Below are 180,891 nucleotides of genomic sequence, written 5' to 3' on the forward strand. Positions count from 1 at the left end.
TTCACTGGTTATTTCTAGCGGTTTTTTTATTATTTCAACAAAATAGTTTAAATTGAGATGAAAGCTTTTTTCAATTTCAAAATCTGAAAGAGAGGTTATCAAAATTATGGGGGTTGGATCGATAGCCATTATAGCTTCAGTTACTGCATCCCCAGTCATTTTGGGTAAAACAAGATCAAGTATGACAACGTCAGGTTTTTTTTCAGCAAATAATTTTACGGCAGAAATTCCATCATTTGCAGTTCCTACGACTGTTATGTCATCAAATTTGGATAGTTCTTCTACCAGAGTTGTTCTGAAATAAGCTGAATCTTCAACAATAATAATGTTTTTTTTCATAACAATTCTTTAATCTTTTTTAAGAAACTGTCTTTGATAAAAAATCTTTTAATAAAATATCCATTAGCACCGGCATCAAGACCATTTTGTATATCTTGCTCATCACCTTTTGAAGAGAGAATGAGGATGGGGATAGATTTATTCAACTTGCGTATATTTTTGGTAAGTGTTAATCCATCCATAATTGGCATTTCTATGTCAGTAATAATAAAATCTATATTTTTGTTTCTAAACAATTCAAAGGCTTCTACTCCATTTTGTGCTGTTAAAATATTATATCCTTCATTAGTGAGCAATTCTTTTATCGTCTCTGTAATTACAGGGTTATCGTCTGCTACTAAAATGGTTTTTTTGACTTTTTTTTCATAAAGATTTGATGGAATAATTGTTCTTGATTCTCTAAGAGCAGTTTTAGTTAAGTAAGAAGGATTGAGAATTGCGATAGGTCTATTGTTATAAATGGAAAAGCCAACAAAGTATTTATAATTGCTTGATATGCCTTTAATGGGAATCAAGTCAAATAAGATATTCTCACCAACTGATTCTACTGCAACGGCACTTTTAGTGTTCTTAAAAAATATAAGTAATTTTTCGTTGGTTGAATCAATATTAAACAATTCACTTAATTTATAAAGATTAAAAAGTGTGCCATTTTTTTCAATTACTAACGTTCCGTCTTTATCTTTAATATTTTCAGTAATCAGCTTTTCAATACTATCAATTATAGAAATAGGGACAGCAAGATAATTGTCAGCAGTGGCTAAAATTTTGCAATACACACTTTTGAAGGTAAAAGGAATATTTAGTATAAATTTTGTATATTTACCAATTTCTGACTCTATTTCAACAAATCCGCCAATTTTTTCAATCTTTTCTCTTACTATACTGAGTCCAAGTCCTCTTCCGCTAATTTCATCTACTTCAAGTGTTGTGCTAAAATTTTCATTAAAAAGTAAGTTGTAAATATCTTCTTTTTTCAGTTTTGGAATGTCATCAGGTTGAATTAATCCGTTTTCAATTCCCTTTTCAATTATTTTATTAACATCAATTCCTTTACCGTCATCAGTGACGATTATATGTATTCTGTCTGATGCCTGTTTAAATTGTACTGTAATCTTACCTGTTTTTGATTTACCTACTTTTATTCTTTCTTCAGGGTTTTCAATGCCATGATATACAGCATTTCTAATAATATGTGTGAGTATTTCATTAGCAATGGCTAAAATTTCTTCATCTACTTCCACATTAGAGTTGATTATTTCGAGTTTAACGTTTTTGGATAATTTTGTTGCAGTTAAGTGAGCAATGTTTTTTAATTTTTCATCGAGAGCATTAAATGTTGTTAAGTTTAACCTGTTGAGTTGATACCCTATTTTTTCAAGTTGTTCTAATAATTTGTTTTTAGTAAAACCTTCTATACGAACTTTATTTAGAAGATCATAGATGTGTGTATTAAGTTTTTGAAATTCTGTTTTTAAGGATGCCACTTTTTCAGTTGCAATATTTTTTGTAGTGATTATGCTTGTTTTTTGTTCATCTTTAAACTTTTTTTCTATGATTACGCTACTTTTAAGTAATTGATCAATTTCATCAATGATTTTATTTGGATTGTCCAAATTTTTTGGAATTTTTTCTAATATATTGATAATTTCTATTATTTTGATTTTATCATTATCTTCGATTTCATGTTTTGTTAATCTTTGAAAGTAATTTTCAAGATTGTGAAAAATATCAGTAAGGTTGTGTAACCCTAATATTCCTGAAGAACCTTTTAATGTGTGAAGTTCTTTTACAATTTTAGTAAGGTATTCTTTTTCTTCAGCTTCAAAAAAATTGTTAATAAATGTTCTTATATTGTTTATATGAGTTGTTAACTCTTCAGTAAAAATTTTAAAAAGTTTTTTATTATCCATTGTTTTTTTAATGTTTCAATTTATTAATAACTTCAATAGTTTCTCTTAAAGTTTTTGCTACTGCTTTGATGTCGTGAGCTGTTTGCAATGTTTCATTGGCGGATTTTAAAGCGTCACTCATAGCAGCAAGCATTTCATTGGATGTATTGGAAATGTCACCTGTGGCTTGTTTTAGATCTTTAATCGCATTAATAATTTCATGCAGGTTGGCGTTTAAATCCTGAATTTCTATAAAAATCTTTTCAAAGTTTTCTGACAATGATTTTACATCTTTATACCCTTCTTCAATATTCTTGATAGTTTCTTCTACAATCATCACAGATGATGTTGAAAATGAGCTAATTGCTTCGATTTTGTTTTCAATATCTGATGTAAATTTATAGGTTTTTTCAGAAAGTTCTCTTATTTCTTCTGCAATTATTTTAAAACTTTCTTTGTTTGTGTCTTCTCTTACAGCTTCTATGGATGCATTTAAAGAAAGAATATTTGTATGTTCTGAAATTTCATAAATAGTTTTTAAAATTTTTCTGATTTCACCAGTCTTTTGATTTAAATTATTTGTAATTTCAAATACTTTGTTAATTTTGTTGGTTAATTCTTTCATCCCTTCATTGGATTCATTTATTTTTTCTTCAGTTTTTTTGGTTTCTTCATTTATTGCGTCACTTTTGTTAGCAATATTATTTAAGGATGATAATATTTGTTCTGTAAAAGTGTTTAGCTCCATTATGGAAGTATTTGTTTCTGAAATGCTTGTATTTTGTTGTGAGAGCATTGAACTAAGAGTAGAAGCTGATGCTTCAAGTTCTGATGAGGAGTTGGTGAGATGAATAACGGCTTCTTCTATATTCATTACAATTTTCTGTAGCTTATTTGCTCTTTCTTCCTGGAGTAAATTATCCTTTTTTTGGTTAGATATGTCATTAAATGTAATAAGATAGCCAATTAGCTTGTTTTGATTATCAAGAATTTTTCCTAATCTTACGATATAATAAGCATCATATTTTGGATCGTATAATTCAAATCTATATTTTTGTTTTAATGAGTTGACAAACTTATCAATATTTTCTTCTAAAGTCTTCATTGATTCGGGAATAACTTCTAATAGATTGTAATTTTTTTCGCTATCAAGATCAAATAAGTTATCAAAATTTTTATTTCGATAATTTATGTTGAAAGATTTGTCAAACACTGCTACGGGAATTGGTAATCTTGATAAGATGGTATTTACTTTTATTTCTTCCTGATGAAGCTCATTTAATGTTTCTTCTGCCGCTTTTGCAATAATATCGTATTCATAAATTGAAAAGTTTCCGAATCTTAAATCTCTACTTCCAGCTTTAATCCTTTTAAAGTTTGAAAATATTTGAAATAGAGGTTTAGTTGTAAATCTAATAAAGAAAATTTCACTTGCTAGCCAAATTAAATAAAGTAGAATTGTAATTATGATTATCGATGAAACTTTTGTATTTGTAATTGGTAAGAATGAATTTAGACTTAAATATATTTTTAATCCTGCTTCAGGTATATTCAACTCAATTTGTTGATTTTTTCTTGTAATAATTTCAGATGATTTAATTGGTTTATTATTTTCATCATATAAACTTTTGGTTACATAACTTATTTGAGTGTTAATAAAAGTATGCTCTATATCTAAGGGGATTTTTTTTACAAATTGATAAAGTACATCATCGTTATTAAGTAAAAGATATCTGTTGATTATAAGAGAATTATTTTTAATATAATAAAATGTTAATAACTTGTTGTTATTTAAGAGTTTTAATAAATCAGATGGTAGTGATTTGCTTGTAGTAGAATTTGATGAAGAAAATATCCCATTATTATTTTTATATTGAATTATTGAATAATTTAGTTTTTTGATATCCTTTTTAAGTTCATTGATATCTTTTTTGTTTATGAACTTTTCAGATAATGTTTGAAACTCTATTTGTTCTGAAGCAATAACGGATTCAATAGTTATTTTAATATTTTTTCCCATAGAAACAAGGAATTGTTGGGCAACATTGTTCAGCAGGTTATTTATGAGAGAGTAAAATATTAATGCAAAAATACAGAAAAGGACGGTAAGGGCTATGATTCTAAAAATTAGTACATTTTTAAAACTGATCTGTTTCATTTTTCCCCCTTTATTAAGGTAGCGTTTAAATTTTCTTTGATTTTATCTAGATCTAATAAATAAACGGTTTCTTTTTCATGCTTATATTCATTTTTTATGAAATCGCTCGAGATGGATTTTTCAACCTGGTTACCTAAACTTTCAAAAAGGTGAATTTTTCCATCTGAGGTTACAATAAAGTCGTATGGCGATGACAGTATTATAAGATATTTGGATATTGATACGGATTTTGGTTCAGAAAAAATAGTTGATAAATTTATTACAGAATATAATTCTCCTTTAATATTTGTGATACCTAGCAGAAAGTTATCTTGAAGTGGAAGAGGATAGATATAATTAATCAAACTGATACTTTTTACATAATTAGAATTTATTGCAAATTTCATGTTCATATGTTGAAAAACTAAATACATGGCTAAATCAACTTTTAATTATTCACTAAGTATGTTATAAGTATAGCATGAAAATAATAAAAATTGAATTGGATTTTAAAAAGTTTTTATCTATTTCATTGATTTTATTTCTCCTTCTTTTAGTTAAAAAAATTAATATGATACTTACACCGTTTGCTGTAGCCTTTTTTATTGCTTACTTATTAGATCCCATTGTGGATAAACTGGAGAGCTTTAAGATTAATAGGACTTTGGCTGTACTTGTTGTTTTTGTATTATTTTCATTGTTGGTGTTTATGCTTTTGATGTTTCTTATCCCTTTATTGATTACAGAAATAAACCAGATTGTAATGAAAGTTCCAATGTATATAAACAAGCTGGAGATAAAACTAAAAGGTGTTGAACTGTATCCCCAATATAAGGTTTATATTGATGAAGTGAAAAACCTTTTTTTAAAAAATCTTGGTAAAATTTCAAATATTATGATTCAAATCTTAGGTTTTTTAAAAGCGTCAGTGGGAGGCATGCTAAACTGGATATTGCTTTATTCGATTGTTCCAGTGCTGATTTTTTACTTTTTGAAAGATTTTGATATGATAGTTTTAAAACTAAAAGAAGTTGTTAAGAAAAAAGGGCATGATGAGTTTGTTTACAAAGGGGAGCAGTTTAACAAAATATTGAAAAGTTATTTTAGGGGACAATTTATTGTTTCTCTTTGTTTAGCTGTAATGTATAGCGTAGTTTTACTTTTAATTGGGATTGACGGAGCTCTTTTTATAGGGATTACTGCAGGATTGTTGAGTATGGTTCCATATTTGGGTTTTGTTATTGGTTTTCTTTCATCATTAATCTTTGCTGTTGTACAGTTTCAGGATATTTTGCATCCAGTTCTAGTAATATTGGGATTTACTATTGTTCAGATTATTGAAAGCAACTTTCTCACACCGAAAATAGTCGGTGAAAGCCTAGGTTTGCATCCGGTGGTTGTTATTTTTTCCATAATGGCTGGAGGTTTTTTGTTTGGTATTTCAGGCATGATTTTTTCTTTACCTGTAGCAGCTTTTATCAAAGTGCAATTAGATGACTATTTACAGCAATGATAAAGTGTAAGTGTGCGTGTATGTGTAAGTTGTCGATAATAAAAATCCTTACAATTTGTAATGGGTAGTAAGGGTAGTAAAGGTAGTGTGAGTCGTAGAGAGAAGTAAGGAAATGGTGGGGTAGCGAAATAGGAAAGTAGAAAAAGTTCAATGTTCTAGCGTTTTGTTAATTAGAAAATTGACAATAGTAAATCGTAAAGCTTGATGCGTGAGCCGTGATGCGTAATGCGTAAATTGGTAGATGGAGATGTTCAACGTTATAACTCTTCCCAACGTTCTAACGTAATTCAAAATCCATCATTCATCATTTTCTATTTCCCTTAACCTCAACCTTAACCTTTAAGCTATTCCATCACTACTTCTAGGCATTTACGCATTCACACTTTCACCCACACCTACACCTACACTTACACTTACACTTTCACCTATACAGTTTAAGTTCTGTAGTCGGCATTGATTTTTACATAATCGTAGGAGAAATCACAGGTATATACTGTTTTTGAAAAATTTCCTGCTTTTAAATCGATTGTAATGGCAAATTCGCTTTTTTTCATTATTTCATAAGCTTTGTCCTCTAAATCTGGATCGATTAATGTTCCGTTTGCCACATATTTTAAGTTATCAAAATATATGTCTACATCATCTTCGTTAAACTCGATCATGGAGGCACCGATTGTGGCCATTAGTCTTCCCCAGTTTGGATCAGAGCCAAAAAACATTGTTTTGCAAAGGGGGGAGTTGGCAATTTTAAAAGCGCATTTTTTTGCATCATCATAGCTTTTTGCGTTTTTAACCGTAATTGTCACAAATTTTGTAGCACCTTCACCGTCTTTTACAATCATTTTTGCAAGTTCACTACACACAAAATTTAATGCTTCTTTAAAAAGCTCATAGTTGTTCCCGTGGCTTACATTAATTCCACTCATACCATTGGAGAATAGAAAAACAGAATCGTTGGTGCTCATATCACCATCTACGGTGATACTGTTGAAACTGTTTTCTACAGCTAAAAGGAGGGCTTCATCCTGAGCATTTTTATCAATTATTACATCGGTGGTGATAAAAGCAAGCATGGTAGCCATATCAGGAGCAATCATCCCTGCTCCTTTTGCAACACCACCTACCACAAATGAGCCGTTATCTGTTTCCACTAAAACTGCCAATTTTTTAGGTCTGGTATCTGTTGTAAGAATTGATTCTGAAAAGTTTGAATCTTCGTCATCGAGATTTTCAACAAGCTCATTTATATGTTGGAGCATTTTATCAATAGGAAGCCTAACTCCAATCACACCGGTGGATGCCATAAGTAATGATTTGTCAGGTAGTTCAAGAATATTTTCAGCTTCTTTGCAGATTTTTTCTGTGTCTTCTAAACCTATTTGTCCTGTGCATGCGTTAGCATTTCCACTATTGACTATAATGCCGAAGAAGTCGGATTGTTCGTCAAGTAGTTTCATATCGTAAATTACAGGTGCAGCTTTTACTCTGTTTTTAGTAAAAGTAGCTGAGACTTGGCACGGTACATCGCTAATTAAAAGTCCGTAGTCTTTTTTCGTTGAGCCTGTTCCTTTTATATCGATATTGATTCCTGCTGCTTGAAAGCCGAGAGGGGTTGCTACACCACCATCTTTAATTAAAATCATCATTACCTCCTATAAAAGTCCGAGAGTTTCATTAAAATCTAACATAATATTCATATTTTGGACAGCCTGGCCACTTGCTCCTTTTACCAGATTATCTATGCAAGAGATTATTACAACTTTTTCCCCTCTTTTGAAAAGAGCAATGTCAATGTAGTTTGTATTAGCTACATTTTTTATTGCTGGGATTCTACCGTCTTTATAGATTCTGACAAAAGGAGAATTTGAATAGTAATCAAATAGACATTGGTGCAGTATATCAATGTTTTTATCACTTTTTGTATAAATGGTTGATTCAATGCCTCTTGTGATAGGGAGCAGATGTGGAGTAAATACCAGATCGATGTTTGCATTCGCTTTTTTTAGGATAAAATCAATTTCTGATTCATGCCTGTGAGATAGAACTCCATATGGTTTAAAATCATCGTTTACTTCGCAAAAATGAGTTTTTTCGGTGGGTTTTTTCCCTGCGCCACTAACTCCTGATTTCGAATCAGCAATAATTTCTTCATTAATTAGTCCTTCTTTTAGAAGAGGAAAAAGAGGTATGATTATGCTTGTGGGGTAGCAACCAGGGTTCCCTAATAACTTAGAATTTTGAATATCTTTTTTGAAAATTTCAGGGATACCATAGGCTGCTTCTTTACAGAGTTCGGGATATTTATGTTTTGTTTTATAGGTGGTTTCATATATTGTAGTTTCACTGTATCTGAAGTCGGCACTTAAATCTATTACCATTTTCCCTTTTTGGTAGAAAAAGTTTGCAGCCTCCATAGATGCAGCATGGGGTAAACAGAGAAAAACAATGTCAGAATTATTTGCTACTTTTTCATAATCGTTAGGCTCTATTTCTTTGTCAAAAATTTCAGTTAGTTGAGGGTAGAGAGCAGAATAAGGAGTACCTGCATAAGTATCACTGGTAATACTACTAATTTGAATTTTAGGGTGTTTTAAAAGAATTTTTATGAGCTCAAATCCAGTGTATCCTGTGGCTCCAATAATGGCTGCTTTCATTTTAATCCTCCCTTTTCATCTAATGAGACCTTTGCTTAGTAAAAAATAAGTAAGCACAAAACTGTTACAGATTATCATTCTGTGTCCGACCAAGGCCAAACTCAGAATGACGGCATTGTGTTTAAACAACAGCAGCTGAGCAAAAATCCAAAATTTATAATTACACAAAGGTCCTTAAAATATTATATTTGAAAGATATTCAATTTTAAAGTGTTTTTTAAAAATCTGTAATTATTACAAATTTGATATATTTACAATATGTGATACAATTACTTTATGGATAGGAAAACTAAAGTTATTACCATAACAAGTGGAAAGGGTGGAGTCGGTAAAACTAATATTTCATTAAATCTTGCCATTGCACTTGCAAAGCTAAATTACAAAGTGGCTTTATTGGATGCCGATTTAGCTCTTGGAAATGTAGATTTGCTTATTGGCTCAAAACCTAAATACACCATTGAAGATATTGTGAAAAGAGATATTCCCATTGAGAAGATTATAATTGAGCATGATAAACTGCCCAATTTTTCGCTTATTCCTGCAGGAAGTGGGATCTTAGAGTTAACAAGGTTGACTAAAAAAGAAAGAGACAAACTTAAAAAAGAGATAAGTAAGATTAAATCTCAATATGATTTTTTGGTAATAGATACTGGGGCAGGTATATCAAGTGAGATAATTTCTTTTATTAAGCTTGCGGATGAAGTTATAGTGATTTTGTTACCAGAAGTAACGTCAATTAAAGATAGTTATTCCATTTTAAAGGTTTTAAAAGAAAAAGGTGTTATTAAAAAATATAGCATAATAATAAATAGGGCAAAATCAAAGCAGCAGGTAACCACTATTTTTGAAAAATTTAAAGACACAGTAAAGAAATTTTTACAGCTAGAGGTTCAACTTTTAGGATTTTTACCTGAAGATGAAAATTTTCAAGAGTCTGTTAACAGGCAGATTCCACTGATAAATTTATATCCAAATTCAATTACTGCTAAGCTATTTAAACATAATGCAAATCTTATTGCTGTAAATAGTGATTTAAAAGGTATAGAAATTGATGAATTGTTTGATAGTATTGTTGAAGAAGAAAATGTGACTATTGAACAGGTGGAAGAAGGAGGAAAAGAAAAACAGATAATTGATCTAAATATATGTGTAGTTCAAACAGAGAAAAAACTTGCAAACATTATTGAAGACATTAACGAACTTTTAAAATTCACAAAGCTTTTAAAAAGACAAATTAGAGCTGAACTTGTATCTGACTCTTTTTTTGATGAGTTTAAAATTGGTTCAGAGCTTGTTTTTGTTGAAAATAATGTGAAGTTTTATAGTTCTAAAATCATAGGTTGGGATTTTGGAAAGTATTTGATATGTGAAACAAGTAGAGACATAGACAAGCTCTTTGAGACATATGAGGTTGTCACCACAAGATATTCTTTTGAAGATTCATTAATTGAATTTAAATCAAGAATTTTTGGTGAAATTGAATCAGCAAATTTGATAGTTATTTCTTATCCTAAAGATTATTTGATTACAAAACTTAGAGACTATAAAAGAGTGCCTGTAAAAATACCATGCAATATCAATTATAAGGGAATAAAACTCTTAAGTGCAACCATTCTTGATTTGAGTGTAAAGGGAGCGTTGATAAATATTAATTATCCGTGCGATATTGGAGATAGCCTTATATTAAATTTTATACTTCCCGATGGAAAAGAGGTTCAGAATGTTAAAGCAATTATTTGTAATATTAGAGACAAAAATAGATACGGTATTTCATTCACAGAAATTTCTTCTTTATCTACAAGAAGAATTGAAAGATTTATAGATGCATACTATCATCTATTTGTGAGTAAGAAAAGTGGGAAAAAGATTGAGAAGATATCTGGAGAACTAAGAGATTTTTCATTTTTTGATATTATTCAGATTACTTCAGCTTCAACTAAAAGTTTGATGATTGAATTTTTTTCAGAAAATGGGGATGGTAGAATATTTTTAAAGAAAGGGAGGGTAGTGCATGCAACTTTTAATAATAAAGAAGGGGTTGATGCTTTTTATGAAATTTCGATGTTGAAGGATGGCGAGTTTTATATTAATGAATTTGATGGAGAAGTAAAAGAAACTATTGATGAGAATACAGATGTTTTACTGTTAAACAGTGCATATTTTAGTGATGTAAGAGGTCATAAAAATGGGGATTAGAATTACTCTTTATATACAACCAGGGGCTAAAAAAAGTGAATATACTGATTTATTTAACGGAATGCCAAAATTAAAAATAGCATCTCCTCCTGTGGATGGTGCAGCAAATAAGGAGTTGATAAAGTTTTTGTCTAAAAAACTTGGAATCAGTAAATCTAAGGTTAAAATTATCAGCGGAGAAAAGAGCAGAATAAAAACATTAGAGATCGATTCTGATATAACCGAGGATGAGTTTATTAAAATTATTAAAGGATGATTAATTTTTTAATTTTTTTGGGTTAGAGTAACTTAAAATCATTATAACCTTTGACAAAAATACCTTTAAATGTTAAATGGAAGGGAAAAAAGTTAAAGGAGATTAGAATGAATCATTTCCATTATATGAATGGAGAAATGTACTGTGAAGAAGTTCCTTTAAAGAAAATTGCAGATGAAGTAGGGACTCCTTTTTATGTGTACAGTGCAGCTACTTTCAAAAAGCATTTCGAAGATTTTGAAGCAAGTTTTAAAGAAGTTCCTCACATTATCTGTTTTGCAGTCAAAGCAAATTCTAACCTTGCTGTATTGAATCTGTTAGGGAAACTTGGTTGTGGTGCTGACATTGTTTCTGGTGGGGAACTCTATCGTGCACTGAAAGCTGGAATTGACAGCAAAAAGATTGTTTATGCGGGCGTAGGAAAAACTGAAGAGGAGATTGAGTTTGCCTTAAAGTCAGATATTTTGATGTTTAATATTGAATCACTTCAGGAACTTGAAAAGATTAATGAAGTAGCAAAAAGATTAAATAAAAAAGCAAGGATCGCTTTAAGAGTTAATCCAAATGTGGATCCAAAAACTCATCCATATATTTCTACAGGTTTGAAAAAGAACAAATTTGGGATCCCTATAGAAAAGGCATATCAGGAATATGAATATGCAGCAAGTCTTTCAAATATTGAAGTGGTTGGTGCTCACTGTCATATAGGTTCTCAGCTTACAGATGTGTCACCATTTGTGGATGCCACAAAGATTATGGTAGAGCTTGTGAAGAATCTCAAAGATAAAGGGATTGAGATAAAGTATTTGGACCTTGGTGGTGGTCTTGGGATAAAATATAAAGATGAGACACCTCCATCACCAAAAGAGTATGCAGATAAATTAATTGATGTGATAAAGGGACTTGATGTAACCCTTGTGTTTGAGCCTGGAAGAGTTATTGCTGGCAATGCGGGAGCCCTTGTAACAAAAGTTCTTTATACAAAAGATACAGAATTGAAAAGTTTTAAAATTGTAGATGCTGCAATGAACGATTTGATGAGACCTACGCTGTATGGTTCATATCATGAGATAAAGCCAGTTAAAGAAGGAAATTACAAAAACGTTTATGGTGATATAGTAGGACCAATATGTGAAACAGGAGATTTTTTAGCTAAGGATAGGGATATCCCTGATTTTCAGCAGGGTGATTTGGTGGCTGTGATGAGTGCCGGCGCTTATGGTTTTACAATGAGTTCAAATTATAATTCAAGACCAAGAGTTCCTGAAATACTTGTAAATAAAGACAAGTACTATATTGTGAGAAGAAGAGAGACCTATGATGACCTTATAGGTCTAGAATGTATTCCTGAAGACTTATAGATAATAAAGAGGTGCTAATCATGAATATCCCTTTTTATAAAATGACAGGCAGTGGTAACGATTTTATTATCATAGATAATCGTGATGGTAAGATGAATGATATAAACTTAAGTGAGTTTATACCTAAAGTGTGTGCAAGATGTGTATCAGTGGGTGCTGATGGACTTATTTTAATCGAAAATTCAGATAATGTGGATTTCAAATGGCAATTTTTTAATTCAGATGGTTCTGTAGCGGAAATGTGTGGAAATGGTTCAAGATGTGCCGCAAGATTTGCATATTTGAATGGGATTGCTGGTAAAAAAATGGCTTTTGAAACTATTGCCGGAATTATTGAAGCTGAAATTATGGATGGTTTTAATGTTAAAGTGCAGCTTACCGATCCGTTTGATGAGAAGATAGATTATAAGTTAAATTTAAACGGAGAAGAACTAACTGTTTCCAGTATAAATACAGGTGTTCCTCATGTAGTTGTTGAGGTGGATGATATAGAAAATTTCGATGTAGTAAAATATGGTAGGGGTATTAGATTTCATGAGTTTTATCAACCTGCGGGTACCAATGTGAATTTTTTCAAAAAAATAGGGGAAAACAAGCTGAAAGTTCGTACTTATGAGAGAGGCGTAGAAAATGAAACTATGGCCTGCGGGACAGGCTCTGTGGCCACATCAATTGTAGCGGTTAAAAAAGGGATTGTAAAATCACCTGTAGAGATTGAAACAAGTAGTGGTTTGTTGTTAAAGGTTTATCTGGAAAATGGTAAGGTTTATTTAGAAGGTGAAGCAAGGGTTGTTTATACAGGAGTATTGAATAGAGAAGCTTTAGAATATTAAGAAGGAGGATGTCATGTTTAAAGGTAGTATTGTGGCTATAGTGACGCCAATGAAAAATGGGGATGTGGATGAAGATAAACTAAGAGAGTTAGTGGAATTTCAGATTGCGAATGGAACAGATGGAATTGTGCCTTGCGGTACGACAGGTGAATCTGCCACACTGACCTATGAAGAGCACTGTAAGGTTATTGATATTGTCATTGATCAGGTAAAAGGGAGAGTACCTGTAATTGCAGGGACTGGTTCAAACAGTACGCATGAAACGATATATCTTACAAATCATGCCAAAGAAGCTGGTGCTGATGCAGCTCTTGTCATTACACCTTATTACAATAAACCAACTCAGAAAGGATTGTATGAACATTTCAAGGCTGTGGCAGAGGCTGTGGATATACCAATTATTCTGTACAATGTTCCAGGTAGAACTGCAGTAAATATGCTTCCAGATACGGTTATTGAGCTTTCTAAGATAAAAAATATTGTAGGGATAAAAGAGGCAAGTGGCTCACTTGACCAGGCTGCTGAAATTATTGCTGGAACTAACGACGATTTCCTACTTCTGAGTGGAGAGGATTCTTTGACTTTTTCACTTTTATGTCTTGGTGGAGATGGTGTTATTTCCGTTGCCACTAATATTGTGCCTGATATGATGGCTGAACTTGTGGATTCATTTTTCGCAGGTGATATCGAAAAAGCAAGAAGCTTGCATTATAAACTCTATCCATTATTTAAAGCCATTTTTCTTGAAACAAACCCAATTCCTGTAAAAAAAGCCCTTTATCTTATGGGAATGATTGAGGATGATATAAGACTTCCTCTTGTAACCATGACAGAAGCAAATACTGAGAAATTAAGAAAAGTGTTACTTGACCTTGGATTAAATTTAAAAAATTAGAGGGGATGTTATGAGTATTACAGCTATTTGTATGGTGGGCGCTGCTGGAAAAATGGGAAGAAGAATTATTGCACTTGGTAATGATGACAGTGATATTAGAGTAGCTGGTGCCCTTGAAGCTAAAGATTCCACTTTCATTGGAATTGATGCAGGGGAAGTGGCTGGCATTGGAAATATAGGCATGGCAATAACCGATGATTTTGATGTTGCTACAAAAGACGCGGATGTTTTGATAGATTTTACGTTTAAAACCGTAACTTTGAAAAATTTAGAAATGTATGAAAAGGTCGGTAAGCCTGTGGTGATAGGGACTACAGGTTTTGAAAATGAAGAAGTGGAAAGAATAAAAGCTTTGTCTAATAAGATACCTGTGCTGCTTGCACCAAACATGAGTCTTGGCGTAAACCTAACTTTTAAGGTATTGGAGATGGTGGCTAAAGCTGTTGGGAATATTTATGATATTGAAATAATTGAGGCACATCATAGACTGAAGAAGGATGCACCTAGCGGTACGGCTATGAAGATGGCTGAGGTGGTGGCAAAAGCAACTAATAGGGATCTTGAGAAAGATGCGGTTTATTGCAGAAGAGGGTTGATCGGAGAACGTAAGGATAATGAGATAGGGATACAAACCATAAGAGCAGGAGATATTGTGGGGGAGCATACCGTTATGTTTTGCGGAAATGGAGAGCGAATTGAAATAACTCACAAAGCCCATACAAGGGACACTTTTGCAAAAGGTGCACTTGCCGCTGCAAAATGGATTAAAGATAAACCTGCAGGGTTTTATTCAATGTTTGATGTATTAAACCTCTAATTTTTTATGGATAAAAAATTCTTAAAGCTTCACTGGTCAAACAGGCTGGTGAAGCTTTCTATCAGTACAAAGATCGTCTTAAAATTGTTGAAGGTTGAGGTTAAGGCTAAGGCTAAGGGAAATAGAAAATTATTAATGATGAATTTTGAATTACGTTAAAACGATGGAAAGTTATAACGTTGAACCTCTTCATCTACCAATTTACGCATCACGGCTCACGCATCAAGCTTTACGATTTACGATTGTCGATTTTCGAATTAACAAAACGTTTAAATGTTAGAACGTTAAGCTTTTTCTACCTCCCCTTTTCACTAGTTTTTCTAATGATTATGGTTATTTGTAAAAATTGGGATTATACAACTTCATGAACTTGTTGATTTTTTTTATATTAAATATAATATAGTTTTATGATACCGATTAAGGATATTATCCCTCGTAGAGAGACACCTTTTGTTAATTATATTCTGATTTTAATAAATACCCTGGTTTTTCTTTATGAAGTATCTTTACCACCTGATTTTTTAAATAGATTTTTTTATATTTTTGGACTTGTACCTGCCAGATATACTCATCCTGAGTGGGCATATTTTGCTGGTTTACATATGGATAATTATTGGCCGTTTTTTACCAATATGTTTTTGCATGGTAGTTGGTTTCATCTCATTAGCAATATGTGGACCCTTTTTATTTTCGGGGATAATGTGGAGGATAGGCTTGGTCATTTTAAATATCTGATTTTTTATATTTTATCAGGTCTTGCTGCTAGCTTCACACATTTTATTTTTAATGCTGATTCTGTTGTTCCGGCTGTGGGAGCCTCAGGTGCCATTGCAGGTGTTATGGGAGCTTATTTTATAATGTTTCCTCATTCTAGAATTGTTACACTTATACCTATATTTTTCTTTCCGTTTTTCTTTGAGATACCTGCAGTTGTGTTTTTAGGATTCTGGTTTTTCTCTCAGATAATTTCTGGGACTTTTACTGTAATAGTAAATCAAAATGCATCCGGAATTGCATGGTGGGCTCATATAGGTGGTTTTGTGTTCGGGATGCTGTTCCATAAATTGTTTAAGAAAAATAATGACTATTACAGGGATTATTTTCCTGATGAGCTTTTATATAGATATTTTCGTTAAAAGGGGTGGACTATGACGTTTAATGAGCTTTTTTGGCTCTTTTTTATGCTGGCAGCTATGCAACCGGTGATAAAACAAAGAATGATAGAATCTGCTAGACAGCGTTTAATTGCAAAAATAGAAAAAAAGAGGGGTTCAAGAGTAATTCTTCTTGTCCATAGACAGGAAACAATGAGTTTTTTAGGTTTTCCCGTCTATAAATATATCAATGTGGATGATTCTGAAGAGGTTTTAAGGGCAATTCAAATGACAGATGATGATGTGCCTATTGATCTGATTTTACATACTCCTGGTGGTTTGGTGTTGGCATCTCTGCAAATTGCAAGAGCATTGAAAAAACATAAAGAAAAAGTGACAGTTTTTGTGCCTCATTATGCAATGAGCGGTGGGACATTGATATCGTTGGCGGCAGATGAAATTGTTATGAGTGAAAATGCAGTACTTGGGCCTGTTGACCCTCAACTTGGTGAGTATCCTGCTGCTTCAGTTTTGAAACTTCTTGAGCAAAAAGATATTAACAAGATAGATGATAAGACATTGATTTTGGCAGATATATCAAAGAAAGCAATAAATCAGCTTGAAAATGCTGTATATGATCTACTTCATGATAAATACGGAAATGAAAAGGCTAGAGAACTTGCAAAACTTTTATCTACAGGCACATGGACTCATGACTATCCAATTACTTTTGAGGAAGCAAAAAAAATTGGCTTACATGTGTCCTCAGATATACCAGCAGAGGTTATGCAACTGATGAGCTTATATCCTCAACCTGTAAAGAAGACTCCATCTGTTGAATATTTGCCGATACCTAAACACAGGTCTTAAATAGTCAACTATAAATATTAAAAATTATTAAGATAATTTAGGCATATGAAAAACCTCTTTTTTTGTAAGCATGGCATAAAGTACACGCACAAGTTTGTTACACAATGCAATCATAGCTTTTCTATGAGGCATACCTTCCTCCTTCTTTTTCAAATAATACGCTCTAAAATACTCATTAAACTTCATAACACCACTTGCCATAAGATAAAGAATACGCCTAAGGGACCGGGATCCTTTTTTACTTATTCTGCCGTTACTATACATACTTCCGGATTGTTTAATAGCAGGATCTATCCCGGCATAGGCAGCAAGTTTACCTTTGTTGGCAAATCTGTTTATATCTTTAATTTCTGCAAGAAAATGGGCAGCGGTAATATCATTAATTCCTTTGATAGAAGTAATAATCTCCATATCATCTTTTTTGGAAGATTTTATTTTATCAATAAATTCCTTCGTAATATTATCAAGTCGGCTATTAAGAAATATGAGCATTTCAACATCTTCTTTGATGACAGTAGCCCAGATATCAGAGGAAATACCAATGGAGGATTTAGCAAGGGATATGAGCTTCTGAGGGGTAATATTTGACTTATGTGCAAACTTCAATTCATCAAGAATCTTTTGAATATCATCTTCATTAGCATTCCTGATGATTTCAGCTGTAGGCATATGTTTAAGGATATGCAAAATGGATTGAGTAAATACATTGGCATTTGCCACAAGTTCAGGAAATACTACAGTAAGATGCTGTTTAAGCTGAGTCTTAACTCTTGCAATCTGCTGAGTAATATGTTCTCTCATCCTGGCAAGTGCGATAATATCATTGGACTCAGGAAGAGCAAAATAATTGAAATGTTCAATATTCTTAGCTATAAATTTAGCAATGATAACAGCATCAATTTTATCGGTTTTGGTTTTTCTGAGAGTAACGGATTGGGCAAATTTTTTGATGAGAGCTGGATTAATAAGACAGACATCTTTCTTTTTGGATACAAGGGATGCTAAGAGGTTAATGTGATAGCTGCCAGTAGATTCAAGAGCAATGATAGAGGAGTCATACTTTTTAATCAAGTCATAGAAGCTGTTAAAACCATCAATGTCCATTTGAAATTCAGCTTCTTTGAGAAGTTCAAGCTTATTGTTAATAATAGCGCAATTAAACTTATCTTTGGAAACATCAACACCTATAAAGAAAGCAAATTTGTCATTTTTCATGTCAAACCTCACTTAAAATATTTTAGTCCCGAATCCAAACTCCCGTTTGACAGTGGCTTGATAGCCAAATCAACCAATAGGGACTTTCGGGACGGGGGACAGACTAAATATGAAGCTTTTAAGCTTATTCCCACTGTAGTCCTCTGTCCCATTCTTAATTCATTACATAATATAATTTTCTTATACAACAAAAAAACGTAGGAGTTCTCACTGAAAAAGTGAGAACTATTTATTAAATAAATTTTTTTAATGATTTTATTAATTAAATTAGTTTTCTTTAGAAAACTAATTTAAAATTAATATCTTATAGTCTTTACCATATTTTGGGGGTTTTAAAAGGGGGGATCCCCCTTTAAGTTCGGGGATTTAAAGGGGGTGTTCCCCTTTAAGTTATCCTTACAAATACTCCAAAAAAATTATTTGTTTAAATATTAATAAGATATACTTTTTTAGCATAAACTAAATATGGTTATAATAAATACAGTTAGCTTTTTGGTATCGATAAAATAGTTTATTAAATCTTTACACTGGAGTCACCCCCATTTTTTGTAAAAGAACAGTAATTTTATTAGTATTATTAGCGTGTTACACACTGAATACAGAGGAAAATATTTTTCTCATTCTCGTGGCACGTCCGGTGACACTTGCGAGGCAGGTTTCTCAAAAATCGCCATCCATGGCGATTTTTTGGAAACCTAAACCCGAAAAATATTTTCCTCTGTATTAGAAAATGTTATTTTGTGAATTTTGGGGTGACTCTAAAAATCTTTACAAAATTGAAAAGTTATTTCATTATAATTATATGAGAAAAATAGTTATATTTAGTGATCTTGATGGTACTCTTCTGGATCACAATACCTATTCCTATGATGCCGCAAAAGAAGCATTATCAATTATTAAAAAGAAAAATATTCCTTTAATTTTTACAACCAGCAAAACAAGAGCAGAAGTTTTAAAACTGCAGGAAGATATGGGGGTTGATTATCCATTTATAGTGGAAAATGGCGGAGGGATAATTTTCAGAGAAAAAGATATTGATGAAAATCTTAAAAAAAAGGTGCAGGAGATTGGAGAAGGTTTTTACGCTCTTATATTAGGGGCAAAAAGGAATGATTTGATTAGGTTTGGTCAAAGTTTGAAAAAGAAGTATAATTTAAAGCTTTTTTCAGAGATGAGTGATGATGAGTTGATGGAAATTATGAGCTTACCTTTTGAGAGACTTTCGCTCAGTAAGATGAGGGAGTTTAGTGAACCTTTTATTTTAGAAGATAAATGCGCAGTTGAAGAGCTTTTGAGAGAAGTGGAAAAGAGTGATTTTAAAATTTTAAAGGGTGGTAGATTTTATCACCTTGTTGGTAAACATCAGGATAAAGGAAAAGCAGTGGAAAAAGTTAAAGAATTTTATGTGAAAAAATATGAAAAAATTGTTACAATAGGTGTAGGAGATAGCAGCAACGATATTGATTTGCTGAAAGAGGTAGAGTATCCGATTTTAGTTAAAAAATGGGATGGAAAGCATGTGGAATGTAGCGTGAAAAACGTAATTAAATCAAACTTCATAGGCCCAGAGGGTTTTAATTATGAGGTGATTGATTTGTTAAAAAGTTTGGGAGTGTATAATGGCTGATTTTTTTCAAAATGGTATTATTACGACTTTGCAGAATGTTACAAAGAGACCTATAGAAGATATTGAAGCCGAGATTTCACAATTTATTGATAAAAGAAAAATTGCTTTGTTGCTACCAGCCTTGTATTCAGAGTTTGAAAGACCTGCAATGTACACTATAATTGAAGAACTGAAAAAAGCTCACTTTATTGATACTGTAGTGTTATCCCTTGATCAGGCAAATGAGGAACAGTTTCTACATGTAAAAAAAATAATGAGTGAATTACCTCAAAATGTAAAAATAGTTTGGAATCATGGGAAAAAAATACAGGCTTTATATTCTAAATTGATACAACAGGGATTTCCGCTCAATATTCCCGGTAAAGGTCGTGTGGTGTGGATGGCTCTTGGATATATTTTAGCTGACAACAGGTTTTATGCTATAGCTTTACATGATTGTGATATAGTAAACTATAAAAGGGATATTGTGGCAAGGCTGGTTTTTCCAATTATTCATCGTGGTCTTAATTATGAGTTTAGCAAAGGGTATTATGCACGGGTATCAGATAAAATTTATGGCCGTGTGATGAGGTTGTTTTATACCCCTCTTGTGAGAGCTTTGAAGAAATTGATAGGATATGATAATAAATTTTTAGACTATTTAGACAGTTTTAGATATGCCTTATCAGGAGAGTTTGCCATAATTAGAGAGCTAGCTAAAGGTATTAGATTTTCACCTGACTGGGGACTTGAGGTATCCTTGCTAAGTGAAATTTACCAAAATACTTCTATTAATAGGATTTGTCAGGTTGAAGTTTTAGAAACTTATGAACATAAACATAGCCCTCTTAATAAAAATGAGCCGAACAAAGGTTTGCTACGTATGGCCACAGATATTGCAAAGACTCTTTTCAGAATATTGAGTCAAGAAGGGATACTTTTATCAGATGCTTTTTTTAAATCTCTTGTGAGTACTTATTTCCAGCAAGCGAGGATTGCCATTGAATCTTTCAATGCTTTTGCTTTGATAAATGGGGTTGCTTTTGATAGACATAGTGAGATTGCTGCTGTTGAAGCTTTTACTCAAGCAATCAACAATGCAAAAACTGATTTTTTGGAAAATCCTATAGGCATAAGATTGATTTCTCCATGGGTAAGGGTTGATTCTGCTTTGCCAGAATTTGCCGATGAGCTTTTAGAAGCGGTGGAAGAAGATAATAAATGATTTATGATTGTTAGATGATGTTGGATAGGGGATTTATACAAGTTTATACTGGTAATGGAAAGGGTAAAACCACTGCAGCTATTGGTCTTTCCATACGTGCTGCTGGGGCAGGTTTAAGGGTCTTTTTTGCACAATTTCTGAAAACAGCTGAATATAATGAACATAACATACTGAGACAGATAGAAAATATTGAGGTAAAGACATATGGTAGAGGATGTTTAATAAGAGGTAAACCTGAGGAGATTGATTACAGGCTTGCATCAGCAGGTTTTAATGAAGTAAAAAGAATTATAGAGTCAGCACAATATGATTTAGTAGTGCTTGACGAGATAAATGTTGTAGTTTATTATGGATTGATTGAAACAGAGCTTGTTTTGAGTCTGATAAGAAATAAACCTGAGAATGTAGAGCTTGTTCTAACAGGTAGATATGCTCCAAAAGAGTTTATAGATAATGCTGATTTGGTTACAGAATTTAAAGAGGTGAAACACTATTTTCATCAAGGGATACTAGCTCGAGAAGGTATAGAAAAGTAATTTTTAAGTAAAATTTAGAAAGTCAATTAAGCTTAATTATTTCAAAAAAAATGAAACTTTCTTCCCTTTTATATTAGCGGGGTTTTTACTTAATTTATTAATTTGTTGTAAATTCAAATATGTTGATTTAAATAAAAAAATCTATATCATAAAGTATGAATATAATCATTATTATAAAATCGGTGAAAAGATGAAGAAATATTTGGGATGTTCCCCTAAATATAATTGGTTTATAGAAGAAGTAGATATAGAGAAGCTTTTTGATCTTATAGATAAATGGCATTTGCCAATCCCTATCGGTATGACTCTTTTCAAAAGAGGGGTTTTGACTTCTCATGATTTAAATACTTTTTTCAATACACCTTTGCAAAGTTTAAGAAACCCTTTCCATATGAAAGATATGGAAAAAGCTGTAAGGAGGGTTTACGAGGCTATAATAGCTAAGGAAAAAATATGTATATATGGCGACTACGATGTGGATGGTGTTACATCCACTGCATTGATTTATCTATTTTTAAAAGAACTTGGTGCAAACGTTATATATTACATTCCAAATAGACTTGAAGAAGGTTATGGTTTGAACATTGAAGCTATTGATGAACTTAAAATAAAAAATATTTCACTCTTAATAACAGTAGATTGTGGTATTACAGCTATAAGGGAAATTGAATATGCTAAAACATGCGGAATTGATGTTATTATCACAGATCATCATAAGCCTTTAGATGAATTACCAAGCGCTTATAGTATATTAAATCCAATGAGAGAAGATGATGAATACGAGTTTAAAGGGCTATCAGGAGTAGGGGTAGCCTTTAAGTTTATAATGGCAATGAGATATTTTCTTTCCATAAATAACTTTTTTAAAGACAAAATCCCTAATTTGAAAAAATATTTAGATATTGTTGCTCTTGGAACAATAGCTGACGTAGTTCCTATGGTGGATGAGAACAGAATATTTGTAAAGCACGGTCTCAAAATACTTTCTAATAGAGATGTGAGAATAGGTCTGAACGAATTGAAAAGGGTAACGGGTTTATTGAATACAAATATCGAAGTATCCCACGTGGGATATGTTTTGGCGCCAAGAATTAACGCTGTGGGAAGACTTGGTGAAAGTGATAGAGGAGTAAGATTACTTATAACTAAAAATAAAAATGAAGCAAGATGGCTTGCAGAAGAGTTGGATATTGAAAATAGATATCGTCAAGAGATGGAAAGAAGGATTTTAAGTGATTCTTTTAATAAAATTGAAAGGCTTGGTTTAGCACAAAGATTCTCAGGTATTGTTTTATATTCTGATAGATGGCATCCGGGAATAATTGGGATTGTGGCATCAAGGGTGGCTGAGAAATATAATAAACCTGCAATTGTAATTTCTCTTGAAGAAGGGATCGGAAAAGGTTCTGCTAGAAGTATTGCAGATTTTCATCTCTATAACTGTTTGAAAGAGATTTCAGATCTTTTCCTTAAGTTTGGTGGACACAAATATGCAGTTGGTATTCAGCTTTATGAACAAAACATAAAGGTGCTTCAAAGACGTTTTGATGAAGTGGTTAAAAAGTACAGGCGAGCTAATGACCAGCATCCTGAACTGATGATAGATGCTATAGTTAATCCTAAAGATATAAATATGGATCTTATGAATTGGCTGGAAAGAATGAAGCCTTTTGGTCAGGGTAATCAAGAGCCATTATTTTGTATGAGGAATGTAAAAAAATATCAGCAATTTGGATTTACTGGAAGGGATAAATCTCATTTGAGAGGATTTATAGAAAAGGATAGATACGTCTTTGAAATTGTTGGCTATAATATGAAAGAATATCAATCATATGTAAAAGGTTATGATACCTTTGATATAGTTTTTACTCCTGAAATTAATCAATGGTTTGGGGATCGTTCAATATTATTAAAATTAAAAGATATAAAAAGAGTCTAAAATGCCTGAAGTAAAAAAAGTTGTTAGATTGTTAGATATTCAAGAAAGATTAACTAAAAATGGAATAAAAAATTTAGAGAAATTACATAAAGCATACGTATATGCTGCCACAAAACATAGAGGTCAACTTAGGAAGAGTGGAGAACCTTATCTATCTCACCCTTTAAATGTGGCTTATATTTTAGCAGAGATGAATATGGATCTTGATACGGTTGTGGCAGGTTTATTGCATGATACTCTTGAAGATACCGATGCAACCTATGAGGAATTGGCGAATTTTTTTGGGGAAGATGTAGCCTTTCTTGTAGATGGTGTTTCAAAGATTGGGAAAATTAATTTCAAATCTCATGAGGAGAAGCAGGCTGAGGCATTTCGTAAAATGCTCATTTCTATGTCTAAAGATATCAGAGTAATTGTTATAAAACTTGCAGATAGACTTCATAATATGCGGACAATTCATTATTTGAGTGAGGAGAAGAAGAAAAGAATTGCAAAGGAAACTTTAGAAATTTATGCACCTTTATCCCATAGACTTGGGATTGCATGGATAAAATGGGAGCTCGAAGATTTGTCATTTAGAATACTTAATCCTGAGGCTTATTATGATATTTACAATAAGGTTAAATTAAAACGTAGTGAAAGGGAAGAATACTTAAAAGAAGTTTTGGCTATTATTAAAAAAGCTCTTGAAGATGAAGGGATTGAAGCAGAGGTTACAGGACGTCCTAAACATTTTTATAGCATTTATACAAAAATGATAAGAAAGAAAACTTCTTTTGATGAAATATATGACCTTCTAGCGTTAAGAATTTTGGTAAAGACAGTACCAGAATGTTATGCGGCACTTGGTGTAATTCACAACTTGTGGAAGCCTATCCAGGGGAGAATAAAAGATTATATAGCCATGCCCAAATCGAATATGTATCAGTCTTTGCATACCACTGTTATCGGTCCTAGGGGGATGAAGGTTGAATTTCAGATTAGAACTTATGAGATGCATAGAATTGCTGAAGAAGGGATTGCTGCTCATTGGAAATATAAAGAAGGTAAAGTTTTTGATCCAAAAGAGGACAAGACCTTTGTTTGGCTTAGGCAGTTGTTAGAGCAAAAAGATTTAAAAGATCCGAAAGAGTTCGTAGAGGCTTTAAAAGAAGACGTTTTACCTGTACAGATATATGTTTTTACTCCTAATGGAGATATTGTGGAATTGCCGGTTGGTTCTACTCCTATTGATTTTGCTTATGCTATACATACTGAGGTAGGACATAGATGTGTTGGTGCAAAAGTTGATGGGAGAATGGTATCTTTAAAGTATAAGTTGAAAAATGGTGAGAAGGTGGAAATTCTAACTTCACCAAATCAGGAGCCTCGTAGAGATTGGTTAAACTTTGTTAAAACTAACAGGGCTAAGACAAGAATTAGAAGTTATCTGCGAAAGAAGGAAGAGGACAGAGCAATTGAGATAGGAAAATACCTTCTTAATAAGACTTTTGTTGAGCATGAATTAGATTTTGAGCAAATTATTAAAGAAAAGGATAATTTAAAAAAGATCTTAGAGAAATTTAGCTTAAGAGATTATGATGATCTTATTAAAGCTGTTGGTTACGGTAGACTTTCACCGAGACAGGTTGTTCATGTATTTGTTAAGCCTAAGGAAGGTCAGGTTGTTCAAGCTCCAAAGACTGTACCCAGAAGAGATCCTTTTATAATTGATGGCATAGAAGATATGATGGTTAAGATTGCTCAATGTTGTAAACCTTTGCCCGGAGATAAAATTAAGGGGTATATTACTAGAGGGCGTGGTATTGTTGTTCACAAAGAAGATTGTAAAAATTTTAAAAATATGGCCATAGATGAAAATCGTGTTATTGATGTGGATTGGAATGTTGATATAAGTTTTAAAATGTCTGTAAAAGTGGATTCTATTACAGAGGATCGTCCTGGAATTTTGAGTGAAATAACAAATGTAATCAAAGATATGGGGATAAATATTATAGAATTTACGGCAAAACCAATTATGGCAGGTAAGGCAAGGCAAACGTTCAGCATAGAGGTAACTGATAAGAATCAGCTCAATAGGTTGATAACAAAGATAAAAAGTATCTCTGGTGTAGAATCAATTAAAGTTATCTGAGAAGTTTTTTTGAAATATAGTTTAATGAGAGTATTATGCAGTCATATTTTTGCAAGATGTGACTTACTTAGTTGCCACTGAAAAAGTGGCAACTAATTTATAATAATAGATTTATTCCAATATTCCTATAAAAATTCCCCCAGTTTTTGGATAATTTTCACAAAAAAATGGGGGATATAACCCCCACTTTTAAGTATTTATAAAATTAATTTCGAGGATATTTCACAATAATAGATTATTTGTTTTATAACTCATTGATAAACAAAAGATTGCTTCGTCACTTCGTTCCTCGCAATGACAGGGCATGGTAATGTGTCATCGTATATTGCAAATTATTAAAAGATATTAACGAGCAGTAAAAATTAATTTAATATTATAGAGAGTACCTAATGTGGAGAAGGATATGATTGTCATTGGTCTAAAAAGACCGTTCGCAATGTTATCCCCACATTAGGCTCCCTTTACTCAGAACAGAACATTAGGCATAAAGCCTGTATTTACGATGATAGAGTAAAAAGGGAGCAAGCTCAATAAAAAATTTGAGGTGAGTAAATGTATAAGTATCAAAAGGTGGTAGGTATTGATGTATCGAAGTTGAATTTATCCATAAGCGTATATGATGGTAAGAAGTATAGTTTTTACGAAGTTTCTAATAATACTAACTTATTTAAAAAAGATTTTTTTGACAAAGAGAGATTAGATTTATCAACCACACTTTTCATAATGGAAAACACAGGAGTATATCACTTAAAGTTAGCAACCTATTTAGTAAAAGAATTAGGATGTATAGTATCAGTAGTAAATCCGCTTGCAATAAAAAACTTTATAGGTATTGATTTAAACAGATTAAAAACAGATAAGGCAGACTCTAAAAAGATAGCAGAGTTTGGTTATATTTATGGTGATAAATACTTATTTAGTCCTACAGATGAACTCTCAGAAAAGATAGAATTAACGTTAAACATGATAGATGATTTTTATAATCAAATAAACACGCTAAGTAATCAATTGGAAAGTTTAATGCAAAGATACTATAAATTTCCTGAAATAATAAAAAGTTACAAAAGCATGATAAAAACATATCAAAGAAAGATTAGAGAAGCGGAGAAGGAACTAGAGAGATTAATAAAGAAAAATTTTAAAGTGGAATATGAGCTTTTACGTAGTATTCCAGGTGCTGGATTAAAGTTTTGTTCACTTGTAATAGGTAAACTTAAATGTTTTAAAAATTTCGATAAGGCTAAGCAAGTAAGTTCATATATTGGGATTTGTCCTAGTCCTTATGAGTCAGGGAGTTCAATTAAAGGCAGAGGTAAAATATCCAAGAGGGGTAACACGTATATGAGAAAAATATTATTTATGTGTTCATTAAGTGCTTGTAAGCATAACAGGAGCTGTAGGACTTTGTATTATAGGTTGATTGCATCTGGGAAACCTAAAAAGCTAGCGTTAATTGCTGTTGCAAATAAATTAATAAGACAAGCTTTTGGGATATTGAAAAGTGGAAAACCTTATGATCCTGATTATCATGCAGGATTAACACATAGTGCAAAAAATGCTTGACTTTTAACACAGAACATTGCGAGCGTTAGCGAAGCAATCTCTTTATTACCAATACGTTTAGGATCGAGTTATGTATTTGCAATATTTCTTTTTGTATTATGCAACAACTTCATTTCATAAAATGAAAACTTATTAAGAAAATTTTTATTTAAATAGTTCTCACTTTTTCAGTGAGAACTATTTAACGTTCTAACATTCATACGTTCCAACGTTCTAACGATCATACGTTTTAACGTTCTAATATTTCGTAAATTGAAAACGTTTTTCGTTTCACTATTCACTTCACCCTTAACCCTCAGCCTTAACCTTAAACATTGAACCCGTGAAATACAACTGTCGACTGTTTTTTGATGAGATAGACGTAATAAGCGTCGTTGTTAGTGATTGGGCGTTCGTAGGTCATTATTCCACGGGTTGAACCTTGAACACGTGTAATAAAGCATTTGTATAGTATATTGACTACGCACAACTCAAGTTTTATTGTTCGGAAATTACAATGCGTACGGTATTATTACACGTGTTGAACCTTGAATAACTATTTATATGTTTTTACTGTAAATTCTGTATGTTTTATAAACTGATGCACCCATTTTTTGTAAGGCCAAATTCATAGGTTTGTTATCTTCTAATATCCAGGATAATTCTCCTTTATAAAAACCATGTTTAAACCCGTTTTCAAATGTTTTATAGTAAAGCAGGTAGTCAAGACCTCGATTTCTAAATTCTTTTACAATTCCAAGAGTAATTACCCTTGCAAAATCGATTTTCTTAAATCCTGTTATAAATTTAAATATACCAAAGGGGAAAAGTTTACCATTAAGTTTAATTAGGATTTGATTGATATCAGGAAGGGTTAAAGAAAATCCTACAGGTTTCCCCTCATATTCTGCAATAATACATAAATCGGGTATTATTATACTTTTTAGATTTTTTGCCATGAAGTCAAATTCTTCATCTGTCATTGGGACAAAACCCCAGTTCTTTTCCCATGCACTGTTGTATATTTCCTTGATTAACTCTAGTTCTTCATAAAACTTTTTCATGTTTACAGAGCGAAGTGTTACATTTAGTCTATTTTTTAATAAGTTGTATGCTTTTTGTGCTCTTTCTGGAAAATCATTCACTTCCATTTTATAGGCAAGAACGTCCTTTTCCTTTTTAAACCCGCATGATTCTATAAGGTGGGGGTAATATTCGTAATTGTATGTCATCATTATTACTGGCGGTAAATCATAAGAATCTAAGAGAATGCCAATTTCATGGTTTGTGGAGAAATTGAATGGACCAATAACCTTTTTAATACCTTTATTTTTTAGATAATTAAGAGCATGCTCAAAAAGTTTTTTTACTACTTCTAAGTCATCAATAAAATCAAGAAAACCAAAATACCCAGTTTGTTCTCCTTGAAAATTGATAAAGTTATGATCAATTATTGCTGCAATTCGTCCAGCGATTTTTCTATCTTTGTAGGCTAAAAAATATGAAACATCAGCATGATTAAAAAAAGGATTTTTTTTTGGATTAAAAAATTCCTTTCTTTCAATAGTTAGATGAGGCACATAATAAGGACAATTTTCATAAAGAGTTAAAGGGAATTTTATAAATTTTAATAATTCACTTTTATTTTTGACTTCTTTTATAATTATGTCTGACAATTTTTAAACCAGTACCCCAAGTTGTTTTGTAACTTTTTCAATTTTTTCAAGAGCAAAATCTATTTGCTCAAAAGTATGTGTGGCCATAACACTTAGTCTTATAATTGCTTTTCCAGGTTCGACTGCAGGGGTAACTACAGGATTTACAAATACTCCTTCATTTAAAAGCATCATGCACACTTTAAAAACATCTAAGTCAGTACCTATTTGTACTGGAATTATGGGGCTAACACTATTTCCTGTATCAAGTCCCAATTCTTGCAAGCCTTTACGTAACCTGTGGGTATTTGCCCATAGTTTTTCAATCCTTTCAGGCTCGTTTTTCAAAATTTCAAGAGAAGCTTTTACAGCTGCGGCATTTGCAGGGGACATTGAAGCTGAAAAAATTAGCGCCCTTGAACTATGCTTTAAATAGTCGATTATTTCCTTTGATGAGGCAATAAATCCTCCAAGGGATGCAAAGGATTTTGAAAAGGTTCCCATAATAAGAGCTACATCATCTGTAAGTCCAAAATGATCACAAGTACCTCTTCCATTTGTTCCAAAAACACCGATACCATGGGCGTCATCAACCATAACTTCGGCATTGTATTTTTTTGCAATTTTTACGATATTTGGCAAATCAGCAAGGTCCCCTTCCATACTATAAACACCATCTACAACAACGAGTTTTCCTCGCTCAAGCTCAATAGATGATAATTTATTTTCAAGGGATTCCATATCGTTATGGTTAAATCTAAGCATTTTACCAAGAGTAAGACGGCATCCTTCGATTATGGATGCATGAACTAATTTATCAATAATCACATATTCGTTTCTTCCTACAAGAGGAGCTATTGCACCTTGGTTTGCCTGAAAACCTGTTGAATAGAGTATTGCTGCTTCTTTTCCTACGAAATCAGCTAACTCTTCTTCCAATTCAATATGAATATCTAATGTCCCATTCAAAAATCTTGAGCCGGCACAACCTGTTCCATATTTCTTAATGGCGTTAATGGCTGCCTCTTTAACTTTGGGATGATTTGTAAGCCCAAGGTATGAATTTGAGCCAAGCATTAAAACTTTTTTACCATTAATAATTACTTCTGTGTTTTGCTCAGACTCGATTACCCTGAAATAGGGGTAAAGACCTAACTGTCTAACCTGCTCGGCATCTTTAAAATTGTAGACTTTATTGAATAAACTCAAAAACTCCTCCTAAATAATGGAAATTATAACAAATTTATCTTTTATTGTAAAGGGGAGACATTTGCCTCAATTTATTTACACTATCTTTTATAATTTCTACGGCTTTGTCAACTTCTTCCATAGTATTAAATCTTCCAAAGCTAAATCTTAGAGCTCCATGTGCATCAACCGGGTCCACATTGATGGCATAAAGCACGTGGGATGCGTCCACACTATCTGATGTACATGCACTTCCTGTGGAGCAGCATACTTCATTTGCATAAACCATCAAAGCTTCTCCTTCAATATATTTGAAACTTATATTTGATATGCTGCACACCCTTTTTTCTCTGTCTCCATTTAAGATTGTATCAGGTATTTCATTCAAGATTCTACTTTCAAATTTATCTCTTAATGTTTTAACATGCTTTATATCTTTTTCTAGTTCATTTTCGATTATTTCGCATGCTTTGGCTATTCCAATAATATAAGGCACATTTTCGGTTCCAGCCCTTAATCCAAATTCATGATGTCCACCATGGATTATTGGTATTAGAAAATCTTTTATTCTTTCTTCTGCATATAGCACACCAATACCTTTTGGAGCATATATTTTATGCCCAGAAAATGTTAAAAGATGAACTCCTAACTTGGATACATCTATAGGCATTTTACCCATTGCTTGTACAGCATCGGTATGAACAATAATTTCTTTTTCCCTTGCAATTTTTGTAATTTCTTCTATGGGCTGAATTGTTCCTATTTCATTGTTTGCAAGCATAATTGAGATTAAAATAGTATCATCGCGAATTGCTTTTTTAAGTTCATCTATATTGATAATTCCATTCTTTTCTACAGGTAGGTAAGTAACTTCAAACCCTTCCTGTTCTAAATATTTGCATGTCTCTAAAACTGCTTTATGTTCAATTTTAGAGGTGATTATATGTTTACCTTTTTCACGCAGGCCGTAAGCTACACCTTTTATTGCCATATTGTCAGACTCTGAACCGCTTGCTGTGAAAATTATTTCTTGAGATTCTGCCTTTATACTTTTTGCAACCGTTTCTCTTGCTCTTTCAATGTCTTCTCTAATTTCTCTCCCCAGAATATGAATACTAGATGGATTTGCAAACTTCTCTTTGAAATATGGTTGCATAGCTTCAATTACACGGGGGTCCATTGGAGTTGTTGCGCTATTGTCAAAATAGATAGACATTTATAGATCCTCCTTCTTTAAGGTAAAATTCTTATATACTAAATCATCAAATGTAATCTTTTCCAAAAAATTATCAATTAGATTTTTCAATTCAAACCATATCCAATTGATACTACAGCTTTTAGCATGCTCACAAGCATCTTCATCTATACAGTCTACAGGTTTAATAGGACCATCCATAATATTTACAACATCCTTTAAAGTAATTTCTTTAAGAGGCTTACTGAAAATATATCCACCATAAATACCCCTTACTGAATCAACAATGCCTGCTTTTAGTAGCTGAGAAAAAATTCTTTCTAAATATTTCATTGAAATAGATTCCATTTCTGATACTTTTTTTAATGATACTGGTATTTTGTCTCCCCCTGCTATTGCAAGAGCATAAAGAGCTCGTATGGCATATCTACTTCTTGTTGTCACTTTCATAGTATTCCACCTTTTTTTGTAATTCTTTGATTTCTTTTTCAAGCTCTACCACTCTATCGACAATACAGGAAATAGCATTTGCTACAGGATCAGGTAATTTATCGTGGTCAAAGTCCAATAGTTTTTTTTCTTTTTTTGTAACAACTCTACCAGGTATACCGACCACAGTAGAATTTGGAGGAACTTCTTTTACTACTACAGAGTTTGAACCAATTTTGGAGTTTTCTCCCACTTCAAAAGGACCAAGAACTTTAGCTCCTGAACCTATTACAACATTATCTTTGATTGTAGGGTGTCTTTTACCTTTATTTAGACTAACTCCACCAAGTGTGACTTGATGGTATATAGTTACATTGTCTCCAATTTCCGCTGTTTCACCTATAACCACACCCATTCCATGATCAATAAAAAATCTTTTACCGATTTTTGCTCCTGGGTGAATTTCAATCCCTGTTAGGAAACGAGATATGTGTGATATAAATCTTCCTAAGAAATACATCTTGTGTGTCCAAAACCAGTGAGCGATTCTATGCATTATATTTGCATGAAATCCTGGATAACAAAATATGACTTCAAGGACACTTCTTGCTGCTGGGTCTTTTTCAAAAATATTGTTTATTTCATCCTTAAACCATTTGATAATACCCATAATACCTACCCTGGTAGTAGTGTTTTGTATTAAAAAATAAGGGGTCTTGCTGACCCCTTAAGATTATTTCTTAAGGACCTTCGATTGCATCAACTGGGCAAACTTCTACACAAGCGCCACAGTCTGTGCAAGTATCTGGGTCAATAACCCTTTTGCCATCTCCTTCGCTAATAGCACCTACTGGGCATTCGTCTTCGCAAGCACCGCAGTTTGTGCACTCATCAGTAATTACATGTGCCATAATGCACCTCCCTTAATTATAATTATTTTAATAGTCATCTATTGAAACAATGTCAATAATTTTTCATTTTAAAGATTGAATGATGGTTGATTTTTTAAACAAAATGTATATTCTTAACCCACAAAAAAAGTTGGAGGAAATGATGGCATACGAAATAAAAATGGTTAAGCTTGTTAGTGGCGACACCGTTATTGGGAACTATGATGATGAAACTAAAAGTTTGAAAGATATTGCTGCAGTACAAACAATTCCTGTGGGTGGATCTGGTGTGCAAATAGCAATTTTGCCCTTTGGTTTTCCTTTTGAAGATGAGATAGGCGGAGAAATATCAAGTGATAAGATATTGTATGAATATACTAAAGTCCCAGAGGAATTGAAAAATAAATACCTTGAAGCAAAGAGTAACATAAAAATCACATCAAATTTGGAGGGGTTAACACCACCTTCAGGTAGCAATCAGAGTGGAGGCGGTTTGATTCTTTAATGGAAAAATATTGGAAGTTAATTAAAGTTGAGAAAAAATTTCAGGATCATATTCTCAATATAGATCATAAGTATTATGAGTTTTTAAAAAATGGTGAAACGCACCCATTTTGTGCAATAAATACGAAAAATTGGGTTGTGATAATTCCCGTTACGGATAATGGTAGATTTGTTTTGGTAAGACAATTTAGATTTGCAGTTGAAGATACTACTTTAGAGTTTCCTGGTGGTGCGATCGACTTAGGGGAGCCACATAGTTTGGCAGCAGTAAGAGAACTTGAAGAGGAAACAGGATATAAATCTGATGATATAAGATATCTGGGGTTTGTGCATCCAAACCCTGCAATTCTTAGTAATAAATGCCATATTTATGTGGCTTACAATTGTAAGAATGTAGGGAAAACCAATTTTGATAAATTTGAAGATATAGAGATTGTTTTAATGGATGAAACTGAGTTTAAAAAATATTTAATAGATAATAAGATTACGCATTCAATTGTGGTGGCTGCTTATACTAAGTATCTTTTGAGCAAAGATCAGTAATTGTTTTTTCTGGCGTCATTTCAGTTTTTGCAAATAAGGGCTATTAAGAGTAGTAGGGGTGATAAGGGTTGTAAGAGTAATAAGGGGGAGTAAGGGTTGTAAAGGTTGTAGGAGTGACACTTGAAGTTTATCTCCTTAGCTTCAACCTAAACCTTAACCTCGAACTTTGAACATTGAACCTTGAACGTTGAACTTTGAACCTTGAACAAATCTTCCAGATCATAAAAAATTGGGTGAACCCAATTATTGTTTTGTGTGACATTCTATGCATTTATCAAGATCTGCGTGATAACCATCTTTCGGCCATTTATCATGGCAATCAAAACATCTATCACCACAACCATCGTTCATAGTTGAAAAGATGGAAAGATCGTTCGATGATTTTTTGTGGCAGGTGGCACACATGGTCATTGATATGTGAGTTTCATCATCTATTAACTTTTGGTGACATGTCATGCAATCACCGGCACAACCTGCATTAACTTTTGTAGTATTTAAGCAAAAAGTGAAGTATATAAGTATTCCTGTACATAATCCAAATAAAGTAGTCCTTTTTCTGTTAAACATACTTTATCACCTTTTATAGTTAATAATCCTTGATGAGTGAGGCCATCTATGTTTTTCATTATATTCAATTCTATAGGGATTGCAATATCTACTCCCTCGATCATTCGTAATCCAAATATTAGATTTTCAATCAACACATCTTTATTTCTAATGATAGTATAATTTTCATATTGAAAAGGGGATTGGATATACGCGAAGATATTAGTACAATGAGACCATCTGATCCTTTTATGTTTTTTATTAATCATGGAGTGCGCTGCAGCACCAAGTCCTATGTAATCGTGCATTTTCCAATAAATTATGTTGTGTTTGCACTGGAAGCCAGGTTTTGCAAAATTTGAAATTTCATATTGTATGTAGCCTTTTTCCTGCAGTAGATTTCTTATTTTATACATTGATGTTTTTTCAACTGGGGGTGATTCTGATAGAAATAATGTATCAAAGGAGTAACTATAGGCTGAGATATGATTAGGAGCTAAATCACATAATTTTTTTAGTGATTTTATTGTAATTTCTTCATCAATATTTGGAATATCATAAATTAAATCTACATTGAAGTTAAATCCAAATTTTTTTATAAAATATGTTGCTCTGTAAACATCAGATTGTGTGTGTATCCTTCCTAGAAATTTTAATACATTATTATTCATAGATTGAACACCGAGACTGATTCTGTTGACCCCATATTCTTTTAAAATTTTTAATTTTTCTGGACTTAAACTTTCTGGATTTGCTTCAATGGTAAATTCTAAAGGTTCTTTTTTAAGCAGGGATAAAAGCTTATTGAGAAAGTCTGACAAAGTAACAGGGGCTAAAATAGAAGGTGTGCCACCACCTATGTAAATAGTATCAAATTCATAATTCTTGTATAGTTCAAATTCCTTTAAAAGGGCTTTTGTATATTTTGAAATTAAACTCTTATCAAACTGAGTAATGGAATAAAAACCACAATATTTGCACTTGCTTTTACAAAATGGTATATGTATATATAGGCCTCGCATGGGAGTTATTTTATAATTTAAAATGTAAAATGCAAATATAAAAGGGATAACTCATTGAAACTTTTAAAAAGAATCTGGCGTTATTTTGAAAAATACAAGCTTTACATTATCTTATCTTTTCTCTTTTCACTAATTGTAGCTGCAAGTAACGGAGCTACAGCATACATTATCAAACCAGCACTTGATGGTATTTTTATAAATAAGGACAGAGAAAAGCTAATTTACATGCCCATTTTAATCATTGCCATATATTTAATAAAAGGAACTTTCAGATTCTTACAAAACTATCTAATGCGAAAAACTGGTCAAAAAGTTGTTGAAGCAATTAGGAATGATTTATATGACAAAATTATAATGCTGCCCCTAAAGTTTTTTTCTCAAAGCTCTACGGGTATGCTTATGTCAAGAATTACAAATGATGTAAACCTAATGCAGTCATCCATACCATCTTTTGTAACAGGAATAAGAGAATGCTTTTCAATACTTGGGTTGGCTGCTGTGGTGTTATATCAAGACCCTTATCTTGGTACATTTGCCCTTTTTGTTTTACCGATCATTGTGCTTCCAATCGTAAAAATTGGGGAAAAAATCAAAAAGTACAGTAAAAAAGGCCAACATAAAATGGGTGATTTATCATCTGTTTTGCAGGAAACTTTTAGTGGCATAAAAGTAGTAAAAGCTTTTGTAATGGAAGAAAAAGAGAAAGAAAAGTTTAGAAAACACAACGCAACTTTTGTCAAATATGAACTTAAGAGGATGATTTACAATGAAATCAGCTCTCCATTGATGGAACTAATTGGAGCAATCGGAATAGCTTTAGTGGTTTATTATGGTGGTTTAAAAGTCATAAACGGAGAATCTACGCCAGGTACTTTTTTCTCATTTATGGCTGCAATAGCAATGATGTATGATCCATTCAAAAGAATAAATTCTGCAAACAATGCAGTCCAGGCTGCAATTGGGGCGGCTGAACGAGTTTTTGAAGTAATGGATACTCACAATGAAATACTTGAGAATGATGGTACTTTAGAGTGCGATGCAAGAAATAAAATTATCGAATTTAAAAATGTCTATTTTAGATATGACAACAACGAACGTTATGTGCTTGAAAATATCAATCTCAAGGTCGAGCCTGGCACAACTGTAGCTCTTGTCGGCTCAAGCGGTGCCGGTAAAAGTACATTCGTTAACCTGATCCCCAGGTTTTATGATGTAACAGGTGGTGCAATATACATAGGTGGAACAGATATCAGAGAATTTAAAGTTTATTCATTAAGAAAAAATATTGGAATTGTATCCCAAGAACCATTCTTATTTAATGATACTATAAAAAACAACATAGCATATGGTGCAGAAAATATAACGGAAGAAGATATCATCAATGCTGCAAAAGCAGCTTATGCCCATGATTTTATAACAGAACTACCAAATGGTTATGATACAGTTATAGGTGAAAGAGGAGTAAGACTATCAGGGGGGCAACGTCAGCGAATTACTATTGCAAGAGCATTAATAAAAAACCCACCTATTCTGATACTGGATGAAGCCACTAGCGCTTTGGACACAGAAGCAGAAAAGATTGTACAGAAAGCCCTTGAAAATCTTATGAAAGGAAGAACAAGCTTTGTAATAGCCCATAGATTATCAACAATATTGAATGCGGATATAATAGTTGTTTTAAAAGATGGTAAAATCGAAGCCACAGGAAAACATACTGAATTATTAGAAAAATCCCCTACTTATAAAAAACTTTATCAGATGCAGTTTCAAGATGGTGAATAATCTATGAAAATTCTTCATATAGATACAGGTAAAGAGTGGCGCGGTGGACAACGTCAAGTATTTATACTTCATAAAAACCTTTTAAAAAATAATATAGATAGTTTTCTCGTGTGTAATGAAAATGGGATATTATATTCAAAAGCTAAAGATGAACTGCAAAATGTAATCAGTTTACCAGGAAATATATTTCAAGGTATTTTTAATTTGAAAAAGATTCTTAGAAAAATAAATCCAGATATTTTGCATTTTCATGATGGAAAAAGTTTAAATTTTATAGAATTTATGCCTGCTAGTATGAAAAAAATTGAAACGAGAAGGGTGTCTTATCCAATATCTTTTTTTTCAAGGAAAGTTAAATACTCTTTATGTGATTATCACGTGGCTGTTTCTGAGGAAATTGCTGAATATTTAAGGCAATTTTTTAAAAATGTTTTTGTAATAAACAGTTGTATAGAAATAGATAGATTTGTTTTGAAAAAACCTAAAAATCCTTTTAAAAAGCGGTTTAATAAAAATATTCTTTTTGTAGGTTCATTTTCAAAGCAGAAAGGGATTGAGGTTTTATTGGAAGCATTTAAAAGTGTGGTTGAACAAATAGGAGATGTTGGTCTTCATCTTGTTGGAGGCGGTTCATTGGAAAAAGATTTATGGAAAATGGTAGATGATTTGGGTATAGTTGATAATGTACTTTTTTATGGATTTCAGAAAGAGGTTGAACAATTTTATTTTTTTGCTGATCTTGTAGTTGTACCTTCTGTAGATGGAGAAGGTTCAAGTGGTGTTATTAAAGAGGCTTTAGCCAGCGGAAAGACTGTAATTGCAAGTAATTTAGATGCAAATAAAGAAATCATTAAGGATAATTATAATGGAATTCTTTTTGAGAATAAAAACAAGAGCGATTTATCGAATAAAATTAAACTTGTTTTAAATCATAAAATAGTGTTGGACAAAAATAAAATATTGGAAACGGCAAAACAATTTTCTTGTGAGAAAATGACATATAAATATATAAAAATATATGATGAAATACTAAACAAAGATGGAAGGTTATGATGAAAGGGATTATACTTGCTGGTGGAAAAGGAACAAGATTATATCCTTTAACTCAGGTTGTTTGTAAACAATTATTACCTATATATGATAAGCCATTAATATACTATCCTTTGTCTCTTTTAATGCTTGCCGAAATAAGGGACATTTTGATTATATCTACTCCTGAAGATACTCCGAAATTTAAGGATTTATTAGGAGATGGGAAAAAATACGGAATAAATATTAGTTATGCTATTCAGAATAAGCCAGAAGGGATTGCCCAAGCTTTTTTAATTGGTGAAGAATTTATAGGTGATGATAATGTATGTCTTATTTTGGGGGATAATATTTTTTACAGCGATGGATTAACGAATATTTTAATCAAAAGTAAGATGCTTATAGAAAAAGAAGGTGGTGCCCTTGTTTTTGGGTATTATGTTAATAATCCAAGTGAATATGGAGTTGTTGAGTTTGATAAAGAAGGTAATGTCCTTAGTATAGAAGAAAAACCTGCTCAACCGAAAAGTAATTATGCTGTAATAGGACTCTATTTTTATGATAACGATGTTATAAAAATTTCTAAAGAGATAAAACCTTCTGCAAGAGGGGAATACGAGATAACTTCAGTTAATGAAAAATATTTAAAAAAAGGAAAATTAAGGGTAGAGCTTTTGGGAAGAGGATTTGCCTGGCTTGATACTGGTACTCATAACTCAATGCTTGAAGCGAGTAACTTTATTAAGATAATAGAGGAAAGGCAAGGATTGAAAATTGGTTGTATTGAAGAAATTGCTTTTAGAAAAGGGTGGATAAATAAAGATAAAGTTTTAGAGCTTGCTAAGCCTTTGATGAATAGTGGTTATGGCCAGTATTTGTTAAGATTGGTGGGAGAAGCAAATGAGTTGTAAGACCATATTGGTTACAGGTGGTTGTGGTTTTATAGGAACAAATTTTATCAAATATGTTTTTTATGATACCGATTTTGATGGTATAATAATTAATATAGACAAATTAACTTATGCAGGCCGAAAGGAAAATTTAATAGATATTGAGACTAATTTTAAAGAAAGATATATTTTTAAGAAACTTGATATTTGTGATTTTGCTGCACTGGAAGACTTGTTTACCCAATACAAAATTGACTGTATTGTGCATTTTGCTGCTGAATCGCATGTGGATAAGTCGATAACGGGTCCTCAACAGTTTATTTATACTAATATTATTGGGACATTTAATTTGCTTGAGGCAATAAGAAAGTATTGGGCATGTTCAGAGTCTAATAATAGGTTTATACATATTAGTACTGATGAAGTTTATGGTTCATTAGGGCAAGAAGGTTATTTTTATGAGAGTAGCTGTTATAATCCTAGAAGCCCATATTCAGCTTCGAAAGCGTCAAGTGACCATCTCGTAATGTCTTATTATTATACATACAACTTGCCCGTTATTATTACGAATTGCTCAAACAACTATGGTCCATACCAGTATCCTGAAAAATTAATACCTTTGATGATACTAAATATGTTAAAGGAAAAGCCTTTGCCTGTATATGGAGATGGGCAAAATGTGAGAGACTGGTTGTATGTAAAGGATCATTGTGAAGCAATATGGTTAGTGCTGGGTAATGGGAAAGTGGGTGAGAAATATAATATTGGTGGAGAAAATGAATGGAGAAATATAGATTTAGTTAACTATCTCTGTGAAATTGTTGCAGAGAAGTTAGGGAAACATCGAGATTATTTCAAAAAATATATTACTTTTGTTAAAGATAGACTAGGTCATGATAAAAGATATGCTATCAATTGTGACAAGATAAAAAAAGAATTAAATTGGTCTCAGCGAACACCTTTTGATGAAGGTATAAGTAATACAGTTGAATGGTATATTAAGAAATATTGGAATAGATAATGGAAAAAATTTCAGTAGTTATATTGACTTTTAATGGAGAAAAATATTTGGAAGCATGTTTGTCACAAATATCAAAAATAGGCGATGAAATAATTATTGTTGACTCAGGTAGTAGTGATAATACTATTTCTATTGCCAAAAAATTTACTGATAAAATTTTTTTTCATGAGTTTGAGAATTATGGAAGGCAATGCAGATATGCGGTTTCACTTACTGCATGCAAATGGGTGTTTGTAGTTGATCAAGATGAAATATTAACAGATGCTCTTGTTGATGAGATAAAATATCTGAAATTAACGGGCTTTGATTGTGATGGTTATTATATTAAAAGGGATAACTATTTATTTGGAAAGTTGATAAAACATGGTGGATGGGGAGATGATTATGTGCTTAGGCTATTTAATAAAGAAAAAGGGGAGCATACAGATAACAATTTTTCTGTGGTAAAAACTGAAGGTATGACAAAAAAATTGAAACATTCTATAAAACATTATCCTTATGATTCTGTGCATGAATATTTATCTAAAATGCATTCTTATGCAAACCATTCGGCAAAGGAAATGTTATCACAAAACAAAACTTTTAAATTAAGAAAATTAATTTTAAATCCTTTTGGTAGATTTTTTAAAAAATATATATTAGAATTCGGTTTTTTAGATGGATTACATGGATTTGTTTTGGCCGTTTTTTCTTATTATTTTGTTTTTCTTAAATATTTAAGATTTTGGGAGCTAAAAAGAAATGAAAAGTAAACCTGCTATTGAAGGTGGAAAACCTGTTAGGGATTCATTTTTAGTTTTTGGACAGCCAGATATAAGTGATGATGAATTGAATGAAGTAATAGATACAATCAGATCAAAATGGATTGGTACTGGACCAAAAACTCATAAATTTCAAGAAGAATTCAGAAAATATATTGGAGCAAAATATGCTCATGCAACAAACTCATGTACAGCTGCACTTCATTTATCTTTAATAGCAGCAGGAATCAAACCAGGAGATGAAGTTATCACTACTCCGATGACTTTTTGTGCAACGGCAAATGCTATTATCCATGCAGGAGCAACACCTATTTTTGTTGATATCGACAAAACGACATTAAATATTGATGTAAATAAAATAGAGGAAAAAATCACTAAAAAAACTAAGGCTATCTTGCCTGTACACTTTGCCGGTCGTCCATGTAATATGGATAAAATACAAGAAATAGCGAAAAAATATAATTTAGTAGTTATTGAAGATGCTGCTCATGCGATAGAAGCGTATTATAAAAACAAAAAAATCGGTACAATAGGTGATTTAACATGCTTTAGTTTTTATGTAACAAAAAATATGACAACAGTAGAAGGTGGTATGGTTACAGGCAATAACGAAGAATTAATAAATAAAATCAGAATTTTAAGCTTACATGGTATGGACAAAGATGCCTGGAAAAGATATTCTGATGAAGGATATAAACATTACATGGTTGTTGAAGCAGGTTTTAAATACAATATGACGGATATCCAAGCATCTTTTGGTTTGCATCAGTTGAAAAAAATAAATGAAAACTTCGAAAAAAGAAAAAAGATTTGGAAAATGTATGATGAAGCTTTTGCTGATTTACCTTTAATCAAATTGGCTAATCCTGATGATTCAGGACTTCATGCCAGACACCTATACATCATGATTTTAGACTTAGGCAGATTAAAAGTTAATAGAGACTACATTCTTGAAGCACTTACAAAAGAAAATATCGGTGTTGGCGTACACTATATTTCGCTTCATAAACATCCTTATTACAAAAATCTACTTAATTTAAAAGATGATGATTTTCCTAACTCATCATTTATTTCTGATAGAACGATAAGTATACCTTTTGGAAGTTATTTGAGTGATAGGGATGTTGAGGATGTAATAAATGCAGTAAGGAAAATTTTAACATTTTATTGGGAAGGGTAAGATGAAACTTAGTGACTATGAAATTGTAACTGCAGCAGATAAAAATTATATTGAATTTGCTAAAGCATTTACCAGAAGCGTAAACTTAACATTAAACAAAACTCCATATATTTTCGATTTAGGTGGCATTAGCTTGTATAAGGATTCTTTAAATGCGCAGTTTATTGATATTAGCGTTAATTCTGATTATAATAAAATTAATAAGCAAAATTGTATTAGGACAATACATAAACCTGAGTGCATAAAATATTTTATAAATAAATTTAAAAAACATTTTATTTTTATCGATGCAGATTGTTTGTTTTTAAAAAATAGTTTTTTGCCAAGTGTAGATGTTGACATTTTTTTTACATTTAAAATTTATAAGGATCAAACTTGTAAAGATTTTCAAAAAAATGGCATTATAAATGCTGGCGTTTTAATATTTAATGTCAATGAATTTAATATAGAGAGATTGAATAAATTCATTGATAAATGGCATGAATATTGTCTTAGAGATTCAGAAATTACTGACCAAAAGGCATTAAGTTTAATATTAGAACAATATTTGGATATTCGCAATTTATTAACTTCAAAATTTGAAACAGAAGAGATAAGTTTTAGATTTTTGTCTTCGGAGCTTTATAATGATACAAGCTGCAAAACTGGCGTTATTTGGCACTTTAAACAAGCTGCAAGAGAACAACAGAAATTTAAGAATTTTGTTAGAATATCAAAAAATGTTAAGCTTTATAGTGCGATAAGGGAAATAAATTTAATTTTATATAAAATTAAAAAATTGTTAAATCCTAAAAGATATGCGAAAAGATATATAAATGAATTGCGATTATATTTGGAGAAAGAGAATGCAACTTAATTCTAATAATTTATATAAATTAAGTTTGTTCCTGTATATAGTGTTTTTGCCAATTTCTATATCAATAAGGCAAGCAGGAATCATATTATTGACTTTGGTTTTTGTTTATGATTGTTTTAAAAACAAAGCATATTATGTTCTTTTTAAATGGACAGAAAATAAGTTTTTATTAATTTTTTTGTGTTATCTTTTATTTAATTCTTTATTTGTAAGTATGGATTCAAGGACATCCTTAGATGTTCTTTTTAACGCTATTTGGCAATGTTTCTTGGTTTATTATATTTTGTCATCTATTACCATTAGTAAAAAAGTGGATAAAAATTATATTCTTTTGCTTCTTATGATAAGTGTGACCATACAAGGTATTGATGGTATCTATCAATTTGTTACAGGTTATGATTTTATCAAACACTTAAAACCATTTGGTGATAGATTGACTGCTTCTTTAGATACTCCAAGAGTGGGCAATTTTGTAAGTCTGTCTTTACCAGCATTTTTTGCTTACTATTTTAGAAATAATGACACTTTTGAATCATGGAAAGCAAAATTGTTGCTTTTTGTAGCATTTTTACCTCCACTATTTCTTTTAATTTTTTCTAAGACAAGAAGTGGATGGGTTGGTTTTTTTGTTTTTTTATCAATTTTTTCGTTTTATAATGTTAGAAAGCTTTTTTTACCTGTTTTTTCTATTTTAGTTTTGATTTTATTTTTTTTCAAAAAAATTATATTAAATAGGTTAAACTTTAATATAATTTTGAATGATCCTCGCTTTGAATTATGGACTATTGCCTTAAAATTGTTTAAATTAAAACCTATTTTTGGACATGGTGTAGCGACATTTTGTAATGCTTTTAATTACTACCACTTATATCCTACAAAAACCTCAAGGCATATACAACATCCTCATAATATATATGTTCAATTTTTATCTGAGACTGGTATTATAGGGTTGTTGTTATTTTTTACCTTTATTTTCGGCAGATTATTTAATTTATTAAAGACTTTTTTAAAAACTAAGTCAATATTATTATGGATTTATGTAGCATGGATATGTTCATATTTAGCCACTGCTTTTAGTGCTCATAATTTTTTTAGAACATGGTGGTTAGGAACATTCATGATAGTATTTGCTATTACCTCGCCTGAAGATGAAACCAGTTCTTTTTAGAGTGACAAATAACTTAAATATTGGCGGTGTTCAAAGAAGGATGTTGGATGTATTATCTCATTTTGTTAATGATTATGATATCCATGTAGTTGTTTATAAGGAAAAAGGAGTATTAGCAGAAGAGTTTGAAAAGAAAGGGATTAAAATACACTTTGTTAAGGCAAAAGGTACTTTTGATTTTTTAGCAATTTTAAAAATATCTAAGTTAATGAAAAAATATAAAGCTGATATTGTACATACTCATTCAATGGGGGGGAATATCAAAGGGCTAATAGCAGCATATTTAGCGGGAGTAAAAAAAAGGTTTGCCCATGTGCATGTTAAAATGGAACTGCACTGGTATGGGAGAAGCAAATTAAAAAGATTAAAACATCAGCTTGAAGAAAAAATTATTTTATGTCTGTTTGCTAAAAAAATATTTTTTGTTTCAAAATCTATACTGGATGAGTTTTTAAAAAGATTTAGTTTAGGATTGCAAGAAAAATGTTTGGTTTTATACAATGGATTTGATGTTGAAAGTTTTCCTGTAAAGTCTTTGAATCATGATAAAGAATTTTTTAAATTAGGAGTTGCTCTACGTTTAGTTGAGAGTAAGAATTTAACTTTTATAGTTGATACTATTGCCATTTTAAAAAATTTTAAAAATAATTTTAAATTTTATTTTGTTGGAGATGGTCCCTATAAGGATTATCTGCAAAATTATATCAAAGAAAAAAACTTGGAAGTTTATTTTGAGTTTGTTGGAGAAACAAAAAATCCTTATTCGTATATAACAGATTTCGATTTAGTAGTATTTCCTTCAAAAAATGAAGGGTTGCCAGCAGGATTGATTGAGCCTTTATTAATGAAGGTTCCAGTAGTTGCTGTTGATACAGAGATAAATCGTGAAGTTATTAATATTTATAATGGTGGCATTTTATTAGAAGAAAATCCTGAGCTATTTGCTAAAAAGATTGCTGAAGTTTTAGATAATTATGAAGTCTTTTATAAAAGCTTAAGTTTTGAAAAATATCATAATGAATTTGATATTAAATCTCATCTTTTCAAACTGAGAAAATTTTATGAAGGTGATGAAGAGTGATGAATAAAAGCATCCCTGTTTTGTGTTATCATAAAGTTTCATATTCTGGAGGAATAACACCTGAGCAATTTGAAGAACATCTTTTTTTTCTTAAAAAAAATGGTTATCAAACCATAACTACATCACAATTATACCAATATTTAAAAGAAAATACTATTTCTGTAAAAAAACCGTTTTTAATTACTTTTGATGATTGTTTTTTAGACAATTGGATATACGCTATTCCATTATTGGAAAAGTATTCATTTAATGCAGTGTTTTTCGCAATTTCAAATTTCATATGGGATGGTGAACCAAGGAATAAAGAATGGGCAAGTAATATTTTAACAGCAAGAGAATGTTTTATTAATGCTTTAAAAAATAAGGATTATTCTCAATTTATGAATTCATCTGAGCTTTACAAAGCCGTATATCATTATGGACATGAGGTTTTAAGTCATACGCAATCCCACCAAATGTGTTTTAAAAATTTATATCAAACAGGTAATTTGAATGAAAAATCTCACTGGGGTGTTTATGGAATATATGAACATCCTATAAGTGATTATCCTCTTTTTCAAAGAGGCTCAGCATACGCCTATAATGGGTTTTGGCCTGTTTTAAAGGATAATGGATTTTTGGATTTTAGATACCGCAGTGATGAAGAGAGATTTAAGTTTTGTTTTGAAGAATTTATAAATAGTAGAAATAAAATTGAAGAGATAATTAATAAAAGGGTAGATTTTATTTGTTGGCCTTGGGGAGAATTTGATAATATTACTATTGATGCCGCCAAAGAGGCAGGATACAAAGGAGCTTTTACTTTAGAAAGATTTTGTAACAGTTATGGGACAAACCCATTTTACATAAACAGAATCGGTATAGTAGATAAAACTTCGGTAAGATGGCTATCTCAAAAAATGAAGATCTATTCTTCAAAGTATTTATCGATGATCTTTTTTAAAAAATACCGTAAGAAGAACGACTTTGGTGGTAAAGTTTTGTTTGTAACTGATTCTACAAAACGCTCTAGCGGTGGAATTAAACAGCTTATTTATAATGCAAAATCATTAAAAGAAAAAAATGTGCAGGTTTATTTAGCAGCTAAAAAAGATGCTTATGTTAGTAGTTTGGAAGATATTTTCGACAAGATAGTATTTTTAGATTTTAATAAAAAGTTATTATCTGCCAAAAAATTAGCATTTTTTATTAAAGAAAACAAAATTAAAGTAGTGCATACTTTTCATAATAAGGGGCACAAAGTAGGGGTGCTTTCAAAGGTTTTTTATTCAAAATTTAGGTTGTTTGTTAATAGGGGAGTTTTGAAAGTTCCTAACAATATTTTTTATTATAATAATGTATTGATTGATGGTTTTATATGTAATTCACATGCTTGCAAAGAGAGTTTGAAAAAGATTTTTGTTAATCCTAAAAAGATAAATGTTGTTTTCAATTGTATAGACTTTGAGGAATTAGAGAGAGATTTGACTTCTAAAAAAATTTTTATGGTACTTTATATTGGAAATACAAACCCTATAAAAGGGTTTGATATATTTAATCAGATTGTGAAAAAAATACCAAAAAGGTATAATATACAATTTGTTGCTCTTGGCGTTGCAAAAGAAAAGTTAAAATTTCAAATTGATAAGAGGATTGAATTGCCAGGGACAGTTAAAAATGTTGCAAGTTATCTCAAAGATGCAAATCTTTTTGTATTGACATCGAGGTCGGAAAGTTTTCCTAACTCATTATTAGAAGCTATGAGTTTTGGTTTGCCTGTTGTTGCTCATAGTGTTGGTGCAGTTAACGATCTCATAATTGATGGAAAAAACGGATTTGTTGTTGACAATCTTGATATAGACAAGTTTGCTAATAAAATTTTATTTTTGTATAATAACAGGAAGCTATCTCAGAGAATGGGAGATAATAACCGAGAAATAATTAGGCAGTTAAGTTGTATGAATAAAGGTTTGAAACTGATTAAGGTATATTCAGGACAGTTTTTTGAGGATAAAATAAATGCAAGGTAACGAGAATTCTAAAAATTATCATAGTGTAATAGCGTTTATTTGGATTGATAGAATCTGCAGTGCTATTATAGAAAGATTACGTACAGTCAAAAAGTTGTATGGAACCTTTTCAAATTGACATAACACATTATGCAAAGAAACTACAGGAAACATACAATGAATTATCCTTTAGAAAATAAGATAATTATTTTTATTCGTACATTTTCAAGATATGGTGGAGTTGAAAATTTTTGTTTCAGGTTTTACAATTACTTAAAGGGTAAAAATATAAATGTAAATATCATCTGTGGTGAAAATAAGACTGATATTAAAAATGAAGATATTATTGAAGTAAAATTATGGAAACCTGGTAGATTTCTAAAAACTTTAAGTTTCTATTTAAAATCACAAAAATATATAAAATCTATCGATAAAAACTCTGTAACTTTAGCTTGTGGAAAAGTAGCACACTGTGATTTCTACCGAACTGGGAGCAGCTCTCACATAGATTTTTTAATAAAATCATCAGTAGGGTATCCACCATTAAAATTTATTATGAAAGCTATTAAAAGGGCATTGAATCCAGTAAATTATCTTAATCCCATCCTTGAATCTAAAATTTATAATAGTAAACACACTAAAAAAATTATCGCAATTTCTACTCTTGTGGAAAATGAACTTACTAGCAGATTTAAACTTCCAAAAAATAAGATTGTTGTTATTCCAAATGGTATAGACAAAACCAAATTCTCTTTAAAAAATAAAGAAAAACTTATAAATACATTAAAAAATAGATTAACTTTTGATGAAAATAAAATTGTCATCGGTTTTTGTTCTACCAATTTTGAGTTAAAAGGTTTACATTTTTTAATTTCCTCACTACAGTATTTACCAGAGGATTTTGTTTTACTTGTTGCAGGCGGCAGAAATCCGTCTAAATACATAAAGCTTGCAAAAAAACTCAAAGTTGATAATAGAGTTTATTTCTTAGGTAAAGTAGATAATATGCCGGAGTTTTATGCTTCATTGGATGTTTTTTGCCATCCTTCTTTTTATGATACTTTCGGAAGTGTTGTAGCAGAAGCTATTGCTATGCACATTCCAACAATTACTGCCAAAAACGTTGGTGCCAAGGATTTGATAATAGAAGGAGTTAATGGATACATTTTAGAAAAAATTAATGAAAAACTTATTGCAGAAATGATTCAGAAATGTATAAATTTAAAGCCTGAAAATTTCATTGATACGACATTGAGTGATGATGAAGTTTTTCAAAAATATTTGGATGTTTTGTTAGATGAAAATTTTATTAATTCAGTTTTATCAAATCGGTGATATTGTATTGTCGACCCCTTTTCCAAGGGAAATAAAGAGGGTTTATCCCGAGGCAAAAATTGACTTCTTAGTTGCAAAGGGGTTTGAAGATGTTTTAAAGTATAATCCAAATATTGAGAATGTTATTACAATTGACAGAAAAGGCGGAGTGAAAGAATTATTAGATGTTATAAAGCAAGTTAGAAATAGAAAATATGATTTTTTGATAGATTTTCATAATAATCCACGATCTGCTTGGATATCACTTTTTTCAGGAGCAAAAACAAAAATAACTTATAAATATACGAAAAGGAAATTTGCTTATAATCAATTGGTGATGCCAAAGAGAGAATATGCAATTAAGATGAAATCAGCACTTCTAAAGCCTTTAGGTATTGAATGCAAAAATATAAGACCTGAAATATTTTACAAAAAAGAACATTTAGCAAGAATCAACGAGATGTTAATAAATTATGGGATCCAGCAATATGTGACAATTTCGCCAACTCATAAAAGAGAAACAAGGAGATGGCCTCTGAATTATTATATTGAGGTAGCAAAATATATATATCAAAACTACAAATTATGCTCAATTTTTACTGCTGCACCAAATGAACAAGAGTATCTAAGTCCTTTAAAAAGCGAAAACCTTTATGGAAAAGCTTTTTTTATAGCTCCCAAAATGACGTTGTTAGAATTAACGGCTTTGATAGATAATGCCTTGATACATATTGGTAATGATTCTGCTCCTCATCATATTGCTGTTGCATGTAAAACACCGACGTTTATAATTTTAGGTTCATCGAGCTCAGGCTGGGTGTTTCCTGATGAAATTCACACATATGTTAATAAAAAACTTACATGTCAACCATGTAATAGCGAAAAATGTAAATTTGAGACAATTCCGTGTTTAACTGAGCTAAAATTCGAAGATATCAGACAGGAGTTTGATAGATTTTTTAAAAGATATATTTTAAAAGGAATTTTATGAATATAGCTTTTATAACATCCACTCATAGGTGGGGAGGTGTTAAAACATGGATGTTAGAATTTGGAAATGAATTAAATAAGTTAGGACATAGTTGTTATTACTTTGCTTCGGATAAAAATTTTATTAAAAAAGCAAGAGAAAATTACCACATCTCACATATTATTAAGTTTGGTGCAGATTATAATATATTTGCTGTAAAAGCATTCTACTCTTATTTTAGAAAATATAAAATCGATATAATCATATGTAATATTTATAAGGAAATTAGGACAGCAGGTATTGCTGCTAAACTTTTAGCAATCCCTGTGATCCATAGAGTAGGTTTGGTAGGTGATTTGAAGAATAAAATTGATGTTATAATAAATCACAAATTGATTGTAGATAAGATTTTAGTCCCTTGCAAAGGGATGAAAGATAAGCTTGTTGAAACCTTTAAGTTTATAAAAGAACAGGATGTAGAATATGTCTATAACGGTAAAATTCCATATGAAAAAAGAAGTATAATGAAAACAGATCCTGTTCGTTTTGTAATTACATCAAAAGTTGAAGAAACAAAGGGACATAAAGATCTTTTTGAAGCATTACTTAAGTTAGACAAAGAGTTTAATATAAATTTTTTGTGTGATATTTATGGTGAGGGAGAGCTTGAAGGGTGGTTAGATGAGCAGATTAAAAAATATAAATTAGATAGTAAAATAAGACTCAAAGGTTTTAGCCTCGGCTTAGGTGAGATATTACCAAATTATCATTTTGGGATACTTACTTCATATTCCGAAGGATTCCCTAATGTTGTTTTAGAATATTTAGCTGCTGGTTTGCCTGTTATTAGTACTAATATTGCATGTATTCCAGAGTTGATAGAAGAAAGTAAAAATGGATTTTTATATTTTCCTGGAAATATTGATCAATTAACAAAATTACTACATAAATGCTGTTTAATGGAAAAAAATTGTTATAAAAAAATGTCATTACATGCGGTAAACTCTATCGAAAAAAAATTCAATCTTAAAAAAAATGCAAAATTACTATCTGTTTTTTTGGAAAAAATAGTAAGAGGAGAATAATATGAGAATTGCAGTTGTTGGTCTTGGATACGTAGGGTTGCCTCTTGCGGTATCCTTTGCAAAAGAATTTGATGTAATAGGATTTGACATAAAAAAAGAAAGAATTGAAGAATTAAAAAATGGTAAAGATTCCACAGGAGAAGTGAGTAGTGAAGAACTAAAAAATATCTCAATAAAATATACAGCTAACCCTGAAGATTTAAAAAATGCAAGTTTTTATATTGTGACTGTGCCAACCCCTATAGATGAGCATAAAAACCCTGATCTAACACCTCTTGTAAAAGCATCTGAAACTATTGGCAAGTATCTTAAAAAGGGAGATTATGTGGTTTATGAATCTACCGTTTATCCTGGAGTTACAGAGGATATTTGTGTACCCATACTTGAAAAAGAATCCGGTCTTACTTTCAAAAAAGATTTTAAGGTGGGTTACTCTCCAGAGCGGATAAATCCAGGGGACAAAATTCATACCTTTGAAAACATTGTTAAGGTTGTGTCAGGCTGTGATAAGGAAAGTTTAGATTTTATAGCTGAAATTTATGGAAAAGTTGTTAAAGCAGGTATTTTCAAAGCTGAGAGTATAAAAGTAGCTGAAGCTGCAAAAGTTATAGAAAATACACAGAGAGATTTAAACATTGCACTGATGAACGAACTAGCACTCATCTTTGACAAAATGAATATAGACACTAAAAGCGTACTTGAAGCAGCAGGAACAAAATGGAATTTTTTAAAGTTTGAACCTGGCTTAGTTGGTGGTCACTGTATTGGTGTAGATCCATATTATTTAACATTTAAAGCCCAAGAAATAGGTTATCATCCACAGATAATTTTATCAGGAAGAAAGATCAATGATTACATGGGAAAATTTATTGCAGAAAAAACTGTTAAATTGTTGATTAAAGCTAATAAATTAGTGAAAAATGCAAAGGTTCTTATTTTAGGATTTACTTTTAAAGAAAATGTACCAGATATTAGGAATACCAAAGTCATTGACATTTATTCCGAATTAATTGAATATGGCGTTAACCCTTACATATTTGATCCTATCGCTTCAACGGATGAAATCAGAGATGAATACAACATTGAAACAATTTCAAGTTTAGATGAAAAATCCCCTTATGATGGAATTATCCTTGCAGTAAAACACGACTACTTTATCCAAAATCTTGATAATAACCTCATAAAGAAGCTAATCTCAAAAAACGGTGTATTTATAGATGTAAAAGGTATTATGAAAAATAAATTGGAAAAAATTGATATAACATATTGGAGACTATAATTTGTCAAAGATAATTTCTATAGGCAATATTACTTTAGGTGGTACGGGTAAAACCCCTATGGCAATTTTTTTAGCGAATCAATTAACTAGTCTCGGTTATAAAGTCTGCGTATTGTCCAGAGGTTATAAAGGGAAAATCGGTTATGATACAAATGTAATATCTGATGGTAAAGAGATACTTTTAAAACCACCTCTGGCTGCTGATGAACCGTATATGATAGCAATAAATTGCCCCGGATGTATTGTAATCACAGGGAAAGAAAGGGTAAAAAGTTTTGAATATGCAGAAAAGAATTTTGACATTGATTTTTACCTTTTAGATGATGGATTTCAGCATAGAAAGATGCCAAGGGATTTGGATATTGTATTGCTCGATCACAAAAATCCTATCTCAACGGGATTACCTTTTCCTTTTGGTTATTTGAGAGAGTTTCCATCTGCCTTAAAAAGAGCAGATATTATTGTTTTTACCAAGGCTAATAGTTTTACAATGCCTGAGAAAGTCAGAAAATATATCAAAGGGAAAGATATATTTTACTCTAAGATTAAGAATAAAGAAGTCGTTTTTAGAAATGAACAGTATCCGATATCCTTTTTAAAAGGGAAAAAAGTTGTTGCCTTTTCTGGGATTGCAAAGAATAGTTCTTTTTTTAAACAATTAAGCAAATTAGGCGTAGAAATAGTATACAAAAAGGGGTATATGGATCATCATTTTTATAGAGAGAAAGATATGGATTTTCTTTTTAAATTAAAGAAAAGATATAATGCTGACTTTTTAATAACAACTGAAAAAGATTATGTAAAAATTTTAGACAAATATAGAGATGATATTGCTTTCTTAAAGATAGAAATATCAATTAATGATACACAAAAGTTTATGGATTTGATTTTTGAAAAAATTAAATAGTGGAGTTAGCCCATTAAAAGGGCTAACATTTATTACAGTTCTACAGAAAACTCAATAGTATCAAACCAAAAACCGTCATTTCTGATGGTATCAAGTTCTGCTTGAATAATATCATAATGTTTTTGTTCGACTTCAGCCAAATTTTCGAAAAATGCTTTTAACTCAGAATTTGGTGTTTTTGCTGCTTTTTCTTTATAAAACTCATAAGCCTTCTTTTCATGTTCAAGTGCAATTTTTAAAGCCTCCTCATCCCCTAAATCAGCTTTATCTACTTTTTGTAAGCTTGCATCGCTTGTTTCTGGCATAAATTTTGAAAGTCTCCCTTTAGGTACTTTTACTCTTTCATAAGGTTTTCCTTCGAATGTTTGCTCAATAAACTTTTCAATAAGTTCCATATGATCAATCTCATCTAAGGCTAGCTGAATAAACATATTTTTACCTGCTGCAACCTTTGTTTGTTTTGCGAATTTGAGATAAGTTCTCAAACCTTCTTTTTCGGCCTCATATGCTGTTTTTAGGGCTTTTAGAATTTCGTTCGTCATGGCACAACCTCCTTTTAAACAAATATAGTTTTATAATAAGCCTAATTAAATAAATAACAATAAAATCTTTTTTAAAGTTTTTGAACAACCGTAATTTAGTTCTCACTGAAAAAGTGAGAACTAATTATTAAATAAATAATTTTTGTGATTTTTTAATATTTAAATTAGTTTTCTAACAAGAATTTAAAGAAGAATGCCCTACATCTAAAACCAAGAAATAGAGTATTATTATAAATTAGTTGCCACTTTTTCAGTGGCAACTAATTTATGATATGGACATATGGTTAAAACATCAATTAATAAGAATTATTAAAAATTGAAGATTAATTTTAAAATTAATTATACAATATTTTAAAGTAAAATAGCGACAATATATATATTGAATTTAGGGTTAATTTGGATTATTACTAAAAAGCTGAAATTTATTAAAATCTGGAGGTCATTATGAACCCATTAGCTCAAGAGTTAAACGAAATGATAGCAAAAGATAATGCATCTGTTTTAGAAATGTTGTCAAAACTTGGGAAAAATCTGTTTATGCCAAAAGGGATTTTAACACAGTCTGCAGAAGCAAAAGAGAAAGCTCATAAATTCAATGCAACAATCGGTATTGCTACTGAAAATAATGGCCCTATGTATCTTGATTGCATTTATGAGCCTTTAAATACATTTGAACCTAAAGATCTCTTCCCTTATGCACCTGCTACGGGAAAACCTGAGCTTAGAAAAGCCTGGAAAGAAAAAATGGTAAAAGAAAATCCTTCTTTGCAGGGCAAATACATCGGACTACCTATTGTTACAAATGCATTAACCCATGGGCTTAGCATTGTGGCTGATTTATTTGTAGATGAAGGTGATTATGTGGTGACTCCCGATAAATTCTGGGGAAATTACAGGCTTACCTTTTCTGTTAGAAGAGGTGGTGAGATTGCTACTTTTGATACTTTTACAAAAGAGGGTAAGTTTAATGTAAATGGTTTGATAGAAAAAGTAAAAGAATGTGGTGAGGCTAGAGGTAAGGTTATTATTTTGTTGAATTTCCCTAATAACCCTTCAGGGTATATGCCTACAGTGGAAGAAGCAGAAGCTATAGCCAATGGGCTTGTTAAGCTTGCTGATGAAGGGATAAAAATTATTGCTGTGACAGATGATGCATATTTTGGACTATTTTATGAGGATTCAATAAAAGAATCAATTTTTGGTTTACTTGCCAATAAATCTGAAAATCTGTTGGCTATTAAATTAGATGGGGCTACTAAAGAGGAGTATGTTTGGGGTTTTCGTGTGGGCTTTATCACATTTGCAGCTACAACTAATGAGCCTCAAGAAGGGATGTTAACGGCATTGGAGAAAAAGGTTGCAGGTCTTATCAGAGGTACAATTTCAAACTGCCCTCATCCATCACAAACTTTTGTTTTAAGAGCTATAAATCATCCTGATTTTGCTAAGCAGAAAGCAGAAAAATATGAAATTATGAAAGCAAGGGCTTTAAAAGTTAAAGAAGTTCTGGATAGTGGAAAATATGTGGATGAATTTGAATATTATCCATTTAATTCTGGTTATTTTATGTGTTTAAAGTTGAAAAATGTGGAAGCTGAAGCATTGAGAGTACATCTTCTTGATAAATACGGTGTTGGCACAATTTCCGTAAACAAAACCGATTTAAGAATTGCGTTCAGTTGTATAGAAGTTGAGCAAGTAGAAGAACTATTTGATATTATTTATCAAGGGTGTAAGGATTTGAATAAATAAGGGGGCTTTAAGCTTCCCTTTTTTTATATGGGGGATAATAGTATGGTTGTCGATGCAAGAGGCAAAGCATGTCCAACACCTGTAATTATGACAAAGAAAGCCCTTGAAGAGATTGAAGAGGGTGTGATAACTGTTTTGGTAGATAATGTTGCGTCAAAGGAGAATGTCTCAAAGTTTGCTGCAAGCCAAGGATTTACTTACGAGGTTGATGATAAAGGGGAGTATTTTGAAATTGTTATCGCAAAGGGGTACAAGTGTTCTCTTCCTCAAGACAGTGACAAAGATAAAGAAGATGTCACAGCTAATCTTGTGATTCATGTAGGAAGCGACGCTATTGGTAATGGTAGTGATGAGCTTGGAAAATTATTAATGACAGGTTTTATTGAAAATATTATTAATATGGACTTTTTGCCTAAAACGGTGATTTTTGTAAATAGCGGAGTGTTTTTAACAACAAAAAATGAAAAGACAATTAATGCTTTGAAAGAACTGGAAAACAAAGGTGTAGAAATTCTAAGTTGTGGTACATGTTTAACCCATTTCAATTTGATGGATGATTTGAAGGTGGGTGAAGTTACTGACGCGTACAAAGTGATGCAGCGTTTGTTTTATGCAGATAAAATAATAAGGTTGTAGGGGTTATGATTAAGCTTACACATCTTGCAAAAGCTGCCGGGTGAGCAGCTAAAATAGGTCCGGAGGACCTAAACAAAACACTTAATGGATTGAAGTATTACCGGTCTGACAATCTTATTGTGGGCTTTGAAACTAATGATGATGCTGGTGTGTATAAAATCAGTGATGACAAATATTTAGTTCAAACAGTGGATTTCATTACCCCAGTGGTTGATGACCCTTACACCTTCGGTAGAATTTCGGCAATTAATTCTTTAAGTGATGTTTATGCTATGGGAGGTACACCTCTTACTGCTCTTTCAATACTTATGTATAACTGTGATATAGATGCCGATATTATCAAAGCTATGATGCAAGGTGCATGTGATGAACTATCAAAAGTTGGATGTACATTGCTTGGTGGGCATTCCGTGGATGACAATGAGGTGAAACTTGGGTTTGCCGTAACTGGTATGATAAATGACGGCAAAGTCTTTAAGAACTGTACGGCAAAAGTTGGTAATGACATTATTTATACAAAGGCATTGGGCATAGGTATTGTTTCTACGGCCATAAAGGGTGAAATGGCAAAGAAGGATGAAATCGATGAAGTTACAAAGCTAATGCTTTTATCAAATTATGAAGCAAGTATTTTGATGAAAAAATATGATGTATCAGCCTGTACTGATGTTACAGGTTTTGGGCTCGCTGGACACCTTTTTGAAGTAGCAAAAGGCTCGAATGTAACATTGGAAATAAATAGTAATCAGATAAATTACCTTGAATCAGCATTGCAGTATGCAAATATGGGAATAATTCCTGCAGGTGCATACTATAATAAACAGTATTTAGAATATAATGTGGATTATTCTGCAGTAAAAGAAGAATACAAGATGTTACTTTTTGATCCTCAAACATCGGGTGGATTATTAATATTCGTTGATGAAGATGAATCCGGTAAGCTTTTAAACGATTTATTCAAATCAGGCTATAAAGATGCGGCAGTTATTGGTAAAGTTGTAGATTTCTCCGAAAAATTCGTAATTTTTAAATGAAACATGAAAAAGGGGAGATGGGGAAGTAGGGAGGTAATAACGTTCCAACGTTCTAACGTTGGAACGTTCTAACGTTATTTATTTTTGGTGGCTTTTTCCCAATCAGCCAAAAATTTTTCCAAACCAATATCTGTTAGAGGATGCTTAAATAGCTGCTTCAATACTTTAAAAGGGATTGTGGCAATATCAACACCATTTAATGCAGCTTCTTGTACATGCATAGGATGACGAATACTTGCAGCGATTACTTCGGTATCAAAATCGTAATTAATTACAATTTCTTGACATGCAAGGACAATATCAAGCCCATTGTGACCTATATCATCAAGTCTTCCTGCAAAAGGGCTAATATATCTTGCACCAGCCTTACAGGCTAAAAGGGCCTGATTTGGAGAAAAAATCAATGTCATATTTACATCAATCCCTTCCTGGGTAAGAATATATGTAGCTTTCAAACCTTCTTCAGTAAATGGTATTTTCACCACCACGTTTTCATCAAGTTTTGCAAGCTCTCTTGCTTCTTTAAGCATTCCTTCCAAATCAGTAGCTATTACTTCAGCACTTACTGGCCCTTGGACAATATCACAAATTTCTTTGATGGTTGATTTCAAATCTCTATTTTCTTTTGCAATTAAGCTTGGATTTGTAGTAACACCATCCACTACTCCATAGGACACAGCTTCTTTTATTTCTTCAATATTTGCTGTATCTAAGAATATTTTCATGATTCACCTCTCTTTTCTTTTACTTTAGCTATAAATTTATCCATACAATCTTTAGAACAGAAATAATAAATTTTATCGTAATATTTCACTTTGTATGGAGTAGTTTTTTCAATATAAATACCACAGATTTCATCCTTTTCAAGGTCAACTGATTCTTCAATTTCTCCCTTTTTACTTTCAACCTGCTTCTTTCTGAATAATGTAAATGCTAAGTAAATTAAAATGGCAGTAATTAGAAATTTCAACATTATTTAATATCCTCAGGTATTATGTAAATTGTTTTTATATTGCCATCACCGTAACTCTCAGTCCTTACACCGGAAATAGATTTCAAAGCAGTATGTATTTCTTTTCTTACCATTGGTATCATTGGCGGAAGCTTTTCAACCCTTCTTGTTTTCTTTACTTTATTAGCAAGCTCGATTGCCCTGTTTTTCAAATCTTCAATAACTCTTTTTCTGTAATTTTCCACATCTACAAGTATCTTAATATCGCTTTTTTCATCTACGTTCAAAAGACGTTCTACTAAAAACTGGAGAGCTTCAAGAGTTTGTCCCATTTTTCCAATGAGCAGGCTTGAGTCCGGTGATTGAATATTTAAAGTGTAGTATGGATAATCTTCGATAACTTCAATATGGAAGTCTTCAAAACCTGCTTTTTCAAGAATTTCAGCTAATATAACCTTTGATCTTCTCTTAAGGTACTCATTATCATCAAATTTTATTTTTATTTTTGCATTTTTTTTACCAAAACCAAAAAGCCCCTTTGAACCTTTTTCAATAATCTCTATTTCTATATATTCTCTAGGTATTTTGTGTTGTATTAAAAAGTTATTTATTGCTTCATCAACTGTACTTCCTTCCACCTCATAATATTTCATGACACTCCTCACGCAGTTTTCTTATTAATAAAATACTGCTGAATAATAGATAGGACATTGTTTGTAAGCCAATAAATTACAAGTCCTGATGGGAAGTTTAAGAAAAGGAATGTAAAAATTACTGGCATAAGCATAAATATTTTTTGTTGGGTTGGATCACCAGCTTGTGGTGTCATTTTTTGTTGTATGAACATAGTTACACCCATGAGAATTGGAGTAATATAATATGGGTCCTTCATTGATAGGTCAGTAATCCATCCGAAAAATGGAGAACCTTTTAGTTCTATTGAAACAAGGAGCGCTCTATAAAGCGCGAAGAATATTGGAATTTGTATTATCATTGGGAGGCATCCACCCATTGGGTTGACACCATGTTTTCTATAAAGCTCCATCATTGCAGCATTCATCTTTTGAGGGTCGCCTTTAAATTTTTCTCTAATTTTCTGAATCTCAGGCTGAATTTTTTGCATTTTTTTCATAGAAGTCATGCTTTTTATTGTGAGAGGGTATGTGATGAGTTTTATAAGAATAGTTAAAATGATAATGGCAACACCATAATTATGAATGAATTTGTAAAAGAAATTCATGAGATTTAACATAGGGATAGCAAGAAAAGAGAAAACTCCAAAATCTATACTTTTCTCAAATTTGTAACCTAAACTTTTTAATAATTTGTATTCCTTTGGACCGGTAAAAAGAGCCAATTTAAACTCTTTATTAGCATGTGGATTTAAAGTAATGTCTACGACACCTTTAATTATGGCAGAGTCTTTATATTTTGAAATAATTCCTTGCTCAAAGAAATCAGCAGCTGAAGCAAAGAGGAAATATTTAGATGTAAAACCGATCCACAAAGGTTTTTTTACTACTACATCCTCTTTTATTTTTTTTGGTTTTTGTTTATAAACTTTTTTTCCATCAAACATTAAAGGCCCTTCAAAGGTGTAGCGACTCTCTTCAAATCCTTCTCCTAAATCTGGGCCGATTTCTACTATCAAAGGTAGTCTGACACTCTTATCCCCAGTATTTGCAATCTTGAGAGTGTAATTTATTAAATAATTTTTGTTATCAATTTCATATTTTTTTGAGATTACGATATCATTCAAAAAACAGTTAAAATTAACAGTAGTTTTATCTTTAGATTTCTGAATTGAATAATCTACTTTATCAAATGTTAGATCTTTTAATCTAAAATAGTTTTCATTTCCATCTTTGAAGACAACTTTACCAATATTTTTGTCTTTATAACTTAAAATGCCAGCAGAGAAAATGTCTCCAGTGTTTTTGTCAAAATTTATTTCAAGGTAATTAGTTTTGATAGAAATAGTTTCTATTGATTTTGCTTGTACGACATTAGTTTGCTCTGGCGTGGGGACTTTGACAGTTTTTACAGCTTTTTCTTCTTTTGTTTGGACGGTTTGATTATCTGGGGCAACTTGTTGTGGAGTTGGTGCGAACATAAATTGAAAAATCATTAAAACCAGTAAACTTAATAAAACAGCAAGTAGTGTTCTTTTATCCATAAATTACAGCCTCCTCAAATTCACTCAACAGGGTCATATCCGCCCTTGCTAAAAGGATTGCATCTTAATATTCTCCAGCAGGAAAGAATCATCCCTACAATTAAACCTTTTTTAATGATAGCTTCTTTTGTGTATTGAGAACAAGTTGGGTAAAATCTACAATTTCTCCCTAGAAAAGGGGACAATAATACTTGGTAAATATCAATTAGCCTGATTATTAATTTCTTGAAAAATTTGTTTAACATCATTTTCTAATTCACTAAAATTTGCCTTTTCTACTCCTCGTTTTGCAATTATAACTAAATGCACGTTATCTGGCAAAGAGTATTTGTTTAATCTGAATATTTCTCTTAAGCGTCGTTTAACTTTGTTTCTAACAACAGCTTTTTTACTAATTTTTTTACTAACAACAAAGCCAGCTTTTCTACCTTTTGAAAAAGTATAACATACATTTACAAAGCAACCCTTAATCCAGCGGCCATTTGCAAAAACATTGTCAAACTCTTTCTTTTTTCTGAGCCTTTCATCTTTTTTAAAGGTAAATTTCATTCATTAAACAGTTAATCTTTTGCGCCCTTTTGCTCTTCTTCTTTTTAAAACAAGTCTACCGCCACGTGTTTTCATTCTTGCTCTGAATCCATGTTTACGCTTTCTTTTAAGATTACTTGGTTTTTTTAATGTCAACATTTGAGCCATTTATACACACCTCCATTTTTTAGAGCGCACGATTATATATATCAATATCCTATTTGTCAACACGATTGTAATCCCGACATTACCTTTTTTTCTTAAAGTGTCCAATACTTATTATAAAAAGAATTTTGTGAGTGAAAATAGTATTTATGAATTGTTGTTGATTAATATTTTAAGAAATATATAATTTGTGATTATGGAAAAGATAAAGATTGCAGTTACAATTGGTGACCCAGCAGGAATAGGTCCAGAAATTTGTTGTAAGTTAATAAATGAGGGAATACATCTTGATGGATGTGAAATTTTATTTGTCGGTAATAAAAAGATACTTGATGAAACCTTTAAAAGGGTTCTACAAAGCCATAAATTAAAAGATTATAAAATTGTTGAGCCTGATGAAGCTGTAAAATTTGATGCTATAGAGTTTGGAAAGATAAAAAAAGAGTATGGAAGATTGTCCATGCTTTTTGTGGAAAAGGCTGTAAAGATGGCAATGAGAGGTGAAGTGGACGCAGTGGTAACATGTCCAATAAATAAAAGAGCGATACAGCTAGCTGGTTATAAATTTCCTGGTCATACTGAGTTTTTAGGTTTTCTTACAGGTTCAAATGATTACAGTATGATGCTTGTAGGAGATAGGGTAAAAGTTGTGCTTGTCACAACTCATTTACCGATAAAAGAGGTAGCCAAGAGTATTGATAAAGAGAAAATAAAAAAGGCCATTATAAATGCACATAATGCTGGTAGATTTTTTGGGAAAGCAATTCCAAAAATTGCTGTTTGTGGGTTGAATCCTCATGCTGGAGATGAGGGAGCCCTTGGGGATGAGGAGTTAAAAATTATAAGGCCTGCCGTCGACGAGATGGAAAGGGATGGTTTTGATGTGAGCGGTCCGTATCCTGCTGATTCTTTATTTCCAAAGGTGTTGAAAGGGGAGTTTGATTTTGTGGTGTGTATGTATCACGATCAGGGATTAATTCCTGTAAAAATGGAAAGTTTTGGTGCGGCAGTGAATGTTACACTGAATTTGCCTATAATTAGGACATCAGTTGATCATGGTACAGCCTTTGATATTGCAGGTAAAAACCTCGCAAATAATTTTAGTTTAAAAAAAGCAATAGAAGTTGCAGTGGGAATGGTGAAAAATGTTAAATCTGCTTAAGGCATATAAGCTTGAGTTTCAAAAAACCAAAAAGTCGTTAGGACAGCATTTTCTTACTAATAAACATATTATTTCTGAGATTGTGGATAATCTAGAATTGAAACCTGATGAAAATGTTGTGGAAATTGGTCCTGGGTGTGGAGTGGTAACCTATGAATTATTGCAGAAAGATATTAATGTAACAGTTGTTGATATTGATGAACAGGTCTGTGATTTTCTTGATAGGTATCTGCATTTTTACAAAAATCTAAAGATTATCAATAAAGATTTTCTTGCGATTAATAGGGGTGAGTTGCCTGATGGTAAGTTAAAATTCGTGGGGAATTTACCCTATAATGTATCTGTGAAAATTTTAGAAAAATGTGTGGAGTTTATTGATGATGTGGATTTGATGGTTTTTATGTTTCAAAAGGAAGTGGCTGATAGGATAATAAGTGAGCCAAACTCTAAGACATATTCTTCCCTTTCCGTGTTTTGCCAATATTATTTTGATATAAAAAGAGTGAGAAATATTTCCGGATCAAATTTCTGGCCAAATACAAAAGTAACATCTACCATATTGAAATTTGTTCCTAGAAAAAGGTTTTTTGACGATGTTTCGGTTGAAAAAGAATTTTTCAAGTTTGTTATGGCGGCGTTTAAAAGCAAGCGTAAGACTTTGAAAAACAATTTGAGTTTTTTAAGTAAAGAGCAGAAAGATATTATTGATGAATTGTTGGGTGAAAAGATAAGGGGGGAGCAACTTAGTTTGGACGATTTTATCAGATTGTTTAGAAGATTGTATGCTAGATAAGAAGCTAACTGATTATACCTTTACGGTGGTGGATACTGAAACTACAGGTTTAAGTCCTTATAAAGGGGCGAGGCTTGTAGAAATAGGAGCGGTTAAAATTTATCCAGGTTTATCCATTCGGTTTGACAAAGGGTTCTCTACATTGATAAATCCAGAAAAGCCTATCCCTCCTGCAGCTTATAAAATACATAAAATTAGTGATGAAGTTGTGGCTGATGCTCCGAAAATCCATGAAGTATTACCGCATTTTAGCAAATTTGTTGAGAATACTGTTTTTGTAGCGCACAATGCATCATTTGATTTTAAGTTTATTGATTACTTTTATAAAACATACAACATGTCATGTCCTTTAATAGCTGTGGTTGATACTTTAAAGATTGCAAGAAAGGTTATAAAAGGCTTAAAAAGTTATAGCCTGGACTCTTTGATAGATTATTTTCAAATAAAAATGAGTTTTCCAGGTAGTTACAGGCATAGAGCAATTTTTGATGCTGCACATACAGCTGTAATTTTTAAAAAATTGCTTGATTATCTATTAAAAGAGAATAGCACTATTTCTTTATATGAACTCATTTACTATTTTCATTGAGTAGAAAGCCAATCTTTTGCTTCTTGAATGGTATCAAATAACTTTAAATTTTTTCTGCCAGATAATTTTAGTATCAAACTGTAAACAGCTTTTCTCCAGCCTGTAACCCCTACCACTGCACCGCATTTAACATAAGGCTTATTGTGTTCTGCAAAATCCTTTAATGCCATTTGTAAGTCTTTTCCACCATTGAGATTTTTTACGTTTACAAGGGTATATACACTATTTTTTTGCATTGTTCTTATTGCTTTTTTCCCCTCTTCGATAAGTTTATACGCTTCCATAGGTGTTGCTTCACTAAAATTAAGATAAATAATAATTTTACCGTTGTGTGATAATATCTCTAATCTTTCCATATTGAGCGAACCTCCGTGATGTAACAAACAATGTTATAGTATAGTGCAAAGAAAAAGTCAATTTTTTTGATTAAATTGACAGGTGTTATGAAATGTTAATAACAATAAGTGGTTATAGCTTGAGAATAATAGATTAGATGTTTTAATGTTAATCATATGTTAAGACAGCTTGCTTGTTAATAAAATATTTTACATTCTTCTAAATCGATAGTATTTTAATTTAAAAATAGGGGGTGTTGTATGAAATCATACAGAAAAGAGCTTTGGTTTAATACGAAGAATAGAGTTGAATTTATAAATATTACGGATGAAGTGCAAAAAGCTATTGATGAAAGTGGTATAAAAGAGGGGCTATGTCTCGTAAATGCAATGCATATTACTGCAAGTGTATTTATTAACGATGATGAAAGAGGGTTGCATGAGGATTATAAAAGATGGCTGGAAGAGCTTGCTCCTCATGAACCATTATCTCTTTACAAGCACAATCTCACTGGAGAAGATAATGGGGATGCACATTTAAAAAGGCAGATTATGGGGAGAGAGGTAGTGGTGGCAGTGACTGATGGGAAGCTTGATTTTGGTCCATGGGAGCAGATATTTTATGGTGAGTTTGATGGTCAGAGAAGAAAAAGAGTGCTGATAAAAATAATCGGAGAGTGAAATGATTTTACATATTACACACAATGACTTAGATGGAGCAGGATGTGGCATACTGGTAAAAAAAACTTTACCTGATGTAGTAACTTACTACCTCAATTATGATGAGGTTGATGAATTTTTAAAGAATAATTATGTAAATTTTGATAAAATTATCATTACAGATGTTGCACCATCCAAAGATATTTTTGATTTAATTTACAGAGAAAAAGATGTTTTGCTGATAGACCATCACAAAACAACCTTACATTTTAGAGATTATAAAGGAGTGATTCACTCTTTAGATAAATGTGCTACATTTCTCACCTATGAATGGCTTTTGAAAGAAGGGTTTGAGATAAATGAATACGAGGATTTTGTAAAAGTTGTTAATGATTATGATATCTGGATACTTGAAGATAGTCGGAGTTTAGAGCTAAATATGCTTTTTTATCTTTACGGATTGGAAAGGTTTGTTGATAGGTTTCTGAAAAAACCTTCTGTAGATTTTGAAGAGAAAGAAAGTTTTCTTTTAGAAATTGAAAGGGGGAGACAGAAAGATTATCTGGAAAAGGCTAAGGATTATGTTACTGTAAATGAGGATAAAGAAGGTAGAAGGTTTGGTTACATCTTTGCCGAGATGTATAATTCGGAACTTGGGCATTTTTTGATTAATGAACTAAAATTGGATTATGTGATAATTATCAATGCGCAGAAAAAGAAGATTTCTTTGCGCTCAAGAAAAGATATAGATGTTTCTATCATAGCTAAAAGAAATGGTGGGGGTGGTCACAAAAATGCTGCAGGATTTTCCACTGACTTTGATTTTGGTATAAATCTATTTTTAAAAAATATGGGTGTGTTATGAAAGCTGAATTTATAAAATCCGCATTCTTTGAAAAAGATTACCCGGATACTGAATTACCGGAAATAGCCTTTGTGGGTAGAAGTAATGTAGGGAAATCTTCAATGATTAATACCCTTACAAACAGAAAAAAACTTGTAAAGGTGAGTCAAAAGCCTGGGAAAACAAGAGCTATAAACTTTTTTAATATTAATGATAAAATAATATTTGTGGATTTACCGGGCTATGGTTATGCGAAGGTTTCTAAAAAAGAGCGCGAAAAATGGAAATTTATAATCGAAACTTATTTATTGAAGAGAAAGCAACTTAAATGCGTTGTATTGATTATTGATATAAGGATTGGACCTACAGAATATGATATGATGATGCTTGAGTGGTTAGAAGCTTATTCTATAGACACTGTTATTGCTCTTACCAAATCAGATAAGTTGTCAAACAATAAAATTGCAAAACAGAAGAGGGAAATTGCAGTAAAACTTGGTATGGATGAAGATAGATTTGTTATTTTTTCAAGTATCACAAGAAGAGGTCGTGATGAACTTTTACAGATTATCGAAGAGAAAGCTTTTTCTTAATATTGCATTTGCAGTTTTTGTCGTAGTTTTTTTTGTAATTACAAATATTTCAGCAAAATTAATTAAGCATGAAGGTAAAGTAACCTTTTTGCCTAACAAAGAGATTTTAAAGCCGCTTATTAAAGATATAGAAGATGCTAAAGATAGTATTTATATTGCCATGTATATGTTTAAAACAGATGATTATAAGTTTAATTACTCTACACTTATTGAAGAAGCTCTATTTGATGCATTGAAGAAAGGTGTCAAAGTATATGCAGTTTTTGACACAGGGAAAAAGAATGATATCACAACCGAATTTAATAAAGATACTGGTGAGGAATTGAGGAAAAAAGGAGCAGTTGTTTGGTATGATTCTCCTGAAAGAAGACTTCATGCAAAGGTTGTTGTTATTGATAATAAGATTATTTATCTTGGAAGTCACAACTATACTCACAGTGCTTTGAAATATAATTATGAAGCGAGTGTAAGGATTGAATCACCTGAAATGGCTAAAGAGGTGATAAGGTATATTAGAGGGATAAGATGATTATAGGGACTGTGGTCAATACTGTGGCTGTAGCTGTTGGGAGTATTATAGGTGTTACGATTGGAAAAAGAATTAAGCCGGAGATTAAAGATGCTGTTATGAAGGCGCTGGGGCTTGCAGTGGTTGTACTTGGTATCAAAATGGCTTTTGAAAAGCACGATTTCTTATTGGCGCTCATTGCCATTGTTATAGGAACAGCAGTGGGTGAAATGATAAATATTGAATTGTTTCTAGAGAATATAGGTGGTTATTTCCAACAAAAAGTCAAAAGTGAATCAGGAAATTTTGTTCTTGCTTTTGTTACTGCTTCAGTCCTGTTTTGTGTGGGTTCTATGACAATTATTGGAGCGATAAAGGATGGTCTGAGTAATGATCCTTCTGTACTTTATATAAAGAGTTTACTTGATGGGGTATCATCCATTATTCTTGCATCTACCCTGGGGATAGGAGTGTTTTTTTCTATTGTAGTGATTTTGGTGTATCAGGGGTTATTAAGTTTATTAGCCTTTAAGTTTACATTTTTATTAAATGATATGTATGTAAATGGTATTTCTGTGGTTGGTGGGATTATAATTTTAGGTATCGGTTTAAATATGCTTGGACTTACAAAGATAAAAACTGGGAATATGCTTCCATCCCTTTTCATTATACCAATCATTGATTTTTTAGCAAAAATAATAGTGTAAGTTACGCATATTAATGCGTGCCCACTGAAAACCTTTTTCCGAGCAGATGTTGGAAGATTGCCCTAAGAAGGTGAAAGTGTAAGTGGGATTGCTTTGTTTCAAGTAATTAGTTCTCACTTTTTCAGTGAGAACTCCTACGTTTTTTTGTTGTATAAGAAAATTATATTATGTAATGAATTAAGAATGGGACAGAGGACTACAGTGGGAATAAGCTTAAAAGCTTCATATTTAGTCTGTCCCCCGTCCCGAAAGTCCCTATTGGTTGATTTGGCTATCAAGCCACTGTCAAACGGGAGTTTGGATTCGGGACTAAAATATTTTAAGTGAGGTTTGACATGAAAAATGACAAATTTGCTTTCTTTATAGGTGTTGATGTTTCCAAAGATAAGTTTAATTGCGCTATTATTAACAATAAGCTTGAACTTCTCAAAGAAGCTGAATTTCAAATGGACATTGATGGTTTTAACAGCTTCTATGACTTGATTAAAAAGTATGACTCCTCTATCATTGCTCTTGAATCTACTGGCAGCTATCACATTAACCTCTTAGCATCCCTTGTATCCAAAAAGAAAGATGTCTGTCTTATTAATCCAGCTCTCATCAAAAAATTTGCCCAATCCGTTACTCTCAGAAAAACCAAAACCGATAAAATTGATGCTGTTATCATTGCTAAATTTATAGCTAAGAATATTGAACATTTCAATTATTTTGCTCTTCCTGAGTCCAATGATATTATCGCACTTGCCAGGATGAGAGAACATATTACTCAGCAGATTGCAAGAGTTAAGACTCAGCTTAAACAGCATCTTACTGTAGTATTTCCTGAACTTGTGGCAAATGCCAATGTATTTACTCAATCCATTTTGCATATCCTTAAACATATGCCTACAGCTGAAATCATCAGGAATGCTAATGAAGATGATATTCAAAAGATTCTTGATGAATTGAAGTTTGCACATAAGTCAAATATTACCCCTCAGAAGCTCATATCCCTTGCTAAATCCTCCATTGGTATTTCCTCTGATATCTGGGCTACTGTCATCAAAGAAGATGTTGAAATGCTCATATTTCTTAATAGCCGACTTGATAATATTACGAAGGAATTTATTGATAAAATAAAATCTTCCAAAAAAGATGATATGGAGATTATTACTTCTATCAAAGGAATTAATGATATTACCGCTGCCCATTTTCTTGCAGAAATTAAAGATATAAACAGATTTGCCAACAAAGGTAAACTTGCTGCCTATGCCGGGATAGATCCTGCTATTAAACAATCCGGAAGTATGTATAGTAACGGCAGAATAAGTAAAAAAGGATCCCGGTCCCTTAGGCGTATTCTTTATCTTATGGCAAGTGGTGTTATGAAGTTTAATGAGTATTTTAGAGCGTATTATTTGAAAAAGAAGGAGGAAGGTATGCCTCATAGAAAAGCTATGATTGCATTGTGTAACAAACTTGTGCGTGTACTTTATGCCATGCTTACAAAAAAAGAGGTTTTTCATATGCCTAAATTATCTTAATAATTTTTAATATTTATAGTTGACTAATTATTAATAATGATTTTATAATATTTAAGGATGTTGCACAATACAGAACATAAACAAATTTTGAAGGTGAATAACTATATACTTAACATGTTGGTAATAAAGAGATTGCTTCGCTAACGCTCAGGGTGACGACACCATTACCGTCATCGCGAGGAACGAAGTGACGAAGCGATCTCTCTCTATGTCACCAGCAAGGGCTTTTAGCCCCGAAGCAATCTTTCTCATTGATGTTTCACCCTTTCGCACAAGAGATTGCTTCGCTAACGCTCGCAATGACAAAAATAACAACGTCACCTAAGAGGAGCGTATGCTACGAAGCAATCTTTAAAATCATACTGTACAACATCCTTCTGTTAATAACTTAAGAAAACTTTCAGGTATTTTTACAGGTTTGTTTTTATTAGCATCGAAGGTGACCATTACAGTTTTTGCGGTGGCAAAAATTTTATTTTCTCCATTGTGTATCTTATAATTAAAAGTAAAACTTGTATTACCAATTTTTTCAACCATTATTGTAACAATGACTTTGTCTGAGTAGTTTATAGGTGTTTTGTATTCGCATTCTGCTTTAACAACGAGAAAAAATAACCCTTCAGCGGTTGCTTTTGAAAGGTAGTCTTTGAATAATTTTGTTCTTGCTGTTTCAAGATAAGTGAAAAATATTGCGTTGTTCACATGTCCGTATGCATCAAGATCGCTAAATCTTACTTCAATTTCGGTGCTGAATTCCATCAGATTATACTCCTAACAGTCCTTTTTTTAGGTTTTTGTCTGCTGGTTTATCACCTATGTAAATTTCAAGAATTGCTTTTGCAAGCTCTTTGGATTTTATTTCACTTATTTTGTTACCGTTGTGAATTACTGTAACTTTATCAGTTTCAAGTACCAAGTCAATATCATCTCCTTTTACAACATCAAAATTAAAAGTATTTAAAAATTTCTTAACAACATCTGACTCAGCTAAATTGGGATACGATTTTTCAAGTCCTTCTTTGAAAGCATCTTGCATCTGTTTTGCTTTGACTTTTTTATAAAGGAAATGCATTTTTATAACTATTGGGTTTTGATTTGAAATTTCTTCAAAATTTGATGATTTTTTTTCAAGATAAAGAGCTCCAATATATACTTTAATAAAAAATTTCTTTCTGTAACCAGTACCGTTTAACACAAGTGATTTACCACCTAAATCATAACCATCTGGTATTGAGATGCCGGAAACATCTTTTGCTTGCAAAGTTGAAGCAAGGATTAGACAAGATAATAAGAGCATTAATAATTTTTTCATGACATCCTCCTACGTGTTGTTTTGTTTAAGAATTTCTAAAATTCTTGTTTTATAGTCTACGATATCTTTCCTGAGTGAGGCAAGCTTTGCTATTTTTTCATCAATTTTTGCTATGTGTGAGTCAAGAATTTCAATTAGTTTTGGCATAATTTTTTCGGGTGTTTGGTGAATTTTATAAATTTGAGCAAGTTCTTGCATTTCTTTTAAAGAGATTCCAAGTTCTTTTAATTTTAAAATAAATTTCAACCTTTTGATATCATCTTTTGTGTAAATTCTGATTCCCCCCTCGAGTCTTTGGGGAGGATCCATGAGGCCTATTTCTTCATAGTATCTAATTGTTCTTGTGGTAATACCAAGCATTTCAGCAACTTCACCAATTTGAAATAATTCTTCATTATTTATTTTCATGCCTTTCACCTTTACGTTAATTACAGAATATTACTATAATTAAAACTATGTTATGTCAAGTGATAAAAATTGTATATAAACTTTACTGAAAGTTGAATGTTACAGTAGTATTTTCATGTAATAACCTAGGGTTGAATTTTTGTTCAAGATATTTAAGATAACGTTATAGATTACTTGACATTTACGTTAAACATAGTTATAAGATTGTAAAATTACAATGGGGTGAGTTATGAGAGAGGTGTATGTGGTAGAAGGGTTGAGGACGCCTTTTGGCTCTTTTGGTGGGGCACTTTCTGATGTTCATCCTGCAAAGCTTGCTGCTACTGTTATTGAAAAACTGTTTGATGTTACAGGTATTCCTAAAGATGCTGTGGATGAAGTAATTTTAGGCCAGGTTTTGATGGGAGGATTTGGACAGGCACCTACCAGACAGGCGATGAGGTATGCCGGCATTCCGGACAAGGCGCATGCTATGACAATAAATAAGGTGTGCGGTAGCGGTTTGAAGTCTTTGATGCTCGGAGCACAATCCGTCATGGTTGGAGATTCCGATATTGTGATTGCAGGTGGGATGGAGAGTATGTCTATGAGCCCCTATGCACTTCATAAGGCAAGATACGGTTACAGGATGGGGAATGGGGAGATTGTGGATTTGATGATTTATGATGCTTTGTTAGATCCTTATTCAGGCAGGCATATGGGGATGTTGACTGAGGAGACTATCAAAAAAGAGGGCCTCACAAGGGATGAACAAGACGACTATGCAGAAAGATCATATAAACTTTCTCAAAAAGCGATAAATGAAGGGATATTTAAGGATGAAATTGTTCCTGTTGTAAAAGTTACAAAGAAAGGGGAAGTGATTGTAGATACTGATGAAGAACCTTTCCGTGTAAAATTTGAAAAGCTGCGTCAGCTTAAACCGGTTTTTGCAAAAGATGGAACGATTACTGCAGCTAATGCTTCCACGATTAATGATGGTGCAGCATGTTTAATTCTTGCAAGCGAAGATGCTCTTAAAAAGTACAATTTAAAGCCAATAGGCAAGCTTATAGCTTATGCCACAAACAGTATTCATCCTGATGAGTTTTCTCTGGCGCCGGTGGGTGCAATTAAAAAGGTTTGTGAAAAAGCTGGGTTGAAAATTGAAGATATTGATCTTTTTGAGATAAATGAAGCCTTTGCTGCTGTTGTTCTTTTTGCTGTGAAGAATTTAAATTTGCCTCTTGAAAAAGTGAATGTAAACGGGGGTGCAGTTTCCATAGGGCATCCTGTAGGTGCAAGTGGTGGTAGGCTAGCTGTTACCCTTTTAAAAGAGATGCATAGAAGAGGTTCAAAATACGGGCTTGCCACTCTTTGCATAGGTGGTGGTGAAGCTGTAAGTGCAATTTTTGAGAGGGTGTAAGATGAAGGTGGCAGTTATCGGTGCAGGACAGATGGGTTCAGGCATAACCCATGTTTTAGCTCAGCATGGATTTAAAGTAGGCCTTTATGATATAAGTCAATCTCAGCTTGAAAGAGCTTTTCTGGTTATTAGGAAAAATATGGAAAGACAGGCTAAAAAAGGGCTTTTTGAGGAATCAAGGATTGAAGAATTCTTATCAAACATTGAAACAGTAAATCAGCTTGAGTTACTGGAAGATGCTGATTTTTTTATAGAGGCTGCTACTGAGAATGAAGATATAAAATTTGAGCTTTTTAGAAAACTGGATAATCTGGCAAAGCCTGAAGCTATTCTCGCAACTAATACGTCATCAATATCAATTACAAAGATAGCTGCTGTGACTAACAGACCAGATAAAGTTATTGGGATGCACTTTATGAATCCTGTGCCTGTAATGAAATTGGTTGAGATTATTAGAGGGCTTGCCACAAGTGATGAGACTTTTGAAAAGACTGTGGAGCTTGCTAGAAGTCTAGGGAAAGAAACTGCCATAGCTTCTGACTATGCTGGCTTTATCGTTAACAGAATTTTGATACCAATGATAAATGAGGCAATTTTTGCACATTTTGAAGGTGTGGCATCTATCCAAGATATAGATAAAGCAATGAAGCTTGGTACAAACCAACCAATGGGGCCCTTTGAATTAGCAGATTTTATAGGGCTTGATACCGTTCTGGCAATTATGGAAGTGCTCTACAATGAATTCAAGTATGACAAATACAGACCTTGTCCATTACTTGTAAATATGGTTAGAGCTGGATATTTGGGGAGAAAAGTAGGTAAAGGTTTTTATGATTATCAATAAATCTGGGAGGTAATTATGGAGTATAAAAATATTGTATTAAAGATAGAAGACAACATAGCTCTTTTAACTGTGAACAGACCTAAGGCACTTAATGCGTTGAATAGTGAAGTGTTGAGTGAGCTAGAATGTGCTCTTTATGAGATTGAAAATAATGATGATGTAAAGTGTGTGATAATAACTGGTGATGGTGAAAAAGCTTTTGTGGCAGGTGCTGATATAAAAGAGATGCTGGGTATGGATGCTATTGCAGCTGCTGAGTTTGCTAAAAAAGGGCACAGTATTATCAGATTCATTAGAAAAATGAAGAAGCCTGTTATAGCTGCTGTAAATGGTTATGCCCTTGGTGGTGGTTTTGAATTGGCTTTAGCCTGCGATATAATTTATGCATCAGAAAATGCAAAGTTAGGATTCCCTGAGGTAACACTTGGAATTATGCCGGGTTTTGGGGGGACTCAGAATCTTGTAAGGATTTGTGGCGAAAAGATTGCCAATGAACTCATTTTTACAGGTCAGATGATTTCTGCGGTAAGAGCAAAAGAGATAAATGTGGTTTGTGAAGTATTAAAGGATAAAGAATCTTTAATGGATAGGGCTTTTGAAACAGCTAAAAAGATTGCTTCAAATTCCCCTAAAGGGGTGGCTTTTGCAAAGAGTGCTATCTTAACCGGTGTAAATATGAATTTATCCGAAGCTTTAGATTATGAAAGCACTCTTTTTGGACTGTTGTTTAACACTGAGGATCAAAAAGAGGGGATGAGTGCATTTGTAGAAAAAAGAAAAGCGAAATTTAAAGGAAAATAAAATTAGGGAGGAATGATCATGAATTTTGAATTAACTCAAGACCACAAGGTATTGCAGGACACTTTGCGGGATTTTGTAAACAATGAGATAAAACCGATTGCTGCAGATATTGATAAAAACCATGAGATACCAGCAGATCTTGTGAAAAAGATTGCAGAGATGGGTTTTCTTGGCACCTATATTCCGGAGGAGTATGGTGGAGCTGGCCTTGATTATTTTTCATACATTATGACTGTAGAAGAGGTATCTAAAGCATGTGCTTCTACGGGGGTTATGATTTCTGCCCATACATCTTTGGCATGTGATCCTATTTTGCAATTTGGGACAGAGGAGCAAAAGAAAAAGTATTTACCACCCCTTACTACTGGTGAAAAAATAGGATGTATACTGCTCACTGAGCCGGAAGCTGGTAGCGATGTTGCAAATATTTCCACTACTTACAGGGAAGAAGGTGATTATTATGTAATTAATGGCTCTAAGATTTTTATTACAAATGGTGCTTTTAGAGGTATTGGTGTACTTTTTGCAACAAAGGATAAGGAATTAAAACATAAAGGTTTATCAGCTTTTATTATTGACTTGACCAGTGAAGGTGTTGAAATTCTGAAAAATGAAGAAAAGCTTGGGATTAGAGGAAGTTATACCACCGCGTTTGCTCTTGATAATGTAAAAATACCAAAGGAAAATCTTCTTGGTAAAGAGGGGGATGGCTTCAAAATTGCAATGGAGACATTGAACGGTGGTAGAATCGGTATTGCTGCACAGGCGTTAGGTATAGCTGAAGGTGCTTTTGAAAGGTGTATTGCTTATGTTCAGGAAAGAAAACAGTTTGGCAAACCTCTTGCAGCTTTTCAAGCAATACAGTTTAAGCTTGCAGATATGGCAACAAGAATAGAAGCAAGCAAACTTATAACTTACAAGGCGGCATGGCTCAAAGATATGAAAAAAACCAACGCCATTGAATCGGCAATGGCAAAGATGTATGCCTCTGAAACAGCAACTTATGTGACAAAAGAGGCTATCCAAATTCATGGTGGATACGGATATATTTGTGAATATGAAATTGAAAGAATGTTTAGAGATGCAAAAATCACTGAAATTTATGAAGGGACAAACGAAGTTCAGAGGATTGTAATTTCAAAGATGTTGTTGAAGTAAGTGTGGTTTGGGGTTTCAAAATGGATTGCTTCGTCCGCCTTAGCCCGTTGTCAGGTAAGCATGGGCGGAGAAGCAATCTATTTCAAGACCTAAAAATGGAGAAAAACATAGAATAATCAAGGCAAAGAGGTGATATGGTGATGGAAGCGACAAGAGAAATTTATTGGAATGTGGGACACGGTGTACTTATACCGATGTATTTATTTGCGATTATTGCCATAGGGATTCTTGTATACGGTTTTAAAAAGCGTTTGGAAATTTATAAGATAGGAAAACCATTGAATCGTTTTGATAATAGAGACGAAAGAGTTAGGTTATTACTTACAAATGTACTTGGGCAAACAAAAGTATTGAGAGTGGCAGGTCCAGGTACTGCCCATGCACTTTTTTTCTGGGGTTTTTTAATTTTAACCATAGGTACTACACTTGTATTTTTACAGGCGGATATTTTACATCCTCTTTTCGGTGTCAAATTCTTAAAAGGTCTTTTTTATAAACTGTTTTCTATTACTCTCGATATTGCAGGACTTGTTGCCATATTGATGATGATTGGATTTTTTATCAGAAGATTTTTTGTTAAACCTGAAGGGCTTGAAACGGTCAAAGATGATTATATTATGCACGGGCTTCTTTTTGCCATTTTGGTAACAGGGTTTTTTGTAGAAGGTGCCAGAATGGCTGCCACAGAATTGAAAAATAATATTTCCCTAGCGTATTGGTCCCCTGTAGGTTTTTTTGTTGCAAATATATTGAGAGGGATGAGTGAATCATCCCTTCTTGCCCTTCATAAAGGATTATGGTGGGTACATCTATTTCTTGCTTTCGGTTTTATAGCGTCAATTCCGTTTATAAAGTTTAGGCATATTTTTACCACATCTGCCAATTATTTTTTCACAGATTTAAGACAAAAGGGGAGTATCGATACCATTGATATTGAAAATGAAGAAGCTGAAAGTTTCGGTGTTAGCAAAGTTAATGAGTTTACATGGAAGGATATTTTTGATGCCGATGCTTGTACAAGATGTAAAAGGTGTCAGGATAGATGTCCGGCTTACAATACTGATAAACCATTAAGTCCTATGAAACTCATCTTGGATATAGGTGAAGCCGCTGGTAGCGGAGCTGAAACCAATGTGATTGAAAAGGTTACAAAAGATGTTATTTGGGCATGTACCACTTGTAGAGCATGTCAAGAAATATGCCCTGCAAACAATGAGCATGTTAATAAGATTTTAGAAATGAGAAGAAATCTTGTGCTGATGGAAGGGGAATTCCCTGGTGAAGAAGTAATGATGGCAATGGACAATGTAGAAGTTAACGGTAATCCAATGGGTATGGGTTTTGCCACAAGAGGGGATTGGGCTAAAGACCTTGATGTGAAAATTATGAGTGAAGATAGTGATGTGGATATTCTTTATTTTGTGGGTTGCTATGCTTCTTTTGACAAGAGGAATCAACAAGTGGCAAAGAGTTTTATTAAACTTTGTAATGCTGCCGGTGTCAAAGTAGGAATTCTTGGCAAAGAGGAAAAATGCTGTGGTGAGCCTGTAAGAAAGATGGGTAATGAGTATCTTTACCAAATGGTTGCTATGGAAAATATTGAGGTGATTAAAGGTTACAATGTGAAGAAGGTTGTGACGACCTGTCCTCACTGTTTTAATACACTGGCTAGAGATTATAAAGATTTGGGATTTGATATAGAAGTGGAGCACTATACCACATTTTTATGGAAACTTATCAATGATAGAAAGTTACAGATAAAAGAGTTGCCTTTTGAGTGTACTTATCATGATTCATGCTACATCGGAAGATACATGGATATTTTTGAAGAGCCAAGGGATGTATTAAAGGTAGCTGGTGCTAATGTAAAAGAGATGAGCAAGAACAGATATGAGAGTTTCTGCTGTGGTGCCGGTGGCGGTAGAATAATTGCTGAAGAGAATATTGGTGAAAAGATAAGTGTAAAAAGGGTTAAGATGGCTGAAGAGACTGGAGCAGATATGCTGGTATCAAACTGTCCTTTCTGTCTTACTATGTTTGAGGATGGATTAAAAATGGCTGAGCTTGATGAAAAGATAAAAGCAAAAGATTTGGCTGAGATATTAGTAGAAAGATTGGAAAATCAAGAATAATTAAAAGTTAGTGCTGTTTAAATGTATATTATTAAAGAAATAAATAAAAAACACAGAACAAAAACATTTTTCTCATTTTCGTGGTACGTCCAGTGCCACTGCGAGGCAGGTTTCTCAAAAATCGCCGTCCATGGCGATTTTTTGGAAACCTGAACCCGAAAAATGTTTTTGTTCTGTAATTATGAAAGGTAGTTAGTAAATTTGGGAATAATATCAGTAAATAGAAGGAGGTAAGGATGAAAATTCTTGTTTGTATTAAACAGGTTCCTGATATGGAATCAAAGTTTAAGGTAAATAGTGAAGGGACATGGTATGACGAGACAGACCTTGCATACCGTATGAATGAATATGATGAATATGCTGTGGAACAGGCTGTAAGATTGAAAGAGCAGGTAGGAGATGCTGATATTACAGTACTTTCCATTGGACCTGAAAGGGTAAAAGAGGCTATTAAAAAGGCACTTGCAATGGGATGTGATAGAGGTGTTCATCTGAAAGATGATGAAGAATATAAGAAAGATCCTTATCAGAAAGCTCAAGCAGTTTATGAATTTGCAAAAGACAAAGGGTTTGATATTATCTTTACAGGTATGCAGTCTCAAGATAGAGGAAGCGGTCAGTTTGGTGTATTATTAGCCGAAATGCTTGGAATCCCTGCCGTTACTACCATTGTTGGTTTTGAGTATGCTGATGGTGTAGTTACTGTGAAAAGAGAGCTTGAAGGTGGTAAAAAGGCAGTTGTAAAAGTAAAACTTCCCGCACTTTTCACATGCCAACTTGGTTTAAACGAACCAAGATATCCAACATTGCCAAATATTATGAAAGCAAAAAGAAAAGAGTTACTTACACATGATATTTCTGAATTTTTAAAGGAGAGCAATCTTGTTGAAACTGTTAAGGTTGACTATCCTGAGAAAAAAGGTGGAGCTCTTATACTTGAAGGTGATATTGCTGATCTTGTTGAAAAAACAGTTCAAATTTTAAAAGAAAAGACATCAGTGTTATAAGGGAGGGATGAAATGAAAGTATTGTTAGTTGCAGAATATAGAGAAAAACAACTTCTTGAGACTACATACGAATTGGCAACATTTGCAGATAAACTGGGTGCAGAGAAGATTTGGTTTGCTGTTGGATACAAAGATAATTTACCAAAGGTTGCTGGGAAACTTTATTTTGCTGATGCAGAAAAACATGGTGAATTTAATCCTGATGTTCATAAAAAACTTATTTTACAAGTGGTAGAGAAAGAAAACCCTGATTATATCGTATTTGTTCACTCTTCTTACGGATGGGATTTGGCTCCGAGAATAGCTGCAGCATTGAAAATAGGTCAAGTATCAGAAGTGATAGAGGTTGTTGATGGACAGTTTGTGGTACCAAGCTGCAATGCAAAGTTGAGAAGATTTGTAAAGCCTGCCACTGATAAAGGGGTAATAACAATTCAGGCCGGTGCTTTTCCTCCAGCTGAGCCAAATGGTGAGCCAGAAGTTGAGGAAATTTCTCTTGATGCAGAATCAGCTATCGAATTTGTAGGGTATGAAGAGGCTGAAGCAAAAACAGTTGATTTGACAAAGGCAGAAATTATAGTGAGTGCTGGTAGAGGAGTGGGCAAGCCAGATAATATTCCTGTAATAGAAGAGCTTGCAAAAGCTTTTGGTGGTGAGCTTGGTGCAAGTAGGCCTGTAGTTGATGCTGGTTGGGTTGATCACTCAAGACAGGTTGGAACCACAGGGCAAACAGTTGCACCAAAGCTTTATGTTGCTTGTGGTATTTCCGGTGCTATTCAGCATCTTGCAGGGATGAAAAAGTCTGAATTTGTTGTTGCAATAAATACCGATAAGGATGCGCCAATTGGTGAAGTGGCTGATGTGCTTGTTGTTGCCGATGTAATGCAGTTTGTTCCTGCATTGGCAGAAAAAATCAAAACAATAAAAGGGTAACTAAGTTAGCGCCTCCTAAGGCGCTAACTTTTTCACTGTTTTTATCATTTATCGTTTAACATTTAACATTCAAAATTAATATTAGTGGGGGAATTATGGAAAAGATACTGGAAGAAGCGAAACAGAATTACAAGGGGATGGAAAAAGAATATGTCTATTACTTTGTAGTAGATGATACAGTGAAAAAGACTGTTTTTGCAAAACCTGATGTCCTTGAAATTGAAGACGGTAAAGTTGTAGATAATGCTGATTGTGTTTGCAAAATTAGTTCAGAGCTATTTAAGAAGATCTGGTATGAGAATTACAAGCCGGGGATGAAAGAAATTTTTTCTGGCGAGTTGAAAACGAATAGCCCGGATTTATTACAAAAGTTTCTAAAAGCTTGCAAATAAATGCTATTTTTAGTCATTCTGATCTGTACATGGGTGGAGAAGTATCTAAAATAGATTCTTCGTCCTGAACACCTCTGTGTAAGGTTTGGATGAAGTTGTGTTGGGCTAGTTGTTGGAAGTATCAACAAGCAATAAAATTTAAATGAGGTGTTCAGTCCTCAGAATGACTATATAAATAGGAGGATGAAATGTTTAAAACAAAATTGACAGAACGTTTAGGTATAAAGTATCCCATCATTCAGGGTGGTATGATGTGGATATCAAGGGCTGAGCTTGCGGCTGCAGTTTCGGAGGCCGGGGGGCTTGGTATTATAACGGCCCTTTCTTTCGATACACCTGAAAAGTTGGCAGAAGAAATAGATAAAGCAAAGAAACTCACAGACAAACCTTTTGGAGTAAACCTTACCTTTTTACCTACGCTCAGACCTGTAAACTACGATGCTTATATAGATGTGATTGTAGATAAAGGGATTAAAATTATTGAAACGGCAGGTAGAAATCCCGAGCCGTATATGGAAAAACTTAAAAACAATAATATTACGGTAATTCATAAATGTACTTCGGTTAGGCATGCTTTGAAAGCTCAAAAAATAGGTTGTGATTTTGTAAGTATCGATGGTTTTGAGTGTGCTGGTCATCCTGGTGAGGATGACGTAACTAGTTTGATTTTAATACCAAGAGCAGTTGATGAGCTTGATATTCCAGTAATTGCTTCAGGTGGTTTTGGTGATGCAAGAGGTTTTGTGGCGGCCCTTGCTCTTGGAGCTGAAGGGGTGAATATGGGTACTCGCTTTGTTGCAACAAAAGAAGCACCTGTACATGAAAATATAAAGAAAAGGCTAATTGAAGCTAAAGAAACTGATACCATGCTTGTGGAAAGAAGCCTCAGAAATACTATAAGAGTTCTTAGAAATAAGCATGCTGAAAAAATTCTTGAAATGGAAAATAATGGTGCAACCCTACAAAAGCTAGCACCGCTTTTAAGTGGATTGAGGGGGCTTGAGGCTATCAAAACTGGCAATGTTGATGATGCTCTTTTTGCCTGCGGTCAGGTTGTGGGACTTATTAACGATGTACCTACAGTAAAAGAATTGATAGAAAATATCGTGAGAGAAGCAAAAGAGATAATCAAAAATAGATTGGCAAATATAATAGATTAAACTGGAGTCACCCAATTTTTTGTAAGCAGTAGAATTAGTTGCCACTGAAAAGGTGGCAACTCCTATTAAACATTTTAATCTCAGCTATATTGTTTCGTCGTTTTCGCTCCTCACTAGTGACGACAACAAACCTGTCATTGCGAGTGTTAGCGAAGCAATCTCTTGCACGAAAGGGTAAAACATCAATAAAGAAAGATTGCTTCGGGCCTAAAAGCCCTCGCAATGACATAAATAAGAGAGATCGCTTCGTCATTTTGTTCCTCGCGATGACGTAGCGGTGGGATTGCTTCGTCGCATCCGCTCCTTGCTGGTGACGCTATGATTTCCGTCATTGCGAGCGTCAGCGAAGCAATCTCTTGCACGAAAGGGCAAGACATCAATAAAGAAAGATTGCTTCGGGCCTAAAAGCCATCGCTGGTGACATAACAAAACAATCTTCGAAAAATGGGGTGACTCCAGTTTTGAACATCCTTGACATCATTAAATAATTATTTTAAATATTTATTTGAAATAATTATTTAAGAGGATGTTTTGAAGGATACTAAAGAGGTAATTCTTGGTATTGCCTGTAGGCTTTTTGCGGAGAAAGGTTATAAGAAGACCACTATTGCTGAAATATGCAAGTTAGCAAAAGTAAATATCGCATCGGTAAATTATTATTTTCAATCAAAGGATAATTTATATAGAAATTCATTACTGTTTGCATATCAACTAAGTGAAAAACAAGCACCATTGAAAAAAATCATTTCTCAGGATTTACCACCTGAAAAAAAGCTTTATAATTTTATAAAAACAGTCTTGATTAGGAATTACAGTGATAGTGAAGCCTCTTATATGCCCAAAATTTTTCTACATGAAATTACTAGTCCCACAGGCATATGCGATGATATTATTTCGAACATTAAAGATGAGTTTCGCACAATTATTATTTCTATTTTAAAAGAGATTATAAACGTAGAAAATGAAATGTATCATCCGCTGGTTTACAGCATAATTAGCCAGTGTCTATTTTTGAATTTTAGTCCGGTAGCAAAGAAAGAAGCTCTTGAAAATAAAAGTAAAAATGAACTTATTTCATTTTTGACAAATCACATTTATAAATTCAGTATGGCTGCATTGAAAAACTATAAGGATGTGGAATGTCCAGATATTTAACATTGTTATTTATCATCTTGATAATGATTGGATGTGCCTCAAAAAACGAAACAAACGATATACAGGTATTGGCACAAAAAGAGTTTAGCAATAGAATAACATCTTCTGAAAAACATAAATATGACTGGTGGAAAAGTTTTAACAGCAAGGAGCTTGAAAACCTTATCAATCTGGCAATAAAGGATAATTTTAATATGCAAACAGCACTTTTGAAAATTAAAGAGGCTGATTTGCAATACAAAAAGGATAGAACAACACTTTTTCCGCATATTAATTTGACGGCAGATTATTCAAGAACTAAAACAAAACAAAAAGGATTTCCTACAATCACTACCAATCAATACAGTCTAGGGCTTAATACTTCATATGAAATAGATTTATGGGGAAAAATCAGGGAAGGGATAAAAATTACAGAGTTGAATAAACTTGAGCAACTTGCAGCTTTTGATACTGCCACCATAACGGTTTCTTCAGAGGTAGCTAAAAACTGGCTTAATATATTGTCAATTAGGGAAAGAAGAAAAATTTTGAAGGAACAAATCCTTTTCACCGAACAAAAACTAAATGTTTTAAAGGCAAATTATGTTAATAATCTGGCAACATTAAATGATTATATTTCCACAAATCAACAGCTTATCAATTATAGAAATGAACTTGTTCAGCTTGATGCGGAAGAAAATATTTCGTTAAATCAGTTGAAATTGCTTGTAGGTAAAAGTAGCGCTGAAGATCTTAGAATAAAGAGCAGTTCTCTACCAAAAATACCACCTTTACTTGATATAGGAATTCCTGCTGATCTTTTGAATAACCGTCCTGATGTAAAAACCGCACAAATTAAGCTTTTTGAGGCTTATTCGAATATAAAGCTGGCAAAAGCGGATAGACTTCCCAAATTAACCCTTTCAGCAAACTTTAATTATAATTCGAATAAAATTTCTACAATTTTTGATAACTGGCTTTTTAACCTTGCAGCAAATCTTGCATATCCACTTATTGATTATAGAAAAAGAGCTTTAACCGTGGAGATAGCAAAAATTCAAAAGGATGAGGCATTTTTAAATTATAAAAATACGGTTTACACTGCAATAAAAGAGGTCGAGGATGCATTTATTAACCTTAGAAAAAGTAAAGAAATTTTGAATATGATTTCAGAGCAGATTGAAAGTGAGAAAAAGAAATTAAAGAATATTGAAAATGACTATTTAGCAGGGAAAACTAACTCTATATCTATATTGAGTACAAAAATATCGCTGTTGGGTTATCAAAAAAATTATGAAGAAGCCAGATTAAACTATTTTTTAAATCTTATAAGTCTATATAAAGCTGCTGGCGGTAAATATTATGAAAAACTGTTTAACATTAAAGAGAGGAAAAAATGAAAAATAACAACGGTTACCACAAAAAGACGTGGTTGCAGCGTTTAATTTCCTTAATTGTTATCGTTTTGATTATATATGCAGGGTTATCGGTGTCGAAATATCTGATGAAAACAAGGAAAAAGATTTCCAGGAAAAAACCTAAAAAAATGGTTACTTACGTGGAGACTGTTAAAGGTAGGATTGTGGATACAAATTATATAATTTATTCCTTTGGCAATATTTATCCTGCAAAAAGTGTGACGATTTATCCGGAAGTAAGCGGAAAGATTAAATATATAAATGACAAATTGTTGGAAGGAAACTATTTAAAAGCAAATGAATTAATTGCTAAAATAGATGATAGGGACTATCTGCTAAACTTAAAGATAAAAGAAGCAAATTTGAATGCTCTGTATGAAGATTTAAAAATCGAGCTTGGCAAACAAAAATCGGCTGAAAAAGAGCTAAAAGCTGCTAAAAATATCATAAAAAATATCGATAATGAGTCTCTTTATTTAATCCTTAGAAAACCTTACATCAACAAATTGAAAGAAAATATTGAAATTGCAAAAGCTGATCTTGAGCTTGCTAAGCTAAAATTAGAACGTACGAAAATCAGGTCCCCTTTCAATGCGTTTGTTTTAAAAAAATATGTTGATGAAGGTAGTTATGTGACGCAGGGGACAAAAATTGCTGACTTAATTTATGCGGATGAGTTTTACCTAATCGCCCTTTTTCCGATCTCGGAGCTAAAATGGCTGGATTTAAAAGTCGTAAATTTTGCAAAAATAATTTTTGATGATGGTACTGTTATAAATGGCAAAATTAAGAGCATAGAAAAAGCAGTGGATGAGAAAGGATTGATGGTAAAAGCAATTATTTCAATTAAGCCTGAGCTAGAAAAATTGTCGCCAGTAATGATTCATAATTATGCCAATGTGGAAATATTCGGTAAAACTTTACCTAAAATATTAATGTTTCCAAGAACTGCATTAAAAGAGAACAATATAGTATGGATAAATAAAGATGGAAAACTGCTTATAAAAAAGATAGATGTGGTTTTTAAAAACAAAGATTATGTATTTACTTATGATTTGAGTGAAAATGATAAAATAATAGTTTCCAATATAGCTGCCCCAGTTGAAAATATGCCATTAAAAGAAGTGGGTAAGGAAAGTGAATAATTTTACCAAAAAAGGTCCCATTGCCTGGTTTATCGAAAATCCTGTTGCAGCTAATATTTTAATGCTTTTTCTTATCGTTGGCGGTTTATACTGGAGTACTCAGATAAAACAGGAAGTCTTTCCTGAATTTACGGTGGATCAGGTAATTGTGCAGGTAGCATATCCCGGAGCAAGCCCGGAAGAGATTGAGCGAGGGGTGATTCTGCCCATAGAAGAAGCTGTGAACGGTCTTGATGGCATAGATAAGATTACTTCCACCGCCAACGAAGGGGTTGGCACTGTAGTTATAGAAGCAACTAACGATGCAGATTTAAACCAGCTGTACCAAGATGTAAAAAGTGAAATAGATAGAATCACATCATTTCCACAAGAGGCAGAAGAGCCTAAAGTTTATATACCCTCAAGCAGAAGAGAGGCAATAACTTTAATACTTTTTGGAAATCAAAATAACCATGTTCTGCGTGAAACAGCAGAGATGATAAAAGATAGGCTTTTACAAAGCAAGCAGATTAGTTATGTGGAGCTTCTTGGAGAAAGGCCTTATGAAATTTCCATTGATGTTTCTGAGGATACATTAAAAAAGTATAATCTTACATTGTCTGAAATAGCCGGAAAAATTAGAGAATATAACCAGGAAATTCCTGCGGGTAGGATAAAAACTTCTGGTGGAGATATTCTAATCAGGCTAAATGAGCGCAGAGATTACGGCAAAGAGATAGCAGATATTCCAATCATAAAGACTGATTATGGCAGAGTCATCACTCTCGGTGATATTGCTGTCATAAAAGATAGTTTTGAAGATACTGACGCATATCTCAAATATAATGATATGCCTGCTATCGGTATCAGGGTTTACAGAGTGGGAGACCAAAAACCGATAGAAATTGCTAATGAGGTGAAAAAATTTATAACACAGCTTAAAGCAGAGCTGCCCGAAGGGCTTTATGTGGATTATGTCAATGACAGATCACTGATTTTTAAACAAAGGATAGAACTGTTATTGAAAAACGCTAAATTAGGATTAATTCTTGTGTTTGCTCTTCTTGCCATTTTTCTCGAAATAAGATTGGCATTCTGGGTAATGCTTGGGATCCCTATTTCTTTCCTTGGTTCCATGCTTCTGTTTCCGCACATGGATGTTTCCATCAATATGATTTCACTTTTTGCTTTTATCATTTGTCTTGGGATAGTGGTTGATGATGCTATTGTGGTGGGAGAAAATGTTTACAGGCATCATCAGGAAGGGAAACCGTTTAAAGAAGCCGCTTATTTTGGTACAAAGGAAGTGGCGGTTCCGGTAATTTTCAGCGTGCTTACCAATATGGTAGCTTTTTTGCCCATGTATTTCGTACCTGGAGTTTTGGGCAAAATATTCAGGATAATTCCTGTAATTGTTATTTCCGTATTTACTATATCTCTGTTAGAAAGTTTATTAATTTTACCGTCACATATTGGACATCAAAAAGATAAGCCTTTTAGGTTTCTTAAATATATAACTTTTGTTCAGCAGAAAATAAGTCTTTATATTCTAAAATTTATTCACTCTATTTACGGTCCGGTTTTGAAATTTGCCATTAAGTTTAGGTACGTAACCTTTACTCTTGCTATAATGGTATTACTTCTTGCTGTAACTTATGTGAGAAGTGGTAGGGTGGGGATAGTCTTTTTTCCAAAAGTGGAATCTGATTTTGCCTATGTAAAATTTGTTTTGCCTGTGGAAAGTTCTGTATTTGATACTTTAAGTGTTGCAGAAAAACTTGTAGAAAATGCAAAGAAGATAATCGATCAAAATGGTAAAGAGAAGCTTGCTCAGGGGATTTTGACAAATATTAACAAAAACTCAGGATGGATACAGGTTTATTTGACGGATCCTGAAGTCAGACCTATAAGTACTATGGAATTTACACGCAAATGGAGAAAGTTGTCAGAAGGTTTAGCAGGTATTAAGACAATCAAGTTTTATTCTGATTTTGGCGGTCCGGGGCACGGTTCGTCCCTTACAGTGGAACTTCAACATAGAGATATCCCTACTCTTCGAAAAGCAAGTAGTGAATTGGCGGACTACCTTGCCACTTTTTCAAATGTTTCTGACATTGATGATGGTTTTACCGAAGGAAAAATTCAATTTAATTTGACTATAAATGAGAAAGGTAAAGCTTTGGGGTTAACATCAGATTTTATCGGAAGACAGCTTAGAAATGCATATTACGGAGCTGAAGCTAAAAGATTTTTAAGAGGAAACAACGAAGTAAAAATTATGGTACGATTAACGGATGAAGAGCGTAGTTTCGAGCATTTTTTTGATACTTTTATATTGACTTTAACAGATGGTACGAAAATTCCTTTGAAGGAAGTAGTAAATATTGATCGTGGTAGATCATATACCACAATAGAAAGAAGGAATTTCAGGAGAATAGTAAATGTAACGGCAAATGTGACACCTGAAAAGGAAACTACTAAAATAGTTGCCGCTTTAAAAGCTGAATTTTTGCCGAAGTTGAAAGCAAAATATCCGGGTTTAAATTTCAGTTTTGAAGGGAAACAATCGGAGTTGAGAAAAAGTATGTCAGCCCTTTTTAAAGGGTTGTTAATCGCAGTAATGGCAATTTATGTAATGCTTGCCATACCATTTAAAAGTTATTTTCAACCTATTATAATCATGGTGGCAATCCCTTTTGGTATTATCGGTGCAATTATAGGTCATATGTTGCTTGGTTATAGCTTGAATCTTGTGAGTATGTTTGGGATAGTTGCCCTTTCTGGAGTTGTGGTAAATGATTCCCTTGTATTGATAGATTTTGCAAACAGAAAAAGAAGAGAGGAAGGTGAGACATTTCATGATGCCATATATCAGGCAGGTTTAAAAAGATTTAGACCGATTCTTTTAACAACTCTAACAACATTTTTTGGACTTATGCCAATGATATTTGAAACTTCAAGGCAGGCGAAATTTCTTATCCCTATGGCCATTTCCCTCGGCTTTGGTATTCTTTTTTCCACTTTTATCATACTAATTCTTGTGCCCGGATTATATGTTATAATTGAAGATATTCTTGGTTTTGCCAAAAAACTTTTTTAAAATTTGAAAATTATTGAAATATGTAAGATTGTAATTCATAATATAATTAGTTCTCACTGAAAAAGTGAGAACTAATTATTAATAATAACTTTATAGTTATTTAATTAGTTTTATAGCAAAAAGTTAAGAAGAATGCGCTATTTATGAAAATCATGAAATATAAAGTAATATTATAAGTTTCATCTCTGAGTTTTTTATATAAATTATTAAAAAACTGGTGGAATTTTTATAGTAATACTGGTATAAATTAAATATTATTAATTAGTTGCCACTGAACACGTGTAACAAAGCATTTGAGTAATATATTGCCTGTGAACAGTTCAAGCTTTATTGTTCAAAGTTAGAATGTGTACAATATTATTACACGTGTTGAAAAAGTGGCAACTAATTATAATAATGATACATGCTGTGTCCGTCTGTTTTGCTTGTAGGCGGACAAGATACAGAAGAATCAAGGATGTTGCACAACAAAAAATATTTCAAGCGTGCAACTTTATGATAAACAAGAGATTGCTTCGCTGACGCTCGCTGGTGACAAAAATAACAACGTCATTGCGAGGACCGAGCACCTAACATCTTAGGTGCTCGGGACGAAGCAATCTTTAGTTTATCAATGAGTTATTGGAATATTAAGCTACTATTGTGCAACATCCTTGAATCTTTTGGAATCATAATGTAATGTTGCTTAAATATATTGAAGGAGGATCTTATGGATTGTATTTTTTGCAAAATTGTAAATGGTGATATTCCATCTGCAAGAGTATATGAAGATGATGACTTTATTGCTATTCTTGATATTAGGCCGGTAAATCTCGGGCATACTTTGCTTATCCCAAAAAAACATTTCAGAAATGTATTAGATACAGATGTTGAAATCGGTTCGAAAATTTATCCAGTGCTTACCAAGCTTTGTAATGCTATAAAAGATGCTTTAAATTGTGATGGGCTGAATGTTATTCAAAATATTGAAGCTGCCGGTGGTCAAGAAGTATTCCATTCACATATTCACATTATTCCAAGATACAAAGATGATGGTTTAAGATTTACAAAAAAACATAAAGAATATAAATCCACAGATGAAATGCAAGAATTTGCCAAAAAAATCGCTGAGAAACTAAGTTAAGTAGTGTCTATGCGTAGATTTTGATAGTTGTTGTTTATAGTAATTCGTTATTAATTTATTGTTATTAATTTATTGTTATTAATTGTAATTTATAGTTATTAGTAGTTAATTTATGGACTTTAATATGTTATCAATAGAGGTGTTTTGAGAGTTTTCAGTGAATAACCCATATGAGTGATTGTACAATAAAAACGTTTCAAGAGTGCAACTTTATGATAACAAAAGATTGCTTCGCTGACGCTCGCAATGACGATAATGATCTTGTCATCGCGAGGAACGAAGTGACGAAGCGATCTCATCAGTACGTCATTGCGAGGAGCGTAAGCGACGAAGCAATCTTTTCCGTCAACAACTTTCATTTCTCACACAAAGAGATTGCTTCGCTTACGCTCAGGGTGACGACACGTTTACAGTCATCGCGAGGAACAAAGTGACGAAGCGATCTCATTAGTCGACTACTTTGCCTTTGCGCACAGGAGATTGCTTCGGGTCTTGCGACCCTCGCAATGACGCAAAGTGGCAGCTAACTAATAGTTAATATGTTTTTCTTTTTTTTTCTGGGTGATTTAAAGGGGGGGTTACCCCAAATTAGTTTTATTTTCAGAAAACTAACTTTAACTAACAATAACTAACTTTAACTAACTACTAACTAACAATAAACTAACTATAATTAACTATAAATAACAACTGATAACCATGAATAACTAATAATATACTTGTAATTTGACAATTTTGTCATATCTATAACATTTATGTCAAAAATTGTAACTGTATTGCACAGTTATTTACTATTATGCTAACTCACTGATAGCATTGAGTTTAGTTTACTAACACTCGTAATAACAACTATTTTCTACGTCATTGCGAGGAGCGTAAGCGACGAAGCAATCTCATATCTATCAAAAAGTTATAAACAAGTTATCTATTATAGTGCAACATCTTTAAATTTATAATACAAGAAAAACTTGGCATGCTTTTTTCTAATAAACATTCAAAACCATCGAAGGAGGTAAAATATGAAGAAAACAAACAAAAAGGGTTTTACCCTTATCGAGCTTTTGGTCGTTGTCGCCATCATCGGTATCCTCGCAGCTATCGCAATACCTCAGTTCGCGAAGTACCGTCAGAGAGCTCAAGATTCTGCAGCTTTGAGTGATCTAAAAACTATTCAAACTACAGCTGAAGCATATTATTCTGAATATATGCATTATTAAATATAATTTGGAGGTATAGCATGATGAAGAAAATGTATTTATTTATTATGATTATTATATTGTTAAGTACTTTTGTTTTTGCAGCAGCATGGGATACAGATGGAGTAATTACTATTGGTTCGGGGACAACGGCTGATAATGTGACGTTGTCAAATAATGTGTATGGTATTTATGCTACTCCAACTGATAATACCACTTATTCAGCAGCTACAATGAATACATTGGGAACAAAAAAATATGGTGGTGCGAGTGATTCTACTGTAATATATTATAGTGATTGTGCTAATACCCCTTGTGGTACTGGCGAAAATGCTCCAAATTTAACTGGTAGTTCAAGTGATTTTAGTGGTTGGACAGAATTAGGTAAGTGATAACTAATCTATTTTAAACAGGAAGGGTTATTCCCTTCCTACAACAATATTATTTATTATAGTATGTTTTTTTTCATTTTGGTAAATTTAAACAAAAATAATAAATAGGTACTTCTACCTTTTTAATTGAGTTTTTGTAATATGTGATAAAAGTTATGAGAGTTTATTTTTTTTAGAAACCATTATAATTTTTATAAAATCTTAAAAATTTTATTTAGCATGTGTCTCACATTTGTTTATAAGAAATAAATATAAAACAAATCTGTGCGAAAGTGTCTTAATAAAAATTTCTAACAATGGAAAATATCTTGCTTTTTATACAAATTTGGAATATTGTAAAATGTAGGAGGTAATACAATGCTGGCAAACAGGGAAGAATTTTTGCCTGAGCATATTGACCCTAAAAAGCTGAATCATGTTGCTTTAAAGTCTTTTTTTAATATATGTGAAAAATGGGGAATTAAATCTTATAAAGACCAAATGACACTTCTTGGACTAACATCAAAATCTACATTTTACGAATGGAAAAAGAATCTACAGGGGAATTTAAGTAAAGATACTCTTGAAAGAATTTCTTATATTCTTGGTATTTATAAAGCCTTACAAATATTGTTACCATATTCTGCAAATGAATGGATAAAAACTAAAAATCCTATTTTTGATGATAGAACTCCATTGGAAATTATGTTAAAGGGAAGGGTTGCTGATTTGTATATAATCAAGAGATATTTAGATGCTGAAAGAGGAAGTCTTTATGACTGATATCCCTGTAATTCCGATAAATTGGGGAAAAAGCTTTAGAATTATTCCTACTCTGTATCCTGAGAGAACACTATTTGATTTCGTCGATTCAAGAGAAGAACTTGAATACATCTATTTTATAGAGAGTTTGACTAATGATAGAATAAAAAATGAGTTAGGTAATTTAGAACTTGTTCCAGAAGATGAATGGATTTTCGGTGAGGGGACTACACCCATTATGGCTGCCTTTACACATCCAAGTCCGGCAAGATTTAATACGGAATACTTTGGTGTATATTACGCAAGTAAAGAATTGGTAACTGCAATTAAGGAAACTGTTTATCACAGAGAAAAGTTTTATACTTATAATAAAGCACCAGCGAATGCTTATCACATGAGAGTCTATTGTGCTAAGATAAAAGGAAATTTATTTTATGATATTAGAAATGAAAAGATTTATCAAATCTATTATCACGAAAACGATTATACAGAATCACAAAAACTTGGTGTTAAAGCTAAAAAAGAAAATAAAGATGGTATTGTCTATAAAAGTGTAAGGCATCCAAAAGGGACGAATATTGCTGTTTTAAGACCTAAAGTTATTGTTTCTCCGTGTAATTTTGTAAAGTTGTTGTTATACTATTGGAATGGTGAAAAAATAGAAGCTGTTGTTGATTTAGGAGATGGTAAAATTTACTTGATGAATAAGAGGGTATTGCATAATAAAAAACGATTCAAGAGGTTAACTTTATGATAAACAAGAGATTGCTTCGCTGACGCTCGCAATGACAGCCACCTTTTACGTCACCAGCGAGGAGCGACAGCGACGAAGCAATCTCGCAACTACGTCATCGCGAGGAACGAAGTGACAAAGCGATCTCTTTTACTGATGTTTTCCCATTACTCAAAAGAGATTGCTTCGGGTCTTGCGACCCTCGCAATGACGATGAATGTATTATGAGCGAGAAGAGTTTGCTTCGCTTTGCTCGCAATGACGGAAAATCGAGAGCAGCCTTATTTGTCATTGTGAGGAACGGTAGTGACGAAGCAATCTCTTGTCTATCAAAAAGTTATAAAACAAGTTAGTTGTTACTGTACAACATTTTTAATTATGTAAAAGAATTTTTAATTTAAAATGAGGTAATTTTATGGCATTTTTTATTTTGACTTTAAGAACCGTACTCAGGGATAGAATATTTTTTATAATTTTTTCACTTATTTTAGTTTTTTGCTTTGTCCCTGTTTTTAGTTCATTTTCCATGCGTCAGGCTCAAGAAGTTTCTATTACAATGTCTTTAGCGTTTAATTCATTTATTATGTTATTTTTATCACTATTTGGAGGTGTTTCTACAATTTGGAGAGATATTGAAAGAAAATATACATACACTCTACTAAGTTATCCTGTAAAAAGGACAAGCTATTTAGTTGGTCGTTATCTTGGATTTGCTTTCATAATGCTTGTGATAAGCTTATTAAATCTTTTAGTATCTGCTGTTGTAATTAAAATATCTGCTGGTATGTATAAATCTCAATTACCAATTATGTGGCATAATATTTTTATTGCTAATATTTTTGCGTATCTAAAATATTGTTTGTTGATGGCTTTTGGCTTTTTATTTTCTACTTTTTCCACATCATTTTTTACTCCGTTTTTTGCAACTATTTCTATATTTATTATGGGTAATGCCTCTCAAGGTATTTACGATTACATTATGAAAAATACAGCGGATACAATAAGTCCTATAATAAAAAAATTAATAGTTATAATTTACTATATTATCCCAAATTTCTCTGCATTTGATTATACTGTCTATGCTGCTTATTCCATGCCTATTAAGATAAACTCAATTTTCATGAGTTTTGGATATTGGGGTTTATATCTTATAATAGTGATGATGTTTACAATATTTATCTTTAATAAAAGAGATTTTATGTAAGATGAAGAATAAGTTTGGCTATATATTGTTTTTGGTTTTGGTAGTGTGTTTTATAGTTTTTATGCCCTACTTTGTCGCTGACATGAAAAAACGCCCTCTTTATGAAAAACTTGGATATACTCCAAAAGGAAAATTATTTAAAGCAGCTTTGGGTGAATTTAGATGGTTTACAGGTGAATATCTTACATTTAAATCATTAATTTATTATGGTGGTAAAGTTGATTATCTTCTAAAAAGAAGGTTTGAAAAGATAGAATATTATAATTTATTTAAAACAATAGAAACAGCAATCCTTTTAAATCCTTACCACGAAGATGCATATTATTTTGCTCAGGCTGCATTTACCTGGGATATAGGGAAAATAAAAGATGTAAATGCACTTTTAAAATATGTAATGAAGTATAGAACGTGGGATTTTAAAATTCCATTTTTCTTAGGATTCAATTACGCTTACTTTTTAAAAGATTACAAATTGGCTGCTAAATATTTCAAAAAAGCATCTGAGCTTTCTAATTCTCCTCTTTTTACCTCACTTGCTGCACGATATTTTTATGAAGGTGGGGAAACCGAGCTTGGGATTGCATATTTAAAGACGATGATAAAAATTACAAGAAAAGAGAGTATAAAAAAGTCATATGAAGTAAGATTGCAGGCTTTAGAAGCAATCTATGCAATCGAAAAAGCAATAAAAAGATATAAGGAGAAAAACAACACATTACCTAAAGATATCAATGAGCTTGTAATAAAAGGTTTTCTTAGAGAAGTGCCCAAAGATCCTTATGGTGGAAAGTTTTATATTGATAAAGATGGAAAAGTGAGGACAACAAGCAAGCTTGCTTTCAAAAGACCAAAACATAAAAAGGGAAATGAAAATGGAAGTAATAAGAGTAAATAACCTTTATAAAACTTTTAAAAGTAAAAGGAAAAAGGTAAACGCTTTAAACGGAATGTCTTTTACTGTTAATAAAGGTGAAATCCTTGGATTTCTAGGTCCAAATGGTGCCGGTAAAAGTACCACAATTAAAATTATGATGGATTTAATAAGAGCAGATAGAGGATCAGCCAAGATATTAGGAATTGACTCATCTAGTCCTGTAGCGAGGCTAAAAGTGGGCTTTATGCCGGAAAATCCACAATACTACGATACATTGACAGGTTATGATCTGCTTATGTTTTCCGCAGCTATTTTTAAAGTGGATAAAAACGTGGCCAAAAAGAGGGCATGGGAACTCTTGGAAGAGTTTGAATTAAAGGATGCAGCTAAGCGCCCTATTAGAAAATATAGCAAAGGTATGATTCAGAGGATTGGATTTGCATCCACTTTGATACATGATCCAGAAATTTTAATACTGGATGAACCGATGAGTGGGCTTGATCCTATGGGCAGAGTATTATTTAAAAATAAAATGTTAGAGCTTAATAAAAAGGGGGTTACGATTTTTTTCAGCTCTCATATCATACCTGATATTGAAGATATCTGTTCAAGAGTATTGATTGTAAATAGAGGGAAAGTGGTTAAATCTCTGGAAAAAACCGAAATAAAATATTTAACCACTACAGGTTTTAAAGTAATCATCGACAACCCAGTAAATATAGGCTTAAAACTTGAAAAAATTACAGATAACCTTTACAGTTTTTTATGTCCAAAAAATAACCTAATTGACACTTTAGAAAAACTAAAAACACATAGTACTGAAATTATTGACATTGAGCCAGTCAAAAAGAGTTTAGAGGATATGTTTGTAGAAATTACTATGCAGGACAAAACCAATTAGTTGCCACTGAACACGTGTAACAAAGTATTTGAGTAATATATTGACTGTGAACAATTCAAGCTTTATTGTTCAAAGTTAGAATGTGTACAATATTATTACACGTGTTGAAAAAGTGGCAACTAATTTATAATAATTGATTTATTTAAATATTCCTATAAAAATTCCCCCAGTTTTTTTGATAATTTGTTCGTGACTTAAAGGGGGTAACCCCCCTTTAAATCCCCCAAAAAGAGGATAAAAATAAAAATTATTATTTTTAATAAATTAGTTTTTTAAAAAAACTAATTTAGGGGATGGAAATTATAATATTACCTTATTTCGTAGTTCTCAGGAAAGAAGCATTCTTCTTTAAACTCTTGTTAGAAAACTTATTTAAATATTAAAAATCATAAAAATTATTTATTTAATAATTAGTTCTCACTTTTTCAGTGAGAAATAATTAATGGATTAATTTTTCTATTAAAATATTATTAATGTTACGCTCATTCTTGTCAAATTCGATGCCTATCAAATAGATTTCTTTTTCTTCTGAAAGATACTTTTCGTAGTATTTTTTCTCTTTTATCTGATTAAGAGCTCCCTTGCCGTCTTCTTTAAATTCAATAATATAGATTACGTCATCGAATTTTAATGTGATATCAATTCTGCCCTTGTTTGTCACATCTTCTGCTATTAAATCCACTCCCAGCGCTTTCATGTAAGCATAAAATACACTCACATAATAACCTTCATACTCATAAAGCTTCTCACCTGTGAAATTATTGTAAGGAATAGATGCATATAATGATTTTAGCTCTTGCATAAACATATCTAAATTTTTATTTAAAAGTGAGAGATAAAGATTATTACTAATAATTGCGGAATTATGTGATTTTGTAATATAATCAGCAATGCTTCCAAAAAGGGAAAGCTCAACTTCATAATTAGGTATATCAAGATAGTAAAACATTCCTCTAACTGTTTTTTCTTCTTTTGCAATTGTCAAATACCCTGTCTGCCACATTAGTACTTCAACATCGATGTTATCCACATCAAAGCTGTCAAGCATACGATAATCCTTCACTGCTCGCTCTAAATTTGGCAAATGATAACGGTTTTTCTCTATCATCTTTAGTAAAAATGTGGGGGTAGCCGTGGAAAACCAATAATTGCCAAATTCACATCCTTTTGAGATAAATAAAAGTATATCAAAGGGATTATATACAGACTCACCAAGCCAGCGATAACCGTTGTACCACTTTTTTATTTTCTCAAAATCTTGCCCTTTCAAATGCTCTGCAAATTCTGTTTCCAGATCTTTCTGCGTATATCCGCAAATTGTGGCATATTTTTTATCTATTGTAATATCATTCAAATTGTTTAGCCCAGAAAATAAACTTACTTTGGAAAACTTACTTACTCCTGTGATAAATACAAACTCAATATATGGATCACTGTCCTTTATCACAGAGTAAAAGTTTTTTAATTCTTCTCTTATCTCTTTTGCTCTCTTGCTATCTTCAATGTTATCTAAAATTGGCTTGTCATACTCATCAATTAAAATTACTACTCGTTCACCATGTCGTTTCATTGCTTGTAAAATAACTTTTTTAAACAACCCGCCAATTGTTTCACTCGTTGGCATATCGATTGATAGCAAAAGGCAATTTTCCTCTAATATTTCTTTGATTCTGCTATTTAACGTAGTTGCATCTTTTATTCCACCACTTCCAAAAGATATGTGAATTACAGGATACTTTTTGAAGTCGTGTTTATCGTAAATATAAAGCCCTTTGAAAAGCTCTTTGTTACCTGAGAAAATCTCTTTTAATGTATCAAGGAATAAAGTTTTACCAAACCTCCTTGGGCGAGAAAGAAAATAGTATGAGCCATTTTCAATCAATTTTAATGCAATTTTCGTTTTATCAATATAAACGCAGTTATTTTCCTTTATTTTACGTAAAGTTGAAATTCCAATGGGCAATTTTTTCATAATTTACTCCTGCTAATACACTCTTGTATCCTAATTATAATAAATTTTTATGTAATTTAAAATAAAAAGTGCAGGTAGAGATTAACCCAAGTTTGTCAAAACATTTGACAAACTCAGGTTAAGCTTTTGGTTGCTTTTTTCATTACTTTTATTATAGTCATAGCCAACTGTTTAGAAATTTGGTGTCAATTTTGGAGGGAAGGATGATAGTGAGATTGAGTGAAATTGAGCCGAAAGAAGTGGTAAAACCACGTGATGGTAGAGGAAGTTTGATAAATTTTGGTTATGAAGCTGCTACAAAGTTTGGTGGTAAGATAAAAATGTTTTCGGTGGTGGAATTAAAGCCAGACTCAAAGGTTGGTTATCATGTGCATGAAAATGATATGGAGATTTATTTAATTCTTGATGGAAAGGCTGTTGTGAGTGATAATGGAAATGAGGATTTGTTAGGTCCTGGAGATATGCTGATTACTCCAAAGGGAGAGGGGCACGCAATCGAAAATAAAACAAATGAACCAATAACATTTTTAGCAGTGATAATAGAGTAGCCTATGATTACAATTAACGAGACACCTGTTTTAGTTGGAACAAGCGGTTATAAGTACGATGACTGGAAGGGGAGTTTTTACCCTAAAAGTATTTCTAACTTTCATATGCTTTCATATTATGGGAAAAAAGATTATTTAAATCTGCTTGAAATAACATTTACATTCTACAATATCCCTTATCAAAATACTGTTAAAAGCATTGTGGATAGAGGGGAAAATCTTTCTTTTTCAGTAAGATTAAATAAAAGGTTTTTAAAGGGTAGATATAATAAACAGGATGTAAGGGATTTTTATGCTGGTTTAAAACCTATGATTGATAAAGGAAAGCTTGAAGCTTTGTTTGCAGATTTTAATTTTTCTTTTTCTGCCTCTAAGGAAAATTTTGAGCATATATTAAGGCTTTCAGAAGAATTTAAAGAGTTTCCACTCTTTTTTGAGTTGCCCAATCGCACATGGTACAAGGACAGGTTTTTAGAGTTGTTTCGTGAACACAGAATAGGTATCATAGTGTTGGATATGCCAAAGATTAAAGGACTTGCACCTTATTATCCGTTTTCTTCAAATAATTTTACTTATTACAGGTTGTATGGACGTAGCAAATTGTGGCTTACTCCAGAAGATAAATATCTTGATTATAAATATAGTAAAGAGGAATTGACTGAGTTTATTGATGATATAAAAACTCTTTCATTAATAAGTAAAAAGGTGTTTGTAAGTTTTTGTAATGTGGTAAATGCATCAGCCTGCAAAAATGCCGAAGAGTTTGTACAGCTAATAAAAGAAAATGAAGAGGTTTAAAAAAGCTGCTGCTCTAAAATATAAGCCAAATAGCGATAAAGCGCCAAAGCTTGTAGCCAAAGGGCAGGGAGTTATAGCAGAAAAAATTATTGAGAAGGCTAAAGAGCATGGTGTATTTATTCAGAAGGATGCTGATCTTGTAGAGGCGCTTACCACTTTAGATCTGTATGAGGAGATACCTGAAACTTTATATAAAGCGGTAGCTGAAATTCTTGCCGAACTATACAAGATTAATAAAAATCTTACCTAAAGTTTTATTGAATCATAAGAAAAAAGTTAAAAAACTGCTTGACATAAATTGACTCAACTTTATATTAATATTAGCACTCGGTAGATGAGAGTGCTAGTAAAGAGGTAAAAAATGGTGAAGCTTACTGAAAGAGAAGAAACTGTATTAAAAATAATTGTTGATGAGTATATTAACAGTAGTGAGCCGGTAGGTTCCCGTTTTGTGTCAAAAGTGGGACCTTTGAAGTTGAGTCCTGCTTCTATTAGGAATATCATGAGTGATTTGGAGGAGAAAGGGTATATTTATCAGCCTCATACATCTGCAGGACGTGTGCCTACGGATTTGGGGTATAGGTACTACATTGATAAATTTGTAACAATTTCACCTATTTATTCAGAAGAAATAAAAAAACTTTCAGAAAAACTTAATGCCACCAATTTAAGGACTCTTTTCAAAGAGGCCACAAAACAATTGAGCAGACTTACTCATTCTGTGGGTTTTGTGGTGACTCCAAAATCAAATATGCTATACTTAAAGCATATAGAGTTTTTGAAGTTAAATAAGTTTGATGTGTTGGCAATTCTGGTAACAAAAACAGGGATCGTGCAAAATGTAATCTTACATTTAGATATAGATATCCCTGATAATGTTTTAACTCAGATCAGCAATTATTTGAATGATCATTTTAGCGGTTATTCGTTGATGGAAGTAAGAGAGAGACTTTTTAAAGAGATAGAAAAAGATAAGCAGTTATTTGATAATTTTATGGATTCATTTCAAGACTTTTTACCAAGAATTTTTGAGATGGATGAGGTGGAAGGCGAGCTTTACTATGATGGTACAAGTAACATACTGGATATGCCGGAATTTAATGATGTGAACAAACTTAAGGAGTTCCTTAGAGCTTTTGAGGAAAAAACATTAATTTATAAAATAATAGATAAATGTGCTGAGGCTGATAGTGTACAGATATTTATTGGATCTGAAATTGATGAGAATGTTGATGATTTTGGCCTTGTGATTAAACCTTATTCAAAAGGGAATAAAATTTTGGGTACATTGGGCATTATAGGTCCAAAAAGGATGAGGTATCCTCACGTTGTTCCTATAGTTGATTATACAGCTGATTTACTAAGTGAAGTAATTGAACGGTTAGGAGGTAGCGATGAGTAAAAAAATAAAAATTAATAGGGAAGAAGAGTTGGTAAAAGATGAAACAGAGCAAGAAAAGAAAAAAACTTCTCAGGAAAATATAAAGGATAAAGGAAGTAAGCAGGAAGAGATTGAAAAGCAAGAGGATGATGTTTTGAAAAAGTTAGAAAATGAAAATAAAGAGTTAAAAAAGCAGTTACAGGAAAAAGAGGATGCTATTTTAAGATTGTCTGCTGAGCTTGATAATTTCAGGAAAAGACTTTTAAGAGAAACAGAAGAAAAGCTTAAATATGCTAATCAGGTGTTGCTTGAAAGTCTGTTGCCTGTAATAGATCATCTGGAGATGGCGCTTAGCCACATAAAGCCGGATTCTCCTGTGGAGTCATTGAAGCAGGGAGTGGATCTTACTTTGAAGCAGATGAAAGATATTTTGGCTAAATTTGGTTTGAAAGAAATCGAATTAAATGTGGGAGATGATTTTGATCCTAATTTCCATGAAGCTTTGATGCTGGATTATAAAGAGGATTTTGATAATAATAAGGTTACTCAGATCTTGCAAAAAGGTTACACCCTTAATGGCAGGGTGATAAGGCCTTCAAAGGTCTCTGTAAATAAAAAAGAAGAAAAAAATAATGATAATAAGGAGGATAAAAATGAGTAAAGGTAAAGTAATAGGTATCGACCTCGGTACAACTAACTCTGTTGTGGCTATAATGGAGGGAGGTCAGCCTAAGGTAATTGTTAATGCCGAAGGTATGACTACTACTCCATCTGTTGTGGCTTTCACTGATAATGGTGAAAGACTTGTTGGATTGCTTGCAAAAAGACAGGCTGTAACTAACCCTGAAAACACAATTTTTTCTGTAAAAAGATTGATTGGTAGAAAAATCGATGACCCTCAAGTAGAAAAGGCTAAAAGGATTTTACCTTATAAAATAGTTCCATCCGATAATCAGGACGCATGGGTTGAAGTAAAAGGTAAAAAGTATGCTCCACCTGAAATTTCTGCGATGGTATTACAGAGATTGAAAAAGACTGCTGAAGACTATCTTGGTGAAGAGGTAACTGAAGCAGTAATTACTGTTCCAGCATACTTTAACGATGCTCAGCGTCAGGCTACAAAGGATGCTGGTAAGATTGCAGGGTTGAATGTTTTAAGAATTATAAACGAGCCAACTGCAGCTGCCCTTGCTTATGGACTTGACAAAAAGAAAGATGAAAAGATTGCTGTATATGACCTAGGTGGTGGTACATTTGACATCTCTATACTTGAGTTAGGGGATGGTGTATTTGAAGTAAAAGCTACAAATGGTGATACTTTTCTTGGTGGAGATGATTTTGATAACAGAATAGTAGAATGGTTAATTGATGAATTTAAAAAGGAGACAGGCATAGATTTATCTCAGGATAAAATGGCTCTTCAAAGATTAAAAGAGGCGGCAGAAAAGGCTAAGCATGAGCTTTCCACTGCTCTTGAAACAGAAATCAACTTGCCATTCATTACAGCTGATGCTACTGGGCCAAAACACTTGATTAAGAAGCTGAGTAGGGCAAAACTTGAGCACCTGGTAATGGATCTGGTTGAAAGAACTCTTGAGCCTTGTAAAAGAGCATTAGAAGATGCAGGTTTGACTCCATCAGATATTGATGAAGTCATACTCGTAGGTGGTATGACAAGGATGCCACTTGTACAGCAAAAGGTTAAAGAATTTTTTGGTAAAGAGCCTCACAAAGGGATTAACCCTGATGAAGTTGTGGCAATAGGTGCTGCAATCCAGGGGGCAGTGTTAAAAGGTGATATTAAGGATGTGTTGTTATTGGACGTTACACCACTTTCATTAGGTATTGAAACACTTGGTGGTGTAATGACAAAAATTATTCCAAGGAATACAACTATTCCAACAAAGAAAAGTCAGGTATTTACAACTGCTGCTGATAACCAGACATCAGTTACAATACATGTATTGCAGGGAGAACGTGAATTAGCAAAAGACAACAAATCAATAGGTAGATTTGAGCTCGTTGGTATTCCTCCTGCACCAAGGGGAGTGCCACAGATTGAGGTAACTTTTGATATTGATGCAAATGGTATATTGAGTGTATCTGCAAAAGACCTTGGTACAGGTAAAGAGCAGTCTATCAGAATTACTCCAAGTAGTGGTTTGACTGAAGAAGAGATTGAAAAAATGGTTAAAGAAGCTGAATTACATGCTGAAGAAGATAAGAAGAAAAGAGAGCTTGTGGAGCTTAGAAACCAGGCTGATACACTTATCTACTCCACAGAAAAATCTCTTAAAGAACATGGCGATAAAGTAGATGCTGCTACAAAAGAGGAAATTGAGAAGGCTCTTGATGAATTGAAGAAGGTTCAGGCTGGAGAGGATGCAGCCGCTATTAGAGCAGCTATTGATAAGTTAACATCAGTATCACATAAACTTGCTGAAGCTATCTATAAAGCTACTGCTAGCGCATCTGGAGCTGATACAGGAGCAAGTGCAGGAGAAGCTGAAACAGGCAGCGGTTCCCAAGAGACAAAACAGGAAGATGTGGTAGATGCTGATTACGAAGAGGTAAAGGAAGATAATAAGTAGATTTTTATGGTAAAAAGTGATAATTAGTAGAGGTTGCTTAATGAGCAGTTGGCCATTTATTGGCTAGCTGCTCATTTTTTAATATTTAGAAGGAATATTTTCAGTTGCTCTGGTTGTATTGCAAAGGCTGATAAATGGAAGCGTTGAGCAAAACAAATTTAAAAAACAATATGTAATTAGTTCTCACTGAAAAAGTGAGAACTAATTATTAATAATAACTTTATAGTTATTTAATTAGTTTTATAGCAAAGAGTTAAGAAGAATGCGCTATTTATGAAAACCATGAAATAAAGTAATATTATAAGTTTCATCCCTCAGTTTTTTATATAAATTATTAAAAAACTGGTAGAATTTTTATAGTAATACTGGTAGAAATTAAATATTATAAATTAGTTGCCACTTTTTCAGTGGCAACTAATTAAAAAAAAGTGAAACTTCTTTGTGTGAGAAGTTTCAGCTTAGTAATAGGTATAACCTCTAAATTATTTGAAGGAATTTTTATGATTGCTGAATAATAGCTGTTTTTTTATATTGATGGAGGTTAGGATTGGCAAAAGATTATTATGAAATTTTGGGTGTTCACAGAAACGCTACTGAGATAGAAATAAAAAAAGCTTATAGAAAGCTTGCTCTAAAATATCACCCTGATAGAAATCCAGGGGACAAAGAAGCTGAAGAGAAGTTTAGGGAAATAACAGAAGCGTATCAGGTATTAATAGATCCACAGAAAAGGGCTCAATATGACCAGTTTGGTCGTGTTTTTGATGACGTTGGAGGAGCTCAGGATTTTTCTTCTACCATTTTTGATGACTTCTTTGATGATATTTTTGAAGGATTTTTTGGTTTTAGCAGAGGTGGGAGAAGAAGAGAGCGACCAACCAGAGGAAGTGATATAGAGACTGACATTGAAATAGAGTTTGAAGAGGCTGTTTTTGGTGTATCAAAGAAAATTACCATAGAAAAGGAAGATCTCTGTCCAAGATGTGATGGCTCAGGTGCTGAACCAGGTGGTAAGCAGACATGCCCCACTTGTCATGGGAAAGGGCAGTTTGTTCAAAGACAAGGTTTTTTTACTGTATCAACCACTTGTCCTACATGTCATGGTAGCGGACAAATTATAAGGGAGACATGTAAAGAATGTCGTGGTCGTGGCTTTAAATATAGCAAAAAGACTATTGAAGTAAAAATCCCTCCTGGTATTGATGCTGGCATGACATTAAGAGTTTCTGGAGAAGGGAATTCTGGAAGATATGGTGGTCCATCAGGTGACTTGTTTGTAAATATTAGAGTAAGACCACATAAGTACTTCAAAAGAAAAGGGAACGATATTTATCTAGAATTGCCTATACCTTTTACCGATGCTATTTTAGGAACAACTGTTTCAATTCCAACATTAAAAGGGGAAAAGACATTGGAAATTAAGCCTGGGACTCAACCTGGAGATAGAATTGTTTTAAAAGGTTATGGTGTACCTGAAGTGAAAGGATACGGAATAGGTAATATGTATGTTAATATTAGAGTTGTGTTACCTAAAAAGCTCAGTAAAGAAGAGAGAAAATTGATTAATGAATTTAAAAAAGTATCTGGAAACGGTTATATGAAAGAAGACAAATCATTGTGGGATAAATTTAGAAGATTTTTTAAAAAGTAGGGGTGTGTTGTCATACACCCACATTATCTATGGATTTTAAGAAAAGATTTTTTAGTGGCGATTGAAAATGGAATATTTAAAAAGATTTAAGATTCTTGTTATAATTGGTATAATATTAAGTGTAGCAATTTTTACACTTCATTTAGTATCTTCTTTCAATTCTTTGAAATATATGAAAAAAAATCTAATAGAACTTGGTAAGTTTATCACATATTCTTTTGAGGTTAGTAATAGGTTTCTATTTTTAAACAGCCGGGTTGGATCAAAACGTTTTCAAGAGTTTTCCAAAGAGTTTTTATCCAATGAGGCTATTTATAATCTTATAATATATGATAAAAGTGGGAAAATACTTTTAAATGGGAAAAATAAAGTTGTAAAATTTAAGAAAATTTATCCTAAAGCTGAAAGTATAATTGAAACGGATGATTATATCATCATTGTTCGAAAAGTTGAGAGACGGTTTGGAATGGGTATGATGGGGATGATGCGTCATATGCAAGAAAGAACTAACCAAGAATTTTATGTGGCGCTATTCCTTGATAAATGTAGTTATAACTATTTTAAAAAGAAAATGCTTTCAGACTTATTACAGATGATTGTTCTTTATCTTTTTATGGTTATAATTTTGCTGTATTCATATAGATTGTTTAGACTCTATGCTGTATTGACAAACAAATTAAAAAGAATTGAGAGAAATGCAGAGCTAGGTAAATTTGCGAGTTTATTAGCCCATGAGATAAAAAATCCTCTCAGTTCGATGAAAGGTTTGTTGGAATTTACTTTGGATAAAGAAACAGATTTGAAACAGAAGGAGATATTGTCAAAGGTCAAAGATGAGATGGAGAGGTTAAATAGTCTTGTAAATGATTTTTTGACTTTTGGTAGAGAAGTGTCTTTAAGAAAAAATGATTGTAATATCTTACAGCTAATAGATGAAACTATAAATCTGCTGAGATATGATATAGATAACAAGAAATTAAAGATATCAATAGAGAAAGAACCATTTGTTATAAATGTAGATAAAAATAGGATGATTCAGGTTTTGATGAATCTTATACTAAATGCAATAGATGCATCAAAAGTAGGTGATAAGATAAAAATTATTGTGAAAGACAAAAAGGTCATTATTATTAATAACGTTTATAATAATGATGATATAAATAAGGAGAAAATTTTTGAGCCGTTTTATACCACCAGATCTAAGGGAAGTGGTTTGGGGCTTGCTATTGTAAAGAAAATTATGGAAATGCATGGATATAGAGTATATGTTGAAAGTGTTAACCCTTTTAAAATAGTATTGGATTTTGGAAATGGAAGATAAGAAGAAGATTTTAATTGTTGATGATGAAGAAAATCACCGTTTTATGTTAAAGCTTCATCTTGAAGATGAATATGTTGTGGATGAAGCGTCTAACGGTGTCGAAGCTTTAAGTAGTGTAGAGTCAAATCATTACGATTTGATCCTTCTTGATATCAAGATGGATCTTATGGACGGATTGACCTTTTTAAGTCATTTGAGAAGAAAGGGGATGAATACGCCCGTTATTGTTATATCAGCCTTCAACAATGTGAGAACAGCAGTGGAAGCTATGAAGCTTGGTGCTGTGGATTATATCACTAAACCGGTGGATGTGAAAGTCTTGAAAAAGCAGATTGAAGAACTATTGAGTAGTAAATCCGGCGAGGAAGAAGTAAAAATTGTTGATGATTATTATTATGAAGGTGTTTATTCTGAAAATGGTCTTGGAAAGATTATTGATCTTTTAAAAATGGTTGCTCCCACAGATGCCACAGTTTTGATTATGGGAGAATCTGGAACCGGGAAAGAACTGATTGCAAGATCCATCCATAATAATTCTCCGAGAAAAGGCAAGCCGTTTCTTGCTGTAAATTGTGCTGCATTAAATGAGAACTTGATAGAGAGTGAGCTGTTTGGTCACGAAAAAGGTGCGTTTACAGGTGCCGATAAAGCTAAGCCTGGTAAGTTTGAACTTGCTGATGGAGGAACAATATTTCTTGATGAAATAGGTGAACTACCGTTGCAGACTCAAGCTAAACTCTTAAGAGTATTGCAAGATAAAACCTTTGAGCGTGTGGGTGGTTTGAAAACATTAAAAACAGATGCAAGAATAGTGGCTGCTACAAATAGAAATTTGGAAGAGATGGTGAAAGAGGGCAAATTTAGAGAAGACCTTTATTTTAGGCTTAATGTATTTCCCGTTTTTGTTCCACCTTTAAGGGAAAGGAAGAATGAAATACCGCTGTTACTTAATTTTTTTATAAAAAAGTATAGTGAAAAATTTCAAAAAATTATCAAAGGGTATTCAGATGATTATTTGAAAGTCTTGATGAAATATAATTTTCCGGGAAATATCAGAGAACTTGAGAATATTGTTGAAAGAAGCATAATTCTTTGCAGAGGGGAAATGTTAACACGTGATCTTTTACCACCTTTAAAGATGGAAAATAGCAGTAGTAAAAAAAGTAGCATGAAAGAACATGAAAAGATTTTGATAGAAAAGGCATTGAAAGAAACAAACGGAAATAAAAGCAAAGCTGCAGAATTACTTGGGATATCAAGGAAAACATTACATAATAAAATTAAAGAATATAATATCGAGGTGTGATGTGTCAGATAAGTTATGGGGTGGACGTTTTGAATTACCTACAGATAAGTTTGTGGATGAGTTTAATGCATCAATCCATTTCGATAAAAGACTTTACAGATACGATATAAAAGGGAGCCTTGCACATGTGGAGATGCTTGCGAAACAAGGTATAATTAAGCCTTTAGAGGCTGAAAAGATAAAAGAAGGGTTGCTGCAAATATTGGATGAAATTGAAAGAGGAGATTTTGAATTTAGAACTGAAGATGAAGATATACACATGGCAATTGAGAAAAGGTTAAAAGAAATAGTTGGAGATGTAGGTGGAAAGCTGCATACGGCTAGAAGTAGGAATGATCAGGTGGCTGTGGATGTGAGGATGTATTTACGTGATGTGGTGGAGGATGTAAAAAAATACATAAAAGCTTTTTTAGAAGTGTTGGTGAAAAAAGCTGAGGATAATATTAATGTGATAATGCCAGGTTTTACACATTTGCAGACAGCTCAGCCTATTCTTTTTTCTCATTATTTATTGGCTTATTTTCAGATGTTTAAAAGAGATTTTGAGCGATTTGATGATTCTTTAAAGAGATTGAACAAAAATCCTCTTGGTTCATGTGCTCTTGCAGGTACTACTTTTCCGATTGATAGATTTTTTACTTCAGAGCTTTTAGGGTTTGATAATCCTACTGAAAACAGTCTCGATTCTGTAAGTGATAGGGATTTTGTTTTGGAGTTTTTAACCAATGCTTCCATATGTCAGATGCATCTTAGTAGACTTTGTGAAGAGTTGATTATTTATGCTACAAGTGAGTTCAATTTTATAGAGTTTTCAGATGATTATTGTACCGGTAGCAGTATTATGCCACAGAAAAAAAATCCTGATGTGGCAGAACTTATCAGGGGGAAAACGGGAGCAGTTTATGGTAGCATGATTGGTTTATTTACAACAATGAAGGGGTTACCTCTAGCATATAATAAAGATATGCAGGAGGATAAGATACCTCTATTTAATGCTGCTGACAATTTGCTTGGCAGTCTGAAAATAATTTCACCAATGATAGAGAAAATGAAAATTAATAGAGAGAAAATGTACGAGGCAGCATCAAAAGGGTATTCCACAGCCACTGAGCTTGCAGATTATCTTGTTAGGAAAGGTTTACCTTTTAGGGATGCCCATTTTGTCGTAGGAAAAACGGTGAAATATGCTATTGATAAAGAGAAGAAACTTGATGAGCTTTCTATTGATGAATTGAGACAGTTTTCAGAGTTGATAGATAGTGATGTGTATGAATATATCAGTGTGGAGAATGCAGCCAAAAATAAGAACAGTTATGGTGGTACAGGGCTGAAATCTGTGATGGAGCAAATTAAGAATGCGAAACAATTTCTACAGGCTATTTAATTTATTTATTATAGTAACAGTTCTTTTTTTGGGTTGTGGGAAAAAGACAGATCCTATTTCAAAGAGCGTTTTTAAAATTGAGCCTCCCTCAAAGGATGCTGTGAAGTTAGTTGATAATGGTTTTAAAATAGTTAACAGCTCAAAGGATTATATTTTAGAGGTTTACAAAAAGGCAGATGAAAGCTGTACTAAATATAACCTCATTGCTAAAGTAGAGCCTAGAAAAAGTATTATTGATGAGGATGTGAAATCTGGGCAGAGAGTTATTTATAAACTTGTACGCAAACACCCTGAATATAGGGTATATTCAGAACCTGTTTATATTGAAAAGGTTTTTGCCAAAAAAGCATTTGTCAAGGTTGATAGAATTGTAAAATATGGTGATATTTTTGAAATTCGATTGAATTTTTCTAAAAATACTAAATTTGTTTTGTATGGTTTTGAAAAAAGTAGTCTTGATAAAATTTCAACAAAACCTCTGATTAAAGTAAAAACTGATAAGCCGATGAAAATATTTATATTACCTTACAATGATTATAATTTTGAGGGGGATTTGATTAGCGTAGAGATAATTCCTGCTTATTTTGAAAAATTAAATCCAGTAAAAAATATAAAGGTGATAAAAAGGAAAGACGGATATCTGATTTCTTGGGAAAGTGATGCCCCTAAAACAAAAATTATTGATGAGGACACAGGTAAAGTAATTTTATTGACCGATACAAATTTTGTAGAGGTTGAAAGGTGTTCTAAATATATTTTAATTGCCACAAATGGTGTTGTGGATTCTGATGGTGTAACAGTTAATCCTTGTGATTAGATTTTGGTGAGCTAATGGTTGTATAACTGGAGTCACCCCATTTTTTTGAAATAATAACAATAAAATATTATTAATTTCAATAAGTTATGAGAAAAAATCCAGAGATAAAATATCTTCCTCATTCTCGTGGCACATCCAGTGCCACTTGCGAGGTAAATCCCTCTAAAACCGCCGTCCGTGGCTCATTTTTGGGATTTAAACCCGGAAGATATTTTATCTCTGGCGTATATAAACAAGGTTTTGCAAAAAATGGGGTGACACCAGTTGTATAAGTGTTGAAAATTTTTTATTTGTAGTTATAATCTTCAAGTCTTAAAAATAGGAATCCAAAAGGGAGAGGTTGATATATGTTAACTTTACTCATTTCTTTGTCAGTTTCCCTGCTTGCAGCACTGGGACTTTATTTTGTCACTTATAATTATATTTGGTCATTAATGCTGATGGTTGTGTTAATTCTTGCGTTAAACTTTTTTATCGGGAGACATTTTTTAAAGAAATTGACAACAGTTTTTCAAGAAATTGAAAAGGATTTAAAAAATAATCGCTTTGAAAAGGCGATAAACAGGCTGAAAAATGCTTATTCTTTTTCAAAATGGCAGTTTTTTGTTAAAGAGCAGATAAATTCTCAAATCGGTATTATACTTTATATGCAGAAGAAATTTAATGAGGCTAAGGATTATCTTGAAAAAGGGTTTGCAAAAAACTGGATGGGTATGGCTATGCTTGCTACCCTTTATTTTAAAGAGAAGAATTATGAAAAAGTAAAATCAACAATGGAAAAGGCTATAAAAAATGCTCCTAAGGAAGGTTTTCTTTACAGCTTGTATGCATATTTCTTAACCGAAATGGGTGAAAAGGATAAAGCCATTGAGATTCTTGTTAAAGGTAGCAAAAAGGCACCTCTTGATGAAAAGCTTGAGTCTAATTTAGAAGCGTTGAAAAATGGTAAGAAAATGAAAATGAGAAATTATGGTACATTATGGTTACAATTGAATATTGAAAAGATGCCGCAAGGTTTTAAACCGTATCAGATGGTTCTTGCTAGGCAAAAAATTAGAAGAAGATAGATGTTAAAAGACATTCAAAGTCAGTTTGACGATAGAAATCTCGCAATAGATAAGGTCGGAATTAAGGGAATTAAGTATCCGATTATTTTAAGAGATAAGAGAAAAGGGAGTCAGCATACCATTGCCACTATAAATATGTTTGTTAAACTCCCTCACAATTTTAAAGGAACACACATGTCTCGCTTTGTGGAGATACTTAATAAATACAGGGAAAATATAAGCATATCCTCTTTTAAAGAGATATTGGAAGAGATGAGGATAAGGCTTAATTCAGAAGAGGCTCATTTTGATATGGAATTTACTTATTTTCTTGAGAAAGAGGCTCCTGTTTCTAAACAAACTTCCTTAATGGATTATTTATGTAGGTTTAGTGGCAATGTTTCTGATGAAAAAATGGATTTTATCCTTTCTGTTACTGTTCCAGTTATTAGCGTTTGTCCCTGTTCGAAAGAGATAAGCGCTTATGGTGCACATAATCAAAGAAGTTATGTTACAATTTCTGTACGTTATAATCGTATGGTGTGGATTGAAGACCTGATAGAGATTGCAGAAAAGTCAGGTAGCTCTCCAATTTTCTCGTTATTAAAGCGTGAGGATGAAAAATTTATTACTGAATGCTCTTATGATAATCCGGTTTTTGTGGAAGATATTGTAAGGAATGCTGCGCAGTATTTGCTGGAAGATGATAGAATCGATTGGTTTGAAGTCTCAAGTGAGAATTTTGAAAGTATTCACAACCATTCTGCTTTTGCATCTATAACTATAGATAAAAAGAAAAAATAATAAAAGTAATAATTAGTTCTTACTTAAAAAGTATATTTTATTTTATTAATTGTGGAATAAAAAATAGTAAAATCATAAAAAATATTGAAGGTATTGCACAATAAAAATGCTTCAGAGATACAACTTATTGGTAAACAAGAGATTGCTTCGGGACTTACGTCCCTCGCAATGACGATAACATTAACGTCATTGCGAGGAGCGGTAGCGACGAAGCAATCTTTAATTTATCAGTGAGTTATAAGAACATTAAGGTAATATTGTGCAACATCCTTAAATGTATTTATTGCTACTCGATTGTTCAAACATGCGTTAATACACTATTACTTTTAAAAGAAGCATTTCTTTGGTTGGAGTGGGATAAGATCTTGTCTAAAGATAAAATATGAAAGCCCCTGAGATAGGGGCTTGAGAGTGTTTTTTATGCGTTAGGTTTATAACCGTATTTAATGGAAAGTTTTTGAGCACCTTCAATTATTACCGGGATAATCTCTCTTTTTATTCTTTCATCATCCATTCTTTCAACAGGAGCAGAGATGCTTATGCCTGCAATTACTTTTCCCATAAAGTTGAAAACTGGAGCTCCAACGCACTTTACTCCCACTTCAAATTCTTCATTATCTATAGCATACCCTTTTTTGCGAACATCTTCAAGCTCATCTAATAAATCATCTATGTTATCAATTGTATTATCAGTCATTTTAACGAGTTTATCTGAATAATATTCTTTTATTTTATCAAGTTTTAGATATGCAAGTTGTGCCTTACCTGTGGCAGTGGCATATGCGGGGCCAATATTTCCTATCCTTGGTACTACTCTTACTGCATGATCAGTTTCGATTGCATTGAGATATACTATATTGCCTTTTCGCAATACACTGATATGAACTGTTTCATTTACCTTCTGTTTTATCTCAAGGAGAATTTGTTTTGAAGCATCGATTAAGTTTAATTTATTGAGGTAAGCTTGTGATATCTGGAAAGCTTTAACATCCATTCTGAAGTTACCAGTTCTTTTGTTGTATTCCACATATCCAAAGTTTTCAAGGGTTGCTAACAGCTTGTTAACATTGCTTCTTGTGAGACCAAGCTTTGCACCAATTTCACTGATGCTAAGCTCTTGTTCACTTCTTCCTAAAAGTTCTAAAATGTCCAATGCATTATTAACTGCTTGAACAGCATATTCAGATTTGTCTCTACGCACTTCTAACTCCTTTAAAATAGTGTTTAAACTGTAACTCGTTATAAGAAAATTATAACTTACAAATAAAAAATGTCAATAGGAACAAAATAAAACTATGTTAACAATGTATTTATCAATTTATATTATAATAATATTTATTTTTGTCAATGACAATATAAATCTGGAGTGACTCCAGAATTAAATTCTAATATGTATTTATTGTTGACTATGAGATTGCTTCCCGAGCATCTAATTTGAAAAATGATGATGTTGAGCTGGTTTTGTTTAGAAATGGGATATGGTATTTGCGGAATGAGTCCTCATGTTAGGTGCTCGGTCGCTGGTGACGACATCATTACCGTCATTGCGAGGACCGAGCACCTAACATCTTAGGTGCTCGGGACGAAGCAATCTCTTTTAATTAGTTACTGCTGAAAAAGTGTATTTTATTGATAAATGGAAAATTATTCATTTGTGATATTTATAAAAATGATACTTAAAGGGGGTAACCCCCTTTAAAACCCCCTATAAAGAAAATAAAATGGATAAGAATTTATTTATTATTTTTTACATAAATTAGTTTTCTAACGAAAACTAATTTAGGGGGTAAGTCCCCTTTAGAACCCCCGAAGAGGTTTAGAGTTTACAATAAATTATATAAGATAACAGATTTTAGTAATTGATGGATAACAATCAGTATAATAAGGAAAAACATATTAACTATTAATTAGTTGCCACTTTTTCAACACGTGTAATAATATTGTACACATTCTAACTTTGAACAATAAAGCTTGAATTGTTCACAGTCAATATATTACTCAAATGCTTTGTTACACGTGTTCAGTGGCAACTAATTAGTTCCTGCTTTTTAGGAAATTAGTTTTAGAGCGAAAACTACGAAAAAATGTTTTTACGCAAACTAATAAAACTCAAATTTTTGTAAAAAATGGAGTGACTCCAAGTAAAATTTTTATTGACAAAATAGAACATTGCATATATTAAATAAGTCCCCAATATGTTTATGTTTAAGCGGGTGTAGCTCAGTTGGTAGAGCGTGACCTTGCCAAGGTTGAGGTCGCGGGTTCGAGTCCCGTCACCCGCTTTTTCTTTTTAAGGCGACGTGGCCGAGTGGTTAGGCAGCGGTCTGCAAAATCGCGTACCCCGGTTCGATTCCGGGCGTCGCCTTCAACCTTTCAAGATATCCTTAAGTTTTTCTAATTCTTTGTAAAAGCTTATTCCTGCAATTCCGTAAAATCCGTTATCTTTGAGCAAAGATACATTTTCAGAATTTATCCCTCCAAGCGCATATACTTTTTTCCCTGATGGGATATGAACGGAATGACCTATTGGAGTGATGGGGTAGTCTTTTTTTGTAAAAAATATAGGGCTTAGTGTGTAGTAATCGGCATCAATTCTGGATATTTCTTCCAAAGAGTGGGCGGAGTAGCCAATGGTTAGATAGGGGAATTTATTTTTGATCACTTCAGGAGGTATAGAATTTTTATTTAAGTGAACACCTCTTAAGGATAAAATATTGGCAATATCTACATGTTCGGAAATTATTAGTTTTTCTCTATCTATAAATTTTATTAGTTGTAGAGTTTTTTCATAAACAAAGTTTAAATCATTTTCTTTTATCCGAAACCAGATAAAATCTACATAATTATTAACTGATTTTGCGACTGCTATATAATCATTTAAAAATGTATTGTAGTCGAGAACTTGAAGGATTTTCATTCTTTTAATAACTCGGCAAATAAACGATTGAATGCTCCTCTTACAGTATTTCTGACGTTTTGAAAATCGGAGACGATTTTTTCATGGGCATTTTTTTTGTAACCGAAAAAGTGTCCGATCTGTGCTAACAGATTATCATCATTGGGAAGTTTAGAAGTAGATAAATTTTGATAAACCCTAGTCAAATTTTCAATATGTCTTAGAAAAAGATAAGAATTGTGAAGTGCATAGAAATTTCTGTTTGTAATCAGGCCTAAATCCCTTAAAAAATGTAGTATATAGTGAGTATTGGTCCCTTTTAAAAGTTCTGAAGTATAACCATATCTTAATTGAAATGATTGAGCAATGAATTCAATATCTATTAGGCCTCCATAACCTGCTTTGAAATCATTTTTACTAGGAGGAGAGCCTTTATCTTTCTCTATTCTTATTCTCATATTGTATATTTCTTGCAATTGTTCTCTTGTAATTTCTTTTGTGAAAAGTATTCTGTTTTTTATCTTAAAAAAAGTTTGAGTAAGTGAAGATTGCTCATTAATAACATCTGCTCTTAAGAGTGCTTGTTTTTCCCATGTCATTGATTCTTTTTTGTGGTATTCGTCAAAGGATTTTATTGTGGTGACAAGAGTTCCGCTTGATCCACTAGGTCTTAATCTCATATCAACTTTATAAAGAAATCCGTTGTAAGTCATCGTTGATAGATAATGTATTGCTTTTTGGACTAGTTTTGAGAAGAATTCCCGGTTTGTAATTTTTTTCAAACCATCTGTGAATCCATTATCTTCGTATAAAATTATTAAATCGAGATCGGATCCAAAACTGATTTCAAAACTCCCAAGTTTACCTAAACCTACAACAAGATAGTCAGAAACATTTTTATCAACGGTGATTGGGGTTCCATATTTTTCTTTCAATTTATCAAAACTTCTTTCAAAGGCTAAAATAGTGAATGCTCTTGCAATATTAGTGAGGGAATACATAGTTTGTACAATGTTTATGCTTTTGTTAAGATAAAGATATCCTATATTAAAAATAAATTCTTTTTGTTTTAGCCTTAAAAGTTCATATTCTAGCTCTTCATCAATATTTTTCTTGCTAATAGTATCCTTAAGTAAAGAAAGTATTTTTTCTACGGTATAATCAGGGGAAATAGGATCGTATAAAAATTCTAACGTATTTGGATTATTTAAGACAATTTCTGATAGATGTTTACTCATTGCAAAAAGGTTAGTTAACTTTTGCAAAAAATGAGGAGATTCTAAACTTAAATCATATATCAAATAAAGGTTAGATCTTCTTAAAAAAAGTTTTTCATAGAAACTCAAAATTTCATCAGGATTTTCATATTGGTAAAGATTTGGGATAATTGTTTTGAAAAAAAGTTTTAATAGTTTCTTTTCATCCTTTTGTCTTGGAGTGTATTTGTTACCCCTTATTATCTGTTTTATAATTTTTGCACACTTTTCAGGATTTTTTATATTCTTACTTTTTAGGAATAAAGTTATGTCTTCTGTATCTAGCTCTTCATCAAACAGAACAGAGGTCTCATCATAATTTTTATTCTCTAAAAGCTTGGAGAAGATTTCATTAACTGAAGAGGTGATTTTATTATATTTTTCTTCAAATTCCTCTTTAGTCTTAAATCCACATCTTTCAAGGTATAAATGAAATGTTGCGCTGTTTTCTGGAATTGTGTGGGTTTGCAATTCATTTTCAACTTGGGCCATGTGCTCGAGTTTTCTTAAAAATTTATAGGCTTCTGTTAATATCTCAGCATCTTTTTCGTCTAACAATTTTTTATCAGCTAACTTTTTTAGCCCCTTCAACGTATTTCTGTGAAATATTTCAGGATGTTTTGGGTAATTTAGTATTTGAAGAGTTTGAACAATAAATTCTATTTCTCTAATACCACCAAATCCAAGTTTTACATTTTTTTCATTTTTTGATTTTAAATCTACCCGATGTTGAATTTTTCCTTTAATTTCTATTAAGTCATTGATTAATTTAGTATCAAGAGTTCTACGAAAAACAAAAGGTCTTACTGTCTCAAGAAATTGATGTCCAAGATCAATATTTCCGGCAACAGGATTTGCCTTTAAAAGCATCATCCTTTCCCAGCTTTGACCATAAGTTTCATAATAAATTTCATAACTTCTTAAAGGCAAAGCTAATGCTCCCTTTTCTCCATCTGGTCTAAGTCGTAAATCAACTCTAAAAACGATACCTATATCGTCTCTATCAGAGAGATAATGAAAAATTTTCTCACCTAGTTTTACAAAAAATTCGTGGTTGGATATTTTTTTATATCCATCTGTTATTCCTTTTTCCGTACCATACACATACATTATATCGATGTCCGAACTGAAATTTAATTCTTCACCACCTAGTTTACCTAATCCTATAATAGTGAAAGGAACTTCATCCCCATTATGATCTCTTGGGATACCAAAGTCTTTCTTTAATTGGTTGTAAGCATATTTATAAGTGACTTCTAAGACTGCAGAGGCAAAAGAAGAGAGATGGAAAGTGGTTTCTGATACATCAAAATTTTTAATAAGGTCATTATAAGTGATGATAATATATTCTTCCATTTTTTTATGTCGTAAAAATGTGCAAAATTGTTGTGGAGTAAAATTCAAAAAATCGAATTTTGAAATATCTGCAAGTATTGCTTGTTTGTCTCTAGGTTTTCCTAATAATTGTTTAACATTTAAAATTGATTCTGGAAATTTTAGAATGTAATTTTTTAAAAATAAGGAGTGCTTACATAAATAAGTTATTTCTTCTATAATATTTTTCTCTTTTATATTTGATAACAGTATTTCTTTTAGGTTCTTAAACATTGTTAAACTTCCGGTAAATATATTCTTACTATAGTTCCTTCACCAAAAGTACTTTCGATATTCATAAATCCACCTGATTCTTTAATTACTCTATTTACTAAAGTAAGTCCTAAGCCACAACCATTTTCTTTGGTAGTATAAAAAGGTTTAAAAATATTTTTTAAGATATCATTTCTGATACCAGGACCATTATCATTAAAAGTTATTTTTATAAAGCTTTGTTTATTAATTTGTTCTTTATCAATTATAATACTTATTGTGCCTTCTTTTTCGCCGATTGCTTCTACAGAATTTATTATAATATTTAAAAATGCTTGAATAATACTTCCTTTAGCAATTCTCAGTCTAGACTGTGGAATCAAATTGATATATGTGATATAGATATTTTTAGGAATATAATTATTAACAAGTTGAATGAAATTTTTCATCAGTTCTTCAGAGGTTAATTCTACAGTTTTAGGTTTTCTTTGATGAGAAATAGTTAATAAATTTTCAATATGTTCTTTAGCTGAGATAATTATAGACTTCAAAGTGTTTATGTAGTGTTGTGAGTTTTCTTTGTCTTTTTCAATTAATGATAAATAAATCTGTATATTATTGATTGTATTTTTAAAATCATGAGAGATGCCTGATGTGATTGTGCTTATGATTTCATGTTTTTGAGCTTGTTGAAGCTTTTCTTCTATAGATTTTTGTTCAGTTATATCATTGATTATTGATAACGCTTTATTTCCATTTGTAAGTTTTATTGTATGAAGTTCAAAAATTCTCTTGTCAGAGGTATAGATGACAGATGAGTTGTGTCCTTCTTTTTCAACAATTGCAAGATGTTCTTGGAGTGATTTTTCATTATTAATTAATTTGTTTAAATTATCTCCCATGTTAATCCCTAAATTTGTTGCATTATCATTGAATTCTGAAATTTGAAGATTTTTCAGGTTATAAACAATGGCTGCTAATGGAAGATAGTTAAAGAAAAGTCTGTAACGTTCTTTTTCAATGCTTAATTCTCCTGTTCTTTCTTCAACTAATTTTTCAAGTTTTTTATGAGAGGCGAATAAATTAAAGATAATAAAAGTACCCATTAAGAAAGAGATGGAAGCTAAGAGGATTATCAGAAAATTTATTTTTCTGAAATGGATTTTAAGACTTCTAGCTGTAGGATCATGAATTTCTTTAACAACAATAAAATATTTTAGTCCTTTGATGTTGTATTCAAAAATATTATTTTTCTTTGTAACTGCAGGCTTATCTTTTAAATATATTACAACAGATTCACCCAAAACATTTTTAAATTTTTTTAATACGTTATCGAAAAAGATGTTGTATGGTACAAATTTTATTAAATAAAAATTGTTATTGTTACTGATTTTTGCAGTAATTCCTATGCTTATAAACGTTTTATTTACAATATCCAACTTTTTATTATCAAAGTATTTTACATATAGAAATGAAATTTGTTCCGTATTAGTTTTTTTTAATCTGATAAAAAAATTTGCAATATCTGGAAATGATAAAATAGAAAAACCAACAAAACTTTTTCTTAATGGATGTGTAAAAACTATATTTCCTTCGTGTGAAATTAGCATGATGAAAGATTCTGTATTATTATCTATAATTATCTCACTGTATTGTGGAAAATTGTTAATATCATGGGTGATGAGTTTTGATAAGATGTGAAGCTTTTCTATTTCAGAATTTATATTTGATTCAATTTTATTATTAAGTTCAGTAATTAACATGTTAATCTGTTTTGTATTCGATTCTTTGATTATATTATATTCTTTTTTTTGTAATTGAAGTATAATGAAAAAGGAAAATATAAAGATAAAAATTAGAATAAAACCGGAAAAAGCAATTTTTTTTAACATATTTACTATCCAAATATTAGTTTTGTTTATAATACTAATTAGTTGCCACTGAAAAAGTGGCAACTAATTTATTATAATTGATTTATTTCAATATTCCTATAAAAATTCCCCCAGCTTTTGAATAATTTTTACAAAAAAATGGGGGATGTAACCCACTTTTAAGTATTTATAAAATAAATTTTATAAAATGAAAACTTATTTAAAATTAATAAAATCATAAAAAATTTTCTATTTACTAATTAGTTCTCACTTTTTCAGTGAGAACTAATTAGTGAGAGCTCTAAATTTAATAACTTTATATGCTAATTAATAGTATTTGCAAACATTAAAATACCAATAGGTAATTGAATATTTAATTCTTTTGCTCTTTTTAAATTTACAGTAAGTTCAGCTTTGGTATATTTGATATATGGTATTTTGGATATGGGGAATCCTTTTAATAGTTTTTTAACAATGACTCCAGCTTCAATTCCATGATTGTAACCTGATATAGTAACACCCATGAGGGCTCCATTTTTTACCATCCAGCTTAATAGAGTAATTTCAGGAAGTTTGTTATTTCTTAATGTCCACTTTAAGACGTCAGTATTGTGTAAGTAATTACCTTTATTATCTTTTATCTTTGCACATGTTAGAATGATTAAAATATCATAATTGTCTTGTGCTTCTTTTATTTCTTTTTGCCAATCTGTAAAAAATTCAATATTTTTTATAGTTATTTGCATACTTTTATAGGTTTTTGGACATTTTTCTAGAGCTGATAAGGAACTGATGCTTTTGTCAGATAAAAGTAAAATTTTCTTTGCAGTGGGGAATGCTTCTTGAATTATTTCAAAAGTTTGTTCAAAATAAATATGCTCAAAAACTCCTGTTACATTGTTTACTTTTTCAAGCTTGTAGTAAGATTTATCTCTGTTTATGCCAGCAAATACTATTTTCTTGTCAGTATTGAAGTATTTTTTACACACAAACTCTAAAGCATTATCATCAAGACATACTAAAATTTGAGGATTTTCTTTCTTTATGATTTCTTCTGCTTTAAATATATTTTGGGTTATTTCATAACTTGAACCGTGTTTGGAATTAAGATAAACTTTATCTGTCTTTTCTTCTGGAATTATTTCAAAAAAGCCTTTTTCGAAATCTATTACCCAAGGGAAATCTTTATGATAACTTATTACTAGAAGTACTTCTTTGGAATAGGCTGTTTGAGCAAATATTAAAAAAATGAGTAAACATAGTTTGATATTGTAATTCATTTAACTTTTTTAAATAAAAATTGATCATTTGTCAACAGCTGATAAAACTAGGTTTTAATTTAAGGCGTTTTTCGGTTTTTTACCAAATTTTAGCACGGATATGATACTGTCTGCGCAAAGTTTTGCCATTTCAGCTCTTGTTTTTACAGAAGCGCTCCCTATGTGAGGTAAAAGAATAACATTTTTCAGGTTAAATAGCTCTGGATGTATTTTTGGTTCAAATTCATAAACATCAAGTCCTGCACCTTTTATTAATCCTTCTTTGAGTGCTGTTACAAGATCATCCTCTTTTACAATGGGGCCTCTGCCTATATTTATCAAGTAGGCACTGTTTTTCATTTTTTTAAAGGCATTGATGGTAAATTTGTGATAACTTTCATCATTTAATGGTGCAATAATTACAATAAAATCAGATTTCTCAAGCAGTTCATCAAAAGATACATATTTTGCACCTGTTAATATCTCTGCTTGAAGATTTCTATTTCTTGTATGGTAAATGATATCCATTTCAAAACCTTTGCAGCATCTTGCAAAGGCTTGACCTATTCTTCCAAAACCATATAGTCCTACAGTTTTTTTGAAAAGGTCGGTGCCAAGGTATAACTCGGGACTCCATCCTGTGAATTTGCCTTCTCGTGTGAAATTATCAGCTTCTACAATTCTTCTTGCAATTGAAATCATAAGAGCAAAAGCTAGTTCTGCAGTGGTTTCTGTTAAAACATCGGGTGTGTTGCATACCACAATTCCTTTTTGAGTGGCAAAAGCTACGTCGATGTTATTGTAACCTACGGCATAGTTGGCTACGACTTTTAAGTTTGGACAGTTTTCAAGTAAGTTTTTATCTATTTTATCTGAAAGCATGGATATGATTCCGTGAGCGCTTTTTCCTCTTTCATATAGTTCCTCATAGGGGATGGGGGTAGATTCTTTGCGATAATCTAATTCAAAATCTTTTAGGTATTCTTCCACATTAAAAGGGAGTTTTTGGGTTATAAGTACCTTCATTTGTATTTTTTCCTCCTGAAAAGGTCTGTTCTTTTAGAAATAATTCTATCAATAAACAGTATTCCATCAAGATGGTCAATTTCGTGCTGAATCAATATAGCTTCAAATCCTTCTGTTTCAAAAACGTGCTGTTTCATGTTTTCATCGAAAAATTGGACCACAATTTTTTCGGCACGATTTACATTACCAGTAAAATCAGGCACACTCATGCACCCCTCACGGGATTGAATAAGACCTTCCCATTTAATTATTTCAGGATTTATCATTACTCTTTTGCCATGATGATTTTTACATTTTTTATTTTTACCAGGATCTATAGCTATAATTCTGACCAATTCACCTATTTGAGGAGCTGCAATCCCTGTGGAATGACTTGTGGCATCCATTGTATCTATCAAGTCTTCAATTACATTTTTTATTTTTTCATCAATATCATTAACCTCTTTACTTATTTCTTTCAAAAGAGGGTTGGGATAGACTAAAACTTCTCTGACAGCCATTTACAACTCGTATGTTTCAATATGACGAATACTTATATCAGTGTTTATATTTTTTGCAATTTCTTTTAATTCTTCAGACCAGTTTTTATTTTTAAAATCTTCTGGGATAATAACTTCTAGTACCATAATATAAACAGGTTTTTCATCACTACCCGCAACTTTTGTCTGTAAATCTACGATATTGATTTCATTATTAGCTAAAAAATCAGCCACTTTAAAAACAATTCCAGGTTTGTCAGCACCATACACTGAGATGACGTATGTTTCACCAGATGGAAGAGTCTTTAATTTGTCAATTTTCCTTACACTTATGGCCATACCAAGTTCTTTAACTAGAGGTGCAAATTTTTTCTTAATTTTATTTATTTTATAATCTTCCGAGCAACTTACAATCAAGATCATTGAGAAAAAGCCTCTTAAAAGTGTAGAGGACGAGTCTTCAATATTAAAATTGTTTTCATAAAGAATTTTTGATACTTTGGCCACAATGCCAGGTCTATCTTCGCTGATAAAAGTTAGAGCATAATAGTTTTTTTTCATATCGATACTCCCTGTTTTGCCTTTAAAAGGAATTTATCCATTATTTTATTTGTATCAATATTTAACTTTTTTGGATCAAGTGGTGCTATGATAGATTTGTAAGGTTTTTGGGTCAAAAGATTGTATTTTTCAAGGTCAAAAAGATAAGGTTCTGTAGTTTTTTTTCTTTCATCAGTTATTACAAGCACTTTGGGTCTTGTGGGATCTTCCTTGTTTTGTTCAAAAACAATTGCTAGTTCTCCAGTATCCAGTAAGACGAGAGTTCCTACGGGGTAGATGCCAACTACCTCCATAAAGAATTTTACTAGGATTTTGTTAAAATGCTTTTCCGACCAGCTAAATATTGTTTGTAAAGCCTTTGGTGGAAGCATAGCATCGTGGTAAACCCTTCTGGATGTGATTGCATCATATACGTCAACGATTGAGACAATTTTGGCATACAGATGTATTTGTGGTTCTTTCAGTCCTAAAGGGTATCCACTGCCATCTGCTCTTTCATGATGTAAGTAGACTGCATGAAGTGCTTCTTCTGTCATGTTTGGATCGTTTTTTAAGAGTTCAAATCCATAAACAGGGTGTTTTTTCATTATAGCAAATTCTTCATCAGTCAGTTTGCCAGGTTTATTTAAGATTTTATCTGATATTTTCATTTTACCAATATCATGTAATAATGCACCTAGTCCCAAGTTTTTAAGTCCTGGAACGTCGAAACCATACCTTTTACCAAGTACGATAGATAAAATTCCAACATTTAAGCTATGAACAAAAGTATATTCATCAAAACTTTTTAACCTTGAAAGGGTAACAACAAGATGTGGTTTTTTAAAGCAAGAGTCTACAAAGGTTTCCACAACTTTTTTGGCAGTTTCTGTATCAATCGATTTTCCTGTTCTTACATCTAAATATAACTGTTTGGTGATTTTTTTAGCGCGTTCATGCAAAGATTTTAACTCATCAATTTCTTTGAGTGTTGTGGTGTATTTTGTTATATCGAGTCTTTCGGCTTGTTTAATTAATTCTTTTTTGAAAGATTTTTCTAAACCATAGAGATCTTCAGTAATTTCATCTTTTTTTATGTAAACTTCTTTTACTCCATAATTTTTGAGGATATCGATAATGTCAAGACTTGTTACAGGTTTATTCATAAAAGATAAATTCAACCATGGTTTATCAGTTTTTACAATAGTTACACCAAGTCTAACTTGGTCAATAGGAATTTTAATCAACTGATGCTCCTTCTAATTTTAAGTCATCAATTCTTGACATAGCCTTGCTATAGTTTATTATAATCAATAAAGTTTATATTTGCAAATAGTACTTGGTTAAATTAAGTTGTAGCGGTTATAATTTAAGAAAAAAAGAGGATATTATGTTTGAATATTTTTCAGAAAGAGCAAGACGGGTAATTTTGTTTTCAAGGGAAGAAGCTGAAAAGCTGATGAATTCATACATTGATACGGAACATCTTTTAATTGGGCTTTTAAAGGATAAAAATAGTGTTCCAACTGAAATTTTTAACAGGAGAGGGTTCAATACCACGACTTTAATAAAAGAGATTGAAAATCTCACTGGGGACGGGAAGAATTTAATGATAAAGGGGAGCATCCCGTTTAGCCCTCTTGCAAGAAAAGTCCTTGAGTATGCAGTGGAAGAAGCAAATCTATTGAATCATAAGTATATAAATCCTGAACATATTTTATTAGGGTTAATGAAAGAAAAAAGAGGAAAGGCATTTTCTATACTCAAAAAACTTGGTTTTGACCTTATTACATTAAGAGATGAGGTGAGGATTCTTACAAAAAATTACAACAAACAGTCTCCTGTGGCTACTCCAACAATAGATGAGTTTGGTAAAGATTTAACTGAGATGGCAATGAAAGGTTATTTAGATCCAGTTATTGGAAGGGAACTGGAGATAGATAGACTGATTCAGATACTTGGTCGAAGGATTAAGAACAATGCTATATTGATAGGTTTTCCTGGTGTTGGGAAAACGGCTATAGTAGAAGGGCTTGCTATTAGGATGGCAAAGGGTGAAATTCCTGAGATATTAAAAGGGAAGAGGCTTATTTCTCTTGACCTTGGGACAATTGTAGCAGGGACAAAGTATAGAGGCCAGTTTGAAGAAAGGATGAAAAATATCATTAAAGAGATTGAAAATGCTGGGAATATAATAATTTTTATTGATGAAATTCACACAATAATTGGAGCGGGTGCTGCAGAGGGTTCAATAGATGCTTCTAATATGTTGAAGCCTGCCCTTGCAAGGGGAAAATTTCAATGTATAGGTGCTACCACATTTAAGGAATATCGAAAATATTTTGAAAAGGATGGAGCATTAGAGAGAAGGTTTCAAACTATAACTGTGGAGCCACCAACAGCTGAAGAAACAGAAAAAATACTTAAGGGGCTAAGGAAATATTATGAAGACTTTCATAAAGTTTTCATCCCTGATGATGTGATAAAAGAGACCATCTATCTAACAGATAGATACATCACCGATAGATATCAGCCTGATAAAAGTATAGATGTTATTGATGAAGCAGCGAGTAAATTAAAACTGAAAAAAAATACATTGCCTAAAGAGCTGATTAAGTTAAAAGAAGAGATTGAACGGTTAAAACAGGAAAGAGCATCTTATTTTGGCACAAGTAATTTTTCTGAAATTGAAAAATATTCAGATAAAATTGATAAAAAATTAAGAGAATACAATGAAAAGTACAACAATTGGAAAGAACATCTAGATGATAATTGGCCTGTAATGACTGTGGATGATGTGGCAGAAGTTGTATCAGGGATTTCTGGTATTCCTGTGAAAAAATTAAGACAAGAGGATTCTGAGAAGGCAGCAATTATAGATAAGGTACTTAAAAAATATGTGGTTGGACAGGATGAGGCAATAGATTTGGTATCAAAAGCTATCAAGAGAAGTTTTGCCGGTTTAAATAATCCTAATAGGCCTTTAGGTTCATTTATTTTTTTAGGTCCTACTGGTGTGGGTAAAACCGAGCTTTCAAAGCGGCTTGCTGAGATCATTTTTGGTTCACAGGATGCTCTAATTAGAATAGATATGAGTGAGTATATGGAAAAGTTTAATGTTTCAAGATTGATTGGAGCGCCTCCAGGTTATGTGGGGTATGACGAGGGTGGTAAGCTCACTGAAGAGGTTAGAAGAAGACCTTATGCTGTAGTTCTTTTTGATGAGATAGAGAAGGCTCATCCTGATGTGTTAAATATTTTGCTTCAAATAATGGATGAAGGGTTTGTTACTGACAGCCATGGGTACAAGGTGAATTTTAAAAATACCATAATAATTATGACCTCAAATCTAGGTACGAAGAGCTCCATTACAGGGAAAAAGCTTGGGTTTGGAAATGTTAAAAACAATTATCTGGAATATGAGGCTTTCAAGAGAAATGCTTTGAAAGAATTGCAGGATAGATTCCCTCCTGAATTTATAAACAGGGTTGATGATGTGATAGTTTTTAAACCTTTGACTAAAGAGGAGATATGTAAAATTATTGATCTTCAGCTTGAAGAGATAAATAAAAGATTGGTGAAGATTGGAAAACGTATAGAAATGGATGATAGAGCAAAAGAAATCTTGCTTGAAAAAGATTATAATTTTATGTATGGAGCAAGGCCCATAAAAAGAATATTACAAAAATATGTAGAAGATGTGTTGAGTGATTTGCTTCTTGCGGGAAAATTTAAGAGAAGGAGAAATATTAAGGTTCGGGAGAAGGATGGTGAGCTTGTTTTCAAATAAAAAAATTGTGGTTGTGGGGGCAGGTGCCATCGGTTCTTTTTATGGGGGATTGCTTAAAGAGGCTGGGTTTGATGTAACTTTAATATGTAGAGGAAAACACTTAGAAGCTATCAAAAGAAATGGTTTGAAGATTAAAAGTTTCAAGCTAGGAGAAAAGGATATTGATATTAAGGCGTCAGATAAACTGGATGGAAAATACGATATCGGTATAATTTCAGTGAAGTCTCAAGATACTGAGACTGCATGCTTGATGTTGCAAAATCACCTAAGTGATGATGGTTTTGTGGTATCTTTTCAGAATGGTGTAGATAATAAGGAAATTATTAAAAGGTATTTTCCGGAAAATAAAATACTTCTTGCTACCCTTTTTGTCGGGTTACACATTGATCCTCCAGGAGTTGTTAATCATTCTGCTGCTGGAAACATTACTTTTGGTGCAGCTACAGCAGATGGTAAAAAGTATATTGATGTATTAGAAGAGATTTTCAAAGTAGCAGGGTTTGAGTATAAAATTGATGACAATATTGAAAAGGTTTTATGGAAAAAGCTACTTTGGAACATTGCCTTTAATCCTTTATCGGCTTTGCTAGAAAGCACCTGTGGTAAAATGGTTGCCGATCCACAGATAAAGGATTTGATGAATAGGATGGTGTTAGAAGGGGTAAAAGCTGCATCTTTTGATGGTGTGAAGATTGAAAAAGAGTATTATGAAAATGTAATAAATATGACTAAAAATCTTGAAAATTATAAGACAAGCATGCTCCAGGATATTGAGAAAGGGAAAAATCCTGAGGTAGATGGGATTTTAATGCCAATCATAAGAAGGCACAGTGAGCATGGTAAGGAAGCTCCCTACTGTGATACAGTTTACAGAGCATTGAAGTTTAAATATGGAAGTAAATTTATTTATACTCCAAAACTTACTGTGGATGTAATAGTGGAAAACAGTAAAGGGGAGATTTTGTTGATTGAAAGGAAAAATCCTCCTTATGGTTGGGCTCTACCTGGTGGTTTTGTGGATTATGGAGAAAGGGTGGAGGATGCTGCTAAAAGGGAATTGCTTGAGGAAACTAGTATTACTGTAGATGAGATTAAATTGTTGGGTGTTTATTCTGATCCAAAACGAGATCCTCGAGGTCACACTGTAAGTGTGGTTTATTATACTAAATTTGATGGTGGTTTTAAGGCAGGTGATGATGCAAAAAGTGCAAAATTTTTCCCAAAGGATAAACTACCATCCTTAATAGCTTTTGATCATGGAGAGATTCTTAATGATTATTTAGCATTAGAAAAATAGTCGTATTTGCTAATCATAGTTATAGAAAAATCTTGCCTTTTCTTTTATAAAGTTTTACAACTTTGGGGTAATTTGTAGAATGTTAGTACTAGTTGAAATTTCTGTGTCAAGGGGAAGAAGATGATAGTTGCTCCATCTATATTAAGTGCTGACTTTTCAAAGCTTGGTGAGGAAATTAAAGCTGTTGAAATGGCAGGGGCTGATTGGATCCATATAGATGTTATGGATGGTCATTTTGTGCCTAATATTACAATAGGTCCTGTTGTAATAAAATCGTTGAGAAAAGTTACAAAACTACCGTTTGATGTACATTTGATGATATCAGAACCTGAAAAGTATGTGGAAGAATTTGTTAAAGCTGGAGCAGATATCTTGACAGTGCATGCCGAGGCGTCGATTCATTTACATAGACTCATTACACAGATTAAGGATTTAGGTGTAAAAGCAGGCGTTTCCATAAATCCTGCGACACCTTTATCAATGCTCGAAGAGATTTTACCTTTTGTAGATTTGGTACTAATTATGAGTGTAAATCCCGGTTTTGGAGGGCAGCAGTTTATAGAAACTTCATTGGCTAAAATAAGACGTTTAAAAGAAATGGTATCAAAACTTGAAAAGGATATCATTATTGAAGTGGATGGCGGAGTAAATGGTAAGAATGCCGCCAGTTTGAAAGAAGCAGGTTGCGATGTTCTTGTAGCTGGAAGCTATATTTTTAACTCAACAGATTATAAAGAAAAGATAAAATCACTAAAGGTATAATAGGGGAGATTAGTATGATTAAGAAGTATTTGCTTGCACCTGGTCCTACTATGGTACCTGAATCAGTTTTGCTTGAAATGGCAAAACCTATGATGCATCATAGAACTTCAGAATTTTCAAATATTTTTGCTGATGTCAGAGAAAAGCTTAAACCTATATTTGGGACTAAAAACGATTGTTTACTGATTTCTGGTAGTGGTACAGCTGCTATGGAGGCTGCGGTTGTTAATACTTTGTCTCCAGGTGACAAGGTATTGGTTGTAAATGCTGGTAAATTTGGTAAAAGATGGGCTGAGATTTGTTCAAAATTTCAGTTAGATGTTATGACTATAGATTTAGAATGGGGGCGTTCTGTAAAAGTTGAGCAAGTAGAGTCTGCGCTGATTGCAAACCCTGATACAAAAGCTGTGTTTATTCAGGCAAGTGAGACTTCCACTACTGCCTATCACCCCGTTGATAAAATAGGAAATCTTTTGAAATTGTTTGATAATACACTTTTTGTGGTGGATGGGATTACATCTGTGGGAGTGGTAGAAACAAAAATGGATGAATGGGGGATTGATATTCTTGTTACAGGCTCGCAAAAAGCATTTATGCTTCCTCCTGGATTATCCATCATTGCTATGAGTGAAAAGGCATGGAGATTTGTAGAAAAATCTAAGATGCCTAAATATTATTTGGATTTAATAAAGGAAAGAAAAGCTCAGAATAACAATACTACAGCTTATACACCAGCTGTGTCTCTGATAATTGGGCTAAATAAAGTGCTTGATTTAATGCATGAAGAGGGGTTGGAAAACGTTTATTTGAGACACAGTGTTTGTGCAGATGCAACAAGGGAGGCTGTGAAAGCTCTTGGGTTACAGATTTTAGCAAAAGACATCCCTTCAAATGCGGCAACAGGTTTTTATCTACCTGATGGGATTGATGGTGGTAAATTTGTAAAATTTTTACGAGAAAGGATGGGTGTTACTTTTGCTGGTGGGCAAGATCATCTAAAAGGTAAAATTGTGAGAATTTCTCATTTAGGGTATCATGATGTCTTTGATACAGTTGTGGCTATTTCTGCCCTTGAGTTGGGTCTCAAAAAGTTTGGATATGAATTTGAAATGGGGGCTGGTGTAAAGGCTGCTGAGGAAGTGATTTATAAAAGCAGGATCAAAGGGTTATGAGTTTGGCTTTAAAACGAGCAAAAAAACTTAATAAGATTATAGAAATACTTTCAAATATATTTGAAGAAAATGGTTATACAGAAATATTTTTACCTCTTTATGAGTTTTATGATGTATTAAAAGATGTCGCATGGGATTTTAAAGATGAGAATATTATAAGGTTTATAGACAGGTTTAGTGGCAAATCGATGGTTCTCCGCCCGGATTTTACGCCGCAGGTATGTAGATTTGTTTCCCTTTACATGAGAGAATATCCGTTGCCCATAAGGGTATCATATAAGGGAAGAGTGTTTAGAAATGTTGATTTGAATAAGGGATTGAAATCAGAAAAATATCAGGTTGGTTGTGAACTTTTTGGTGTAAAGGAGTTTTTAGGTGATACGGAAATCTTATTTATGGCGTATAATTCGATTAAAAATCTGGGAATAGATGATTTTAAAATTATCATAGGGGATAGTTTTTTAGTTAATGAGATTTTGAAGCATTTTAATAACAATGAATATATTCTCAAATGTTTAAAGCAAAAAAGTATAAATGGATTAAAAGAGTTAAAGAATAAAAATGTAATTGATGAAAATGATTATGATTTTTTGATTAGTTTGATAAAATCTTTTGGTGATAGAGAAGTTGTTAAAAGTTTGGTTCAAAATAAAGATATACCAGCACCTTTTATAAAAAGACTTGAATATGTAAATGAGCTTTTGGAAAACCTTGTACAGGCAGGTATTCCAGAGGATTGTATAGTTTTTGATGCCAGTGAAATGAGAGGTTTCGATTATTATACGGGGATAAATTTTGATATAATTTCCTCTTCAGGTGATATACTTTGTGGTGGCGGTAGATATGACAATCTGATGAACAAGTATGATTTTCCTCTGCAAGCCTGTGGTTTTGCCATAAATGTGGAGGAGTTATTAAGTTATCTCAAGTTTGAAGATGATGATTTGAGTTATGATTATCTTATTGTGGGAGAAGAAAGATTTTTTGAGGCATTAAAATTAAAACAAAAAGGATATAAAGTTATTTGGGTTTTAGAGGAAAATGAGGCAAATAAAATGCCTCAGTATTATAAGTTTGGAAAAATAATTAAGTGAGAGGTATGTTATGCCATGTAGTGTTGTGTTAGGTGCCCAATGGGGCGATGAAGGTAAAGGTAAAGTTGTTGATATTTATACTGCTGAAAGTGATGTAGTTGTAAGATACCAGGGTGGGCATAATGCAGGCCACACAGTGGTTATAAAGGGTGAGCAGTATATTTTACATCTAATACCATCTGGGATCATGCATGAGGATAAGGTTAATATTATTGGTAATGGTGTTGTCGTTGACCCTGAAGCTTTAATTCAAGAGATTGAGGATTTGAAATCAAAAGGGATAAATTTTGAAGGGAGATTTTTTCTAAGTAAGAGATGTCACCTAATTATGCCATATCATAAGCTTTTTGATAAGCATTCAGAGCAGAAAAAAGGTTCAAAAAAGATCGGTACCACTGGTAGAGGCATTGGTCCCACTTATGCTGACAAAATGGCAAGAGTAGGAATAAGGGTATGTGATCTGTTTGATGATGAAGTTTTGAAGGAAAAGATTTTTGAGAATGTGGAAGAGGTCAATAGCATTGCTGAAAAAATTTATGGACTTGAAAAACTGGATGCTAATAAAATTTATGACACGTATAAAAAGTATGGAGAATATTTGAAGCCTTACGTAGCTGAGACAAGTTATCTTATCAATAAGCTTTATGACGAAGGGAAAAAAATAATGATGGAGGGGGCCCAGGGGACGCTTCTTGATGTGGATCATGGGACTTATCCATTTGTGACTTCAAGTAATGCAACAGCTGGTGGAGCTTGCACCGGTACAGGTTTGTCTCCTGTTAAAATTAGTAAAGTTATTGGAGTTATGAAGGCTTATACCACAAGAGTTGGTAGCGGTCCATTCCCTACAGAACTTGAAGATGATATGGGTGAGAGACTTAGAAGAGTGGGTGGAGAATATGGAGCTACCACTGGAAGACCAAGAAGATGTGGTTGGCTTGATCTTGTGGCAGCGAAGTATTCTGTTATAATAAATGGGATAAGTTATATCGCACTTACCAAATTGGATGTGTTAAGTGGTTTGGAAAAAATAAAGGTGTGTGTAGGTTACAAATACGAAGATAAAATTTATGATACATTTCCTCCAGAACTAAAAATATTAGAAGGATGTGAGCCGGTTTATGAAGAGTTGGAGGGATGGTCTGAAGATATAACCAATGTGAAAAGTTATGATGACCTTCCAGTGAATGCGAAGAAGTATTTAGATTTTATTAAAGATTATCTTGGCATTGAGTACTCACTTGTTTCATTAGGAACTGATAGAGAGCAGACGATACTTGTTAACAATGTATTTTAATTAGCATTTCAAACTGTTAACTAGTTTGGATTAGAAGTTTTTTAGTTTTAGTAGTAAGGGTTGTAAAGGTATTAATGGGGGTATTAAGGGTAGTAAAGGTTGTAAGGGTTGAAGGAGTGATGCTTGAAACTTATTCCCTCAACCTTAACCTAAGCCTTAACCTTGAACGTTGAACGTTGAACCTTTCCTACCCCCCCCCTGCTACTTTTCCTCAACCTAAACTTAAACCTTAATTAAACCACAACCAGTTTTAGCTTTACTACCTTTTTTCTTTTGTTAATTTTTCCCAGGTGAATATCATTATTTCTATCTAAAATTACTTTGCAAAAAATAGTTGACAAAGAAAAACAATATTGCTATATACACATTCGCTTTGATGCTCCCCGGTAGCTCAATCGGCAGAGCGGGTGGCTGTTAACCACTAGGTTGGCGGTTCGAGTCCGTCCCGGGGAGCCATTTAAATTTCCAAACACATCCAAAGAAGTCCTAATATTTTATTATTACCAACGAATTATCTTCATATATTTGTATTGCAAAGTCCAGCGAAATCCATCTATATCCACTCTCAAAATGAGTAACGAAATGAGTAACAAAAATAGTTACTCATCTAATCGTAATATTATTAAACTAATAATGAAATTTCTTTTTTAAAACTTTGCATCCAAAATATCTCAATTTTACATTGACCATTTCCTTTATTGATTTTGTAAAAAATTAAAGGAGGTACAAATTATGAAAAAAATAACGGATGCAAAGATAAGATCACTAAAACCAAAAAGCAAAAATTATAGAATCAATGTTGCAGAAAGACTTTTTTTAGAAGTAAGAAAAAATGGAAAAAAATTTTGGCGGTATAGATATAAAAAAAATAATGGTAAGTATACAATGAAGTCATTGGGAGAATATCCTCATATTTTACTGGCTGATGCTAAGAAAAAAGCTGGTGAATTAACTGAAAGATTAGAAAAAGGCTTACCAATTGATGGTATTAACAGTTCATTTGGAAATTTGTTTTACGAATGGCTGGAAAAACAAGACTATGAGGAAACAACTAAAGAAAGTAAGATCAGAATATTTGAAAAAGATATTGCACCTTATCTTGGTAAAATTGATGTAAATGATATAACACCTCAATTGTTAATAGCCTGTTTTAAAAGAATTGAGAACCGTAAGGCATACGAAATAATCAAGAAAGCAAAAATAATTTGTAACAAAGTATTTGAATACGCCATAGCTTTGGGTATCACTGATAGAAATCCAGTATCCTTAATTGGCGGTGCTTTACCATCCCGTGCAGAGAGAAATTTTCCTGCAATCACTAACCCTACCGACCTCAAACGATTAATTGAACTAATTGATAATTATCATGGAACTTATATTGTAAAATTAGCTTTAAAATTTCTGTTGTATACTTTTGGGCGTCCGGGAATGGTTCGCTTTGTAGAATGGGATGAAATAGATTTTGAAAATAAAGTATGGAATGTCCCCGCTGAAAAGATGAAAGGTAGAAAAGGTAAAAAAAGACCGCATATTGTTCCATTATCAGATCAAGTTGTTGAAATTTTGAAAAAAGCTCATGCGATTTCCGGACATATTAGCAAATATGTTTTCCCATCACCTATAAACATGAATAAACCTTTAAGTGAGAATACACTTAACACTGCTTTAAGAAGAATGGGAATTTCCAATAAAGAATTGGTTAGCCACGGTTTTCGTCATATAGCATCAACCTTTTTACACGAAATGGGATTTCCATCTTTAGTTATTGAGAAGCAACTTGCTCACACTGATAAAAACAAAGTTCGTCAAGTATATAATAAAGCGGAATATTTAAGCATGAGAAAAGAATTAATGCAGTTTTGGGCAGATTATTTGGATGAACTTAAATTTTCTGACAGACCATTTATTAAAAGGATTAAAAATTCTTTCATATTGTCAAACAATATAGAAAAGGTGTACGTATCCGCATAAGCGGATACGTTCATGAAAAACAAATATTAATTTAGATAGCAGCACGAGGTGCTTCTTCAATAAGTTTTAAAATATCACTTGATTTCCAAAAACTGCTCCTACCAAGTTTAATAGGTGGTGGGAAAACACCTTTCTTAATACCTTCATACCATGTTGATTTTGAAACAGGAATAATCTTAAGTACTTCTGAAAGTTTTAAAAGTTTCTCTTGAAACATACTCCCCTCCTACAAAATTTTTTCCCCCTCAAAAAGAGAGGACAATAAGAGTAAGGAGAGGAGTCAATATAATTTTTAATAATTTCGGTGAAAAAAATGAAAATTTCTTGATAAAGTGATTAACTGAAAAAAGGCATGTATCAAAATTCTGACACATGCCTTAAGACAGTAATCAATTATTAAATCTGTACAGCCAACTGTATTTCGGAAAATGGGCTGGATAAAGTTTCTTCCTATTTACAATATAATCAATTACTTGATTATACTGTTTTTCTGTAAACTTAATTCTCTTTCCATCCCTATAACAATCAATTTTTTCCTCTTTTATTAGTTTGATGATATAAGACACAGACACTCCACAGGCATCAGCAACATCCCGTACCGTATAATATATTTTTATATCATAAGCTTTATTCCGTTTTCTTTGTAAAAAGATTTTCGCATCTTCATAAATCCAATCCCTTATTTTTATTGTTGATATAGGTGAATATTCAATTTTACAAAAGGTTTTCATATTACCTTTTTCGGGATAATATAAAGATGTTGGTGTTATCCCAAGTATTTTATCGATTACTTTGGTTATACCAAAAAGCAGTTTATCATTACTACAAAATGACAAATTCAAACTACCATTATGCATGTACCAACTGCCATCGCCATCGAGAACACCTCTGATGAAATGTTTATGTAAGTTGTCATCTTCTATATAGGGATAATTAGCATAGTAAGTTTTTCTTTCTCCACAACCGAGACATTGAAGATCGTGATAAAGATACCAGCTGTATACTCTTAATATATAAATACTTTTTTTGTTTTCAAAATGTGTTACTTTAATCGGATATTTAGAATCTATTAACTTAGAAATAAGCTTTACAAGATCTTCATCAGCAAGACCAATTCTAATATAGTAAGAAGTATTTGTTCTGCCAATACTTCCATCTGATAAAAATAATCCAAACAAATAAGCAGTTTTTTCATCTACAATTCCTTTTTGAAAAAAGAAATGGTTAATCTTATCCCTGTTAACAAATTGTTTCCTTCGAAAACCAGTTATTGATGTATAATCACCTAACTCCGGTAACGGCTTGGTAAATTCATATTTGGTAATATCAAATCTAAACTTCTTATAAGAAAAGGTTTTTCGATTAGCATCAATACGGCACTTTATAGAACAGTAGATATTCCTGCTATCTTTTTCTCTGTGTTTATAGTTATAAAAAGTTTTACCGCAATACTGACAGACATATTCTTTTCTTGCGTTTGACAACTCCGTATAAGGCACAATACCATGCCTTCTCATATTGCGTATTGTCATATCAATGCTAAGGCCAACAAGCTTAGCCACATCCTCAAGTTTTAACTTATTCATTTGTATGTAACCTTGAAAGGCTTTAACATCCCCTTCAAACTGATCTTTTACAAATAAAAATATTTTATCTTTATAATTTTTCATTACTTGCCTCCATATTGTTCAAATTAGCATTGACATTTGCATTATAATTCTAATAATTTGTTTATTCTTATTGTTACCCAGTCTCCATACTCAGGGCTATGAGGCATTAGCCGCATAGCCCTACACATTCTCCATAGTTGCAAGGTTTTCATATGCTTCTGCCAGATGAAGTAGAAGAAAATGAGCAAGTTCCTTTTTTCCCTCATCGTAAGCTTTCATAATGAAGCCAATGAGCTCATGAACTGTAAATGGCGATGTTATTTTCGTTACATTAAGTTCTGGTGTAGATACATAAAGCATAAATTTGTTTTCAGCAGTTTTTGCAAAATGCAGGTAGCCTTCATTATCAAGCTCCTCAAACAATAAAGTTTCAGGTCCCGTAAATGTTGCTTCCTTAAAAGAGTAACCCTTGATTTCAAATCCCAATTCTTTTTCTGTCATAGTTACCTCCTTTTTTTTGTTTTACATCCCAATTTATAGGGAGATAATAGCGCAATTAATGAGAACTGTCAATAAAAAATTGAAATTTTTAAATATAATTGTAAGATGAATATACAAATTAAGGGTTGTATAATGGGAAGACGGAAAAACTTTTTTACAGAAAAGTTGGAAGAAATAAAAAAACAGAAAATAAGCATTAAATTAAGCCCTGATGTATTATCAGAAATTAATGAACGATACACCCTTTATCAATTAGAAAAAGTATTTGGCAAAAAGATAGCTGCTCAACTTAAAAAAGGTGATGATTTAAATATCACATTAAAGACAATGTATAAGCTTTGCAGAATTATGAATTGGCCCTTTCCCAGCTGGTTTATTGTCAATGTCGAGACTGAAAATAAAGATTAATTGATATTACTGTTTTTTATTATTTTCTTTTATCTTCAATTAAAAATGGAACAGAAACACTACCTCACAGGTAGTGCTTTGTAATTTCAGGGCGGTTGTGTCCCAAGTCCTCAGATACAAGCTGTCTTGCTTCGTCAGGAGAGTACCCTTCGTTTATATATTCCATCAATCTGTTTTGGGCATAATTGTACCTGAAACCGTGGCTGGCATGATATTCTTCACCTATGATTTCACATGCCCTTTTTAAATCTTTAAGAAACTCCTGATAATCTACTTCAAAACCTACTTTTCCTTCATTTACAGCTTTTTCAACATTACTTTTCAGTTTATCATATAAAGCACTATCCAGCACTTTTTCCATCATCTTTCCACCTTTACCAACATATTCAATTTTGTTATCCTCTTTTAACTGTTCTGGAGAAAATCTTGATGCTTCTATAACCCTTAAACCATGATTCAGTTGAAGCTCCGCTACAAGTTTATGTTCAGGGGCTGATAAATTAGCAATGATCTTTTCTGGATTTGAATATGCCCTGTTTTGATGTATATTTTTTACCGCATGCTGCTTAGCTTCTTGGCGCACTTCTTTCAAAAATTCTCTTGAAAATGCTTTATATTCTTTCCCTTTTTCCTCAGCAATCTTCTCCAGGCCAATAGCAACCTTTGATAAATGCGCAATGTAAGTTGATATGGTTCTATAGGTCAGTCCATCCTCAATTTTGTAATCTACATAAGCTTTAACCACATCATCCCTTATCTTTTCCATATCTTTTATTCCAAAATTTTCCCTCGCAAATTGTGCCAATTCTCTTGCTGTTCTCAGAACCTCGTCTTTATAACGGTAACTGTGAACCTTATCACTCACCTTTTGATTGTGAGCACCAGTTTTACCACTGACATTTCTACTTTCTCTTTTAGAAGTCCCAATGCCGTCAAGTTTCATCCAAACATAATTAACTTGTTTAGTAATACTGCCTTTCATAAAACACCTCCTCTACCAACAAACCTGCCAATCAAACAACAAAATAAAGTGTTAAACTCCAAACCAAGCTTTTTAAGGCACTTGGTTATGAGACCTTACACAGGTCAGCCTTAAAAAATATATAATAAACCGTCCGGAAAACCTCCCGAGACGGATTGCAAAGGGGAAAAAGAAAACTCCGGTTGCAGGTTAGCCTGCGTTGACCAGCTTGAGAGGCTGGTGACCTCGGCCTCCTGCTGGGTTGAATAAATCAACCTGAACTCCAGATACTCCAATACTGTCCTTGTATATGTTTTTTAGTCCGCACATGCGGTAGAGAAAAAGCCTGCTAAATTTATCTTAAATTCTTATTTTTGCTCTCACTTATATATAAGATACGTGGTCAATATTTCGTTTGTTAGTTGCGTCAAGTTTTTCAAACTTAACGCAACTAACATCCAGTTTTTTCAATGTGACAACAAAAGGTTGACCTGTTCTTTTTCTATTTTCTGTAACAGTGGAGTGTAACAGAGTCTTTGGAGGTGTTTTATGAAGAAAGCGTTGTTGAGTATGTGTGAAAAAATGAGGGAGATGAGTGAGGCCGAGGCTAAAGCGTATATGCGGCAAATTCTGCAGTCGTTTCAATTGCAAGTTTTTATGGGGATCGATGCGCTTGAAGCCTTTTTAAATTCGCTTAACAGACCAACTTCGAAGGAATCAAAAAAACTGAAGGCGCTGAAGAACAAAGAAAAGTTGAACAAGCTGAAGAGGAAAAATTCAAAAATAGCCAAACTGTTAAAATACAGAGACGAGATTCTTTATTATCACCAGCAAGGCCTAAGCCTCAGAAAGATTGCTGAAATTATGGCTAAAGATCATCGTGTAAAAGTTTCATATCAAACAATAAGAAGGGTTTTAAAAATGCTAAAAAATGAAAGCAAATTAAAGTAATTTTAAAGTTATTTCAAAAGCACTTTAAAGTGCTTTTAGATTGACCGGTTCTCTTAATATTATTGAATAAGAGGTGTTATTATGAAAAGATTTTGTTTTTATGTAGATGAAAATGATGAGATTACCATTTTCCTATTAAGTATCCCATCAAAAGCTGTAAGAGGAGAAATAATGAGAGGGATTATTCGGGAATGGATGGAGAATGTTAAAACTGGTAATATCAAAAGCAATTATTCAAAATATTTGAATTGTGTTTTTGAAAAGCTGGAAAATAAAGCCAATGTTCTTATTGGAAAAAAAACAGTCTTTAATCATCAAAATGTATCGAAAAATCCTGATAATAATATTAACGTTGAAAATCCAATTGAAGCTGTTTTAGAAGATTTTGGTATTGATGGATTGGAGTAGCGGCAGACGGACTGCCGCTTGTTACTTTTTTTCAAGCTGATATTTCAATGCAAAATAGTAACCTAATGCATTTGCAAATTCAGCATCAGGTAAGATTTCTGCCAGACCATTGTATTCTTCAGGTAAATGATCACCAATATGGTATGCTCCACCACCGCATAAAAGAAGCCTATCTGCACTTCTTAAATTATCATCATACATCGCATAAATTTCTTTCAATAATTGATCAGAATACATACGTTTTACTTCTGTCACAATATCAGATAAATCAAATTTTTTGCCATATATTGTGATAGACTTATTAATTAGTATATCAATTGCTTCCTGATAACTTAGATTAATTTTCTTTCTTTCAAGAAGTAGCCGTTTAAGCAAACCTGCGATTTGCATTATACCGTTTTTTGCAAGCATGGTAGATTCAGTTTTTACAATTCGACCATTTCTTAACAGAATAATTTCAACAGTGTTAAATCCAATATCAAGTATGAGAGCATTTTGAATCTCTTGTTTGTGATAAAGTGTATAAGCAAAATAACAGCCAACTCCCTGGGGATAAATATGGACAAAATATCCTTGTTTTTTATAGTCAACTTCGAAATCTGCAAGCTTGGCTTTCAAACGCTGTTTATTCTTTTGGGTATATTCATACAAAGGTAGTCCCAATGCAAAGATAGTATTTTCAGTTTCCAATTGGTAATCGATAATAGCTTTGTAAATCAGTAATGGTGTAAATTCAACTAAGCTGTTTACAGTAGACTGATTTAAAGAGTTGTTCTTTGCATTTTCACCTATTACATAGTATCGTGAATTGTAGTAATATTCCTTTTCAGATGACGATGTTGAGAAATCAATTCTTGTCGGTAAGACTTCCTTAATAGCAGTAGGGAATTTTTTAAAAACTAGATTACCAGCTCTTTCATAAACAACTTTCACATCACCAAAGCCTACATCAATTGAAACAACTTTTTTCATAAAACACCTCCATGAATATAAACCAATCACACTTGTAATTAGTAAAAGAACGGGTCAATGAGAAACTTTCTTTTTCCCAAGAATTTTTCTTTCTAAACTAAAAAAAATAGAATTATATCTTAATAAATGATGTAATATGTGAAATTTATGGTAAAATAAAAATTGGTTAGGGAGGTTTAGTTATGGCAAAAAAGAAGAATAATACAGAATCTTTTGAGCAGCAACTCTGGAAAGCGGCAGACAAATTAAGAAAAAACATTGATGCAGCAGAATATAAACATATTGTTTTAGGTCTTATTTTCTTGAGATATATTTCAGATGCGTTTGAGGATTTATATGAAAAGCTTAAAAAAGGCGAAGGAGAGTATGCAGGAGCTGACCCTGAAGATGTTGATGAATATAGAGCTGAAAATGTGTTTTTTGTGCCGCAGAAATCAAGATGGGAATTTTTAAAATCTAATGCAAAAAATCCTGAAATTGGAAAAATCATTGACGATGCAATGGAGTTAATTGAAAGAGAAAATCCTTCATTAAAAGGAGTTTTACCAAAAGGTTATGCCAGAGCCAATATAGACCCAATAAACCTTGGCAGGTTAATAGACCTTTTCAGTAATATTGCTTTTGATAAAGCAAAGGAAAGAAGCGCTGATATTTTAGGCCATGTCTTTGAGTATTTTTTAGGACAGTTTGCACTTGCAGAAGGTAAAAAGGGAGGGCAGTTCTACACTCCAAGAAGTGTTGTTGAGCTTTTGGTTGAAATGCTTGAGCCTTACAAAGGCAGGGTTTTTGACCCATGTTGTGGTTCTGGTGGAATGTTTGTGCAGTCTGAAAAGTTTGTAAAAGAACATCAGGGGAAAATCAATGATATTTCAATTTATGGACAGGAAAGCAACTACACAACATGGCGACTTTGTAAAATGAATCTTTCCATTAGAGGAATAGACTCTTCGCAGGTTAAGTGGAATTCTGAAGGCTCATTTTTAAACGATGCCCACAAAGACTTAAAGGCTGATTTTGTTATTGCCAATCCACCGTTTAACGACAGTGATTGGAGCGGTGATTTGTTGCGAAAAGATGTCAGATGGAAGTATGGGGTGCCCCCTGTTGGAAATGCCAATTATGCCTGGATACAGCACTTTGTTTTTCACCTTGCACCACACGGAAAAGCCGGTTTTGTCCTTGCAAAAGGTGCTCTTACCACAAAGCAAACAGCAGAATACGAAATTAGAAAAAATATGATAGAAGATGATATTATTGATTGTATTGTCAATTTGCCACCTAAACTTTTTTTAAATACTCAAATTCCAGCCTCTTTATGGTTTATCCGTAAAAATAAAACTACCCGTAAAGGGGAAATTCTTTTCATAGATGCCAGAGATATGGGAAAACTCATAAATAGAAGAACAAGAGTTTTAACAGAAAAAGATATAAAAAAGATTGCAGATACCTATCACAAATGGCAGAAAGAAGATGAAACTTATGAAGATATAAGAGGCTTTTGTAAATCAGCAAAAATTGAAGAAGTAAGAGACCTTGACTATGTATTAACACCCGGTCGGTATGTTGGCCTTCCTGAAGAAGATGATGACTTTGATTTTGAAGAAAGACTTACAAAACTAAAAGCAGAATTTATGGAGCAGTTAAAAGAAGAAGAGAGGCTGAATAAACTAATTCTGGAAAATTTAGAAAAAATAGAGATTCCGCAGAAGGAGCAGGATAGTGAAACTTGAAGAAATTTTAAAGCAACCTGAAGAACTCAAAAAATATCCAGAAATAAAAATGGAATGGTCTGATCCCGGTTTTGCTTTTAGAGTTACATTTAAAAAAGTTAATTATGAAAAAACTGAGAAAGAAAAAAATATTGCGAACGATTACGACCGATTAAACCGGCAACAAACCGGCAATAAACCGGCAACAAAGAGGCAGCAAACCGGCAGTGAACTTAAATTAATCTCAATGGGGCTTAATAATAGACAGATTAAAGCTATAGTTTATGTTCAAGAGCACGGGAGAATAACAAACAAAGAATATAGGCAAATTTTCAATGTTTCTGAGAGAACTGCCAGAAATGATTTAAAGGAATTATGCGAAAAAGAAATTTTTCAAAAAATAGGGGAAACAGGTAGAAGCACCTATTATATTTTGAAGGAGAAAGATAGTGACCGATAAAGTGCCAAAAGGTTGGAAAAATGATAAAAAATACAATGAATGGATAAAGAGTTTAAAAGAAAAATTCAGACAGGTTCAATTAAAAGCTGCTGTTAAGGTAAACAGTGAATTACTAAATTTTTACTGGGAGCTTGGAAAAGAGATTGCAGAGAAACAAAAAGAGGCAAAATGGGGAGATAAGTTAATTGAAAAATTAAGTAAAGATTTGATGGCGGAGTTCCCTGATGTGAAAGGGTTTTCAAAAAGAAATCTTGAACAAATAAGAAGATGGTTTCTTTTCTGGAATGGCTATTTCCCAATTGCGCAGCAACCTGCTTCGCAAATTATACATTTATTAACCTCAATCCCATGGTGGCATAATGTGGTGATTATCTCTAAATGCAAAACACCTGAAGAAGCATTGTTTTATGTTCAAAAAACAATAGAAAACAGCTGGTCAAGGTCAGTTTTAACCCATCAAATAGAGAGTGGACTATACGAACGAGCAGGAAAATCCATAACAAACTTTGATAAAACATTACCTAAACCGCAATCAGATCTGGCAAAAGAGATGTTAAAAGATCCATACTGTTTTGATTTTCTTGCAATAAGAGATGATTATACGGAAAAAGAACTTGAGAATGACTTACTAACAAATTTAACAAAATTTCTCCTTGAACTTGGAGCTGGTTTTTCCTTTTTAGGAAAGCAATATAAGATTGAAGTTGGTGAAGAAGAATTTTACATAGATTTGTTGTTTTACCATGTAAAATTACATTGTTATGTTGTTATAGAATTAAAAACCGGGAAATTTAAACCTGAATATGCAGGGAAACTAAATTTTTACATATCAGCAGTTGATTCATTATTTAAAACAGAAAAGGACAATCCAACAATAGGGATTTTGATTTGTAAGGAAAAGAATAAAACAATTGTAGAATATTCTCTGCGTGATATTTCAAAACCAATTGGAGTTAGTGAATATAAAATTACCAGAGAATTACCAGAGGAGTTAAAATCCTCTTTGCCAGATATTAAAGATATTGAAGCAAGTTTAAATGAAGTTAAAGAGGAGAAAGACAATGACTGATAAAGTGCCGAAGGGATGGAAAAGAGTGAAGTTGGGGGAGGTGGCGGAGATTATTGGTGGAGGGACTCCTAAAACTAAAGTACCTGAATATTGGAATGGCAATATCCCATGGTTAACTCCAAAAGATTTATCAAATTTTAAAGGCATATATATTTCTCATGGTGAAAGATTTATTACAAAATTAGGATTGCAAGAATCAAGTGCTAAGTTACTTCCTAAAGGTTCTATATTATTAACTTCAAGAGCTCCTGTAGGTTATTTAGCTATTGCAAAAAATGAAATAGCTACTAATCAAGGATTTAGAAGTCTTGTAGTAAAAAATGGATATGATAATTTATTTGTTTTTTATTTATTAAAGAATAATATTGAATATTTAAAATCTCAAGCTACAGGGACAACTTTTGGGGAAATATCTGGTTCAACTTTAAAATTATTAGAATTTTCTTTCCCCCCTCTCCCGGAGCAAAAAGCCATTGCATCGGTGCTTTCATCATTGGATGATAAAATTGATCTTCTCCACCGCCAGAACAAAACCCTTGAAAAAATGGCAGAAACCCTCTTTCGCCAGTGGTTCATTGAAGAGGCAAAAGAGGATTGGGAGGAGGTTTCTTTAGGTGATAGCGAACTTGCCAAAATAATTAAAAGTGGAATTAAGAAATTTGACGGTATAAAAATTTATCTTGCTACAGGTGATGTCAATGATACTGAAATTCAAGGCGGTGAATACATTACCTATGATAAAAGACCTTCAAGAGCAAATATGCAACCAATAGAATTTTCAGTTTGGTTTGCTAAAAAAGGTGGTGTAAAGAAACTACTTATGTTTGATGATTATTCAGATATTGATAATATTATTCTATCAACTGGATTTACTGGATTAAAAACGACTGAATTAAGTCATTATTATATTTGGTGTTTTATATTATCAGAAGAGTTTCAGGAAATAAAAGATTCTTTTGTTAGCGGAACAGTTCAACCTGATATAAATAATGAAGGGGTAAAACAAATAATGATATTAAAGCCTGATAAAGAGACTTTGGAGAGATTTAATAAAATCGTTAAGCCTTATTTTATGAAAATTCAATCAAACAAAAACCAAATCCTTACATTGGAAAAACTGCGGGATACACTCCTGCCAAAACTAATGAGCGGAGAAGTGAGGGTGAGTATATGAAAAAATTTTAATTTTATACTTTTGTTTCAATTCCTTAATGAGGGAATAATTAAAGAGGAGATGGAAATGAATAGATACAATAATTTTTCAAGAGGTTCTGAATGGAGAAAATGGGATTTGCATGTGCATACGCCATATTCCTGCTTAAATAATCAATTCGGGGAGGATTTTGACAATTATGTAAAGCAGCTATTTAAAAACGCAATTGAAAAAGAAATAGCAGTTATCGGAATAACAGATTATTTCTCTATAGAAGGTTATAAAAGGATTAAAGAGGAATATTTGGATAAAGATGATAAACTATCTACTTTATTTACTGACGAAGAGATAGCTAAGATAAAAAAAATTTTAATATTATCTAATATAGAATTCCGGTTAAATAAATTAGTAGGGAAGAATAGGATAAATTTTCATGTTATTTTTTCTAACAAAGTTTCTATTAAAGATATTGAAGAAAATTTTTTAAGAGAGTTGAAATTTGTCTATGAGGGAACACCTCAACAAGAAGATGAAAGAAGAGCATTGACAATAAGTAATTTAGAGGAATTAGGAAAAAGATTAAAAGAAGAGCATGAAAAATTTAAAGATAAAAGTGACATAGAAGTTGGGATGATGAATGCAGTAGTTGATGATAGTGATATTACAAAAATTTTATCAAATAAGAAATCTATTTTTGAAGGAAAGTATTTACTGTTTGTTCCATCCGACGAAGATTTGAGTAAAATTTCATGGGATAGTCAAGATCATAATGTTAGGAAAATTATTATTCAAAAATCAGATGGTCTTTTAGCTTCAAATCCCAATACCATAAAATGGGCATTAGGAGAATTTTATAAAGATCCTAAAGAATATGAAAAAGAGTTTAAATCCTTTAAACCATGTGTATGGGGTTCTGATGCTCATTCTTTTGACAGACTATTTGAACCTGATGAAAGAAGATATACTTGGATTAAAGCAGATCCAACTTTTGAAGGATTGAAACAGATTAAATATGAGCCCAAAGAGAGAGTTTTTATTGGTGAAAAACCTGAATTGCTAAAAAGAGTAAGAGAAAATAAAACAAAATTTATTAAAAGTTTAGCTATTACTCAAGTGTCAGGTTATGATGAAAAACAAGGAATTTGGTTTAAAGATATTGAAATACCTTTTAACTCAGGGCTTGTAGCTATCATAGGTAATAAAGGTAGTGGGAAAAGTGCTATTGTTGATATTTTAGGATTGTGTGGAAATTCGCATCAGTATAAAGATTTTTCTTTTTTAAAAAAAGACCGATTTCTTGCAAAAGGATTAGCACAAAATTTTGAAGCTACTTTAGAATGGGAAGATAAAACTAAAATAATTAAAAACCTTTCAGATAAACCAGATACTACTGCACCTGAGCGTGTAAGATATTTACCTCAGAATTTTTTTGAAAAGCTAACGAACGAAATAGAGGAAAGAGAATTTCCTAACACATTGGAAAATATTGTTTTTAGTTATTTACCTGATGAGCAAAAATTAGGTAAAAGTTCATTTCAAGAATTGATAGATTATAAGAAACAATCCATTCAAAATGATATAAATCAAATTATTAATGAAATAGATGTACTAAACAAACAAATTATTGAGTTAGAGAAGAAACAGCATCCTACTTATTTACAGGAATTAGAAAATAAATTATCTTTAAAAAAGGAAGAATTAAAAGAACATGAAAAGAATAAACCGAAAGAGGTTAAGAATCCCAAAGATGATGAGAAATTAAGTAAGGAACAAAGGGAATTGTTTGAAAAATTAGAAGCATTAAATAAGGAATTAGATAATATAGAAACAGAAATTAAAGAAAAGCAGAAGGAACTTGAGGTTTTAACACTAAAACAAGAAGAACTTAGTCAATTACTTAAGAATATTAAATTAGAAAAACAGCGAATTGAAAAGTTCAAGCAAGACAATAAAGCTACTTTTGAAAAATTCGGACTGGATATTGATTCTATAATTACTTTTAATATCAACACTAAAACTATTGAGAAAAAAATTAAAGAATTTAAAAAGCAGATAGAAGATATTCAAGCAGTTTTATTGATTAATGAGAATATAGAGAAAGTAGAGGAAGAAAAAAGAAAGGATTTAACCGAAAATAGTTTAATGGTAAAGAAAGAGAAAATAAAATCAGAAATAGAAAAAATAAAAAAAGAACTAACTGAGCCGGAGAAAAAATATCAGAAGTATTTGGAGACTTTGAAAAAATGGAAACAAAAGAGAAATGAAATTTTAGGGGATGAAACAAAACCAGATACCATAAAATGGTTAGAAAAACAAATTAATTTTGTTAATTCAGAGTTAAATAATCGTTTAAAACAATTGAGAGATGAGAGAATAAATAAAACTTTAGAAATTTATAAGAAAAAAGAAGAATTAGTAAAAATTTATAAGAAATTTAAAGAAGCAATAGATAAAGAAATCTTAAGCCATACTGAAGTGCTTGAAGATTATGAGATAATTATAGAAGCTGCTTTAAATATTAGAAATGAATTTGTTGACAAATTTCTCTCATTTATTAATCAAAAATTACGAGGGAGTTTTTACGGGAAAGAAGAAGGTGAGATTTTATTAAGAGAATTAGTTGATAATGTTGATATTAATTCTGAAGAAGATTTCAGAAGTTTTTTGGAGAAGATTATCTATATTTTAGAAGTTGATCATAGAGAAGCTTTTAAAGAAAAAACAGATGAAGAAAAAAGAAGATATATATTTGAACAAGTTAAAGAATTAGAAGATTTTTATCATTACCTCTTTTCACTGGAATATGTTGAGCCCACTTATGAATTGAAATTAGGATCTAAAAGCATATCACAGCTTTCTCCTGGTGAAAAAGGAGCGTTGTTAATAGTTTTTTATTTGATGTTAGATAAAGATAATATTCCTCTTATTGTAGATCAACCAGAAGAAAATTTAGATAATGAAAGTATATATAGGATTTTGACTAAATTTATAAAATTAGCTAAGCAAAGAAGACAAATTATTTTAGTCACACACAATCCTAATTTGGCAATTGTTGGAGATGCAGAACAAATTATTTTCGTTAATATTGATAAGAAAAATGGGAATAAATTTAGTTTTAAATCTGGTTCTATAGAAAATCCTGTAATAAATAAACATGCTTCAGATATTCTTGAAGGAACTTTAAAGGCTTTTGATTTAAGAAGATTAAAATATTTTAAAGGAAAATAACCATGCCTAATCTAAACGAAAATTCCATTGAACAATTTGCCATCGACCTTCTTCAATCTCAAGGCTATGATTATGCCTTTGGTCCGGATATTGCACCTGATGGCGTGAGTCCTGAAAGAAGATCTTTTGAAGAAGTTATTTTAGAAAGCAGGTTAAAAAAGGCACTTAGAATTATAAATCCACTTATCCCTGAATATGCTCTTGATGATGCAATAAAGCAGGTAAAAAATCTTAATTTTCCTGAACTTATTTCCAACAATGAAGCCTTTCACCGTATGATTACAGAAGGGGTAAGGGTCAGTTATCAAAAGAATGGAGAGGAAAAAGGGGATTATGTCTGGCTTGTTGATTTTAAAAACCCTGAAAATAACGATTTTTTAGTTGTAAATCAGTTTACTGTAATTGAAAACAATGTAAATAAAAGGCCTGATATTGTGCTTTTTATAAACGGCTTACCTCTTGTTGTAATGGAGCTTAAAAATCCAGCAGATGAAAATGCAACCATTAAATCAGCATATAATCAGATTCAGACCTATAAAAGAACAATCCCTTCTCTATTTAACTACAACGAGATTTTGATTATTTCCGATGGGCTTGAGGCAAAGGCAGGAAGTCTATCCGCCGGATTTGACAGGTTTATGGCGTGGAAATCCATTGATCCCGTAGGGCCAGACCTGCATGTCTGCCCGTCAAAACACACGGGCGAACACACCGTAGGGGCAGACCTACGTGTCTGCCCGCAAAAACATACGGGCGAACACATAGGTTCGCCCCTACAGTCACAATTGGAAATTTTAATAAAGGGACTTTTAAATAAAAATACCCTTCTTGATTACATTAGATTTTTCATTGTTTTTGATAAATCAAAAAGGGAGGATGAAAAAGGGCAGACTATGATTCAGATAACAAAAAAGATAGCTGCATATCATCAGTATTATGCTGTAAACAAAGCGATTGAATCTACCATCAGGGCTATTGGACAAAATAAACAGGATAATGTTTTAAGGGAGTCTCCTGCCTCTTATGGTCTCCCTGATGTAAAAACTCAAGCAAAAGGAGATAAAAAAGCAGGTGTAATCTGGCATACGCAAGGGTCAGGTAAATCTTTATCAATGGTTTTTTATTCAGGAAAGATTATTCAGATTCTAAATAACCCAACGATTGTGGTAATTACAGATAGAAATGATCTTGATGACCAGCTTTTTGATACCTTTGCTGCATCAAAACAACTTTTAAGGCAGGAGCCGGTGCAGGCTGAAAGCAGAGAGCATTTAAAGACACTTTTAAAAGTTGCATCAGGTGGTGTGGTTTTTACAACAATTCATAAATTCTGGCCTGATGAGGGAAATATATATGAAACACTCTCTGAAAGAGACAATATTATTGTAATTGTTGATGAAGCACATAGGACTCAATACGGATTTAAGGCAAAAATTAATGAGGGAAAGGGTGAGATAAAATACGGTTTTGCAAAATATTTAAGGGATGCTCTGCCAAATGCAACCTACATTGCATTTACAGGAACTCCAATTGAGAAAACAGACAGAAATACTCCAGCTGTTTTTGGGAATTATATTGATATTTATGACATCTCCAACGCAGTTGAGGATGGTGTAACTGTCCCTATTTATTATGAAAGTAGGCTTGTAAGGGTAGATATTGATGAGGAAGGTAAAAGGTTAATTGAAGAATTTGAGAAAGAACTTAATGAAAAAGGTCTTTCTGAAACTGAAAAAGCAAAAACAAAATGGGCAAAATTAGAGGCTATTGTTGGCAGCAAAGAAAGAGTAGAGCAAATCGCAAAAGATATTGTAAATCATTTTGAAGAAAGACTTGCAGTAATGGAAGGCAAGGGAATGATTGTGGCTATGACAAGGAGAATTGCAGTTAAATTGTACAATGAGATAATAAAATTGCGGCCTGATTGGCATAGTGATGAACTTAAAAAAGGAAAAATAAAGCTTGTGATGACTGTATCATCTTCAGATGAGCCTGAAATTGCAAAATTCTATCTAACAAAGGAGCAAAGGAGAATACTTGCAGATAGATTTAAAGACCCTGAGGATGAGTTAAAATTAGTAATAGTTGTTGATATGTGGCTTACCGGCTTTGATGTGCCATGCCTTCACACAATGTATATTGATAAACCAATGAAGGGACATACCTTAATGCAGGCAATTGCAAGGGTAAACAGAGTTTATAAGGATAAAACAGGAGGCCTTATTGTTGATTATCTTGGAATTGCAGCAGATTTAAAGGAAGCGTTAAAGTTTTACGCTGATAGTGGTGGCAAAGGAGATCCTGCTAAACTTCAGGAAGAGGCTATGAAGATAATGCTTGAAAAGTTGGAAGTTGTAAGGGATATGTTTTTTGGTTTTGATTATAAAAGGTATTTTAATGCTGATACAAAAGAAAAACTTTCAATAATTCTTGAAGCAGCGAACTTTATTCTTGGGCTTGAAGATGGTAAAAAAAGGTTTATTGACGCAGTAACTGCTCTTTCAAAGGCGTTTGCAATTGCAATTCCTCACCCTGAAGCGCTTAAAATAAAAGAGGAAGTTGCTTTTTTCCAGGCATTAAAGTCAAGGCTTATAAAATTTGATAGCACAGGGAGAGGAAAATCTATAAATGAAATAGAAACAGCAATCAAACAGGTTATAGATAAGGCAATGGTTTCTAATGAAGTAATTGATGTTTTTGATGCTGCTGGGCTAAAAAAACCTGATATTTCTATATTATCTGATGAGTTTCTTGAAGAAATAAAAGAAATGAAACATCAAAATATTGCCATTGAGGTTTTGAAAAAAATTATAAACGATGAGATTAAGGGTAGAATTAGAAAAAATTTAGTAAAGAGCAAGTCCTTAATGGAATCATTAGAAGAGTTAATTCGTAAATACAATAATAAAATCTTAACTGCCACTCAGGTTATTGAGGAATTAATTGCACTTGCAAAAGATATAAGAGCAAGCGACAAAGAGCCCGAAGAGATGGGTCTTTCTGAATATGAGTATGCCTTTTACTGTGCGGTTGCAGATAATGAAAGTGCAAGAGAGCTTATGGGAAAAGATAAGTTAAGAGAGCTGGCAGTTGTTCTTTATGATAGGGTAAAGAAGAATACATCAATTGACTGGACAATAAGAGAAAGCGCAAGGGCAAGATTAAGGGTTATTGTAAAAAGAACTCTTCGTAAATACGGTTATCCCCCGGATATGCAGGCGCTTGCGACAGAAACTGTGCTAAAACAAGCAGAATTAATTGCCGACGAAATAGTAGCATGAAATTGTTTATAAACTTTGCTATATATTGTTGCAACTTTTCAAATGCTGTTAATTCTGTTTGTAAAAAAGCTTCAACATCTTGATTAATTGGCTAAAATTAACTTGTCTACAAAGGTGCGATGTTATATAATTATAAATATAAATATAGTAGATGAGTAACGAGATGAGTAACATAACATTTTGGCTAACTAAAATTTTACTGTTTTATAAATGGATAGAAGATTTTTTTCGAGTCCGTCCCGGGGAGCCATTTAAATTTCCAAACACATTCAAAGATGTCCTAATATTTTATATTAGCATTAACATATTATGTCTTAAATTCATGAATTCGATATAGAACAATTCGCAATAGTTCTTCTACAATCTCTTGGCTGGGATTATATATTCGGTCCCGATATAGCTTCCGATTCAGACAATCGTAATTCGCAAATCGCCAATTGAAAATCCTTTAGGGAAAGTGCAAGAGCAAAACTTAGAGTGATTGTAAAGAGGACTCTTCGTCAATACGGTTATCCACCAGATATGCAGGAACTCGCAACTGAAACAGTGCTAAAACAGGCAGAATTAATTGCCGAAGAATTTGCGTTATATATAGGGGTCTTTTTTCTCAATTAACTTTCTCTTGTCAAAACTATAATTGCAACCTATATTACAGTAACTGATGTTGCGTTAGGAGGTATGTGTGAAGTTTTACAATAGAGAAAAAGAGCTGGATTTATTGAAAAAAGCTGAGCAGAGCTCTTTTGAAAGCTCATTTATGACTTTTATTGTAGGAAGAAGAAGGGTAGGTAAAACAAGGCTTATCAAAGAAGCTTATAAGGATAAAAAACTATTATACTTTTTTGTGGCGAAAAAAAGTGAGAAACTGTTATGTGAAGAATATAAAGGAATAATCGAAGGTGTACTTGGTAAAAGAATCATTGGTCAGCTAACCAACTTTAAGGAGATTTTTGAGTATTTAATGAGTGTTGGTGAGTCAGAGCAGATAAATATTGCGATTGATGAATTTCAGGAATTTCAAAATATAAATCCTTCTGTGTATTCTGATATGCAAAATATCTGGGATGAATATAAGCCTAAAAGTAAGGTGAATTTAATCTTGAGCGGCTCAATTTACTCTTTAATGTCAAAAATATTTGAAGATTCTAAAGAGCCTTTGTTTGGCAGAGCTGATAGAAAGATTGTGTTAGAGCCTTTTGATGTGAATACATTGAAAGAGATTTATGCTGATTATGCAGAATTTAATGCTAAAGATTTTGTGTCATTTTATGCAATTACCGGTGGGATGGCAAAGTATATTGAAATCTTGTGCAAAGAAAAAGCAATGAGCTTAGAAAAAATCATTGATATGGTCTTTTGTGATGGTTCTTTTTTCTTGGCTGAGGGGCGAGAAGTGTTAATAGGGGAGTTTGGCAAAGATTATCATACCTATTTTTCGATACTGTCTTTAGTTGCTGGCTCTAAAACCTTTCGCAGTGAAATTGAAGGGGTTTTGGAAAAAAGTGTGGGAGGTTTTTTGGAAAAGCTGGAGAAAAATTATCGAATTATCAAAAGGGTGCAGCCTGTTTTTTCAAAACCAAATGCGAGAAATGTAAAATATGAGATAATTGATAATTTTTTAAGTTTTTGGTTTATGTTCGTTTATAAGAATTTATCAGCAGTTGAGATAAAGAACTTTGATTATTTGAAAAAATACACATTGAAATATTTTGACCAATTTTTAGGAAGAAAGTTGGAGAAATACTTCAAAGAAAAGCTTGCATCAACAAATGAGTATTCAATGATTGGCTCATATTGGGATAAAAAAGGTGAGAATGAAATCGATATCGTTGCTGTAAATGAAATGGAAAAAAGAGCATTAATTGCAGAAGTAAAACTAAACAAAAACAAAATAAATTTGCAGGAATTAAAGGAAAAATCAAAAAAAATCTTGAGGTATTTAAAAGGTTTTAAAATTGAGTATAAAGGATTTGGTTTAGAAGATGTTTGATATTTCACAGGGTAGACTTTTAAAGGAAATGGGACTAAAGGTTTTATTACAATATTTGCTCAAGGTAGCTGGATGTATAAAAATATTAAGCGAAATTAGTTGTGTGTTAATGTAAATGATTCCGTATAATTATAGAAAATATAGATGAGTAACATAACATTTTAGCTAGCTAGAATGTTAATGTTTTATAAATGGATAGGAGATTTTTTTCGAATCTGTTCAGGGAGTCATTTATTTAAAGGGTGCCTTGGAAGGCACCCTTTCTATTTGAAATAAAAATTAATTTTTTTTAAGATATTGCTGTCTTTGGTTATTACAACTTCATATTTACCAGAAGGCCATATTTTTTCAGGGGGCATTTCAAGATTAAAGGTTACGTATCCAGTATAATTAGGTTGAGGAATTTTGTAGGGGTAATCTAATATAAAAATTTTTGAATTATCAGAATCATAATAATACCATTGGGCTGTTAAGACAGTGTTAGCTGGAGTATTATTGATTTTGCATGTGACATAAACAGTTTTAATATTTTTATCCAAATAATTTGGAATTTGTTTAGTTATATAATCATTTTTAAATTGGTAAGCTGCACATTGCTCGATAGAAAATGTACTATTGTTTACCATTTTTAAATTATTGCTATTATAATTATGTGCAGAATTTTCTTTTTTGGTTATATCAATTTTTATCCAATCTATTTGGATGTCATGACCTGTATACCAACCGTAAGAATGCATAATAAACCTTATGTACGGTTTATCCATGTTTGCAGTAAAAACTTTTCCAATCTGACCATTTATTTTGTAAATGGCTGTATTTGAGCCAGGATCATAAACTATTTCTTCTTCAAACCATTTGTCCCATATTGGTGGAAATACGACATAATTTTTTTTGTTTCTCCAGTCTAAGCCGGAGATTACAAAACCGTGCTTTGCAGGGACGTACTGTCTTACACCGGGCTTTTCATAATAGTAATTATAATATGTGACATTAAACAGTTGTTTTCCAAAGGCGCTTAACCAAGTGGCCTTATTTTGTGGCATAACTATTTCAGGTTTATCTGTTTGATAAAACCATATTCCTCCTTCAAAATATTGATTAGCATAATGTACTTTTACTCTTCTTTTAATCGTTATTATTTCATCTCTATTAATTTTTATAGGTTTTGAAGCTAAAAATCCGCTTCTATCCGTAATGTTGCATTTTAAATCAAGAATTCCGTTGTATAATGTGATTTTATTAGGTGCTTTGTTCAATGTTTGCCATTCTAATGGGATCCACAACTTATTATTAAAGCTATTGAAATCATCATAGATATGTTTATCATTAATAACATTGTTATTATTACTTGAAGGGTTGTTTGTATTGTTTTTGACACCTGAGACACAATAAGTATTAAGTACAGGTTTTGGTACAGCATATTTTAGCCAGCATCTTGGGTTTGGTCCTTGAATTGTATTTGGTTTAATAAATGTCCAAGCCTTACATTTTGGATCATTATCACAGGCCTGTTTACACAAAAGGGCGTTATTTTGTGGGAGATCAAAATTTTTATAATCAAATCCGGGTCTATCAGTATTGTATTCGATGCCATAAGGCCCTATGGATTGTGTATTAACAAGTGTTATTTCATCTATAAAAGCATACTCAAAAAACCAGCCATTAGCTTTTATGAAAAGATCTACTGTAATATCTTGACCATAATATTTTTGAAGCGGAATTGTTAACTCATACCATTTCTTTCCATCCACTACCCTTTCAAATGCTTTTATTCCATTAACCCTTACTTCCATTAGCCAATCGCCATTTTTGTTGCCTGCTACTCTAAACATTAGAGACTTTTTGTTAGAACTTACATGATAATGTCCTTGCAGATGAGTTGGTTCTGTTTGTGAAATGGGATGTAAATAGAGTGCGGCTCCTTTTGCTCCCTCTGGTGGCATTGCATCACCAATCTTTCTTACAGGATATTTCCAGCCAAACTTTTCGTTGCTACCAGCTATATTGGAATTTAATGATTTAATAATTTTCCAGTTTTTAAACCAGCTTTCAGCATTTGCCATATCTGCCTGTTTCTTTATTCCTGATATACAGCAGTTTGATTTTATCGGGTTTGGCACAGCATATTTAAGCCAGCATCTTGGGTTTGGTCCTTGAATCGTATTTGGTTTGACAAAGGTCCATGCTTTACACTTTGGATCATTATCACAGACCTGTTTACACAATTTTGGATCATTTGCTGGTAAGTTAAAATTTTTATAATCTAACCCAGGTCTGTCTGTATTATACTCCATATTAGATGTTGAAGTGTCACCTGTTTGAATTTGTGTGTTATTTGGTATGTTAGAACCATCAGAAATTTTTATCCCATTCCAGTTTCCATTCCATACACTTTTGTTAAAACCGTATCTCCATTTTCCTGTAAACTTTTTTCCATCTCTTGAGAAAATGAAATAGCATTCTCCAGCATCGTTATAAGGCTTATATGTGGGGGCTTCTTTCCATATACAGTTTAATACATTGCCGTTTAATGTCCCTTCAATTTTGCCACTATCGTGTGGGTAAGTGCCGTAAATCTTATTACCGTTTTGAGTTATTATTAAAATTCCAAAATCGGTTTTCCATTTACCAGAGATGTTTAGATATGAACCGTCGTTAAGAAAGTCTTCACCTGATTCTGCAGTGTTGTATGAAAAATCAACCTTTGTAACTTCTTTTAAAGGCTCAAACCCTTTTTTTAGAAAGTAATTTTTTATTATCAAGTTAAAATCTTCCTTAGTTATTATTTTGGCAATTTTCCACTGGTTAAAACTATTTTTTTCCAGTAAGAAAACCTGGTTTTCTTGATAGTTAAAGCTGTCAGGGATTACTTTGCTGATTATGAGAAAATCTGCATCCACTTCTACTATCCCTTTATTTCCAAAAATTTTGACATTTTTTATTTTAATACTGTTTATTCTTTGATCAGTAGCTTGAAACACTGCATTGTATGCCTTTATTCGGTTTGGATTTTGATTTATAAACAATCTGTTTATTGTTTGTAGGTCTTTGTTTTGAATTGCTTGGAAATAATGATAAATCAAATCATTTACTGGTGCTTCATTTGCAAAACTTATACTATGAAACAAAAGTACTAAAATTAAAAATTTAAAAATATTTTTCATTAATCTACCTCCTTCCATATCTTAACGGAAATTGATCTTATTGTATTAGTAGTATACCCATCACCATCTGAAACAGATATATAGATGGGGATAAAAACTACATCTTGATATGAGTCAGAAATTTTTCTGTATTGCTTGTAAATTTTGTGAATTGTTTTCGCATTTTCATAAATTGCTTTGGCTGTTTCAAGCTGTAAACTCTGACCAAGGGTAGGACTTAATTTCTTTATCATACTATAAATATCATACCCTATTGAAACACCACCAACAACCAAATCAGCAGTTTTCACATAATCTTTGTCCTTGTCATAATAATAAGATAGAGTGTTGTGATAAAAATCTCTCATTGCAAATCTCAATTTACTCAAAGAAGTAACTTTATCAGAGGTAATTCTATTTGTAAGATTAATATTCCCTTTAAATTTTTGCACTCTTTTCAATAAGTCTGCTTCAGAAATGGTTATAAAAAAGTTGCCAAGTACCTTTAAATTTGTAATAAGCAGCTCTTTCCACAGGTCAGGTTCTTTATTTAGATCAAGTCCCATCTTATAGGCACCGTAGTAGAATTGAAACTGATTCCCTGTAAATCTATATTCTTTCAAAACTGTTTTAGTTATGTGACCACCTTTTAATTTAAATCTTCCAAAACCTCTTACTTCAATATTAAAACTGTTGCTGTCTAAATCCTCAATTGTAATGGTTGAAGGTGTAATCTGCCATAGCCCCTCATCAATACCTCCTGGTATGGTTACCCTTTTAATCTTTGGAAATGGAGAATAAAGTTGAACATTGGTTTCCCCTTTTGCATCTGCTTCAGGATATTCTACTACCAGTTTTGCTGTGACAGGAAAATAATCGCTAGGATTAAAAATATTATTTAGTTTTTCCTTTTTTACAGATGGCATTATTTCTTTTACTACACCTATTCCGTTTGCATTTAATTTTACTTTTTTTATAAAAGATGTTTTTGTCAAATAATTAACAGTTTTACCATTTTTTATATATCCATTTGGTGCGAATGTGATTTCTACAGTTTTATTACCCATATTTTTTTGTGGAGAACTAACCTTAAATTTTAAATTTTGAAATTTTCCATTTGCCACTAATTTCGATGCTAAAATTTCCACATTAAGTTTTCCTATTTTGGCATGCATAACAATGTCTTGAGTAAAATTTGCCACCTTTCCTTGGGTGTCTAATGTTAAATCTATTTTGTAATATCCATTTATATTTGCTGATATTTCTTTGTTTCCATATTCAGGTAATAAAATTCTTGCATTTGGAATAGGGTTGTTTAAATCATCTTTGACATAACCGCTAATTATGATTTTACCAATTTTTGTGGTGTCAACTGTGATATATTCTTTTTTAGTTTTAAATCCTTTATGTTCTGCTTGTATGGTAACATTTACTTCACCATTTACCAAGTCACCTTCAAAATTCGGCTTTTTATCATGAATTACTGCCCAAACTACCGATTTTAGGCCAACAAAAAAAGTCTGAGCTTTTTCCTTAAATCTTTTGCAAAGGGTTCTTTTATTGTAATCAGTGTTATCATCTATATAATTGCAAAAATTGTATGTATCGACTGCAGCAGATACCGAACTGACATAACCTGGATAAAGGTCGCTTTTTAAATCTTCATAAAAAGAATATGTTCCTCCCACGACACTCATATCATACCACTGTAGTATGTTTGCTTTAGCTAGATAGGTAACTTTATGTTTTTGGCCTTTACAAAAGAATGTTTCATTAAGCACAAAGGTAGGAGAGTCCATACAGGCGTTATGAATTTCAAATCCATTCATGCATGCCCATTTTGCGACATAGTTATTTTCTTCTATTTTATTGCAAGGCTGAATTCTAGGTATTAATTCGGGTTCGGGGTCAGTTGGATATTGACACGAAATCATGTCATCCTTAGCAAAAGCAAAAGAAAAAAAAAGAATAGAAGATGAAAAATGATCATTTTTTTCATTATATACTCCCTTTATGTTTTAAGATTTTAAAAACATTGATACCATTCCTTAGGTATACTTTTTACTGGTATTACGAGATATACATATCCTCCATTGCAAGTGAAAACCTTGCTATTACCATAATAATTTTTCGATATTGCTGTTATGTGATTACCTTTAGGTAATTTGAATTCATTTAAGGTGGTTTTCATCAGCGGAGATTCTTTAAAACAATCAACGTAAAAGATAAATTCAACATTTACAGTTTTTAAATTATTAACATTAAAGGGTATAGTTATAACAATACAGTCTGAAACAAAGGAGTTTTCAAGCTTGAACTTTTCAAATTTCCTTTCTAAAAAAAAAGCAAGTTCTCTTTCTTGTTTTGTTTTAGATTGTTTGAGTTTTTCAATTACTTTTCTGTCGTACTTAAATATTTCTTTAAGAACGCTTTTATTATTATATTCTTTTATATTTTGGGATAAGCAGAAATTTAAAAATGGCTTAAATGGAAAAAGGGAATAGTAATCTTGCTTTGTTTTAAAAACATCAGGAATGGAAATAAGATCTATATACGCAAATTTACATTCTTCGTATCTTTGAGGATTAGTTTGTGACGAATTAGCATTAGAAATATAAAAAAAAATATAAAGGATAATAAAAAATAATTTAAAAAAATAATTAACCTTAAACATAACTATAATTTAACAAATATTTTTCTAAAAAATATCATTTAACTGTTTTCTAAAAATTATTAGATCATATGTTTATTATACCATACTATTTATTCATTGTGTGGTAAATTTCTGATTTTTTCTTAAAATTAGACATTGTGTAGCTAGATATAAAAATTGAGGATGTTGCACAGTTACTTGTCCAAATAGCAACTTACTAATAACACTGAAATTGCTTTGCTTCGCTCGCAACGATTTAAAGCTGTGATTCGTGAAACGTGAATCGTAAATTAAAAACTACTTCTTAACCTTGAACCTTGAACCTTGAACATTGAACCTTGAACCTTGAACATTGAACTTTGAACTTTGAACCTTGAACTTATCTATTACACATAGAACTTGAAAAATACTTTTTCTAAACTTAAAGAATGATGTTTTTGCAAGAAATAGGGTAATTTCAGTATTAAAGGTATTGACATAGGCTTTTGTACGATTATTATACGGAGCCTAAATAATTTTTGAGGGGTTAAGATGCTGGAAAGATTGTTTAAACTAAAAGAAAATAATACCGATGTAAAAACTGAGATCATAGCCGGCATCACCACATTTATGACAATGGCTTATATCATTTTCGTAAATCCGGCTATCCTTTCCAAAACTGGTATGGATTTTGGCGCTGTAATGATGGCCACAGTACTTGCAGCAGGTTTATCCACTATATTAATGGGGTTGTTGGTTAATTATCCTTTTGCATTAGCTCCTGGGATGGGTCTCAATGCATACTTTACATTTACCGTAGTTATGCAGATGGGTTATTCCTGGCAAACTGCTCTTGGTGCAGTGTTTTTATCAGGTGTTATCTTCCTTTTTTTAACTTTTATAAAAGTGAGACAAATAATTGTTTATTCGATTCCTGACAGTATAAAAGTGGCCACAGCAGGCGGTATAGGATTATTTATCACTTTAATAGGAATGAAAGAAGCAGGTATTGTTGTGGATAATCCTGCTACTCTTGTTTCTCTGGGCAACATTACCGAGCATTCTCCACTACTCACCATAATAGGTGTAATAATAATAGGAGCACTTATAGCAAGAAGAGTACGTGGTGCCATTCTGATAGGAATTTTATTTATATGGATTTTAGGGGTTGTTTTAGGGTTTGCAAAATTCAAAGGTATTGTTGGGATGCCGCCTGATATTACACCGGTATTATTTAAACTTGATATAAAAAATGCATTAAATATAGGATTTTTTGGGATAATTTTTGCATTCCTATTTGTAGACCTTTTTGATACTACTGGTACACTGGTGGGTGTTGCAAAACAGGGTGGCTTTATAAAGGAAAATGGGGAGTTTCCAAAAGTAAATAAAGCACTAACTGTTGATGCAATAGGTACAGTTGCCGGCAGTTTATTGGGGACTTCAACGGTGACAACTTATATTGAAAGTGCCTCTGGCATTGCCGAAGGTGGTAGAACAGGGCTTACAGCTGTTACTACCGGAATTCTGTTTTTACTTTCTATGTTTATTGCCCCACTTGCAGAATCAATCCCACCTTTTGCCACTGCACCGGCTTTAATTATAGTGGGAGTATTGATGCTTAAAACAGTTACAAAAATAAATTGGGACGATTTTACAGAGGCATTACCTGCTTTCATAGTCATGGTGTCTATGCCATTTTCATATAGTATTGCTACCGGAATTGCTTTAGGTTTCATATTTTATCCGTTAACAAAATTGCTAGCTGGTAGGGCTAAAGAAGTGTCTTTGCCGGTATGGATTCTTGCAGTAATATTTATAGCTAGGTTTATCTATCTGGGAGCAGGCTAAGTGGATCTTGTTTTAAAAAATGTAAGAATACCTGATTTTAACAATTTAAAATTTGAGAAAGTAAATATTGGAATTAAAGGTAATGTAATTGCCAAAATTTCGTCCGACACAATATCGGGTAAAGAAACTATTGACTGCAAAAACGGTATACTTTCACCAGGTCTTATAGACTGCCATTGCCATATTGAAAGCTCTTATCTCATACCTTCACTGTTTGGTAACATCGTAGCAGGCTATGGCACACTATACGTTGTAGCTGATTGTCATGAAATTTCAAATGTGGCAGGTAAAAAAGGGTTGGAATTTTTTATAGAAAACAGCAAATTATCAGCATGTCACATCTTTTATGCTGTACCATCTTGTGTGCCTGCCACAGATTTTGCCACATCCGGTGGTAGGCTAGATACAAACGATATCTTAGATCTCCTAGAAAATGACAGGGTTGTTTCCCTCGGTGAACTTATGAACATTCCTGCCGTTTTAAATCGAGATGAAAATGTATTAAAAATAATTGAAAAGGCTAAGGGACTGAACAAAAGAGTAAATGGTCATGCTCCAAAGCTAAGAGGTGATTCGCTGAAATCATATTTTTCCATTGGCATTGATGATGATCACGAAAACGAAGAATATGATGAAATTGCAGAAAAAATCTCAGCGGGAGCACATATATTTTTAAGAGAAGGTTCTGCCGAACATTCACATCCTAATGCTTATAAAGCCATAGAAGATTTTCCAGAAAAAATAATGTTTTGCACTGATGACAAGACATTGAATGATATTTTGGAAAGCGGACATATTAACTATCATCTGAAAAAGGCAGTGAAAAATGGTATTAATCCTGTATTGGCATTAAAAACCGCTTCTTACAACGGACTTATGTATTATGGTTTAGATAAATACGCAGAGGTAAAAGAAGGAAACATTGCAAATTTAGTGCTGTTCAATGGAGAAATGGAATTTAAGCCAGAACTTACCATAATAAATGGTAAACCACTTCAAGAGACTTTTGAAATAGGAAAGATACCCGATTATTTACTCAATTCCTTTAAAATTAGTAAAATAACGGATGCTCCTAAAATTGATGAAAAGGTTAAACATATCTGTATAAAGGCAAATGACAAAAGTTTGATTACTGACAAAGTATCGGTTGATAAAAACGCGCCTGAATTTGATTTGGAAAATGATCTGTTAAAACTTGTAGTTTTCGAAAGATACGGTCACGGTTATCAATCAGCTGCAAGAATAACTGGGTTTGGGTTGAAAAAGGGGGCAATTGCCTCCTCTTTGGCCCATGATTGTCACAATATTATCGCTATCGGTACTTCGGATTATGCCATTCAAAAAGTGGTAAATGCTATTATCGAAAATAAAGGAGGACTGGCACTTTTTGATGAAAATACCGTTTATACGGTACCTTTGAATGTGGGAGGGATTGTATCTGCTCAAAATCCTTATGACCTTGCTAAAAAATTATCAACAATTAAAGAAAAAGCAAAATTGATTTGCCAAGATTTAACAGATCCCATTTCCACTCTCACATTTATGGCACTGGAGGTTATTCCTCATCTTAAACTGACTGATAGGGGATTGTTTGATGTGGATAAATTCGGTTATGTGTAATTTTAAGGATATAAACTAAAAAAGTGTTTGCTGGAAAAATGAAGCGAGGATATTGCACGTTAAAAGATGATCTGTCTTACAACTCGTTGATAAAACAAGAGATTGCTTCGTCGCATCCTCTCCTCACTGGTGACGAAGGAGAAGGTTGTCGACTCATCCGTCACCCTGAGCGTCAGCGAAGCAATCTCTTTACCATCATTGTGTTACGGCTAAAGTTCGTGTTAACCTTATTTTAGTTCCTGCTGAAAAAGAGTATTTAATTGATAATTAAAATATTATTTATTAGTGGTATTACAATTATCATACTTAAAGGGGGCAAGCCCCCTTTAAATCCCCCAAAATATGGTAAAAACTATAGATATTTAGGATATTGCACAGTACACAGTTAAATATCATGAATGCACAGCCAAGTGTTTAACATATTGATAATAATAAGATTGCTTCGTCGCATCCGCTCCTCGCAATGACGAAGAAGGGAGTTGTCACCAGCGAGCGGAGCGAAGCAATCTCTTGTTTATCATAAAGTTACACACTTGAAACGTTTTTGATTGTGCAATGCCCTCATATTTAAATTAAAAAAATCATAAAAAATTTTTTACTTAATAATTAGTTTTCACTTTTTCAGTGAGAACTCCTACGTTTTTTTGTTGTATAAGAAAATTATATTATGTAATGAATTAAGAATGGGACAGAGGACTACAGTGGGAATAAGCTTAAAAGCTTCATATTTAGTCTGTCCCCCGTCCCGAAAGTCCCTATTGGTTGATTTGGCTATCAAGCCACTGTCAAACGGGAGTTTGGATTCGGGACTAAAATATTTTAAGTGAGGTTTGACATGAAAAATGACAAATTTGCTTTCTTTATAGGTGTTGATGTTTCCAAAGATAAGTTTAATTGCGCTATTATTAACAATAAGCTTGAACTTCTCAAAGAAGCTGAATTTCAAATGGACATTGATGGTTTTAACAGCTTCTATGACTTGATTAAAAAGTATGACTCCTCTATCATTGCTCTTGAATCTACTGGCAGCTATCACATTAACCTCTTAGCATCCCTTGTATCCAAAAAGAAAGATGTCTGTCTTATTAATCCAGCTCTCATCAAAAAATTTGCCCAATCCGTTACTCTCAGAAAAACCAAAACCGATAAAATTGATGCTGTTATCATTGCTAAATTTATAGCTAAGAATATTGAACATTTCAATTATTTTGCTCTTCCTGAGTCCAATGATATTATCGCACTTGCCAGGATGAGAGAACATATTACTCAGCAGATTGCAAGAGTTAAGACTCAGCTTAAACAGCATCTTACTGTAGTATTTCCTGAACTTGTGGCAAATGCCAATGTATTTACTCAATCCATTTTGCATATCCTTAAACATATGCCTACAGCTGAAATCATCAGGAATGCTAATGAAGATGATATTCAAAAGATTCTTGATGAATTGAAGTTTGCACATAAGTCAAATATTACCCCTCAGAAGCTCATATCCCTTGCTAAATCCTCCATTGGTATTTCCTCTGATATCTGGGCTACTGTCATCAAAGAAGATGTTGAAATGCTCATATTTCTTAATAGCCGACTTGATAATATTACGAAGGAATTTATTGATAAAATAAAATCTTCCAAAAAAGATGATATGGAGATTATTACTTCTATCAAAGGAATTAATGATATTACCGCTGCCCATTTTCTTGCAGAAATTAAAGATATAAACAGATTTGCCAACAAAGGTAAACTTGCTGCCTATGCCGGGATAGATCCTGCTATTAAACAATCCGGAAGTATGTATAGTAACGGCAGAATAAGTAAAAAAGGATCCCGGTCCCTTAGGCGTATTCTTTATCTTATGGCAAGTGGTGTTATGAAGTTTAATGAGTATTTTAGAGCGTATTATTTGAAAAAGAAGGAGGAAGGTATGCCTCATAGAAAAGCTATGATTGCATTGTGTAACAAACTTGTGCGTGTACTTTATGCCATGCTTACAAAAAAAGAGGTTTTTCATATGCCTAAATTATCTTAATAATTTTTAATATTTATAGTTGACTAATTAAAAAAGAGCTTCTTCACGTTTTTTCTGTTTCATCATTTCTTTGTTGTAAATGGTTATAATATCACGTCTTGTGATTATCCCTTCAAGTTTTTTCTCTTCCTTATTATTTACAACAGGGAGAAGCTCTATATTTTTGAAACCGATTGTTTCAATGGCATCTGCCAGTGTGGCATCAGGTGTAATTACCGGAGTTTCCGTATCGCAAATTTCTCCTGCGACAACTATATCTTCAAGACCTTCTTCAAACACAAATTCCCTAATTTCTTCAAACCTCAAAACTCCCACCAATTTGTTATCTTCAGTGATAACAGGAAAGCTATTATGTTTGGTAGTAGGAATAAATTCCAAAATCTCTTTAAAATGCATATCAGCTCTGATTACAATAGGGTCATTTCGCATAATTTCACCCACTTTAATTTCTTGCAAAATTTGAATAAAAAATTCTCCTTTATGAATGGGTGAGTCGCTTCTAGCCCTTACTTGAGATTTGTAGATGGTTGTATTTCTCAAAATTAAAAAAGATAAAGATGAAACCCACATGGCAGGAACAAGAAGATGATAATTTCCTGTCATCTCTGAAACCATAATAATTGTTGAAAGTGGAGTATTTGCAATACCTGCAAAAAATCCGGCCATCCCCACGAGGGCATAAGCGCCTGGATCTGAAACAATAGTGGGAAAAATCTTTTCGAGAACAAGTCCCATAAATCCGCCCACGGAGGCACCAATAACCATTGACGGACCGAAAATACCGGCACTTCCACCACTGCCTATGCTAAATGAGGTGGAGAAAATTTTTGCAAAAATTAAGATGAAAAGAAAACCAAGAGCAAGTTCTCCGTGCATTGCCTTTTCAATGTTGGCATAACCACCGCCCAAAGCCTGTGGAATAAAAAAGCCTATTATTCCTGTTAAAAAACCGCCGATTACAGGCTTCATGTAGTTTGAAATTTTAAGATCTTTGAAGGTTTGATGAGTTTTATAAAATATATTTACATAAAGATAGCCAAACAGAGCGCAAGCAAATCCTAAGATTGTATAAGGGAATAACTCGAGTGGATTTGTAAATCTAAAATCTGGTGTCAAAAATAGTGAATCCCATCCAAAGATACTGCAAAATATAGAATAGGCAATGATAGATGTAATGGTGGATGGCAACAACACTTCGGCTTCAAGGTCGCTGGATGAGTATAAAACTTCAGCTGCAAAGATAGCTCCTGCAAGAGGGCTTCTAAAAATTGCACCCACACCGGCTCCCATCCCTGCAGCGGTTAAAATTCTTTTTTCTCTATCAGTTATATTCAGTTTTCTACCGAGAAAAGATGCAAAACCAGCACCGATTTGAGCAATGGGACCTTCTCTACCACCTGATCCACCTGTCCCAATAGTTATGGCACTGGCAATGGTTTTTACAATGGGTACTTGCCAGCGGATATAACCGTTTTTAAAATGTATTGCTTCTATAGCAGCATCTGTTCCATGCCCTTCAGCTTCAGGAGCAAATTTGTAGACTATAAAACCGCTAAGCAGTCCACCAAAGGTTGGGACTAAAAATAACATCCAGCGTTTAAATTCAGTAGTTGCATGGCCAAAAAGTGATGGCTCACCGCCCGTTTCACCGATTCTAAGACCTGTTAAATAATCCAGGAAAAAGTAGGATGTCCCCTGTAATAGGATAAAAAATAAAATGGCACCAAGTCCGGCAATAATCCCCACTATAGTGCCTAGAATAAACCATCTACCGATTATGGGAAAGTTTATATTTTTCAAAAAATTATTCATATACCCTAATTCTTCCAAATTTATCAAAAAACAATTTATAGCTAAAGAATACGACAAGTAAAGAGGAAAAAACCACACTGGTGAAAATTATTATCATGATGGATAGTTGATATTTTACAGCTATGATTGGATTTGTACCTGATAGTATTTGACCGGTCATCATACCCGGAAGAAATACAAGCCCTATGCCACTCATGGAAGTGATGTATGGCAGAGTAGCAGCTTTTAAGGATTGAATGATGAAATTTTTTGTAGCTTCAAAAGTGGTGGCTCCATGACAAAGGTATGTTTCCACTACTTTTTTCTTCTCTTTTACTCCGGAATAAAATCTCTCTATGGCTAAAGCACAACCGTTCATCGAATTGCCCAAAATCATACCCATTAAGGGGATAAAATATCTCGCTTCATACCAAGGTGTTAGCCCTATAATGATTTTTATGAACAGAAAACCTATGATTAATGTTACCAGAGTGATTGATATAAAAATGTATGGAAAGATTTTTCTACTTGGGATTTTAGCCTTATTGAGAATGATATGGCTTGCAAAAAATGCCATTATAAAAAAAATTGTGAATATCAAACTGGCAGTGTTCAGTTTGAAAATAAATTTCAGTATAAGCCCTGCAAGAAATAGCTGTAAGGACATCCTGACGATTGCTATTAGGAAATTTTTTAGAAGTTTAAATTTTAAAAGTTCTACGAGAATCAGGTTTAAAAAGACAAGTCCGTAAATTATTAATATTCCCTGGAATGAAATATCAATTATATCTTTCATCCAACACCTGCTTTATTTCTGTCTCATCAATTTCATTAAAGGTTTTGTATAACTTTCCGTCTTTGAAAAGTATTTTGACATCGGATTGTCTGATAAGATTTACCGAGTGAGATACGGTGATAACTCCTATATTGTCTTTTATCTGTTTCAGAAGAGAAATCAGCTGGTTTTCAGTGTTTATATCAAGAGCTGAAGTGGGCTCGTCAAGGAGCAAAAAATCGGGTTGCAACACGATGCTTCTTAATATTGCTGCAATTTGCTTTTGTCCCCCTGATAATTCGTCCGTTTTTTTCTCCAAAAACTGCTCATCATAGCCAAAAATTTTTAAATAATTAAGATACAAATTTTTATCGAAATTTTTTTCTTTATTGATTTTTAGATTAAATACGATTTTTAAATCATCATCCACAGTATCTCCCAAAAGCACAGGTTCTTGATGCAGATAAATTATAGATGTCCTTAAAGCGGCCGGTTGGTAGTCGGTTATATCTTTATTATGAAATTTTATTTCACCTTCAAAGGGGATGAGGTTTACGAGACATTTCAATAAGGTACTTTTGCCGCTACCACTTTTGCCAAAAATTGAATAAAATTGCTTTTGTTTAAATTGGTAAGAAATGCCTTTTAAAATAGTTTTTTTACTTAGTGAGCAAGAAACATCTACAAGTTCAATCATAGTTTTTGAAATATGAAAATCCCTTTTTTATCTGTGTAAGATACAACTCTACCATTATCAGTTTCTACTTTCAACTCATCTTTTATCTTTGCTGGTAAATCTAAAAATGCTTTTTCTATTTTTTCTACGGTTGTAGAATCCTGATTTAACCTGGTAGCCCATTCAATAAAGTTGTGTTTTTTAAAAATAGTGTGAAATGTTAACAGTCTGTATTTTTTAGCAGTAAATTCCAAGATTTCTGAAATTGTGAAGCTTCTGCGGTGAGTGTTGTCTCTGATATATTCAATGACATTTAAATAAGTATCCTCTATATCAACAATACTGTCTATCAACACGAAAAAGCCTTTTTCATTCAAAACTCTATAGACTTCGTCAAAAAACAGCCCAGGTTTTTTGAAGTGATGTAATGCGATTCGACATGTTACTATATCAAAGCTTTCCCCTTTAAAGGGTAAAAATTCTGCAAGACATTGGACTAAATGTGATAAATTATTTTTTTCTTTAGCGGTTTTCAACATATTGAAACTTATATCTGTTGCCACTTTCATCGATGCGGAAAAAGGTTTTGTGAAATGTCCTGCTGCAGTGGCTATATCAAGAAGCTTTTTAAAATGATGATTTTTAAAGTAATTGGTGCAAAAGGCTAAATCTTCACCTTCTTTGTGGTCCGAACTAATAAAATAATTTATTGCCGCATCATCGAATCCCATCAGCCTGCAACCTTTTTGTAAACATTATCTAAAAATTCTTTGATATAAGCAGCTTGTGTGTCAAATTCCAGTAAAAAAGCATCGTGTCCATAGTCAGATTCTATATCCACCCATTCAGGTTTTTTCCCATGACTTTTCATGATGTTTACTATCTCTTCGGTCTGGTATGATGGGAACAGAAAATCTGATGTGAAAGTAATGAAGAGAGTATCAGCGGAAATTCTTCCCACAGCCTCTTCAAAAGAGCCGTAACCGTAGGAGAGGTCAAAAATATCCATTGCTTTTATGATATAAAGATAACAGTTGGCATCGAAACGTTCGGTAAATTTATATCCGTTATATTTCAAATAGTTTTCCACTTCAAAGTAGCCAAAGAAATCGTAAATCCCGCCAAATGTGGCGTATCTTCTTCCAAATTTTTTGTGAAAAGATTTGTCTGACATATATGTTATATGACCGGCCATTCTAGCAATAGCAAGCCCATCCCTTGGAAATGCTTTACCGTAATAATCACCATTCATCCAGTTTGGATCTTTCATTATAGCAAATCTACCAATGGTGTTAAAAGCTATGGCCATGGGTGTGATTCTACCAGCAGTGGCGATCGGGATGATAGAATTAGTTTTTTCTGGAAAAGTTACTGCCCATTCGAGAGCCTGCATCCCCCCCATAGAACCGCCGGCAACACAAAGCAACTTCTCGATACCTAAATAATCTATAAGTTTTTTCTGCAGTTTAACCATATCTTTTACTGTGAAAACAGGGAATTTTAATCCATATGGTTTCCCTGTACTAGGATCAACAGAGGCCGGTCCTGTTGTGCCGTAACAACTACCAAGAAAATTTGAGCATATAATAAAATATTTATCAGTATCAAAGGCTTTGCCCGGGCCTATCATTCCATCCCACCACCCTGGCTTCTGATCATCTGGAGAGTTATAGCCTGCGGCATGGGCACTACCTGTGAGGGCATGACAAATGAGTATGGCGTTGTTTTTTTCTTTGTTCAGTTTGCCGTAAGTTTCATAAGCTACAGTTATGGGAGAGAGGATGCGCCCACTTTCAAAATAAAAATCATCTTTGAACGTAACATACTTTGTTTTTACAAGTCCCACTGAATTTTTATCCATCTTATGTTCCCCTTATAACAAAAAAAGCCTCTTTATGCGAAGATAAAGAGGCTCGTTTTCACCAACCTCTTATCTTCCCCTTTTCAGGGCGGGAATTAGCACCTGTCGTTCGCCACCTGGCGAACCGGTTGCTGTGGCTTCACAGGGCCCGTTCCCTCCACCACTCTTGATAAGAGTTTTTCCTTTGTGCCAGGCCACCGCCAGGTAAGCCAAGCACAATTCATTTTTATTCAAGGAAAATAGTTACTACTTTTGTTGTTAAATGTCAATTGGTTATTCATGTAATTTTAGTCAAGGTTCAACACGTGTAATAGTACCTTGCAAAATTTCAACTGATATAATACAACTTGAGTTGTTTATAGTTAATATTCTATACAAATGCTTTATTACACGTGTTCAAGGTTCAACCCGTGGAATACTAAATTGCAAATTTTCGTTTACAAACAATGAAACTTATACTTAACTCTCAAAAAATATATGCAAAAACCTTATTCCACGGGATGAAGGTTTACACGTTTTCACGTACCAACGTTCCAATTAAGAGGGTATTGCACAATAAAAAACGATTCAAGAGTGTAACTTTATGATAAACAAGAGATTGCTTCGCTGACGCTCAGAGTGACAAAAATAACAACGTCACCAGCGAGGAGCGATAGCGACGAAGCAATCTCATTATTATCAATATGTTAAGCATATAGTTATGTATCCGCAATATTTAATTAACTGCTGTGCAATATCCTTAATTAAATCCTCAACCTTACCCTCCTTTACTTATACTTTCCAAAGTTATTTGCATGGTATTATAACTATGCTATAATTATCTAAGTTGGGGCTGGAAGATGGAGGGTGTGATGAGGATTTTGTTGACTTTTCTCATTATATTATTAGTTGTTGTTTCTTCTTTTGCTAAAACCAACTTAAATACTGCAAGTTTGGAAGAACTTATAGCATTAAAAGGGCTTGGTAAGAAAAAAGCTCAGGCTATTATCGAATACCGCAAAGTACAACCTTTCGAAAAAGTTGAGGACGTTTTAAAAGTAAAAGGTGTAGGTAAGAGATTTTTAGAAAATAACAAAGACAACCTTTGTGTGGGGAGTGATTGTTAAATAATTTTTACCCAGCCCCATTTTTTTTAGTGAAAGTGTATGTGTATGTGAGGGTGAGATTTAATGAAAAAGGTTATACGTGTAAACGTTAAAACGTTAGAACGGGAAGCGTGAATGATTTGCGATTTACGGTTTACGTTTTACGATTCACGAAGTATATTAACGTTAAAACGTGTAAACGTTAAAACGTTAGAACGTTGAAAAGTTAAATGGAGCAAAATCTATGAAAAAGCTGCCTATTGGGATTCAGAGTTTTGAGAAAATAAGGACAGATAACTATTATTATGTCGATAAAACCTATTTTATTAAAAAGTTAATAGATGAAGGCGGAGGGTATTATTTTCTATCCCGTCCAAGAAGATTTGGTAAATCTTTGTTTCTTGATACATTAAGATATGCCTTTTTAGGTAAAAGAGAGTTATTTAAAGGCTTATATTTAGAAGGCAATTGGGACTGGGACACAAAATACCCTGTGATAAAGATCAGCTTTGGTGCAGGAGTGATAAAAGATGCAGAAAATCTAAAAAGTTTGATTATTTCTTTAATCAGAAATTACAGTGAAAAAGAAGGAATAACAATAAAAGAAGAGCTCTTGAATAAACAGTTTTATGAATTAATAGAAAAACTATCAGTTAAATATGCTCAAAAAGTAGTAGTTTTGATAGATGAGTATGACAAACCGATACTTGACAGGATTGAGGATAGAGAGAAGGCGATAGAGATAAGAGAGGAGCTTAAGAATTTTTATTCAGTGCTCAAAGATGCTGACGAATTTTTGAAGTTTGTATTTATAACCGGTGTATCTAAGTTTAACAAGGTATCTATTTTTAGTGGTTTAAACCAGCTAAATGATATCACCCTTGATGCAGAGTATTCCACAATATGTGGATATACGCAACATGATCTTGAGACAGTGTTTTTTGATAGACTTGAAGGTGTAAATCTTGATGAAGTAAGAAGGTGGTACAATGGCTATAGCTGGCTAGGAGAGAGTGTATACAATCCGTTTGATATACTTTTGTATTTGGATAAAGGGGAATTTCGCCCTTATTGGTTTGAGACAGGGACACCGACATTTCTGATAAAATTATTAGCAGAAAAGAGATTTAATATAATTGAAGCAGAGCATCTTGAGGTAAGTGAAAAGGTATTGGGATCTTTTGATATTGATGCGATATATCCGGAGAATTTGCTATTTCAGACTGGCTATCTGACGATCAAAGATAAAAAGGTAATAAATGATAGAGCGATATATACTTTGAGTTATCCTAATAGAGAGGTGAAGATAAGTTTTAATGATTATTTTTTAAGCTATCTGTCTCAGGATACGATACTTACGGAGAAGAATAAAAATAGGCTTTTTTATGCGATAGATGAAAATGATTTCAATAAGCTAAAAGAGATATTTAGGAGTTTTTTTGCATCAATTCCTTTTGACTGGTACAGAAAGAATGAGCTTGCTGGTTATGAGGGGTATTATTCGAGTATAGTGTATGCCTATTTTGTAGCAAGTGGGTTTAATGTGGTGGCAGAAGATACGACGGATGCTGGCAGGATAGATCTTACAGTTTTATATAAAGACAGAGCCTACATAATAGAATTTAAAGTAGTGGAGCTATCATCAGAGGGCAAAGCGCTGCAACAGATAAAAGAGAAGAGATACTATGAGAAGTATGTTGGTAAAGTTAAAGATGTCTATTTGATAGGCGTTGAGTTTAGTAAAAGTGATAGGAATATTGTTGGGTTTGAATGGGAAAAGGCCGAAAATCGGGGATAGGGAGCCGGTAATTGTTAAGCGCGAATATGAATTGGTAATTTTGTCACCAGCGAGGAGCGAATGCGATGGAGTAATACCCCCATTACGTCATTGCGAGGAGCGGTAGCGACGAAGCAATCTTTCATTATTGATGTTTTGTCATTACGATTACGTAGAAGAGATTGCTTCGGGTCTTGCGACCCTCGCAATGACGGCAAATCTTTGTCACCATCGAGGAGCGAATGCGACGAAGCAATCTCACCACTGTGTCATCGCGAGGAACAAATTGACGAAGCGATCTCCCTCAGTTATGTCACCAGCGAGGGCTTTTAAGCTCGAAGCAATCTTTCTTTATTGATGTTATTCCCTTTTCACACAAAAGATTGCTTCGCTAACGCTCGCAATGACGTTATTGGTTTTGTCATTGCGAGGAGCGAATGCGACGAAGCAATCTCTTTTATATCAAGAAGTTATAAAATTAATCTTCTACCGTTGTGCAACATCCTCTGTTTTTAAAACGGGATATTTTGAAAGTTAAACTTGCAAAATGTCCCAGTTTGTTTTATGATAACAATTATGATAAAAAGACATATTGAACCTGTGTTGAAAAAACTTTCTGAGCAATATCCTGTTGTTACTATTACAGGACCAAGACAGAGTGGAAAAACTACATTATGTAGGAATGTATTCCCTCATTACAAATATGTGAATTTAGAGGCGATAGATACTAGGCATTTTGCTATTAATGATCCAAGGGGTTTTCTTGCGCAATATAATAAATATGTTATATTGGATGAAATTCAGAGAGCACCTGAGTTACTTTCGTATATTCAGGTAATTGTTGATGAAAGAAGAGAACCTGGACAGTTTATTATTACTGGAAGTCAGCAGTTTGAGTTGATCAGTAATATAAGTCAAACCCTTGCAGGTAGGACAGCTTTGTTAAAGCTACTTCCTTTTAGTATATCAGAGATTAAGGGCCATTATGATGTAAGTTCTATTGATAAGCTGATTTTAACAGGTTTTTATCCTCGGATTTATGATCTATCGTTGAATCCTACGCAGGCTTTGGGCGATTACCTTGTTACTTATGTAGAACGTGATTTAAGGCAACTTGTAGCAATAAAGGATCTGAGTCTTTTTGAAAAATTTCTTAAATTATGTGCAGGTAGAATTGGGCAGGTTCTCAATTTACAGAGTCTTGCCAGCGATGTTGGGATTTCGCATACTACAGCAAGAGCATGGATAACTTTACTTGAAGCAAGCTACATAGTTTTTTTGTTACCTCCATGGTATGGTAATGTTTCTAAAAGGCTTATAAAATCTCCCAAATTATATTTTTATGATGTAGGTCTTGCAAGCTATTTGCTTGGTCTTGAAAATGAAAACCAGGTAAGCAGAGATCCATTAAGAGGGAATCTTTTTGAAAATCTGGTTTTGATGGAGATTTTAAAGTATAGATTTAATAGGGGTAAAAGGTGTAATTTATATTTTTATCGTGATAGCAAAGGGAATGAAGTTGATGTAATATATGAGATTGGTAGAGATGTATTTCCAATAGAAATTAAGGCGGGTGCTACTGTAACAAATGAATATTTTAAAGGAATAAAAAAATTCTCAAAGATTTACAGTTATATGCCATGGGGTGGTGCTGTTATTTATGGTGGGAGTGAGCCTCAATTAAGAACAGATGTAAAAGTGTATCCGATATGGATGATTGAAGAAATGTTAGAATCTGTGAACGTTGAAACGTGAATCGTGAAACGAAAATCGAAAATTGGGAGGTGGGGAAGTCGTTTTACGCTTTACGTTTTACGATTCACGAAGTATAAAAACGTGTAAACGTTAAAACGTTAGAACGTTAGAACGTTGAAAAGTTAAATGGAGCAAAATCTATGAAAAAGCTGCCTATTGGGATTCAGAGTTTTGAGAAAATAAGGACAGATAACTATTATTATGTCGATAAGACCTACTTTATTAATAAATTAGTAGATGAAGGCGGAGGGTATTATTTTCTATCCCGTCCAAGAAGATTTGGTAAATCTTTGTTTCTTGATACATTAAGATATGCGTTTTTAGGTAAAAGAGAGTTATTTAAAGACTTATATTTAGAGGACAATTGGGACTGGGACACAAAATACCCTGTGATAAAGATCAGCTTTGGTGCAGGAGTGATAAAAGATGCAGAAAATCTAAAAAGTTTGATTATTTCTTTAATCAGAAATTACAGTGAAAAAGAAGGAATAACAATAAAAGAAGAGCTCTTGAATAAACAGTTTTATGAATTAATAGAAAAACTATCAGTTAAATATGCTCAAAAAGTAGTAGTTTTGATAGATGAGTATGACAAACCGATACTTGACAGGATTGAGGATAGAGAGAAAGCTATAGAGATAAGAGAGGAGCTTAAGAATTTCTACTCAGTGCTCAAAGATGCTGACGAATTTTTGAAGTTTGTATTTATAACCGGTGTATCTAAGTTTAACAAGGTATCTATTTTTAGTGGTTTAAACCAGCTAAATGATATCACCCTTGATGCAGAGTATTCCACAATATGTGGATATACGCAACATGATCTTGAGACAGTGTTTTTTGATAGACTTGAAGGTGTAAATCTTGATGAAGTAAGAAGGTGGTACAATGGCTATAGCTGGCTAGGAGAGAGTGTATATAATCCGTTTGATATACTTTTGTATTTGGATAAAGGGGAATTTCGCCCTTATTGGTTTGAGACAGGGACACCGACATTTCTGATAAAATTATTAGCAGAAAAGAGATTCAACATAATTGAAGCAGAGCATCTTGAGGTAAGTGAAAAGGTATTGGGATCTTTTGATATAGACGCGATATATCCTGAGAATTTGCTATTTCAGACTGGTTATCTGACGATCAAAGACAGGAAGGTGATAAATGATAGAGCGATATATACTTTGAGCTATCCCAATAGAGAGGTGAAGATAAGTTTTAATGATTATTTTTTAAGTTATCTGTCTCAGGATACGATACTTACTGAGAAGAATAAAAACAGGCTTTATTATGCGATAGATGAGAATGATTTTGATAAGTTAAGAGAGATATTTAGGAGTTTTTTTGCATCAATTCCTTTTGACTGGTACAGAAAGAATGAGCTTGCTGGTTATGAGGGGTATTATTCGAGTATAGTGTATTCTTATTTTGTAGCAAGTGGGTTTAATGTGGTGGCAGAAGATATGACGAATGCTGGCAGGATAGATCTTACAGTTTTATATAAAGACAGAGCCTACATAATAGAATTTAAAGTAGTGGAGCTATCATCAGAAGGCAATGCGCTGCAGCAGATAAAAGAGAAGAGATACTATGAGAAGTATGTTGGTAAGGTTAAGGATATCTACCTAATAGGTGTGGAGTTTAGCAAAAGTGATAGGAATATTGTTGGGTTTGATGTGTTGACGTTGGAACGTTAGAACGTAAATCGTAAATCGTGAATCGTGAATCGTTGGAACGTGCAAACGTTACAACGTGTGAACGTTACTCTATACTTGCTACTTCAAGCATCATCTCATATAATAAAAATAAGAAATGCATAAAAATTGGAGGCAAATATGCGAACAACAAAACAGGAAATTGATTTAAATAAATTGCCTGATGATGCAAAATATGTAAAAGTTGAAATATAGTAGGAGGGGCATAATATGAAAAGAAAATTTCAGAATGTTTATCAGTTTAAGATTGTTTTAAAAGGTATTAAGCCGCCGATTTGGCGAAGGATACAAGTGCCTGAGAATTTTACTTTTTGGGATTTGCATGTTGCTATTCAGGATGTGATGGGGTGGTTTGATTATCACCTTCATGAATTTGTAATTCGGCACCCAATAACAAGAGAAAAAGTATACATAATAAATCCTTACGAAGATGAAGGTTTTTTTGAGAGAAAATATTTTTCAGAGTTTCGTCAAAAAATTGCTGATTGGTTTTCTATGGAAAATAAAATTGCGAGATACACTTATGATTTTGGTGATAACTGGGATCATGAAATAAAGTTAGAAAAAATATTACCGCGAGATAGAGACATAATTTATCCTATATGTGTAGGCGGGAAAAGGGCTTGTCCACCTGAAGATTGTGGTGGAATTTGGGGATATAAGAGATTCCTTGAAATTATAGGAGATCCTGAGCATGAGGAATATGAGGAAATGTTGGAGTGGGTAGGTGGTGAGTTTGACCCAGAATATTTTGATGCTAAAGAGGTGGAGTTTAGAGATTCTGATAAAGAGAGGAGAGAAATTTATGGTAGATAAATTTACTTTTATAGGAATGGAGTTATATGAAAAAAAGAAAAGAAAAATTGAAAAAATTTACATTGATCAATGGTTAAGGTTTAAACCTTATGAAAAGCAGGTTCGATCTGACGAATATTATTTACACTTATATTATATCTCAAGTTTGACAGTTAGTTTTGCTGTTTTGGTTCAGTTGAAAATGGAGAAAACGTAGGAACGTTAATACATTGGAACGTTTAAAATTATGAATTTTGGATTATGGATTTTAAATTAAAGTTGTAGACGTTGTAGAGAGGGTAGATATTGTAAAGGCGTTAAAACGTGCAAACGTTAAAACGTTAAAACGTTAGAACGTTGAACATTGAACCTTGAACCTTGCACATTGAACCTTGAACATTCCCATCCACATACTCATAACGATTTTCGTTTTACGTATTACGATATGCAGAAAAAAGTTGACAATATTTCTAAAAAATCTTATAAATTTTCGGAGTGTATATCCGAATAATATTAGGATAATTTAGAGTGTATAAAAATAGGCAGGTTTATAAAAAGTTAGAAAAGCAAATTAATAACAACAAAGCCACTATTCTTATTGGTCCCAGGCAGGTTGGCAAGACAACTTTGATGAAACAGTTATATGCCACATTTAAGAAGAATTATCCGTGTCTTTATCTTGATTTAGATATTTATTCAAATTATGAAAAAGTAAGTACTTATGAAAACTGTATCAATACTTTAAAATTGAATGGTTATAGCGAGGATAGCGATAAAAGGTTTGTTCTTTTTCTTGATGAGTTTCAAAGGTATGATGATATTAGTGTAATTATAAAAAACATAGTGGATAATCATCCAAACGTAAAAATTTATGCTTCTGGTTCGTCTAGTCTGTCGATTAGAGATAAAATTCAAGAAAGCTTGGCTGGACGAAAAAGGATTGTGAATATTTATCCATTAAGTTTTAGAGAATATCTACATTTTATAGATAGGGATGATTTAATTATAAAAGTTGAAAAATTATCGGAAATCAAATCTGATTCACTAATGGAATTAGTTCCTGATCTTTACCAGGAGCTTAACCATTTTTTGATCTATGGTGGGTATCCTGAAGTAGCTCTTACCCCAATTTCTGAAAAAAAAGAAGTATTGGAATCTATATTTGACTTATATGTGAAAAAGGATCTGGTAGATTTTTTAAAAATTGATAGGATAAAAAATGCAAAGATGATTATAAATCATCTTGCTATAAATCACGGTCAGCAAATTAGTTTTAATCTCTTATCTCAAATAGCTGGAGTAGATGATAAAACTGCAAAAAACTATGTAGAGATTTTGAAAGAAACATTCTTAATTAAGGTAAGCATTCCCTGGTATACTAATAAGAATAAGGAACTTGTTAAAATGCCCAAAATATATTTTATAGACAATGGTGTTAGAAACTATTTTATAAATAACTTTAATCTTGTGGATTTGAGAGATGATGCATCTTTTTTATTTGAAGGTTTTGTTATTTCAGAATTATTAAAGATGGATTTTCCAGATAATATGATTAAGTTTTGGAGGACAAAGAGTAAGCAAGAAATTGATATTATTCTAGATTATGAAAATAAAGTTAAGCCAGTGGAAATAAAATATAAGAAAAACTTGAAAAAATCAGATTTTTTGGGGTTAAAAAATTTTGTTGAAAATTATCCACAATATGTTCCATGTTACTTAATAAATCTTGGCAGTAACAAGTCAGATAAGGAGAATATAGTTTTTCTATCACCATTTGAAATTGAAACGTTAAAACGTTGAAACGTTAGAACGTGAAATGAGAAAAATCGATTCATGATTACCGATTCACGGTATATACATTTGTTGCAATACTTTTTCTTAAAAGTTATAATATGAGTATTAGAAAGATAAAAGGTAGAGTCAATGAAAAAGTTACCGATAGGGATACAGACATTTAGAGAAATACGAGAAGATGATTATGTCTATGTGGATAAGACAAAAGAGGCGTATGAGTTAATAGAAAATTATAAATATGTTTTCCTATCCCGTCCTAGAAGATTTGGTAAATCTCTTTTTTTGGATACATTGAAGGAAATATTTGAGGGGAATAAAGAGTTATTTGAAGGCTTATACATTTATGATAAATACGATTGGTCTAAAAAGCACCCTGTGATAAAAATAAGCTTTTCAGGAGATTTCAGGACGAATGAATCAACGAAAAGTATGATTTTAGATATTTTGAAGTCTAATCAGAGAAGATTAGGGGTAATATGTGAAAATGAGACAAATGTTACCAGCTGTTTTAGAGAATTGATTGAGAAATCGTATGAGAAGTATGGAGAGAAGGTAGTAATACTGGTTGATGAATATGATAAGCCTATACTTGATGTGATAGACAAGCTTGAAGTGGCAAAGGAGAACAGGGAGACATTGAGAGCGCTTTATACAGTAATCAAGGATAACGATGCGTATATAAGATTTACTTTTTTAACGGGTGTGAGCAGATTTTCCAGGGCAAGCATATTCAGTGGCCTAAATATGCTGGAAGATATTTCCCTAAATCCTGAATTTGGCAATATATGTGGCTATACCCAAAGGGATTTAGATACTGTGTTTAAAAAGCATTTGCAGGGAGCAGATTTAAAGAAGGTGAAACAGTGGTACAATGGGTACAACTTTTTAAAAGATAGTGTGTATAACCCTTTTGATATTTTGCTTTTTATAAAGAATAAGTTTTTGTTTGACAATTACTGGTTTTCCACTGGCACACCTTCGTTTTTGATAAAGCTGATAGAGAAGAATCGATATTTTCTACCAAAGTTATCAAACCTGGTAGTGGGCAAAGAGCTAGTGGATAGTTTTGATATAGAGAACTTGAATCTGGAGGTAATACTTTTTCAGGCGGGTTATTTGACGATAGACAGGATGCTAGAAGATAGGCGTGGTGGGATAAAGTATAAGTTGAGGATACCGAACAAGGAAGTGAAGCAATCTCTCAATGATTACATTCTGGATTACTTATTTCGGCTGAAGGATAGTAGAACAAGGATACAGGATGATTTGTATGATGCGCTTATGGATGCAAGATTAGAGCTTTTGAAAGAGAGTTTGTATTCGATATTTGCATCGATTCCATATAATAATTATGTGAATAATGACATACAGGATTATGAGGGGTTTTATGCGTCTGTGGTGTATGTATATTTGCAGTCGTTGGGTATTGATGTGATAGGTGAGGATGTGACTAATTTGGGCAGGATTGATTTGACTGTGATTATTAGTGATAAGGTATATGTGATAGAGTTTAAGGTTGATGGTGATGATGCACTGGAGCATATAAAAGAGAAAAGGTATTACGAAAAATATTTATCAAGAGGTAAGGATATATATCTTGTGGGTATAAATTTTGATAGCAGCAAGAAGAACATAAGCAGTTTTGAGTGGGAGAAGCTGTAGGAGAAAGATTAGTTAGCAGTGATGTGTAATAAGTGAATGGTGATAAGTGATTTATTGTGATTTATGTTTGTTAACGTGTGAACGTTAAAACATTGGAACGTTTAAAATTATGAATTTTGGATTATGGATTTTAAATTAAAGTTGTAGACGTTGTAGAGGGAGTAGATGTTGTAAAGACGTTAAAACTTGTAAACGTGCAAACGTTAAAACGTTAGAACGTTAGAACGTTGAACATTGAACGTTGAACCTTGAACCTTGAACCTGTATAATGTAATCTGTCGTGATTTGTAGAAATTAGGTAATTAGTGGTAATTTATAGTAATTCATGGTAATTATTTTATAATTTGTTGTAATTGAGTGGTCATTAATTGATGGGTGAACTAAATAAAATTGGAAGAGTTAGAGATATTGCATATAGCAATTTTAAATTTTGTATGTTTTGGTTAGTTTTTGAAAATTAAATCGCTGGAAGGTTGATTTATGAGTTTTTTATATGTAGTAGCAGGAGCCAATGGAGTTGGTAAAACAACTTTTGCAAAAGATTTTGCGAAAGCCAAAAATCTTAAGTTTTTAAATGCAGATGAGGTTGCTTTAAAGTTAAATAGTAATCCTGAAAAAGTTAAAATCAAAGCTGGTAAATTATTTTTAAAACAAATAGCTGAATGTATAAAAGAGAAGCAATCATTTATTATTGAAAGTACACTATCTGGAAGTTATTTAAAAGATATTTTAAAAGATGCTCAACTTAATGGTTATAATGTTGTGATAATATACATTTTTGTGGAAAATCCTGAGATATGTATTAAAAGGGTTGAAAATAGAATTTTGAAAGGTGGCCACTCTGTACCGCATAAAGATATAAAAAGAAGATTTTTTAGAAGCATAAAATTATTTTATAATGAATATAGGTTCATAAGTGATTTGTGCTACTTAATCAATAATACAGACGATGATTTTGAAGAGATTGCTGTTATTAATGGTGATATAATTGAAATAATAAATGAAGATGTTTTTAACAAATTTTTAGAGGTGATAAATGAGAAAAATTGATGAACTACTTCTATCTCGTGAAATTGTGCGCATAGGGAATAGAGCTGTAAAAAAAGCTCAAAAAGAAAGCTTGGAAATGGGGATTCCAAATGTGTACAGCCTCAATGGTGTAATATTTTATCAGTTACCCGATGGAACTATAACAACAGATCAGCCTGAGGAATACAAGAAAATAACGTTAAAACGTTGAATCCGTGAAATACAACTGTCGATTGTTTTTTGATAAGATAGACGTGATGAGCGCCGTTGTTTATGTTTTGGTGTTCGTAGGTCATTATTTCACGGGTTGAACCTTGAACATTGGAACGTTGAAACGTTAGAACGTTAGAACGTTAAAACGTTGAACATTCACCCATCTACTCATTTTCCCATCTACCCATTTACTCGTCACGCGTTCCGATTTACGATTTACCCTGTGGAATAAGTTTCGTCGACATGCTCGATGTGTTCGAAGATTTATAACTGTTATTATGCTATACAATGGTCGACATCATTATTCCATAGGGTGAACGATTTTCGAATTGGCATGTTCCACTTGACATTTCTAAAATTTATTTATATCAATTTAATCCGTTGGTTATGTGGTTCTGATTCGGTTGTATGTTAAAGTCAAGTAAAAATCCCCACCTTAGGGCCCTTAAAATTCCCCAGTTACCTTTTAGTATTTTTCATAGATTGTAAACTTTTGATTCTATAGCTTTCACCATTGATTCTAAAAATATGAGCATGATGTACGAGTCTATCTATGATAGCAGAAGCTAAAACAACATCACCAAATATATTACCCCACTCTTCGAAAGGCCTATTAGTAGTGATAATTATAGAATTATTTTCATATCTATGTCTGATTATTTCAAAAAATTCATCAACATGGTTTAAAGGTATTTTCTTAAAACCAACCTCATCAATTATCAGTAAATCCACACTTAAAAACTGTTTTAATACACTAAAATAACTACCATCTCCTTTCGATGATACTAATTTTGATACCATGTCATTGGCGTGAATAAATAAAACCTTGTATCCTTTCTTTAAAGCCTCTAATCCTATGGCATTTGCAAGATGTGTTTTGCCAACTCCTGGATTACCCATGAATATTATATTCTTCTTTTCTTCTATAAATCTGCAACTACTTATATCAAGTATTTCTTGCTTATTCAGTTCAGGCTGATAAGTAAAATCATACATAGATAATGTTTTGGATGAATCCAACTTAGATTTTGAAAATCTTCTCTTAAAAGAATTATTCTGTCTGTTCACTGACTCATCATCAAGTAACAATTCAAGAAAATCCAGGTAACTCAAACTGTTTTCTATTGCATATTGATTTCGGCTTTCTAATGTCTTTGCCATTCCGGATAACTTAAAATTTGTTAGTTTTTTTAAAATATCTTGCATTTATACCCTCCCCCTCATCAATTAACTAATAAATCATATTTACTTAAATCATTCGAAAAACCACCACAGTTAACCGATTCTTTAGATGACGCATCTTTTTGAGTATATAAACCAGTTTCACATATCCTCTTTACTGACAAATAACTAATGGAATTAAACTCATTTGCTCTCTTACATGCCAATTCCACTGTATCTTTATCATAACTCTTCATCAAATTAAAAATTCCTTGCATCATACGGTGATAATGATGGGGCTTTTCTTCCTTTAACCTGTTATAAAATTCAAAGGTGTTTGTACCTATCTCAAGCGATTTTGCTTCATAATCTACAGATTTTAATTTCGGATTATGAGATTCTTTTGTTATGAATTCTCCTACTGATTTAGATATATTGTGAATTGCTATCTCTTCATATTTATCATTGTAAATTTTTAATATATTACCATTGCTGCGAATACTTACTTTGTTGCCTATGTAATTGTAGGGTACTGAGTAGTAATTATATCTGTAAGTAATGTGACCATAGCGGTTTACTATTCTTTCCGATATGTCATAAACCTCGTATCTCTGAGATGGTAAAGGCTGCAATTTACTTTTCTCCTTATCTACAAATTGTTCAAAAGGAATTTTTCTTGTCGTGCCATGTATTTTCTTGTTACATACATTGTCTTGCCACTTTCGTAGAAGACCTTTGACTTTATAATAATCTTTTTCTTGAATTGATTTGAAAAAATTATTCTTCACATATTTAATTCCGCTTTCCACTTTCCCTTTCTCCTGGGGATATCTCACCTTACAAGCAAATGGACTGCTACCGTAATATTCAAGCATTGCAGCATACTCTTTCTGTATTACAGGTTCATAAAAATTTGCTTTCAATACTCCAGATTTTAAATTGTCTATCTTGATTACTCTAGGAATTCCTCCAAAATATTCAAATGCATTAATGTGGCATCTTAAAAATGTTTCTACGTCCTGACTCCTAACTATTTCATAATATTTATATCTGCTATGAGATAGCACCATGCAAAATATCCAGCTCTTTACTTTTTTACCTTTTTCGCTATCATAAAGATAACCTATGTAACCGAAGTCCACTTGGGCTTCTTCGCCTGGTGGGGAAATTAATGGGACATAAATTCCATCCGGGCCTTTTAATTTCCTAACATACTTTTTCACACAACTGTAGCTTACGGATAAACCATGATCACTTATTAGTTTCTGATGGATTAATACTGCTGTTAAACCTTCTGAGAGGTATTCGATTATTTCTTCTTTGTAAGCCTCTAAAACACTTACTCTTGAAAATTTGGGTGTTTCTACTTTACCGTCTTTCACTTTGTCCCTTATCTTTCTCACTGTCTTCCTGTCGATCCCTAATTCCCTGGCTATTTGGGAAATATTTTTGCCTTGCGACAACAATGTCTTTACTGTGTAATACATTTCTACCCCCAGCATTTTATTTCCTCCAACCTGTGTATTTGTTGGAGGATGTTAACATACACAGGTGGGGATTTTTAAGGGCCTTTTACTGGGGAATTATTGTACCTTTAACA

161 protein-coding genes, 3 tRNA genes, 1 pseudogene and 1 riboswitch (1 of these 166 only partly in view) are annotated in these 180,891 nt (G+C 32.6%); of the genes and pseudogenes, 113 read left to right on the forward strand and 52 right to left on the reverse strand.

All coding sequences use genetic code 11. From position 1 onward, the window contains the following. The 4 genes in view from FHQ18_RS03160 to FHQ18_RS03175 are tightly spaced (at most 7 nt apart) and all read right to left on the reverse strand, a layout consistent with a single transcriptional unit that may run on beyond the window. A protein-coding gene (locus FHQ18_RS03160) for a chemotaxis protein CheB (RefSeq protein WP_149265720.1) crosses the window boundary here: on the reverse strand, nucleotides 1-339 show its beginning. The gene continues 648 nt to the left of window position 1, outside the view; the window shows 339 of its 987 coding nt (coding positions 1-339); it begins with the start codon at nucleotides 337-339; the stop codon falls past the left edge of the window. Beyond that, on the reverse strand, nucleotides 336-2,252 hold the full coding sequence (locus FHQ18_RS03165) for a hybrid sensor histidine kinase/response regulator (protein ID WP_149265721.1): 1,917 nt from the start codon (nucleotides 2,250-2,252) through the stop codon (nucleotides 336-338). Before FHQ18_RS03165 ends, FHQ18_RS03160 begins: the two co-directional genes overlap by 4 nt. Nucleotides 2,253-2,259: 7 nt before the next feature. Then, nucleotides 2,260-4,389 carry a methyl-accepting chemotaxis protein gene (locus FHQ18_RS03170; RefSeq protein WP_149265722.1) on the reverse strand — a complete coding sequence of 710 codons (2,130 nt, stop codon included), beginning with the start codon at nucleotides 4,387-4,389 and terminating at the stop codon, nucleotides 2,260-2,262. Beyond that, the gene (locus FHQ18_RS03175; protein ID WP_149265723.1) at nucleotides 4,386-4,802 is read right to left on the reverse strand and encodes a chemotaxis protein CheW; all 417 of its coding nucleotides are present in this window, start codon (nucleotides 4,800-4,802) and stop codon (nucleotides 4,386-4,388) included. The genes FHQ18_RS03170 and FHQ18_RS03175 overlap by 4 nt, the downstream gene beginning before the upstream one ends. 47 nt (nucleotides 4,803-4,849) lie before the next feature. On the opposite strand from FHQ18_RS03175, the gene FHQ18_RS03180 reads away from it, so the two are divergent. Next, nucleotides 4,850-5,881, forward strand: a complete 1,032-nt coding sequence (locus FHQ18_RS03180) for an AI-2E family transporter (protein WP_149265724.1) — start codon at nucleotides 4,850-4,852, stop codon at nucleotides 5,879-5,881. A gap of 434 nt (nucleotides 5,882-6,315) precedes the next feature. Here the strand turns inward: FHQ18_RS03180 and argJ are convergent, their stop codons facing one another. Together argJ and argC are read right to left on the reverse strand one after the other, a co-directional pair. Next, a complete protein-coding gene (argJ, locus tag FHQ18_RS03185) occupies nucleotides 6,316-7,524 on the reverse strand; it encodes a bifunctional glutamate N-acetyltransferase/amino-acid acetyltransferase ArgJ (RefSeq protein WP_149265725.1) in 1,209 nt (402 codons plus the stop codon). A gap of 9 nt (nucleotides 7,525-7,533) precedes the next feature. Continuing rightward, complete coding sequence (gene argC / locus FHQ18_RS03190; protein WP_149265726.1) at nucleotides 7,534-8,535, reverse strand: N-acetyl-gamma-glutamyl-phosphate reductase; 1,002 nt, start codon at nucleotides 8,533-8,535, stop codon at nucleotides 7,534-7,536. A 276-nt stretch (nucleotides 8,536-8,811) separates the two neighbouring features. On the opposite strand from argC, the gene FHQ18_RS03195 reads away from it, so the two are divergent. The 9 genes from FHQ18_RS03195 (at nucleotide 8,812) to FHQ18_RS03230 (ending at nucleotide 16,857) form a co-directional block, all read left to right on the forward strand. Next, on the forward strand, nucleotides 8,812-10,731 hold the full coding sequence (locus tag FHQ18_RS03195; RefSeq protein WP_149265727.1) for an AAA family ATPase: 1,920 nt from the start codon (nucleotides 8,812-8,814) through the stop codon (nucleotides 10,729-10,731). Further along, on the forward strand, nucleotides 10,721-10,987 hold the full coding sequence (locus FHQ18_RS03200) for a DUF167 domain-containing protein (protein ID WP_149265728.1): 267 nt from the start codon (nucleotides 10,721-10,723) through the stop codon (nucleotides 10,985-10,987). The genes FHQ18_RS03195 and FHQ18_RS03200 overlap by 11 nt, the downstream gene beginning before the upstream one ends. Nucleotides 10,988-11,094: 107 nt before the next feature. Continuing rightward, nucleotides 11,095-12,348 (forward strand): diaminopimelate decarboxylase, encoded by a 1,254-nt coding sequence (lysA, locus tag FHQ18_RS03205; RefSeq protein WP_149265729.1) that lies wholly within the window; start codon nucleotides 11,095-11,097, stop codon nucleotides 12,346-12,348. A gap of 20 nt (nucleotides 12,349-12,368) precedes the next feature. Then, nucleotides 12,369-13,181 carry a diaminopimelate epimerase gene (gene dapF / locus FHQ18_RS03210; RefSeq protein WP_149265730.1) on the forward strand — a complete coding sequence of 271 codons (813 nt, stop codon included), beginning with the start codon at nucleotides 12,369-12,371 and terminating at the stop codon, nucleotides 13,179-13,181. Between the two features lie 13 nt (nucleotides 13,182-13,194). Beyond that, nucleotides 13,195-14,076: a 4-hydroxy-tetrahydrodipicolinate synthase gene (dapA, locus tag FHQ18_RS03215; protein WP_149265731.1), complete on the forward strand. Its 882-nt coding sequence runs from the start codon at nucleotides 13,195-13,197 to the stop codon at nucleotides 14,074-14,076. 10 nt (nucleotides 14,077-14,086) lie between these two features. Further along, nucleotides 14,087-14,893, forward strand: a complete 807-nt coding sequence (dapB, locus tag FHQ18_RS03220) for a 4-hydroxy-tetrahydrodipicolinate reductase (protein WP_149265732.1) — start codon at nucleotides 14,087-14,089, stop codon at nucleotides 14,891-14,893. Between the two features lie 6 nt (nucleotides 14,894-14,899). Beyond that, a complete protein-coding gene (locus FHQ18_RS12590; protein WP_188020326.1) occupies nucleotides 14,900-15,052 on the forward strand; it encodes a hypothetical protein in 153 nt (50 codons plus the stop codon). Nucleotides 15,053-15,300: 248 nt separating this feature from the next. Then, nucleotides 15,301-16,029, forward strand: a complete 729-nt coding sequence (locus FHQ18_RS03225; RefSeq protein WP_149265733.1) for a rhomboid family intramembrane serine protease — start codon at nucleotides 15,301-15,303, stop codon at nucleotides 16,027-16,029. Between the two features lie 12 nt (nucleotides 16,030-16,041). Next, complete coding sequence (locus FHQ18_RS03230) at nucleotides 16,042-16,857, forward strand: SDH family Clp fold serine proteinase (protein ID WP_149265734.1); 816 nt, start codon at nucleotides 16,042-16,044, stop codon at nucleotides 16,855-16,857. A 27-nt stretch (nucleotides 16,858-16,884) separates the two neighbouring features. Here FHQ18_RS03230 and FHQ18_RS03235 read toward each other — a convergent pair whose 3' ends face one another. Then, a complete protein-coding gene (locus FHQ18_RS03235) occupies nucleotides 16,885-18,072 on the reverse strand; it encodes an IS110 family RNA-guided transposase (protein ID WP_149265355.1) in 1,188 nt (395 codons plus the stop codon). Between the two features lie 802 nt (nucleotides 18,073-18,874). Here FHQ18_RS03235 and FHQ18_RS03240 point away from each other — a divergent pair. From FHQ18_RS03240 to FHQ18_RS03265, 6 genes are all read left to right on the forward strand, one after another. Continuing rightward, the gene (locus FHQ18_RS03240; protein WP_188020327.1) at nucleotides 18,875-19,699 is read left to right on the forward strand and encodes an HAD-IIB family hydrolase; all 825 of its coding nucleotides are present in this window, start codon (nucleotides 18,875-18,877) and stop codon (nucleotides 19,697-19,699) included. Beyond that, a complete protein-coding gene (locus tag FHQ18_RS03245) occupies nucleotides 19,692-20,903 on the forward strand; it encodes a glycosyltransferase family protein (RefSeq protein ID WP_149265736.1) in 1,212 nt (403 codons plus the stop codon). Before FHQ18_RS03240 ends, FHQ18_RS03245 begins: the two co-directional genes overlap by 8 nt. 14 nt (nucleotides 20,904-20,917) lie before the next feature. Then, nucleotides 20,918-21,439, forward strand: coding sequence for a cob(I)yrinic acid a,c-diamide adenosyltransferase (gene cobO / locus FHQ18_RS03250; RefSeq protein ID WP_149265737.1), 522 nt, complete (start codon nucleotides 20,918-20,920; stop codon nucleotides 21,437-21,439). 190 nt (nucleotides 21,440-21,629) lie between these two features. Beyond that, complete coding sequence (gene recJ, locus FHQ18_RS03255) at nucleotides 21,630-23,378, forward strand: single-stranded-DNA-specific exonuclease RecJ (protein ID WP_149265738.1); 1,749 nt, start codon at nucleotides 21,630-21,632, stop codon at nucleotides 23,376-23,378. 1 nt (nucleotide 23,379) lies between these two features. Continuing rightward, nucleotides 23,380-25,512 (forward strand): RelA/SpoT family protein, encoded by a 2,133-nt coding sequence (locus tag FHQ18_RS03260; RefSeq protein ID WP_149265739.1) that lies wholly within the window; start codon nucleotides 23,380-23,382, stop codon nucleotides 25,510-25,512. Between the two features lie 552 nt (nucleotides 25,513-26,064). Next, nucleotides 26,065-27,075: an IS110 family RNA-guided transposase gene (locus FHQ18_RS03265; protein WP_149265288.1), complete on the forward strand. Its 1,011-nt coding sequence runs from the start codon at nucleotides 26,065-26,067 to the stop codon at nucleotides 27,073-27,075. 539 nt (nucleotides 27,076-27,614) lie between these two features. On the opposite strand, the gene FHQ18_RS03270 is transcribed toward FHQ18_RS03265, so the two are convergent. The 6 genes from FHQ18_RS03270 to FHQ18_RS03295 all read right to left on the reverse strand — a co-directional run bounded on the left by FHQ18_RS03270 (nucleotide 27,615) and on the right by FHQ18_RS03295 (nucleotide 32,432). Then, the gene (locus FHQ18_RS03270; protein WP_149265740.1) at nucleotides 27,615-28,730 is read right to left on the reverse strand and encodes a hypothetical protein; all 1,116 of its coding nucleotides are present in this window, start codon (nucleotides 28,728-28,730) and stop codon (nucleotides 27,615-27,617) included. 3 nt (nucleotides 28,731-28,733) lie between these two features. Next, on the reverse strand, nucleotides 28,734-29,918 hold the full coding sequence (locus FHQ18_RS03275) for an aminotransferase class I/II-fold pyridoxal phosphate-dependent enzyme (RefSeq protein WP_149265741.1): 1,185 nt from the start codon (nucleotides 29,916-29,918) through the stop codon (nucleotides 28,734-28,736). Between the two features lie 34 nt (nucleotides 29,919-29,952). Further along, nucleotides 29,953-31,113, reverse strand: a complete 1,161-nt coding sequence (locus FHQ18_RS03280) for a cysteine desulfurase family protein (protein WP_149265742.1) — start codon at nucleotides 31,111-31,113, stop codon at nucleotides 29,953-29,955. Continuing rightward, nucleotides 31,114-31,542, reverse strand: coding sequence for an RrF2 family transcriptional regulator (locus tag FHQ18_RS03285; protein WP_149265743.1), 429 nt, complete (start codon nucleotides 31,540-31,542; stop codon nucleotides 31,114-31,116). Further along, nucleotides 31,520-32,191 carry a serine O-acetyltransferase gene (cysE, locus tag FHQ18_RS03290; protein WP_149265744.1) on the reverse strand — a complete coding sequence of 224 codons (672 nt, stop codon included), beginning with the start codon at nucleotides 32,189-32,191 and terminating at the stop codon, nucleotides 31,520-31,522. The genes FHQ18_RS03285 and cysE overlap by 23 nt, the downstream gene beginning before the upstream one ends. Before the next feature lie 70 nt (nucleotides 32,192-32,261). Next, a complete protein-coding gene (locus tag FHQ18_RS03295) occupies nucleotides 32,262-32,432 on the reverse strand; it encodes a DUF362 domain-containing protein (protein ID WP_149265745.1) in 171 nt (56 codons plus the stop codon). Nucleotides 32,433-32,574: 142 nt separating this feature from the next. Here FHQ18_RS03295 and FHQ18_RS03300 point away from each other — a divergent pair, with 142 nt between their 5' ends. Together FHQ18_RS03300 and FHQ18_RS03305 are read left to right on the forward strand one after the other, a co-directional pair. Next, nucleotides 32,575-32,916, forward strand: coding sequence for a hypothetical protein (locus tag FHQ18_RS03300; RefSeq protein ID WP_149265746.1), 342 nt, complete (start codon nucleotides 32,575-32,577; stop codon nucleotides 32,914-32,916). Beyond that, a complete protein-coding gene (locus tag FHQ18_RS03305; protein WP_149265747.1) occupies nucleotides 32,916-33,458 on the forward strand; it encodes an NUDIX hydrolase in 543 nt (180 codons plus the stop codon). Before FHQ18_RS03300 ends, FHQ18_RS03305 begins: the two co-directional genes overlap by 1 nt. Before the next feature lie 243 nt (nucleotides 33,459-33,701). Here FHQ18_RS03305 and FHQ18_RS03310 read toward each other — a convergent pair whose 3' ends face one another. Further along, complete coding sequence (locus tag FHQ18_RS03310; protein ID WP_246798628.1) at nucleotides 33,702-34,025, reverse strand: cytochrome c3 family protein; 324 nt, start codon at nucleotides 34,023-34,025, stop codon at nucleotides 33,702-33,704. Further along, nucleotides 33,953-35,026, reverse strand: a complete 1,074-nt coding sequence (hemW, locus tag FHQ18_RS03315) for a radical SAM family heme chaperone HemW (RefSeq protein WP_149265748.1) — start codon at nucleotides 35,024-35,026, stop codon at nucleotides 33,953-33,955. Before hemW ends, FHQ18_RS03310 begins: the two co-directional genes overlap by 73 nt. Before the next feature lie 54 nt (nucleotides 35,027-35,080). Here hemW and FHQ18_RS03320 point away from each other — a divergent pair, with 54 nt between their 5' ends. The 15 genes from FHQ18_RS03320 to lpxK all read left to right on the forward strand — a co-directional run bounded on the left by FHQ18_RS03320 (nucleotide 35,081) and on the right by lpxK (nucleotide 52,337). Continuing rightward, on the forward strand, nucleotides 35,081-36,808 hold the full coding sequence (locus tag FHQ18_RS03320) for an ABC transporter ATP-binding protein (RefSeq protein ID WP_149265749.1): 1,728 nt from the start codon (nucleotides 35,081-35,083) through the stop codon (nucleotides 36,806-36,808). Nucleotides 36,809-36,811: 3 nt separating this feature from the next. Then, nucleotides 36,812-37,861 (forward strand): glycosyltransferase family 4 protein, encoded by a 1,050-nt coding sequence (locus FHQ18_RS03325; RefSeq protein WP_149265750.1) that lies wholly within the window; start codon nucleotides 36,812-36,814, stop codon nucleotides 37,859-37,861. Further along, the gene (gene rfbA, locus FHQ18_RS03330; protein WP_149265751.1) at nucleotides 37,861-38,748 is read left to right on the forward strand and encodes a glucose-1-phosphate thymidylyltransferase RfbA; all 888 of its coding nucleotides are present in this window, start codon (nucleotides 37,861-37,863) and stop codon (nucleotides 38,746-38,748) included. Before FHQ18_RS03325 ends, rfbA begins: the two co-directional genes overlap by 1 nt. Further along, nucleotides 38,738-39,748, forward strand: coding sequence for a dTDP-glucose 4,6-dehydratase (gene rfbB, locus FHQ18_RS03335; protein WP_149265752.1), 1,011 nt, complete (start codon nucleotides 38,738-38,740; stop codon nucleotides 39,746-39,748). Before rfbA ends, rfbB begins: the two co-directional genes overlap by 11 nt. Further along, the gene (locus FHQ18_RS03340) at nucleotides 39,748-40,500 is read left to right on the forward strand and encodes a glycosyltransferase family 2 protein (protein WP_149265753.1); all 753 of its coding nucleotides are present in this window, start codon (nucleotides 39,748-39,750) and stop codon (nucleotides 40,498-40,500) included. The genes rfbB and FHQ18_RS03340 overlap by 1 nt, the downstream gene beginning before the upstream one ends. Further along, nucleotides 40,490-41,689, forward strand: coding sequence for a DegT/DnrJ/EryC1/StrS family aminotransferase (locus FHQ18_RS03345; protein WP_149265754.1), 1,200 nt, complete (start codon nucleotides 40,490-40,492; stop codon nucleotides 41,687-41,689). The genes FHQ18_RS03340 and FHQ18_RS03345 overlap by 11 nt, the downstream gene beginning before the upstream one ends. 1 nt (nucleotide 41,690) lies before the next feature. Continuing rightward, nucleotides 41,691-42,545, forward strand: coding sequence for a putative nucleotide-diphospho-sugar transferase (locus FHQ18_RS03350; RefSeq protein WP_149265755.1), 855 nt, complete (start codon nucleotides 41,691-41,693; stop codon nucleotides 42,543-42,545). Then, complete coding sequence (locus FHQ18_RS03355) at nucleotides 42,535-43,713, forward strand: O-antigen ligase family protein (RefSeq protein ID WP_188020328.1); 1,179 nt, start codon at nucleotides 42,535-42,537, stop codon at nucleotides 43,711-43,713. Before FHQ18_RS03350 ends, FHQ18_RS03355 begins: the two co-directional genes overlap by 11 nt. Further along, entirely contained in the window at nucleotides 43,694-44,794 is a 1,101-nt protein-coding gene (locus FHQ18_RS03360; RefSeq protein ID WP_149265757.1) for a glycosyltransferase, read from the forward strand. The genes FHQ18_RS03355 and FHQ18_RS03360 overlap by 20 nt, the downstream gene beginning before the upstream one ends. Continuing rightward, nucleotides 44,794-46,803, forward strand: a complete 2,010-nt coding sequence (locus FHQ18_RS03365; RefSeq protein ID WP_246798633.1) for a glycosyltransferase — start codon at nucleotides 44,794-44,796, stop codon at nucleotides 46,801-46,803. Before FHQ18_RS03360 ends, FHQ18_RS03365 begins: the two co-directional genes overlap by 1 nt. 129 nt (nucleotides 46,804-46,932) lie before the next feature. Beyond that, entirely contained in the window at nucleotides 46,933-48,117 is a 1,185-nt protein-coding gene (locus tag FHQ18_RS03370; protein WP_149265759.1) for a glycosyltransferase family 4 protein, read from the forward strand. Beyond that, nucleotides 48,080-49,087, forward strand: coding sequence for a glycosyltransferase family 9 protein (locus FHQ18_RS03375; RefSeq protein WP_149265760.1), 1,008 nt, complete (start codon nucleotides 48,080-48,082; stop codon nucleotides 49,085-49,087). The genes FHQ18_RS03370 and FHQ18_RS03375 overlap by 38 nt, the downstream gene beginning before the upstream one ends. Further along, nucleotides 49,084-50,151, forward strand: a complete 1,068-nt coding sequence (locus FHQ18_RS03380; protein ID WP_149265761.1) for a glycosyltransferase — start codon at nucleotides 49,084-49,086, stop codon at nucleotides 50,149-50,151. The genes FHQ18_RS03375 and FHQ18_RS03380 overlap by 4 nt, the downstream gene beginning before the upstream one ends. Before the next feature lies 1 nt (nucleotide 50,152). Then, a complete protein-coding gene (locus FHQ18_RS03385) occupies nucleotides 50,153-51,430 on the forward strand; it encodes a nucleotide sugar dehydrogenase (RefSeq protein WP_149265762.1) in 1,278 nt (425 codons plus the stop codon). Nucleotide 51,431: 1 nt separating this feature from the next. Further along, the gene (gene lpxK, locus FHQ18_RS03390; protein WP_149265763.1) at nucleotides 51,432-52,337 is read left to right on the forward strand and encodes a tetraacyldisaccharide 4'-kinase; all 906 of its coding nucleotides are present in this window, start codon (nucleotides 51,432-51,434) and stop codon (nucleotides 52,335-52,337) included. A 32-nt stretch (nucleotides 52,338-52,369) separates the two neighbouring features. Here the strand turns inward: lpxK and FHQ18_RS03395 are convergent, their stop codons facing one another. Then, complete coding sequence (locus tag FHQ18_RS03395) at nucleotides 52,370-52,879, reverse strand: ferritin family protein (RefSeq protein WP_149265764.1); 510 nt, start codon at nucleotides 52,877-52,879, stop codon at nucleotides 52,370-52,372. Nucleotides 52,880-53,323: 444 nt separating this feature from the next. Here FHQ18_RS03395 and FHQ18_RS03400 point away from each other — a divergent pair, with 444 nt between their 5' ends. From FHQ18_RS03400 to selD, 3 genes are read left to right on the forward strand one after another with little or no spacing between them, the layout of a single operon-like run. Next, nucleotides 53,324-54,631, forward strand: coding sequence for an aminotransferase class I/II-fold pyridoxal phosphate-dependent enzyme (locus tag FHQ18_RS03400; protein ID WP_149265765.1), 1,308 nt, complete (start codon nucleotides 53,324-53,326; stop codon nucleotides 54,629-54,631). A gap of 42 nt (nucleotides 54,632-54,673) precedes the next feature. After that, the gene (gene yedF, locus FHQ18_RS03405; RefSeq protein WP_149265766.1) at nucleotides 54,674-55,267 is read left to right on the forward strand and encodes a sulfurtransferase-like selenium metabolism protein YedF; all 594 of its coding nucleotides are present in this window, start codon (nucleotides 54,674-54,676) and stop codon (nucleotides 55,265-55,267) included. Nucleotides 55,268-55,272: 5 nt separating this feature from the next. After that, the gene (gene selD / locus FHQ18_RS03410; protein ID WP_149265767.1) at nucleotides 55,273-56,301 is read left to right on the forward strand and encodes a selenide, water dikinase SelD; all 1,029 of its coding nucleotides are present in this window, start codon (nucleotides 55,273-55,275) and stop codon (nucleotides 56,299-56,301) included. Between the two features lie 74 nt (nucleotides 56,302-56,375). Here selD and fsa read toward each other — a convergent pair whose 3' ends face one another. Genes fsa through rpmH form a run of 7 tightly spaced genes read right to left on the reverse strand, consistent with a single transcriptional unit; the run spans nucleotide 56,376 to nucleotide 60,116 of the window. Beyond that, entirely contained in the window at nucleotides 56,376-57,026 is a 651-nt protein-coding gene (gene fsa, locus FHQ18_RS03415) for a fructose-6-phosphate aldolase (protein WP_149265768.1), read from the reverse strand. Continuing rightward, a complete protein-coding gene (locus FHQ18_RS03420) occupies nucleotides 57,023-57,274 on the reverse strand; it encodes a YHS domain-containing protein (RefSeq protein ID WP_149265769.1) in 252 nt (83 codons plus the stop codon). The genes fsa and FHQ18_RS03420 overlap by 4 nt, the downstream gene beginning before the upstream one ends. After that, nucleotides 57,274-57,906, reverse strand: coding sequence for an RNA-binding cell elongation regulator Jag/EloR (gene jag, locus FHQ18_RS03425; protein WP_149265770.1), 633 nt, complete (start codon nucleotides 57,904-57,906; stop codon nucleotides 57,274-57,276). Before jag ends, FHQ18_RS03420 begins: the two co-directional genes overlap by 1 nt. Nucleotides 57,907-57,914: 8 nt before the next feature. Then, nucleotides 57,915-59,429: a membrane protein insertase YidC gene (yidC, locus tag FHQ18_RS03430; RefSeq protein ID WP_149265771.1), complete on the reverse strand. Its 1,515-nt coding sequence runs from the start codon at nucleotides 59,427-59,429 to the stop codon at nucleotides 57,915-57,917. A 20-nt stretch (nucleotides 59,430-59,449) separates the two neighbouring features. Beyond that, nucleotides 59,450-59,677 carry a membrane protein insertion efficiency factor YidD gene (yidD, locus tag FHQ18_RS03435; RefSeq protein WP_149265772.1) on the reverse strand — a complete coding sequence of 76 codons (228 nt, stop codon included), beginning with the start codon at nucleotides 59,675-59,677 and terminating at the stop codon, nucleotides 59,450-59,452. Then, a complete protein-coding gene (gene rnpA, locus FHQ18_RS03440) occupies nucleotides 59,631-59,978 on the reverse strand; it encodes a ribonuclease P protein component (RefSeq protein ID WP_149265773.1) in 348 nt (115 codons plus the stop codon). Before rnpA ends, yidD begins: the two co-directional genes overlap by 47 nt. 3 nt (nucleotides 59,979-59,981) lie before the next feature. Further along, the gene (gene rpmH, locus FHQ18_RS03445) at nucleotides 59,982-60,116 is read right to left on the reverse strand and encodes a 50S ribosomal protein L34 (RefSeq protein ID WP_149265878.1); all 135 of its coding nucleotides are present in this window, start codon (nucleotides 60,114-60,116) and stop codon (nucleotides 59,982-59,984) included. Nucleotides 60,117-60,318: 202 nt separating this feature from the next. Between rpmH and pdxA the strand changes: the two genes are divergently transcribed. The 3 genes from pdxA to FHQ18_RS03460 are packed head-to-tail and all read left to right on the forward strand — an operon-like array spanning nucleotide 60,319 to nucleotide 62,666. Beyond that, nucleotides 60,319-61,284, forward strand: a complete 966-nt coding sequence (gene pdxA / locus FHQ18_RS03450) for a 4-hydroxythreonine-4-phosphate dehydrogenase PdxA (RefSeq protein ID WP_149265774.1) — start codon at nucleotides 60,319-60,321, stop codon at nucleotides 61,282-61,284. After that, nucleotides 61,268-62,077 carry a 16S rRNA (adenine(1518)-N(6)/adenine(1519)-N(6))-dimethyltransferase RsmA gene (gene rsmA / locus FHQ18_RS03455; protein ID WP_149265775.1) on the forward strand — a complete coding sequence of 270 codons (810 nt, stop codon included), beginning with the start codon at nucleotides 61,268-61,270 and terminating at the stop codon, nucleotides 62,075-62,077. The genes pdxA and rsmA overlap by 17 nt, the downstream gene beginning before the upstream one ends. Continuing rightward, on the forward strand, nucleotides 62,067-62,666 hold the full coding sequence (locus tag FHQ18_RS03460; RefSeq protein WP_149265776.1) for a 3'-5' exonuclease: 600 nt from the start codon (nucleotides 62,067-62,069) through the stop codon (nucleotides 62,664-62,666). The genes rsmA and FHQ18_RS03460 overlap by 11 nt, the downstream gene beginning before the upstream one ends. On the opposite strand, the gene FHQ18_RS03465 is transcribed toward FHQ18_RS03460, so the two are convergent. Continuing rightward, on the reverse strand, nucleotides 62,660-63,022 hold the full coding sequence (locus FHQ18_RS03465; RefSeq protein ID WP_149265777.1) for an STAS/SEC14 domain-containing protein: 363 nt from the start codon (nucleotides 63,020-63,022) through the stop codon (nucleotides 62,660-62,662). The two genes, FHQ18_RS03460 and FHQ18_RS03465, sit on opposite strands and share 7 nt — an antisense overlap. A 240-nt stretch (nucleotides 63,023-63,262) precedes the next feature. Between FHQ18_RS03465 and FHQ18_RS03470 the strand changes: the two genes are divergently transcribed. The 6 genes from FHQ18_RS03470 (at nucleotide 63,263) to FHQ18_RS03495 (ending at nucleotide 67,836) form a co-directional block, all read left to right on the forward strand. Next, the gene (locus FHQ18_RS03470; RefSeq protein ID WP_149265778.1) at nucleotides 63,263-63,682 is read left to right on the forward strand and encodes a secondary thiamine-phosphate synthase enzyme YjbQ; all 420 of its coding nucleotides are present in this window, start codon (nucleotides 63,263-63,265) and stop codon (nucleotides 63,680-63,682) included. Nucleotide 63,683: 1 nt separating this feature from the next. Continuing rightward, nucleotides 63,684-64,526, forward strand: a complete 843-nt coding sequence (locus FHQ18_RS03475; protein WP_149265779.1) for a DHH family phosphoesterase — start codon at nucleotides 63,684-63,686, stop codon at nucleotides 64,524-64,526. Continuing rightward, complete coding sequence (yihA, locus tag FHQ18_RS03480) at nucleotides 64,523-65,098, forward strand: ribosome biogenesis GTP-binding protein YihA/YsxC (protein ID WP_149265780.1); 576 nt, start codon at nucleotides 64,523-64,525, stop codon at nucleotides 65,096-65,098. The genes FHQ18_RS03475 and yihA overlap by 4 nt, the downstream gene beginning before the upstream one ends. Then, a complete protein-coding gene (locus FHQ18_RS03485) occupies nucleotides 65,058-65,627 on the forward strand; it encodes a phospholipase D-like domain-containing protein (RefSeq protein WP_188020329.1) in 570 nt (189 codons plus the stop codon). Before yihA ends, FHQ18_RS03485 begins: the two co-directional genes overlap by 41 nt. Next, complete coding sequence (locus tag FHQ18_RS03490; protein ID WP_149265782.1) at nucleotides 65,624-66,313, forward strand: DUF554 domain-containing protein; 690 nt, start codon at nucleotides 65,624-65,626, stop codon at nucleotides 66,311-66,313. The genes FHQ18_RS03485 and FHQ18_RS03490 overlap by 4 nt, the downstream gene beginning before the upstream one ends. A 335-nt stretch (nucleotides 66,314-66,648) precedes the next feature. Further along, nucleotides 66,649-67,836 carry an IS110 family RNA-guided transposase gene (locus FHQ18_RS03495; protein ID WP_149265355.1) on the forward strand — a complete coding sequence of 396 codons (1,188 nt, stop codon included), beginning with the start codon at nucleotides 66,649-66,651 and terminating at the stop codon, nucleotides 67,834-67,836. A gap of 357 nt (nucleotides 67,837-68,193) precedes the next feature. Here FHQ18_RS03495 and FHQ18_RS03500 read toward each other — a convergent pair whose 3' ends face one another. Genes FHQ18_RS03500 through FHQ18_RS03510 form a run of 3 tightly spaced genes read right to left on the reverse strand, consistent with a single transcriptional unit; the run spans nucleotide 68,194 to nucleotide 69,556 of the window. Then, nucleotides 68,194-68,595: an acyl-CoA thioesterase gene (locus FHQ18_RS03500; RefSeq protein WP_149265783.1), complete on the reverse strand. Its 402-nt coding sequence runs from the start codon at nucleotides 68,593-68,595 to the stop codon at nucleotides 68,194-68,196. Nucleotides 68,596-68,599: 4 nt separating this feature from the next. Continuing rightward, on the reverse strand, nucleotides 68,600-69,148 hold the full coding sequence (locus FHQ18_RS03505; protein ID WP_149265784.1) for a chalcone isomerase family protein: 549 nt from the start codon (nucleotides 69,146-69,148) through the stop codon (nucleotides 68,600-68,602). Between the two features lie 9 nt (nucleotides 69,149-69,157). After that, nucleotides 69,158-69,556 (reverse strand): MerR family transcriptional regulator, encoded by a 399-nt coding sequence (locus FHQ18_RS03510; protein ID WP_149265785.1) that lies wholly within the window; start codon nucleotides 69,554-69,556, stop codon nucleotides 69,158-69,160. Between the two features lie 229 nt (nucleotides 69,557-69,785). Here FHQ18_RS03510 and FHQ18_RS03515 point away from each other — a divergent pair, with 229 nt between their 5' ends. The 21 genes from FHQ18_RS03515 (at nucleotide 69,786) to FHQ18_RS03615 (ending at nucleotide 93,325) form a co-directional block, all read left to right on the forward strand. Beyond that, entirely contained in the window at nucleotides 69,786-70,961 is a 1,176-nt protein-coding gene (locus FHQ18_RS03515; protein ID WP_149265786.1) for a thiolase family protein, read from the forward strand. 1 nt (nucleotide 70,962) lies between these two features. Beyond that, nucleotides 70,963-71,805, forward strand: a complete 843-nt coding sequence (locus FHQ18_RS03520) for a 3-hydroxybutyryl-CoA dehydrogenase (RefSeq protein WP_149265787.1) — start codon at nucleotides 70,963-70,965, stop codon at nucleotides 71,803-71,805. Nucleotides 71,806-71,820: 15 nt separating this feature from the next. Further along, the gene (locus tag FHQ18_RS03525; RefSeq protein WP_149265788.1) at nucleotides 71,821-72,606 is read left to right on the forward strand and encodes an enoyl-CoA hydratase-related protein; all 786 of its coding nucleotides are present in this window, start codon (nucleotides 71,821-71,823) and stop codon (nucleotides 72,604-72,606) included. An 18-nt stretch (nucleotides 72,607-72,624) separates the two neighbouring features. After that, nucleotides 72,625-73,764 carry an acyl-CoA dehydrogenase gene (locus FHQ18_RS03530; RefSeq protein WP_149265789.1) on the forward strand — a complete coding sequence of 380 codons (1,140 nt, stop codon included), beginning with the start codon at nucleotides 72,625-72,627 and terminating at the stop codon, nucleotides 73,762-73,764. Between the two features lie 140 nt (nucleotides 73,765-73,904). Then, nucleotides 73,905-75,896: a heterodisulfide reductase-related iron-sulfur binding cluster gene (locus FHQ18_RS03535; RefSeq protein WP_149265879.1), complete on the forward strand. Its 1,992-nt coding sequence runs from the start codon at nucleotides 73,905-73,907 to the stop codon at nucleotides 75,894-75,896. Between the two features lie 236 nt (nucleotides 75,897-76,132). Further along, on the forward strand, nucleotides 76,133-76,903 hold the full coding sequence (locus FHQ18_RS03540; RefSeq protein ID WP_149265790.1) for an electron transfer flavoprotein subunit beta/FixA family protein: 771 nt from the start codon (nucleotides 76,133-76,135) through the stop codon (nucleotides 76,901-76,903). Between the two features lie 12 nt (nucleotides 76,904-76,915). After that, nucleotides 76,916-77,836 carry an electron transfer flavoprotein subunit alpha/FixB family protein gene (locus FHQ18_RS03545; RefSeq protein ID WP_149265791.1) on the forward strand — a complete coding sequence of 307 codons (921 nt, stop codon included), beginning with the start codon at nucleotides 76,916-76,918 and terminating at the stop codon, nucleotides 77,834-77,836. 95 nt (nucleotides 77,837-77,931) lie between these two features. Then, nucleotides 77,932-78,228, forward strand: coding sequence for a hypothetical protein (locus tag FHQ18_RS03550; RefSeq protein WP_149265792.1), 297 nt, complete (start codon nucleotides 77,932-77,934; stop codon nucleotides 78,226-78,228). A gap of 188 nt (nucleotides 78,229-78,416) precedes the next feature. Next, nucleotides 78,417-79,388, forward strand: a complete 972-nt coding sequence (locus FHQ18_RS03555) for an NAD(P)H-dependent flavin oxidoreductase (protein WP_149265793.1) — start codon at nucleotides 78,417-78,419, stop codon at nucleotides 79,386-79,388. Between the two features lie 531 nt (nucleotides 79,389-79,919). Further along, on the forward strand, nucleotides 79,920-80,543 hold the full coding sequence (locus FHQ18_RS03560) for a TetR/AcrR family transcriptional regulator (protein ID WP_149265794.1): 624 nt from the start codon (nucleotides 79,920-79,922) through the stop codon (nucleotides 80,541-80,543). Then, on the forward strand, nucleotides 80,528-81,922 hold the full coding sequence (locus tag FHQ18_RS03565; RefSeq protein ID WP_149265795.1) for a TolC family protein: 1,395 nt from the start codon (nucleotides 80,528-80,530) through the stop codon (nucleotides 81,920-81,922). The genes FHQ18_RS03560 and FHQ18_RS03565 overlap by 16 nt, the downstream gene beginning before the upstream one ends. Next, nucleotides 81,919-83,085 carry an efflux RND transporter periplasmic adaptor subunit gene (locus tag FHQ18_RS03570; protein WP_149265796.1) on the forward strand — a complete coding sequence of 389 codons (1,167 nt, stop codon included), beginning with the start codon at nucleotides 81,919-81,921 and terminating at the stop codon, nucleotides 83,083-83,085. Before FHQ18_RS03565 ends, FHQ18_RS03570 begins: the two co-directional genes overlap by 4 nt. Continuing rightward, nucleotides 83,078-86,164, forward strand: a complete 3,087-nt coding sequence (locus FHQ18_RS03575; protein WP_149265797.1) for an efflux RND transporter permease subunit — start codon at nucleotides 83,078-83,080, stop codon at nucleotides 86,162-86,164. Before FHQ18_RS03570 ends, FHQ18_RS03575 begins: the two co-directional genes overlap by 8 nt. Nucleotides 86,165-86,873: 709 nt before the next feature. Next, the gene (locus FHQ18_RS03580) at nucleotides 86,874-87,287 is read left to right on the forward strand and encodes an HIT family protein (RefSeq protein ID WP_149265798.1); all 414 of its coding nucleotides are present in this window, start codon (nucleotides 86,874-86,876) and stop codon (nucleotides 87,285-87,287) included. 1,016 nt (nucleotides 87,288-88,303) lie between these two features. Continuing rightward, nucleotides 88,304-88,501 (forward strand): type IV pilin protein, encoded by a 198-nt coding sequence (locus FHQ18_RS12835; protein WP_149265799.1) that lies wholly within the window; start codon nucleotides 88,304-88,306, stop codon nucleotides 88,499-88,501. A gap of 20 nt (nucleotides 88,502-88,521) precedes the next feature. Beyond that, complete coding sequence (locus FHQ18_RS03590; RefSeq protein ID WP_149265800.1) at nucleotides 88,522-88,872, forward strand: hypothetical protein; 351 nt, start codon at nucleotides 88,522-88,524, stop codon at nucleotides 88,870-88,872. Nucleotides 88,873-89,229: 357 nt separating this feature from the next. After that, complete coding sequence (locus tag FHQ18_RS03595; protein ID WP_149265801.1) at nucleotides 89,230-89,634, forward strand: MbcA/ParS/Xre antitoxin family protein; 405 nt, start codon at nucleotides 89,230-89,232, stop codon at nucleotides 89,632-89,634. Further along, nucleotides 89,606-90,367 carry an RES family NAD+ phosphorylase gene (locus tag FHQ18_RS03600; protein WP_149265802.1) on the forward strand — a complete coding sequence of 254 codons (762 nt, stop codon included), beginning with the start codon at nucleotides 89,606-89,608 and terminating at the stop codon, nucleotides 90,365-90,367. Before FHQ18_RS03595 ends, FHQ18_RS03600 begins: the two co-directional genes overlap by 29 nt. Nucleotides 90,368-90,761: 394 nt before the next feature. Then, entirely contained in the window at nucleotides 90,762-91,550 is a 789-nt protein-coding gene (locus FHQ18_RS03605) for an ABC transporter permease (RefSeq protein ID WP_149265803.1), read from the forward strand. Nucleotides 91,551-91,632: 82 nt separating this feature from the next. Beyond that, nucleotides 91,633-92,445, forward strand: a complete 813-nt coding sequence (locus FHQ18_RS03610; protein ID WP_246798630.1) for a hypothetical protein — start codon at nucleotides 91,633-91,635, stop codon at nucleotides 92,443-92,445. Continuing rightward, entirely contained in the window at nucleotides 92,423-93,325 is a 903-nt protein-coding gene (locus FHQ18_RS03615; protein ID WP_149265805.1) for an ABC transporter ATP-binding protein, read from the forward strand. The genes FHQ18_RS03610 and FHQ18_RS03615 overlap by 23 nt, the downstream gene beginning before the upstream one ends. Nucleotides 93,326-93,764: 439 nt before the next feature. Here the strand turns inward: FHQ18_RS03615 and FHQ18_RS03620 are convergent, their stop codons facing one another. Then, the gene (locus tag FHQ18_RS03620) at nucleotides 93,765-95,297 is read right to left on the reverse strand and encodes an ATP-binding protein (protein ID WP_149265806.1); all 1,533 of its coding nucleotides are present in this window, start codon (nucleotides 95,295-95,297) and stop codon (nucleotides 93,765-93,767) included. Between the two features lie 203 nt (nucleotides 95,298-95,500). Between FHQ18_RS03620 and FHQ18_RS03625 the strand changes: the two genes are divergently transcribed. The 13 genes from FHQ18_RS03625 (at nucleotide 95,501) to folE2 (ending at nucleotide 108,944) form a co-directional block, all read left to right on the forward strand. Beyond that, entirely contained in the window at nucleotides 95,501-95,845 is a 345-nt protein-coding gene (locus FHQ18_RS03625) for a cupin domain-containing protein (RefSeq protein WP_149265807.1), read from the forward strand. Nucleotides 95,846-95,848: 3 nt separating this feature from the next. Continuing rightward, entirely contained in the window at nucleotides 95,849-96,643 is a 795-nt protein-coding gene (locus tag FHQ18_RS03630; protein ID WP_149265808.1) for a DUF72 domain-containing protein, read from the forward strand. Then, nucleotides 96,630-96,893 carry an EscU/YscU/HrcU family type III secretion system export apparatus switch protein gene (locus FHQ18_RS03635; RefSeq protein ID WP_149265809.1) on the forward strand — a complete coding sequence of 88 codons (264 nt, stop codon included), beginning with the start codon at nucleotides 96,630-96,632 and terminating at the stop codon, nucleotides 96,891-96,893. Before FHQ18_RS03630 ends, FHQ18_RS03635 begins: the two co-directional genes overlap by 14 nt. 111 nt (nucleotides 96,894-97,004) lie before the next feature. Beyond that, complete coding sequence (hrcA, locus tag FHQ18_RS03640; protein ID WP_149265810.1) at nucleotides 97,005-98,045, forward strand: heat-inducible transcriptional repressor HrcA; 1,041 nt, start codon at nucleotides 97,005-97,007, stop codon at nucleotides 98,043-98,045. Next, the gene (grpE, locus tag FHQ18_RS03645; RefSeq protein WP_149265811.1) at nucleotides 98,038-98,685 is read left to right on the forward strand and encodes a nucleotide exchange factor GrpE; all 648 of its coding nucleotides are present in this window, start codon (nucleotides 98,038-98,040) and stop codon (nucleotides 98,683-98,685) included. The genes hrcA and grpE overlap by 8 nt, the downstream gene beginning before the upstream one ends. Continuing rightward, nucleotides 98,678-100,615 (forward strand): molecular chaperone DnaK, encoded by a 1,938-nt coding sequence (gene dnaK / locus FHQ18_RS03650; RefSeq protein ID WP_149265812.1) that lies wholly within the window; start codon nucleotides 98,678-98,680, stop codon nucleotides 100,613-100,615. Before grpE ends, dnaK begins: the two co-directional genes overlap by 8 nt. A 547-nt stretch (nucleotides 100,616-101,162) precedes the next feature. Next, nucleotides 101,163-102,266 carry a molecular chaperone DnaJ gene (gene dnaJ / locus FHQ18_RS03655; protein ID WP_149265813.1) on the forward strand — a complete coding sequence of 368 codons (1,104 nt, stop codon included), beginning with the start codon at nucleotides 101,163-101,165 and terminating at the stop codon, nucleotides 102,264-102,266. A gap of 67 nt (nucleotides 102,267-102,333) precedes the next feature. Beyond that, nucleotides 102,334-103,587, forward strand: coding sequence for a sensor histidine kinase (locus FHQ18_RS03660; protein WP_149265814.1), 1,254 nt, complete (start codon nucleotides 102,334-102,336; stop codon nucleotides 103,585-103,587). After that, nucleotides 103,577-104,893 (forward strand): sigma-54-dependent transcriptional regulator, encoded by a 1,317-nt coding sequence (locus tag FHQ18_RS03665; protein WP_149265815.1) that lies wholly within the window; start codon nucleotides 103,577-103,579, stop codon nucleotides 104,891-104,893. The genes FHQ18_RS03660 and FHQ18_RS03665 overlap by 11 nt, the downstream gene beginning before the upstream one ends. Nucleotide 104,894: 1 nt before the next feature. Continuing rightward, nucleotides 104,895-106,277 (forward strand): argininosuccinate lyase, encoded by a 1,383-nt coding sequence (gene argH / locus FHQ18_RS03670; protein WP_149265816.1) that lies wholly within the window; start codon nucleotides 104,895-104,897, stop codon nucleotides 106,275-106,277. Next, the gene (locus tag FHQ18_RS03675) at nucleotides 106,249-107,094 is read left to right on the forward strand and encodes a hypothetical protein (protein ID WP_149265817.1); all 846 of its coding nucleotides are present in this window, start codon (nucleotides 106,249-106,251) and stop codon (nucleotides 107,092-107,094) included. The genes argH and FHQ18_RS03675 overlap by 29 nt, the downstream gene beginning before the upstream one ends. Before the next feature lie 347 nt (nucleotides 107,095-107,441). Further along, the gene (locus FHQ18_RS03680) at nucleotides 107,442-108,161 is read left to right on the forward strand and encodes a tetratricopeptide repeat protein (protein ID WP_149265818.1); all 720 of its coding nucleotides are present in this window, start codon (nucleotides 107,442-107,444) and stop codon (nucleotides 108,159-108,161) included. After that, entirely contained in the window at nucleotides 108,162-108,944 is a 783-nt protein-coding gene (gene folE2 / locus FHQ18_RS03685) for a GTP cyclohydrolase FolE2 (RefSeq protein WP_149265819.1), read from the forward strand. A gap of 418 nt (nucleotides 108,945-109,362) precedes the next feature. Here the strand turns inward: folE2 and FHQ18_RS03690 are convergent, their stop codons facing one another. After that, nucleotides 109,363-110,145 (reverse strand): IclR family transcriptional regulator, encoded by a 783-nt coding sequence (locus FHQ18_RS03690; protein WP_149265820.1) that lies wholly within the window; start codon nucleotides 110,143-110,145, stop codon nucleotides 109,363-109,365. 1,008 nt (nucleotides 110,146-111,153) lie between these two features. Here FHQ18_RS03690 and FHQ18_RS03695 point away from each other — a divergent pair. Both FHQ18_RS03695 and FHQ18_RS03700 read left to right on the forward strand, forming a co-directional pair. Beyond that, a tRNA-Gly gene (locus tag FHQ18_RS03695) sits at nucleotides 111,154-111,226 on the forward strand. A gap of 12 nt (nucleotides 111,227-111,238) precedes the next feature. Further along, nucleotides 111,239-111,309, forward strand: a tRNA-Cys gene (locus FHQ18_RS03700). Here FHQ18_RS03700 and FHQ18_RS03705 read toward each other — a convergent pair. The 8 genes from FHQ18_RS03705 to FHQ18_RS03740 all read right to left on the reverse strand — a co-directional run bounded on the left by FHQ18_RS03705 (nucleotide 111,310) and on the right by FHQ18_RS03740 (nucleotide 121,105). Next, a complete protein-coding gene (locus FHQ18_RS03705) occupies nucleotides 111,310-111,861 on the reverse strand; it encodes a thiamine phosphate synthase (RefSeq protein ID WP_149265821.1) in 552 nt (183 codons plus the stop codon). Further along, a complete protein-coding gene (glnE, locus tag FHQ18_RS03710; RefSeq protein ID WP_149265822.1) occupies nucleotides 111,858-114,704 on the reverse strand; it encodes a bifunctional [glutamate--ammonia ligase]-adenylyl-L-tyrosine phosphorylase/[glutamate--ammonia-ligase] adenylyltransferase in 2,847 nt (948 codons plus the stop codon). The genes FHQ18_RS03705 and glnE overlap by 4 nt, the downstream gene beginning before the upstream one ends. Before the next feature lie 2 nt (nucleotides 114,705-114,706). Further along, nucleotides 114,707-116,575 carry a two-component system sensor histidine kinase NtrB gene (locus FHQ18_RS03715; RefSeq protein WP_149265823.1) on the reverse strand — a complete coding sequence of 623 codons (1,869 nt, stop codon included), beginning with the start codon at nucleotides 116,573-116,575 and terminating at the stop codon, nucleotides 114,707-114,709. A gap of 302 nt (nucleotides 116,576-116,877) precedes the next feature. Further along, the gene (locus FHQ18_RS03720) at nucleotides 116,878-117,834 is read right to left on the reverse strand and encodes an ABC transporter substrate-binding protein (protein WP_149265824.1); all 957 of its coding nucleotides are present in this window, start codon (nucleotides 117,832-117,834) and stop codon (nucleotides 116,878-116,880) included. A gap of 54 nt (nucleotides 117,835-117,888) precedes the next feature. After that, nucleotides 117,889-118,839, reverse strand: coding sequence for a 2-hydroxyacid dehydrogenase (locus FHQ18_RS03725; RefSeq protein WP_149265825.1), 951 nt, complete (start codon nucleotides 118,837-118,839; stop codon nucleotides 117,889-117,891). After that, on the reverse strand, nucleotides 118,836-119,339 hold the full coding sequence (gene def, locus FHQ18_RS03730; RefSeq protein ID WP_149265826.1) for a peptide deformylase: 504 nt from the start codon (nucleotides 119,337-119,339) through the stop codon (nucleotides 118,836-118,838). The genes FHQ18_RS03725 and def overlap by 4 nt, the downstream gene beginning before the upstream one ends. Further along, nucleotides 119,340-119,879, reverse strand: coding sequence for a glycine cleavage system transcriptional repressor (locus FHQ18_RS03735; RefSeq protein ID WP_149265827.1), 540 nt, complete (start codon nucleotides 119,877-119,879; stop codon nucleotides 119,340-119,342). Next, nucleotides 119,876-121,105 carry a cyclic di-GMP phosphodiesterase gene (locus FHQ18_RS03740; protein WP_149265828.1) on the reverse strand — a complete coding sequence of 410 codons (1,230 nt, stop codon included), beginning with the start codon at nucleotides 121,103-121,105 and terminating at the stop codon, nucleotides 119,876-119,878. The genes FHQ18_RS03735 and FHQ18_RS03740 overlap by 4 nt, the downstream gene beginning before the upstream one ends. Before the next feature lie 143 nt (nucleotides 121,106-121,248). On the opposite strand from FHQ18_RS03740, the gene FHQ18_RS03745 reads away from it, so the two are divergent. The 8 genes from FHQ18_RS03745 to FHQ18_RS03780 all read left to right on the forward strand — a co-directional run bounded on the left by FHQ18_RS03745 (nucleotide 121,249) and on the right by FHQ18_RS03780 (nucleotide 131,241). Then, nucleotides 121,249-123,648: an ATP-dependent Clp protease ATP-binding subunit gene (locus tag FHQ18_RS03745; RefSeq protein WP_149265829.1), complete on the forward strand. Its 2,400-nt coding sequence runs from the start codon at nucleotides 121,249-121,251 to the stop codon at nucleotides 123,646-123,648. After that, on the forward strand, nucleotides 123,626-124,945 hold the full coding sequence (locus tag FHQ18_RS12840; protein WP_149265830.1) for a 2-dehydropantoate 2-reductase: 1,320 nt from the start codon (nucleotides 123,626-123,628) through the stop codon (nucleotides 124,943-124,945). The genes FHQ18_RS03745 and FHQ18_RS12840 overlap by 23 nt, the downstream gene beginning before the upstream one ends. Before the next feature lie 120 nt (nucleotides 124,946-125,065). Next, nucleotides 125,066-125,707, forward strand: a complete 642-nt coding sequence (rpe, locus tag FHQ18_RS03755) for a ribulose-phosphate 3-epimerase (protein ID WP_149265831.1) — start codon at nucleotides 125,066-125,068, stop codon at nucleotides 125,705-125,707. A 14-nt stretch (nucleotides 125,708-125,721) separates the two neighbouring features. Then, nucleotides 125,722-126,879, forward strand: a complete 1,158-nt coding sequence (locus FHQ18_RS03760) for a pyridoxal-phosphate-dependent aminotransferase family protein (protein WP_149265832.1) — start codon at nucleotides 125,722-125,724, stop codon at nucleotides 126,877-126,879. Further along, nucleotides 126,876-127,973, forward strand: coding sequence for an ATP phosphoribosyltransferase regulatory subunit (locus tag FHQ18_RS03765; protein ID WP_149265833.1), 1,098 nt, complete (start codon nucleotides 126,876-126,878; stop codon nucleotides 127,971-127,973). Before FHQ18_RS03760 ends, FHQ18_RS03765 begins: the two co-directional genes overlap by 4 nt. A gap of 10 nt (nucleotides 127,974-127,983) precedes the next feature. Further along, nucleotides 127,984-129,270, forward strand: coding sequence for an adenylosuccinate synthase (locus tag FHQ18_RS03770; RefSeq protein WP_149265834.1), 1,287 nt, complete (start codon nucleotides 127,984-127,986; stop codon nucleotides 129,268-129,270). Between the two features lie 380 nt (nucleotides 129,271-129,650). Continuing rightward, nucleotides 129,651-129,726, forward strand: a tRNA-Asn gene (locus FHQ18_RS03775). 276 nt (nucleotides 129,727-130,002) lie between these two features. Continuing rightward, nucleotides 130,003-131,241 carry a tyrosine-type recombinase/integrase gene (locus tag FHQ18_RS03780; RefSeq protein ID WP_149265835.1) on the forward strand — a complete coding sequence of 413 codons (1,239 nt, stop codon included), beginning with the start codon at nucleotides 130,003-130,005 and terminating at the stop codon, nucleotides 131,239-131,241. A 31-nt stretch (nucleotides 131,242-131,272) separates the two neighbouring features. On the opposite strand, the gene FHQ18_RS03785 is transcribed toward FHQ18_RS03780, so the two are convergent. The 3 genes from FHQ18_RS03785 to FHQ18_RS03795 all read right to left on the reverse strand — a co-directional run bounded on the left by FHQ18_RS03785 (nucleotide 131,273) and on the right by FHQ18_RS03795 (nucleotide 133,352). Beyond that, nucleotides 131,273-131,458 carry a helix-turn-helix transcriptional regulator gene (locus FHQ18_RS03785; protein WP_149265836.1) on the reverse strand — a complete coding sequence of 62 codons (186 nt, stop codon included), beginning with the start codon at nucleotides 131,456-131,458 and terminating at the stop codon, nucleotides 131,273-131,275. A gap of 172 nt (nucleotides 131,459-131,630) precedes the next feature. Continuing rightward, nucleotides 131,631-132,911: a helix-turn-helix domain-containing protein gene (locus FHQ18_RS03790; protein ID WP_149265837.1), complete on the reverse strand. Its 1,281-nt coding sequence runs from the start codon at nucleotides 132,909-132,911 to the stop codon at nucleotides 131,631-131,633. 120 nt (nucleotides 132,912-133,031) lie between these two features. Then, nucleotides 133,032-133,352 (reverse strand): hypothetical protein, encoded by a 321-nt coding sequence (locus FHQ18_RS03795; protein ID WP_149265838.1) that lies wholly within the window; start codon nucleotides 133,350-133,352, stop codon nucleotides 133,032-133,034. A 132-nt stretch (nucleotides 133,353-133,484) separates the two neighbouring features. Here FHQ18_RS03795 and FHQ18_RS03800 point away from each other — a divergent pair, with 132 nt between their 5' ends. Beyond that, nucleotides 133,485-133,760, forward strand: a complete 276-nt coding sequence (locus tag FHQ18_RS03800; protein WP_149265839.1) for a hypothetical protein — start codon at nucleotides 133,485-133,487, stop codon at nucleotides 133,758-133,760. A gap of 64 nt (nucleotides 133,761-133,824) precedes the next feature. On the opposite strand, the gene FHQ18_RS03805 is transcribed toward FHQ18_RS03800, so the two are convergent. Further along, nucleotides 133,825-134,742, reverse strand: a complete 918-nt coding sequence (locus FHQ18_RS03805) for a tyrosine-type recombinase/integrase (protein WP_149265840.1) — start codon at nucleotides 134,740-134,742, stop codon at nucleotides 133,825-133,827. Nucleotides 134,743-135,270: 528 nt separating this feature from the next. Here FHQ18_RS03805 and FHQ18_RS03810 point away from each other — a divergent pair. After that, nucleotides 135,271-135,672 (forward strand): helix-turn-helix domain-containing protein, encoded by a 402-nt coding sequence (locus FHQ18_RS03810; RefSeq protein WP_149265841.1) that lies wholly within the window; start codon nucleotides 135,271-135,273, stop codon nucleotides 135,670-135,672. An 81-nt stretch (nucleotides 135,673-135,753) separates the two neighbouring features. Beyond that, complete coding sequence (locus FHQ18_RS03815) at nucleotides 135,754-136,080, forward strand: hypothetical protein (RefSeq protein WP_149265842.1); 327 nt, start codon at nucleotides 135,754-135,756, stop codon at nucleotides 136,078-136,080. Nucleotides 136,081-136,101: 21 nt separating this feature from the next. Here FHQ18_RS03815 and FHQ18_RS03820 read toward each other — a convergent pair whose 3' ends face one another. Then, on the reverse strand, nucleotides 136,102-137,052 hold the full coding sequence (locus FHQ18_RS03820) for a ParM/StbA family protein (protein WP_149265843.1): 951 nt from the start codon (nucleotides 137,050-137,052) through the stop codon (nucleotides 136,102-136,104). Nucleotides 137,053-137,234: 182 nt separating this feature from the next. On the opposite strand from FHQ18_RS03820, the gene FHQ18_RS03825 reads away from it, so the two are divergent. The 8 genes and pseudogenes from FHQ18_RS03825 to FHQ18_RS03860 all read left to right on the forward strand — a co-directional run bounded on the left by FHQ18_RS03825 (nucleotide 137,235) and on the right by FHQ18_RS03860 (nucleotide 149,942). Further along, nucleotides 137,235-138,782, forward strand: a complete 1,548-nt coding sequence (locus FHQ18_RS03825; RefSeq protein WP_149265844.1) for a class I SAM-dependent DNA methyltransferase — start codon at nucleotides 137,235-137,237, stop codon at nucleotides 138,780-138,782. Beyond that, on the forward strand, nucleotides 138,772-139,221 hold the full coding sequence (locus FHQ18_RS03830) for a DeoR family transcriptional regulator (protein WP_223144577.1): 450 nt from the start codon (nucleotides 138,772-138,774) through the stop codon (nucleotides 139,219-139,221). Before FHQ18_RS03825 ends, FHQ18_RS03830 begins: the two co-directional genes overlap by 11 nt. Next, nucleotides 139,211-140,290, forward strand: coding sequence for a PDDEXK nuclease domain-containing protein (locus FHQ18_RS03835; RefSeq protein ID WP_223144578.1), 1,080 nt, complete (start codon nucleotides 139,211-139,213; stop codon nucleotides 140,288-140,290). The genes FHQ18_RS03830 and FHQ18_RS03835 overlap by 11 nt, the downstream gene beginning before the upstream one ends. Beyond that, nucleotides 140,283-141,464 (forward strand): restriction endonuclease subunit S, encoded by a 1,182-nt coding sequence (locus tag FHQ18_RS03840; RefSeq protein WP_149265845.1) that lies wholly within the window; start codon nucleotides 140,283-140,285, stop codon nucleotides 141,462-141,464. The genes FHQ18_RS03835 and FHQ18_RS03840 overlap by 8 nt, the downstream gene beginning before the upstream one ends. A 66-nt stretch (nucleotides 141,465-141,530) precedes the next feature. Further along, nucleotides 141,531-144,671, forward strand: coding sequence for a TrlF family AAA-like ATPase (locus tag FHQ18_RS03845; RefSeq protein ID WP_149265846.1), 3,141 nt, complete (start codon nucleotides 141,531-141,533; stop codon nucleotides 144,669-144,671). Beyond that, nucleotides 144,668-147,952: a type I restriction endonuclease subunit R gene (locus tag FHQ18_RS03850; protein WP_425457877.1), complete on the forward strand. Its 3,285-nt coding sequence runs from the start codon at nucleotides 144,668-144,670 to the stop codon at nucleotides 147,950-147,952. The genes FHQ18_RS03845 and FHQ18_RS03850 overlap by 4 nt, the downstream gene beginning before the upstream one ends. 453 nt (nucleotides 147,953-148,405) lie before the next feature. Beyond that, nucleotides 148,406-148,567 (forward strand): annotated as a pseudogene (locus tag FHQ18_RS12945) (type I restriction enzyme endonuclease domain-containing protein); the annotation flags it as partial. Between the two features lie 67 nt (nucleotides 148,568-148,634). Continuing rightward, nucleotides 148,635-149,942, forward strand: coding sequence for an ATP-binding protein (locus FHQ18_RS03860; RefSeq protein ID WP_149265849.1), 1,308 nt, complete (start codon nucleotides 148,635-148,637; stop codon nucleotides 149,940-149,942). A gap of 263 nt (nucleotides 149,943-150,205) precedes the next feature. Here FHQ18_RS03860 and FHQ18_RS03865 read toward each other — a convergent pair whose 3' ends face one another. From FHQ18_RS03865 to FHQ18_RS03875, 3 genes are all read right to left on the reverse strand, one after another. Further along, on the reverse strand, nucleotides 150,206-153,106 hold the full coding sequence (locus FHQ18_RS03865; RefSeq protein ID WP_188020330.1) for a PAN domain-containing protein: 2,901 nt from the start codon (nucleotides 153,104-153,106) through the stop codon (nucleotides 150,206-150,208). Then, nucleotides 153,106-154,914, reverse strand: coding sequence for a hypothetical protein (locus FHQ18_RS03870; RefSeq protein WP_188020331.1), 1,809 nt, complete (start codon nucleotides 154,912-154,914; stop codon nucleotides 153,106-153,108). Before FHQ18_RS03870 ends, FHQ18_RS03865 begins: the two co-directional genes overlap by 1 nt. Nucleotides 154,915-155,111: 197 nt before the next feature. Continuing rightward, entirely contained in the window at nucleotides 155,112-155,759 is a 648-nt protein-coding gene (locus FHQ18_RS03875) for a hypothetical protein (RefSeq protein WP_149265852.1), read from the reverse strand. A 510-nt stretch (nucleotides 155,760-156,269) separates the two neighbouring features. Here FHQ18_RS03875 and FHQ18_RS03880 point away from each other — a divergent pair. The 3 genes from FHQ18_RS03880 to FHQ18_RS03890 all read left to right on the forward strand — a co-directional run bounded on the left by FHQ18_RS03880 (nucleotide 156,270) and on the right by FHQ18_RS03890 (nucleotide 161,211). Continuing rightward, nucleotides 156,270-157,568 carry an NCS2 family permease gene (locus FHQ18_RS03880; RefSeq protein ID WP_149265853.1) on the forward strand — a complete coding sequence of 433 codons (1,299 nt, stop codon included), beginning with the start codon at nucleotides 156,270-156,272 and terminating at the stop codon, nucleotides 157,566-157,568. After that, nucleotides 157,569-159,188, forward strand: a complete 1,620-nt coding sequence (ade, locus tag FHQ18_RS03885; protein WP_149265854.1) for an adenine deaminase — start codon at nucleotides 157,569-157,571, stop codon at nucleotides 159,186-159,188. Between the two features lie 835 nt (nucleotides 159,189-160,023). Beyond that, the gene (locus FHQ18_RS03890) at nucleotides 160,024-161,211 is read left to right on the forward strand and encodes an IS110 family RNA-guided transposase (RefSeq protein ID WP_149265355.1); all 1,188 of its coding nucleotides are present in this window, start codon (nucleotides 160,024-160,026) and stop codon (nucleotides 161,209-161,211) included. Nucleotides 161,212-161,238: 27 nt separating this feature from the next. Here the strand turns inward: FHQ18_RS03890 and FHQ18_RS03895 are convergent, their stop codons facing one another. The 5 genes from FHQ18_RS03895 to metX are packed head-to-tail and all read right to left on the reverse strand — an operon-like array spanning nucleotide 161,239 to nucleotide 166,314. After that, complete coding sequence (locus FHQ18_RS03895) at nucleotides 161,239-163,023, reverse strand: chloride channel protein (protein WP_149265855.1); 1,785 nt, start codon at nucleotides 163,021-163,023, stop codon at nucleotides 161,239-161,241. Then, nucleotides 163,016-163,798, reverse strand: coding sequence for an ABC transporter permease (locus FHQ18_RS03900; protein ID WP_149265856.1), 783 nt, complete (start codon nucleotides 163,796-163,798; stop codon nucleotides 163,016-163,018). The genes FHQ18_RS03895 and FHQ18_RS03900 overlap by 8 nt, the downstream gene beginning before the upstream one ends. Continuing rightward, complete coding sequence (locus FHQ18_RS03905) at nucleotides 163,782-164,474, reverse strand: ABC transporter ATP-binding protein (RefSeq protein ID WP_149265857.1); 693 nt, start codon at nucleotides 164,472-164,474, stop codon at nucleotides 163,782-163,784. Before FHQ18_RS03905 ends, FHQ18_RS03900 begins: the two co-directional genes overlap by 17 nt. After that, complete coding sequence (locus tag FHQ18_RS03910) at nucleotides 164,471-165,184, reverse strand: class I SAM-dependent methyltransferase (protein ID WP_149265858.1); 714 nt, start codon at nucleotides 165,182-165,184, stop codon at nucleotides 164,471-164,473. Before FHQ18_RS03910 ends, FHQ18_RS03905 begins: the two co-directional genes overlap by 4 nt. Next, nucleotides 165,184-166,314, reverse strand: a complete 1,131-nt coding sequence (metX, locus tag FHQ18_RS03915; RefSeq protein WP_149265859.1) for a homoserine O-acetyltransferase MetX — start codon at nucleotides 166,312-166,314, stop codon at nucleotides 165,184-165,186. The genes FHQ18_RS03910 and metX overlap by 1 nt, the downstream gene beginning before the upstream one ends. Nucleotides 166,315-166,380: 66 nt before the next feature. Further along, nucleotides 166,381-166,490: riboswitch (SAM riboswitch) on the reverse strand. Nucleotides 166,491-167,165: 675 nt separating this feature from the next. Here metX and FHQ18_RS03920 point away from each other — a divergent pair. The 10 genes from FHQ18_RS03920 (at nucleotide 167,166) to FHQ18_RS03965 (ending at nucleotide 178,128) form a co-directional block, all read left to right on the forward strand. Further along, nucleotides 167,166-167,420, forward strand: a complete 255-nt coding sequence (locus tag FHQ18_RS03920; RefSeq protein ID WP_149265860.1) for a ComEA family DNA-binding protein — start codon at nucleotides 167,166-167,168, stop codon at nucleotides 167,418-167,420. Between the two features lie 223 nt (nucleotides 167,421-167,643). After that, nucleotides 167,644-169,197: an ATP-binding protein gene (locus tag FHQ18_RS03925; protein WP_149265861.1), complete on the forward strand. Its 1,554-nt coding sequence runs from the start codon at nucleotides 167,644-167,646 to the stop codon at nucleotides 169,195-169,197. Nucleotides 169,198-169,752: 555 nt separating this feature from the next. Beyond that, nucleotides 169,753-170,931: an ATP-binding protein gene (locus tag FHQ18_RS03930; protein WP_149265862.1), complete on the forward strand. Its 1,179-nt coding sequence runs from the start codon at nucleotides 169,753-169,755 to the stop codon at nucleotides 170,929-170,931. 140 nt (nucleotides 170,932-171,071) lie between these two features. Continuing rightward, a complete protein-coding gene (locus FHQ18_RS03935) occupies nucleotides 171,072-172,619 on the forward strand; it encodes an ATP-binding protein (protein WP_149265863.1) in 1,548 nt (515 codons plus the stop codon). Nucleotides 172,620-172,847: 228 nt separating this feature from the next. Beyond that, on the forward strand, nucleotides 172,848-173,453 hold the full coding sequence (locus FHQ18_RS03940; RefSeq protein WP_149265864.1) for a plasmid pRiA4b ORF-3 family protein: 606 nt from the start codon (nucleotides 172,848-172,850) through the stop codon (nucleotides 173,451-173,453). Next, a complete protein-coding gene (locus FHQ18_RS03945) occupies nucleotides 173,443-173,649 on the forward strand; it encodes a hypothetical protein (protein ID WP_149265865.1) in 207 nt (68 codons plus the stop codon). The genes FHQ18_RS03940 and FHQ18_RS03945 overlap by 11 nt, the downstream gene beginning before the upstream one ends. Before the next feature lie 311 nt (nucleotides 173,650-173,960). Next, nucleotides 173,961-175,232, forward strand: coding sequence for an ATP-binding protein (locus tag FHQ18_RS03950; protein WP_149265866.1), 1,272 nt, complete (start codon nucleotides 173,961-173,963; stop codon nucleotides 175,230-175,232). Between the two features lie 123 nt (nucleotides 175,233-175,355). After that, nucleotides 175,356-176,888 carry an ATP-binding protein gene (locus FHQ18_RS03955; protein WP_149265867.1) on the forward strand — a complete coding sequence of 511 codons (1,533 nt, stop codon included), beginning with the start codon at nucleotides 175,356-175,358 and terminating at the stop codon, nucleotides 176,886-176,888. A gap of 480 nt (nucleotides 176,889-177,368) precedes the next feature. Next, nucleotides 177,369-177,938, forward strand: a complete 570-nt coding sequence (locus tag FHQ18_RS03960; protein WP_149265868.1) for an ATPase — start codon at nucleotides 177,369-177,371, stop codon at nucleotides 177,936-177,938. Continuing rightward, nucleotides 177,925-178,128, forward strand: coding sequence for a hypothetical protein (locus FHQ18_RS03965; RefSeq protein ID WP_223144579.1), 204 nt, complete (start codon nucleotides 177,925-177,927; stop codon nucleotides 178,126-178,128). The genes FHQ18_RS03960 and FHQ18_RS03965 overlap by 14 nt, the downstream gene beginning before the upstream one ends. 461 nt (nucleotides 178,129-178,589) lie before the next feature. Here FHQ18_RS03965 and istB read toward each other — a convergent pair whose 3' ends face one another. Together istB and istA are read right to left on the reverse strand one after the other, a co-directional pair. Beyond that, on the reverse strand, nucleotides 178,590-179,336 hold the full coding sequence (gene istB, locus FHQ18_RS03970) for an IS21-like element helper ATPase IstB (RefSeq protein ID WP_223144580.1): 747 nt from the start codon (nucleotides 179,334-179,336) through the stop codon (nucleotides 178,590-178,592). Nucleotides 179,337-179,353: 17 nt separating this feature from the next. Further along, nucleotides 179,354-180,793 carry an IS21 family transposase gene (gene istA, locus FHQ18_RS03975; protein WP_149265869.1) on the reverse strand — a complete coding sequence of 480 codons (1,440 nt, stop codon included), beginning with the start codon at nucleotides 180,791-180,793 and terminating at the stop codon, nucleotides 179,354-179,356. Nucleotides 180,794-180,891 lie beyond the last annotated feature (98 nt).

Source organism: Deferribacter autotrophicus (assembly GCF_008362905.1).
GTDB lineage: Bacteria > Chrysiogenota > Deferribacteres > Deferribacterales > Deferribacteraceae > Deferribacter > Deferribacter autotrophicus.

Excerpts from the sequence above, each read along its gene's own strand:
- FHQ18_RS03530 (WP_149265789.1), top strand. The coding sequence starts at position 72,625 with ATGAATTTTGAATTAACTCAAGACCACAAGGTATTGCAGGACACTTTG.
- FHQ18_RS03735 (WP_149265827.1), bottom strand. The coding sequence starts at position 119,879 with ATGAAAAAAAACTATTATGCTCTAACTTTTATCAGCGAAGATAGACCT.
- FHQ18_RS03500 (WP_149265783.1), bottom strand. The coding sequence starts at position 68,595 with ATGGAATTCAGCACCGAAATTGAAGTAAGATTTAGCGATCTTGATGCA.
- FHQ18_RS03280 (WP_149265742.1), bottom strand. The coding sequence starts at position 31,113 with ATGTCTATCTATTTTGACAATAGCGCAACAACTCCAATGGACCCCCGT.
- pdxA (WP_149265774.1), top strand. The coding sequence starts at position 60,319 with ATGGAAAAGATAAAGATTGCAGTTACAATTGGTGACCCAGCAGGAATA.
- FHQ18_RS03815 (WP_149265842.1), top strand. The coding sequence starts at position 135,754 with ATGAAAAGATTTTGTTTTTATGTAGATGAAAATGATGAGATTACCATT.
- rfbB (WP_149265752.1), top strand. The coding sequence starts at position 38,738 with ATGAGTTGTAAGACCATATTGGTTACAGGTGGTTGTGGTTTTATAGGA.
- FHQ18_RS03235 (WP_149265355.1), bottom strand. The coding sequence starts at position 18,072 with ATGAAAAATGACAAATTTGCTTTCTTTATAGGTGTTGATGTTTCCAAA.
- FHQ18_RS03920 (WP_149265860.1), top strand. The coding sequence starts at position 167,166 with ATGAGGATTTTGTTGACTTTTCTCATTATATTATTAGTTGTTGTTTCT.
- FHQ18_RS03285 (WP_149265743.1), bottom strand. The coding sequence starts at position 31,542 with ATGAAAGTGACAACAAGAAGTAGATATGCCATACGAGCTCTTTATGCT.
- rpe (WP_149265831.1), top strand. The coding sequence starts at position 125,066 with ATGATAGTTGCTCCATCTATATTAAGTGCTGACTTTTCAAAGCTTGGT.
- FHQ18_RS03725 (WP_149265825.1), bottom strand. The coding sequence starts at position 118,839 with ATGAAGGTACTTATAACCCAAAAACTCCCTTTTAATGTGGAAGAATAC.
- FHQ18_RS03300 (WP_149265746.1), top strand. The coding sequence starts at position 32,575 with ATGGCATACGAAATAAAAATGGTTAAGCTTGTTAGTGGCGACACCGTT.
- FHQ18_RS03245 (WP_149265736.1), top strand. The coding sequence starts at position 19,692 with ATGGCTGATTTTTTTCAAAATGGTATTATTACGACTTTGCAGAATGTT.
- FHQ18_RS03605 (WP_149265803.1), top strand. The coding sequence starts at position 90,762 with ATGGCATTTTTTATTTTGACTTTAAGAACCGTACTCAGGGATAGAATA.
- jag (WP_149265770.1), bottom strand. The coding sequence starts at position 57,906 with ATGAAATATTATGAGGTGGAAGGAAGTACAGTTGATGAAGCAATAAAT.
- rsmA (WP_149265775.1), top strand. The coding sequence starts at position 61,268 with ATGTTAAATCTGCTTAAGGCATATAAGCTTGAGTTTCAAAAAACCAAA.
- istA (WP_149265869.1), bottom strand. The coding sequence starts at position 180,793 with ATGCTGGGGGTAGAAATGTATTACACAGTAAAGACATTGTTGTCGCAA.
- FHQ18_RS03580 (WP_149265798.1), top strand. The coding sequence starts at position 86,874 with ATGGATTGTATTTTTTGCAAAATTGTAAATGGTGATATTCCATCTGCA.
- FHQ18_RS03420 (WP_149265769.1), bottom strand. The coding sequence starts at position 57,274 with ATGTTGAAATTTCTAATTACTGCCATTTTAATTTACTTAGCATTTACA.
- cysE (WP_149265744.1), bottom strand. The coding sequence starts at position 32,191 with ATGGGTATTATCAAATGGTTTAAGGATGAAATAAACAATATTTTTGAA.
- FHQ18_RS03665 (WP_149265815.1), top strand. The coding sequence starts at position 103,577 with ATGGAAGATAAGAAGAAGATTTTAATTGTTGATGATGAAGAAAATCAC.
- yihA (WP_149265780.1), top strand. The coding sequence starts at position 64,523 with ATGAAAGCTGAATTTATAAAATCCGCATTCTTTGAAAAAGATTACCCG.
- recJ (WP_149265738.1), top strand. The coding sequence starts at position 21,630 with ATGAAGAAATATTTGGGATGTTCCCCTAAATATAATTGGTTTATAGAA.
- FHQ18_RS03310 (WP_246798628.1), bottom strand. The coding sequence starts at position 34,025 with ATGTTTAACAGAAAAAGGACTACTTTATTTGGATTATGTACAGGAATA.
- FHQ18_RS03195 (WP_149265727.1), top strand. The coding sequence starts at position 8,812 with ATGGATAGGAAAACTAAAGTTATTACCATAACAAGTGGAAAGGGTGGA.
- FHQ18_RS03795 (WP_149265838.1), bottom strand. The coding sequence starts at position 133,352 with ATGACAGAAAAAGAATTGGGATTTGAAATCAAGGGTTACTCTTTTAAG.
- FHQ18_RS03680 (WP_149265818.1), top strand. The coding sequence starts at position 107,442 with ATGTTAACTTTACTCATTTCTTTGTCAGTTTCCCTGCTTGCAGCACTG.
- FHQ18_RS12840 (WP_149265830.1), top strand. The coding sequence starts at position 123,626 with ATGGTGAGCTTGTTTTCAAATAAAAAAATTGTGGTTGTGGGGGCAGGT.
- FHQ18_RS03925 (WP_149265861.1), top strand. The coding sequence starts at position 167,644 with ATGAAAAAGCTGCCTATTGGGATTCAGAGTTTTGAGAAAATAAGGACA.
- FHQ18_RS03550 (WP_149265792.1), top strand. The coding sequence starts at position 77,932 with ATGGAAAAGATACTGGAAGAAGCGAAACAGAATTACAAGGGGATGGAA.
- rpmH (WP_149265878.1), bottom strand. The coding sequence starts at position 60,116 with ATGTTGACATTAAAAAAACCAAGTAATCTTAAAAGAAAGCGTAAACAT.
- FHQ18_RS03370 (WP_149265759.1), top strand. The coding sequence starts at position 46,933 with ATGCAAAGAAACTACAGGAAACATACAATGAATTATCCTTTAGAAAAT.
- FHQ18_RS03570 (WP_149265796.1), top strand. The coding sequence starts at position 81,919 with ATGAAAAATAACAACGGTTACCACAAAAAGACGTGGTTGCAGCGTTTA.
- FHQ18_RS03305 (WP_149265747.1), top strand. The coding sequence starts at position 32,916 with ATGGAAAAATATTGGAAGTTAATTAAAGTTGAGAAAAAATTTCAGGAT.
- FHQ18_RS03385 (WP_149265762.1), top strand. The coding sequence starts at position 50,153 with ATGAGAATTGCAGTTGTTGGTCTTGGATACGTAGGGTTGCCTCTTGCG.
- FHQ18_RS03745 (WP_149265829.1), top strand. The coding sequence starts at position 121,249 with ATGTTTGAATATTTTTCAGAAAGAGCAAGACGGGTAATTTTGTTTTCA.
- folE2 (WP_149265819.1), top strand. The coding sequence starts at position 108,162 with ATGTTAAAAGACATTCAAAGTCAGTTTGACGATAGAAATCTCGCAATA.
- FHQ18_RS03265 (WP_149265288.1), top strand. The coding sequence starts at position 26,065 with ATGTATAAGTATCAAAAGGTGGTAGGTATTGATGTATCGAAGTTGAAT.
- FHQ18_RS03485 (WP_188020329.1), top strand. The coding sequence starts at position 65,058 with ATGAACTTTTACAGATTATCGAAGAGAAAGCTTTTTCTTAATATTGCA.
- FHQ18_RS03910 (WP_149265858.1), bottom strand. The coding sequence starts at position 165,184 with ATGGGATTCGATGATGCGGCAATAAATTATTTTATTAGTTCGGACCAC.
- metX (WP_149265859.1), bottom strand. The coding sequence starts at position 166,314 with ATGGATAAAAATTCAGTGGGACTTGTAAAAACAAAGTATGTTACGTTC.
- FHQ18_RS03465 (WP_149265777.1), bottom strand. The coding sequence starts at position 63,022 with ATGGAAAGATTAGAGATATTATCACACAACGGTAAAATTATTATTTAT.
- FHQ18_RS03935 (WP_149265863.1), top strand. The coding sequence starts at position 171,072 with ATGAAAAAGCTGCCTATTGGGATTCAGAGTTTTGAGAAAATAAGGACA.
- yedF (WP_149265766.1), top strand. The coding sequence starts at position 54,674 with ATGGTTGTCGATGCAAGAGGCAAAGCATGTCCAACACCTGTAATTATG.
- FHQ18_RS03540 (WP_149265790.1), top strand. The coding sequence starts at position 76,133 with ATGAAAATTCTTGTTTGTATTAAACAGGTTCCTGATATGGAATCAAAG.
- istB (WP_223144580.1), bottom strand. The coding sequence starts at position 179,336 with ATGCAAGATATTTTAAAAAAACTAACAAATTTTAAGTTATCCGGAATG.
- FHQ18_RS03460 (WP_149265776.1), top strand. The coding sequence starts at position 62,067 with ATGCTAGATAAGAAGCTAACTGATTATACCTTTACGGTGGTGGATACT.
- FHQ18_RS03930 (WP_149265862.1), top strand. The coding sequence starts at position 169,753 with ATGATAAAAAGACATATTGAACCTGTGTTGAAAAAACTTTCTGAGCAA.
- FHQ18_RS03800 (WP_149265839.1), top strand. The coding sequence starts at position 133,485 with ATGGGAAGACGGAAAAACTTTTTTACAGAAAAGTTGGAAGAAATAAAA.
- fsa (WP_149265768.1), bottom strand. The coding sequence starts at position 57,026 with ATGAAAATATTCTTAGATACAGCAAATATTGAAGAAATAAAAGAAGCT.
- dnaK (WP_149265812.1), top strand. The coding sequence starts at position 98,678 with ATGAGTAAAGGTAAAGTAATAGGTATCGACCTCGGTACAACTAACTCT.
- grpE (WP_149265811.1), top strand. The coding sequence starts at position 98,038 with ATGAGTAAAAAAATAAAAATTAATAGGGAAGAAGAGTTGGTAAAAGAT.
- FHQ18_RS03790 (WP_149265837.1), bottom strand. The coding sequence starts at position 132,911 with ATGAAAAATTATAAAGATAAAATATTTTTATTTGTAAAAGATCAGTTT.
- FHQ18_RS03660 (WP_149265814.1), top strand. The coding sequence starts at position 102,334 with ATGGAATATTTAAAAAGATTTAAGATTCTTGTTATAATTGGTATAATA.
- FHQ18_RS03870 (WP_188020331.1), bottom strand. The coding sequence starts at position 154,914 with ATGAATGGATTTGAAATTCATAACGCCTGTATGGACTCTCCTACCTTT.
- FHQ18_RS03760 (WP_149265832.1), top strand. The coding sequence starts at position 125,722 with ATGATTAAGAAGTATTTGCTTGCACCTGGTCCTACTATGGTACCTGAA.
- rnpA (WP_149265773.1), bottom strand. The coding sequence starts at position 59,978 with ATGAAATTTACCTTTAAAAAAGATGAAAGGCTCAGAAAAAAGAAAGAG.
- FHQ18_RS03400 (WP_149265765.1), top strand. The coding sequence starts at position 53,324 with ATGAACCCATTAGCTCAAGAGTTAAACGAAATGATAGCAAAAGATAAT.
- FHQ18_RS03470 (WP_149265778.1), top strand. The coding sequence starts at position 63,263 with ATGAAATCATACAGAAAAGAGCTTTGGTTTAATACGAAGAATAGAGTT.
- FHQ18_RS03890 (WP_149265355.1), top strand. The coding sequence starts at position 160,024 with ATGAAAAATGACAAATTTGCTTTCTTTATAGGTGTTGATGTTTCCAAA.
- FHQ18_RS03490 (WP_149265782.1), top strand. The coding sequence starts at position 65,624 with ATGATTATAGGGACTGTGGTCAATACTGTGGCTGTAGCTGTTGGGAGT.
- FHQ18_RS03705 (WP_149265821.1), bottom strand. The coding sequence starts at position 111,861 with ATGAAAATCCTTCAAGTTCTCGACTACAATACATTTTTAAATGATTAT.
- hrcA (WP_149265810.1), top strand. The coding sequence starts at position 97,005 with ATGGTGAAGCTTACTGAAAGAGAAGAAACTGTATTAAAAATAATTGTT.
- FHQ18_RS03805 (WP_149265840.1), bottom strand. The coding sequence starts at position 134,742 with ATGAAAGGCAGTATTACTAAACAAGTTAATTATGTTTGGATGAAACTT.
- FHQ18_RS03875 (WP_149265852.1), bottom strand. The coding sequence starts at position 155,759 with ATGTTTAAGGTTAATTATTTTTTTAAATTATTTTTTATTATCCTTTAT.
- dapA (WP_149265731.1), top strand. The coding sequence starts at position 13,195 with ATGTTTAAAGGTAGTATTGTGGCTATAGTGACGCCAATGAAAAATGGG.
- FHQ18_RS03240 (WP_188020327.1), top strand. The coding sequence starts at position 18,875 with ATGAGAAAAATAGTTATATTTAGTGATCTTGATGGTACTCTTCTGGAT.
- FHQ18_RS03780 (WP_149265835.1), top strand. The coding sequence starts at position 130,003 with ATGAAAAAAATAACGGATGCAAAGATAAGATCACTAAAACCAAAAAGC.
- FHQ18_RS03535 (WP_149265879.1), top strand. The coding sequence starts at position 73,905 with ATGGAAGCGACAAGAGAAATTTATTGGAATGTGGGACACGGTGTACTT.
- FHQ18_RS03555 (WP_149265793.1), top strand. The coding sequence starts at position 78,417 with ATGTTTAAAACAAAATTGACAGAACGTTTAGGTATAAAGTATCCCATC.
- FHQ18_RS03350 (WP_149265755.1), top strand. The coding sequence starts at position 41,691 with ATGAAACTTAGTGACTATGAAATTGTAACTGCAGCAGATAAAAATTAT.
- FHQ18_RS03375 (WP_149265760.1), top strand. The coding sequence starts at position 48,080 with ATGAAAATTTTATTAATTCAGTTTTATCAAATCGGTGATATTGTATTG.
- FHQ18_RS03625 (WP_149265807.1), top strand. The coding sequence starts at position 95,501 with ATGATAGTGAGATTGAGTGAAATTGAGCCGAAAGAAGTGGTAAAACCA.
- FHQ18_RS03720 (WP_149265824.1), bottom strand. The coding sequence starts at position 117,834 with ATGAATTACAATATCAAACTATGTTTACTCATTTTTTTAATATTTGCT.
- FHQ18_RS03940 (WP_149265864.1), top strand. The coding sequence starts at position 172,848 with ATGAAAAGAAAATTTCAGAATGTTTATCAGTTTAAGATTGTTTTAAAA.
- hemW (WP_149265748.1), bottom strand. The coding sequence starts at position 35,026 with ATGCGAGGCCTATATATACATATACCATTTTGTAAAAGCAAGTGCAAA.
- FHQ18_RS03225 (WP_149265733.1), top strand. The coding sequence starts at position 15,301 with ATGATACCGATTAAGGATATTATCCCTCGTAGAGAGACACCTTTTGTT.
- yidD (WP_149265772.1), bottom strand. The coding sequence starts at position 59,677 with ATGATGTTAAACAAATTTTTCAAGAAATTAATAATCAGGCTAATTGAT.
- FHQ18_RS03180 (WP_149265724.1), top strand. The coding sequence starts at position 4,850 with ATGAAAATAATAAAAATTGAATTGGATTTTAAAAAGTTTTTATCTATT.
- FHQ18_RS03230 (WP_149265734.1), top strand. The coding sequence starts at position 16,042 with ATGACGTTTAATGAGCTTTTTTGGCTCTTTTTTATGCTGGCAGCTATG.
- cobO (WP_149265737.1), top strand. The coding sequence starts at position 20,918 with ATGATGTTGGATAGGGGATTTATACAAGTTTATACTGGTAATGGAAAG.
- lysA (WP_149265729.1), top strand. The coding sequence starts at position 11,095 with ATGAATCATTTCCATTATATGAATGGAGAAATGTACTGTGAAGAAGTT.
- FHQ18_RS03595 (WP_149265801.1), top strand. The coding sequence starts at position 89,230 with ATGCTGGCAAACAGGGAAGAATTTTTGCCTGAGCATATTGACCCTAAA.
- FHQ18_RS03845 (WP_149265846.1), top strand. The coding sequence starts at position 141,531 with ATGAATAGATACAATAATTTTTCAAGAGGTTCTGAATGGAGAAAATGG.
- FHQ18_RS03635 (WP_149265809.1), top strand. The coding sequence starts at position 96,630 with ATGAAGAGGTTTAAAAAAGCTGCTGCTCTAAAATATAAGCCAAATAGC.
- FHQ18_RS03170 (WP_149265722.1), bottom strand. The coding sequence starts at position 4,389 with ATGAAACAGATCAGTTTTAAAAATGTACTAATTTTTAGAATCATAGCC.
- FHQ18_RS03630 (WP_149265808.1), top strand. The coding sequence starts at position 95,849 with ATGATTACAATTAACGAGACACCTGTTTTAGTTGGAACAAGCGGTTAT.
- FHQ18_RS03360 (WP_149265757.1), top strand. The coding sequence starts at position 43,694 with ATGAAACCAGTTCTTTTTAGAGTGACAAATAACTTAAATATTGGCGGT.
- FHQ18_RS03820 (WP_149265843.1), bottom strand. The coding sequence starts at position 137,052 with ATGAAAAAAGTTGTTTCAATTGATGTAGGCTTTGGTGATGTGAAAGTT.
- FHQ18_RS03365 (WP_246798633.1), top strand. The coding sequence starts at position 44,794 with ATGAATAAAAGCATCCCTGTTTTGTGTTATCATAAAGTTTCATATTCT.
- FHQ18_RS03785 (WP_149265836.1), bottom strand. The coding sequence starts at position 131,458 with ATGTTTCAAGAGAAACTTTTAAAACTTTCAGAAGTACTTAAGATTATT.
- FHQ18_RS03825 (WP_149265844.1), top strand. The coding sequence starts at position 137,235 with ATGGCAAAAAAGAAGAATAATACAGAATCTTTTGAGCAGCAACTCTGG.
- FHQ18_RS03715 (WP_149265823.1), bottom strand. The coding sequence starts at position 116,575 with ATGTTAAAAAAAATTGCTTTTTCCGGTTTTATTCTAATTTTTATCTTT.
- FHQ18_RS03675 (WP_149265817.1), top strand. The coding sequence starts at position 106,249 with ATGCGAAACAATTTCTACAGGCTATTTAATTTATTTATTATAGTAACA.
- FHQ18_RS03355 (WP_188020328.1), top strand. The coding sequence starts at position 42,535 with ATGCAACTTAATTCTAATAATTTATATAAATTAAGTTTGTTCCTGTAT.
- argJ (WP_149265725.1), bottom strand. The coding sequence starts at position 7,524 with ATGATTTTAATTAAAGATGGTGGTGTAGCAACCCCTCTCGGCTTTCAA.
- FHQ18_RS03900 (WP_149265856.1), bottom strand. The coding sequence starts at position 163,798 with ATGAAAGATATAATTGATATTTCATTCCAGGGAATATTAATAATTTAC.
- FHQ18_RS03895 (WP_149265855.1), bottom strand. The coding sequence starts at position 163,023 with ATGAATAATTTTTTGAAAAATATAAACTTTCCCATAATCGGTAGATGG.
- FHQ18_RS03880 (WP_149265853.1), top strand. The coding sequence starts at position 156,270 with ATGCTGGAAAGATTGTTTAAACTAAAAGAAAATAATACCGATGTAAAA.
- FHQ18_RS03865 (WP_188020330.1), bottom strand. The coding sequence starts at position 153,106 with ATGAAAAATATTTTTAAATTTTTAATTTTAGTACTTTTGTTTCATAGT.
- FHQ18_RS12590 (WP_188020326.1), top strand. The coding sequence starts at position 14,900 with ATGGATAAAAAATTCTTAAAGCTTCACTGGTCAAACAGGCTGGTGAAG.
- FHQ18_RS03345 (WP_149265754.1), top strand. The coding sequence starts at position 40,490 with ATGAAAAGTAAACCTGCTATTGAAGGTGGAAAACCTGTTAGGGATTCA.
- FHQ18_RS03380 (WP_149265761.1), top strand. The coding sequence starts at position 49,084 with ATGAATATAGCTTTTATAACATCCACTCATAGGTGGGGAGGTGTTAAA.
- dapF (WP_149265730.1), top strand. The coding sequence starts at position 12,369 with ATGAATATCCCTTTTTATAAAATGACAGGCAGTGGTAACGATTTTATT.
- FHQ18_RS03965 (WP_223144579.1), top strand. The coding sequence starts at position 177,925 with ATGAGAAAAATTGATGAACTACTTCTATCTCGTGAAATTGTGCGCATA.
- argC (WP_149265726.1), bottom strand. The coding sequence starts at position 8,535 with ATGAAAGCAGCCATTATTGGAGCCACAGGATACACTGGATTTGAGCTC.
- FHQ18_RS03510 (WP_149265785.1), bottom strand. The coding sequence starts at position 69,556 with ATGAAAATAAATAATGAAGAATTATTTCAAATTGGTGAAGTTGCTGAA.
- FHQ18_RS03960 (WP_149265868.1), top strand. The coding sequence starts at position 177,369 with ATGAGTTTTTTATATGTAGTAGCAGGAGCCAATGGAGTTGGTAAAACA.
- FHQ18_RS03905 (WP_149265857.1), bottom strand. The coding sequence starts at position 164,474 with ATGATTGAACTTGTAGATGTTTCTTGCTCACTAAGTAAAAAAACTATT.
- FHQ18_RS03515 (WP_149265786.1), top strand. The coding sequence starts at position 69,786 with ATGAGAGAGGTGTATGTGGTAGAAGGGTTGAGGACGCCTTTTGGCTCT.
- FHQ18_RS03200 (WP_149265728.1), top strand. The coding sequence starts at position 10,721 with ATGGGGATTAGAATTACTCTTTATATACAACCAGGGGCTAAAAAAAGT.
- FHQ18_RS03525 (WP_149265788.1), top strand. The coding sequence starts at position 71,821 with ATGGAGTATAAAAATATTGTATTAAAGATAGAAGACAACATAGCTCTT.
- FHQ18_RS03520 (WP_149265787.1), top strand. The coding sequence starts at position 70,963 with ATGAAGGTGGCAGTTATCGGTGCAGGACAGATGGGTTCAGGCATAACC.
- FHQ18_RS03770 (WP_149265834.1), top strand. The coding sequence starts at position 127,984 with ATGCCATGTAGTGTTGTGTTAGGTGCCCAATGGGGCGATGAAGGTAAA.
- yidC (WP_149265771.1), bottom strand. The coding sequence starts at position 59,429 with ATGGATAAAAGAACACTACTTGCTGTTTTATTAAGTTTACTGGTTTTA.
- FHQ18_RS03475 (WP_149265779.1), top strand. The coding sequence starts at position 63,684 with ATGATTTTACATATTACACACAATGACTTAGATGGAGCAGGATGTGGC.
- def (WP_149265826.1), bottom strand. The coding sequence starts at position 119,339 with ATGGCTGTCAGAGAAGTTTTAGTCTATCCCAACCCTCTTTTGAAAGAA.
- FHQ18_RS03615 (WP_149265805.1), top strand. The coding sequence starts at position 92,423 with ATGGAAGTAATAAGAGTAAATAACCTTTATAAAACTTTTAAAAGTAAA.
- FHQ18_RS03175 (WP_149265723.1), bottom strand. The coding sequence starts at position 4,802 with ATGTATTTAGTTTTTCAACATATGAACATGAAATTTGCAATAAATTCT.
- FHQ18_RS03295 (WP_149265745.1), bottom strand. The coding sequence starts at position 32,432 with ATGGCACATGTAATTACTGATGAGTGCACAAACTGCGGTGCTTGCGAA.
- FHQ18_RS03495 (WP_149265355.1), top strand. The coding sequence starts at position 66,649 with ATGAAAAATGACAAATTTGCTTTCTTTATAGGTGTTGATGTTTCCAAA.
- FHQ18_RS03620 (WP_149265806.1), bottom strand. The coding sequence starts at position 95,297 with ATGAAAAAATTGCCCATTGGAATTTCAACTTTACGTAAAATAAAGGAA.
- FHQ18_RS03545 (WP_149265791.1), top strand. The coding sequence starts at position 76,916 with ATGAAAGTATTGTTAGTTGCAGAATATAGAGAAAAACAACTTCTTGAG.
- FHQ18_RS03600 (WP_149265802.1), top strand. The coding sequence starts at position 89,606 with ATGCTGAAAGAGGAAGTCTTTATGACTGATATCCCTGTAATTCCGATA.
- FHQ18_RS03810 (WP_149265841.1), top strand. The coding sequence starts at position 135,271 with ATGAAGAAAGCGTTGTTGAGTATGTGTGAAAAAATGAGGGAGATGAGT.
- FHQ18_RS03765 (WP_149265833.1), top strand. The coding sequence starts at position 126,876 with ATGAGTTTGGCTTTAAAACGAGCAAAAAAACTTAATAAGATTATAGAA.
- rfbA (WP_149265751.1), top strand. The coding sequence starts at position 37,861 with ATGAAAGGGATTATACTTGCTGGTGGAAAAGGAACAAGATTATATCCT.
- FHQ18_RS03505 (WP_149265784.1), bottom strand. The coding sequence starts at position 69,148 with ATGAAAAAATTATTAATGCTCTTATTATCTTGTCTAATCCTTGCTTCA.
- FHQ18_RS03840 (WP_149265845.1), top strand. The coding sequence starts at position 140,283 with ATGACTGATAAAGTGCCGAAGGGATGGAAAAGAGTGAAGTTGGGGGAG.
- glnE (WP_149265822.1), bottom strand. The coding sequence starts at position 114,704 with ATGTTTAAGAACCTAAAAGAAATACTGTTATCAAATATAAAAGAGAAA.
- dapB (WP_149265732.1), top strand. The coding sequence starts at position 14,087 with ATGAGTATTACAGCTATTTGTATGGTGGGCGCTGCTGGAAAAATGGGA.
- FHQ18_RS03340 (WP_149265753.1), top strand. The coding sequence starts at position 39,748 with ATGGAAAAAATTTCAGTAGTTATATTGACTTTTAATGGAGAAAAATAT.
- FHQ18_RS03590 (WP_149265800.1), top strand. The coding sequence starts at position 88,522 with ATGATGAAGAAAATGTATTTATTTATTATGATTATTATATTGTTAAGT.
- FHQ18_RS03395 (WP_149265764.1), bottom strand. The coding sequence starts at position 52,879 with ATGACGAACGAAATTCTAAAAGCCCTAAAAACAGCATATGAGGCCGAA.
- FHQ18_RS03610 (WP_246798630.1), top strand. The coding sequence starts at position 91,633 with ATGAAAAAACGCCCTCTTTATGAAAAACTTGGATATACTCCAAAAGGA.
- FHQ18_RS03165 (WP_149265721.1), bottom strand. The coding sequence starts at position 2,252 with ATGGATAATAAAAAACTTTTTAAAATTTTTACTGAAGAGTTAACAACT.
- FHQ18_RS03945 (WP_149265865.1), top strand. The coding sequence starts at position 173,443 with ATGGTAGATAAATTTACTTTTATAGGAATGGAGTTATATGAAAAAAAG.
- FHQ18_RS03325 (WP_149265750.1), top strand. The coding sequence starts at position 36,812 with ATGAAAATTCTTCATATAGATACAGGTAAAGAGTGGCGCGGTGGACAA.
- FHQ18_RS12835 (WP_149265799.1), top strand. The coding sequence starts at position 88,304 with ATGAAGAAAACAAACAAAAAGGGTTTTACCCTTATCGAGCTTTTGGTC.
- FHQ18_RS03260 (WP_149265739.1), top strand. The coding sequence starts at position 23,380 with ATGCCTGAAGTAAAAAAAGTTGTTAGATTGTTAGATATTCAAGAAAGA.
- FHQ18_RS03955 (WP_149265867.1), top strand. The coding sequence starts at position 175,356 with ATGAAAAAGTTACCGATAGGGATACAGACATTTAGAGAAATACGAGAA.
- FHQ18_RS03565 (WP_149265795.1), top strand. The coding sequence starts at position 80,528 with ATGTCCAGATATTTAACATTGTTATTTATCATCTTGATAATGATTGGA.